The 188,261-nt window shown below is 66.1% G+C and carries 171 protein-coding genes and 1 other RNA gene; 76 read left to right on the plus strand and 96 right to left on the minus strand.

The window, feature by feature from the left end:
* Positions 1–134 precede the first annotated feature (134 nt).
* Positions 135–1,430: a chromate efflux transporter gene (gene chrA, locus ACK4SV_RS02205; protein ID WP_409916157.1), complete on the plus strand. Its 1,296-nt coding sequence runs from the start codon at positions 135–137 to the stop codon at positions 1,428–1,430.
* On the opposite strand, the gene ACK4SV_RS02210 is transcribed toward chrA, so the two are convergent.
* Positions 1,431–1,904 carry a PaaI family thioesterase gene (locus ACK4SV_RS02210; protein WP_409916158.1) on the minus strand — a complete coding sequence of 158 codons (474 nt, stop codon included), beginning with the start codon at positions 1,902–1,904 and terminating at the stop codon, positions 1,431–1,433.
* Between the two features lie 73 nt (positions 1,905–1,977).
* Between ACK4SV_RS02210 and ACK4SV_RS02215 the strand changes: the two genes are divergently transcribed.
* Positions 1,978–2,769, plus strand: a complete 792-nt coding sequence (locus ACK4SV_RS02215) for a hypothetical protein (RefSeq protein ID WP_409916159.1) — start codon at positions 1,978–1,980, stop codon at positions 2,767–2,769.
* A 299-nt stretch (positions 2,770–3,068) separates the two neighbouring features.
* Here ACK4SV_RS02215 and ACK4SV_RS02220 read toward each other — a convergent pair whose 3' ends face one another.
* On the minus strand, positions 3,069–4,421 hold the full coding sequence (locus ACK4SV_RS02220; protein WP_409916322.1) for an ABC1 kinase family protein: 1,353 nt from the start codon (positions 4,419–4,421) through the stop codon (positions 3,069–3,071).
* 278 nt (positions 4,422–4,699) lie between these two features.
* Here ACK4SV_RS02220 and ACK4SV_RS02225 point away from each other — a divergent pair, with 278 nt between their 5' ends.
* The 5 genes from ACK4SV_RS02225 (at position 4,700) to recF (ending at position 10,614) form a co-directional block, all read left to right on the plus strand.
* Entirely contained in the window at positions 4,700–5,482 is a 783-nt protein-coding gene (locus ACK4SV_RS02225) for an enoyl-CoA hydratase (RefSeq protein WP_409916160.1), read from the plus strand.
* A 117-nt stretch (positions 5,483–5,599) separates the two neighbouring features.
* Positions 5,600–5,863, plus strand: coding sequence for a 30S ribosomal protein S20 (gene rpsT, locus ACK4SV_RS02230; RefSeq protein ID WP_409916161.1), 264 nt, complete (start codon positions 5,600–5,602; stop codon positions 5,861–5,863).
* Positions 5,864–6,577: 714 nt separating this feature from the next.
* The gene (locus tag ACK4SV_RS02235; protein ID WP_409916162.1) at positions 6,578–8,038 is read left to right on the plus strand and encodes a chromosomal replication initiator protein DnaA; all 1,461 of its coding nucleotides are present in this window, start codon (positions 6,578–6,580) and stop codon (positions 8,036–8,038) included.
* 280 nt (positions 8,039–8,318) lie between these two features.
* Positions 8,319–9,440 carry a DNA polymerase III subunit beta gene (dnaN, locus tag ACK4SV_RS02240; RefSeq protein ID WP_409916163.1) on the plus strand — a complete coding sequence of 374 codons (1,122 nt, stop codon included), beginning with the start codon at positions 8,319–8,321 and terminating at the stop codon, positions 9,438–9,440.
* A gap of 58 nt (positions 9,441–9,498) precedes the next feature.
* Positions 9,499–10,614, plus strand: coding sequence for a DNA replication/repair protein RecF (gene recF, locus ACK4SV_RS02245; protein WP_409916164.1), 1,116 nt, complete (start codon positions 9,499–9,501; stop codon positions 10,612–10,614).
* Positions 10,615–10,777: 163 nt separating this feature from the next.
* Here recF and ACK4SV_RS02250 read toward each other — a convergent pair whose 3' ends face one another.
* Both ACK4SV_RS02250 and ACK4SV_RS02255 read right to left on the minus strand, forming a co-directional pair.
* A complete protein-coding gene (locus ACK4SV_RS02250; protein ID WP_409916165.1) occupies positions 10,778–11,248 on the minus strand; it encodes a MarR family winged helix-turn-helix transcriptional regulator in 471 nt (156 codons plus the stop codon).
* Positions 11,248–12,399, minus strand: a complete 1,152-nt coding sequence (locus tag ACK4SV_RS02255; protein ID WP_409916166.1) for an Acg family FMN-binding oxidoreductase — start codon at positions 12,397–12,399, stop codon at positions 11,248–11,250. The genes ACK4SV_RS02250 and ACK4SV_RS02255 overlap by 1 nt, the downstream gene beginning before the upstream one ends.
* Positions 12,400–12,556: 157 nt before the next feature.
* Here ACK4SV_RS02255 and ACK4SV_RS02260 point away from each other — a divergent pair, with 157 nt between their 5' ends.
* From ACK4SV_RS02260 to fghA, 4 genes are read left to right on the plus strand one after another with little or no spacing between them, the layout of a single operon-like run.
* The gene (locus ACK4SV_RS02260) at positions 12,557–13,663 is read left to right on the plus strand and encodes an S-(hydroxymethyl)glutathione dehydrogenase/class III alcohol dehydrogenase (RefSeq protein WP_409916167.1); all 1,107 of its coding nucleotides are present in this window, start codon (positions 12,557–12,559) and stop codon (positions 13,661–13,663) included.
* Positions 13,664–13,690: 27 nt separating this feature from the next.
* Positions 13,691–14,068 (plus strand): VOC family protein, encoded by a 378-nt coding sequence (locus ACK4SV_RS02265; RefSeq protein ID WP_409916168.1) that lies wholly within the window; start codon positions 13,691–13,693, stop codon positions 14,066–14,068.
* A 25-nt stretch (positions 14,069–14,093) separates the two neighbouring features.
* Positions 14,094–14,411 carry a hypothetical protein gene (locus ACK4SV_RS02270; protein WP_409916169.1) on the plus strand — a complete coding sequence of 106 codons (318 nt, stop codon included), beginning with the start codon at positions 14,094–14,096 and terminating at the stop codon, positions 14,409–14,411.
* Complete coding sequence (gene fghA, locus ACK4SV_RS02275; RefSeq protein ID WP_409916170.1) at positions 14,408–15,250, plus strand: S-formylglutathione hydrolase; 843 nt, start codon at positions 14,408–14,410, stop codon at positions 15,248–15,250. Before ACK4SV_RS02270 ends, fghA begins: the two co-directional genes overlap by 4 nt.
* 104 nt (positions 15,251–15,354) lie before the next feature.
* Here the strand turns inward: fghA and hemN are convergent, their stop codons facing one another.
* The gene (gene hemN, locus ACK4SV_RS02280; RefSeq protein ID WP_409916171.1) at positions 15,355–16,707 is read right to left on the minus strand and encodes an oxygen-independent coproporphyrinogen III oxidase; all 1,353 of its coding nucleotides are present in this window, start codon (positions 16,705–16,707) and stop codon (positions 15,355–15,357) included.
* A gap of 125 nt (positions 16,708–16,832) precedes the next feature.
* Here hemN and ACK4SV_RS02285 point away from each other — a divergent pair, with 125 nt between their 5' ends.
* Together ACK4SV_RS02285 and gyrB are read left to right on the plus strand one after the other, a co-directional pair.
* Entirely contained in the window at positions 16,833–18,986 is a 2,154-nt protein-coding gene (locus ACK4SV_RS02285; RefSeq protein WP_409916172.1) for a DEAD/DEAH box helicase, read from the plus strand.
* 172 nt (positions 18,987–19,158) lie between these two features.
* Positions 19,159–21,603 (plus strand): DNA topoisomerase (ATP-hydrolyzing) subunit B, encoded by a 2,445-nt coding sequence (gene gyrB, locus ACK4SV_RS02290; protein WP_409916173.1) that lies wholly within the window; start codon positions 19,159–19,161, stop codon positions 21,601–21,603.
* Positions 21,604–21,744: 141 nt separating this feature from the next.
* Here gyrB and ACK4SV_RS02295 read toward each other — a convergent pair whose 3' ends face one another.
* The 4 genes from ACK4SV_RS02295 to ACK4SV_RS02310 form a co-directional block, all read right to left on the minus strand.
* On the minus strand, positions 21,745–22,377 hold the full coding sequence (locus ACK4SV_RS02295) for a trimeric intracellular cation channel family protein (protein WP_409916174.1): 633 nt from the start codon (positions 22,375–22,377) through the stop codon (positions 21,745–21,747).
* A gap of 118 nt (positions 22,378–22,495) precedes the next feature.
* Positions 22,496–23,200 (minus strand): DUF6498-containing protein, encoded by a 705-nt coding sequence (locus ACK4SV_RS02300; RefSeq protein WP_409916175.1) that lies wholly within the window; start codon positions 23,198–23,200, stop codon positions 22,496–22,498.
* A 29-nt stretch (positions 23,201–23,229) separates the two neighbouring features.
* The gene (locus ACK4SV_RS02305; RefSeq protein WP_409916176.1) at positions 23,230–23,928 is read right to left on the minus strand and encodes a M23 family metallopeptidase; all 699 of its coding nucleotides are present in this window, start codon (positions 23,926–23,928) and stop codon (positions 23,230–23,232) included.
* Entirely contained in the window at positions 23,925–25,256 is a 1,332-nt protein-coding gene (locus ACK4SV_RS02310; protein ID WP_409916177.1) for a flavin-containing monooxygenase, read from the minus strand. Before ACK4SV_RS02310 ends, ACK4SV_RS02305 begins: the two co-directional genes overlap by 4 nt.
* 117 nt (positions 25,257–25,373) lie before the next feature.
* On the opposite strand from ACK4SV_RS02310, the gene ACK4SV_RS02315 reads away from it, so the two are divergent.
* Positions 25,374–25,862, plus strand: coding sequence for a PaaI family thioesterase (locus tag ACK4SV_RS02315; protein ID WP_409916178.1), 489 nt, complete (start codon positions 25,374–25,376; stop codon positions 25,860–25,862).
* Positions 25,859–26,287 (plus strand): PaaI family thioesterase, encoded by a 429-nt coding sequence (locus ACK4SV_RS02320; protein ID WP_409916179.1) that lies wholly within the window; start codon positions 25,859–25,861, stop codon positions 26,285–26,287. The genes ACK4SV_RS02315 and ACK4SV_RS02320 overlap by 4 nt, the downstream gene beginning before the upstream one ends.
* Before the next feature lie 47 nt (positions 26,288–26,334).
* On the opposite strand, the gene ACK4SV_RS02325 is transcribed toward ACK4SV_RS02320, so the two are convergent.
* From ACK4SV_RS02325 to ACK4SV_RS02335, 3 genes are all read right to left on the minus strand, one after another.
* On the minus strand, positions 26,335–26,664 hold the full coding sequence (locus tag ACK4SV_RS02325; RefSeq protein WP_409916180.1) for a DUF5615 family PIN-like protein: 330 nt from the start codon (positions 26,662–26,664) through the stop codon (positions 26,335–26,337).
* Positions 26,661–26,885, minus strand: coding sequence for a DUF433 domain-containing protein (locus ACK4SV_RS02330; RefSeq protein WP_409916181.1), 225 nt, complete (start codon positions 26,883–26,885; stop codon positions 26,661–26,663). Before ACK4SV_RS02330 ends, ACK4SV_RS02325 begins: the two co-directional genes overlap by 4 nt.
* A gap of 65 nt (positions 26,886–26,950) precedes the next feature.
* A complete protein-coding gene (locus ACK4SV_RS02335) occupies positions 26,951–27,871 on the minus strand; it encodes a formylglycine-generating enzyme family protein (RefSeq protein ID WP_409916182.1) in 921 nt (306 codons plus the stop codon).
* A 181-nt stretch (positions 27,872–28,052) separates the two neighbouring features.
* Between ACK4SV_RS02335 and ACK4SV_RS02340 the strand changes: the two genes are divergently transcribed.
* Positions 28,053–28,748, plus strand: coding sequence for a hypothetical protein (locus ACK4SV_RS02340; RefSeq protein WP_409916183.1), 696 nt, complete (start codon positions 28,053–28,055; stop codon positions 28,746–28,748).
* A 94-nt stretch (positions 28,749–28,842) separates the two neighbouring features.
* Positions 28,843–29,280 (plus strand): DUF6265 family protein, encoded by a 438-nt coding sequence (locus tag ACK4SV_RS02345; RefSeq protein ID WP_409916184.1) that lies wholly within the window; start codon positions 28,843–28,845, stop codon positions 29,278–29,280.
* 9 nt (positions 29,281–29,289) lie between these two features.
* Here ACK4SV_RS02345 and ACK4SV_RS02350 read toward each other — a convergent pair whose 3' ends face one another.
* Both ACK4SV_RS02350 and putA read right to left on the minus strand, forming a co-directional pair.
* Entirely contained in the window at positions 29,290–30,144 is an 855-nt protein-coding gene (locus tag ACK4SV_RS02350) for a DUF3298 and DUF4163 domain-containing protein (RefSeq protein ID WP_409916185.1), read from the minus strand.
* Positions 30,145–30,158: 14 nt separating this feature from the next.
* Complete coding sequence (gene putA, locus ACK4SV_RS02355; RefSeq protein ID WP_409916186.1) at positions 30,159–33,293, minus strand: bifunctional proline dehydrogenase/L-glutamate gamma-semialdehyde dehydrogenase PutA; 3,135 nt, start codon at positions 33,291–33,293, stop codon at positions 30,159–30,161.
* A 192-nt stretch (positions 33,294–33,485) separates the two neighbouring features.
* Between putA and ACK4SV_RS02360 the strand changes: the two genes are divergently transcribed.
* Positions 33,486–34,592, plus strand: coding sequence for a glycosyltransferase family 4 protein (locus ACK4SV_RS02360; RefSeq protein ID WP_409916187.1), 1,107 nt, complete (start codon positions 33,486–33,488; stop codon positions 34,590–34,592).
* Positions 34,593–34,596: 4 nt separating this feature from the next.
* Here the strand turns inward: ACK4SV_RS02360 and ACK4SV_RS02365 are convergent, their stop codons facing one another.
* On the minus strand, positions 34,597–35,697 hold the full coding sequence (locus tag ACK4SV_RS02365; protein WP_409916188.1) for a substrate-binding domain-containing protein: 1,101 nt from the start codon (positions 35,695–35,697) through the stop codon (positions 34,597–34,599).
* Positions 35,698–36,003: 306 nt separating this feature from the next.
* Between ACK4SV_RS02365 and ACK4SV_RS02370 the strand changes: the two genes are divergently transcribed.
* A complete protein-coding gene (locus tag ACK4SV_RS02370) occupies positions 36,004–37,200 on the plus strand; it encodes a type III PLP-dependent enzyme (RefSeq protein ID WP_409916189.1) in 1,197 nt (398 codons plus the stop codon).
* Here the strand turns inward: ACK4SV_RS02370 and murI are convergent.
* Positions 37,143–38,015: a glutamate racemase gene (gene murI, locus ACK4SV_RS02375; protein WP_409916190.1), complete on the minus strand. Its 873-nt coding sequence runs from the start codon at positions 38,013–38,015 to the stop codon at positions 37,143–37,145. The two genes, ACK4SV_RS02370 and murI, sit on opposite strands and share 58 nt — an antisense overlap.
* 112 nt (positions 38,016–38,127) lie before the next feature.
* Here murI and ACK4SV_RS02380 point away from each other — a divergent pair, with 112 nt between their 5' ends.
* Positions 38,128–38,451 carry a hypothetical protein gene (locus ACK4SV_RS02380; RefSeq protein ID WP_409916191.1) on the plus strand — a complete coding sequence of 108 codons (324 nt, stop codon included), beginning with the start codon at positions 38,128–38,130 and terminating at the stop codon, positions 38,449–38,451.
* Positions 38,452–38,458: 7 nt separating this feature from the next.
* Here ACK4SV_RS02380 and ACK4SV_RS02385 read toward each other — a convergent pair whose 3' ends face one another.
* Positions 38,459–38,887 (minus strand): nuclear transport factor 2 family protein, encoded by a 429-nt coding sequence (locus tag ACK4SV_RS02385; protein WP_409916192.1) that lies wholly within the window; start codon positions 38,885–38,887, stop codon positions 38,459–38,461.
* 150 nt (positions 38,888–39,037) lie between these two features.
* Here ACK4SV_RS02385 and ACK4SV_RS02390 point away from each other — a divergent pair, with 150 nt between their 5' ends.
* Both ACK4SV_RS02390 and ACK4SV_RS02395 read left to right on the plus strand, forming a co-directional pair.
* Positions 39,038–41,422 carry a transketolase gene (locus tag ACK4SV_RS02390; RefSeq protein WP_409916193.1) on the plus strand — a complete coding sequence of 795 codons (2,385 nt, stop codon included), beginning with the start codon at positions 39,038–39,040 and terminating at the stop codon, positions 41,420–41,422.
* Between the two features lie 130 nt (positions 41,423–41,552).
* A complete protein-coding gene (locus ACK4SV_RS02395) occupies positions 41,553–43,379 on the plus strand; it encodes a diguanylate cyclase domain-containing protein (protein WP_409916194.1) in 1,827 nt (608 codons plus the stop codon).
* A gap of 30 nt (positions 43,380–43,409) precedes the next feature.
* Here ACK4SV_RS02395 and aguB read toward each other — a convergent pair whose 3' ends face one another.
* The 3 genes from aguB to ACK4SV_RS02410 all read right to left on the minus strand — a co-directional run bounded on the left by aguB (position 43,410) and on the right by ACK4SV_RS02410 (position 48,635).
* Positions 43,410–44,252, minus strand: a complete 843-nt coding sequence (gene aguB / locus ACK4SV_RS02400; protein WP_409916195.1) for an N-carbamoylputrescine amidase — start codon at positions 44,250–44,252, stop codon at positions 43,410–43,412.
* 14 nt (positions 44,253–44,266) lie between these two features.
* A complete protein-coding gene (locus ACK4SV_RS02405) occupies positions 44,267–45,253 on the minus strand; it encodes an agmatine deiminase family protein (protein WP_409916196.1) in 987 nt (328 codons plus the stop codon).
* Positions 45,254–45,350: 97 nt separating this feature from the next.
* Complete coding sequence (locus ACK4SV_RS02410) at positions 45,351–48,635, minus strand: TonB-dependent receptor domain-containing protein (RefSeq protein ID WP_409916197.1); 3,285 nt, start codon at positions 48,633–48,635, stop codon at positions 45,351–45,353.
* Between the two features lie 265 nt (positions 48,636–48,900).
* On the opposite strand from ACK4SV_RS02410, the gene ACK4SV_RS02415 reads away from it, so the two are divergent.
* Positions 48,901–50,481, plus strand: a complete 1,581-nt coding sequence (locus ACK4SV_RS02415) for an ArnT family glycosyltransferase (protein WP_409916198.1) — start codon at positions 48,901–48,903, stop codon at positions 50,479–50,481.
* Between the two features lie 13 nt (positions 50,482–50,494).
* Here the strand turns inward: ACK4SV_RS02415 and msrA are convergent, their stop codons facing one another.
* From msrA to ACK4SV_RS02435, 4 genes are all read right to left on the minus strand, one after another.
* Positions 50,495–51,145, minus strand: a complete 651-nt coding sequence (msrA, locus tag ACK4SV_RS02420; protein ID WP_409916323.1) for a peptide-methionine (S)-S-oxide reductase MsrA — start codon at positions 51,143–51,145, stop codon at positions 50,495–50,497.
* A 180-nt stretch (positions 51,146–51,325) separates the two neighbouring features.
* Positions 51,326–53,395: a penicillin-binding protein 1C gene (gene pbpC / locus ACK4SV_RS02425; protein WP_409916199.1), complete on the minus strand. Its 2,070-nt coding sequence runs from the start codon at positions 53,393–53,395 to the stop codon at positions 51,326–51,328.
* A 25-nt stretch (positions 53,396–53,420) separates the two neighbouring features.
* Positions 53,421–58,424, minus strand: coding sequence for an alpha-2-macroglobulin family protein (locus ACK4SV_RS02430; protein ID WP_409916200.1), 5,004 nt, complete (start codon positions 58,422–58,424; stop codon positions 53,421–53,423).
* Between the two features lie 91 nt (positions 58,425–58,515).
* Positions 58,516–59,379 carry an SDR family NAD(P)-dependent oxidoreductase gene (locus ACK4SV_RS02435; RefSeq protein WP_409916201.1) on the minus strand — a complete coding sequence of 288 codons (864 nt, stop codon included), beginning with the start codon at positions 59,377–59,379 and terminating at the stop codon, positions 58,516–58,518.
* A gap of 62 nt (positions 59,380–59,441) precedes the next feature.
* Here ACK4SV_RS02435 and ACK4SV_RS02440 point away from each other — a divergent pair, with 62 nt between their 5' ends.
* Entirely contained in the window at positions 59,442–60,119 is a 678-nt protein-coding gene (locus ACK4SV_RS02440) for a tetratricopeptide repeat protein (RefSeq protein WP_409916202.1), read from the plus strand.
* Here the strand turns inward: ACK4SV_RS02440 and ACK4SV_RS02445 are convergent.
* Complete coding sequence (locus tag ACK4SV_RS02445; protein WP_409916203.1) at positions 60,107–61,474, minus strand: leucyl aminopeptidase family protein; 1,368 nt, start codon at positions 61,472–61,474, stop codon at positions 60,107–60,109. The genes ACK4SV_RS02440 and ACK4SV_RS02445 overlap by 13 nt on opposite strands.
* Positions 61,475–61,587: 113 nt before the next feature.
* Between ACK4SV_RS02445 and ACK4SV_RS02450 the strand changes: the two genes are divergently transcribed.
* Positions 61,588–62,451 carry a tetratricopeptide repeat protein gene (locus ACK4SV_RS02450; protein WP_409916204.1) on the plus strand — a complete coding sequence of 288 codons (864 nt, stop codon included), beginning with the start codon at positions 61,588–61,590 and terminating at the stop codon, positions 62,449–62,451.
* A gap of 85 nt (positions 62,452–62,536) precedes the next feature.
* Here ACK4SV_RS02450 and ACK4SV_RS02455 read toward each other — a convergent pair whose 3' ends face one another.
* The 10 genes from ACK4SV_RS02455 to ACK4SV_RS02500 all read right to left on the minus strand — a co-directional run bounded on the left by ACK4SV_RS02455 (position 62,537) and on the right by ACK4SV_RS02500 (position 72,140).
* The gene (locus ACK4SV_RS02455) at positions 62,537–63,556 is read right to left on the minus strand and encodes a type II secretion system F family protein (protein ID WP_409916205.1); all 1,020 of its coding nucleotides are present in this window, start codon (positions 63,554–63,556) and stop codon (positions 62,537–62,539) included.
* Between the two features lie 13 nt (positions 63,557–63,569).
* A complete protein-coding gene (locus ACK4SV_RS02460; RefSeq protein WP_409916206.1) occupies positions 63,570–64,604 on the minus strand; it encodes a type II secretion system F family protein in 1,035 nt (344 codons plus the stop codon).
* On the minus strand, positions 64,601–66,082 hold the full coding sequence (locus tag ACK4SV_RS02465; RefSeq protein WP_409916207.1) for a CpaF family protein: 1,482 nt from the start codon (positions 66,080–66,082) through the stop codon (positions 64,601–64,603). Before ACK4SV_RS02465 ends, ACK4SV_RS02460 begins: the two co-directional genes overlap by 4 nt.
* Before the next feature lie 27 nt (positions 66,083–66,109).
* The gene (locus tag ACK4SV_RS02470) at positions 66,110–67,513 is read right to left on the minus strand and encodes a CpaE family protein (protein WP_409916208.1); all 1,404 of its coding nucleotides are present in this window, start codon (positions 67,511–67,513) and stop codon (positions 66,110–66,112) included.
* A 35-nt stretch (positions 67,514–67,548) separates the two neighbouring features.
* Positions 67,549–68,259, minus strand: a complete 711-nt coding sequence (locus tag ACK4SV_RS02475; RefSeq protein WP_409916209.1) for a CpaD family pilus assembly protein — start codon at positions 68,257–68,259, stop codon at positions 67,549–67,551.
* Between the two features lie 10 nt (positions 68,260–68,269).
* A complete protein-coding gene (locus ACK4SV_RS02480) occupies positions 68,270–69,871 on the minus strand; it encodes a type II and III secretion system protein family protein (RefSeq protein WP_409916210.1) in 1,602 nt (533 codons plus the stop codon).
* A gap of 3 nt (positions 69,872–69,874) precedes the next feature.
* Positions 69,875–70,720 carry a Flp pilus assembly protein CpaB gene (gene cpaB, locus ACK4SV_RS02485; protein WP_409916211.1) on the minus strand — a complete coding sequence of 282 codons (846 nt, stop codon included), beginning with the start codon at positions 70,718–70,720 and terminating at the stop codon, positions 69,875–69,877.
* A 102-nt stretch (positions 70,721–70,822) separates the two neighbouring features.
* On the minus strand, positions 70,823–71,338 hold the full coding sequence (locus ACK4SV_RS02490) for a prepilin peptidase (RefSeq protein WP_409916212.1): 516 nt from the start codon (positions 71,336–71,338) through the stop codon (positions 70,823–70,825).
* A 153-nt stretch (positions 71,339–71,491) separates the two neighbouring features.
* Positions 71,492–71,662, minus strand: coding sequence for a Flp family type IVb pilin (locus ACK4SV_RS02495; RefSeq protein WP_409916213.1), 171 nt, complete (start codon positions 71,660–71,662; stop codon positions 71,492–71,494).
* Between the two features lie 307 nt (positions 71,663–71,969).
* Positions 71,970–72,140 carry a Flp family type IVb pilin gene (locus ACK4SV_RS02500; protein WP_409916213.1) on the minus strand — a complete coding sequence of 57 codons (171 nt, stop codon included), beginning with the start codon at positions 72,138–72,140 and terminating at the stop codon, positions 71,970–71,972.
* A gap of 267 nt (positions 72,141–72,407) precedes the next feature.
* On the opposite strand from ACK4SV_RS02500, the gene ACK4SV_RS02505 reads away from it, so the two are divergent.
* The 3 genes from ACK4SV_RS02505 (at position 72,408) to ACK4SV_RS02515 (ending at position 74,220) form a co-directional block, all read left to right on the plus strand.
* Positions 72,408–72,926, plus strand: a complete 519-nt coding sequence (locus tag ACK4SV_RS02505) for a pilus assembly protein N-terminal domain-containing protein (protein WP_409916214.1) — start codon at positions 72,408–72,410, stop codon at positions 72,924–72,926.
* A gap of 107 nt (positions 72,927–73,033) precedes the next feature.
* Positions 73,034–73,612, plus strand: a complete 579-nt coding sequence (locus ACK4SV_RS02510; protein ID WP_409916215.1) for a TadE/TadG family type IV pilus assembly protein — start codon at positions 73,034–73,036, stop codon at positions 73,610–73,612.
* Positions 73,609–74,220 carry a TadE/TadG family type IV pilus assembly protein gene (locus ACK4SV_RS02515; protein WP_409916216.1) on the plus strand — a complete coding sequence of 204 codons (612 nt, stop codon included), beginning with the start codon at positions 73,609–73,611 and terminating at the stop codon, positions 74,218–74,220. The genes ACK4SV_RS02510 and ACK4SV_RS02515 overlap by 4 nt, the downstream gene beginning before the upstream one ends.
* Before the next feature lie 9 nt (positions 74,221–74,229).
* On the opposite strand, the gene ACK4SV_RS02520 is transcribed toward ACK4SV_RS02515, so the two are convergent.
* The 12 genes from ACK4SV_RS02520 to ACK4SV_RS02575 all read right to left on the minus strand — a co-directional run bounded on the left by ACK4SV_RS02520 (position 74,230) and on the right by ACK4SV_RS02575 (position 88,510).
* Positions 74,230–75,717 carry an MFS transporter gene (locus ACK4SV_RS02520; protein WP_409916217.1) on the minus strand — a complete coding sequence of 496 codons (1,488 nt, stop codon included), beginning with the start codon at positions 75,715–75,717 and terminating at the stop codon, positions 74,230–74,232.
* A gap of 95 nt (positions 75,718–75,812) precedes the next feature.
* Positions 75,813–77,237, minus strand: coding sequence for a UDP-N-acetylmuramate--L-alanine ligase (murC, locus tag ACK4SV_RS02525; protein WP_409916218.1), 1,425 nt, complete (start codon positions 77,235–77,237; stop codon positions 75,813–75,815).
* A 52-nt stretch (positions 77,238–77,289) separates the two neighbouring features.
* A complete protein-coding gene (gene murG / locus ACK4SV_RS02530; RefSeq protein ID WP_409916219.1) occupies positions 77,290–78,390 on the minus strand; it encodes an undecaprenyldiphospho-muramoylpentapeptide beta-N-acetylglucosaminyltransferase in 1,101 nt (366 codons plus the stop codon).
* Entirely contained in the window at positions 78,383–79,534 is a 1,152-nt protein-coding gene (locus tag ACK4SV_RS02535; protein WP_409916220.1) for an FtsW/RodA/SpoVE family cell cycle protein, read from the minus strand. Before ACK4SV_RS02535 ends, murG begins: the two co-directional genes overlap by 8 nt.
* Positions 79,531–80,946 carry a UDP-N-acetylmuramoyl-L-alanine--D-glutamate ligase gene (gene murD, locus ACK4SV_RS02540; protein ID WP_409916221.1) on the minus strand — a complete coding sequence of 472 codons (1,416 nt, stop codon included), beginning with the start codon at positions 80,944–80,946 and terminating at the stop codon, positions 79,531–79,533. The genes ACK4SV_RS02535 and murD overlap by 4 nt, the downstream gene beginning before the upstream one ends.
* Before the next feature lie 10 nt (positions 80,947–80,956).
* Positions 80,957–82,150: a phospho-N-acetylmuramoyl-pentapeptide-transferase gene (mraY, locus tag ACK4SV_RS02545; RefSeq protein ID WP_409916222.1), complete on the minus strand. Its 1,194-nt coding sequence runs from the start codon at positions 82,148–82,150 to the stop codon at positions 80,957–80,959.
* Positions 82,150–83,586 (minus strand): UDP-N-acetylmuramoyl-tripeptide--D-alanyl-D-alanine ligase, encoded by a 1,437-nt coding sequence (gene murF / locus ACK4SV_RS02550; protein ID WP_409916223.1) that lies wholly within the window; start codon positions 83,584–83,586, stop codon positions 82,150–82,152. The genes mraY and murF overlap by 1 nt, the downstream gene beginning before the upstream one ends.
* On the minus strand, positions 83,583–85,019 hold the full coding sequence (locus tag ACK4SV_RS02555) for a UDP-N-acetylmuramoyl-L-alanyl-D-glutamate--2,6-diaminopimelate ligase (protein WP_409916224.1): 1,437 nt from the start codon (positions 85,017–85,019) through the stop codon (positions 83,583–83,585). Before ACK4SV_RS02555 ends, murF begins: the two co-directional genes overlap by 4 nt.
* Positions 85,016–86,644, minus strand: coding sequence for a peptidoglycan D,D-transpeptidase FtsI family protein (locus ACK4SV_RS02560; protein WP_409916225.1), 1,629 nt, complete (start codon positions 86,642–86,644; stop codon positions 85,016–85,018). The genes ACK4SV_RS02555 and ACK4SV_RS02560 overlap by 4 nt, the downstream gene beginning before the upstream one ends.
* Positions 86,641–86,988 (minus strand): FtsB family cell division protein, encoded by a 348-nt coding sequence (locus ACK4SV_RS02565; RefSeq protein ID WP_409916226.1) that lies wholly within the window; start codon positions 86,986–86,988, stop codon positions 86,641–86,643. The genes ACK4SV_RS02560 and ACK4SV_RS02565 overlap by 4 nt, the downstream gene beginning before the upstream one ends.
* Positions 86,985–88,013 carry a 16S rRNA (cytosine(1402)-N(4))-methyltransferase RsmH gene (rsmH, locus tag ACK4SV_RS02570; RefSeq protein WP_409916227.1) on the minus strand — a complete coding sequence of 343 codons (1,029 nt, stop codon included), beginning with the start codon at positions 88,011–88,013 and terminating at the stop codon, positions 86,985–86,987. Before rsmH ends, ACK4SV_RS02565 begins: the two co-directional genes overlap by 4 nt.
* Positions 88,013–88,510, minus strand: a complete 498-nt coding sequence (locus tag ACK4SV_RS02575) for a division/cell wall cluster transcriptional repressor MraZ (protein ID WP_409916228.1) — start codon at positions 88,508–88,510, stop codon at positions 88,013–88,015. The genes rsmH and ACK4SV_RS02575 overlap by 1 nt, the downstream gene beginning before the upstream one ends.
* 400 nt (positions 88,511–88,910) lie before the next feature.
* Here ACK4SV_RS02575 and ACK4SV_RS02580 point away from each other — a divergent pair, with 400 nt between their 5' ends.
* Entirely contained in the window at positions 88,911–89,828 is a 918-nt protein-coding gene (locus ACK4SV_RS02580) for a LysR substrate-binding domain-containing protein (protein ID WP_409916229.1), read from the plus strand.
* 77 nt (positions 89,829–89,905) lie between these two features.
* Complete coding sequence (locus tag ACK4SV_RS02585; RefSeq protein WP_409916230.1) at positions 89,906–91,093, plus strand: MFS transporter; 1,188 nt, start codon at positions 89,906–89,908, stop codon at positions 91,091–91,093.
* A 25-nt stretch (positions 91,094–91,118) separates the two neighbouring features.
* On the opposite strand, the gene ACK4SV_RS02590 is transcribed toward ACK4SV_RS02585, so the two are convergent.
* Positions 91,119–92,585: a sigma-54-dependent transcriptional regulator gene (locus ACK4SV_RS02590; protein WP_409916231.1), complete on the minus strand. Its 1,467-nt coding sequence runs from the start codon at positions 92,583–92,585 to the stop codon at positions 91,119–91,121.
* 397 nt (positions 92,586–92,982) lie between these two features.
* Here ACK4SV_RS02590 and ACK4SV_RS02595 point away from each other — a divergent pair, with 397 nt between their 5' ends.
* Positions 92,983–95,340, plus strand: coding sequence for a hypothetical protein (locus ACK4SV_RS02595; protein WP_409916232.1), 2,358 nt, complete (start codon positions 92,983–92,985; stop codon positions 95,338–95,340).
* A gap of 81 nt (positions 95,341–95,421) precedes the next feature.
* On the opposite strand, the gene ACK4SV_RS02600 is transcribed toward ACK4SV_RS02595, so the two are convergent.
* Entirely contained in the window at positions 95,422–95,772 is a 351-nt protein-coding gene (locus ACK4SV_RS02600) for a DUF2200 domain-containing protein (protein ID WP_409916233.1), read from the minus strand.
* A gap of 103 nt (positions 95,773–95,875) precedes the next feature.
* Between ACK4SV_RS02600 and uvrB the strand changes: the two genes are divergently transcribed.
* From uvrB to ACK4SV_RS02625, 5 genes are all read left to right on the plus strand, one after another.
* The gene (gene uvrB / locus ACK4SV_RS02605) at positions 95,876–98,056 is read left to right on the plus strand and encodes an excinuclease ABC subunit UvrB (RefSeq protein ID WP_409916234.1); all 2,181 of its coding nucleotides are present in this window, start codon (positions 95,876–95,878) and stop codon (positions 98,054–98,056) included.
* Between the two features lie 38 nt (positions 98,057–98,094).
* Entirely contained in the window at positions 98,095–99,459 is a 1,365-nt protein-coding gene (locus ACK4SV_RS02610) for a hypothetical protein (RefSeq protein ID WP_409916235.1), read from the plus strand.
* A 538-nt stretch (positions 99,460–99,997) separates the two neighbouring features.
* On the plus strand, positions 99,998–100,297 hold the full coding sequence (locus ACK4SV_RS02615) for a hypothetical protein (protein ID WP_409916236.1): 300 nt from the start codon (positions 99,998–100,000) through the stop codon (positions 100,295–100,297).
* A 699-nt stretch (positions 100,298–100,996) separates the two neighbouring features.
* Positions 100,997–101,378: RNase P RNA component class A (gene rnpB / locus ACK4SV_RS02620), an RNA gene on the plus strand.
* Positions 101,379–101,475: 97 nt separating this feature from the next.
* On the plus strand, positions 101,476–102,096 hold the full coding sequence (locus tag ACK4SV_RS02625; protein ID WP_409916237.1) for a hypothetical protein: 621 nt from the start codon (positions 101,476–101,478) through the stop codon (positions 102,094–102,096).
* A 22-nt stretch (positions 102,097–102,118) separates the two neighbouring features.
* Here the strand turns inward: ACK4SV_RS02625 and ACK4SV_RS02630 are convergent, their stop codons facing one another.
* The 7 genes from ACK4SV_RS02630 to hflK form a co-directional block, all read right to left on the minus strand.
* Entirely contained in the window at positions 102,119–103,153 is a 1,035-nt protein-coding gene (locus ACK4SV_RS02630) for a threonine aldolase family protein (RefSeq protein WP_409916238.1), read from the minus strand.
* A gap of 8 nt (positions 103,154–103,161) precedes the next feature.
* Positions 103,162–103,914, minus strand: coding sequence for an SDR family oxidoreductase (locus tag ACK4SV_RS02635; protein ID WP_409916324.1), 753 nt, complete (start codon positions 103,912–103,914; stop codon positions 103,162–103,164).
* Positions 103,914–104,903 (minus strand): sodium:calcium antiporter, encoded by a 990-nt coding sequence (locus ACK4SV_RS02640; RefSeq protein ID WP_409916239.1) that lies wholly within the window; start codon positions 104,901–104,903, stop codon positions 103,914–103,916. Before ACK4SV_RS02640 ends, ACK4SV_RS02635 begins: the two co-directional genes overlap by 1 nt.
* Before the next feature lie 239 nt (positions 104,904–105,142).
* Positions 105,143–106,594 (minus strand): Do family serine endopeptidase, encoded by a 1,452-nt coding sequence (locus ACK4SV_RS02645; RefSeq protein ID WP_409916240.1) that lies wholly within the window; start codon positions 106,592–106,594, stop codon positions 105,143–105,145.
* Between the two features lie 79 nt (positions 106,595–106,673).
* Positions 106,674–106,874, minus strand: coding sequence for a DUF2065 family protein (locus ACK4SV_RS02650; protein WP_409916241.1), 201 nt, complete (start codon positions 106,872–106,874; stop codon positions 106,674–106,676).
* 35 nt (positions 106,875–106,909) lie between these two features.
* The gene (gene hflC, locus ACK4SV_RS02655; protein WP_409916242.1) at positions 106,910–107,806 is read right to left on the minus strand and encodes a protease modulator HflC; all 897 of its coding nucleotides are present in this window, start codon (positions 107,804–107,806) and stop codon (positions 106,910–106,912) included.
* Positions 107,806–108,969, minus strand: coding sequence for an FtsH protease activity modulator HflK (gene hflK / locus ACK4SV_RS02660; protein ID WP_409916243.1), 1,164 nt, complete (start codon positions 108,967–108,969; stop codon positions 107,806–107,808). Before hflK ends, hflC begins: the two co-directional genes overlap by 1 nt.
* Positions 108,970–109,136: 167 nt before the next feature.
* On the opposite strand from hflK, the gene ACK4SV_RS02665 reads away from it, so the two are divergent.
* From ACK4SV_RS02665 to ACK4SV_RS02675, 3 genes are all read left to right on the plus strand, one after another.
* Positions 109,137–110,309, plus strand: coding sequence for an Mrp/NBP35 family ATP-binding protein (locus ACK4SV_RS02665; protein WP_409916244.1), 1,173 nt, complete (start codon positions 109,137–109,139; stop codon positions 110,307–110,309).
* A 323-nt stretch (positions 110,310–110,632) separates the two neighbouring features.
* On the plus strand, positions 110,633–111,325 hold the full coding sequence (locus tag ACK4SV_RS02670) for a hypothetical protein (protein ID WP_409916245.1): 693 nt from the start codon (positions 110,633–110,635) through the stop codon (positions 111,323–111,325).
* A gap of 82 nt (positions 111,326–111,407) precedes the next feature.
* Positions 111,408–111,857: a RidA family protein gene (locus tag ACK4SV_RS02675; RefSeq protein ID WP_409916246.1), complete on the plus strand. Its 450-nt coding sequence runs from the start codon at positions 111,408–111,410 to the stop codon at positions 111,855–111,857.
* 160 nt (positions 111,858–112,017) lie between these two features.
* Here ACK4SV_RS02675 and ACK4SV_RS02680 read toward each other — a convergent pair whose 3' ends face one another.
* Together ACK4SV_RS02680 and ACK4SV_RS02685 are read right to left on the minus strand one after the other, a co-directional pair.
* A complete protein-coding gene (locus ACK4SV_RS02680; protein WP_409916247.1) occupies positions 112,018–112,755 on the minus strand; it encodes a hypothetical protein in 738 nt (245 codons plus the stop codon).
* Positions 112,756–112,768: 13 nt separating this feature from the next.
* Positions 112,769–114,241: an amidohydrolase family protein gene (locus tag ACK4SV_RS02685; RefSeq protein WP_409916248.1), complete on the minus strand. Its 1,473-nt coding sequence runs from the start codon at positions 114,239–114,241 to the stop codon at positions 112,769–112,771.
* Between the two features lie 169 nt (positions 114,242–114,410).
* Between ACK4SV_RS02685 and ACK4SV_RS02690 the strand changes: the two genes are divergently transcribed.
* Complete coding sequence (locus tag ACK4SV_RS02690) at positions 114,411–115,631, plus strand: DUF2252 domain-containing protein (protein ID WP_409916249.1); 1,221 nt, start codon at positions 114,411–114,413, stop codon at positions 115,629–115,631.
* A 4-nt stretch (positions 115,632–115,635) separates the two neighbouring features.
* Here the strand turns inward: ACK4SV_RS02690 and ACK4SV_RS02695 are convergent, their stop codons facing one another.
* Positions 115,636–116,559: an SMP-30/gluconolactonase/LRE family protein gene (locus ACK4SV_RS02695; RefSeq protein WP_409916250.1), complete on the minus strand. Its 924-nt coding sequence runs from the start codon at positions 116,557–116,559 to the stop codon at positions 115,636–115,638.
* Between the two features lie 92 nt (positions 116,560–116,651).
* Entirely contained in the window at positions 116,652–117,182 is a 531-nt protein-coding gene (locus ACK4SV_RS02700) for a dihydrofolate reductase (RefSeq protein WP_409916251.1), read from the minus strand.
* 142 nt (positions 117,183–117,324) lie between these two features.
* Here ACK4SV_RS02700 and ACK4SV_RS02705 point away from each other — a divergent pair, with 142 nt between their 5' ends.
* Positions 117,325–117,987 carry a VUT family protein gene (locus ACK4SV_RS02705; RefSeq protein WP_409916252.1) on the plus strand — a complete coding sequence of 221 codons (663 nt, stop codon included), beginning with the start codon at positions 117,325–117,327 and terminating at the stop codon, positions 117,985–117,987.
* 219 nt (positions 117,988–118,206) lie between these two features.
* Complete coding sequence (locus tag ACK4SV_RS02710) at positions 118,207–118,590, plus strand: hypothetical protein (RefSeq protein WP_409916253.1); 384 nt, start codon at positions 118,207–118,209, stop codon at positions 118,588–118,590.
* A 277-nt stretch (positions 118,591–118,867) separates the two neighbouring features.
* Here the strand turns inward: ACK4SV_RS02710 and ACK4SV_RS02715 are convergent, their stop codons facing one another.
* Positions 118,868–119,548, minus strand: a complete 681-nt coding sequence (locus ACK4SV_RS02715) for an aquaporin (RefSeq protein WP_409916254.1) — start codon at positions 119,546–119,548, stop codon at positions 118,868–118,870.
* Between the two features lie 136 nt (positions 119,549–119,684).
* On the opposite strand from ACK4SV_RS02715, the gene ACK4SV_RS02720 reads away from it, so the two are divergent.
* Positions 119,685–120,218 (plus strand): hypothetical protein, encoded by a 534-nt coding sequence (locus ACK4SV_RS02720; RefSeq protein WP_409916255.1) that lies wholly within the window; start codon positions 119,685–119,687, stop codon positions 120,216–120,218.
* Between the two features lie 8 nt (positions 120,219–120,226).
* Here the strand turns inward: ACK4SV_RS02720 and ACK4SV_RS02725 are convergent, their stop codons facing one another.
* Positions 120,227–121,021, minus strand: a complete 795-nt coding sequence (locus tag ACK4SV_RS02725; protein ID WP_409916256.1) for a thymidylate synthase — start codon at positions 121,019–121,021, stop codon at positions 120,227–120,229.
* A gap of 134 nt (positions 121,022–121,155) precedes the next feature.
* On the opposite strand from ACK4SV_RS02725, the gene ACK4SV_RS02730 reads away from it, so the two are divergent.
* Positions 121,156–121,806, plus strand: a complete 651-nt coding sequence (locus tag ACK4SV_RS02730) for a CDP-alcohol phosphatidyltransferase family protein (protein ID WP_409916257.1) — start codon at positions 121,156–121,158, stop codon at positions 121,804–121,806.
* 351 nt (positions 121,807–122,157) lie between these two features.
* Here the strand turns inward: ACK4SV_RS02730 and ACK4SV_RS02735 are convergent, their stop codons facing one another.
* Together ACK4SV_RS02735 and serB are read right to left on the minus strand one after the other, a co-directional pair.
* On the minus strand, positions 122,158–122,631 hold the full coding sequence (locus ACK4SV_RS02735) for an NUDIX domain-containing protein (protein WP_409916258.1): 474 nt from the start codon (positions 122,629–122,631) through the stop codon (positions 122,158–122,160).
* 2 nt (positions 122,632–122,633) lie between these two features.
* Positions 122,634–123,578 carry a phosphoserine phosphatase SerB gene (gene serB, locus ACK4SV_RS02740; protein WP_409916259.1) on the minus strand — a complete coding sequence of 315 codons (945 nt, stop codon included), beginning with the start codon at positions 123,576–123,578 and terminating at the stop codon, positions 122,634–122,636.
* A gap of 88 nt (positions 123,579–123,666) precedes the next feature.
* Between serB and miaA the strand changes: the two genes are divergently transcribed.
* The 9 genes from miaA to ACK4SV_RS02785 all read left to right on the plus strand — a co-directional run bounded on the left by miaA (position 123,667) and on the right by ACK4SV_RS02785 (position 131,550).
* A complete protein-coding gene (miaA, locus tag ACK4SV_RS02745; protein WP_409916260.1) occupies positions 123,667–124,620 on the plus strand; it encodes a tRNA (adenosine(37)-N6)-dimethylallyltransferase MiaA in 954 nt (317 codons plus the stop codon).
* Positions 124,621–124,874: 254 nt separating this feature from the next.
* On the plus strand, positions 124,875–126,611 hold the full coding sequence (locus ACK4SV_RS02750; protein ID WP_409916325.1) for an acetolactate synthase 3 large subunit: 1,737 nt from the start codon (positions 124,875–124,877) through the stop codon (positions 126,609–126,611).
* A 20-nt stretch (positions 126,612–126,631) separates the two neighbouring features.
* Positions 126,632–127,330, plus strand: a complete 699-nt coding sequence (locus ACK4SV_RS02755) for a hypothetical protein (RefSeq protein WP_409916261.1) — start codon at positions 126,632–126,634, stop codon at positions 127,328–127,330.
* A complete protein-coding gene (ilvN, locus tag ACK4SV_RS02760; protein WP_409916262.1) occupies positions 127,327–127,893 on the plus strand; it encodes an acetolactate synthase small subunit in 567 nt (188 codons plus the stop codon). Before ACK4SV_RS02755 ends, ilvN begins: the two co-directional genes overlap by 4 nt.
* Complete coding sequence (locus ACK4SV_RS02765) at positions 127,890–128,510, plus strand: hypothetical protein (RefSeq protein WP_409916263.1); 621 nt, start codon at positions 127,890–127,892, stop codon at positions 128,508–128,510. The genes ilvN and ACK4SV_RS02765 overlap by 4 nt, the downstream gene beginning before the upstream one ends.
* 60 nt (positions 128,511–128,570) lie before the next feature.
* On the plus strand, positions 128,571–129,590 hold the full coding sequence (ilvC, locus tag ACK4SV_RS02770) for a ketol-acid reductoisomerase (RefSeq protein WP_409916264.1): 1,020 nt from the start codon (positions 128,571–128,573) through the stop codon (positions 129,588–129,590).
* 136 nt (positions 129,591–129,726) lie between these two features.
* Positions 129,727–129,945: a hypothetical protein gene (locus ACK4SV_RS02775; RefSeq protein WP_409916265.1), complete on the plus strand. Its 219-nt coding sequence runs from the start codon at positions 129,727–129,729 to the stop codon at positions 129,943–129,945.
* Between the two features lie 31 nt (positions 129,946–129,976).
* On the plus strand, positions 129,977–130,771 hold the full coding sequence (locus ACK4SV_RS02780; protein WP_409916266.1) for a DpnI domain-containing protein: 795 nt from the start codon (positions 129,977–129,979) through the stop codon (positions 130,769–130,771).
* 302 nt (positions 130,772–131,073) lie between these two features.
* Complete coding sequence (locus ACK4SV_RS02785) at positions 131,074–131,550, plus strand: polymer-forming cytoskeletal protein (protein ID WP_409916267.1); 477 nt, start codon at positions 131,074–131,076, stop codon at positions 131,548–131,550.
* A 9-nt stretch (positions 131,551–131,559) separates the two neighbouring features.
* Here ACK4SV_RS02785 and ACK4SV_RS02790 read toward each other — a convergent pair whose 3' ends face one another.
* The gene (locus ACK4SV_RS02790) at positions 131,560–132,153 is read right to left on the minus strand and encodes a tetratricopeptide repeat protein (RefSeq protein WP_409916268.1); all 594 of its coding nucleotides are present in this window, start codon (positions 132,151–132,153) and stop codon (positions 131,560–131,562) included.
* 165 nt (positions 132,154–132,318) lie between these two features.
* Between ACK4SV_RS02790 and ACK4SV_RS02795 the strand changes: the two genes are divergently transcribed.
* The 3 genes from ACK4SV_RS02795 (at position 132,319) to ACK4SV_RS02805 (ending at position 135,806) form a co-directional block, all read left to right on the plus strand.
* Positions 132,319–133,287, plus strand: a complete 969-nt coding sequence (locus tag ACK4SV_RS02795; protein ID WP_409916269.1) for an oxidoreductase — start codon at positions 132,319–132,321, stop codon at positions 133,285–133,287.
* A 58-nt stretch (positions 133,288–133,345) separates the two neighbouring features.
* Complete coding sequence (locus ACK4SV_RS02800) at positions 133,346–134,095, plus strand: TVP38/TMEM64 family protein (RefSeq protein ID WP_409916270.1); 750 nt, start codon at positions 133,346–133,348, stop codon at positions 134,093–134,095.
* Positions 134,096–134,246: 151 nt separating this feature from the next.
* Positions 134,247–135,806, plus strand: a complete 1,560-nt coding sequence (locus ACK4SV_RS02805) for a 2-isopropylmalate synthase (protein ID WP_409916271.1) — start codon at positions 134,247–134,249, stop codon at positions 135,804–135,806.
* Positions 135,807–135,820: 14 nt separating this feature from the next.
* Here the strand turns inward: ACK4SV_RS02805 and ACK4SV_RS02810 are convergent, their stop codons facing one another.
* The 13 genes from ACK4SV_RS02810 to ACK4SV_RS02870 form a co-directional block, all read right to left on the minus strand.
* Positions 135,821–136,114 carry an HPr family phosphocarrier protein gene (locus ACK4SV_RS02810; RefSeq protein ID WP_409916272.1) on the minus strand — a complete coding sequence of 98 codons (294 nt, stop codon included), beginning with the start codon at positions 136,112–136,114 and terminating at the stop codon, positions 135,821–135,823.
* A complete protein-coding gene (locus ACK4SV_RS02815; RefSeq protein ID WP_409916273.1) occupies positions 136,114–136,518 on the minus strand; it encodes a PTS sugar transporter subunit IIA in 405 nt (134 codons plus the stop codon). The genes ACK4SV_RS02810 and ACK4SV_RS02815 overlap by 1 nt, the downstream gene beginning before the upstream one ends.
* A gap of 97 nt (positions 136,519–136,615) precedes the next feature.
* Positions 136,616–137,434: a 4-hydroxy-tetrahydrodipicolinate reductase gene (gene dapB / locus ACK4SV_RS02820; protein ID WP_409916274.1), complete on the minus strand. Its 819-nt coding sequence runs from the start codon at positions 137,432–137,434 to the stop codon at positions 136,616–136,618.
* Positions 137,431–138,255 (minus strand): ion transporter, encoded by an 825-nt coding sequence (locus ACK4SV_RS02825; protein ID WP_409916275.1) that lies wholly within the window; start codon positions 138,253–138,255, stop codon positions 137,431–137,433. The genes dapB and ACK4SV_RS02825 overlap by 4 nt, the downstream gene beginning before the upstream one ends.
* 27 nt (positions 138,256–138,282) lie before the next feature.
* The gene (gene pheT / locus ACK4SV_RS02830; protein ID WP_409916276.1) at positions 138,283–140,676 is read right to left on the minus strand and encodes a phenylalanine--tRNA ligase subunit beta; all 2,394 of its coding nucleotides are present in this window, start codon (positions 140,674–140,676) and stop codon (positions 138,283–138,285) included.
* Positions 140,673–141,152, minus strand: a complete 480-nt coding sequence (locus ACK4SV_RS02835) for an ASCH domain-containing protein (protein ID WP_409916277.1) — start codon at positions 141,150–141,152, stop codon at positions 140,673–140,675. The genes pheT and ACK4SV_RS02835 overlap by 4 nt, the downstream gene beginning before the upstream one ends.
* Positions 141,149–142,225 (minus strand): phenylalanine--tRNA ligase subunit alpha, encoded by a 1,077-nt coding sequence (gene pheS, locus ACK4SV_RS02840; RefSeq protein WP_409916278.1) that lies wholly within the window; start codon positions 142,223–142,225, stop codon positions 141,149–141,151. The genes ACK4SV_RS02835 and pheS overlap by 4 nt, the downstream gene beginning before the upstream one ends.
* A gap of 132 nt (positions 142,226–142,357) precedes the next feature.
* On the minus strand, positions 142,358–142,519 hold the full coding sequence (locus tag ACK4SV_RS02845) for a hypothetical protein (protein WP_409916279.1): 162 nt from the start codon (positions 142,517–142,519) through the stop codon (positions 142,358–142,360).
* 21 nt (positions 142,520–142,540) lie between these two features.
* Positions 142,541–142,903, minus strand: coding sequence for a 50S ribosomal protein L20 (gene rplT / locus ACK4SV_RS02850; RefSeq protein ID WP_409916280.1), 363 nt, complete (start codon positions 142,901–142,903; stop codon positions 142,541–142,543).
* Positions 142,904–142,961: 58 nt separating this feature from the next.
* Positions 142,962–143,162 carry a 50S ribosomal protein L35 gene (gene rpmI, locus ACK4SV_RS02855; RefSeq protein WP_409916281.1) on the minus strand — a complete coding sequence of 67 codons (201 nt, stop codon included), beginning with the start codon at positions 143,160–143,162 and terminating at the stop codon, positions 142,962–142,964.
* 272 nt (positions 143,163–143,434) lie between these two features.
* Positions 143,435–143,977: a translation initiation factor IF-3 gene (gene infC / locus ACK4SV_RS02860; protein ID WP_409916326.1), complete on the minus strand. Its 543-nt coding sequence runs from the start codon at positions 143,975–143,977 to the stop codon at positions 143,435–143,437.
* A 229-nt stretch (positions 143,978–144,206) separates the two neighbouring features.
* Positions 144,207–145,244 carry a glycosyltransferase family 9 protein gene (locus ACK4SV_RS02865; RefSeq protein ID WP_409916282.1) on the minus strand — a complete coding sequence of 346 codons (1,038 nt, stop codon included), beginning with the start codon at positions 145,242–145,244 and terminating at the stop codon, positions 144,207–144,209.
* A gap of 8 nt (positions 145,245–145,252) precedes the next feature.
* Entirely contained in the window at positions 145,253–146,419 is a 1,167-nt protein-coding gene (locus ACK4SV_RS02870; protein ID WP_409916283.1) for a glycosyltransferase family 4 protein, read from the minus strand.
* A gap of 56 nt (positions 146,420–146,475) precedes the next feature.
* On the opposite strand from ACK4SV_RS02870, the gene ACK4SV_RS02875 reads away from it, so the two are divergent.
* Positions 146,476–147,240, plus strand: coding sequence for an alpha/beta hydrolase (locus tag ACK4SV_RS02875; RefSeq protein ID WP_409916284.1), 765 nt, complete (start codon positions 146,476–146,478; stop codon positions 147,238–147,240).
* 14 nt (positions 147,241–147,254) lie between these two features.
* On the opposite strand, the gene ACK4SV_RS02880 is transcribed toward ACK4SV_RS02875, so the two are convergent.
* The 10 genes from ACK4SV_RS02880 to rpmH all read right to left on the minus strand — a co-directional run bounded on the left by ACK4SV_RS02880 (position 147,255) and on the right by rpmH (position 155,531).
* On the minus strand, positions 147,255–148,301 hold the full coding sequence (locus ACK4SV_RS02880) for an HWE histidine kinase domain-containing protein (RefSeq protein WP_409916285.1): 1,047 nt from the start codon (positions 148,299–148,301) through the stop codon (positions 147,255–147,257).
* Positions 148,302–148,419: 118 nt separating this feature from the next.
* A complete protein-coding gene (gene dapD / locus ACK4SV_RS02885; protein WP_409916286.1) occupies positions 148,420–149,247 on the minus strand; it encodes a 2,3,4,5-tetrahydropyridine-2,6-dicarboxylate N-succinyltransferase in 828 nt (275 codons plus the stop codon).
* 22 nt (positions 149,248–149,269) lie between these two features.
* Positions 149,270–150,007, minus strand: coding sequence for a pyrimidine 5'-nucleotidase (locus ACK4SV_RS02890; protein ID WP_409916287.1), 738 nt, complete (start codon positions 150,005–150,007; stop codon positions 149,270–149,272).
* Positions 150,004–151,029, minus strand: coding sequence for a DUF1036 domain-containing protein (locus ACK4SV_RS02895; RefSeq protein ID WP_409916288.1), 1,026 nt, complete (start codon positions 151,027–151,029; stop codon positions 150,004–150,006). Before ACK4SV_RS02895 ends, ACK4SV_RS02890 begins: the two co-directional genes overlap by 4 nt.
* Positions 151,004–151,900 (minus strand): acetylglutamate kinase, encoded by an 897-nt coding sequence (gene argB, locus ACK4SV_RS02900; protein ID WP_409916289.1) that lies wholly within the window; start codon positions 151,898–151,900, stop codon positions 151,004–151,006. The genes ACK4SV_RS02895 and argB overlap by 26 nt, the downstream gene beginning before the upstream one ends.
* 47 nt (positions 151,901–151,947) lie before the next feature.
* Complete coding sequence (locus ACK4SV_RS02905) at positions 151,948–152,412, minus strand: GNAT family N-acetyltransferase (RefSeq protein ID WP_409916290.1); 465 nt, start codon at positions 152,410–152,412, stop codon at positions 151,948–151,950.
* Positions 152,413–152,454: 42 nt separating this feature from the next.
* Positions 152,455–153,105, minus strand: a complete 651-nt coding sequence (gene yihA, locus ACK4SV_RS02910) for a ribosome biogenesis GTP-binding protein YihA/YsxC (protein WP_409916291.1) — start codon at positions 153,103–153,105, stop codon at positions 152,455–152,457.
* 3 nt (positions 153,106–153,108) lie between these two features.
* Entirely contained in the window at positions 153,109–154,932 is a 1,824-nt protein-coding gene (gene yidC, locus ACK4SV_RS02915) for a membrane protein insertase YidC (RefSeq protein ID WP_409916292.1), read from the minus strand.
* A 57-nt stretch (positions 154,933–154,989) separates the two neighbouring features.
* Complete coding sequence (gene rnpA / locus ACK4SV_RS02920) at positions 154,990–155,355, minus strand: ribonuclease P protein component (protein WP_409916293.1); 366 nt, start codon at positions 155,353–155,355, stop codon at positions 154,990–154,992.
* A gap of 41 nt (positions 155,356–155,396) precedes the next feature.
* Positions 155,397–155,531, minus strand: a complete 135-nt coding sequence (rpmH, locus tag ACK4SV_RS02925; protein WP_409916294.1) for a 50S ribosomal protein L34 — start codon at positions 155,529–155,531, stop codon at positions 155,397–155,399.
* Between the two features lie 193 nt (positions 155,532–155,724).
* Here rpmH and ACK4SV_RS02930 point away from each other — a divergent pair, with 193 nt between their 5' ends.
* The 8 genes from ACK4SV_RS02930 to ACK4SV_RS02965 all read left to right on the plus strand — a co-directional run bounded on the left by ACK4SV_RS02930 (position 155,725) and on the right by ACK4SV_RS02965 (position 163,074).
* On the plus strand, positions 155,725–156,912 hold the full coding sequence (locus ACK4SV_RS02930) for a serine hydrolase domain-containing protein (RefSeq protein WP_409916295.1): 1,188 nt from the start codon (positions 155,725–155,727) through the stop codon (positions 156,910–156,912).
* A gap of 271 nt (positions 156,913–157,183) precedes the next feature.
* Positions 157,184–157,891, plus strand: coding sequence for a DUF547 domain-containing protein (locus tag ACK4SV_RS02935; RefSeq protein ID WP_409916296.1), 708 nt, complete (start codon positions 157,184–157,186; stop codon positions 157,889–157,891).
* A gap of 18 nt (positions 157,892–157,909) precedes the next feature.
* Positions 157,910–158,629 (plus strand): TVP38/TMEM64 family protein, encoded by a 720-nt coding sequence (locus ACK4SV_RS02940; RefSeq protein ID WP_409916297.1) that lies wholly within the window; start codon positions 157,910–157,912, stop codon positions 158,627–158,629.
* A complete protein-coding gene (locus ACK4SV_RS02945; protein ID WP_409916298.1) occupies positions 158,622–160,055 on the plus strand; it encodes a dihydrolipoyl dehydrogenase family protein in 1,434 nt (477 codons plus the stop codon). The genes ACK4SV_RS02940 and ACK4SV_RS02945 overlap by 8 nt, the downstream gene beginning before the upstream one ends.
* A 55-nt stretch (positions 160,056–160,110) precedes the next feature.
* The gene (locus ACK4SV_RS02950; RefSeq protein WP_409916299.1) at positions 160,111–160,464 is read left to right on the plus strand and encodes a thiol-disulfide oxidoreductase DCC family protein; all 354 of its coding nucleotides are present in this window, start codon (positions 160,111–160,113) and stop codon (positions 160,462–160,464) included.
* 120 nt (positions 160,465–160,584) lie between these two features.
* Positions 160,585–161,934, plus strand: coding sequence for a sensor histidine kinase (locus tag ACK4SV_RS02955; RefSeq protein WP_409916300.1), 1,350 nt, complete (start codon positions 160,585–160,587; stop codon positions 161,932–161,934).
* A complete protein-coding gene (locus ACK4SV_RS02960; RefSeq protein ID WP_409916301.1) occupies positions 161,931–162,578 on the plus strand; it encodes a pseudouridine synthase in 648 nt (215 codons plus the stop codon). The genes ACK4SV_RS02955 and ACK4SV_RS02960 overlap by 4 nt, the downstream gene beginning before the upstream one ends.
* Before the next feature lie 67 nt (positions 162,579–162,645).
* Positions 162,646–163,074, plus strand: a complete 429-nt coding sequence (locus tag ACK4SV_RS02965; RefSeq protein ID WP_409916302.1) for a hypothetical protein — start codon at positions 162,646–162,648, stop codon at positions 163,072–163,074.
* A 12-nt stretch (positions 163,075–163,086) separates the two neighbouring features.
* On the opposite strand, the gene dacB is transcribed toward ACK4SV_RS02965, so the two are convergent.
* Entirely contained in the window at positions 163,087–164,544 is a 1,458-nt protein-coding gene (dacB, locus tag ACK4SV_RS02970) for a D-alanyl-D-alanine carboxypeptidase/D-alanyl-D-alanine-endopeptidase (RefSeq protein WP_409916303.1), read from the minus strand.
* The gene (gene hrpB / locus ACK4SV_RS02975) at positions 164,544–166,982 is read right to left on the minus strand and encodes an ATP-dependent helicase HrpB (RefSeq protein WP_409916304.1); all 2,439 of its coding nucleotides are present in this window, start codon (positions 166,980–166,982) and stop codon (positions 164,544–164,546) included. The genes dacB and hrpB overlap by 1 nt, the downstream gene beginning before the upstream one ends.
* A 113-nt stretch (positions 166,983–167,095) precedes the next feature.
* Between hrpB and ACK4SV_RS02980 the strand changes: the two genes are divergently transcribed.
* The gene (locus tag ACK4SV_RS02980; RefSeq protein WP_409916305.1) at positions 167,096–168,409 is read left to right on the plus strand and encodes a dicarboxylate/amino acid:cation symporter; all 1,314 of its coding nucleotides are present in this window, start codon (positions 167,096–167,098) and stop codon (positions 168,407–168,409) included.
* A gap of 36 nt (positions 168,410–168,445) precedes the next feature.
* Here ACK4SV_RS02980 and ACK4SV_RS02985 read toward each other — a convergent pair whose 3' ends face one another.
* A complete protein-coding gene (locus ACK4SV_RS02985) occupies positions 168,446–170,890 on the minus strand; it encodes a PAS-domain containing protein (protein ID WP_409916306.1) in 2,445 nt (814 codons plus the stop codon).
* A 215-nt stretch (positions 170,891–171,105) separates the two neighbouring features.
* Between ACK4SV_RS02985 and ACK4SV_RS02990 the strand changes: the two genes are divergently transcribed.
* The 7 genes from ACK4SV_RS02990 to lpxC all read left to right on the plus strand — a co-directional run bounded on the left by ACK4SV_RS02990 (position 171,106) and on the right by lpxC (position 178,598).
* On the plus strand, positions 171,106–171,657 hold the full coding sequence (locus ACK4SV_RS02990) for a hypothetical protein (RefSeq protein ID WP_409916307.1): 552 nt from the start codon (positions 171,106–171,108) through the stop codon (positions 171,655–171,657).
* 62 nt (positions 171,658–171,719) lie between these two features.
* Positions 171,720–172,667 carry a UDP-N-acetylmuramate dehydrogenase gene (gene murB / locus ACK4SV_RS02995; RefSeq protein WP_409916308.1) on the plus strand — a complete coding sequence of 316 codons (948 nt, stop codon included), beginning with the start codon at positions 171,720–171,722 and terminating at the stop codon, positions 172,665–172,667.
* A gap of 167 nt (positions 172,668–172,834) precedes the next feature.
* Positions 172,835–173,755, plus strand: coding sequence for a D-alanine--D-alanine ligase (locus ACK4SV_RS03000; RefSeq protein ID WP_409916309.1), 921 nt, complete (start codon positions 172,835–172,837; stop codon positions 173,753–173,755).
* The gene (locus ACK4SV_RS03005) at positions 173,743–174,612 is read left to right on the plus strand and encodes a cell division protein FtsQ/DivIB (protein WP_409916310.1); all 870 of its coding nucleotides are present in this window, start codon (positions 173,743–173,745) and stop codon (positions 174,610–174,612) included. Before ACK4SV_RS03000 ends, ACK4SV_RS03005 begins: the two co-directional genes overlap by 13 nt.
* Positions 174,612–175,910, plus strand: a complete 1,299-nt coding sequence (gene ftsA / locus ACK4SV_RS03010) for a cell division protein FtsA (protein ID WP_409916311.1) — start codon at positions 174,612–174,614, stop codon at positions 175,908–175,910. Before ACK4SV_RS03005 ends, ftsA begins: the two co-directional genes overlap by 1 nt.
* Positions 175,911–176,006: 96 nt before the next feature.
* Entirely contained in the window at positions 176,007–177,455 is a 1,449-nt protein-coding gene (ftsZ, locus tag ACK4SV_RS03015; protein ID WP_409916312.1) for a cell division protein FtsZ, read from the plus strand.
* A gap of 237 nt (positions 177,456–177,692) precedes the next feature.
* A complete protein-coding gene (gene lpxC, locus ACK4SV_RS03020) occupies positions 177,693–178,598 on the plus strand; it encodes a UDP-3-O-acyl-N-acetylglucosamine deacetylase (RefSeq protein ID WP_409916313.1) in 906 nt (301 codons plus the stop codon).
* A 67-nt stretch (positions 178,599–178,665) separates the two neighbouring features.
* Here lpxC and ACK4SV_RS03025 read toward each other — a convergent pair whose 3' ends face one another.
* Positions 178,666–179,109: a helix-turn-helix domain-containing protein gene (locus tag ACK4SV_RS03025; protein WP_409916314.1), complete on the minus strand. Its 444-nt coding sequence runs from the start codon at positions 179,107–179,109 to the stop codon at positions 178,666–178,668.
* A 214-nt stretch (positions 179,110–179,323) separates the two neighbouring features.
* Here ACK4SV_RS03025 and ACK4SV_RS03030 point away from each other — a divergent pair, with 214 nt between their 5' ends.
* Positions 179,324–180,157 carry an outer membrane protein assembly factor BamD gene (locus tag ACK4SV_RS03030; RefSeq protein WP_409916315.1) on the plus strand — a complete coding sequence of 278 codons (834 nt, stop codon included), beginning with the start codon at positions 179,324–179,326 and terminating at the stop codon, positions 180,155–180,157.
* Between the two features lie 9 nt (positions 180,158–180,166).
* Here the strand turns inward: ACK4SV_RS03030 and ligA are convergent, their stop codons facing one another.
* Positions 180,167–182,278, minus strand: coding sequence for an NAD-dependent DNA ligase LigA (gene ligA / locus ACK4SV_RS03035; protein WP_409916316.1), 2,112 nt, complete (start codon positions 182,276–182,278; stop codon positions 180,167–180,169).
* The gene (locus ACK4SV_RS03040) at positions 182,275–183,951 is read right to left on the minus strand and encodes a DNA repair protein RecN (protein ID WP_409916317.1); all 1,677 of its coding nucleotides are present in this window, start codon (positions 183,949–183,951) and stop codon (positions 182,275–182,277) included. The genes ligA and ACK4SV_RS03040 overlap by 4 nt, the downstream gene beginning before the upstream one ends.
* Positions 183,952–184,091: 140 nt before the next feature.
* On the opposite strand from ACK4SV_RS03040, the gene ACK4SV_RS03045 reads away from it, so the two are divergent.
* Both ACK4SV_RS03045 and ACK4SV_RS03050 read left to right on the plus strand, forming a co-directional pair.
* Positions 184,092–184,835 (plus strand): DUF2459 domain-containing protein, encoded by a 744-nt coding sequence (locus ACK4SV_RS03045; RefSeq protein ID WP_409916318.1) that lies wholly within the window; start codon positions 184,092–184,094, stop codon positions 184,833–184,835.
* Complete coding sequence (locus ACK4SV_RS03050) at positions 184,813–185,934, plus strand: alpha-L-fucosidase (protein ID WP_409916319.1); 1,122 nt, start codon at positions 184,813–184,815, stop codon at positions 185,932–185,934. Before ACK4SV_RS03045 ends, ACK4SV_RS03050 begins: the two co-directional genes overlap by 23 nt.
* Here the strand turns inward: ACK4SV_RS03050 and ACK4SV_RS03055 are convergent.
* A complete protein-coding gene (locus ACK4SV_RS03055; RefSeq protein ID WP_409916320.1) occupies positions 185,931–186,521 on the minus strand; it encodes a hypothetical protein in 591 nt (196 codons plus the stop codon). The two genes, ACK4SV_RS03050 and ACK4SV_RS03055, sit on opposite strands and share 4 nt — an antisense overlap.
* A partial coding sequence (locus ACK4SV_RS03060; protein ID WP_409916321.1) for an aminopeptidase P family protein occupies positions 186,491–188,261 on the minus strand: 1,771 nt, incomplete at its 5' end. The genes ACK4SV_RS03060 and ACK4SV_RS03055, both read right to left, overlap by 31 nt.

Genomic DNA, 188,261 nt, shown 5'->3' on the forward strand with positions numbered 1-188,261 from the left:
CCCACTTTGTGGGAGAGGTGTTAGTGGAGCTCCCCCTTAACCCCTCTCCCTCTGGGAGAGGAGGGGCCCGCCGCCGAAGGCGGTGGGAGGTGAGGGCCTTGCAGAACCCGGCAACATCGGCTGAGGGTTCCGGCATGACAGCCCCCTCCCCGTCCCTTGCGAGCCTTGCGGCGGCGAGTTTCCGGATCGGATGTCTCGGCTTTGGCGGGCCGGCGGGGCAGATTGCGCTGATGCACCGCGTGTTCGTGGACGAGAAGCGCTGGCTGAGCGAGGCCGAATACCTGCACGCGCTCAACTACTGCATGTTGCTGCCGGGGCCGGAGGCGCAGCAGCTGGCGACCTATGCGGGCTGGCGGCTGAAGGGCGTGGCCGGCGGGGTGGTGGCCGGGCTGCTGTTCGTGGCGCCGGGGGCAGCGATCGTGTTTGCGCTGACCTGGCTTTATGCGGTCTGGGGAACGGCGCCGCTGGTGGCGGCCTTGTTCTACGGGGTCAAGGCGGCGGTGATCGGCTTTATCCTCGAAGCCTTGTTCAAGGTGGGCAAGCGGGCGCTGAAGCGGGGCAGCGACTGGGCACTGGCCGCGGCGGCGCTGCTGGGGCTGTTCCTGTTCCAGCTGCCCTTTCCGCTGGTGATCGGGATGGCGGCCGCGATTGGCCTGGCGCGCAGTTTCATGGCGCCGCAGGCCCTGCCAGCAGTTGAGGGCACCGAGGCGCTGCCGCAGCCGAGGGCGGCGAAGGCGCTGACTGCAGCGCTGGGATGGGGCGCGGTGTGGTTTGCGCCGCTGGTGATGGCGTTCACGGCGCTGGGGCCGGAGCATGTGCTGACGAAGGTCGGCCTGTTCTTCTCCAAGCTCGCCGTGCTGACCTTTGGCGGGGCCTATACCGTGCTCGCTTACCTTCAGCAGCAGGCGGTGGAGGCCGAGGGCTGGCTGAGCGCGCCGCAGATGATCGACGGGCTGGGTCTTGCCGAGACGACGCCCGGGCCGCTGGTGCTGGTGAACCAGTTCGTCGGCTTCATGGCCGGCTGGCAGGCCGAGGGCGGCGGGCTGGCGCTGGCGGCAGCCGCGGCGCTGATGGCGAGCTGGTGCACCTTTGCGCCGTCTTTCGTGTGGATCTTTGCGGGCGCGCCTTTCTCTGAAGGGCTGCGGCGGAGCCGGATGGCAGCCGGCGCGCTGACGGCAATCACGGCGGCGGTGTTCGGCATCATCGCGAAGGTGGCGCTGGTGTTCGGCTTTGCCGTGCTTTTCCGGGAAACTGCCGAGGTGGCCCTGCCCTGGGGGACGCAGCTCGGTGTGCCGCAGGCGGGGTCGCTCGACCTGCTGGCGCTGGCGATTGCGGTGGTGGCGGCGGTGGCGCTGATCCGCTTCAAGGCGAATATCGTGCTGGTGGTGATCGCCTGCGCGCTGGCGGGGCTGGTGAGCCTCGTTGTCTAATCAGGAAGGAGTGGCGCGCAGCTCTGACTTTGGCGGGCCGTCTACGCGGCGCTCGATGACCTTGAAGATGCCGGTGCCGCGCATCAGCAGCTTGTCGCCGGTCCAGATGCGGCCTTCGACGGTGAAGACATCCTCCTGCCGGCCGACGACCTTGCCCACGCCTTCGACGAAGCTGCCGAGCGGCGCGCCGGCGAGGAAGTCGCAGACGAGGCGGACCGTCACCCACCAGGTGTCGTCATCCTTTTCCACCGCTGCGCCCCAGGCCATGTCGGCGAAGGTCATCATCATGCCGCCATGGGCGTTCAGCATCCCGTTGGTGTGGTATTCCTCGACGCGGAAGGCGCGCATCAGCGTGCCATTCTCGCGCTTCTCGAACAGCGGGCCGATCTGGCGGCCAAAGCCCCGGTGCCAGGCCAGCTGGGTGTAGCCCTCGGGCAGCTCGGTCGTCTGGTAGCGATTGAAATCGTCGGTCATGCAGCCGGGCTTACTCCTGTGGGGCCGGAAGGAGCAAGGCCTGCCATCAATTTGCCGCAAGGGGCGGGAATGCATGGCGCCCATGAAACGCGTGGTGGGACCGTCTCTTCTTCTTTTGCTCGCCCTGATGGCGGCGCCGGTGGGCGCCGAGCCGAGGGCGCGCGACAGCGCGATGGCGGGTTCGGCGGTGATGGCGGCGCGCCAGCCGGAGGATTCCTGCGGCGGGCGGGGGATACTCGATGCAGCGGTGCCGAACGGCGTGTTCCTCGAGGCGTGCCGGTTCCATGATGCGTGCTACCGTTCCAGCGCGCTGGACCAGGGAAAGTGCGACGCCGATTTCCTGCGCGACATGCAGCAGGCCTGCGATGAGGAATTTCCGGGCGTGGAGCGCGTAGGGCTCAACACGGCGTGCCGGGTGAAGGCGTACACCTATTACCGCGCAGTCAATTCCCGCGTCGGCGCGATGCTGTATCCGGGCGCAACGACCGGTGGGCAGATGAGCGGGGTGACGCCCCGGCTGACGGGCGCCCGCAATGGCGCGCCGAACCTCGACGTGTGCGCCGAGGTGACCAACACCGCGAACCGCAAGATGCGCTACCTGCTCAGCCTGCATGATGCGCGCGGGGCCTGGGTGGCGAACGGGCCGGCGCTCGGCACGGTGTCGCTGCAGGCGGGCGAGACGCAGACGCTGTGCACCGGCACGGCGATGTCGCTGTTCCGCAAGGCGGACAATCTGGGACCGGCCTATTCGGTGATCCTGAAGGCCGATGACCCCTCGACGCTGAACCCGCTGGCCGACCTGATCTCGCTCGACCGGGTCGACTGCGAGACCGATACCGGGCGGTGCCGGAGGGTGGCGCCTTAGGGGTTGGTTGCATAGTACGCGGCGTTCGCACGCGATCCTCACCGCCGCTGCCCTCACCTCCCATTGCTGCGCAAGGGGCCTGCTCGGGGCGTTTGCAATGCAAACGCTGATCCCTCGCAGCCTCTCCCTGAGGGAGAGGGGTTAAGGGGGGCACAACTGGCCCCTCTCCCGCTTGCGGGAGAGGAGGGGCCCGCCGCCGAAGGCGGTGGGAGGTGAGGGCTCTCCGGACTCTCCTCAAAACACCGGCCCACATCATCAATCCAGATCCCTGAACTGATGCCACTGTGTGGCCCGAGGGTTCAGGCGAGGCCGGCCTTCGCCAGCGCTGCGGACTGCCGGGCGGCGACGGTTTCGACCGAGAAGCCTTCAAGGCTTTCCTCGAACAGGCGGTGGAAGTTGATCTCTGCCCCCAGCCGCAGATAGGCGGCGCCGAGGCCGATGGCGGCGCGGTCCATGAAGACGAACTCGCGCGGGATTTTCACCGGGCCTTTTTCCTTGAGCAGCTGGCGCACCCGGAAGGCTTCGCGGCGGCCATATTCGGAGGGCTTCACGCCGTCCGCGACCGACCGCACCCGGTCGTCGATGATCGGGCCATAGATGAAGCGCGCCCAGACATTCAGCACCTCCACCAGGTCGCGCGAGAGGTTCTGGAAGCCCCAGGCTTCATAGGCGGCATAGGCGGCGTCGAAATCATCATGCAGCATGGCGCGGTAGAGATCGACCACGCCCGCAACGAAGGCCGGCGGGAAGATGCGCACGCAGCCAAAGTCGAGGAGGTTGATCCCCTGCCCGCCGCCGGTAACCTGATAGTTTCCGAGATGCGGGTCGCCGTGGATGACGGCGTAGGAGTTCATCGGCGCCCACCAGGTCCAGAACAGCATCTCGGCGATGCGGTTGCGGGTCTCCTGCGGGGCGGATTCGAAGGCGAGGAGGCGTTCGCCCTCCAGCCAGGTCATCGTGATGAGGCGGGCGGTGGAGAGGTCTTCGACCGGTTCGGGACAGGTGATGAAGGGCCGGTCTGACAGCATGTCCCGGTAGAGGATCATGTGTTTCAGCTCCCGCTCGTAATCGAGCTCCTCGCGCAGGCGGTCGGTGATTTCCTCGACCATTTCGTCGGCATCAATCGAGCCGTCGAGGCGTTTGAACAGGCCCAGAAGGGTGCGCAGCTGGCCGATATCGGATTCCACCGCGCTCGACATTTCCGGGTATTGCAGCTTGGCGGCGACGCGGCGGCCATCATGCAGCACGGCGTCATGGACCTGGCCGAGAGAGGCGGCGTGGGCAGCCTCGCGGCCGAAGCTCGCAAACTTCGCCTCCCAGTCCGGGCCCAGCTCGGCGCGCATCCGCCGCTTGACGAAAGGCCAGCCCATCGCCGGTGCCTCGGCCTGCAGCTTGGCGAATTCGGCGGCGTATTCGGGCGGCAGGAGGTCGGGGACGGTCGAGACCATCTGGGCGACCTTCATCAGCGGGCCCTTCGACTTTCCGAGGGCGGCGGCCATGGCCTTTGCGATCTTCTCATCCCCCTTGTCGCCGCCGAAGATCGACTGGGCGGCAAAGGTGAGCCCCGCGCCGGACAGGTTGGCGCCGACCTTGGCGGTGCGGGCAATGCGGCCGGAGAGGCGGTTGCGCTCGGGATCGGAAGGATCTGACATGCGGCGGATATAGAGGCCGCAGGGCGTCTTGGACAGGCATTCAGCCGGCATGGCGCCCCGGACGTGACAAAACGGCAAGGCTGGCGTATAGCGCCGCGAGTTTGCCACATTTGCCGAGGCCCGCCCTGCATCCTGCCGACTGATCGCCGGAACAGACCCGGCCTTGGCGGCGCGCCCTCCCGGCGCCCGTTCCCGAGCCAGACACCTTACCCCGTTTTCCCGCGCCGCGGCTTCTGTCCCCCTGCCCGCGGCCGCCGACCTGAAAGAGCCTTCCGCCCATGGCCTATGAAACCCTGATCACGGAGACCGATGCCGAAGACGGCTTTGCGGTGATCCAGATGAACCGCCCGGACAGCCTCAATGCGCTGTCCGAGCAGATGATGACCGAGCTTTCTTCCGCCTTCGACCGGTTCGAGGCGGATGAGGACGTGCAGTGCATCGTGCTGACGGGCACCAAGCGCGCCTTTTCCGGCGGGGCGGATGTCAAGGAAATCCAGGCCAAGACCTATCCGCAGTCCTTTTATGAGGACTTCATCACCCGCAACTGGGAACGCGCGGCGCGGGCGAGGAAGCCCGTGATCGCGGCGGTGGGCGGCTATGCCGTCGGCGGCGGGTGCGAGCTGGCGATGATGTGCGACATTATCCTGGCGGCAGACACGGCGCGCTTCGGCCAGCCGGAGATCCGCCTCGGCGTGATGCCGGGCGCGGGCGCCACCCAGCGCCTGACCCGGGCCATCGGCAAGGCAAAGGCGATGGAGCTGTGCCTGACCGGCCGGCTGATGGACGCCGAGGAAGCCGAGCGCAGCGGGCTGGTGAGCCGGATCGTGCCGGCCGACGACCTGATGACCGAGGCGAAGGACCTTGCCCGCACGATTGCGGCCATGCCGCGCGCCGCCGCAATGATGACCAAGGAGGCGATCAATGCCGCCTTCGAGACCCCGCTCTCGCAGGGCATCCTGCTGGAACGGCGCCTGTTCCAGTCATTGTTCGCCACCGATGACCAGAAAGAAGGGATGGCGGCGTATCTGGAGAAGCGCACCGCCCATTTCCGCGACCGCTGAGACCGGGGCGGCAGAAGGCTGCTTTTCCGGCATCAGGACAGTTGACGCTGATGGGCCGTTTATGTATTCCCGCGCCTTCTGCTCGCGGGACCGCCCGCAGGGCATCAGGAGTTCGTTATGGCAAATACCCGCTCTGCCAAGAAAATGGTGCGCAAGATTGAGCGCCGCACCGAGGTCAACAAATCCCGCCGTTCGCGCGTGCGCACCTTTGTGCGCAAGGTCGAGGAAGCGATCGCATCCGGCGACAAGTCCGCCGCCCAGGAAGCGCTGAAAGTGGCGCAGCCGGAAATCATGCGCGCCGTGACCAAGGGCGTCGCCCACAAGAACACCGCCTCGCGCAAGGTTTCGCGCCTGTCGGCCCGCATCAAGGCGATGGGCTGAGCCCACTGCCGGCGCACGGTCCTGCACTCCCTGAGATTGCAAGAGACCCGCCAGACACCTTCCAGAGACATGGCTGAAGCCGGACACGATTTGATCGGGTCCGGCTTTTGTTTTGGCTACTGAAAGCTGGCGCTACGTCTACCTTACGGATGGCTGGAGGCACGGATCATCCGGGCCTGCCGAGGGCAAGCGCGGGGTGCCTGACATTTCCGGGGAGCGGAGGGAGGACCGCCTGTTTTGTTCCGTCAGAAGAACGCGGAAACTGCAGTAGAGTCAAGGCAGCTGACGACCAGCGGGCCATCATTCCACAGGTGTTGAAGGGACGCTCTGCCGCAGTGTTGCCAGTTCGACCACACCGGCACCGAAACGCACTATTCCACAGCCTGAAGGGGCGACCCCTTATTGACAGAACAGATGTGAACAAAAGTAAGGACTTGTTCACGGAAAAAAATATGCAGTTCCCCAATCAGATGAATCTCATTTGTTTTTTCCCGCAGACCCGTCCGCCTACCCCGCTGTCAACACGGGAAATGCGGCTGTCATGAAAAAGTAGCACTTGCCAGAAAAATCGCTGCCGAATACCTTCAACTCACTGGCCGAATTAGTCCCGGTACAGAGTTTTTTGTGTTGCAGGCGGGGGCCTGCCGGGACGTGTACACAAGTCGGCCGGAATTGAGCAGACATAAACAGAAACGGGGCTCGGTGATGGACCGAATGGGTAAGAACGTTTCGCCAAGGCAGCCGCAAGGCCCGGCCTCAGGCGATGGGACTGCACAAACTTCCGGGCAGAAGGTCTGGGCACTGGTTCAGGATGCCCTCAAGGACCGGCTGGGCGAGGCCGAATACAGCCGCTGGATCGCCGATCTGCGCCTCGCGGCCGAGCAGGATGGCACCATGCTGCTCGCCGCCCGCGACCTGGTGACGTTTGACCGCGTCAGCGACCAGCACCTGCGCCTGATCGAGAAATTGTGGAGCGCGCTGGACGCAGCCTCCCGTCCGCTGAAGCTGATCTGCTGGCGCCATGCCACGGCGGAGCTGCGCGAGCTGGCGGGCGACCCCTGGAGCCAGCAGGCCGGCGAGATGTCGGCAGCGGGCGACTCGAGCGAAGCCGGCAGCGAGGGCGGCAATGGCGCCGGCCCGGGCATGACCTTCGACACGCTGGTGACCGGCCCGTCCAACGAGATCGCCGCGACGATGGCCCGGCGTATCGCCGCCGGCCTGCCGACCGGCACGCCCACCGTGCTGATCTATGGCCCGCCGGGCACCGGCAAGACCCATCTGATGCACGCCCTTCGCCATGAATCCCGCCGGCGAGATTCCGGCCGCCATGTCGTCTACCTGACAGCCGAGGAATTCATGTCGGCCTATATCGACGGCGTGAAAGCCAAGGATACAGCGGAGCTGAAAAAGCGCCTGCGCGCAGCCGCGCTGCTGCTGGTCGATGACCTGCACCGGGTCGCCGGGCTGAAGGGCACCGAGGCCGAGCTGTTCCAGAACCTGCGGGAAGTGACCGGCCATGGCGGCCAGGTCGTGCTGGTCAGCGATTCTGCCCCGGGCGAGGCGTCCAGCTTCGGCGAGCGGATGCGCAACGAGATCAAGGGCGCCACCGCCATCGAGATCGGCCTGCCGGATGCCGGGATGCGGCGCGAGATCGTCGAGCGGCTGGCCGCCCACATCGCGGAAACCCATCCCGCCTTCGTGCTGACGCCGGAGATGGTGCAGCGGCTGAATTCCGGTATCCGCGGCCCCGGGCGCGAGCTGACCGGCGCGGTCTGGAGCCTCTACACCGAGGCCGGCTTCGGCGAGCAGGCTCCGACCCCGGACATGCTGGAGCGGATCATCCGCCGCCATGCGGGCGAGCAGAAGGAACCCTCGATCGAGCTGATCAAGCGCGCGACGCTGAAAGTGTTCCCGATTGCCAAGGCCGACCTGGAAGGGCCGAGCAAGTCGCGCAGCTTCGTCTATCCGCGCCAGATCGCGATGTACCTCTGCCGGACGATGACGCGGAAATCCTATCCGCAGATCGCCCGTGCGTTTGGCCGCCGGGATCACACCACAGTCTTGTATTCTTTCGAGAAATTGCGCGGAAATCTCGAAACCGATACAGACCTCGCAACCGATCTGGAGCGCGTGCAGGAAACCATCGCCGACCTCCTGGATGCCGGTCATTCCTGAACTTGGCCTGATCCGGGCCTGAACTTGACCTGAGCCGGGCGTGCCCGGCACGGGTCGCCCCAGCCCGTGCCCCTGCCCGGCCTGTTGATTTCCCTGCGCGTGGCAAACGAGCCGCTTGGCTTTTGCGGCGGTTTGGTTAAGGGTCTTCGGCCCGCTCCCGCCCGGAGGCGGGCCGATTCCTGCCACCGCCTGCGGCCGGCAGGGCCGGGACTTCACAGTTGCAGATGGATGATGCCCTTGCGGGGCCGGAGGCGGCCCCCCAGCCTGGACGGATGAGACGATGAAACTGACGATCGAACGCGGAGACCTTCTGGACGCTCTCAGCCATGTGCAGAACATCGTCGAGCGGCGCACGACCATTCCGATCCTGTCGAACGTGCTGATCGAGGCGGCCAAGGGCGAGCTGAAACTGACCGCGACCGATCTCGACATCGAGGCGGTGGACGCCGCGACCGCGCGCGTCGCAAAGGCCGGGGCGGTGACCGCGCCGGCGGGCACGCTGTTCGATGTGGTGCGCAAGCTGCCATCCGGCGCCGAGGTGCAGCTGGAGCTGAACCCCGAGACGCAGCGCCTGACGATCACCGCCGGGCGCTCGCAATTCGAGCTGCCGACGCTGCCAGCGGCGGATTTCCAGACGATGACGCCGGATGAGGGCGCGGTGGGCTTCCGCCTGCATGCGCGCGACCTCGCCCGCCTGATCGACAAGACGCGCTTTGCGATCTCCACCGAGGAGACGCGCTATTACCTCAACGGCGTCTACCTGCACGCCGCCAAGAGCGAGGCCGGCGACACGGTGCTGCGCACGGTGGCAACCGATGGCCACAGGCTGGCACTCGCCGAACTGAAAGCCCCCAAGGGCGCCGAGAAGCTCAGCGGCGTGATCATCCCGCGCAAGACGGTGGCCGAGGCGCGCCGCCTGATCGACGGGATCGACGAAGAAGTCGAGATCGAGATTTCCGACACGAAATTCATCCTGCGCGCGGGCCGCGCCACGCTCACCTCCAAGCTGATCGACGGATCGTTCCCGGACTATGCGCGCGTCATCCCGAAGGGCAACGACAAGAAGCTGACCGTGGACAACAAGGCCTTCGAGGCAGCGGTGGACCGCGTGTCGACCGTCTCGGCGGAGCGCTCGCGCTCGGTGAAACTGTCGATGGCCGATGGGCGCCTGACGCTGGCAGTGAACCATGCCGAAACCGGCGCCGGCAATGAGGAGATCGAGGCGGAATATTCGGCCGATCCGATGGAGATCGGCTTCAACGCCAAATACCTCCTGGACATCGCCGGCCAGATCGAGGCGCCGGAAGCCGAATTCATGTTCAACGACCCCGCCTCCCCCGCCCTCGTCCTCGACCCGGCAGACGATTCGGCACGCTATGTGGTGATGCCGCTCCGGGTGTAGGCAAGCCGGCCCGCAGCGATCCGGCGCCGCCGGTGCTGCACCGTGTGCGGAGCATCTGATGACCGCCCTCACCCGCCTCAGCCTGACGGATTTCCGCAATTATGCGGGGCTGACGCTGCGCCTCGATGGGCGGCATGTGTGCCTTTATGGCGCCAATGGCGCGGGCAAGACGAACCTCCTCGAAGCCGTCAGCCAGCTGGGCCCCGGGCGCGGGCTGCGCAGCGCGCAATTATCGGAAATGACGCGGCGCGATGCCGGGCGCGGCTGGGCGCTGGCGGCGGTCCTGGACGATGAGATGAAAGTGTCCGTCGCCCTGGAAGGCAACGGGACGGCGAAGCGCAGTGTACGGATCGACGGCGCGCCGGCTGCCCCCGGCGACCTGGCTGAGCGCGTGCGCCTCGTCTGGCTGACACCCGCGATGGACGGGGTGTTCCGCGGCGGCGCGGGCGACCGGCGGCGCTTCCTCGACCGGCTCGTTCTGGCGCATTTGCCCGCGCATGGCCGGGCCTCGGCGCGCTATGAAAAGGCGCTCTCCGAACGCAACGCGCTGATCGAGCGCGGGCATGTGGACCCGGCCTGGGCGGACGCCATCGAGGCGCGCCTCGCCGAGGCCGGCGCGGAGATGGCGGTCAACCGCGCCATCGTGCTCGAGGCGCTGCAGGGCGCAGTAGACGACCGGCCGGAAGGCCATTTCCCGAAAGCGGATCTGAGCCTTGAAGGCGAAGCGGAGATCGCCGCGCTGAAGGGCGAGGATTTCCGCACGATCTTTGACCTGCTGGTGGACGGCTATCGCGGCGGGCGGCGGCGCGACATTGCGGCCGGGCGCACGCTGAGCGGGCCGCACCGCTCAGACCTCAGCGTCATCCACCGGCCGACCGGGGCGCCCGCGGGCGAAGCCTCCACCGGCCAGCAGAAAGCGCTGCTGATCGGCCTGATGCTGGCCTCGGCCACGGCCTTGTCCGCCGGCGGATCAGGCCCGGCCCCGCTCATGCTGCTCGATGAGGCGGCGGCCCATCTTGATCCGGACCGGCGCGCCGCGCTGTTCGATGAACTCTCCGCCCTCGGAGGACAGGCCTGGCTGACCGGTACCGAAGCCTTCCTGTTCGAAGCCTTCGGCGCGCGGGCCCAGCGCGTACTGGTGACCGAAGGCGCAGCGGAAGTGGTGGGCGATTAGGGTGTGCGCTGATTGCGCCCACAATACCATCCGTCCTCAAACCATCCGTACTCATCTTGAGCGAAGTCGAAGGATGGGCCAAACAGGACTGCCCCACGGCCCGGCTCGTCCTTCGACTTCGCTCAGGATGAGCCTGCCGCAATGCCGGAGCAAACCTGCAGCTTCAGGCATGGCGGTTCGCATCCAGCCAGGTGCGGAGCGCCTCCAGCGGGGGGATCAGCGCGGCGGCCTCGCCCGGCGCCAGCGCTTCCGGCAGGCGGGCAAGCTCCGGCGCCAGCAGGGCGAGCGCCTCCTCGCGCGCCGCGCGGCCGGCGGGCGTCAGGAACACATGTTTCGAGCGCGCATCCGCCATGTCCGTTTCTGTACGGATGAAATCCTTGGCTTCGAGCTTCTGCAGCGTATTCGTCATCGTACCGCGCGTGACCTGAAAGGCGGCAGCAAGGCGCGCCGGCGTCCAGCCATCGCCGAGGCGCACGCAATGGTTCAGCAGGCTGAACTGCGCAACGGTCAGCCCATGCGGCAGCACGCGCTCCAGCCGCGCCATCGAGAGCTGTGCGATGATGCCGATTTCATTCAGCAGGCGGAAATAGATTGCGGCGTCTCCGGCGCGGTCTTGCGGGGGTTTCCGGGGCATCAGGCCTCGCCATCAAAGAGTGCAGACAGACCGCGCCGGGGCGCCGGCACGACAGGCGAGGCATAGCCCGCCCGCACCAGCATCTGCAAGCGCTGGCCGCCGCCGATCAGGGCGTGCACCTCCTCATAAAGCGCCTCCATCTCGGCATATTCCTGCAGCGCCTGGCTCCAGGGATGGATCGCAAGGCCAAGCGCCTCAGCCGTCAGGGCAAGGCGCATATAGGCGCGGCCGGCGGCAATCTCGCCCTCGCGGCTCGCCCCGTCATTGGCGATCCAGGCGAAAGCGCGGGCGGAAGCCGCAAGCGGGCGATACATGTCGAGCCCCTGCCGGAAGGCCTGAGACGACGGGTCGGCCAGCGTCTCCCGCGTCAGGATGCCTGCGGCGCTTAGCGCGCCGAGCATCGGGCCTTCCAATGACAGTCCGTCGCGGTGGCGCGCAACTTCGCCGGCGCCGATGCGCATGACATCGAGACTTTCCTTCCAGGTGGCGGGCGTCAGCACCTCCACCTCATGCGCGCGCCAGGTGAGATCGCGCAACGCGGCGGCGGTCTCCCCCTCCCCGATCGCGTGGGCGGTCATGCCATAGGATGCGCCCGCAGCGGCGAGGGCGGCGAGCGCGCCCGGCGGCACCTCGCGCGCGTCATAGGCATTCCGGTTCGTCCGCCGGCTGAGCACATGGGCGAAGAGCGGATCGGGCGTCGCGCCGCCTTCGCGCAGGCGCACACGCGCAACAGGGCGCGCATCCAGCCGGGCGGTCATCTCCGGCGCGCCTTCGGGGAAAAGGTCGATCTCCGCCGCATAGCCTTCCTGCGCGGCAGCGAGGGCGAACAGCTCCATGAAGCAGCCATGGCCGATCAGGGTCTGCCGGTCGAAGGGGTCTGTCTCCGGCAGGCGGCGATCCAGGTCGCAATACAGGGAGAGACTGTCATCGCCCTCGAGGCGCGCGGCCCAGGGCTGCATATTGTGCGGGTTGGGCGCGAGCAGCGCGAAGGACAGGAAACGGCGGCGCGCCTCCTGCGGCAGGCCCGCCTCCCGCCAGGCGGCGCGGGCCGCGTGGCTTGGCTGGTTCAGCGCGACGAAGCCGCCCGCGGCCGTGGCGGCGAGGACGGCCCCGCCCCCGATGAGCGAGAGAATTGCGCGGCGGGAGGGCATGGCGGGCTCCTTTGGTTTGACTTCAAACCTTTTAGTTTGAAATCGAACCGTCGTCAACAGGGCTGCCGGCTCGCTCGCCCGAAGGGACGCAAAGTCAGGGCTGGATTGCGCCGCGCCATGGGCCTATGGTCCCGCCAGAATTGTACGGAGTAACCCCATGAAAACCCGCGCCGCCGTTGCCTTTGAAGCCAAAAAGCCGCTCGAGATTGTCGAACTGGACCTTGAAGGACCAAAGGCCGGCGAAGTGCTGGTTGAGATCATGGCCACCGGCATCTGCCATACCGATGCCTACACGCTGGACGGGCTGGATTCAGAGGGGATCTTCCCGAGCGTGCTGGGCCATGAAGGCGCGGGCATCGTGCGCGAGGTGGGCGCGGGCGTCACCAGCGTGAAGCCGGGCGACCATGTCATCCCGCTCTACACGCCCGAATGCCGGCAATGCAAAAGCTGTCTCTCCGGCAAGACCAATCTGTGTACGGCCATTCGCGCGACGCAAGGCAAGGGCCTGATGCCGGATGGCACCTCGCGCTTCTCCTATAGGGGTCAGCCGGTGTTCCACTATATGGGCTGCTCCACCTTTTCGAACTTCACCGTTCTGCCGGAAATTGCGGTGGCAAAGATCCGCGAGGACGCGCCCTTCGATAAGGCCTGCTATGTCGGCTGCGGCGTCACCACAGGTGTTGGCGCGGTCGTCAACACGGCGAAGGTTCAGGTGGGCGAGAATGTCGTTGTCTTCGGTCTTGGCGGCATCGGGCTCAATGTCATCCAGGGCGCGAAGATGGCGGGGGCGGACATGATCGTCGGCGTCGACATCAATCCGTCCAAGGAGGAATGGGGCCGGCGCTTCGGCATGACGCATTTCGTCAATCCGAAGGACGTGGCCGATGTGGTGGCTCATATTGTCGAGCTGACGGGCGGCGGGGCGGATTATTCCTTTGACTGCACGGGCAATACCACCGTGATGCGGCAGGCGCTGGAATGCTGCCATCGCGGCTGGGGCACGAGCGTCATCATCGGCGTCGCCGAAGCCGGCAAGGAAATCAGCACACGGCCGTTCCAGCTCGTCACCGGCCGCAACTGGCGCGGCACGGCCTTCGGCGGCGCCAAGGGCCGCACGGACGTTCCCAAGATCGTCGACTGGTACATGAACGGCAAGATCGAAATCGACCCGATGATCACGCATGTGATGACACTGGACAAGATCAACGACGCGTTTGATTTGATGCATGAAGGCAAGTCGATCCGCAGCGTTGTGGTATACTGAGCAACGACAAAACAGGAGGAAACACCAATGTACAGTCACATGATGGTCGGCTCGAACGACATCGGAAAATCGAAGGCGTTTTACGACGCCCTGTTCGGCGCGACCGGCGGTAATCCCGGGATTACCGATCCCAAGGGCCGCCTCGTCTACATCCACAATGGCGGCATCTTTCTCGTCACCCCGCCGATTGATGGCCAACCGGCGACCTGCGGCAATGGCATGACGATCGGCTTTGCCATGAAGTCTCCGGAGGAGGCCGATGCCTGGCACAAGGCGGGCGTCGCCGCCGGTGGCACCGCGATTGAAGACCCGCCGGGCTGGCGCGAAAACCCCGGTTCGCGGCTCTACCTCGCCTATCTGCGCGACCCCGACGGCAACAAGCTCTGCGCGCTCTGCCGCGGCTAGTGACAAACCGGGCGCGTGCGGACCAATGAGCTTTCACGAACCGGACGCGCCCGACCATACACGGATCAAATCCGCCGCGATCCGCTGGATCGTGGACCGCGCCATCACGCGCGGCGTGGGGCTGGCCTCGCTGGCCGACTGGACCAAGGCGCTGGTGGCACATATGGACGCCCCGCTGGCCCCGGACTTCCGCGCCGAGATCGAGGCGGCCTGGCCAGGCCTCGCCTATTTTGCCGACCACGGAGCCCCGCATAACGCGCCCGATGAGGGCTATATCGAGGACAGGTTTGCGGTGTCCTTTCCCCGGCCCCGGCCGGCAATAAAAGGAGAATTAGCCAAATGACCACCCTTAACCCCGTCTCCTCCTGGAAATCCTTTGGCGGCACACTCTCCGTACACGACCATGAAAGCGCGCTCCTCGGCTGCACGATGCGGTTTGCCGTTTACACCCCGCCGCAGGCGAAGGACGGGCCGGTGCCGGTGCTGTGGTATCTGTCGGGGCTCACCTGCACATGGGCCAACATGATGGAAAAATCCGGCGTGCAACAATACGCCGCCGAGCATGGGCTGATGATCATTGCGCCGGACACGAGCCCGCGCGGAGACCATATGCCCGATGATCCGGCCTACGACCTTGGCCAGGGCGCCGGCTTCTACCTGACCGCCACAGAAGCCCCGTGGGCGGAGCATTACAGGATGGACCAGTATATCACCGATGAGCTGCCCGGCCTCATCGCCGCAAACTTCCCCGCCGACATGGCCCGGCAGGGCATCTTCGGCCATTCGATGGGCGGGCACGGCGCCATCACGCTGCACCTGAAACACAAGGACCGCTACCGCTCCTGCTCCGCCTTCTCGCCGATCACCTCCCCCGCCCGCGTGCCCTGGGGCCAGAAGGCGTTCACGGCCTATCTCGGCCCCCTCTCGGTGCACTGGGAGGCGTATGATTCCACCGAGCTTGTGAAGGAGCGCCAGTCGCCCGCTCTGATCCTGGTGGATACAGGCACGGCGGACAGTTTCCTCGAAAAGGAACTGAAGCCCGAAATCTTCATCGAGGCGTGCGAGCGCCATGGCCAGCGCCTCGATTACCGGATGCGCGAGGGCTATGGCCACGATTATTATTTCATCGCCACTTTCATGGGCGAGCATGTCGCCCATCATGCAAAGGCGTTGAAAGCCTGAAGCTGGAACATCGGGCTGATTCACTGAATCAGCCCGGTGCTCCTGGTCTTTTCGTTGTCGCGGCGTTTTTCCGAAAACCGGTTCCCACTTTTCGGAACGCCGCTTCAAACAGCCTTCGCGTGGCGCCCTTCAAGGCTCGCAGGCTGGCGCGCATCGAAGCAGCGGGCGACCGTGCGCAGGAAGAGGCGCGCCTCTTCCGGCACCGTGATACAGCCGGGCGACACCGCGCAGAGCCCGTCCCGCGCCAGCGGGGCGGCAGCATCCAGCGCGCCGTCCAGCGCCTCCGGCGCAGCGCCCATCTCGGCGCAGACCGCGCGAACGTCCACGCTCATCTCGCACATCAGCCGCTCGATCGCGCGGGCGCGCAACCGGTCGTCCGCCATCAGGGAAATGCCGCGCTCCGCCGGCAGGCGGCCAGCCTTGACCGCCTCGCCCCATGCCTTGCGATCCTTCAGGTTCTGCACATAGCCTTCCCGGAACTGCGAAATGGCGGTGGCGCCGAAGGCGATCAGCGTCTCGTGCGGATCGTCCGTATACCCCTGGAAATTCCGGCGCAGCCTCCCTTCGGCTGCGGCCCGGGCAAGCGGATCATCCTCCCGCGCGAAATGATCGAGGCCGATGGGCCGGTAACCGGCAGCGAGCAGCGCAGCCGACGCGGCTTCGGCCTGCGCAAACCGGGCCTCCAGCCCCGGCAGGGCCGCCTCATCAATCGCGCGCTGATGCTTCGCAAACCACGGCACATGCGCATAGCCGAACAGCGACACCCGCGCCGCGCCCATGGACGCAGCAAAGCGCGCCGCATCTGCCGCATCCTCCGTGGTCTGATAGGGCAGGCCATACATCAGGTCCATGTTGAGGGCAGAGATGCCGGCGCCGCGCAGGTCCCGCACCAGGGCCTCGATCATCTCCGGCGGCTGGATACGGTTGACCGCGGCCTGCACCTTCGGGGCCAGCGTCTGCACGCCGAGGCTCGCGCGCGTCACGCCGGCCGCCGCCATCGCGGCCACCTGCCCGTCCTGCATCGTGCGCGGATCAAGCTCAATCGCGATCTCCGCGCCGGGGCGGATGCCGAAGGCTTCGCGCAGTGCAGCGATGACGCGCTGAAGATCCTCCGCGATCAGGCTGTTGGGCGTGCCGCCGCCAAAGTGGAGGTGGCCAATACCGCCATGGTTACCGGTCGCGCGCGCCTTCAGGCGGATCTCCCCGATCAGCAGCTCCACATAGTCCGCGACGCGCGCATAGCCGTTGGGCACGCTGGTCGCGCAGCCGCAATACCAGCAGAGCTTTTCGCAGAAGGGAATGTGCACATAGGCCGAAATCGCCTCATCCGGCGGCACGCCGCGCAGCCAGTCGGCCGCCTCGCCCACGCCCACTACCGGGGAAAAATCAGCCGCCGTCGGATAGCTCGTATAGCGCGGCACGGGCTGCAGGGCGTAGGGGATCCAGGCGTCTTTCATACAACGTCCGCTACCATCCCTGCCGGCCCCGCACTGTACGGAGTTTCCCTTAGGCAGCGCTCCGCCATAGCCGGAAGCCCTGAAACGTGCCAAAGGGCGCGGTTTGACGCCCGAAAGACGACCCGATGACCCTGCCTGCCGACCTTCCTGCCGCCCTTCCCCCCGCTTTGGCCGCTGCCCTGGCCGAGCGCGGCTATGACACCCTGACCGAGGTTCAGGCCGCCGCGATCCAGCCCGAACTGGCGGGGCGCGACCTGCTCGTCTCCGCGCGCACGGGCTCGGGCAAGACGGTGGCCTTCGGTCTTGCGATTGCAGACGAACTCCTCGGCGGGGAAGACGGCTTCACGCGCGCGGCCCGCCCGCTCGGCCTTGTCATCGCCCCGACACGGGAACTCGCGATGCAGGTCTCGCGCGAGCTGACCTGGCTCTATGCCAAGGCCGGCGCGCAGATCGCCACCTGCGTGGGCGGCATGGACATGCGCGATGAACGCCGCGCGCTGGACCGGGGCGCGCATATCGTGGTGGGGACGCCAGGGCGGCTCTCCGACCATATCGACCGGGGCTCGCTGGACACTTCCGCCATCCGCGCCGTGGTTCTGGACGAGGCCGACGAGATGCTGGACCTCGGCTTCCGCGAGGAGCTGGAACACATCCTGGAAGACATTCCGGAAACACGCCGTACGCTGATGTTCTCCGCCACCGTACCGCGCGGCATCGCCGCGCTGGCCGAGCGCTACCAGCGCGACGCCCTGCGCATCACCACCGCCGGTGAAACAGCGGCGCATACCGACATTGCCTATGACGCCCTTCTGGTCGCCCCGGGCGACGAGGAAAACGCCATCGTCAACATCGTGCGCCATTCCGATACCGAAAGCGCCATCGTCTTCTGCTCCACGCGGGCGTCTGTGAACCATCTCGTGGCGCGGCTCGGCAATCGCGGCTTCACCGTGGTGGCGCTGTCGGGCGAGCTCAGCCAGAAGGAGCGGACGAACGCCCTGCAATCCCTGCGCTCAGGCCGGGCGCGCGTGTGCATCGCGACAGATGTGGCCGCGCGCGGGCTGGACCTGCCGAAGCTCGACCTTGTGATCCATGCAGACCTGCCGCGCGATGCGGCAACGCTGCTGCACCGCTCCGGCCGCACAGGCCGCGCCGGGCGAAAGGGCATCAGTACGCTGATTGTTGCGCCCAAGGCCCGCCGGCGGGTGGAGCGCCTGCTGATGGATGCGAAAGTCAACGCGCGCTGGGGCCGCCCGCCTTCAGCCGATGAAGTGACGGCGCGCGATGACGAACGCCTGCTCGCAGACCCGGAACTCGCCGGAGAACCCAATGAGCGGGAAGCCGCCCTCGTGGCGCGCCTGCTGGCAGAGCGCACACCGGAACAGCTGGCGACAGCCCTCATCCGAAAGGCGCGGGCCGGGCGCTCGGCGCCGGAGGATTTGCGCGAAGTGGAAGACCGCGCGCCCCGCCGCCCGCGTGAGGAGCGCGGCGACCGGCCGTGGGCGGATCGTCCGCCCCGGGAGCGTCCCCTGCGCGAGGCGCGTGAGCCACGAGAAGACAGAGAACCAAGACCGCCGCGTGAGCCGCGCGAGGGCGCACGGCCTGCGCGGGCCCCGCGCGAAGGCTTTCCGGACGCAGTGTGGATCGCGCTGAATGTCGGGCGCAAGAAGAATGCCGACCCCAAATGGCTCTTGCCGATGCTGTGCAAGGCCGGCGGGCTCAGCCGCGACGAGATCGGCCAGATCCGCGTCAATACCGGCAACACCCATGTGGAGCTGACGCGCGAAGGCGCCGAGCGCCTGTTCGAGACGACCGGCAATGGCCGCCTCGAAGGCAGCCTGCAGGCCTTCCCCATCGAGGGTATTCCGGAGGCGGAAGATGCCGGCGCCCCGCCCGCCCGGCGCGCGCCGCGCCCGGAGCGTCACGAGCGCCCCGAGCGCGCAGAACGTCCTGAACGCCGCCCGGACGGCAAATCCGACTGGAACCCTGCGGGCCCCCCGCCCCGCCCCGGAAAACCTGCGAGCAAACCCGCAGGCAAACCCGGTGGCAAGCGCTATGACACGAGCTTCGAGGCAGGCGGCGGCGAAACGCGCGAGCGGCCCGGCAAGGCCCCCTGGGCAGGCGCCAAAGGGGCGGGCAAGCCCGCCTCCAAAGGCCCCGGAAAAGGCCTCGCAAAGGGCGCCGGAAAGGCCTATGGAAAGCCCGGCTCCGGCGGGCAACCGGCCGGCGGCAAGGGCGCAAAACCGAAGACCTTCCAGGGCCTGAAGAAGCCGCGCGGCTAGGCCGCCGCACTGGGACGCTCCGGGGCCGAAGTCAGCACCCTAGAGCCCTGTTAAATAACGCCTTTCCGGGCCGCGCCCGGCACTGCTAAATGATAGCCGTTTCGGTTCCCTAACGGCCGGAAATCCCCTATATTTCAGGGGTATTCTGCGAATCATCGAGAAAGCGTTTTCCATGTCCGAAGAGATGACCCCCGAAGCCCCCGGCGAGGGCGGCGAAGGCGAGTATGGCGCGGGTTCGATCAAGGTCCTAAAGGGCCTTGACGCCGTGCGCAAACGCCCGGGCATGTATATCGGCGACACCGATGACGGCTCCGGCCTGCACCACATGATCTACGAAGTGGTCGACAACGCCATCGACGAGGCCCTCGCCGGCCATGCAGACCGCGTAACGGTTACTCTGTATCCGGACGGCTCGGCGGAGATCACCGACAATGGCCGCGGCATTCCGGTCGGCATGCACCCGAGCGAGGGCGTCTCTGCGGCCGAAGTGATCATGACGCAGCTGCATGCCGGCGGCAAATTCGACCAGAATTCCTACAAGGTCTCCGGCGGGCTTCATGGGGTCGGCGTGTCGGTCGTCAACGCCCTGTCCGACTGGCTCGAGCTGACGATCCACCGCGAGGGCAAGGAGCATTTCGTACGCTTCATCGATGGCGGCCGCGTAGAGGCGCCGCTGGAGACGCGCGGGCCTTCCCCGAAGCGCGAGAATGGAAAGCTCTATACCGGCACCGCCGTGCGCTTTCTGGCCAGCCCGAAGACGTTCACGAAAACCGATTATGACCGCAAGACGCTGGAACACCGCCTGCGCGAGCTCGCCTTCCTGAACAGCGGTGTACGGATCATCTTCCGCGATGAGCGCGATGCAGAGCCGTATGAGATAGTGCTGGAATATGAGGGCGGCGTGAAGGCCTTCGTCCAGCATATCGACCGGCAGAAGAATTCACTGATCGGTGAACCGATCTATGTCATCGGCGAGAAGGACGGCATCACGGTCGAGGCCGCCCTCGAATGGACCGACAGCTATCACGAATCCGTCCTCTGCTTCACCAACAACATCCCCCAGCGCGATGGCGGCACCCACCTTGCCGGTTTCCGCGGGGCGCTGACGCGGATCATCAACAAATATGCGAACGAGACCGGCATTGCGAAGAAATCCAAGGTCGAGATTTCCGGCGATGATGCGCGCGAGGGGCTGACCTGCGTCCTCTCCGTCAAGGTGCCGGACCCGAAATTCAGTTCACAGACGAAAGACAAGCTCGTCTCCTCCGAGGTGCGCCCGGTGGTCGAGAGCCTTGTGAACGAAAAGCTGGGCGAGTGGTTCGAGGAGAACCCCAAAAAAGCCCAGATCATCATGGAAAAGATCATCGAGGCTGCCGCCGCGCGCGAAGCGGCCCGCAAGGCCCGTGAACTCACGCGGCGCAAATCCGCGCTCGACATCACCTCCCTGCCCGGCAAGCTGGCCGATTGCCAGGAGAAGGACCCGGCAAAATCCGAACTCTTCATCGTCGAGGGTGACTCGGCCGGTGGCAGCGCGAAGCAAGGCCGCAGCCGCGACAATCAGGCGATCCTGCCCCTGCGCGGCAAGATCCTGAATGTGGAGCGCGCGCGCTTCGACAAGATGCTGTCCTCCGATCAGGTCGGTACACTGATCATGGCGCTCGGCGCCGGCATCGGGCGCGACGAATTCGACATCAACAAGCTGCGCTATCACAAGATCATCATCATGACGGACGCCGATGTCGACGGCGCCCATATCCGGACGCTGCTCCTGACCTTCTTCTATCGTCAGATGCCGGAGATTATCGAACGCGGCTATCTCTACATCGCCCAGCCGCCGCTCTACAAGGTGACGCGCGGGCGCTCCGAACGCTATGTCAAGGACGATAGCGAGCTGGAAGCCTACCTGATCGAGGAAGGCACGAGCGGCGAGACGCTGATCCTTGCCGACAGCACGCAGATTGCCGGCGCGGACCTGCGCGCCATGGTGCGCCAGGCGGCGAGCTTCCGGGCGAGCCTCAAACGCCTCGCCCTGCGCGCGCCCGCCGACCTGATCGAACATGCAGCCCTCTCCGGCGCGCTGAAGGCCGGCGCCGGCGAAGCCGAAGCCGCCCGCACGGCCGAGCGGCTGAACCGCCTCGCCGAGGAAGGCGAAGACAACTGGGCCGGCCGCTTCGTGGAAGGCGCCCTCGTCCTTCAACGGACGGTTCGCGGCGTGGACGAGACCGCCGTGCTGCCGCCCGCGCTGATTGCCAGCCAGGATGCGCTTCGCCTGTCCGAGCGCGCCGATGCCTTGCGCGAGACCTATGAGGCGCCCGCCATCCTGCGCCAGGAAAAAGGCGGCGAAGTGGCCGTACACGGACCATCGACCCTCCTGAATGCCGTCCTCGATTCCGGCCGCAAGGGCCTGAAGATCCAGCGCTACAAGGGCCTCGGAGAGATGAATGCGGGCCAGCTCTGGGAAACCACGCTGGACGCCAACGCCCGCACTCTGCTGCAAGTGAAGGTCGAACATGCCGGCGAGGCCGACGAACTCTTCACCCGCCTGATGGGCGACATCGTCGAACCCCGCCGCGAATTCATCGAGGAGTTCGCGCTGGAAGCTGAAGTGGATGTCTAGCCCGCGCTGAAGCCCCTCCTCTGCCGGGCGGAGAGGGGTCAGCGGCGCTCACCCTTAACCCCTCTCCCGCTTGCGGGAGAGGAGGGGCCCGCCGCCGAAGGCGGTGGGAGGTGAGGGCCGCCCCGCCCGCCATTAAACCGTTCACGGAATATCTTCCGGCCGCCGCCCCGGCTTCGCCTTGTAGGGCGGGAACGACCAGCCGAATTTAAGCGCCCCGGCCCGGATCAGGAACGCCGCCGCCACCCCCGGCAGCGCCGCCGCCATCAGCGGCAGGCCCATCAGGTGCAGCCCGGTATACACCCCCGCCCCCGCCAGCGCCGCCGTGATGTAGATCTCCGGCCGCAGCAGCACGGACGGCTCCCCCGCCAGCAGGTCGCGCAGGATGCCGCCGAAGCTCGCCGTGATCATCCCCATCACCACCGCGATGACCGGCGAGCCCGTTACCATCATCGCCTTCCACGCGCCGAACACGCAGTAGGCCGCCAGCCCCATTGCATCGAGCCAGAGCAGCAGCCGGTATCGCGACTCAAACAGGTGCGCGGTGAAATAGACGAGGATCGCCGTCACCGCGCAGATCAGCAGGTAGTCATGATTGACCACCCAGAACACCGGCACATCCAGGATCAGGTCGCGCACCGTCCCCCCGCCCACGCCCGTGAAGGCGGCGAAGAAGACAAAGCCGATAATGTCCATCTGCTTCCGCGACGCCGCAAGCGCCCCGGTCGCCGCAAACACGGCAATCCCCGCATAGTCCAGGAACAGGATCGGCGTCATGGCAAAGCTCCCTCAGCATGCCCGGAAGGCATGGGCGAGGCCGCGCAGGGCGTCAACTGCTCGCCGCCTGCCCTCCCGGCGTCCGCCGGGATGACATGGAACAGGAAACAGGCGCCCCTTACGCCCCCGCCCCCTCCAGCTTCAGCCGTCTCCCCACCGTCAGCACCATGCCGAACACCACGCGCAGCACGATCAGCAGGAGCACGCCCAGCAGCGGCTCGCCCAGCCCCATCGTCAGCCCCGCGCCGAGGATGATCGCGATGTGCAGCGTCACGATCCGCCCATAGGGCGCGCCCATCTCAGCGCTGATCTCCGTGCGCCGGAACTCGCCCCGCCCGATATAGTCGCGCAGGTACACCGCCAGGTTCACCGCCGCGATCGCCGCCAGGAACAGCCCCATATGCGCGCCGCTGCCTGCCGCCCAGCTGACCAGCTCCGACGGCCCCGGAAAGTCCGTATGCCCCGCAAATGTATAGAGGAACACGCCGTGCCCGAAGCAGAACATGCCATAATGCACGGTAAAGAAGGCTGACATGAACAGCGCGCCGCCCAGGCCGAACACCCCGTTCTGCGTGCCCGCCGCCAGCATCCTGAGAATCGTGAACACCCCGATGACGAGGTTTTCCAGCCAGTAGAGCGCCACCAGCGGCGCCGCGCCCCATCCGAAGCTGAGCACCGCCACCACCGGCAGCAGGTCCACCCCCAGATTGGCGAGCGCCAGCGGGTCCTGATACGTCCGTGCGAGGACGGCCGGAGAGAACACGCCCTTCAGCGCCGCGCCGAGGCCGCCCGCCTTCCCCGCCCTCTGATTTGGTGTCTCCATGCCGCGTGCCCCTTCGCCTCGCCGCTGCGTCAGCTTCCCGGCGAGGCTGCCCAGTCATAGGGCGGGAAGTTCAGCGGATTATGCGCCGTCAGGCCGAAACTGCCGCGCGGATTGTCGATATTCCCGGTCAGGATCTCGTAATGCAGATGCGGCGCGGTCGCGTTGCCGGTGGCGCCCATCTGGCCCAGCGGATGGCCAAAGCCGATGCTGACGCCCGGCGCAATGCCGGGGGCGAACCAGTCAAGATGGGCATAGCGGGTATAGACGCCCCGCCCGTGATCAATCACAACATTCAGTCCGTAGCCGGATGAGCTGCGCGCCTCCACGATCCGCCCCGGCCCGGCGGAATAAACGGTGCCCGGCGGCCGGCTCGCCACATCAATCCCGGAATGCATCGTACCGCCGCGCAGGCCGAAGCCGGAGGTCAGGCACACATCATTGGTGGGCACGGTCGCCAGAACGACGCCGAAGGCCACGATCACGGGATGAAACTCCCGCACCCAGCGCTCCGGATCCGCCGGCGGCGCATTCGATATGTGCGTACCCGGACAAAGCCGCAGGAACTGGTTGGGCTGGAACGGCCCCTGCGCCGGGTTGCGCGCATCCCCCGGCGGGCCATAATCCACCGGCGGCATCCGCAGGATGATCGGTGAGGGGCGCGAGGAGGCGCAGGCCGCCATGAACAGCGCAAGCAGCGCCGCCAGGATCAGCCGCCCGCCAGCCCTCACGCGCCGACCTTCGCCCGTTTCGCCCCGCGCTCGATCTCTTTCATCAGGTCCCTGCAATAGAGGTTGAAGTCCACCTGCATCCGGTGGCGCGGGCTGTCATAGAAATGGCCAAGATGAGCCTCCTCATCCTCGCGGGTCACGCGGATCATCTCGTCCTTCGACGGGAAGGCATAGCGCCCTTCGAGCGCTGCGGCCACCAGTTTCGACTGCTGCTCGGCAAAGTTCACCAGCGTCGGCAGCGGCTGGGCAAGGCCCAGGAAGAACAAGGTCTCCCGCCCCGGCTGCACCATCCGCTTGTAGAGCGGGAACACATTGTCCTTCGGCGTCAGCGCGTCCTGCCTGAAGAAGGGGAAGGTCGTGTTGTAGCCCGTCGCCCAGACGATCGCGTCAATCTGCTCGCGCGTGCCATCGGTGAAGACGACCCCGTCCCCGTCCAGCCGCTCGATGCCGGGTTTCGGCGTGATGTCGCCGCACCCCACCCGCGTCAGGAATTCTCCGGAGACGGAGGGGTGGCCTTCCAGCGGCTCATGGTCCGGCTTGGGCAGGCCATAATCTTCCATATTGCCGATGGTCTGCTTGATCTTCTTCTTGGCCAGCGACCGGCCAAGGCTCGCCGGCATCCAGGCCGGCAGCACAGCCTTGTCGGCGGGCCGCCCGTCCATGTATTTCGGCAGCACCCACACGCCCCGGCGCATGGAGATGAACAGCTTCTCGGCAATCGGCCGCTGGGACAGTTCCGAGGAAATATCCATCGCCGAATTGCCCGCGCCCACGATCATTACGCGCTTGCCCCGGAAGTCATACGGCTCGAACGGGTCGCGGTAATAGTGGGAATGGATCTGATAGCCGTTGAATTCGCCCGAATAGGTCGGCGTGCGCGCATCCCAATGATGCCCGTTCGCCACGCACACGGCGTCATAATCGCGGCTCTCCCCGGTCGACAGCGTCACCCGGTAGCGCCCGCCCGGTAGGTCGGCCACATCGGTCACCGCCGTGTTGAACGTGATCGTGCCCCGCAGCCCGAAATGGTCCACATAGTCATGGAAATACTGCAGGATCTGGGCATGATGGGGAAAATCCGGCCAATCTTCCGGCACAGGATAATCCTCGAACGCCAGGCGCCATTTGGACGTGTCGATATGCAGCGACTGGTAGCAGGAGGAGACCCCATTGGGATTGTTGTAATACCAGTTGCCGCCAATATTGTCTGATTTTTCAAAGCAGTCATAAGGCAGGCCGAGATCCTTCAGCCGTTTGGCCATCGTGAAGCCGGAACATCCCGCCCCGATGATGCACGTCTTCGGTTTCGCCGCAGCGCCCATTGCCATTTGCCTTGCCTCCGCACGGATGGGGGCTTTATCGCCTGTCCCGTTTCATTCCCGTCTGCCTGATGTTATCCGGCAGGAACGGAGCGTCAAATCCCGACGCCGGGTTAAGGCAGCAAGATGACGAGTGAGACAGAAGACCCCGACCGCATCGCCCGCGCGATGCGCGAGCATGTGGAGATGATGAACAGCGTCGTCCCCTGGGGCAATGAGGTCGGCTTCCGCGTCACGAATATCGAGCGCGGCCATGTCTGGGGCGTCCAGCCCTGGGCCGAGCACCTCGTCGGCGACCCTGAAACCGGCGTCATCCATGGCGGCGTCATCACCACCTTCCTCGACAATCTCTGCGGCATGGCCTGCACCTCGGCGATGACCAAGCTCCGCTTCGTCGCCACCATCGACCTGCGCATCGACTATATGCGCCCCGCCACCAAGGGCCTCGACATCATCGGCGAGGCCGAATGCTACCACCTCACCCGCTCGGTCTGCTTCACCCGCGCCTGGGCCTATCACGAGACGCGCGACCGGATGATCGCCACCGCTGCCGGCGCGTTCGCCATCAACAAGCCCCGCTTCGGCGGCGGCCCGAAAGAAAGCACGCCCGCATGACGCCGGAGCTGACCAATCCGCGGGCGGAGGAAATCAACCGCATCCTCGCCGCCATGCCCTTCGCCCGCACGCTTGGCATGCGCTGCGATGTGCGCGGGGATGAGATGACCGCCATCCTCCCCTTCCAGGACAAGCTGATCGGCAATGTCACCATCGCCGCCCTGCATGGCGGGGCGATCGCCTCCTTCCTCGAGCTGACGGCGATGCTGCAGGTCTTCCTCGTCTCCGACATGCCCCGCCCGCCCCGGCCGATGAACCTCACCATCGACTATCTCCGCCAGGGCCACGCCCAGGACCTCTACGCCCGCGCCTATGTCCTCAAGATGGGCCGCCGCATGGCCTCCGTCCGCGCCGAAGCCTGGCAACAAAACCGCGCCGACCCCATCTCCGCCATCAACGCCCACTTCATGGTGGCCTCGGACTGACCCCCCTTCCGTCACGCCCGATGCACGAGGGCGCATCCGGGTGCCCATCATGGTATCTCGAGAACCGCGTCCGCGCCGGAAAGAAAGCTCTGGATCAACTCGGCATTCAGACGAATCGCCCCGGCGATCTCCCCCGTCGAAACATTCCCCATCCGTAACCAGACAAGTTTCGGCGGCGCCCCCCGGGCCTCGACAAGGGCCAGCAGGTCATCATCCTTGGACAGGATGGCGAGGGCGTTTGCCCGGGCAAAGGCCCAGACGGCGGCATCATCGGCGCGCTCAAGGCCGCAGGCCGTGACATGCCGGCAGCCCGGAAAGTCCTCTTCCAGCATCCGCACGAGACGCCAGGAGAGGTTCTCGTCAATCAGGAAACTCAAGCCGCGCTGCCTGCCAGCCGCCGCTCCCGGTCGGCAGCATAGGCAAGGGCAGCCCGGATATCCGTCAGCTCAAGTTCGGGAAAATCCGCGACGATGTCTTCCGGACTCATGCCGCCCGCGAGATATTCAAGAATATCATACACCGTGATCCGCAATCCCCGGATACACGGTTTGCCGGCGCGTTTGCCAGCCTCGAAGGTGATGATGTCCTGCCAGGCCATGCCCGGACTATCTCCAGATCACCGGGGAAGGTCAATGCCGGCAGGCTCCAACAGCGCCCCGCCCCCTACAGCGTCCGCGCGACGCGGAAGCCGATATGGGTGTGGCGGAAGCTCCATGCGGTGCTGAAGCGGAAGGCCGAGCGCAGGAACCGCGGATTGGTGCGCCAGGAGCCGCCGCGCATCACCCGGTCGGTGCAGTCGCCCTCTGTCCAGGCCGAGCCGTCTACCGGGGCGCCCTCATAGCTGTCCGCCCAGCAATCCTCGACCCATTCCACGACATTGCCGTGCATGTCATAGAGGCCAAACGCGTTCGGCGCCTTCTGGCCCACCGGATGGGTCATGGACTCCGCATTCAGCGAATACCAGCCATACTCGCCGATCTGGCTCATATCCTCGCCAAAGCTCCACGGCCCCTCGCTGCCCGCCCGCGCGGCATATTCCCATTCGGCCTCGCTCAGCAGCCGGTAGGGCTGCCCCGTCCGTTTGCTCAGCCACCTTGCGTACTCCTGCGCATGTTCCCAGCTCACCTCGATCACTGGGCGGCGGCCCCGGCCAAAGCCGTGATCGCTCTGGAACTCCGCTTCGCAGGCCCCATCCGCAACGCAGAGGCTCCACTCGTCCCAGGTCACCTCATACTTGCCCACGGCCAGCAGGTAGCCGATCTCCACCTCCCGCTGCGGCCCCTCGCCCGCCTCCCGCCCCGGCTCGGTCTCCGGCGAGCCCATGATGAACCGCCCCGGCGGCAGCACCACCAGTTCAGGCCCCGCCCCGCGCCCCGTCAGGAACACGTCGCGGAACACCTCGCCCACGCGCAGCCTCGGATGCCCGATCGGCGCGGTGGCGGGCTCGGCCTCCGTCAGCAGCGGCTCGGGCTGAGGCACCTCCGGCACAGGCGCTCCGCCCGCCAGCGCTGAGGCCGCAGACAGCCCCGCCCCGATCAGCAGCGCCAGCCCTGCCCGCCGGTGTGAAATGAAGATCTTCGCCACGCGCTTCCTCTTTTCCCGTTGTTCCCGGCCAGACTAACCTGAGTACGCGGCCTCTGTCATCCGCCCGGGCGGTGGGGCTTATCCAACACCCGCGCAAAATAAATCCGTTTCCAATCAACCCTCTGAAAGAAAATCATGCAAACTTATCCTACCCCTTCCGGGCCGGGGTATACTAGCAGCCATGACGGATGCGCCCCTGCCCCTTCAATCTCCCGACGACGCCGCCGATGCGCTGCTCGGCTCGGCGCGGGTGTTTGTCGAGGGGCTGATCCGGATTATCCGTACACGTATGGATGGCGCAGCCCGGTTCACCGCCCGCCTGCGCCGGCACATCCTCGCCGATTTCCTGCTGCCCGCCGAAGCCGCCCTGCGCCGCGCGGTGATGATCATCGCCGCCACCCTGCCGGAGCCGGAAGCAAAGCCTCCAACAGCGCCCCCGCGCCCCGCCGCCACGGCCAGCCCGGCCAGCCAGCAACCGCCCAAGCCCGGCCCACACGCCCCCTCCCGCCCCACATTCCGCATGACGGACCCCGCCCCGCGCAAGACCGGCAGCCTCCCCTTCGCCGCCGCCGCCTTCCCCGCCCGTACAGACGCCCCGCCCCGCCACACGTCAGAAGCCCGCACCCTCGCCCGCTTCCTGCGTCGGCTGGAGGCGCTGGAGCGCGCTGCCGCCAATCCCGTGCCGCTGGCCGCGCGCTGGCGCCGCCTCCAGGCCCGCCGCGCGGCTGAAGTGCCGCCGCCAGCCGACCCCATCGATACCTTCCACATCCTGGAAGTGATGGCGCCTTTCCCCTCCGGCCTGTCCGGCCTGCTCTGGCAGCTGAACGAGGCCGCCATCCGCACGCTTCCGCCCCTGCCCGCCCCCAATACCTCCTGACAGCGGCGCATCAGCAAGGCGGGTTCCCGCCGCTGCGGTTCCTGCTATCTTGGCGGCTGAGACCACCCGACCCCGCCCAGGAGGCCCGCCCCCCATGAAACACGCCCTCGCCGCCCTGACCCTCGGCCTCGCCGCCTGCGCCAGCGCGCCGGCAGCGTCGGCGCAGGATTCGCTCGACTGGATGACCGGCTGCTGGCGCACCGAGGACCGCACCTACCGCGAAGTGTGGACGGGCAATGAGTTCGGCCACATGTTCGGCTATGCGCTCAACCTTGAAGGCCGCGCCGCCACCTTCTTCGAGCAGACGCGGATCGACCTTGGCCCCCCGGCGGTGTTCAACGCCTATCCGGGCGGCTTCGGCCCCTCGCAGTTCACCGAGACCAGCCGCGCGCGCAACACCATCACCTTCGAGAATGCGGCGCATGATTTCCCCCAGCGCGTCACCTATCAGCGCGATGGACGGCGCCTGAACGCCACCGTCTCGCGCCTCGATGGCACGCGGGCGGTGACGTATAATTTCCGGCGGTGCTAGGGCCTTGGGTCAGGGCCCTTCGGCGGGGATCACCGGTTCGCCGCCAAAGCGGGCCGCCCAGTCCGGCGTCAGCAGGCCCTCAAGGTCATCGGCGGTGAAGGTGATCTCGTAACTCCCCTCCGCATAGGGGCCGACATCATAGGGCGAGAACAAGACCGTCAGCCCGCCGAACAGGCCCTCCTCGGTGGAGGCCTGCAGCACGAAAGTCTCGGCCCAGTCGGTGCCGGCGGACATATCGCTGCCGAGGATCTCTTCCACCTGATCGGTCACATAGGCGCGGCTTTCCTCACTGTAGCCGCGTTCGATCTTCGCGTTCACCAGCTTCGCTTTCAGGCCCGCGCCGAATCTTTCCGGCTCGGCGATGATCGCGCTGATCGGCACAGGCTGGCTCGCCCCGGCCGCATAGACCGCCCCGCCGAGCGCATAGTTCGGATGCGCGCCGCCGGAGTTCACATAGGTGTCCATCTGCAGGCTCAGAAGGCCGAAGCCTTCTGCCGTCACGCGGTAGCGGATTTCCATTTCATAGGGCCGGAAGGTCCAGCCCTGCGGCTCTTCGGCCTCGGCTTCGGCCCATTCGGCCTGGTCGCGGGTGGCGGCGGCGTCCATCTCCTCCAGCGCCTCTCGCGCCTGCGCCATCAGGCGTTCGGCGAGGGCCGGATCAAACGCGGCGATGCGCGGATCGGCCACGGCAAGGCCGTTGAAGTGATCATTGCGGATTTCCGCCGCCGGGCTGCCGAGGCTCGCTGGCAGGGCGGCGGGCGCGGCGGCCTGCTCTGCGCCGTCTGCAGGGCCACCCGCCTCGCCCGGGGAACAAGCCGCCAGCATCAGGGCAGCCATGGAGAGGGTCATCAGGGAACGGATCATCGGGGTCTTCCTCTTCAGAGGCTCAGGAGTTCGGGGTCGCCGCCCTGGGCGGTGATGTTGACTGTTACCACCCGTTCTGTGGCAAATCGATGGAGGTAATGCGGCCCGCCTGCCTTCGGGCCGGTGCCGGACAGCCCCTCCCCGCCGAAAGGCTGCACGCCGACGACCGCGCCAATCATGGACCGGTTCACATAGGTGTTGCCCGCCGGCATGGCGGCTTTCACCGCCGCATGGAAACTCTCCAGCCGCGAATGCACGCCCAGCGTCAGGCCATATCCCTTGGCTTTCAGCGCCGCGCCGACGGCGGCAATGTCATCGGGATCATAGCGCAGGATATGCAGCACCGGGCCGAAGGTTTCCTCGCTGATCTGGTCCAGCGAGGATAGCTCCACCAGCGCCGGGCCGAAGCCATGGCCGGCCTCGCCCAGCGCCCCGGCATCCACCTGGTGCAGCAGCTTTGCCTCCGCCTTCATGCGGGCAAGGTGGGCCTCCAGCATCTTGCGGGCGTCGGCATCGATCACCGGGCCAATGTCGGTCTCGCCGAGGGCCGGGTCGCCCAGCGCCAGCTCGTTCATCGCCCCGATCAGCCCCTCGATCAGATGGTCGGCGGTCGCATGAGGGATGAAGGCGATCCGCAGGGCCGAGCAGCGCTGGCCAGCCGAGCCGAAGGCGGAGACGATCATGTCGTCGATCACCTGCTCGCGCAGCGCGGTTGTATCCACGAACAGGCCGTTGAGGCCGCCGGTCTCCGCGATCAGCGGAATGATGGGCCCGTCGCGCCCGGCCAGCGCCCGGTTGATCAGCCGCGCAGTCGATGTGCCCCCGGTGAAGCAGACGCCGGAAACGCGAAGGTCGCTGACCAGAGCGGCGCCGACTGTCTCGCCCCGGCCCGGCAACAGGTGCAGGGCATCGGCAGGCAGCCCCGCCCGGTGGAACAGGCGCACAGCCTCGAACGCGATCAAAGGCGCCTGCTCGGCGGGCTTGGCGGCGACGGTGTTACCAGCCGCCAGCGCGGCGGCAATCTGGCCCGTAAAAATTGCCAGCGGGAAATTCCACGGGCTGATACAGGCGAACACACCTCGTCCGTGCAAGGAGAGATGGTTGGTCTCCCCTGTCGGCCCCGGCAGGCGCAGGGGAGTTGTGAACTCGGCTTCGGCCTGCGCGGCATAATAGCGGCAGAAATCGACGGCCTCGCGCACTTCGGCGATGCCATCGGGCAGCGTCTTGCCCGCCTCGCGCGCCATGAGCGCGATGAGGCGCGCGGCATTCGCCTCCATCGCATCGGCCATGGCGTGCAGGTATTCGGCGCGCTTTGCCCCGCCCATCTGGTCCCATTCCGGCTGGAAGGCGGCAGCCGCCTCCAGCGTGCGGGAGATGGCGGCCTCATCGGCTTCCTTCACCGCGCCGAGCGCCCGTCCGGTCTCGGCGGGCATCCGGACGAGCTCTCCGCCGCCAGTGATCGCTTCGCCGGAAACGATCGGCCCCGCCGCGAAGGCCGGGCCATCATCGAGGGCTTCCAGCGCGGCAGCGAATTGTCCGCGTACGCCCGACTGGCTGAGATCATGGCCGAGGGAATTGCGCCGCCCGGCGCCATAAAGGCGCGGCGGGGTGGGGATGCGCGGATGCCGGCGCGGGCCGGCCTCGATCCTGGCAATCGGATCGGCCACCACCTGTTCGGGCGGCACATCTTCATCGAGGAAAGAGTGAACGAAACTCGTATTCGCGCCATTCTCCAGAAGGCGGCGGACGAGATAGGGCAAGAGATCCTCATGCGCGCCGACGGGCGCATAGACGCGCACGCGCCTGCCCGCCTCTGCGGCCTCATAGAGCGGCTCGCCCATGCCGTGCAGGCGCTGGAATTCATAAGCGCTCACCCCGGCAGCCTCGGCCATCAGGTCAACGGCGGCGAGCGTGTGGGCATTATGCGTCGCAAAGCAGGGATAGATCACGGGCGAAGCGGCCAGCATGTCGCGCGCGCAGGCGAGGTAGTGAACATCCGTCCCCTGCTTGGTGGTGAAGACCGGGAAGTTCGGGAAACCCTCGACCTGGGCGTGCTTGATTTCGCTGTCCCAATAGGCGCCCTTGACAAGGCGCACCATGAACCGCCGGCCAGTCGCTTGCGACAAATCCGTCAGATGGCGGATGACCGCGCGGGCGCGTTTCTGATAGGCCTGCACGGCCAAGCCCAGCCCGGTCCAGCCTTCCAGGGAGGGCTCGCGCGCAAGCCTCTCAAAAATCTTCAGGCTGATGACCAGCCGGTGAGCTTCCTCCGCATCGAGGCAAAGCCCGATATTCGCTTTCGCCGCCGCCTCGCACAGGGCGAGCACTTTCGGGTAAAGCTCCGCCATCACGCGGGCTTCCTTGATGGCGAGATAGCGCGGATGCAGCGCCGAGAGTTTCACCGAGATGCCGTTGACGTTCTCCGGCGCCTCGGCCTTGTCCTTGCCGGCGGCGACGGCGGCGATAGCGGCTTCATAGGCCTTGTAATAGCGCGCCGCATCTGCCGCCGTGCGCGCGCCTTCGCCCAGCATGTCAAAGCTGAAATGCGCCGCCTCGCCCGCCTTGACCATCCGGCGGCCACGCTTCAGCGCTTCCTCGACCGTCCGCCCAAGGACGAACTGTTCGCCCATGATGCGCATGGCCTGCATCATCGCGGCGCGGATCACCGGCTCGCCGCTCTGGCGGATGAGGCCGGAAACGAAACTGCCCGCCCCGCCGCGTGCGCTGTCGGGCGCGCCGATGACGCGGCCGGTCAGCATCAGCCCCCAGGTGGAGGCGTTGACGAGCCATGAGTCCGACTGGCCCTTATGGGCGCCCCAGTCGCCGGATCGGATCTTCTCGGCGATCAGGTCGTCGCGGGTCTCGGCATCAGGCACGCGCAGTAGCGCCTCGGCAAGGCACATGAGCGCGAGGCCTTCGGAATTGGTCAGGCCGAACTCCTCAAGGAAGCTCTCCATCATCCCCTTGCGGCGCCCGCGCGACCGGGCGATGCGGACAAGCTCGCGGCCCCTGCGCACCGCGCCTTCGCGCACCGGCGGGGGCACGACGCCCTCTTTCAGCAGCGCCTCCAGCAGGGCTTCCTCATCGGCGAATTTCAGGGCGTCCAGCGCGTCCCAGTCAAGGGGGCGGGGCGGGGCGGTATCGGGCATGAGATTGGCCTCTCTGGCGCGGCAAGGGCAATATCCTGCCGCTTATAGCGCAGTCTGCGCATGGGCATATCCCTCCTCGCGCGGATCGGCAGGAAACCGCCGAGCCGCAGTTGCCCCCCTTTACGCCCCCGCCCAAGCCCGCCACATTGGCGCCGCAATCGGCCCGCGGGGGGCTGTCACCAGGGAGCCGGCATGCGCATCATGCTCGTCACCGACGCATGGGACCCACAGGTCAATGGCGTCGTGCGCACTATGAAGCGCGTCGTCGCCGAAACCGAGGCCATGGGCCATGTCTGGGAGATCGTGCACCCCGGCGATGGCTTCATGACCATGCCGCTGCCGACCTATCCGGAGATCAAGCTGGCGCTGTTCGCCCGCCGCAAGATCCGCGAGCGGTTCGATGAATTCGAGCCCGATGCCGTGCATATCGCCACCGAAGGCACGCTCGGCATGGCGGGGCGGGCGGTGTGCCTGACCGAGAAACACCCCTTCTCGACCGCCTATCACACGCGCTTTCCCGAATATGTCTCGGCCCGCATCCCCATCCCCGTCAGCTGGGGCTATTCCTTCGTGCGCTGGTTCCACAAATATTCCGGCAAGGTAATGGTGGCGACGCCCTCGCTTCTGGACGAGCTGCGCCAGCAGCGGTTCATCAACCTCGTTGCCTGGAGCCGGGGAGTGGACACCGAGATGTTCAATCCGTCGCTGCGCATCGAGGAAGGCCAGCCGGGCGATCCGTTCGAGGGGCTGAAACGGCCGATCTTCCTGAATGTCGGCCGGGTGGCGGTGGAGAAGAATATCGAGGCCTTCGCCGAGCTGGACCTGCCGGGCACCAAGGTGATCGTCGGCGACGGGCCGCAGCTGGAAGAGCTGAAGAAGAAATACAAGGAAGCGGTGTTCCTCGGCGCGAAGTTCGGCGAGGATCTTGCCCGCCATTATGCCAGCGCGGATGTGTTCGTTTTCCCGAGCCTGACCGATACGTTCGGCCTGGTCGTGCTGGAGGCGATGGCCACGGGCACGCCGGTGGCCGCCTATGACGCAACCGGCCCGCGCGATGTGATCCCCGGCTCCGGCGCCGGCACGATCACGCCGCTGGACGGCGACCTGCGCCAGGGCGCGCTCGATTGCCTCGGCCTGTCGCGGGAAACCTGCCGCGCCTATGCCGAGACCTATAGCTGGCGGGCCTGCGCCGAGGCGTTCCTAGAAAACCTGCAGCCCTTGCCCGCACCGGAGCGCAAGCGCTTCTGGCAGAAAATCCGCATCCGCCGCCGGCGCACGCCCGCCGGGCCGGGCTTCTGAAGGATCAGTAGGCGCCGGCGAGGGTTTTCATGCGGGCGGCAAGCGCCTGCTGTTCCTGCATCCGCTCCACCGGCAACGGGATGAGGCCGCGTTCCAGCAGGTAGCCTTCATCGCCGATGGCGCCGTCATCGACCGAGAAGGCGACGAATTCGGCGAGCCCGTCGACCAGCGGCAGGTTCTGTTCCTTGACGTAGAAATAGATCAGCCGGGCGAGGCCGTAATCGCCTGAGGCGATATTGTCGAAGGTCGGCTCGACGCCGTCAAACCAGGTGCCTTTGATCCGGTCGGCATTCTGCTCGAGGAAGGAGAAGCCGAGCACGCCGAGGGCGTCCGGCGAGCGGATCAATGACTGGATGATGGCGGAGTCGTGCTCGCCGAAATCGATCCAGCGGCCATCGGTGCGCAGGGTGTGGGTCTTGTCGCGGAAGAGGTCGCGGTTTTCCGCGCGCAGGGCTTCCATCTGCGGGATGGCGCGGGCGCCGGGCTCCATCGCGAGCTCGACAAAGGCGTCGCGCGTGCCGGAGGTTGGCGGCTGGCCGAAGACGGTGATCTGAGTGTCGGGAAGGTCGGGCGAGATCTCGCTCCAGCGGCTATAAGGGTTCGGAATGAAACCGCCCTGCCCGTCCGGGATTTCGGCGGCAAGGGCGAGATAGAGCTGTTCCAGCGTCATCCGGTAATCGGGGCCGGAGGTGGAGACGGCCATGACGATGCCGTCAAAGCCCATCGCGACTTCGGCGATGCCGGTGACGCCGTTGCGGGCGCAGAGGTCGATCTCCGACGGGGTGATCGGGCGCGAGGCGTTTGCGATCGAGGCGTGGAGCGGGCCGGCCCCTTCGCAGAAGGCGCGGAAGCCGCCGCCGGTGCCGGTCGATTCCACGATGGGGGTGGAGAAGCGCGTGACCGCGCCGAATCGCTCTGCGACCGTGCGCGAGAAGGGCGCGACGGTGGAGGAGCCGACAATCTTGATCTTCTGCCCCTCGGCGATGGCCGGCACGGGCTTGACTGCGGGGTCCATCTCCAGCCTCGACAGGTCGGTCTCTCCACAGGCCGCGGCCGACAGGATCAGGGCAGCAGCGCCAAGCGCGCGGGCAATTCGGGTGAACATCGGGAAACCTCCGGCAAGCCCAGCCGCCGGGACCGGCGGCGCAGGAGCCCATGCGGGCGCGCCTCTGGTGTGCGGCTGTGGGGGCACCTTTTACAGGAGTTTGCAAGCCTTTCACGCGGATTTCTGTTACCTTTTTGTGACAGAGGTGTGTAGCAGGCAAAATTTCTGCTTGCGCGCCCGGGCATTGTGCACTAACTGGAGCCCTGAAAATTCGATGTGGCGGACATCTGGGCTAACCCGACAAAAAGGGGGGCCCCCTGTACTAACGCCCAAAGCTGGTTTGAAGCCCTTTGGAGGTTAGGTGTCATGCACACTTACGCGACCCCGTATCATATTGCCCGTCAGGTTCAGCCTGAGGTGCCCGTATTCTGCTTCCGTCCGGAGCGCGTGACGGCGGCTGCCCGCTGGTTCGTCGAGAACTTCCCGGCGCAGGCCTTCTATGCCGTGAAGGTGAACCCGGCTCCGCACGTGCTCGACGCGCTGTGGGAGGCGGGCATCCGCAGCTTTGACGCCGCGTCCGAGCGTGAGATCGAGCTGATCCACGGCCGGTTCCCGGACGCGCGGATTGCCTTCCTGCACCCTGTGAAACCGCGCCGCGCGATCCGCCGCGCCTATCACGAATTCGGCGTGCGCATCTTCGTCACCGACACGGTGGCAGAGCTGCACAAGATCCTCGAGGAGACGGGCCATGCCCGCGACCTGACGATCCTTGTACGGATTGCTGTCTCCTGCGAGGGCTCGGCCCTGCCGCTGTCAGGCAAGTTCGGCGCAGAGGCCGGCGAGGCTGCGGAAATCCTCCGCATCGCGCGTCGCTATGCCGACGAGCTCGGCGTGTCGTTCCATGTCGGCAGCCAGGCGATGAAGCCGTCGGCCTGGGCCTCCGCGATGGCGGACGCCAGCCGCATCATCATCGATGCCGGCGTGACCGTGGACATCGTGGATGTCGGCGGCGGCTTCCCGGCTATCTATGCCGACAAGACGCCCCCGGCGATGGAAGACTATGTCGCCATGGTGATGCGCTCGTTCGAGAACATGTTCGTTCTGGAGAACGCCGAGCTGTGGTGCGAGCCGGGCCGGGCACTGGTGGCCGAGGGCGAGAGCCTCCTGGTGCGCGTCGACCTGTCGAAGGGCGATGCGATCTACATCAATGACGGCTCGTATGGCTCGCTCTATGACGCGGTGCATGAGCGCTGGGAATTCCCGATGCGGGCGATTGCCGGCGATGGCCGCCGCCTTGGCCGCATGAAGGAATATACCGTCTACGGACCGACCTGCGATTCGACCGACATGCTGCCGGAGAAAGTCTGGCTGCCGGGCGGGCTGACTGAGGGCGACTATATCGAGTTCGGCAATATCGGCGCCTATGGCCGCTCGATGGCGACCCGGTTCAACGGCTTCGGCGAATCCGAAGTGGCCGTGGTGCAGGACGCGCCCTGGCCGTCGCTCTATTCCTCGGCTGAAGGCGCAGAGGTCATCTCCATCGGGTCGATGGCGACGAACTGAAGCTCCGGGAAACCGTAGCGCCTCAGCACACGGACAATCCCCTCTTCCGCGTCCGGCGGGCTGGTGAGGTATCCCATCCCTCCCTGCCCGCCGGACGTTTCCCGTTCAGGCAGGACACGGATGGTCTGGCGGGCGATGGCCGCGCCAGAATCGATGAAGCTGACAGGATGCGGCGCGGTGGCGATCAGCTGGCCGCGCACGAGCGGGAAATGCGTGCAGGCGAGGACGACCGTGTCGATGGCGTCGCCGCATTCCTGCGCATAGAGGGGCGCCTGGGCCGCGGCGAAGGCTTCGGCGGGCACATCCTCGCCGCGCGCATGGGCCTCGGCGAGGCGGACGAGATCGAGGCTGCCATGCAGGAGCACGCGTTTGCCCTGCGCGAAGTCCGCGATCAGCCCTGCGGTGTAGGCGCGGCTTATCGTGCCGGGCGTGGCGAGGAGGCCGATCGTGCCCGTCTCGGTCAGCCGCGCGGCGGGCTTGATGGCAGGCACGGTGCCGACGACCGGGATATCGAGCGCGGCGCGCACCTCTGCCAGCGCCAGCGTGCTCGCGGTGTTGCAGGCGATGACGAATACATCCGGCCGGGCCGCCGCCACCAGCGCGCGCGCCACTGCGGGCAGACGCGCGCGCAGCGCCGCGTCCGGCTTATCGCCATAGGGGAAGAAGCCGGTATCGGCCGCATAATGAACCGCAAGTCGCGGGGCGAGCGCGCGGATCTCGGCGGCCACGGTGAGCCCGCCGACGCCGGAATCGAAGACCAGAACGCGCCCGCGTGCGGGCGACGGATCAAAGGCAAGGGGCGCATCCGGGCTCATCAGCGCTGATTAAAACCATTGTCCGGCGGCAGAAACAGGGCGGCGGCACGGAACTGGCAAGGGATTTGTTGTGCGCTGCACAAAAGTGTCGTATCCGAGAAGGGAAAAGTTAATGGACAGGAAAGCCATGTTTGACCTGTGGATCTCGCCCTGGAAGGCGTCTCTCGCCCTGACAGCGGCCTCGCTCGACACGATGCTGACGATGCAGAAAAGCATGATGAGCTTCGCCTCGATCGACCTGTCGAACGGCTTTGACGGGGCCGACGAGAACTACCTGCGCGAGGCGTTCCAGCTGACCGCCGACGCCAATATCCGCCGCTGGGCCGATGCCGCCGGCATGATCCAGGCGATGCCGGACTGGTATCACCACATGGCCAACCGCCCCGGCGCCATGCTGACCGACCTGTTCGACCAGGCCCGCCGCCGCGAGGGCTGAGGCGGCATCAGATGTCGAGGGCGCGCAGGACGGCGCCCTGATCGAAGTAAGGCCGCTCGCACAGGATGCGGTCGCTGCCCGGGGCAAATTCGAAACTCGCCGCCATGCGGACCCGGAAGCTGCGCCCGGTCGCCTCGATCGTGCGCCCGCCGGCCGACAGGGGGCCAAGATGGGTGCCCGTCAGCCAGAACTCGACCAGTACGGTTTCCTCCGCATGGGCGATGGCGATGATCTCGTTGCCCTGATCGGGGAAGGGCGTGCGCGAGGCCGCGAAATATTTCCGCACCTGCGCTTCGCCGTCGAACACCGCGCCGGAGCCGTAGAGCTCGTAACGGGGATGGTCGAAGGTGGCGATGACGCCGTCCCAGTCATGGGTGACTTCCATAGCCATATGGTCGCGCACGGTCTGGATGCGGCGCTCTGCCAGGTCTGTCATCGTATCGTCCCTTCCCCCGTTTTTGTCTGGTGTGAGGTTAGACCCATCCCCGGCCTGCGCCAAGGCGCAGCGGGGGCATGGATGGACTTGGCGCGCATCCTGATCTAGGCGAACGGTCTTGCCCCAAAACCCGCCGGATGGCCGAAACCCATGCCCCTTTCCCTTGAGCAGTTGAAGACGATTGAGCAGCGCCTCTTATGGCTGGCGGCGTGGACGGTGCACACTGCCAATCACCTGCGCGAGAAGGCGGACGATGATGTCAAGGTGGGCGGGCACCAGGCGAGCTGCGCGTCCATCGTCTCGATCCTGACGGCGCTGTATTTCGATGTGCTGCGGCCTGAAGACCGCGTGGCGGTGAAGCCCCATGCCGCGCCCGTGTTCCATGCGATGCATTACCTGATGGGGAGCCAGACGCGCGAGAAGCTGGAAAACTTTCGCGGCTATGGCGGCGCGCAGTCCTATCCTTCGCGGACGAAGGATATTGATGATGTGGACTTCTCGACCGGATCGGTCGGGCTGGGCGTCGCGATCACGGCCTTTGCCGCGATGATGCAGGACTATCTGCTCGCTCGTCCGTGGACGGAGCTTGGGGCGGGCACGAGGCCGCCGGGGCGGATGATTGCGCTGGTGGGCGACGCAGAGCTTGATGAAGGCAACATCTATGAATGCCTGCAGGAGGGCTGGAAGCACGGCCTGCGCAATTGCTGGTGGATCATCGACTATAACCGGCAGAGCCTTGACGGGGTGGTGCATGAGGGGCTGTGGGCGCGGATCGAGGCGATCTTCCGTGCCTTTGGCTGGCGGGTGGAAGTGCTGCGCTTTGGCGCGCTGCAGCGGGCGGCGTTTGCCGAGCCCGGCGGCGAGCGGCTGAAGGGGTGGATCGAGGCGTGCCCCAATTCGCTCTATTCGGCGCTGACTTATCTGGGCGGGGCTGCCTGGCGCAGACGCCTGCTGGACGATATTGGCGACCAGGGCGATGTGACGGCGCTGATCGAGCGGCGCAGCGATGCAGAGCTCAGTGAACTGATGAACAATCTGGGCGGCCAGTGCCTTGAAACGCTGCGCGAGGCGTTCGGGCGGGCGCAGGATGATCAGCCTACGGTGTTCCTGGCCTATACGATCAAGGGCTGGGGCACGCCGCTGGCCGGGCACAAGGACAATCATGCCGGGCTGATGACCAAGGCGCAGATGGCGGAGTTCCAGCGCGCCATGGGCGTGGGCGAGGGCGAGGAATGGGAGCCTTTTGCGACCATTGAGGATGAAGCCGCTTTCCGCGCCGCGCTCAGCGAAGTGCCGTTCTTTGCGGCCGGCCCGCGCCGCTGGAGCGCGCCGCAGCTGCCCTCCCCCGGACCTGTATTCCTTGATGACGAGATGCTCTCGACGCAGGCGGGCTTCGGCAAGATCCTTGACGCGCTGGCGCGCGGCGACAGCGAGCTTGCCCGGCGGATCGTGACGACATCGCCGGATGTGACCGTCTCCACCAACCTTGGGGGATGGGTGAACCGGCGCGGGCTGTTTGCGCGGGAAGCCGTGGGCGATACCTTCCGTGAAGAGAAGATTCCGTCGGCGCAGAAATGGGCGTTCACGCCGGAAGGCCAGCATATCGAGCTCGGCATTGCGGAGATGAACCTGTTCCTGCTGCTGGGCGCGGCGGGCCTGTCGCATTCCCTGTTCGGTGAGCGGCTCATTCCCATCGGGACGGTGTATGACCCGTTCGTGGCGCGCGGCCTCGATGCGCTGAACTATGCCTGTTACCAGGATGCGCGCTTCATCATCGCGGGCACGCCGAGCGGGGTGACGCTGGCGCCCGAAGGCGGGGCGCACCAGTCCATCGGGGCGCAACTCATCGGCATGAGCCAGGATGGGCTGGTCTCCTTCGAGCCGGCTTTCCTCGATGAGCTCTCGATCATCATGGACTGGGCGTTTGATTACCTGCAGCGCGACGGCGAGGGCGATCCGGATGAGCGCACCTGGCTGCGCGACGAGACCGGAGGCTCCGTATACTTGCGTTTGTCGACCCGGCCGGTGGAACAGGTGCGCGCACGGCCCCGCGAGGACGCGGCCTTCCGGCAAGGCGTGATTGATGGCGGCTACTGGCTCAAACCGCCGGGGCCGAACGCCGAAGTTGTCATCGCCTATCAGGGCGTGATTGCGCCCGAAGCGATCCGCGCGGCCGCCCGCATCGGCGAGGGGCGCCGGGACATTGGCGTGCTGGCGGTGACCTCGGCGGACCGGCTGAACTCCGGCTGGACGGCGGCGCGGCGCGCGCGGGCGCGCGGGCAGGAAGGGGCCGTGAGCCAGATCGAGCGGCTGATGGAGGGCGTGCCGCGCCATGCGCAGCTGATCACCGTGACCGATGGCCACCCGGCGACGCTCGCCTGGATCGGCGGGGTGAAGGGGCATGGCGTGACGCCGCTGGGTGTCGAACATTTCGGCCAGACCGGGACCATCCGCGATCTCTACCGCCACTTCATGATTGACGCCGACGCCATCGTCGCGGCCGCCAGCCGGCTGAGCCCGGGGCGGCGGCTGTAACGGGAGATGCCTGCAATCTGCAGCAATTGCTACAGAGGAGCAGATCAGATCGGTGAAATCTGCAGGACCTCCGGAACCTGATCTTTACTTTAAGGTGTTAGTCACCGGCTCAGAAGGGTTTGGGCCGCTGATGACCATTTCCGGGTTTTCCTTGCGCGTGATCGCTGCGGCGATGATGCTCCTTGTGCTGACTTTATCGGCACAGGCGGAGGAGTCGGGCGCGGACGCGCGGGCCTTTGCGCCGGCGCCCGTGATGGACATTGCGCAGCTGGCCAAGGGCGGCAGCTGGCGCATCGCGGCTGACTATCTGCACCGCGCGGATCAGGACATGACACCGGACGCGCTGATAGAGGGCGCGGAGGGGGCCGGATTTGCTCCGATTACGGATCTTCCCCTGCAGGTGCGGAATACGAATGGCGAGGTCTGGATCCGCTTCCGGCTGGCAAACAGCAGCAATGAAAGCCGCTCTGCGAAATTCTACATCCTGTTCCCCTACCTTGAACAGGTGGACCTGTTTGCCATGCGCCCGGATGGCGACGTCCGCCACAGTTCGACCGGGGCCGCCATGGCCAGTACCGGCAAGGCTGTTTCGGCCCCCTACCCTGCCTTTCACCTGCAGGTTCCGGCGGGAGAGACCCTTACCTATTTCGTCCGGATCAGGAGCTCCACGATCATGATTCTGCCGCTGCAGCTGGCGTCAGAGTCTGCTTTCACCAACCTGCTGACCACGCATACGCTGATCTGGAGCCTGCTGATCGGCGCGGCGCTCGGCTTTGCGATCTATGCTGCGTCGATGTCACTGACGGCATCGAAGGGCGTGTTCCGCATCTATGTGGGCTTTGCGCTGGCGAGCGCGCTTTACATCGTGCTGTCCTCGGGAGTGCTTTCGGCCCTGATCGGCGACCGGATCGACTTCAACCTGGGACGGACGGTTTATTTTGCGCAGGCCATCGCGCTGGCCTTCGGCACGATCTTCATGATCAACTTTCTCAGCATGCAGACGGTGGCGCCCCGGCTCTACCGGGCCTTCTATGTGATCGCCTGCCTGGGCCTGCTGACGGGCGTGAGCTTTGTGTTCCCTTCCGAGGTGGCGCGCGTCCTGTTCTTTGCGGCGACCGGGGCCGGGCCGCTGGTGCTGGCCGGCGGGTTGGTCTGGATGGCAGCGCGGGATGTGCGGGGCGCCCGCAGCGCGGCGATTGCCTGGCTGCCCTGCCTGCTCGCGACAGTCTGGATCTACCTGCGCCTGCCGGACGTGACGCCCTATCTTGCGGTCAATCATTTCCTGCTGCCGGTGGCGCTGGCCTTTACGCTGGCTTACCTGTCGGCGCTGCTGGGCGGGCAGGTGCGCGAATCCGATATCTGGGCCAACAGCGACTCCCTGACCGGGCTCGGCAACCGGCGGCTTCTGACCTACATCACGGAGCTGGAAAACCGCCAGCCCGGCGAGCGCTATGGCGCAGCGGTGGCGATTGACCTTGACCGGTTCAAGCCGGTGAATGATGCGCATGGCCATGCGGCGGGCGATGCGGTTCTGGTCGCAGTCGCCGAGCGGCTGCGCACGCAGTTTGCCGGGCGGGGCGATCTTTTCCGGCTGGGCGGGGACGAGTTCCTCGTGCTCGGATATCAGTCCGTGACGCGGATGGAGATCCTTGAACGGACGGATGCGTTCCTGCAGGCGATGAGCCAGCCGGTGATGCATGAGGCCGAGCGGCTGACGGTTGGCGCAAGCGCGGGCGTCGCGTTCCATGACCATCGCCATGGCTTTGCAGAGATGCTGAAACAGGCCGACAGTGAGCTCTATCATGTCAAACAGTCCGGGCGCGGCGGGCTGCGCATTGCCGACCAGCGCAAGCGCAACCGGCGCGGTGTGGAGCCTGTGATCCTGGCGGACAATGACATCGCGGCCGGAGAAGCGCCGGACGCGCCCCAGCCGGCGCCCTTCCCGGCGCGGTGGTAGGCTGATAATCTTTCTACGGATAATCCGCTGTCAGAGCAGCATTTCGTAGAGGTCTGTGCGGCGGTCGCGGAAGAAGCCCCAGGCGGCGCGGGCGCGGTCGAGGTGGTCGAGGTCGAAGGCTGCGGTGATGACGCCTTGTTCGGTGCGGCCAAGCTCGGCGGCGATGGCGCCGGTTTCGTCCGCGATGAAGCTGGTGCCGTAGAAGACCTGGCCCTGCTCGTCACCCACACGGTTAGCGGCGACGACAGGGATGCAGTTGGCGACCGCATGGCCCTGCATGCCGCGGCGCCAGCGGGCGGCGGTGTCGAGGGACGCGTCCTGCGGCTCGGCGCCGATGGCGGTGGGATAGAGGAGCGCGTCGGCGCCCATCAGCGCCATGGCGCGCGCGCATTCGGGGAACCACTGGTCCCAGCAGATGCCGACGCCGATGCGGCCCTTCATCGTGTTCCAGACGCGGAAGCCGGTATCGCCGGGGCGGAAGTAATACTTCTCCTGATATCCGGGGCCATCGGGAATGTGGCTCTTGCGATAGACGCCGAGGGGCGTGCCATCGGCATCCAGCATGACGACCGAATTGAAATAGAGCGGGCCTTCCTTCTCATAGATCGAGACCGGGATGACGACGCCGAGCTCTGCGGCAAGCTCCGCAAGCTGATGAACGGCCGGATGGTCCTGCCACTCCATGGCGCGGGCGAAATGTTCCTCTTCCTGCGTCTTGCAGAAATAATGACCGCAGAACAGTTCCGGCGGCAGGATGACATCGGCGCCTTTTGCAGCCGCCTCGCGCACGAAGCCGGCGACGCGGGTGATGTTGTCCTGCACGTCATCGGACGGTGTGAACTGGATGGCGGCGAGCGTCAGTATACGGCTCATCGGGGCGGCTCCTCTCAGGCGGGGATTTCGCGGGTCATGCAATGGAAGCTGCCGCCGCCGGCCAGGATGGCGCGGGCCGGCAGGCCGATCACATCGCGGCCCGGGAACAGGGCTTTCATCTCCGACAGGGCGACAGCGGAAAAACGGTCCTCATAGACCGGAACGAAGACGGCGCGGTTGGTGAGGGTGAAATTCATATGGCTGGCAGGCACGGGCACACCGTCGCCGAAATGAATGAGGCCCGGCGAGGGAACGCTGGAGACCATGAGGCCGGCAGCGGTCAGCGTGCGTTCGATTTCCTGGAGGGTGTCCGCATTCGGATCATTCCGGTCAGCCGGATGCTGGCAGAGCACATGGCCGGGCGCGATGAAGCGGGCGATGTTGTCGACATGGCCGTCGGTGTGGTCGTTCATCAGGCCGTCGCCGAGCCAGACGATCTCCTCGACGCCGAAAGCGGCGCGCAGGGCGGCCTCGATTTCGGCCTCCGAGAGGGAGGGGTTGCGGTTGGGATTGAGGAGGCATTGGCGCGTTGTCAGCAGCACGCCTTCGCCATCGACATCGATGCCGCCGCCTTCCAGCACGATGGGGTGTGACCGGGCCGGCAGGTTTTCGCGCGCGGCGATGGCGGGAGCGGTCTGGGTATCGCCGTCCATCAGGTATTTGCCGCCCCAGCCATTGAAGCGGAAGACCTGCGCCTCGCGGGAGGCGCCTGTGCCGGTGATGATGGGGCCGGTATCGCGCAGCCAGATGTCGCCGGTCGGCAGCTCGACGATCTGCCCCTGCCCGCCGGTGGCGAGCCGGGCGGAGGCGGCGGCCTCGCGCGAGCCGCAGGCGACGCGAACAGGCACATAGGCGGCCGCCGCCCGGATGAAGGCGGCAATCTCGGTGCGCGCGGGTGTCAGGTCGCCGCCCCATTCCTCGGCGAGGCGGGGCCAACCGGCCCAGAGGGCGGCCTGGGGCGCCCATTCGGGCAAGAGGGTGCGGGTCGTCGTGTCAGTCATCTGGCGGGGCCTTGCCACAGCTTGGGTCAAACGAAAAGGGCGGCCCTCGGGGGGCCGCCCTTCCCTGTTCTCATATAGGGCGCGAGGGCCCGTCCAACTAGAACTCGTACCGGATGCCGATACGGGCTTTCCAGACGGAGGCGGCGTTGTTGCGGCTGCCAACGTTCTGGTTGCTGAAGGAGTTATAGCGGTACACACAGCTGTCCTGCGTGGTACAGGCCGTCCGGGCCGAGTCCAGCGTGAGCGCCGGGGCTGCAGCAATTCCGACGTTCTGGACATCGGAGCGCCGGACAAGGTCTGCGTTCACGATCGCCAGCTGGCCGTTGCCCGGAGAGTTATGGATCGTACCCCACTTGTCGTTGAGCAGGTTGCCGAAGTTCTCGACGTCGAAGACGAGCTTGAAGCGGTTATCGCCGACGAACTGGCGCGCACCCCAGATACCCGGGAGGTCCTGCTGGATGCGGAAATCCCAGCGCTGGTTCCAAGTCCCGGCGGCCGAGTTGACTTCGTGAATCTTGCCCTGCTCGATACCGTTGCGGCGGACATAATCACCGAAGGCAGCGAGGTTAAAGTTCGGGCCATAGACCACTTTCGGGTCGCCGAAGAGATCCGGGACGTAGAGCGGGTTGTTGGCGAAGGGATTTTCGTTGTTACCGGTCCGGCCGAACAGCGCGTTGGTGTTGTTGGAAACGTAGCTGTAGGTGAACGGACGGCCGGAGTCGAACTGACCGAAGAGGTCAACCCGGGTGGTCAGGTCGCTGATGAAGTCGCGCTCATAGCCGAGGCTGAGCTTGAAGGCATCTTCGACCTGATAGAGCGAGGTCCGCGGGCCGGGATTGTTCCGGTCAGCCGCCACCTGGCCACGGAAGGCCGACACGCCGCGGGAGGACGAGCCTTCGGTCAGCGCTTCGACATCCTGGTGCGAGTAGGCGAGGTAGAAGTCAAAGCCATTGTCGAAGGCCTTCTCGAGCGAGAAGGTGTAGACATAGCTTTCATCACCCGAAGCGTTCGTCAGGACCGTGCGGTTCGACAGGCCGAGAGCCTGAAGGTCTGCATAGATCGGCCGGCCGTCCGGCGCAACGCCGGGAGTCAGGCCGCCATTCGTCTGGGCGTATTCCTGCCAGAGGAACGAGTCCTTGGAGCGAGTGTGGAGAACCTGGAACGACGCGCGGTAATCGCGACCGAGATCAACCCCGCCGAAGTTGAGGTCGAAGGACTGGTCAACCCGCAGCGAGGCTTTCCAGTCGGACGGCAGCTTGAAGTTCGGGTCTATGGCGTCGATGGCCCTAACAGTGCCATTGGCAACGGCATCGAGCAGGGCTTGCGGCACCTGGCGCGGATCGACGTTCGCAAGGTTGTTGATCGCCGGCGGGATAACGACGAGAGGGGCAGCTGCGTTAAGCGTCCAGACGCCCGGATCGCCGCCCGAGAAGAGGCCGAAGCCGCCCGAAACGGTGGTGCGGCTGAGCGGTTCCCACCGGAAACCAAGGCGCGGCATGATCAGGTCAAGGCCGTCCGTGCTTTTCGTGTTGGGAATACCAACTTGCGCAAGGAAGGTCGGGTCGTTGGCTGCGCCGCTGTCGGTCGAAATGTACTCGTAGCGCAGACCAGCCGACAGCTCGAGTTCCGGCATCACCTGCCAGCGGGCCTGACCAAAGGCCGTGTAGCGGTCATAGGCGTACTGTGTGAGATACTCGGCAACATTGTTCGACCGGACGTTCCGGTAGTTCACGTTGGCGATGCGGTTGATCAGGTTCTGGCCGGCATTGTTGCCGGTGAACACGAACTGGCCTTGCGAGAACTGGGAGAAGCCGTTGGCGGCATCAAGGCTCTCGAATTCACCCCCGAAGGTGAAGATGAAGTCGTTCCACACATAGTCGCCTTGCGCGAACAGGGTCAGGCGCTCATCGGCATAGGTGTTGGTATGGCGGAACACATCGCAGCCACCAATGAAAGCACGAACGGTGTTACCGGAGGTGATTAGGCCTTCGAGCGGAGTGCCGGCCACCCGGGGAGTGTTCAGCTCCATCCTGATTTCGCCGACGCCTGTGCCGCCGCGGCAGTTCTGGAGACGCTCGTTCTCGGTGTAGGAGGCGCGCAGGCGCGTCGAGAAGTTCGGCGACCAGTCAGAGAAGAGCTGGGCGGTGTAGCTCGTCAGTTTCTGGGGTGTGTCATACCAGGCGGACTGGAAAGCGAGCGCGTTGGTGGAGTTGGCAACGCTGGTCTCTTCGGTGTCCTGGAACTGGAGTTGCAGGCGGTGGTTGTTGTTGATGTCCCAGTCAATTCGGGCGAAGATCCGCTCGGTCGTTTCCGGCACAGCGGCCTGCAGCGGACGGCCACCCATGTCGATGCCGTAGGTGTCGAGCACCAGCTGGTTCAGCGCTGTGTAGAGCTGCGGGTTGATGCCGAGGTTGCCGAGGTTGCCCGTGATATCAATCTGCTGGGCGGTCTCGAACTTGTCATAGGACAGCGAGAAGAACAGCCGGTCCTTGAGGATCGGGCCGCGCAGCGTGACGCCGTATTCCTTCTCTTCGAAGATGCCGGGGTTGAAGGAGCCTTCGCCGCCGAAGGTCTTGGTGCCGAGCCAGTCCTGGTCGCGGTAGTAGTAGAAGGCCGACCCGTCGATCTCGTTGGTGCCGCCGCGGGTCGTGACGTTGACCAGGCCGCCCGTGAAGCCAGAGGCCGTGACCGAATAGTCGGAGGCAACGAGCGAGACCGATTCGACGATGTCGATGTTGATCGGCGAACGGGCGGTCGGGAAGGTGTTGGAGCCGAGGCCGAGATTGTCCTGCTGGCGGGCGCCGTCGATGGTCACGGCGTTGAAGCGCGGGTTGACGCCGGCGACGGAGAGGTTGTTGGCGCCGCCGGAGATGGCGAGCGGGTCGCGGTTCAGCGTCGAGATCAGGTCGCGCGTCAGCGAGGGCTGGTTGGCAACGTCGCGGGCCGAGAAGTTGGAGCCGACACCGTTGTTGAGGTCGAGCTGGCTGATGGCCGAACCGGTGACGGTCACCACGCCCATGACGGCAGTGTCGTCAGCCGAGGCCAGGCGGATGCGCAGGGCCGGCGAGGTGCCGGGGGAGAGGCGGATGTCGCCGAGCGCTTCGCCTTCGAAGCCGGGCGCCGTGACGAAGATCGAGTACGGGCCGCCGGGACGCAGACCGGTCTGGAAGAAGTTGCCGTTGTTGCCGGTCGTCAGCGTGCTGGTCGAGCCGGTCGGCTGGTGGGTGATGGTGACCGTGGCGCCGGCGACAGCGGCGCCGTTCTGGTCAATAATGGTACCGCGAAGTTCAGAAGCGGTTTCCTGTGCGTACACAGCGGCGACAGGTGCCAGCGCCGCAAGAGCGGCGACAGACGCACTGCGGACGAAGAAATTCTTGATCATGTGGACTTCCCCAGGTTTGCAAACCAGTACCCTGCCCCCCTCGCGGGGCCGGGTTTGAGGCTGCCCTTAGCGGCGGTGAATGACAGATTAGTGACAAGCAATTGAAGGTTCGGAGTCTGTGTCCCGATGCGCTGCCGGTTTTCTCGTTGCGATGCAAAAATGACACGCCCGCGTATCAGGAGAGCTGCCCGCCGGGGATGCTCGCCCCCCTGTTCGCGGGCGGCCAGACCCCTTAAGACTGCCCGGGCGTTAAACCGGAGCTGCCATGCCGACTGCCTCCCCTTCCCGGCCGGACCATTGGGCGCGTGCCGCGCTGGCTGGCCTCATCCTGCTGTTTTTGCTGCGGATTCTGGCGATTCTTGCCTCCCCGCTCGAACTCTATGCGGATGAGGCGCAATACTGGCGATGGGCGCAGACGCTGGAATGGGGCTATTATTCGAAGCCGCCCCTGATCGCCTGGGTAATTCATATGACCACGGCGCTGTTCGGGGATGGACCCTGGGCCATCCGGATTGCCGCGCCGGTGCTGCACCTGGCGGCTGCGGTCCTGTTGTTCCTGACGGGGCGGGCGATTCTCGATTCGCGGGCCGGGTTTTTTGCCGCATTCCTGTATGCGCTGATGCCGGGGGTCGTCCTGTCCTCGGCGGTCCTGTCGACCGATGGGGTGCTGATGCCGGTCTGGTGCGCAGCCCTGTACCTTTACTGGCAGCTGCGCGCCGGCAAGGGCGGATGGGGACATGCGCTGGCGCTGGGCGCCGCGATCGGTACGGGCATGCTGGCGAAGTATGCGATGCTGTATTTCGTCATCGGTGTGGCGCTGACCGCGCTGATCGATCCGGCCTCGCGGCGGTTCGTGATCTCGGCGCGCGGGGCCGCTGCCGGGCTGGTCGCCGCGCTGATCCTGGCGCCGCACTTTGCCTGGAATGCGGCGAATGATTTCGAGACGGTGGGCCATACGGTCGACAATGCGAACCTCGGCGGGGACCTGTTCAATCCGGAAAATGCGCTGAGCTGGTTTGCCGATCAGCTGGGCCTGTTCGGGCCGGTGAGTTTCCTGGCGCTGCTGGCGGGGGCGTGGCTGTTCCGGGGGGCGAAGGATGAGGCGGCGCGGATCGACCGCTGGCTGATGTGCTTCATCCTGCCGGTGCTGGTGTTCATCCTGGCGCAGGCGGTCGTTTCGCGCGCCCATGCGAACTGGACGGCGACGGCGTATCCGGCGGCCGCGCTGCTGGTGGCGATCTGGTTCAGCCGCCAGATGCGCGGCGTGCTGTGGACGAGCCTTGGCCTGAACGGCGCGCTGGCAGGCGTGTTCATGGCGGGCACGGCGCTCCTCTCACCGGCGGTGACCGAGGCGCTGGGTGTCGACAATGCGATGAAACGGACGCGCGGCTGGGAAGCCTCTGCGGCCGCCGTATTCGCGGAGGCCGAACGGCTGGGCGCGACCGCCGTGCTGGTGGATGAGCGGGAGGCCTGGCACGGGCTGGACTATTATGGCCGGGACCGGGACGTGCCGCTGATTTCCTGGCGCCGCTATGGCGGGGCGAAGAGTTTTTCCGAGCGCGTGCCGCTGGAGGGGGCAATCGCCGAGCGGGTGCTGGTCGCCTCGGTCCATGCCGATTTCCGGCCCTACCTGCGCGGCGATTTCGAGACGTTCGAGCCTGTGGGTCAGGTGCGGATCGACCTTGGCCGGCGGGGCAATGGCTGCCCGATCACGCGTGTGTTCCAGCTCTACCTCGCGACCGGCCATGCACCGCCCGAGCGGACGCCGAAATGGGAAGCGCAGTTTTCAGGGCAGACCGAGTTTGCCGAGCCGCGCTGCCCTGCCCCGGAAGAGGATGCGGGCTGAGGCAGAACAGAACTCAGTGGCCGGGCTGGGCGTTGCCCCAGAGGGCGCGCAGGCGGTCATCCCGGCCGCAGGACTTGCGGTAGAAGTCGTAGCGGATGGGGTTCTTCAGGTAGTAGTCCTGATGATAGGCCTCGGCGGGCCAGAATTCGGCGGCCGCCAGAACCGGCGTAACCAACTCGGTGCGCAGCTCTGCCGCTGCGGCTGCGAGCACGGCTTCTGCCGCGCGGCGCTCGCTTTCTGAGGCGACGAAGAAGGCTGTACGGTAGCTTTCGCCCCGGTCGCAGAACTGGCCGCCGGCATCGATCGGGTCGATCGTGCGGATGAAATAGCGGGCGAGCTGTTCATAGGAGATGCGGGCGGGGTCGTAGGTCACTTTCACGGCCTCGTAATGGCCGGTGCCGCCGCGCGTGACCTGCTGGTAGGTCGGCCGCTGGGTGCGCCCACCCGTATAGCCCGAGACAGTATCAATGACGCCGTCGAGCTTGTCGAAATCGGCCTCGACACACCAGAAACAGCCGCCGGCGAAGACTGCCGTGGCGACGCGCACCGGCGCATCCTGCGCGCGCAGGTTCTCGGCCGTGGCGCTGGTCGAGAAGAACGCGATCAGACCGGCGAGGAGGCCGGCAGTGAGCGCGATCAGGAGGGCGGGGCGGCGGGTAAACATCTGGAACACGGGCACGCGGGACTTCGTTGACTGGGGCGAGGCGGGGCCTTGCGGTACTGGAGCGTGACGTAGGGGCTAGCACACCGTGCTTAAAGGCCAGGCAACAGCGCAAGGTGGATTTGTCACGGGGATGTGACACGTTTGCATCGCCTGCCGGGGCCAATGCCCAGATCGCAGGCTTCAGGCGGGATCGTCTGTCAGCACACGGACGCGGACACGGGTGGTGCGCCCCTCCCCGTCAACCGCGCTGACAAGGTAGAAGCCCGGCCGGTCGGGCCGCCAGACCGGCGCGCCGGCATCATCGAGGGCCGAGGGCTCGCCATCGATATACCAGCTGAGCGCCCCGGCGCCGCGCCCGGAGAGGACAAAGGGGCGCGGCGGGCGGCCATTTACCGAGCCGGCCCAGAGTTCCGCGCCGTTCGGGGGGAAGAGGATTTCCGGGGGCCGGTCGGCGGCGAAGGCCTCAAGGGGCCCGCGCGCGCGGGTGCGCGGATCGGCGCTGAGGCGGCGGGCGCTGTCGCCTTCATCGCGCAGGTGATGGGCGGCGCGGTCGGCAAGCTCGAACAGGATCGGCAGGGCGATCTCGCGGCCCGTGACGCCGGTGCGCGGGGCGCCGTCGGCCCGCCCGACCCAGACGATGATGACATGCTCGCCCGAGACCGCCGCAGCCCAGGCATCGCGGAAGCCATAGGACGTGCCGGTCTTGAAGGCGACCTGCGGGGCGCCTTGGGTCAGCTGGCCGGGCATGCGGCCTTCGGGGCTGGGCGAGCCCTGCAGGATACGGAGGATCTCTGCCGCGCTGTCCTCGCTCATCAGGCGGTTGCCGGGGCCGTGGCGGCTGGCGATTTCATCCTCCGCGCGCCAGACGAGCGGCTTGGCGATGCCGCCATCGCCTAGGGCGGCGTAGAGGATGGCCAGCTCGCGCGCGGTGAGCCCTGCCCCGCCGAGCGCGATGGCGAGGCCGGCGGCCTCGCCGCGCGCGCTGCCGGTGCGGGGGCGGGCGCCGGCCATGGTGAGCTGGGCGGTGAAGCGGTCTGCGCCGACCCGGTCGAGCATCAGCACGGCGGGAATGTTCAGCGAATGCTGGAGCGCATCGGAGACGCGGACGTCGCCCCGGAACATGCGGTCGAAGTTTTCCGGCTGGTAGCCGGCGAAGCGGCGCGGCAGATCGGAAATGCGCGTATCGGCGCCGGCGGCGCCATCATCGAAGGCGAGGGCGTAGATGAAGGGCTTGAGCGTGGAGCCGGGCGAGCGGGGGCGGTTGGTGAGGTCGATCCAGCCGCCGGGCCGATCGCGGGTGGCGGAGCCCGCGAGCGCGCGCACGGCGCGGGTGGGCGTGTGGACGACGAGGACCGAGACCTGCACATCCGGGCCTTCGCCGAGGGCGCGGGTGAGCGCGATGCGCTCGACCTCGGCCTGCAGCGAGGCGTCGATCGTGGAGCGCACGTCGCCCGGCGGGCTGTTTGCGCGGACGGCTTCGGCGCCGTGCCAGGCGCGGGCGGGAAAATCGAGGCGGCGGGCGGGCACCGATACGGAGGCGACCTCGGCGATGTCTGCCTCAGCGAAGACGCCGTAGCGGGCGAGCTTTTCGGCCACCCAGTTGCGGGCGCGGGCGGCGGCCTCCGGGCGCCGGTCCGGCCTTCGGGCTTCGGGCGATTGCGGCAGGGCAATGAGGAGCGCGATTTCATCCGTGGAGAGACGGTCTGCCTCGCGGCCGAAATAGCTCCATGTGGCGGCGCGCACGCCTTCAAGGTTGCCGCCATAGGGGGTGAGGGAGAGGTAGAGCTCCAGGATCTCGCGCTTGGAGAGACGGCGCTCGAGCTGGTTGGCGCGCCAGATCTCGATCAGCTTGGAGCCGGCATTGCGCGGGCGCGGCTCCAGCATCCGTGCGGTCTGCATCGTCAGGGTCGAGCCGCCGGACACAATGCGGCCGGAACGGGCGCTGTCAAAGGCGGCGCGGGCAAGGCCCGTCCAGTCGGTGCCGTGATGGCTCCAGAAGCGCTTGTCCTCAACGCGGATCAGCGCGTCGATGAAATCGGGGTCGACCGCGTCAAGATCGACATGGAAACGCCAGCGGCCATCCTCTGTCGGGAAGGCGCGCAGGGGCCGGCCGGCGCGGTCTGTGATGAGGACGGAAGTGCCGCCCGCGCGCTCCAGTGGCGGCGGGGCGAGGATGTCGAAGAGCAGCACCGCCGCGACGAGCGCCGCGAGGCCTGCAAGGAGCCGGAGGGGGATATGCTGACCGGCCAAGCGCCTTGTCCCTCCCCTCTTCGCCTCAGCGTCCGCCGGCGGCGCCCTGCGCGGCGAGGATGGTAACGCGGCCCGGCGCCGAGCGGGCGTAGACATCGGGGCGGTACATGTCCTCCGCGACGACGCCGGGGACGGCGAAGCTGCCCGGCGTGACGGCGCGCACGACATAGGCGAGCGTGACCGGCTGATCGGCGACATCAATGGCGGCGACGAAGCGGTCGTCCTGCGCCTCGGCGCTCTGGGCGCGGGCGATACGGCCGAGGAAGCCGAAGGCGCCGGTGCGCATCCGGTCTTCGCCGGTGCGCCAGTCATACTCCGTCAACTGACCATCGGCAGGGCGCAGCACAGTCTCGATCTCGAAACCGGCAGGGAGCAGGTCTGCGACGATGACCGGATTCACGCGGCGCTCTTCCGGCGTGATCGTCAGGGCAATGATGAGCCGGTCGCCCTGGCGCAGCTGGGAGATGTCTGCCGGGCGGCCTGCGAGCGAGAGGAAGCGCTTGTCGGCGGTGAGGCGCGAGGTGGCGGCCGGAGGCGGCTGGCTGGGCGCGCCGGTGACGAGCACGGTGCGGAACATCGGCGTCTCCCCGCCGAGGCGGAAGGTGGCGCCGCTGGCGATCTCTGCGGCGGTCAGCCGGTACTGGCGCTGGTTGTCGCGGCCCGAGCCGAGGCCTTCGGTGCGCACATCCAGGGCGGGCGCGCCGCCGGAGAGGGCGTTGACCGCGACGAGGAGGAAGGCTTTCTCCTGCGTCATCAGGTTATCCGCCTGCGGAACATCCCGGGCGAGGCGCTCGCCGAGGCGGGCAACGACTTCCGGGAAGTTTGCCTCGGCGGCGAGGCCGGTGATGGCGGCGAGGTCGCGCAGTGGCGTCTGGTAATAGTCGCCGGTATTGTTGTAGCCGAGCTTTTCCTCTGCCGAGCGGAAAGCCGAGGCGCCCCGGGCGCGGTCGCCCAGCAGGGCAAGGGCTGCCCCGATCTGGGCGCGGGCGAGCGGGCTTTCGATATTGCCGAGTTCCCGGTCGTGCAGGTAGCGCAGGCGCGAGATGTCGGCCTCACCGGCGCGGGCGAGGACATAGAGCGCATAGGCGGCGGAGCGGTACATCAGCTGCTGGGTCGAGTCGCTGGAATAGCGGCTTTCATAGACTTCAGCGTCATAGCCATAGACGCGCCAGCTATCTCCCGAGGCGATATTGCGCAGCGAGCCCCAGGCGCGGCTGAGCGCTTCATCGGGGACGGAATATCCGGCCTGTTTGGCGCGGAGCACGAAGTCTGCCGTATACGCACCGAGCCAGGGCGAGGCATAGCCGTCTCCCTCGCGCCAGAGGCCGAACGCACCGTCCGCCCCCTGACGGTTGAGCACTGTGCTGAGCGCGGCCTGCACACGGTCGCGCGGGGTCTGGGCGGTGTCCCCCGCGCCCATCGCGCCGATCTGCTCGGAATAGAGGAGCGGCAGGGCGCGGCTGGTGATCTGCTCGGTGCAGCCATAGGGGTAGCGGTCGAGCGAGGCATAGAGCGTGGCGGCATCAATCGGCAGCGGCGAGAAGCCGATGCTGACTTCCGCCGAGCCGGGGACATAACCCGCGATGAGGGACTGGTTCGCCGTGAAGGTTTCGCCGGGGCGCATCAGCTGGCGCGTTGCGCGGGTTTCCGGCAGCCAGGGCGAGCGCGTCTGGATGTCATAGCTGCGTTCGGTCGTATAGCGGTCCGGGCCGGTGACAGCGAGCCGGACGGTGGAGATGCCCTCGCCCGAGGCGGTGATGCGGACGGGAATGTCCGCCCGCTGACGGGGCTGGAGGGTGCGGGTCAGCTCGCTGTCGGCGGTCGAGACCTGGCCCGTGGCGCCGACGCGGGCGCTGAACTGGCCGGCGCCGAGCTCCACATTGTCGATGCTGGCGGTGATGGTCGCCTCGTCGCCGGGGGCGAGGAAGCGCGGCATAACGAGATCGGCGGGCGCACGCTCGCGCACGATCATCTTGCCGTCGGCAGCGCCAACCCCGGTGCGCGACCAGGCGACGGCCATCAGGCGCAGCTCGCCATTGAATTCGGGCAATTCGAACGGGACGCGGGCGCGGCCCGAGCGGCCGACTTCGACAAGGCCGGAATAGAGCACGACGGATTTGACCGGCACAACGGTGAGGCCTTCGCCGCCGAGCTGGTCGCCGCCGGTGCGCACTTCGGCAGGCATTCCGAGGTTGGGATCAAGCAGGCGGCCATAATCATCGTGCAGGTCCACGCCGAGCGCCTTGCGGCCGAAATAATGGGCGGCCGGGTCCGGCGAGCGGAATTTGGTGAGTTGCAGGATGCCTTCGTCGACGGCGGCAAGGGTCAGGAAGACCGGCTCGCGCGGGCCGCCATCTATCTTGACCTCGACCATCTGGCGCGTGCGCGGGCGGGCGACATCAGGCGCGTCGATGGAGAGCGCAAAGGTGCGCGCGGCCATATCGACGGGCACATGGGCGACGCCGACGGCGCGGCGGGGCTTGGCGCGCAGGACGGGATCGCGGCCGGAATAGACGGTGACCATGACATAGGCGCCCTCCCCCCATTCCTCCGTGACCGGAAGGGTGATGCGGGTGCCGGATGTGCTGACGGCAAGGTTCTGGACCGAGAGGACACGGTCGGTGGCGACGACGACCTGGGCCTGGCCATCATAGGGCGGCAGCACGGTGAGCTCTGCCTGCTGGCCGACGCGCGGAGTGCGCTCGGCGGCGACGATCCGGACACGGTCGGGGGCTTCGGTGCCGTCTGCGGTGGTAAAACCGCCCCAGCCGACATTGAAGCCCATGGAGACGGCGGCATCCGAGCCCTGAGCCTGATTCTCGACGATCAGCTCATGGCTACCCCAGTCGAGGCCGGGCACTGTGATCTGCGCGGTGCCGCCGGCGGGGGTCGAGACGACGCCTTCATTGACGCGCGTGACGGTCCGCGAGCGGCGCCAGTTCCAGCGGCCATCCCCGTCGCGGTACCAGTCATAATGGTAGTCGATGCGCAGCACTTTCCAGCCGAGGCGGCTCGCGACGGCGCTGCCGTCCGCATTGACGGCGAGGATGTCGAAAGTGGCGTCGCCGCCTTCCTGCACGGAGGCGTCAAAGCCGGGCTTCACGCCGAGATAGAGCGCTTCGGGGCGGTAGGGGATGCGGACGCTGTCAGCGACGGCGCGGCCGCCGGGCTCCAGCACGCTGATGACCGTGTTGAGGCGCAGCGGGATGCCGGAATTGGAACCGGCCGTGCCGGGCGCGAGGCGGACGGTGGCCTTGCCGGCGCCATCGGTGGTCGCATCCGGGAATTCGAGGATCTGCTGGGAAAAGCTCTGGTCATGGCGGCCATAGCGGAAGCCTTCGAAGGCGCGGAAGGGCGCAGGATCAGGCTCCATGCGCGCTTCGGTCTTGACCGTGAGGCCGGCGCCGGGGGCGCCGTAGAGGAAGCGGGCAGCGATCTCCACCGAACGGGTGCCGCCGGCGCGGATTGGGGTCGTCTCGTCCGTCGTCAGATCAACGGCGATGCGCTGGGGCACGAAATCCTCGACCGCGAAACGCATCTCGCCCGCCGGGGCGGTCAGGCCGTCGATCTCGAGGGCCACGCGCCACTGGCCGCGGGCGGCGCCGCGCGGGACGGCATAGGTGTTCATCACCGCGCCGGAGGCCGGATCGGTGAAGCGGGTCTTCGAGGCAACAAGGCCGTTCGGGCGGTAGACGACGAGATGGCCATTGCGGCCGGTGACCTGCCGGCCTGCCCGGTCGCGCAGCATGGCGGTGATCTCGACGTTCTCGCCGGGGCGATAAATTCCGCGGTCGGAGTAAATATAGGCATCGACCGGGCCGGGCGTGCGGCGCCCGCCGATGGCGTGTTCGGAAAGGTCCACCGGCGCGCGAAGGAGGTCGAGCGCGGCGAGTTCGCCCCGGGCATTGGTGGCGGTGACGAGGCGGGGCGCCATCGTCCCCTGCCCGCTCATCAGCGGCTTGTCGAAAGTGACGCGGCCAGCGGAATCCGGGCGCACTTCAGCCAGCACGGTGTTGTTAGCAGCGAGCAGCTGCACGGTCGCGTCGCTGACAGTGCGCCCGTCGCGCAGCGAGCGGAGGGTGACATCGAGGCCATGCTCGCCGGCATAGGCGGTGAGGGCGAGATCCGTCAGCAGGATCCAGCGGCCGGAGGAGGCCGGCGGGCCTTCGCCGGGGCTGAGCTTAGCTGCATCCTCGACACGGACGAAATAGGCGCCGGGTGTCATCCGGCCGGTGACGTCCTGCAACGGGAAGACGGTGACGACCGGCCCGTTGGGCACGTTTGCGACATCCATGGAGCCGGAGAAGATCACCTCGCCGACATCCTCGGGCGAGTCCGCGCCCCAGAGCCAGGACCAGCCGCCCTGACGCACTGTCTGGCCCTCGGTGATGTTCTTGAACACCAGCGCGCGGTCGTTGATGCGCGAGACGGTGACATTCACGCGGTCGACATTGACGGTCTCGACGGGGAGGCCATCGGCATTCTCGCGCGGGAGGATGACGCCGGTGCCCTTGAAGCCGACGAAAGGCGGGCGGTCTGCAAAGTCGATCGGCACGGTTTCGGTGCGGCGCAGCTGGCGGCCATCGGCAGAGGGCAGGCCGGTCAGCAGGGTCGCGGTGCGGCTGCTGCCGAAGGTGAGGCCGCCGACGCAGAGCTCGCTGCCCTGCACGCTGAGCGCGGGGCGGAAGGCGGGGCGGAATTCGACATATGGCGAATAGTCGGCCTGCGGATCGAGCGCGGCGGAGAAGACGAAACAGGCGAGCGGCTGTTCGCCCGAGGTGTCGATGCGGTAGCGGAAATAGGCGAAGTCCTGCGGTTCGGCTTCGCGGGCGCGGCGGCGGGCTTCCTCGCGGCGGCGGGCGGCGACCTGATCGGCGGGCGAGCGGGCGACGAAGACTTCGGCGTCCTCATCCTCGCCGGGCGAGCGCTGTGTCTGCGACCCGCCACAGGCGGCGAGGATCACAGCGAGAAGGAGAACGAGCAGAAGCGCGCTGACGCCCCCCCAGAGGCCGCGAAGCTGAACTGCCATGGGTTGTGTCCTCCGAAATGTCCGCCCGCCTCTTCTTACACCCGAACGGCGCGGCGCCAACAGGGCGCGAATGCGGCAACGGCAAGAAAAATCAGCGGGCTAGCGCGCCGGTTTCCTCCGTGAGGATGGCTTCGAGGCCTTCGCGGTAGGTGGGATAGCGCGGGCGCCAGCCGAGCGCGGCCTTGGCCCGGGCATTCGAGACGCGCTTGCACTCAGCATAGAAACTCGCCGCCATCGGGCTGAGGTCTGCCGCCTCGAAGGGAACCTCCGGGGGCGGCGCGAGGCCGAGGAGCGCGGCGGCATGGGCGGTGACATCCTGCGGCGGGGCGGGAAGGTCATCGCACAGGTGGAAGACGCCGGACGCCTCCGGCCGGGCGAGCAGCGCGGCAAGGCCGGAGGCGATGTCCGCGACATGCACGCGGGAGAAGACCTGGCCGGGCTTGATGATGCGTTGGGCGGTGCCCTCGCGCAGGCGTTCGAAGGGAGAGCGGCCCCCGCCATAGATGCCGGGCAAGCGCACGATGCGGGCGCGGCCCTGGCTCGCGTCCAGCCACTGGGTCTCGGCCTTCACTCTGGCTTCGGCGCGCGGAGAGGCGGGTGCCACGGGTGACCATTCGAAGGCCCAGCCGCCGCGAAGGTCGCCATAGACACCGGTGGTGGAGAGGTAGGTGATCGAGGCAGCGCTGCCTGCCAACTGGCCGGCGGCGCGCGCGGCGGGGCAGCCTTCCCGGTCTGGCGGCAGGGTGACGAGCCAGTGGGCGCCATCTGGAATGTCCGGCGTGCCCTGCCCGCCCCAGACAGAGGCGGCGATGCCGGAAGCCTTGAGTCTGGCGGCTTTTTCCGGCGTCCGCACGGTGCCGGCAACCTGCCAGCCGGCGGGGATCAGCTGCGCGGCAAGCTGCTCCGCGCTGTAGCCAAGCCCGAAAACAAACAGCAGAGATGGCTGATCTGTCATTTGCCTGCGGCCCTTCCTTCGTGCCTGTGGGCAAGACATAGAGGCAATGGAGTGTCCTGCCCATGGCGCTGATCGCGATGACCGCTGCGGCGGTGATGTTCCTGCAGAATACCGGGACTGTGGCCGGGGCGGAAATCGCCGCCAACGAGGCCCGGCGGCTGGAAACCTGCGTCGCCAAGATCGAGACCGCGCCGTCGGAAGCCTATGAGGACGGGCTGGCCTGGACCTTCGAGGGCAACCGGCCGGGCGCGCGCCAGTGCACGGCGCTGGCGCTGATCGCGCTGGGCAATGTCGAGGAAGGCGCGATCCGTCTGGAGCGGCTGGCGACGGCGGTCGATGGCGGCACGATGGAGCAGCGCGCGCTGTATTTTGCGCAGGCCGGCAATGCCTGGATGCAGATTGGCGCGGCGGAGGCGGCGGCGGTGGCGTTCACCGAAGCGCTGAAGCTGATGCCGGCGACCCCCGAACTATTGCTGGACCGGGCAAGCGCGCACATGCTGATCGACCGCTGGAGCGAGGCGAAGTCCGACCTCGACCGGCTGATTGCCGACGCGCCGGAGGATGGCCTCGCCCATCAGATGCGGGCTGAAGTGTTCCTGAACCTCGGCGATTATGACGCCGCGATGCGCGATGTTCAGGCCGCGATGGCGGCAGACCCGAAGAATATCGATACATTGCTGGTTCGCGGCCGGGTGCGCGAGGCGATCCGGCTCAAGACCGAGGCCGGTCAGCGCGAGTAACGCGCCTCCAGCATTGCCCAGACCGCGCGCAGGCCGCAGGCGGCGGCCCCATCCGGGCGGCCATACTTCGCTTTGCGCCAGGCCCAGACATCGAAATGCGCCCAGCTTTTCGCGGTGACGAACTGTTTGAGGAACAGCGCCGCCGTGATCGAGCCCGCCATTCCGCCGCCGCCGGAATTGACGAGATCGGCAATCGGGCTGCGCAGGTAATCGAGATAGGGCTGCCAGAGCGGCATCCGCCAGACAGGGTCGCCGGTCGCCGCGCTGGCGGCGAGGATGTCTGCGGCGAGCGCGTCATCATCGGTATAGAGCGGGGCAAGGTCCGGCCCCAGCGCGACGCGGGCAGCGCCGGTGAGGGTGGCAAAGTCGATCAGCAGGTCGGGGCTTTCCTCGCAGGCGCGGGTGAGCGCATCGGCAAGGACGAGACGGCCTTCGGCGTCGGTATTGTCGATCTCGACCGTCAGGCCCTTGCGGCTGGAGAGGATGTCGCCGGGGCGGAAGGCGTTGCCGGAAATCGCGTTCTCGGCGGCGGAGACATAGAGTTTCAGGTGCACCGGCAGGCGGGCCTCCATGACGAGGCTGGCAAGCGCGATGGCATGGGCAGCCCCGCCCATATCCTTTTTCATGATGCGCATACCCTCGCCCGGCTTGATGTTCAGGCCGCCGGAATCGAAGGTGATGCCCTTGCCGACGAAGGCGATCTTCGGCTGGCCGGGCTTGCCCCATTCAAGCTCGAGGAAGCGCGGTGCATCTGCCCCGGCCCGGCCGACGGCATGGATCATCGGATAGTCATGCTCGATGAGGGATTCGCCGATGATGGAGGCAACACGCGCATCATGGCGCTCGGCAAGGGCGCGCATCCGGGCTTCAAGCTCTGACGGGCCCATATCGGCGGCGGGCGTGTTGACGAGGTCGCGCAGCAGGGTGACGGCGTCGGCTTCGCGCGACAGGCGGGCGGCATCCTCGGTTTCGGGGATCACGAGCCGGGGCGGCGCCGTGCGCTCCTTGCGGTAGGTTTCGAACCGGTAGGCGCCGTCCGCCCAGCCCGCGGCGATGGACGCGAAAGACAGGCCGCCCGTTTCGGCGATCTGGTAATCGCCGGCCGGCAGCCGGGCGGCAAGCGCGGCGACCGCCAGCTTGTCCTGACCCTCGCCGAGACCAAAGAGCACTTCGGCGAGCGCGCCGCCCTGCCCCGGCACCAGCACGGCCTGGCCCGCGCCGCCGGTGAAGCCCTGCGCTGCGGCGATGGCGCGGGCCTCCGGGAACGGATCGGCGCTCAGCGCGGCAAACCCGGCGGAAGTGAACAGCCAGACGCGGGCAGCGGCCTCAGGGGCGGAAACGAAACTCTTGTGCATCGGGAAAACCGGGACCGTGTGGTTAATGGAACTGGCAGCGGCGTTAACCGAACCTTGACCCGGACGCGCGAGTGTCCGGGCAGAACGTGCCGATACACACACGGAGCCTGACGATGTCCAGTGCCAAAATGCCCTTTGCCGGCCTGCTGGTTGCCCTGACCGCTGCGTCGGCCTGCGCCAGCAGCCCGGCAGGACCGGAAGCAGAACTTGCCAAGGCGATGGAGGCGGCGATGCAGCCGGCCTCGGCGGAGGAGCGCGAAGCGGCGAACCGGGCCGACCCGCTGACGCGGGCGAGCTTCTGGGCGCAGGAACAGCGCAAGCAACCGCAGGACGCAGCCGTCGCGCTGGAATTTGCGACAGCTCTTCGCGCGATTGGCAGCGAGGCGCGGGCCCTGGAGGTGCTGGGCCAGGCGGCGGTGATCCATCCCCGCAATGCCGATATTCACATGATGCTGGGCCGGATCCGGATGGCTGCCGGCGAGGCTGGCCCGGCCCGGTTCGCGTTCGAGCGCGCCGCCGAGGCCGCGCCGGACCGGGCCGAGACCTGGGCCGCGCTGGGCACCGCCTATGACCAGGCCGGCGACCACCGCATGGCGCAGGCTGCCTACCAGCGCGCGCTGACGCTGGAGCCGTCGCGGGTGACGACGCTGACCAATTATGGACTGTCGCTGATGCTGTCAGGCGATCTTGCCGGGGCCGAGCGCCAGCTGCGCCTTGCCTCCGCGCAGCCGCAGGCGGATACGCGCGTGCAGCAGAACCTCGCGCTCGTGCTGGGCCTGCAGGGCCGGTTTGACGAGATGACCGCTGTGAGCGGCGAGGGCGCGCCCGCCTCGATTGCCGAGCAGAACGCCCGTCTTGTCCGGGCGCTTGTCTCGCCGGGCCGGGTCTATGAGGCGCTGGCAGCGCCCGGCGGGCCTGCGGGGCTGGACACAGAGGAAGATGCCGGCGGGCGGCAGCTGCGGCGCCTGCGGAACTAGAACGGTTCGCCTCCACTCTCCCTGGACAAACAAAAACGCAGCGCCCCGGTCCGGGCGCTGCGTTTTCGGTTTCAGGGGCTAGAGATCAGGCGAGGTCTGAGGATGGGGCGGCCTGCGTGATCGCGGGCGCCGCATCATTCTTTTCCTGCATCTGGTTATACTTGATGTAGGCGGGGCCAAGCACGACAAGGAACAGGACCGGCAGGAAGAACAGGATCATCGGCACGGTGAGCTGGGCCGGCAGGGCGGCGGCTTTCTTCTCGGCGTCGGACATCCGCATCTCGCGGTTCTCCTTCGCCATCATCCGCAGCGCATCGCCGAGCGGCGTGCCGTAACGCTCCGCCTGGCCGAGCGCCATACAGACGGCCTTCACACCTTCATGGCCCGTCCGCAGGGCAAGGTTTTCATAGGCCTGGCGGCGGTCCGGCAGGTAGGAGAGTTCTGCCACCGTCATGCCGAATTCCTCGGCGAGTTCCGGTGAGGCGGTGCCGATTTCCTGGCTGACCTTGTTGAACCCCATCTCGATCGACATGCCGGCCTCGACGCAGATCAGCAGCATGTCGAGGGAGTCCGGGAAGGCCCGCATGATCGACTTCTGCCGCTTCTGGGCGAGGTTGCTGATATAGATGTTCGGCGCATAGAAGCCGGCAGCGGCGCCGAAGATGACCGACCCGTATTTCAGGAAGGTGCCGAAGCCGTGATCATTGACGAAGAAGATGTAGAAGAAGACGAGCCCGGCGCCGGCAAAAGGCAGCGCCATACGGGCAAAGTAGAAGGCCGAGATCGGTCCCGGCCCGCGCAGGCCCGCCTGGTTCATCAACTTCACGACGTTGGGATCTTCCAGCGCCTTGGCGAGGTTCAGCTTGGAGGAGATCTCGCCGACAAGGCTTTCATCCCGGCGGCGGAGGCTCTTGCTTTCCAGCGCGGCGCGGTTCTGCTTGCGCAGCTTTTCCCGCTGGGTCGCCACCGCCTTCAGGCGGGTCTCCAGCTTGTTGCCCTGAAGATAGGGCAGGAAAATGGTCATCATCGTGCCGAAGACCGCCACGGCAACGAGCCAGGCCGCCGCCGTTTCCGGCTTGGTGAAGGAGAGGAGGAATTCATACATCGCCTGCCCGCCCCTACATGTCGAAATTGATCATGTTGCGCATCACCATGATGCCGGATGCCATCATGCCGGCCGCCATCACGAGGATTACGTGGCCCGTCTCTGTACGGAACAGTTCCATGATATAGTCGGGCGTGGTCAGGAACACCATGAAGCCCACCGCAAACGGCAGTGCGCCGATGATCATGGCCGAGGCCTTGGCTTCCGAGGAGAGGGCATTGACCTTCTCGCGCATCATCTTCCTGGAACGGATGACGCTGGACAGGTTGCCGAGGGCCTCCGAGAGGTTGCCGCCTGCCTTGGCCTGGATCATCAGCACGATGGCGAAGAAGTTGATTTCCTGCAGCGGCATCCGTTTATAAAGTGCGGCGAGCGAGCGGTCGAGACCAACGCCCATGGCGAGATTATCGGCGAAGGTGAGGAATTCCTTGCGCAGCGGCTCCGGGCTTTCCTTGGCGATGATCCGGATACACTCGTTCAGCGGCAGGCCGGATTTGACACCGCGCACGATGATGTCGAGCGCGTCGGCGAACTGATTGACCATCTTCTTGTGCCGGCCCTTGATCATCATGCCGACGGCCATGCGCGGCAGGCCGAGCGTGCCGGCAAAGAAGGCGGCGCCGACGAGTACGAACTGATTCTTGAAGGCAATGCCATTGATGACGAGCCCGTCTGCCCCAGAGAGATAGACGGCCCCCGCGCAGACCACACCGCAGATGACCGACATCATCCAGAAGACGGGTACGGAGATTTCAAGACCCGCCTGGACAAGTTGCGAGCCGATATCGCGCATCGGATTGTTGCGGCGGCGCTCCTTGTCCTGGCGGCGCAGGCCTTCGAGCATTTCCTGCGTTTTCGCGCGCCGGCGGGCATTCTCGTCAATGACTTTGTGGCCTGCGCGCGTTGCGCCGGTTTTTCCGCTGCCGATGGCCTTGGCGCGCTTGCGGGCTGCTTCGTCCTGCCCTCCGGTGAAGACGAGGCCGAGGCCCAGGATCGCCAGGAAAGCGAGGCCTGCGACGATATAGATCATCAGTGAGCCGCTCATCATGCACCGTTCAGTTCATCAAGGGCTGCGGCGAGTTCGCGCTCCATATTGTAATAGGCTGCGCGCTCCCAGAAGCGCGGGCGGCCGATACCCATGCCGCGATGGCGGCCGATGATCTTGCCATTTTCATCTTCGCCTTCCATCTCGTATTTCAGGATGTCCTGAAGCACGATCGTATCGCCTTCGAGGCCGAGGACTTCGGTGACGCACATGATACGGCGCGAGCCATCACGCAGGCGGGAGGCCTGGACGACCACATCAACGGAGCCGACAATCATTTCACGGATGGTTTTGGCGGGCAGCGAGAAGCCGCCCATGGTGATCATGGACTCGACCCGGCTGAGGGCTTCGCGCGGGCTGTTGGCGTGCAGCGTGCCCATCGAGCCGTCATGGCCCGTATTCATGGCCTGCAACAGGTCGAACGCTTCAGGGCCGCGCACCTCGCCGACGATGATCCGCTCCGGGCGCATACGCAGACAGTTCTTGACGAGATCGCGCATCGTGATCTCGCCCGAGCCTTCGATGTTCGGCGGTCGGGTTTCGAGGCGCACGACGTGCGGCTGCTGGAGCTGGAGTTCGGCGGAGTCTTCGCAGGTGATGACCCGCTCGCCGGGCTCGATGAAGCCGGTGAGACAGTTGAGGAGGGTCGTCTTGCCCGAGCCCGTACCGCCGGAGATGAGGACGTTACAGCGGCAATTGCCGATGATGCGCAGGATTTCGGCGCCCGCCTCGCTGATCGACCCGAAGCGGACAAGGTCCGACAGTTTCAGCTTGTCCTTCTTGAATTTCCGGATGGTGAGGGTTGGCCCGTCAATCGCCAGCGGCGGGGCGATGACGTTGACACGGGATCCGTCCAGCAGGCGGGCGTCGCAGATGGGCGAGCTCTCATCGACCCGGCGGCCGACCTGGCTGACGATCCGTTGGCAGATGTTCATGAGCTGGGCATTGTCGCGGAAACGGATGTTCGTCCGCTCGATCTTGCCATTGACCTCGATATAGGTCGTATCGGCGCCGTTGACCATGATGTCGGCGATGTCATCGCGTGCCAGCAATGGCTCCAGCGGGCCATAGCCGAGCACGTCGTTACAAATGTCGTCGAGCAGGTATTCCTGCTCCGAGATCGACATGACAACATTCTTGATGCTGATGATCTCGACCACGATGTCGCGGATTTCTTCCCGCGCGCTCTCGGTGTCCAGCTGGGCCAGCTGGGAGAGGTCGATCGTGTCGATCAGGGCGTTGAAGATCGTGGTCTTGGTCGCGTAATACTGCTCCGAATGCTGACTGACCTTGCGGACGGGTTCCGGCTTGAATTCCGGCGTCTTCAGCTTGATTTCACCAGCGGGCCGGGCCGCATCCGGCGCGCGGGCGGCCGCCGGGGCCGCCGGCTTCGGCGCAGCCGGCTTGGCCGCAGCCGCAGGGGCCGGAGCCGGGCCGGGCAAGGTCGCTGAAGGTGTGCCGGAACGTTTACCGAATGCCATGAATCCGTTGCCTGCCTGTGAGTTGCCTTACTTGCCGAGGAGCTTGCTGAGGATGGATTTCTGCGCCTTCTGCACCATCCGTCCGGACAATGCCGAGGCGAGCGTATCGATCGCCACAGCCGGCTTCGAGGCGGGGCTCGTCTCGGAAATCATCTGGCCATTATTGGCGGCAGTGCCGAACAGTTCCGGATCGAAGGGCAGCACAATTTCCGGTTCGACGCCGATGGCCGCGGCGAAATCCTTCACGGGGATTTCCGGCCGCTTCGGCACGCCGCACATGTTCAGCACAAGGCGCGGGGGATGGTCGTTGATCCGGTGGCCCTTGAGCTGGTCGATCAGGTTCTTGCCATTGCGCAGCGAGGCGAGGTCCGGCTGGCAGACCACGATCACCTCATCCGAGGCGATCAGCACCGAGCGCAGCCAGTGCGTCCAGACATGCGGCAGGTCCAGCACCATATAGGGCACATTGCGGCGGACGCCCTCGATGACGGTCATGTACGCCTCATCGGAGATGTCCATCATCTGGTTGATGTTGGCGGGCGCGGTGAAAAGCGAAAGCCGCTCGGTCGCGCGCGCCAGAAGCCGCTCGATCACGGCATCATCGGCGCGCTCCGGCGCGAGGAGTGCGTCCGCAATCGTCTGCGGCGTGTCCTGGTTGAAGTCGAGCGCGGTCGTGCCGAAGGAGAGGTCGAGATCGACGAGTGTGGTGTTGACCTTCACATTCTCTGACAGGGCCCAGGCAAGATTGTGGGCGATGGTCGAGGCCCCTACCCCGCCCTTTGCTCCGACCACGGAAATCTGGCGGCCGACAAAGGGCGCATCCGGATCGGTGAACAGGCCGGCAATGGACCGGATGATCTGAAGCGGCTGGAGCGGGGGAACGATGTATTCGGCAACCCCGCGCGCGACAAGCTGGCGATAGAGCATGATGTCGTTGACGGCGCCGATCATCATGACCTGGACATGCTCGTCGCAATGTTCTGCGAGGGCGTCGATCTCTGTCAGGACCTGTGTTGCCGCGGCGCTGGATTCAATCACCAGCAGGTTCGGCGTCGGGCTGGACCGCAGGTATGCAATCGCTGCCGGGATCCCGCCGGCGAAGCATTCCAGCGTGGCGCGGCCCATGCGCCGGTCCTGCGCGCAGAACTGCATCAGGTTGCGGGTCTCCTCGCGTTCGTAAAAGACCTTGATCGAGATGGCGGGCAGCATCGCATCGCCGCCGCTTGTATCGTGGTTGGCGAAGACCGGCAGGTTGTGGTTTGCCGGCTTGCCGACAAACTCGGCCACCGGCTGGACGGCCGGCATCTGCGAGGTTTCGCCGAATATGGCGGCGGCCGCCTTCTCGATCGGCGTCGAGGTGATCTCTTCGCCGAAGACATCCTCGAAGTCGGGATCGATATCGTCCTCGAACAGAGCTTTTTCCTTGGCCATCTGTCTACCTCATACGAGGCCGGTGTGCCCCGGCCCTAGTTTACTGCGTTCGAAACTGCGCCGGATTCCTGCGCGCTGCGCTCCGACGGGGTCGAGAGGCCCTGGCGGAACTTTGCAAGGATGTCCTGCCGGCGCAGCATGTCGCCCTGCTCCAGCGCGCGGGCGCCGAGCAGGTCTGCCGGCTCGACGATCATGGCGGCCAGATTGGTGCGCACCGAGCATCCGAGCGTCGGCAGGGTGTTGTTGGAGTCGATATTGCTGAGGTCCACCGAGGACAGCTGCGCGCAGTTCGGCGGCACGGCATCATAGAGCTGGAAGGCCAGGATCAACGGCTCGCTGCGCGCAGAGCCCTGCCCGTGGGCTGTGCCGGTCATCTCCGAATACTCGACGCCGCGTTCCCAGGCGATGGCGCGGGCCTCGGCAATCGCGCTCACCGCAAGCTGCGGATTGCTGGAGGATTGCGGCAGGGACAGAACAAGCGGGCCATGGCCGCGCCGGGCATAGAGATCGACGAAAGTCCGGATACGGGCGCGTTCAGCATCTGAAAGCTCGCTGGCTTCGGCTGCGAGGGCCACTTCCAGGAATTCGGTACGCTTGACGACGCCGATGGCGTTGCGGTCGAGCGGCGTGCCGGTGAGATAGCTCTGCGGCACGGCGGTGGGCGCGCTGCTGGCGCAGGCGCCGATCATCGCGAGGCCGGCGCTGAGCGCGAGCAGTCCGGGGAGTTTGCGGGTCTGGCTGGTCATGTCTGTGGCCCTACTCTTCCATGAAGCCCACAGGGGCGCGGTAATCATCCGGCCGGATGGCAGAGCCGCCCCGGCCATAGGTTTCGTTGAGCTTGCCGAAGAAAATCGTGCGGGCGTCCGATGCGTTCGCAAAGCCGTCTGCGGGCGTGCGCAGCTGGGACTTGGCCGCCGGGCCGACGAGGTAAGGCGTTGCGATGATGACGAGTTCTGTCTCGTCGCTCAGGAAGTCGCGCGACTGGAACAGCGACCCGAGGATAGGCAGCTTCTTCAGGCCGGGCAGCTGGTCGATTGTCTGGCGGTCCTTCACCGAGATGAGGCCGGCCATCATCATCGAGCCGCCGGAGGGAAGCTCGACCACCGACTCCGCGCGCCGGACCGTCAGTGCCGGGAGGGTAATCCCCTGCAGCACGATCGGCTGGCCATCCGGCCCGTTGATCGTGCGCGAGGCGCCCTGGAAGGCGCCCTGCGCCGTCAGCTCGGAAACTTCGGTCGAGACCTTGAGCGAGATGCGCCCCTCGGACAGCACCACTGGCGTGAAGCTGAGCCCGACGCCGTAGGGTTTGAACTCGATCTTGACCTCGCCGCTGTCGCTCTGGCCGACCGGCACGGGGAATTCGCCGCCGGCGAGGAATTTCGCGCTTTCACCCGACATCGCGACAATGTTCGGCTCTGCCAGTGTGCGGACGATGCCGATTCGTTCAAGCGCGTTGAGCGATGCGCCAACCGAGGACTGAGGCCGGCCGCCGACATAATTCGTGTACCCCGGTGACGCTGAGAGGCCGCCCAGCGACTGGCCCTGCACGTTGAACGCGGTCGACGTGCTGCCCGTGAACGAGCGCGAGAAGGGAGCATCCGGCTGCAGCGCCTGCACTGGCGTGCCGACGCCGAGCGTGTTGGTCTGCCCGGTCAACTCGTCCACGAACAGCGGCAGGCCGTTCTGGAACACCTGCTGCAGCGACTGGCTGGCAAGCTCGCCGAAGCCGATAGAGCCAGAGAGGTTGATGCCGAGCTGCTTGATCACGCTGCGCTGCATTTCGATGATCCGCACTTCCAGCATTACCTGGTCGGCAGCAGCGATATCGAGCATGTTGACGAGCTGCGGGGCCTGGTCGCCGGCCGGGAAGAAGGCCGTGACGAGGCGGGCCACCTGGTCTGCCTGGGCAAGGTTGTCGACCTGGCCGGTCATCACGACACTGCCGTTCAGGCTTTCAAGGCGCACACGGGCAGCCGGAACGTGCCGGGCGACGGTTTCTTCCAGCGCCGCAAGGTCTGTTTCGACATGGATGTTCAGATCAAGGAGCACCTGGCCTGCGCGGTCGAAGATCAGCGCGTTGGTCTGGCCGAAGGCGACGCCGCGGAAAATGATCCGCTGAGAGGTCTGGACCACGGCGTCGGCAATCTCCGGATTGGCGATCACGACATCTGCGGCCGGGCGGTCCAGCTCGACGATCATGGATTTGTTGACGCCGAGCGTGGCGCGCTGGGAGACGGCCTGGCGCCCCGGTTCGGTGATCCGGACGCTCATGCTGTTGGGAACGGTCTGGGTGTTGGCAGATCCCGCATGGGCAAGGGCAAGGCACGCGGCGCCGGCAAGAACAGTCAGGCTGCGCATGGGTCAGTTGCCTCCGACGCCGGCCGCAACCGGCTTGCTGTTTCGTATGATCGTGATGCCCCGGGCGCCGCCATCCCCGTTCATCAGGTCGAAGCGGGGCTCGCGCGCGGCGCGGACCGCATCTTCCGACAACGGACGGAGCGAGAGGGAGAGCTGGCCAACCCGCCGGGAAAGCGCAATCATCTCCACTTCGGCGGGCGTCACCTCGATCGTGGCCGTGTTTCCGATACGGGTCGGGCTGCCCTCTTCAGCGGCCTGGATGGCCTGGTCGATTGCGAGGACACGGACATTCTTGAGAATTGTCTGGGAAACGATGCGGTCTTCGATCAGGCCGGTCGCCGGCGAAGCCTTCTGCTCGAACGTCAGGACGAGGTCGACGCGGTCATTCGGCAGCACAAAGCCGCCGGTCGCCGTTTCAGGGGATATCTGGATGGCAACCGCGCGCATGTCCGGCTCGATCAGGACAGGCAGCAGGCCGGCCTCCCCGCGCTTGACGATCCGGGCGGCCAGTATCGGCTCGCCGGTGTAGATCGGCATACGGACAACAGATCCGGCCAGTTCATCGATCGCTTCCGGGCTCGCGGCCCGTGTGAAGTGGGATGGCAGGACGCTGCGCTCTGGCCAGTCCGTCCAGCGCAAATCGTCCGATGTCACTCGCTGGCCGATGGGCATGTCGCGCACTGCTGTCAGAACCTTGGTCTGGGAGACTTCGCGGTTCTGGATCATCGTCTGGGTCTGGGTGATCGTCTCTGTGACGACCTCTGTGCCGCCCATGCGGGACACGATCAGCGCGGCGCCGCCTGCCGCCACAAGGGCGAGGAGCAGGATTATGATTCTTACAGGTGACATCGGCCGCTACACTCCCTTGCAACGCCTACCCTGAGGCCGAATCCGGCCGGACGGGTTACGTCAAACTCAGGTAAAAAATTGCACGCCCCGCCTAAAGGAACGTTAACCGATAGAGCCTGCGGCTTCATAAAGCCCGGAGAGCAGGAGCGACTGCGACCCGGCAATGAACGCGCCCGCCGCGATGGCGACGCCATAGGGAATGCCGGACTCCTCCCGGAACGGCGCCTGGATGAAGCCGGGCAGCGCCTCGGCCGGCATGGCGCGGCGGACCGTCAGCACAAGGAGCGCCAGCACGCCGCCGGCGATGGCCATATAGAAAACGAAGGGCAAGGCAGCGGCCGGGCCCATCCAGAGGACGACGGCGGGAATCATCTTCGCGTCCCCTCCCCCGAACAGGCGGAAGGCGAAGAGGCCAAAGGCGATCAGGAAGGCCAGCGCGCCGGCCATCAGATGCCCGCCAATGATTTCCAGCGGCAGGCCGGAGACGGCGGCGGCAGGCACGAACAGGCCGGCAATCGTCAGGTTCAGCCAGTTCGGGATGATCAGCCGGTGGATGTCATGGCCCGCCGCCAGCAGGCAGAGGGCGAGGAAAGCGGCGGAAAGGATCATCAGGGCCATGTCATGCGTCTCCGGCTTTTTATTGTCCGGCGCCACGTTCGGCCAAAAGCCTGAAGGAAGCCTTTCTGCGGGGCGCTTGGCCCGGAAAGCGAAAAAGCCGCCGGGACGGATCCCGGCGGCTTGATTGGTCAGGCTGAGCCCGACAGCGAGCGATTACTCGCCGCCGCCAGCAACCAGCTTGTCGGAAACGGCGTCGAACGTAGCAGCCGTGTTGCCACCCAGGGTGGTGACAGCGCCGATGATGGCGACAGCGATGAGGGCGGCGATGAGGCCGTACTCAATAGCGGTGGCGCCCGACTCGTCTTTCAGGAAACGTGCAAACATTGGAGACTCCCATCATGCTTTGAACAAGTCCCGGCGTGAACTTTTCTTCCCGGGACAAGTGCAGTTCTACAGCATCAGCCCGAACATCTGGTTGAGCGGAAAAGAAAATCCATGAGGCGAAATCAAAGACTTGTTTACCGGATGGACCCGCGCCGGTAGCGGCTTGCGATGCCCTCCCGCGCGCGCGATTCCTTAGTATGCGCGCGCGCACCGGCAGAGGCTGTGCGGGCCCGGCCCGGAAAACGAAAAAGCCGCCGGGACGGATCCCGGCGGCTTGATTGGTCAGGCTGAGCCCGACAGCGAGCGATTACTCGCCGCCGCCAGCAACCAGCTTGTCGGAAACGGCGTCGAACGTAGCAGCCGTGTTGCCACCCAGGGTGGTGACAGCGCCGATGATGGCGACAGCGATGAGGGCGGCGATGAGGCCGTACTCAATAGCGGTGGCGCCCGACTCGTCTTTCAGGAAACGTGCAAACATTGGAAACTCCCATCATACTTTGAACAAGTCCCGGCGTGAACTTTTCTTCCCGGGACAAGTGCAGTTCTACAGCATCAGCCCGAACATCTGGTTGAGCGGAAAAGAAAATCCATGAAGCGAAATCAAAGACTTGTTTACCGGATGGACCCGCGCCGGTGGCGGCTTGCGATGCCCTCCCGCGCGCGCGATTCCTTAGTATGCGCGGGCACCGGCACAGGCTGCGCGGGCCCGGCAGTGGACCGGTTAGGAAAGAGGAAACCATATCGGGTGATCTTCTTGGAAATCCGCGCCGGAGCCCTGCTGATCATGACCCATATCGCAAAGCCTGTTCTCTCTTCCTTCCGGGCCTGCATCCGGGCCTCGGCCCTCGCCGCCTCCCTCGCGCTCGCAATGGCCAGCACTGCGGCCGCCAACCAGCTCTCGGTCGAGACATCGAAGACCGTGCCGGTCCGCCTTTCGGGCGCGGCCTCCAGCATCGTGGTCGGGAACAAGAATGTGGCGGATGTCGCCGTGCACAGCGAGAACCTGATCTTCGTGACGGGCAAGAGCTATGGCACGACCAACCTGATCGTGGTCGATCGGGGTGGCCGCGAGATCTATAATGCTGAAGTGATCGTGACAGCGAATTCCTCGAACCTCGTCGTCATCAACCGGGCAGGCCAGCATTTCAGCTATGACTGTACCCCCGTCTGCCGCGGCGCGGTGAACCTCGGCGATGATCCTGAGCATTTCGCCAACCTGGTGCAACAGCAGATCCAGATCCAGACCCTCAACGAAGGCAACTGATGCGGGCGCGATGCGGAGAATTCGCATGAAATTCTCCAGGCCCGCTCAACCCCCGGAAAACCGGAACATGCTAGGACGCCAGGTGTAATCCGGAGGGAGTCCAACCCATGCCTGCCAGCTTGCGCTACAGCCTTGCGGCGCGCCTGCATGAGCGCTGGCGCCAATATGCCGAAAACCGGCGCGGGGCGGCAGCGGTGGAATTCGCGATGATCGCGGTTCCCTTCTTCTTCATGATTTTTGGCCTGATCGAAGTCTGCATGATCTTCATCGCCTCGTCGGTACTCGATCATGCCGTGTACGAAGCGTCGCGTCCGATCCGCACCGGCGGGGTCCAGCGCGAATCCCTCGACAAGGACGAGTTCCGGGCAACGGTGTGCGAGCGCTTCTACAATCTGATGGACTGCAACAACCTGCTGCATGTGGACGTGCGCACGATCAACCGGTTCGGGCTGACCCCGAACGGAATCCCGACGGATGCGGCCGGCAACATCGATCCGGGCCTCCTGACCTACAATCCGGGCGGGCCGGCAGAGATCGTGGCCGTGCGGGTGTTCTATGAGTGGCCGCTGTTCACGCCGGTGATCTCGCGCCCGCTGGTCAACATGCCGGGCAACAAGCACCTCCTGCACTCAGCGGCGGTGTTCCGCAACGAACCTTTCACCAGCGGCGGCGGGCTCTCGGAATGATTCAATCAGCCATTTCCTTCCTGAAGCAGACGTACGGACGCACCATCGGCCGGGCACGGACGTACCGGCAGGACCAGCGGGGCATCTCGGCGGTGGAGTTCGCGTTCATCGCGCCAGTGCTGCTGCTGATTTACATGTCCTGCGTCGAAGTGAACCTGATGCTGCGGGCCGACCGCAGGGTGACCGCAACGGCCGCTGCGCTGGGCGACCTGACGGCGCGCCTGAACACCGCGACGAATGCCGATTTCCGCGAATTGTATGATGCGGCCACCGTCATGATGCAGCCCTACCGGACCAGCCAGACGCGGATGCGGCTCACCTCCATCGTCGATACCGGTGATGGCCAGAAGCGCGTTGCCTGGTCGGAAGGGCACAACATGCCTTCGCTTGCAGTTGGCACGGTTATGAATGTGCCCGATGGGATCGTCCAGCAGCCGGGCTCTGTCATCCTGGCGGAGATCGAGTTCGACTATACCAGCCAGCTGGGATTCCTGAGCAGCACGCCGATGACGCTGAAGGACCGGTTCTATCTGCGGCCCCGCCGTGTGCAGACCATCGACCGGGTGCAGGGCCCGCCGGGAAGCATCGCCTTCGGCCCGAGCAGCTGAGCCGCCGGATCAGAGCGCCTTCGCTGCCGGCGTCTCGCGCTTGATCGTGAGCAGCACAGCGAGCCCGAGGAAGAACAGGATCGCGATGGCCGACATGCCGATCCGCTGGTCGCCGGACGCGCGGGTGAACTGTTCCACCATCAGCGGCCCGAGCCAGACGGTGACCGTGCCGGCAATCGCATAGAGACCGAAGAATTCCCCGCGCATATGCGCCGGGGCGACATGCACCAGCATCGACCGGCTGGAGGAGATGTTGGCGGTGGCAAACACCGCGATCAGTGCCCCCTGCACGAGGTAAAGCAGGTCGGACGTGCCGGAGAAGAACGGGACATCCCAGACCTGCTGGTTGGGGATGAGGCCGAACAGGGCGGAGTCCTTCGTGATCGACAGGCCGAAGAACAGGATCAGCACGATGGCGATGAGCTCCAGGACAAGCGCGTTCTTCGGGCCCATCTTCTGGTCCAGCCAGCCGCCGAAGATGCCGCCGGCGACCGCCCAGGCCGAGGCCCAGATGGCATAAATCGTCAGCTCGATCAGGTTCCAGCCGAGGAACAGGCTGACATACACCGCCCCCATCATCAGCAGCGCCGCCATGCCGTCCGCATACAGCATCCGGGCGATCAGGAATTTGAATGCCTCCTTGTGATGCGCCGCCTGGCGCACCGTGCGGAACACGCCGATGGCGCCTTCGCGGATGGCGCGCACGGCGGAGGTGCCCTTCACGCCGGTATCGCGGCCATTGGCGAAGAACAGCCACATCGAGAGCAGCATCCAGACGCCGCAGATCGGGCCGGCGATGCGGAATTGTTCGTACTGGGACGTGTCGATCCCGAACAGGGCCTGCGGCGCCGGCCAGCCGATGGCATCCGGCAGCGCGAAGAAAACGACGAGGCCGATGAACATGACCGTCGCCACCGCATTGCCGAGCGCCAGGGCGAGACCTGAAATCGCGGGCAAGGCATCGAGCCGCGCCGCATCCGGCAACATCGAATTGTGCGAGACCTCGCTATAGGCATAGGCGACATAGGCTATGATCAGGAGCAGCATCAGCGTGCCGGTGGAGAAACCCTCCGGCCCCGGAATGGCCCACCAGAGCGAAATGCTGATCAGCGAGATCAGCGAGAGGCAGACGAGCAACAGGGGCTTGCGCCGGAGGCCCCGGTCAAAGGCGGCGCCGAGGAAAGGTGCGGTAAAGGCCGCCACAAGGCCCGCCCATTTCGACAGGCTCGCGACCATCGCCTGGCCTTCCGCGCCTGCGGCGGCGGCGGCAGCTTCCGGGCTCAGCCCTTCGAGCTGCCCGCTGGCGAGGATGTCGGCGCCGACAATGTCGCGCGCGAAGTAAGGCGCGAACACATAGATGACGATCAGGATGTAATAGGGATTGCGGGCCGCCTCGAACCAGGCCCAGGCGAAACCGGTCTTGCTGAAGACGCCCCCTTCCCCGCCGGAGGCCGCCGGCCGGTCACTGCCGGCCGCTGCAAGGACCGCGTCTGCCATGTCTTCCTCCCGGGGCGCATGTGGTCTGCGCTCAATCGCGCCGACAGTATCGGCGCGCCGGGAAAGGGGAAGCGGCTTTCAGCCGTGACGCAGCGTCAGCTTTTCAGCCGGGCGGCAAGCTCCCCGGCATGGCGCGTGATGTCGCCGGCGCCGAGGCAGACGACCATCGCGCCCGGCCCCGCCACATGCCGGACCGCATCGGGCAGCGCCGCCAGCGAGGGGATCACTGCCGCGCTGCGATGGCCATGCTGGCGGATCGAGCGGACGAGCGCGTCATGGGTGATGCCTTCAATCGGGGCCTCGCCCGCCTCATAGACCGGGGCGATCAGCACATGATCGGCCTGGTCGAAACAGGTTGAGAAGTCCTCGAACAGGTCCTTCAGGCGGGTATAGCGATGCGGCTGGCAGACGGCGATCAGCGGCTGGTCTTTCTGGATCGCGCGGGCGGCTTTCAGGACGGCGGCGATCTCCACCGGATGGTGGCCATAATCATCAATGATACGCACCGGCTCGGCGCCTGCCTCCGGCAGCCATTCGCCAACGGGGGTAAAGCGCCGCTTGACGCCGCCGAAGCGGGCGAGCGCCGCACGGACCTGCTCGTCGCTGGCGCCCAGCTCGAGGGCAACGGCAATCGCTGCCAGCGCGTTCTGGACATTGTGCTCCCCCGCCATCGGCAGCGTCAGGCCAGTGATGCGCCGGGGCGTCTCACCCGGGCTGCGGCGGATCTCGGCCTCGAAATGCGTGCCTTTCAGGTCGGTCACCAGGTTCAGCGCGCGGATATCGGCCTGCAGGTTGAAGCCATAGGTGATGCGGCGCCGGTCGGTCACACGCGCAGCAAGGGCCTGCACCTCAGGATGATCCGTACACAGAACGGCAAATCCATAGAAGGGCAGGTTCTCGACAAAGGTGTCGAAGGCCTCCCGCAGCCTCTCCATCGTGCCGTAATGGTCCATATGTTCGGGGTCGATATTGGTGACGATGGCGCAGGTCGGGTGGAGCTTGGTGAAAGTGCCGTCGCTCTCGTCGCTCTCCACCACCATCCAGTCGCTCTCGCCGGCTTTGTAGTTGGAGCCATATGCGTGGATGATGCCGCCATTGATGACGGTGGGGTCCACCCCTGCCCCATCCAGCAGGCAGGCGACGAGCGAGGTTGTCGTTGTCTTGCCATGCGTGCCGGCGACACAGACCGTGTATTTCAGGCGGGTGATCTCGGCCAGCATGTTGGCGCGGCGCACGACCGGAATGCCGGCGGCACGCGCGGCCTGCACTTCCGGGTTGTCCCGCCGGATGGCAGAGGAAATGATCACCGTGCCGGCGCCCGAGACATTCTCCGGCTCGTGGCCGATGAAGACCTTCACCCCGCGCGCGCGCAGCCGCTCGACATTGGCGCTCTCGGCAACGTCCGAGCCCTGCACCTCATAGCCCATGGTCAGCATCACATCTGCAATGCCGGACATGCCGATGCCGCCAATGCCGACAATATGCGCCGGACCAACAGGGAAAGGAGTAGGCGGGGACATAGGGGCTCCGGGTCGTCTGGCCGTGCGGTGTCTGTGCAGGCCGGTACAGCCCTTACAGCTCCGCGATGCGTTCTGCCATATCGGCCAGCACTTTGGCGGCATCGGGGCGGGCGGCGGACTTTGCGGCGGCGGCGCGCGTCTTGAGCTCTTCCGGGTCTGACAGGCGCGCGGCGGCCAGCTGACCGAGCAGCTGCGGGGTCACATTGGTCTCGAGGATCATGTCGGCGGCGCCCACGGCGGTCAGCGCTTCGGCATTGGCGGCCTGGTGGTCATCCATCGCGATGGCGAGCGGGATCAGGATCGACGGGCGGCCCATCACCGCCAGTTCGCTGACCGTGCCGGCGCCCGAGCGCGCGATGACGAGATGGGCGGCGGCAAGGCGCCGGGGCATGTCGCTGAAGAAGGGCGACAACTCGCAGCGCACGCCGGCCTTTGCGTAGAGTTCCGACACGCCCGACACCTGCTCCTCGCGCACCTGCTGGACAATTTTCAGGCGGACCCGCAGGGGCGCAGGAACGTGGTTGGCGAGGGCGAGGGGCACCATCTCCCCGATGATGCGGGAGCCCTGGCTGCCGCCGGTGATGAAGATATTCAGCTCGCCGTCCGTATCCGGATAGGGCGCGCTCGCTGCCTCGAGGATCGGGGCGCGGACGGGATTGCCGATCGGCATATGGGCGGCGCCGCGCGGCAGGAAGTCGAGCCGCTCGAACCCGCTGGCCACCAGCTTTGCATGGCGGGCGAACTGGCGGTTGACCCGGCCGAGCACGGCATTCTGTTCGTGAATGATGATGGGGACGCCCGAGCGGCGCGCCGCGGCGAGCGCCGGGAAGGCCGGATAACCGCCGAAGCCGGCCACCAGGGCGGGGCCGTACTGGCGCATCAGGCGGCGGGCGGAGGCGATGCCGGCATTGATCTTCAGGGCAGCGCCCGGAACCGTCCAGGGCTTGCGGAAGTTGGGGCTTGCCGCCTCCACCTCTGCCTTCCACTCTGCCGGAAAGTCGCCCGCATAGCGCAGGCCGCGCGAATCCGAGATCAGCCCCACCTGCCAGCCGCGCGCGCGCATCTCATCGGCAAAGGCACGGGCGGGGAACATGTGCCCGCCGGTGCCGCCCGCTGCAATGACGACAAGTTTCGGCTCTGCTGTGTCAGCCATACCGGCCCGGGCTCCTCGTACCTTCTCCCCGGACGAGAGCAAGCGCGAGGCCGAGCGTCAATCCCATGCCGACCATCGAAGAGCCACCGGAGGACACGAAAGGCAGGGTCATGCCGGTGGGCGGAAGGATGGCGAGGTTGACCCCGATATTGATGGCCGCCTGAAGGCTGAACAGGGTGAACAGGCCCGCTGCGGCTGTGCGGGCATAGCCATCCTCGATCCGCCCGGCAGCGCGGAAGCCGCGGATCGCCATGAGCGCATAGACACCGATCAGCGCGAGGATGGCGACGAGGCCGTATTCCTCAGCCATGACTGCGAGGATGAAATCGGTATGCGCGTCCGGCAGGCGGGCCTTGATCAGCCCCTCCCCCGGACCTGCACCGAGGAGGCCGCCCCGGCTGATCGCCTCGGCGGCCCGGTCGATCTGGAAGGTATCGGCAGAGGTCGGGTTGAGGATCATCGTGATCCGCGAGCGCACATAGGGCAGGAGGCTGTAAAGCAGGAAGGCCAGCGCCGCGCCGCCGCCCGCGAAAATCACCACCCAGCGTTTCGGCAGGCCGCTGATGAAGAAAACAGTGAGGAACGCTGCCGTCACCAGCACCGACTGGCCGACATCCGGCTGCAGCAGCAGCAGTGTCAGCGTCGCCGCATAAGCGCCAAAGGCCATCAGTGTCCACGGACCCTTCGGGTAATGTTCCCGCTGCGCCAACAGCCAGCCGCACAGCAGGATCAGCGCCGGTTTCACCATCTCGCTCGGCTGCAGGGAGACGCCGGCAAAGCGCAGCCAGCGCTGCGCGCCTTTCGCCTCATGGCCGATGCCGAGCAGGGCGATCATCAACGCGATGCTGCCGAGGAAGACAAGCGCCGCAAAACGCCGGGCCCATTTACGGTCGAGCAGGCTGACGGCCATCAGCACCGTGAAGCCCGCCGCCGAAAAGGCAGTCTGGCGGTAGATGTAGAAATAGGGGTCAGACTGGCCCGTCCGCGCAGCCGCCGAGGGACCTGCCGCGAGCGACATGAGCAGGCCGACGCTGATCAGGATCACGACACCGGCCACAAGGCCCCAGTCCAGCGTGCGGCGCCATTCGGTGAACCAGGAAGCATCCGACCGCGGCAGCAGCGGGGCGTTGGCCGTGTAGCTCATGCGGTCGCCCGCACGCCGGCAGAGGCCATCGCCTGCACGAGGCTGCGGAACACGTCGCCGCGATGTTCGAAATCACGGAACTGGTCAAAGCTGGCGCAGGCCGGCGAGAAGAGCACCACCGCATCCGGCTGGCCGGCCGCCTTGGCGTCCCGCGCCGCTGCCTCTACTGCGCGCTCCAGCGTGCCGCAGCGCTGGACCGGCACCTTGCCGCTGAGCGTGGCGGCGAAGACGTCTTCCGACTGGCCGATGAGATAGGCCTTGGTGATGTTGGGATAGAGCGGCGCGAGCGGCGCGATGCCGTCCGATTTCGCAACCCCGCCGGCGATCCAGTAGATATTGCTGAACGCGCGCAGCGCCTGTTCCGCCGCCTGGGCATTGGTGGCCTTGGAATCATTGACGAAGCGGACCCCGCCGATCTCCCCGGCGGTCTCCATCCGGTGCGGAAGGCCTGGGAAGGTCTGGATGCCCGCCATGATCGTCGCCGGATCAAGGTTCAGCGCCCGGCAGGCCGCATAGGCAGCCGCCGCGTTCTGGAAGTTATGCCGGCCGATCAGGGCCGGGCAGTCGGTGATCTTGCCGAGGCGCTCGGCCTTGCCGGACTGGTTGTCATAGAGGTGGCCATCGACGCTGCTGATGCCCCGGCCAAGCGTGTAGGTGGAGGAAATCTGCACGACCTTCTGCGGCCCCCGCGCCGACAGGCCGATGGCGACCGACTGGCTATAGAGATCGTCGAAGCCGACGACGGCGGTGTCCTTCGAGGTCTGGTTCTGGAAGATCCGCATCTTGGCGGCCTGATAGCCGTCCATTCCGCCATGCCGGTCGAGATGGTCGGGCGACAGGTTCAGGAAGACCGCAACATCACAGTGCAGGCTCTTCACCAGGTCAAGCTGGTAGGAGGACAGCTCCAGCACATAGACGGAATTGGAATGCAGTGCGGCGAGGTCGAGCACGCCGGTGCCGATATTGCCGCCGATGCGCGCGTCGCGCCCGGCCTGTTTCAGGATGTGGCCGATCAGAGCCGTGGTGGTGGACTTGCCGTTGGTGCCGGTGATGCCGACCACTTTCGGGCGCGCCCGCTCGGGCAGCGCCTGCACCGCGCGGGCGAAGAGTTCCATGTCGCCGATCACCGGCACGCCGGTCATCTCCGCAAGGCGGACAAGGCGGTGGGGCTGCGGGAATTTGTACGAGATGCCCGGCGACAGGACGAGCGCGGCAAAGGTCTGCCAGTCGCGCTTGTTGATGTCGGACAGGGCGACGCCGGCCGCTTCGGCCTTGGCGCGCGTTTCCTCATTATCATCCCACGCATGAACGCGCGCGCCGCCGGCCTTCAGGGCCCTGGCCGCGCTGAGACCGGACCGGCCAAGGCCGAAGACCGCGACGTCTCTTCCTGCGTATTCGGTAATGGGGATCATGGCGCGCGCATCACCTCAGCTTCAGGGTAGCGAGGCCCGCGAGGGCGAAGAGGACGGACAGGATCCAGAAGCGCACGACAACGCGCGTTTCCGGCCAGTTCTTTTTCTGGAAGTGATGGTGCAGCGGCGCCATCAGGAAGATGCGCTTGCCCTCGCCCGTCAGCCGCTTGGTGATCTTGAACCAGCCGATTTGCGTGAGCACCGAAACCGCCTCGATGACGAACAGGCCGCCGACGACCACCAGCGCAAATTCGTGCTTGGTTGCGACCGCCACGACGCCGAGCATCCCGCCGAGGCCGAGCGAGCCGGTATCGCCCATGAACACTTTCGCCGGATAGGCGTTGTACCAGAGGAAGCCCATGCCCGCGCCGATCATGGCGCCGAGCAGCACGCTGAGCTCGCCTGCGCCGGGCGCGAACTGGATGCCGAGATAATTGGCGAAGACGAAGTTACCCGTGAGGTAGGCGATCATCGCATAGGCGGCGGCTGCAAACGTCATCGGCACGATGGCGAGGCCGTCCAGCCCGTCGGTGAAGTTTACCGCGTTCGCCGCGCCGACGATGACGATCATCCCGAACAGGATGAAGAACCCGCCGAGCGGGAAGAAGTAATTGTTGATGAAGGGCACAGCGACCCCGCCGGCAAAGTCCGGATCTGCCGGGGGCACGGTCGTCTGCGGCGCATAGGCAGCGATCCACTGTGCCAGCGGATTGAGCGGGCCCCATTCGGCATGTCCGGCGGGCGTGTGCGCGCCGTGCAGCCCCATGATGATGGCGCAGGCAAGGGCGGCGATGGCGAAGCCGGCAATCAGCCGGACGCTGGCGGAGACCCCATCGGTCGACTGTTTCGTGACCTTGGCATAGTCATCGAGGAAACCGAGGAAGGCGTAGGAGAAGGTCACAAACAGCGTGACCCAGATATAGGGGTTCTGCAAATTGCCCCAGAGCGCAACGCCCACGATCAGGCCGGCCCAGATCAGCAGGCCGCCCATCGTCGGCGTGCCCTTCTTCGAGAGCTGGGCTTCCAGCGACAGGTCGCGGATCGGCTGGCCCTTGCCCTGCCGTGCGCGCAGCGTGTTGATCAGCCAGTCACCGATCAGCACCGTCACGAGAAAAGCGGTGACGACCGCCGCGCCGGTGCGGAAGGTGATGTAGTTGAGAAGATTGAACACGCCGCTGTCTGCGGCGAGCAGTTCATACAGCATCAGCCTACCCTTGCAGGCCCTTCTGGCCCGCCTTCCATCTTGCCCGTTCCAGCCGCAGCGCTCCATTGGCGCAGGCGGTCTACTATCCGTCCCATCCCGGACGCATTCGACCCTTTGATCAAGAGAACATCACCGGGCCTCAGTGCTTTTTGCAGCTGATTCCACAACTCGTCCGCAGTCGGAGCAGCAACCTGCTGCAGCGAGGGCGGCAGCGCCTCGGCAAGGTGTTGCATATCGGCACCAGCGAGGAACACACCGTCAACACCGGCCTCCACCAGCGGGCCTGCCAGCGCGCGGTGTTCCGCCGCAGACGTCTCGCCGATCTCGCGCATGTCACCGAGCGCAGCGAGGCGGCGGGCGCCGGGGCGCTGGGCGAGGCCTTTGAGCGCCGCGCGCATACTCGCCGGGTTGGCATTGTAGGCGTCGTCGATCAGCGTGATCTCACCGATCTCCGGCAGGGAGAGAACTTCCGCCGTGCCGCGCCCCGGCGGCGGGGCATAGCCCGACAGCGCCTCCGCGCAATCCTTCAACGAGAGGTCTGCCTGGCTGGCGGCGAGCAGGGCAGCGGCCACATTCTGCGCCCAGTGTGCGCCGACTGCATCGAGCGTGACCGTGACGCGCTGGCCGACGATCTCGCAGGTGATCCGGCTGGTGCGCCCGTCGGTTTCATAGGCGGCGATCCGCGCGGTCGCCTCCTCCGAGGCCCCGAAGGTCTCGACGCTTCCGGTGGGGCAGAACTCGCGCGCACGCGCCGAGAGATAATCGAGGAACGCATCATCCGCAGGCAGAATGATCGTGCCGCCGGCTTCGAGCCCGGCGAAGATGTTTGATTTCTCTTCCGCAATTCCCTCGACCGAGCCGAGGCCTTCCAGGTGGGCCGCCGCGATACAGGTGACGATGCCGGTGTGCGGGCGCACCATCTCGCTGCGGGGGGCGATCTCGCCCGGCGTATTCATGCCGATCTCGAACACCGCGCGGACGGTGTCCTGCGGCATCCGGGCGAGGGTCAGCGGCACGCCCCAGTGATTATTGAAACTCTTGGCGCTCCAGTGGGCAGGCCCGTGCGCGCGGTAGATGCGCGCGAGCATTTCCTTCACCGATGTCTTGCCCGCCGAGCCCGTGATCGCGGTGCGATGCGCGCCGCAGCGCACACGCGCGGCGATGCCAAGCTGGGTGAGGGCATCGAGCACATCGCCGGCCTGCACAAACGCGCCGCCCGCGACAGGCCGCGAGACAAGCGCGCCCGCCGCGCCGGCCTTGAAGGCAGCCTCGGCAAAATCATGCCCGTCGCGCTGGTCCTTCAGCGCCACAAAAAGATCGCCTGGCTGCAGCGTGCGGGTGTCGATGGACACCCCGCCCGTGACGGCGAAGGGCGCGCTGGCCCGCCCGCCGGTGACGAGTTCGATGTCGTCAGAGGTCCACAGCGGCCCGCTCATGCTCCGGCCTCCGTCAGCGCGGCAAGCGCCACATCCTGGTCGGAGAAGGGCAGCACATCGGTACCGATGATCTGGCCGGTCTCATGCCCCTTGCCGGCGATGACCAGCGTGTCGCCTTTCTTCAGCTCCCGGATCACTGTGCGGATCGCTTCGCCCCGGTCACCAATCTCGCGCGCGTCCGGAACAGCAGCGAGGATCGCGGCGCGGATCTTTGCGGGGTCTTCCGTGCGCGGATTGTCGTCGGTGATGATCACCTCATCGGCATGGCGGCGCGCGACATCGCCCATCAGGGGACGTTTCTTCGCGTCGCGGTCCCCGCCGCAGCCGAAGATCACTTTCAGCTGGCCCGCCGTATGCGGCCGGACGGCGCGCAGCAGCACATCCAGCCCGTCCGGCGTATGCGCATAATCGACGAACACGGCCGCGCCAGACGGTGTCTTGCCGACAAATTCGAGACGGCCTTTCACTGGCTTGAGGTTCGCCAGCCCGTCGGCCACCTGCGGGAACTCCATGCCGAGCGAGAGACAGAAAGCCGCCGCCGCCAGCGCATTCAGCGCCTGGAACTCACCGATCAGCGGAAGCTCGACAGGCTTCTGCTCGACATCCCGCCAGTAGAGGAACAGCGTCTGGCCGGTGGCCTTGGGCATCAGCTCGTCGATCCAGAGATCCTCGCCGCGCCAGCCGAAGGAGACAATCTGCAGCCCGGAATCACGCGCCGCTGCCTCGAACGTGTCGCGGTGGTCGCTGTCGGCATTCACGATGGCCGGGATGCCGCGCGGGGCGAGCGCCCGGAACAGGCGCAGCTTGGACTCAAGATAGGCGTCCATGCTGCCATGATAGTCGAGATGGTCCTGCGTGAAATTGAGGAAGCCGACGGCAGCAAGATCCACCCCGTCGAGGCGGTGCTGCTCGAGGCCGTGGCTGGAGGCTTCCATCGCGCAATGCGTCACGCCCTGCGCGGCGAGCGCGGCGAGCGTTTCGTGCACGGTGACGGGGTCCGGCGTCGTGTGGCCGATATCGATCTTGCCGGCCGGGCCGATGGCGCCGAGCGTGCCCATCGAGGCCGCCTTGATACCGGCCCTTGCCCAGATCTGCCGCGCAAAATCGACGGTGGAGGATTTGCCATTTGTGCCGGTGACGGCAACCACCTTCTCCGGCTGCGCGCCGTGGAATTTCTTTGCCGCCAGCGCCAGCGCGCGGCGGGGTTCATCCGCGATCACATGCGGCACGCCGGCATCCGGCACGCTGGTGTCCGACAGGATCGCGGCCGCGCCTTTTGCCAGCGCCTGCGGCACGAAGGCCGCGCCATCATGCACGCTGCCCTTCAGGGCGGCGAACAGCCAGCCGGGCCTGACCTGCCGGCTGTCGGCAGTCATCCCGAGGATCTCGGTCTCACCCTTCTCGGCGAGGGGGAAGAGGTCCTTCAGTTTCAAAGTTCACTCCTTGGATCAGGCGGGCTGCGAAGCGCGGAGGAGGCCGGCCGCAAATCCTCGAAATGCGGATCGACACCGAGAAGCGGCGCGACACGTTCGATGACCCGTCCGGCGACCGGCGCAGCATTCATGCCCGCAGTCATGCTCCCATCCTCGATGGGCTTGGGCTCATCCAGCGTCACAATCAGGGCAAATCGGGGGCTGTCAGCCGGAAAAACCGCAGCAAAACTGGTGACATTGCGCGATCGGTCATAGCCGCCGGGGATGGGTTTCTCGGCGGTGCCGGTCTTGCCGGCGACGCGGTAGCCCGGCACATCGCCGCGCCGGCCCGTGCCATTGATGACCGATTCACGCATCATCACTGTCATGATCCGCGCCGTCTCGGCAGAGATGAGCCGCACAGGCTCGCCTACGCTCGCCTCGCCCGCGAGGATCTTGGGCGTCACCATCCGCCCCTCATTCCCGAGCGCGGCAAAGGCCGTCAGGAAGGCCAGCGGGGTCACCGACAGGCCATGGCCATAGGACACGGTCGCCGCCGTCACCTCATCGAGGCGCGCCGGCACCAGCGGCGCCGCACTGCCCGGCAACCCGATCGGCGCCCGGCGGGTCAGGCCCGCACGTTCCAGGAACTGCATCTGGCGCTGCGGCCCCAGCGCAAGATTGACGTGCACCGTGCCGATATTGGAGCTTTCCGCAAGAATGCGGGTGAGATCGGCGTGCTGGCCGATCCAGTGCGTATCGCGCACCCGGAAGCCGCGCACTTCCAGGGGCCGGCCAATGTCGAACCGGTCATTCGGGCGGACAACGCCGGCCTCGAGCGCGGCAGCCACGGTCAGCGGCTTGAACACCGAGCCAAGCTCATACACCGCCCCGATGGCACGGTTTGTCCGGCCGGGATCATTCGCGGGCGTCTCGCTCGCGCGGTTGGGATCAAAAGGCGGCCAGCTGGCCATGCCCCTTATCTCGCCGGTGGCCGTTTCCATGAGAATCGCGGCGCCGCCGATGATGTCATAATCCATTGCGGCGGTGGCAAGCTCTGCCTCCAGCGCGGCCTGCGCGCCGATATCGAGCGTCAGGCGCAGCGGCGCTCTGCCTGCGCGCAGGGAGGTGTCATAGGCCAGCTCCACGCCGCCAAGGCCTTCGCCATCGACATTGGTGTAGCCGAGCACCTGCCCGGCCAGCACCCCGCGCGGATAGGCCCGGCGGGACTCTTCGCGGAAGTCGAGCGCTTCGAGGCCAAGGGCCATCACCTGTTCCCGCTGGCGGGGTGTGAGACCGCGCTTCACCCAGACGAATTCGCGCCGCGATTCAGACAGCCGCCGCGCCAGCACCGCTTCGTCGAGATCAGGAAACACGGACACAAGCCGGCGGGCTGCCTCCTCCCCGTCCCAGACGAGCCTCGGATTGGCCCAGAGTGACCAGGAGACAACCGAGGTGGCGAGCAGTTCGCCATTGCGGTCCACAATGTCGGCCCGCTTGTCGAGGGCGGCCGTCATCAGCGGCGCAGCGCCTCTCCCCGGTGCATCCGACAGCGCCAGATAGCCGCTGCGCCCCGCCAGCAGCACAAACAGCAGGCCGAGCGTGAGCCCGACAAGCCGTGTCCGGTGGCGGGAGGCTTCGCTCATTCGGCGCGCTCCGCTTCCTCGGGCGCGGGCACCGCCGCCGGATAGGGCCGCGCCGCGAGCGGCGGGCCGATCATCTCGTCGAGATCGCCCTCCTGCACCATCTGGCCGGGGCGGGGCGGGGCCATGCCCAGCTCCTTGCGGGCATATTCCTCGATCCAGTCGCGCCGGCTCATATGGGCGAGTTCGGTCTCTAGCAGCGCGCGCTCGCGCACGGCCTGCTCGATCTGCGATTCGACATCAAGGAGTTCAGCGGCGGTGTCTTTCGCGCCATATTTCGCGCGATAAAGGCTGAAGATCAGCAGGCCCACGACCAGCAGACCAAAAAAGAATACCCGGCGGCTCATTTCGACCTCTCCAGTTCAGAGAGCGGCGGCAGGTTCATGCCGTCGCTTGCAGGTTCTGTGGCCGCGTCCGCATCGGTGCGGATCGCCGCCCGCAACTTGGCAGAGCGTGCGCGCGGATTGGTTTCCACTTCCTTGTCAGAGGGCAGCACCGCCTTGTTTTCCTGCAGCCGGAAGGCCGGCGGCGGTGCCTTGGACAGGAGCGGCATGTGCCGTGATCCGGACGGGACCGCGCCCGCCCGCTCGCGCATCCATTGCTTGACCAGCCGGTCTTCGAGCGAGTGGAAGGTGACCACCACCAGCCGCCCGCCAGGCTTCAGGATCCGCTCCGCCGCAGACAGCCCCCGGGCAAGCTCGCCCAGTTCGTCATTCACATACATGCGGATCGCCTGGAAGGTCAGTGTCGCGGGGTGGACGCGCGCGCCCCGGCGCCCGCCAAGGGCTGTCTCGATCAGGCCGGCAAGGTCCAGCGTCGTCTCGAACGGCGCTTCTGCCCGGCGCTCCACGATGGCGCGGGCGATCCGGCGGGACTGCTTCTCCTCCCCAAGGCGGAAGATGACATCGGCGAGGTCGCGCTCGGCCATCCGGTTGACGACATCCGCTGCCGACGGCCCGCCGCCGCCCATCCGCATGTCGAGGGGGCCATCCTTCTGGAAGGAAAAACCCCGGCCTGCCTGGTCGATCTGGTAGCTGGAAACGCCGATATCGAGCACAACCCCGTCCACCAGCGGCCAGCCGGCCTGTTCGGCGAGGCTGTCCATCTCGCCGAAACAGCCGAGGCGGGGCAGGAGGCGCGGCTGGTTCTCCGCCATCCGCTCGGCCCGCACGATGGCGTCCAGATCGCGGTCGATGCCGAGCACCTGGCAGTCTGCCGCCTCGAGGATGGCGCGGGTGTAGCTGCCGCCACCAAACGTGCCGTCGATGATCCGATCGCCTTGCGCCGGCGCGAGCGCTCTCAGCACTTCGGCGAGCATCACCGGCAGGTGTCCGGGCTGGGCCGGCGCGCGGGCGGCGGGGCGGGTGGTCATTACACGCCCTCCCCGGACCGGCCGGACGCCGCACGGCGCTGGCGCACACGGTTATAGGCCTGCGCAAAGGCATCCAGCGTTTCAGGCACGTTGACGACGCTGCGCATACGCGCCTGGTGGCGGCGGTATTGTTCCGGGTTCCAGATACGGAAACTGTCGAGCTGGCCGGAAAACCGGATCTTGTCCTTCAGCTCCGCCGCCTCGCAGAGATCCTCCGGCAGCTTCACGCGGCCGGTATCGTCGATCTTCAGGTCTGCTGCGGCGGCGATGATGCAGGTGACGATGGCCTCGCGGATCGGCGATTGCAGCGGCAGTTCGGCAAGGGTCTCGCGGTAGAGCTCCATCAGCTCCTCGCCGCCGCCTTCCAGCGCGCCCGACCCGTCCGGCGCCGGCCACAGGAAGACGCGCGCGCTCCCGCCCAATGCGGCGCGGAAGGGCGCGGGGATAGACACCCGGCCCTTTGCATCAATAGCGCCCTCATAGGTGGAAACAAACACCTCTGACCCGATCCTGAATGTGAACTAACCCCGCCATGGGAAACCCATGAGTAAATATGGATTAACATGGGACAGGATGGGCCTCAATGGGCTGCTAACCCTCTGCAGGATTTCCACATTGGATCAGGAGGCGAACAGATCAGGACCATTAAAGCAACGGCGCTCAATCGGCATTTGGGATGCCCTGGGCAGGCGCGGAAAAAGCCCGGCGACTCCAAGGTCTAGCCGCCCTGTGTGATGCAATCGACGCAGGCCGGAGCCTCTTGCGCACAGCGCTGCAGATTCGGCCAGATTGCAGGAAGTTAAGCAGCAGCTGGCCGGATTTGCCTCAATTGCCGCGCGGGCAATCCAGTGATATAAACACGCTCGATAGATAACCCTCGTGACATAGAGTGACCCGATGATCCTGCCGACCCTGCGCCAGCTGCAATTCCTCGTCGCGCTCGGTGAGACGGGTTCATTCTCCCGCGCGGCAGAGGCCTGCCATGTGACACAGCCGACGCTCTCTGCGGGCATCAAGGAGCTGGAGGACCTGTTCGGAGTGAGCCTTGCCGAGCGCGAATCGCGCGGCGCCACGCTGACCCATGCTGGCGAGATCGCAGTCGCGCGCGCCTCTGCCCTGCTGGCCGATGCCCATGCGCTGGTCCAGTCGGTCACCAGTGCCGGCGCGCTGTTCTCCGGCTCCTTCCAGCTCGGCGCGATCCCCACGATTGCGCCCTTTGTGCTACCCCAGATCGTCGGCCTGCTGACCCGCCAGTATCCCGACCTCAAACTCTACCTCACCGAAGACCGCACCCAGCGCCTGATCGACCAGCTGCGCGCGCGCACGCTGGACGCCGCCTTCATCGCCCTGCCCTGGGAAGCGCCGGGCATCGAGGTGATGACGCTGTTCGATGACGAGTTCCTGCTCGCCGCCCCCGCCGGCCATCCGCTGAGCCGCAAGAACGGCCTCTCGCCGGACGACCTTGAGGACCAGGACCTCCTGCTGCTGGAAGATGGCCACTGCCTGCGCGAACACTCCCTCTCCGCCTGCCGTCTGAAGCCCGGACCGGGCCGCGAACAGGTGGCCGCCACTTCCCTCGGCACGCTCGTCAACATGGTCGCCGGCGGCCTCGGCGTCTCGCTGATCCCCCGCCTTGCGGCGGACCATGGCCTGCCCATCGGATCGGACGTCGCCATTCGCCCCTTCGTGACACCCGTGATCGGCCGGCAGATCGGCATTGCGTGGAAAGCCGGCAGCCCCCGCGAGGCCGAAGCCCGGCGCATCGGCGAGATCGTCAGCGCCGAGTTTGCCAGCCGCCGCGCCGCCGCAGAATAGGCCCTTACCTGCGCGCCGCGAACTGAAGTAAGAGGCATCGCTTGCGAGCGGGCGGCAGTCGCCCCGGGGACGGACCCATGCGGATCAATGATGCCTGGCGCGCGGCGATTTCGGCCAGCATCATCCATCTCGTGATGGGCGCGAACCTGCCCTACCTGCCGGTCTGGATGGAGCGGGTGGGCGGCATGTCCGGCGCCGAGATCGCCGGGGCGAGCACGCTGGCCATCCTCATCCGCATCATCGCCGGGCCGCTGGCCGCCGGCATCGCGCAACAGCGCGGCCTGCGCGGTACGCTTGCCGCCACGATGCTGGTCGCGTTTGCAGGCTATGCCCTGCTCTATCCCGAAGCGCCTCGCGCGGTCGACTTTGCGCTCTGCGTGCTGATCTACACCGCGATGAATGTCGCCGGGCCGCTGTTCGAGGCGATCCTCGTCTATGGCACCAAGGGCGGCCGGCCGGACTATGGCGAGGCGCGCGCGATGGTGTCGCTTGCCTTCGTGGTGGCAAACCTCGCCGGCGGCGCCGTGCTCGCCGCCTTCGGGCCGGACTGGATCCTCCACTATCTTCTCGCCGCCGCTGCCGCCTCCGTCTTCGCGCCGCTGTTCACGCGCCGGGGCGCGCGCACGGCGGTTGCCCGCAGCAGCCTGGTTTCGACCTTCCGGGACGGGATCGCGCTCTTCCGGCCACGGGGCGTCTTCGCCTTCATCCTCGCCGCCGCGCTGATCCAGGCGAGCCATGGCGCCTATTATGCTTTCGGCTCCAACATCTGGATCGCGCAGGGCATCGCCCCCGGCCATATCGGCGCGCTCTGGGCCACTGGCGTGTTTGCCGAGATCGTGCTGCTGATCCTCTCCACACGGCTGCTCGGGCGCCTCTCGCCCTATCTCGTGCTGATCCTCGGCGGCTTCGGCGCCATCATCCGCTGGTCGGGCACCGGCCTCATCCTGCCGGTCGAGACGATCTATGTCCTGCAACTGCTGCACGCGGCGAGCTTTGCGCTAACGCACCTTGCGACCATGCGCTTCCTGCAGATGACCCTGCCGGAACAGACCCTGCCGCTTGCCTACGCCGTCAACAGCGCGCTGGTCTTCGGGCCCGCGCTTGCGCTTGCGGGTTTCCTCGCCGGCCTCGCCTATGACGGCCTCGCCCCCGGCGGCATTGCCGCCCAGACGAAGCTCTACTGGATCATGAGCGCGCTGTCGGCGGCGGGGTTCCTTCTGGCGCTCGCTGCGTCAAGGAAGCCGGTCGCCGCCCGCGTGGAGTGAACGGGCGGAGTGAGCCGGGACGGCGTCAGCCCGCCTCGCGCTCGCCCTTCACGTCGAGATCATACTCGCGCACCTTGCGATAGAGCGTCGAACGGCCGATGCCGAGCCGGCGCGACACCTCGCTCATATGCCCGTCATAGAAATCGATCGCATACTGAAGAAGATCGCGCTCGATATCCTGCAGGCTGCGGATCTCTCCATCGCCGTCCTTGATCGCCACCGGGCCGCTGCCGGCCACATCATTGGCCGGGGCCGGCACGCTGCGGTCACTCGCGGCAGGCGCCGGAGCGGATGGCAGGCTGGCCAGCAGCCCGGCCTGGCCGGAAATCTGCGGGAAGTCCTGCGGCTGCAGCAGGTCGCCATCACACAGCACGACCGCGCGGAAGACCGAGTTCTCGAGCTGGCGGACATTGCCCGGCCAGTCATAGGCCGTCAGCATCCGGAGCGTTTCAGGCGAGGCACCGGCAATCTTGGCGCCCTCGCTGGCATTGAAGCGCGCAATGAAATGATCGACCAGCGCCGGGATATCCTCGCGCCGCTCGCGCAGCGACGGCATGTCGATGGGGAACACGTTGAGACGGTAGAACAGGTCCTCGCGGAAAGTGCCGGCTTTCACCTGACCTGCCAGATCGCGGTTCGTGGCCGAGATGATGCGCACATCCACCTTGGTCGGGCGGCGCGAGCCGACGGCATCGACTTCGCCTTCCTGCAGGGCACGGAGCAGTTTCACCTGCGCATCCAGGGGAAGCTCGCCCACTTCATCCAGGAACAGCGTGCCGCCATCGGCCTCGACAAACTTGCCGGGAGATTTCGACACCGCGCCCGTGAAGGCGCCTTTCTCATGGCCGAACAGGATCGACTCGACGAGGTTTTCCGGAATCGCGCCGCAGTTGACCGTCACGAACGGCTTGCCCGCCCGCGCGCTCGCGCCCTGGATACAGCGCGCCACAACCTCTTTACCCACACCGCTTTCGCCAAGGATCAACACCGGGATATCCGAGGCCGCCCCGCGCTCTGCCATGCGCACCACCATCCGCATCGCCGGCGCCGAGGCAATCATGTCGGCGAAGCGCATCCCGCCTTCGGCCTTGCGGGACAGGCGTTTCACCTCGCCCGTCAGGCTCTGCATCTTCAGGGCATTCCGGACACTGACGACCACGCGCTCGGGGTTCGCAGGCTTCACGATGAAGTCCACCGCCCCGCGGCGCATTGCCTGCACGATCGTGTCGATGCCGCTGGTGGCCGTCAGCATGATGACCGGCAATTCCGGCCTGCGCGCGGCAAGGCGTTCCAGCGTCTCCATCCCCGACAGGCCCGGCATCGTCAGGTCAAGGAGCACCACATCGACGCCCTCGCGCGCCTCGGTGGCGAGCGCGATGCCCGTCTCCCCGTCCGGTGCAACGCGGCAGGCAAATCCCGCCTTTTCCACCGCCGCCTGCAGGAGGCGGCGCTGCGTCGGATCATCATCGACCACCAGGATCGTCTTGGTCATGGGAACACCCTTCATCGAACCGTTGCCGGCCGCACGCCCCCACACAGGCGCCCGTACCGTTTCGCTACGCCCCGTTCTGACACAGACGCATGGAATTACGGTTTTCAGGGTCGTTTGAATTTGATGGAAATTGGGGCGGGGCGCGGACGCCTCGCTCTACCCCGGCGTTTCAGGAACACACGCCTTGCGTGAAGGTTAATCTTCGGTAAAAGATATTCCGGAGCCGAGACAAACGATCTCGGGAAGGGGGCACGGGGTGGTTACCGCCGAGGACATTTCGCAGCCGTTGGGGAACGGCGGAGCATCAGCCGGGGAAACCGGGTTTCCTCTGTATGCTGCAGTTTCAATCGGGATAGCTGGCACCACGTTTGGGCTGGGCCATACTGCTGACTATCTGATGTTCGGCCAGGTCAAGGATGCATGGATCGCGATAAGCCTCATCATTACCGGACTAGGATTGGCGCATGCCGCCCGGAGCGCACAGGTATGGCATCGCCTTGCCGGAGCGAGCCGGGGACATCGCTTCTCCGATGAACAAAGCAAGAAAATTCTGCGCGGGGGACTTCGAGAGCCGTTCAGTTATTTCTTCCTGGTTTTGTTTGCCGTCGCGGGGCTTGGACTTTTCGGAGGCGCGCCCGGTATTCCGCTGCTCGCCGAGATCAACTTCACAGTACACAACGGCTCCCCTGAGTATTCGGCAGTCCAACTGGGTATAGCCGGTTCGGCGCTTCTGGTCGCCTTCGTCCCTTTGGCGACTCTCGTCTTCCTGGAGGCGAGGCGCTGCGCCCCGGCACCGCTCCTGCGCGACGATTCGATTTCGATGGGTGGTTTCTACATTCCGCTCGTTGCTATTGTATTGATTTCTGTATTGGCCGTCTGGGCTGCCCGGGCGTCGATGGCAGCGTCAGGAGAAGACGGCGCAACTGGCATTACTGAGAACCTGGCGTTCTTCATCACGCTGATCGTGATCGCCGTATTTGTCGTGTTCATTCTGATGCCACATGTGCAGCGACTGGCAGACAACTGGCACGACCGGGCCGCAGCCCAACGTCCAACCGGGACAGTCGCCCCCAACGGCCCAGCGATCACATGGAAAACCCTGCCCGAGTTCGCCAGCCGTGTGGATTCGTTCTTGGTCCGGTTTGTTGCCCCGCTCAGCGGAGTTACACAGCCCGGCCGAGGTATCCCGCACCTATTTGTAATCTGCATGCTGGTCCCGATGACGGCTCTGGGCTTCTTGCTGCCGCCACCGCTCGGCCTCCTGCCGATCGGTCTCGGCATACTGATAGTCCTTGCACTCGGCAGGCGGTGGGCTTGGGTCGAGGAGGATCGCGACACGGCTTCGCGACTGTTGCAAACGAGGTCACCGGAAATCCATGTCGGCTTCGGCAATGACCTCAAGGACGAGGCATTGCTCGGTTATGCCAGCCTTTTCCTGCTCGTGCCGCTGGCGCTCTACCAGATCAATGAGATCATCCCGGCCTTCGCCATGCGTGAAACCGGTGACGCCACCAACGCATTCTATGCCTGGGTCAGCTTCTTTGGCGCGGAACTCGCCAAGGCCGTTCCTTTTGTCGACTGGTGGGAAATCTATGATGTCAGGATCGATGTTCCAGTTGAACGGGTTTGCAGCTCCACCGAAGCTGCCTGCCCGCCCGAGGCGCTCGAACGCGGGCTCGCCGATGCCGGCAAGCACCTCACCTTTGCCGCCCGCGCCATCGTTGACCTCGTCATCATGGCCGCGCTGTTCCAGGCTATCGGCATCTGGCAGCGCAGCCGTGCGCAGGAAGCGCTGTACGATGCCGGCCAGCTCGATGCGTTCGACCCGTTCCTCGAAGAGGCCTTCTTCCGGCGCGGCATGCGGCGGACCGGACATGGCTGGGTGCCGACAGCAAAGTTCGAAAAACGGGTCGAAACGCATATTGCAAAGCGCACCGGACATGGCCTGCCACTGGCCCCGTACAATGAGCGAAGGCTGACAGAGCTGCTCGAGCATCCCGACGAGGAAATCCTCGAGGGCGTGGATTGGATGACCGAGAAATATCCGATTCTCGTGGGCAAGCCCTCGCGCAAGCTGGCGCTGCTCAGGCGCCAGTGGGACAAGGCGCCCGCCGAGCATCTGGCAAATCCTGACAATGCAGATCATCCGGCCAAGGCTACGGAATGGCGCAGAACCGAGAAGCCCCGGCTCGAGGCCGTGATCGCCGAACTCCTTGGAGAGGACCGAGAGGCCCGGCCAAAGGCGCTGACGGATGACGATGTCCGCAACCTGCTCGGCCTGCTTGCCGTTTGCGGACACTATCCGGAATTCCTCTATGCCCGCCTGGAGATCGTCGCCCTGCTATCACAAGCTGCCGGAGAACGGGCACCGAGCGCCATCTGGGCCCTCGTCGCCCATGTTTGTCCGAACAAGCCTGCCTATATGCGCTGGCTAGACCGGATCGTGCGCGAAACCGGCGGGGCTGTCCATTACGGGACCAATGTAAAGTCGCCAGTCTACCTTGGGTGGGAGGAACACCGGAAGCCGGTCTACGACGCAATTGAAGAGCTGGCTTTCTCATACTCAGATCCCAACGATACGCTGCGTGACGTCGCCGAATTTCTCGGAGTTCGCAGTACCGACGAGGCCAAGCAGAAGGCACGGCCAGCCGCGAAGAAAGCATTCGACGCGTTGTCAGGCATGGTTGGAGCAGGTCTGGCAGTCCAGGCGGCGAAGGCTTCCGACTCTGAGGGAGAGGAAAGTGACGAGGACTAAGGGGAAGACGAAGACGCTGATAGCGAGACTGCTGTCGAAGAGGACTGAATTGAAGGCCGCACTGGACGCCAGATAGCCCCCTCACCCCCTCAGTATCTTTCCCATCGCCTTGCCCTTCGCCAGCTCGTCGATCAGCTTGTCGAGATAGCGGATCTCGCGCATCAGCGGGTCTTCCACCTCTTCCACGCGCACGCCGCAGACGACGCCCTTGATCAGCGCCCGCGCCGGGTTCATCGCCGGGGCCTCAGCATAGAACGCCCGGAAATCCGCGCCCCGCGCGATCTGCGCCTCCAGCTCTGCCTGGCTGTAGCCCGTCTGCCAGCGGATGATCTCGTCCACCTCCGCTTTCGTGCGCCCCTTCCTCTCCGCCTTGGCCACATAGGCGGGGTAGACCCTGTCAAACCCCATCGAGAAAATCCTGTGTTCCGCCATGCCTGCCGCCTCCTCAGCCGCACGCAGCCACTTCACCATACCTGCCCGCACAAAACAAGAACACTCTGGACAGTTTCCCGTCCCCGGCCCATATCTGCGGCCCATGCCCCGCTCCCGCCCCCCCGCTCGCGGCGTCGCTGACGCGTCTGCCGCTTTCGCCCTCGACGGCGCCGCGCTGGATGCGGCCGGCGCGCTGTCCTCCGACCAGTGGACACCCCACCGGCCGGACCGTAACTGGGTGAAGCTCGAGGGCGGCCGCCGCTTCCGCGTCGCCTCCGATTACGAGCCCGCCGGCGACCAGCGCACCGCCATCCCCGAACTCGTCGACGCCATCACCGCCGGCGAGCGCGACCAGGTCCTCCTCGGCGCCACCGGCACGGGCAAGACCTTCACCATGGCCAAGGTCATCGAGGCGACCCAGCGCCCCGCGCTCATCCTCGCGCCCAACAAGACCCTCGCCGCCCAGCTCTATGGCGAGTTCAAATCCTTCTTCCCGGACAACGCCGTCGAATACTTCGTCTCCTATTACGACTATTACCAGCCCGAGGCCTATGTTCCGCGCTCGGACCTTTACATCGAGAAGGAAAGCTCCATCAACGAGGCCATCGACCGGATGCGCCATTCGGCCACCCGCGCGATCCTCGAGCGCGATGATGTGATCATCGTCGCCTCCGTTTCCTGCCTCTATGGCATCGGCTCGGTCGAGAGCTATACCAGCATGACCTTCGCCCTGAAGGTGGGCGACCGGATCGACCCGAAACATGTCGCCGCGCGCCTCGTGGCCAATCAGTATACGCGCAATGATGTCGCCTTCGGCCGCGGCGCCTTCCGCGTGAAGGGCGATGTCATCGACATCTTCCCCGCCCATTATGAAGACCGCGCGTGGAAGCTCTCCTTCTTCGGCGACGAGCTGGAAGGCATCACCGAATTCGATCCCCTCACGGGACGGACGATCCAGAAACTGCCGCAGATCAAGATCTATGCGAACAGCCACTACGTCACGCCGCGCCCCACGCTCAACCAGGCCATCGAGAAGATCAAGGAGGAGCTGAAGGCCACCATCGCGCATTTCGAGAAGAACGGAAAACTCCTCGAAGCCCAGCGTATCGAGCAGCGCTGCCAGTATGACCTCGAAATGCTCGCCGCCACCGGCTCGTGCAACGGCATCGAGAACTATTCCCGCTATCTCACAGGCCGCAAGCCCGGCGAGCCGCCGCCCACCATGTTCGAATACCTGCCGGAGAACGCGCTGGTGTTCACGGACGAGTCCCACCAGACGATCCCCCAGATCGGCGCGATGTTCAAAGGCGACTACAGCCGCAAATCCACCCTCGCCGAATATGGCTTCCGCCTGCCCTCCTGCATCGACAACCGCCCCCTCAAATTCGAGGAATGGGACGCGATGCGCCCCCAGACCATCCATGTCTCCGCCACGCCCGGCAAATGGGAAATGGAGCGCACGGGCGGGGTCTTCGTCGAGCAGGTCATCCGCCCCACCGGCCTCATCGACCCGCCGGTCGAGGTGCGCCCCGTCTCCAATGACGGCGCCAACCAGGTCGATGATGTCATGGCCGAGGCCAGGGCCGCCGCCGCGCGCGGCCACCGCACATTGATCACGACCCTGACGAAAAAGATGGCGGAAAACCTGACGGACTTCCTGCATGAGAATGGCGTGCGCGTGCGCTACATGCATTCCGATGTCGACACGATCGAGCGGATCGAGATCATCCGCGATCTGCGCCTCGGCCAGTTCGATGTGCTCGTCGGCATCAACCTCCTGCGCGAGGGGCTCGACATTCCCGAATGCGGCCTCGTCGCCATCCTGGACGCCGACAAGGAAGGCTTCCTGCGCTCGGAAACCAGCCTCGTGCAGACCATCGGCCGCGCCGCGCGCAATGCCGAGGCGAAGGTTATTCTCTATGCGGACAAGGTGACGGGCTCGATGCAGCGCGCGATGGACGAGACCAGCCGCCGGCGCGAGAAGCAGATGGCGTATAACGCCGAGCACGGCATCACGCCCACCACCATCCGCCGCGCGGTGGCCGACATCCTCGGCGAACTCGGCGACAAGCCGTCCGCCAGCCGCGCCCGCCGCCAGCGCGAACGGGGCGTCGCCGAATCAAAAGCCTTGCCACTCCGGGGTGAATCCGGCCACAACCTCAAAGCCGTCCTCGCCGACCTCGAAAAACAAATGCGAGAAGCCGCCGCCAACCTGGAATTCGAGGAGGCAGCGCGCCTGAGGGATGAGGTGAAACGGCTGAGGGAAGAGGATTTGGGGATTTAGATCGATATTCGAATTGCTAAACACCTGAGGATGTCAACATGAAGACATATCGTGCAGAATTTCCAGTTAGAAACACGATTAGTGCCAGCGAGTTTTTGAAGTGTGCCGTTCATTGGGTAGAGGGTATCACTTCTTCCAAACTCAATTTCTCTCACGTTGACGAGGAAGATGAAAACTCTGTGTACGCACTTTCTGAGGATATGAACGAAGAATTCAAATGTATTCGCGTTCCTGATAAAAAGTTTCCAAAATTTGGGTTCTCATACCGAGTTCGAAAACCGGAAGGGCTCGTCTATGAAACTGAGGTTTGTTACTCCTCTGATAGCGCCGTTGGAATCGTCGCGCTTCGAGCCTCATGCGTAACCTTGGACCCCAAGGTATTTGCTCACACCCCACTTAAGCCAGCTGTAATTAAACTAGCCCTTGAGCGCGGATGGATCGATGAAGACAACGAACTCCATGCGCAGTTGCGCCATCGGGAAGTAACTCTAACTGATCAACTTGATCGTCTTTTGGATATTGGGGATTCTTCCGGCCTCCCATGGATTGCTCTGCTGGCTGATGAAAGAGGTCGGTATCCATGCAGCCCGTCAAAGGTAGCAAACGACTTCTGTGGCCTTGCCCAAACTTATGTGATTCGAAACAATCTGCTTATTGAGCGATTTTTAGACGCATTTGATGAGTCAAGTTCAAGCCACCTTTGTGTACTTAGTATTCCCAACACTAATTCTTTCGAATTCATTCGAGGAGATCAGGACGCAACAATAGACGCACTAAAGCGTCTCCTGGTCGGATTCAACGCCAATGCTGATACTCGTCGAGGGCTAGAGTGGTCTGACCTACTTGAGCTTCAGTTGAAGTTTGTTCGGCAGCAGAGCGTACTGTCCTCGACGGATATGCCCTCGGGCAAACTTACAAATGAACTTAGCCTTAGGCAGCAGATTGTGGAGGAAAAGCAGCATAAGATCGACGAACTTCAACAGAGGCTGGATCAACAAAATAGCGATTTGAAGTCGAGCATTAAAGTAAATTCCCCGCTAGAGCTTTTTGAGGGTGAGTTCCTCGAAAGAATAGGTAAGCATCTTGAGCGCTCTTTGTCTGATCCATATCTAAGCGAACGGACAAAACTCGCAATATCAGCTGCGCTCCAAAGTTTGCCCGCGAAGTCAGTAATGAAGGAGTTTGTTCGCAAACTTAAAGGATGCAAGGATCCAGATTCTTTGGTCTGGTTTCTTGAACAAATCGGCTACTCTCACTCGCAAGATGGAAAACATCACAAACTGATTCCTGCTAAAGATCAGCGCGGAATTGATCAGGTTACCCTAGCAAAGACACCGAGTGACCGTCGAGCGCACGACAACGCGATCAGCCAAGTTCGCAAAGCTCTCGACCTGGACATCTAGCTACGCATATTTCGCAGCCCAGCGCCCTATTGACTGCATGGCGGCTGGCTGACCGTAATGCGCCAACCTCGCGCCGACCCGATTGTGGCTTGCGGCCTTCGGCCTCGATGCACCCTACAGGTGGAACCCGGCGCGAGGGGATATGGTGTTTGGCGGGGCGGGTGTTCCGTCTGCTGAGGATTACCCCCTGGCGGCGGGCCAGAGTCTGCGGGCGAGTCTGCGGGTGCGGCTGCGGGCGCGGCGCGCCTGCCCCCTCGCCCCCGGCTCCGGGGGAGAGGCGCGCGGGGATGAAACCGGAGGCGCCGCCTGGCAGGGCTCATCCTGAGCGAAGTCGAAGGACGAGCCCGGGCGCGGGGCGCTGGGCTGTTGTTTGGCCATCCTTCGACTTCGCTCAGGATGAGCGTTGCTTTGTTTGGCGGCCCCTCACCCCTGCCCCTCTCCCCATAAATGGGGAGAGGGGTTCCGAGCGTCGCACCTCAAACCCAACTTTAACCCCTCCCCGCTATCCCTAGCGTCTCGGCAGGCAGGGAGGCGCCAGATGTGGGTTCATCGCAGGGAGCATTTCCGCAATGCGAGCGAGCGGCCGGAGCGCTCGCGCGTGGCGGCGACGATCTATTACCGCACCGATGGCCGCGAGGCGCCCCCGCCCCAGGGCTGGGCCGAGACCTGCCCCGTCTGCGGCGCGCATATCCGCGTCTCCCGCCCCGCCCATGGCGGCACGTTTGTCTCCGAAGTCCTCCCCTCCGGCCGCCACATCCCCCACCCCTGTTTCGACCGGATGAAAGGCAAACGCCCGAGCGAGGAAACGATGGACCTGTTCGAATGGCAGCCCAGCTGAGCGCATTCCACAGCCGTCACGAAACTGTGAATTATTTCGCTTCCGTGACGAATTTCGCTCGACAAGGCCTCGACTCAGGCGAGCTTTGATGAGATCGTTTCGTTAAGCCAACGAAACGAGCGGGAGCAAACCCGAAGACGCACGAAGGCCAAGTCCATCGCCCCCGGACGAAACCGGGTCAACAGCAGAGCCGTGAGAGCGGCCGCGCGAAGGGCCAGGGTGGAGATGAAGGGATAAAGCAGGCGGTGGCCGCAGGACGGGAGCTAGACCCGGAATGTGGAGCCCTAGGCCGTGAACGGGGCACGATCCGAAACACGGCGGCCAAGGCAGAGCGGCACCCCTCGGGGCGCAGAGCGGCGGCGGCCTGAGAGCCTGAACATGTCAGCCCCCCGGTTGGTATGCGGACGGCTCGCGGACAGGACGGATGTGCGCGCCTTCAGGGGCGCAGCGCGAAGGAAAGTCCGGATGGGCAGGCAGGAGCGCCGTTGACGCGGCGAACCAGAGCGGCCCGGTGTGATCTGGAACGACCGTCATCGAGTGCTAGCACAGTGTCTCGGTAGATCGATTCGATACACATGGGAAGACGCGGCGTCTCTTCGGAGGGTCCGCGTCTTCTTGCGTATGTGGAATGTGCGCGGCGCGCCCCCTCCCGCCCGCGCCATTTGCATCCGCCCCCCACCTCCCCTATATGCAGCCCGACCAGATGGCCGGGCAGCCGCTGGCCGGCGGGTAACTGCCGGTTGGAGGAAAGTCCGGGCTCCAGGAGAACAGGGCGACGGCTAACGGCCGCCCGGCGTGAGCCGAGGGAAAGTGCCACAGAAAGCAAACCGCCCGCCCGCGCCGCAAGGCAAGGGCGGGTAAGGGTGAAAGGGTGGGGTAAGAGCCCACCGCAGCGCTGGCAACAGGGCTGGCAAGGCAAACCCCGCCCGGAGCAAGACCAAGTAGGGGGCGCATATGGGCTGTTCGTCCGCCCGCGCCCCGGGTGTGTCGCGTGAGGCGCCTGGCAACAGGCGTCCCAGAGGAATGGCTGCCAGACCCCGAAAGGGGCGAACAGAACCCGGCTTACAGGCCATCTGGTCCTTATTTTCCGCCGCGCGGGCGAATTGCACGTCCCGCGGGTTTGTCCAATCGCCCGTAAGGGTCTAGGAAAGGCCCGGACAATTGCGGGAGGGGGGACCATGCCAAGGCCAGCGGGCGTCCGGAACCATGATTTCGAGGAGAAGCGCAAAGCCCTCCTCGACGCGCTGACGGATTTTGCCCTCTCGGCAGATCTCCGCCGCCCGTCCCTGCGCCAGTTCGCCCTGGCGGTGCACCAGTCCGAGCCGACGCTGCGCCATTATTTCACCGACCGGCAGGGCCTCGTCCTCGACATCCTCGAAAATATAGGCCACCGCGCCGGCCCGCTCTGGGCCATGGTCGCCACGCCCTCGGCGACGCCGGCGACGGCGTTCGAGGAATATTTCCGCATTTCGGAGGCCGGGATGCGCCTCGGCGGGTTCATCCGCGCCCACGCCTTCGGCCTCATCGAGGGGCTCGCGGATGAGGCGGCCGGCCGGGCCTACCTCGAAAAGGTGCTGGAGCCCGCCCTGCGCGCGGTCAGCGACAAGCTGCGCGGCACGCCCGGCGCCCCGCAGGAAGAAGCCGCCCTGCGCGCTGCTGCGCTCGCCAGCCTGTCGCCGCTCCTGGTGATGAGCCTGCATCAGGAGCTGCTGGACGGCGCCCGCGCCGCGCCCATCGACAGCAGCGCCGTCATCGCCCAGCTGCAGCAGTGGCTCAGCCGCGCCCTGACGCCGGACTGAGCCGCCCGGCTTACTTCCGCGCCTACTTCCGCATCGAGCGGGTCATCGACTCCGAAAGCGCCGCAATCTCGGCATCCGCCGTCGCCCAGGAGCAGACGAAGCGGTTGGATCCCGTCGGCCATTCATAGAACGCCGCCCCGTCCTCGCGCAGCTTTTCCAGCGTGTGCTCATCAATGTGCACAAACACTTCATTGCCCTCCACCGGCCAGGCCAGCCGGTGCCCGTCGGCGATGAAGGCGGCGGCCAGCTTCTGCGCCTTCTCGTTTGCGTGCGCCGCCAGCGCCAGCCACAGGCCGCCATCCAGCAGCGCCTGCGCCTGCGCCGCCAGGTAGCGCATCTTCGGCGGCATATGCCCGGCGCGTTTCGCCCGCGCGCGCAGCTCCCGGCCCTTCTCCTTTGCCTTGCCGAAAAAGAGGATGATTTCGCACCCCACAGCGCCGGTCTTGGTCAGGCCGAGGGTCAGCACATCCACGCCCGCTTTCCAGCTCATCTCCGCCGGGCTCGCGCCTGTGAAGACGAGCGCATTGGCGAGCCGCGCGCCATCAAGATGCACCGCAAGGCCGAAATGCTTCGCGCGCTCCGCTCGCATCGCGATCTCATCCGGCTGGTACGCCATGCCGCATTCGGTCAGGTTCGTGAGGGACAGCACCGCCGGCGGCGTCTCATGCACGAAGCGCGGATCGAACGCCTCCAGATAATCCGCCAGCTGACCATAATCGACCTTGGCGCCCTTCCCCGGCAGCAGGTGCAATCGTCCGCCCCCGGTAAAAAACTCCACCGCTCCGCGCTCATCCACCTGGATGTGCGCCTGCGCGTGGCAGATCACAGAATGCGTCGGCGGGCAGAAGCAGGACAGGGCCAGCGCATTGGACGCCGTGCCCGACGCGGTGATCCAGAAGTCCAGCTCATCTGTCTCGAAGGTGCGCACCAGCAGGCTGCGCAACTGTTTCATCACCCGGTCATCACCATAGCTCGGCGCCGGACCATGATTGACGCGCGCCAGCGCCTCAAGCACAGCCGGGTGCGCCGGGGCAGCGGTATCGGAGCTGAAATTCATCGGATGCCTCAGAGCTTCGTATCAGGGGTCTGCCATAGCAGGTGCTGGCCGCCATCGGAGGCGATCATCTGCCCGGTCACGCTGCTGGCGGAAACGAGGTAGCGCAGGGCCCGGACGATTTCCTCCGGGCTGGAGCCTTCCCCGGTCAGCGTCGCGGCCTGTTCGGCGGCAAATTCCTCCGGCGTCTGATGAACGCTCTGCAGCGTCGGCCCCGGCCCGATGGCATTGACGCGGATGTGCGGCGCGAGCGCCTGCGCCAGCGTGCGCGTCGCCTGCCAAAGCGCCAATTTGGACAGCGTATAGGTGAAGAATTGCGGGTTCGGCCGCAGCACGCGCTGGTCGATCAGGTTGACGACAAGGCCCTTCTCGCCTGCTGGCAACCCGGCGGCCAACTGCTGAGCAAGGTGCACCGGTGCGCGCAGGTTGGGCTCCATATGATGGTCCCAGCCGTCCCGCGTGTGGCCTGCCGCGCTGTCGTCTGCAAAGGTCGAGGCTGAATTGACGAGCAGGGTCACGGGCGTGCCCAGCGCCTCTGCTGCGCGCGGCACGAGTCCCGCCCGCGCGCCCTCATCGGCGAGGTTGCATTGCAGGATCACCGCCCGTCCGCCTGCGGATCTTATCGCCGAGGCCGTCTCCTCTGCGCCCGCCGACGAGCCGTTATAATGAACCGCGACCGCCCAGCCATCCGCGCCCAGCGCCTCGGCCATCGCGCGCCCGAGGCGCGCGCCGGCACCGGTCACAAGCGCCCCCTGCGGCCGCATCACACGACAAGGTCAAAGAGGGCCGCGAGGCTGTAGCCGCGCACCAGGCCATAAATGTAAGCTGCATAGATCAGCAGGAAGAGCACCCCGGTCAGCCGCCCGATCCGCGCCTTCGTGAAGACGAGGCCGGCCAGCACGACCGCCGCAATGCCCATCACCCAATGATCGTAATTGTGGAACAGCCCGGCCACCTGCACCGGCCCGAACAGCGCCACCAGCCCGCCCGCGCCCAGGATATTGAAGATATTCGAACCGACGATATTGCCGATCAGCACATCGCCCCGCTTGCGGAAGGCGGCGGCGAGCGAGGCGCCGATTTCCGGCAGCGAGGTGCCCACCGCCAGCAGCGTCAGCCCGATCCATTCCTCCGGTACCTGATAGAACCGCGCAATACCCTCACCGCCCATGATGATCAGGTTCGAGGACCAGACCAGCGCCGCTGCGCCCACCGGCACATAGATCAGCGCCCTCCAGAGCGGCGCGCCGCCGGTGGCTGCATCCGCGTCGACCCCGGTCGGCTTGCCCTTTGCCTCGGCCCGGCGCGCCAGGATGATCGAGAGGCCGGTATAGCCGGCGAGGATCGCCAGGAAGCAGATGCCGATCATCGCCACCAGCGGCATGATCGCGGTCATCCCGATCCAGGCCGCCGTGGCGACCAGCATCGCCAGCACCGCCCAGCGCTGGCCCGGCCCGCCCGCCATCACCGGAAAGATCAGCGCCGGCAGCGCCGCGACCAGGAACACATTCGCGATGTTGGAGCCGACGATATTGCCGAAGGCGAGGCCTTCATTGCCCGTCATCACGGCGTTGACGGCGACCATCATTTCAGGCGCGGACGTGCCGAACCCGACGATGAAGATACCGGCCAACAGCGGTGACACACCCAGCGCGCGGCCAATGCCCAGCGCCCCGCGCACCAGCAGGTCGCCCGCCAGCGCCATGAGCAGCAGGCCGCCAAACAGGAATACGAGCAGCAGCGAGTCCGGCACTGGCCTGCTCCGCCGAGCCTAGTCGAGGCGCTTGAATTCGATCAGGTTCAGGATGCCGAACACGATGACGATAGCGGCAATGGCAATCAGGGAAGGATGGATCATGATCTCGGTCTCAGCCCTATTCAATGGTCAGTTTGGGGTGTCCATAGCGTGCGCCGCACGCCTTGGCGAGCCAAATCGGCAGGTTTCCTGTCCAATCGGTAAGCAAAAACAGGCCGGAAACCGCAATTTTCGCCCTAGCGGCGAACTTCGATCGACACGAACTGGTCGAACCAGCCCCCCGTCTCACCGCGCCGCTTGACCCGGATCAGGATGGGCTGGGCCGGGGTCTGCATCGCTGTGCGCACCCGCGTCAGCACATCCTGCACGTTCGAGACGGACTGGAAATTGACCTCGATGATCACATCCCCGCGCCGCAGCTTGTTATAGGCCCGCCCGCGCGCGCTGACGGCCGTGACAGCAACGCCTGTCATGTCGGACGGCGCCCCGAACCGGCGGCGCACATCATCGTCCAGCGCCACAAGGTCTGCGCCCAGATCATTGGAGACACCCGTGGTCTCTTCTGGGGCCGCAGGGGCGGCTGGCGTGTCATCGGGCAGCTCGTCCAGCGTCACCTGCACATCGCGCTGGCGCCCGTCGCGAACCAGCGTCACCGTCACCGGCCGGCCAATCGGCTTTTCAGACAGCATCCGCGTCATTTCCCGCGTGCTGGTCACAGCCCGGCCATCCATGCGCAGGATCAGGTCGCCGACCTGCAGGCGCGCGGTCGCCGCCGGGCTGCCATCGCTCACGCGGGTGACGATCACCCCACTCGTGCCCTGCGCGCGGTAGGCGCGGATCAGCGCTTCGTCCGCATCCTGCACATTCACGCCGAGGCGCGGGCGCCGCACCCGGCCTTCATCAATCAGCGCGCGCGAAATCCGCTTGACCGTGTTCGACGGCACCGAGAAGCCAAGCCCGATCGAGCCGCCAGACTGCGAGATGATCGCGGTATTCACCCCGATCACCTGGCCGGTCAGGTTGAACAGCGGCCCGCCGGAATTGCCCTGGTTGATAGCGGCATCGGTCTGGATGAAATTGTCCGACCGCCCGGTGCGCAGATCGCGCCCCGTGGCCGAGATGATGCCCGCCGAAACCGACCCGCCGAAGCCGAGCGGATTGCCGATCGCAATCACCCAGTCGCCAACCTCCGCCCGGTCGCTGTCACCCAGCTCCACAAAGGGCAGCGGCGTCGGCGACGTCACTTTCAGCACGGCGATATCGGTATCCCGGTCACGCCCGACAATCGTCGCGCGCAAGGTGCGGCCATCGGAAAAGGTCACCTCGATCGTGTCGGCCTTCTCGATCACATGGTTGTTAGTGATGATATAGCCATCGGCGCTGATGACGAAGCCCGAACCAAGCGAGCCCTGCCGCTGGAAGCCGTCATTGTTGCGCCCGAAATATTCATTGAAGCGCTCCGCCGGCGAGCCTTCGGGAAAGGAGGGCATCCGCGCCGCCACGACCTGCTGGGTGGAGATATTCACCACCGCCGGCATCAGCCGTTTCGACAGCTCACTGAAGCTCTGCGGCATCCCGCGGGTGTCCGCCGGGGTCGTCTGGCGGGTCAGGTTGCTGCCCTGCTGGGCATGGACGGGCAAGGCCAGAGCCGCCATCAACGCCGCCATCGCAAGGACTGCCGTCTTCATGATCCCGAATTCTCCAAGACTGCGACCGCACCGGGCCTGCCATTTGACTATGGCGCTTCGGGCCGGGCTTGCAACCGCTTCACGCCGTGCGCACTGCAAGCCAGACAAGCCCGGCGCCGATCACGGCGGCCATGGCCCCGGCCAGGGACAACTCCCGCGCGGGCAGGCCGGAAATCATCTCGGTGATCCGGCGGACAAAATCCGGCGCAAGGGCGCAGACCCCGCCCTCAATCAGCAGCCAGAGCCCGAGGCCGGCGAGGATCAGCGTCCCGATCTCCATACCGGCCTCCGGCCTGTTTCCTTTCTCCGGCTAACCTAGCGCGTGCCGCCGGCCTGCCGGGCGCTGTCGAAGAACTGGTCACACACGCCGAGCGAACTCGGTCCGATGACCAGCTGGGTGCCGCGCTGGATCGCCTTCTCGCAGGCCAGCAGGGCGCGCTGGAAACGGAAGAATTCCGCATCCCGGCCATAGGCTGCCGCATAGATTTCCGTCGCGCGGGCATCGCCCTCACCGCGAATGATCTCTGCCTGCTCCCGTGCCTGCGCTTCAATGACAGTCTTCTCCCGTTCGGCCTGGGCGCGGATCAGGCGGGCCCGCTCCTCCCCTTCCGAGCGGATACGCTGGGCTTCCTGCAGACGGGCCGTCCGCATACGGTTGTAAACACCCTCGGCCACTTCGCGCGGCAAGTCCGCCTGGCGGATACGGACATCGATGATGTCGATGCCGTCATTCTGCAGGCCCTGGTTCACATTGTTCCGGATACGGTCCATCAGCTGGGCGCGCTGCCCGGAGATGATTTCCGGCACGGCCACATCGCCAAGCGCCTCACGGATCGCGGAGGTCGTGATCCGGTTCAGCTGGGCCTCTGCGGCCGTCTCAACGCGGAAACGCTGGTAGTAGCGCAGCGGATCACTGATCCGCCAGCGGACGAACGCATCCACGCGCAGCCGGCGCTGGTCTGAGGCAATCACCTCAATACCCTGGATATCCAGGCCGAGGTTGCGTTTGTCGAGAATTTCGACCTGCTGATAGATCGGGATCTTCATGTGCAGGCCGGCTTCATCCGCACCCGTCGCATTGATGATCCGCACCGGGCGGCCGACTTCCAGCAGGATCGCCTGCTCGGCCTGACGCACGATGAAGAACACGTTTGAAACGATCACAAGTCCGATAATGGACAGGATCAGGATTATCCATCCGAAGGCACGCATCAGGGGGTTCCTCCGCTGCTTTGCTGGGGCCGGGTCCGCTCAAGCGGCAGGTAAGGCACGGCGCCCGAATTCTGGTCGAGGATCATCTTGTCGGAGCGCTCGAGCACGCGTTCCAGCGTCTCGAGATACATCCGCTCGCGGGTCACGCGCGGCGCCTTGCGATACTCCTCAAGGATCTGCTCGAAGCGGGAGGCTTCACCCGTTGCATCGGCGACGATCTGGTCGCGGTAGGCTTCGGCTTCCTGCAGGAGGCGCTGGGCAGTACCGCGCGCCTGCGGCACGATCTCGTTGGCAAACTGGGTTGCCTGGTTCGTGCGCGTCTCGGCGTCCTGCTCGGCGACGTTCACATCGTTGAACGCCTCGATCACCTGCGCCGGCGGGTCAGACTTGTCGATCTGTACCGAGAGCACTTCAATGCCGGCCCGGTATTCGTTGAGCAGGGTCTGCACCTGCTGCGCCACGGCGCGCTGCACCGCGTCCCGCTCGGTGGTGATCAGGTTCTGCAGCCGCGTCTTGCCGACCACTTCGCGCATCACGGACTCAGCGACCATCGCCACCGTTTCCGATGGCCGGCGTACATTCAGGAGGTAATCCTGCGGGTTCTCGGTATCGATCTTCCAGAACACGGAGAACTGAATATCGACGATGTTCTCGTCCTGGGTGAGCATCAGGCTCTGGTCGAGCGTTGCGCCGATGGAGGTTTCCATCCGGCGCTCGACGTTCAGGAGCTCATGCCGCTCGACCGGGGCCGGCAGGTGGAAATGAAGGCCCGGTCCATAATTGGCCTGCCATTTGCCGAAGCGGAAAATCGCCGCCTGCTGCGTCGGGTCAACCACGACCACGCTGGTCGACAGCCAGGCGAGCACCGCCACACCGGCGATCACCGCGATACCCAGCGGGCCTGCCCCGCGGCCCATGCCGCCGGATCCGCCGCGTCCATTGCCCCGGCCACCACCGCCGCCGCCGCCGCGCCGCTGACGGAAACGTTCCTGCATCTTGCGCATCTGTTCTTCGAGGTCAGCCGGAGGCTTGCCGCCACCGCCGCCGCCATTGCCGCCGCCGGAAGGCCGGTTCCAGGGCGATCCGCCCTCCTCACCGCCGCCTTTTCCGCCGCCGCCCCCGCCCCACGGGCCGGAACCTTTCGTCTTGTCATCCCAGGGCATGACGCCTCCTGAATCTCTTATCTTGTCCGCCTATATAGAGCCTCGGGCGCGCCATGCACCCGAAATCGGAACAGGAGCGCTGCAAAAATGACGCATTCCCGCCCGCCCCGCTTGCCCCAGCCAGCGCGTCTGCCATACCGCCGCAGCATATCAGCAGGGGCGTGAGCATGTTCGGCTCGAAGCAGAAATCAAAGGACAGGTTGCAGGAAGCCATCCGCGCCGCCCTCGGCGCGCCGGACTGGCTGGAATCCGTGACGGTCAACGATGAAGGCCGCGCCATCCTCATCATCCGGGCCGATCCGGCCGATGCCGCTGCCGGTGAAGCCCGCCGGATCGAGGCCGAAAACGCCGCTCAGCGCGTCGCCGGCATTGCCGCCGTCACCACGGTCCTGACTGCCGAGAAATCGTCAGGGCCTGCCGCCCCGCACGCCCCCTCGCCCCTGCCCGCCGGCGCCCGCCGCGTCACCAAAGGCGCCCGCCTCTCCGACGAAGCCCTCTCCCAGGGCGCGCCCCCGGCCTCGGCCGGCCTCAAGCCCATCCCCGGTATCGCCCGCATCCTCGTGGTCGCCAGCGCCAAGGGCGGCGTCGGCAAGTCCACCGTCGCGGTCAACCTCGCCGCCGCCATGGCGCGCGCCGGCATGAAGGTCGGCCTGCTCGACGCCGACATCTACGGCCCTTCGATCCCCACCATGCTCGGCACCGTGAACGCGGAACCTGCCACCTCCGCGCGCAAGAAGCTCATCCCCGTCGAGGCGCACGGGATGAAAACCCTTTCCATCGGCTATCTGTCAGACCCCGACGCTCCGATGATCTGGCGCGGGCCTATCGTCATGTCCGCCATCACCCAGCTCCTGAATGATGCCGAATGGGGCACCCCGGAAGACCCGCTCGACCTCCTGATCATCGACACCCCCCCCGGCACCGGCGACGCTCAGCTCGCCATCGCCCAGAAAGTCCCCGTCACCGCCGCCCTGATCGTCACCACGCCGCAGGAAGTCGCCCTCGCCGATGTGCGCCGCGGCGCGGCGATGTTCGCCAAGACGCATGTGCCCGTCATCGGCATCGCCGAGACGATGAGCTGGTTCGAAGACCCCGCCGGCAACCGGCATTACCTCATGGGCGAAGGCGGCGGCCGCCGCATGGCCGAAGCGCTCGGCCTGCCCCTGCTGGCGCAGATCCCGATGCTGACCGCCATCCGAGAAGCCGGCGACAACGGCACCCCCGCCGCCCTCGGCAAAGGTCCGGCCACGGATGTTTTCCTGAACCTCGCCCGCTCGGTCGCCCTCGCCCTCGACGACCTCATCACCAAACCCCCACCCGAAATCGTGTTCGAGGACTGAGGCCCCTTGTATCCAAACAAGATTCACCATAAAAAAATTATAAAAATTCAAAGCCTTGCATTCAACCCCTCCGGGTCCCACCTCTAAACGGCAGAGCATCCTTCTGCTTTCCGGAGTGCCTGCCCATGACCCGCCCCATCAGCGAATTGCCCCGCACCGAAAAACGCAAATATGCGGCGCCTTCCGCACCCCGCCTGATCCGGTCAGCCCAGAACCCCGAACCTCCGCACGTCCCGTCTGCCTCGCCGCGCGCCCGCTGAGCCTCCGGGGTTCGCCAGATTGATCCCAGCCGCCCTGATTTGACCGGGCTGAAACGAGACACAATGAAACTCCCCATCGCCGCCCCGCGCCCTGTCCTGAGGCGCTGGCTCGCGGCAGCCGCAGGCGCCTGCCTGATGGCCGGCGCGGCTTCAGCCCAGTCCGCCGGCGAAGACACCAGCCGCCCGGATAACTCCAGCGCCCGGACATTCGGCAGCGGCTGGAATTGCGACTCCGGATTCCGCCAGGCAGGCGAATCCTGCGCCGCAATTGGCCTGCCGGAGAATGCACATCTCACCAGCGGCTCCTTCGGCCGCGGCTGGGATTGCAACCATGGTTATGAGCGCCGCGCAGAGGCCTGCGTTGAGATCGCAATCCCGGCAAACGCCTATCTCGACAGCACGGGACAACGCTGGCAGTGCGAGCGGGGCTACACCCGCGCGAGTGACCGGTGTGACAAGGTCCAGGTGCCTGCAAACGGCTATCTGACCAATTCCAGCTTTGGCTCCGGCTGGGCCTGCGAGCGGGGCTATCGCCCGGCCGCCGCACAATGTGTTGCCATCCGCGTTCCGCAGAATGGCTACCTGACCGACAGCCAGGCCGGCTCCGGCTGGGCCTGCGAACGCGGATACCGGGCGCAGGGCAATGCCTGCATCAAGGTGGCCGTTCCTGAATTCGCGCACCTGAATTCGGCCGGCGACGGATGGCAATGCAATCGCCCTTACCGCCAGTCCGGCGCCCGCTGCATCGCGCCCTGACAGGCGCCCCCGGCAACGCACTCTTGCTTGGGCATCAGCCTCGCGGCATGAAACCATCAGGCGTTTCAGAGAGGTTCCCGCGATGATCCGTTTGCTTGCCGTCCCCTTCCTAGCCGCAGCCAGCCTCGGCGCCTGCGTCTCGGTCAACGAGACCGTCCTGCCGCCTGCCCCGGCCGCGCCGGCCACCAAACAAGTCCTCGTGCCCGGCAATCATCTCTACAGCGCAGCGGTCCGCCATGGCGACACGATATACCTGGCCGGTGTCATCGGGCGCAGCGAAACCGGCGATGTGCGCGAAGCCACCCATGCCGCGATGACAGCCGTCAAGACCAACACCGAAGCCGCCGGCGCCGCCATGGCCGACCTCCTCAAATGCACCGTCTACATGACCGACATTGATCAGTATACGGCCATGAACGAAGTCTACGCCACCTATTTCGAGCGCGATCCGCCCGCCCGCACCGCCATCGCCGTCACCGCCCTGCCCTTCGGCGCCCTGGTGGAAATCACCTGCGTGGCGGCGGCGCGCTGAAGCCTCGATCAAAAAGCCCGCCCCACCCCCAACGCTCATCCTGAGCGAAGTCGAAGGATGGCCAAGCAGCGCTGTGCCAGCCCCGGCCCATCCTTCGACTTCGCTCAGGATGAGCCTGCGAAAGCGCTCAGAATGAGCCGCCCGGCGGCCCTGCCCCGCCCTAATCAAACCGCCATGTAAAGCCCAGCAGCGGCCCGCTGAAGCGAATGTCGATCCGTGCGCCGCGTTTCTCGTAATCGAGATGCACATAGCGGTAGCCGCCCGAAACATAGGCCTGTTCATTGATCGCATAGTTCACGGTCACCGCCGCCTGCGCACTGAAATCCGCGCCAACGCCGAAGCCGCCGATATCGCCATAGGCAATCGTCGAAAAACCGTTCGTATGCTGCCGGTTAAAGCGAACCGCGATCACCGGATCAATCAGGGACACAGACCGCGACGCCGACAGCGGCAGGCCCTGAACATCCGCCGTCGCATCAATATCCCACACCCGCACACCGGCCAGGAAGTCAATCGTCTGGTCGCTCTGCGCCTGTATCCGCCGCCCGGCCACAACGGTTGCAAACAGCGAGTCGACCGAGCCTTTCACCGGCGGCAGCCCCTGCCCCGGAGACTCCGTGCGCGAAGAAGACGACCAGCTGATGTCCCCGACGATCACAAGATCGCCCCGCCGCGCAAGGCCCGTCAGGAAGAACGCGCCCTCCAGGTCATCGAGCACTTCGAACACGGATTCCTTCACTTCGAAGACAGGCCCGCCTGCAACCGGGCGCACTTCGCCGGAAAATCCCGCGCCCCAGATATAAGGCGTCACCTGCCCGCTCCAGCCCTCCGTCGCCTGAGCATGGGCCGGCGCCGCCATCCCGGCGGCCATGGCCGCTATAGCAAGAAAAGTCCGCATACCGATGGCCTCCTCAGCCAAGCTGGTCCTTGATCGCCGCCCCGCCCTTCATGATCATGGGAAGGTTCGCCTCCGGATCATCCAGGAAATCGAGGCTTGCCGAAGGATCGCCATTCACCACCAGCAGATCCGCCGCCGCGCCAGGCCGGATCACGCCCAGCGGCGCCAGATAAGGCGCGCGCTCACCCGACAGCGCCAGCAGTTGCCCGGCCGCGCCGGTGGCCGTATGCAGCGCCTGCAGCGGCGTCATGAAACGCGCAAACTTCGCCAGTTGCCGTCCCTGGCTGCCGGTGCCCGCCGGATTGAACAGGATGTCCGTTCCGAACGCCATCGGCACCCGGTGCTTTCGCGCCAGCTCAAATGCCCGCACCGTGCCTTCAGCCACTTCTTCCTGCTTGGCCTGCTGGACAGGGTCATCCTTGGGGTTGGCGTCCTCATCGGCCAGGAAGGGCTGGATCGACCACCAGACCCCTTCCCCCGCCATCACACGGACCGTCTCTTCATCCGCCAGCTGACCATGTTCGATGGATTTAACACCCGCTTTCACGGCCCGCCGGATGCCCCCCGGCGTGTAGACATGCGCGCACACATAAGTGCCCCAGTCCTCGGCTGCCTCGACCGCCGCCCGCATCTCGCGTTCCGTATACTGAGTGGTATCGAGCGGGTCATACAGTGAGGATACGCCCCCGCCCGCCATGATCTTGATCTGGCTCGCCCCCTTCATCAGCTGCTCGCGCACCGCGCGCAGCACCGCGTCCGCCCCGTCGGCAATCAGCGCAACGCCCTGCTGCTCGATCTGGTTGGCCGGCGTCCCCGGCATACGGGGCAGTTCGCTTAAGAGGCGGAAATCTCCGTGTCCGGAAGTTTGCGACACCATCGCGCCGGACGGGAAAATCCGCGGCCCCGGCAGGGCGCCCCGGTCAATCGCCATCTTCAGCCCGAAGGCCGGCCCGCCCACATCGCGCACGGTCGTGAAGCCGCGCCGCAGCGTTGCGCCCGCCTCGCGCCCCGCCATCAGGTGCACAAAGCCGATATCCTGCGTCAGCGCCGCGATCATGCTGACCGCCACCAGCGTTGAATGCCAGTGGCAATCAATCAGCCCCGGGATCACCGTCCGCCCGCCACAATCGCGCACAACCGCGCCTTCAAACGCTTCGCCCGGCGCAATCAGCGCGGTGATCCGCCCGCCCTGCACCACGATGTCCCGCCCGCGCTGGATCGACAGGGTGACCCCGTCAAAATAGCTCAGATTTGTCAGTCGCACCGCCTGCCCCGGCCCCGCCGCCCAGGCCGGCTTCTCGGCGAGGCCAAAGCCCGCAAACATGCCGACCACCGCCGCCATCCCGCCCAGCATCTGCCGCCGGTCAAGATCCGCCGAAATCCTGCGGAAGGCCTCCAGCGTGTACGGCGCGCCGCAATGGCAGGGGTCGACCCCCTCGGCATGTGCGTGTCCGCAACAGTGCGCATGGGCCTCGTGGGTATGCATAGCGTCCTCCTCGTGCAAACTTTGTTGTATAGGAGATACGGTATACCAGCGCGGGCAACGCAGGAAGCAAAAAGCGAAACACCGCCCGCAGAGGTTGATCCGGGACCCGGACTTTATCGCGCCCGCAAGTTCAGACAGAATGGAGTGCCGCCAGACAGGAAGGCCCGCCATGAGCAAGCTCGTCCGCAAGATCCAGAAGTTCAATGCCGGCCGCCTGCCGGAACGCCTTGCGATGAAATACGCGAACATGCGCTCCGGCCCGTTCGTCTTCCTGCGGGCGACCTGCCATCTCTACTATAACCGCCTGCCCGATGCCCCGGTGCTCGAAAAGGCCCCGCCCGCCTGGACCTGCGGCGACCTCCACCTCGAGAATTATGGCAGCTACAAGGGCGACAACCGCCAGGTCTATTTCGACATCAATGATTTCGACGAAGGCATTCTTGCCCCGGCCAGCTGGGATGCGGTGCGGATGGTCAGTAGCCTGATCGTCGGGCGCGAAGCCTTGAAAGCCGGCGAAAAGGAAGCCCTCGCCCTCGGAGACATGTTCATCCGGCGGTGGGCAGACGGCCTCGCCGATGGCCATGCCCGCTGGGTCGAGCGAGAGATCGCCGACGGCCCGGTGCGCGAGCTTCTCACCTCGCTGAAATCCCGGCAGCGGATCGACCTGCTCAGCAGCCGGACGGTCATGCACAAAACCCGCCGTGTCCTGAAGGTCGATGACCGCAAGCTCCTCCCCGCCAGCAAAGCGCAGCGCGAGCGCGTTACCGCCGCCATCAACGCCTTCGCCGCGCGCGAGCCTGATCCGAAATTCTACCGTGTGCTCGACATCGCTCGCCGCGTCGCCGGCAATGGCAGCCTCGGCCTCGACCGCTATCTCGTCCTCATCCAGGGCAGGGGCGCACCGGACAGGCATTACCTGCTCGACCTCAAACAATCCCCGCCTTCGGCGCTCGCCGGGGCAAGCCCGCTGAAACAGCCCAGATGGAAGAATGAAGCCGCCCGCGCCATCGCCGTGCAGCGGCGCATGCAGGCCGTCCCCCTCGCCTTCCTACACGATGTGGAGATGGACGGGGCGTCCTACATCCTGCGCGAGATGCAGCCGATTGCCGACCGCGTCTCCCTCGCCGAAGCGGCGAAACAGGACGGCGCCATCGAAAGCCTCGTCGCCACGATGGCGGATTGTCTCGCCTCCGCCCAGCTGCGCAGCAGCGGCCGGCAGGGCTCTGCCAATGCTGACGCGCTGATGGATTTCGGCGCACGGCAGAAATGGCGCGGCGAACTTCTCGATGCCGCCCTCGCCGCCGCCCGCCAGGTGGAAGACGACTGGGCCGCCTACAGCCAGGCCTACGATGACGGCGCCTTCGCGCCTGAGGCGCCCGGCGAGGCCTGAAACCCTATGCGTTATAGTTGAGCTTCAGCCCCGCCTCAGGCCACCGGCACCTGATCAGCTGGCCAGTGCCGGACGCGGTGATGTAGGCGTCGTGCATATCCGCCCCGCCAAAGGCAATATTGGTGACGAACGGGTCCGGAATCTCGATGAAGCTGTAATCGCCCGCCGGCGTGATCGTCGTGATGCCGCCATAGCCGCCATTCCTGAGAATTGTTGCCACACAGACATTTCCGGACGCCGCAACGCCCAGGCTGTCGAAATAGCAAAGCTCCGTCTGCCCCGTAATCACCCGGCCCCGCAGGAAAGGCGGCCGGTGCGGCGCATACTCCCCCGGCCCGGTCAGCGCAAAGGCCCAGAGCCGCGCCGTCATCGTGTCAGCGAAATACAGCGTCTTGCCATCCGGCGACAGGCCGCAGCCATTCGGCGAGATATGATGATAGTCCACTTCCCTGATCAAGCTGCCATCGGGCTTTGCGTAGTAGACGCCGCCATGATCGCGCGTGCGCGAGAAACCCTTGCCCAGGTCAGTGAAATAAAACCCGCCCTCTGCATCAAAGACAATATCATTGGGCCCGCGCAGGCCGTTGCCATCGACGCTGTCATACAGCCGCTCGACCTTGCCGGTCGAAAGGTCGATCCGCTCGATCCGCCCGCCCGAATAGTCCGGCGGGCAGTTTCCGGGAATCGTCAGCCCACCGACGTCATGGTATTCGAAGCCGCCATTGTTGCAGCAATAAAGCGCCCCGTCCGGCCCGATCGCCAGCCCGTTCGGCCCGCCGCCGGGTGTCGCGATCACTTCGCGCTTCCCGTCGCCCCAGAGGCGCGAGATGCAGCCAAGCTGGATCTCCACGATGATGACCGAGCCATCCGCCATCACCACCGGCCCCTCGGGAAAGCCAAGGCCCGAGCCGATCACATCGAATTGCATGTCATACCCTCCCGGCAGGTTTTGCCGGAGGCTAGGCCCGATGCGGAAAAGCGTCCATCATTGACCCGGCGTGAGGCCGCGCCCGCGCAGCTTCAGACAGAGACCGGCGCCCGGTCCAGCCGGCGGATGGTGAAGGCATGTTCATTGCCATCGCCTGCCGGGAAAGACTGCACGTCCCCCTCGGCCCAGTGGCGACGGTCAATATCCGGAAAGCGCGCATCGCCCGCCACCGTCGCGTCCACCTCGGTCAGGTAGATCCGGTCGGCCACCGGCAGCGCAGAGGCATAGATCTCCGCCCCGCCGATCACGAACGCTTCATCCCGCCCCTCGCGCGCGGCCATCGCCCGCGCCGCGTTCACCGCAGCGGCAAAGCTCGCATACACCCGCGCGCCCGGCGCGTCATAATCCCAGTCGCGTGTCAGCACGATATTGTCGCGCGACGGCAGCGGGCGAACGGGAAGGCTTTCCCAGGTCTTGCGGCCCATGATCACCGGGGCGCCGGTCGTGGTGCGCTTGAAGAAGGCCATATCGTCCTTCAGGCGCCAGGGCAGCTTGCCTTCGGCGCCGATCACGCGGTTGCGCGCCTGCGCAACGATCAGGCAGAGTTTTACATGGGTGGACATGACTTTTGCCGCTGTCTCTCTATTTCTTGCCGTCTGAGCGCTATCCCCGTGTTGCAGGCTTCCTCGCGCCGGGGGGGTGCGTTAAGCAAGCCCGGATGGCAGCCACAACTGCATAAAGGCATCGCGGAGAGACACCGGTATCATGTTCGACCTCGTCGCGGTGCTGACCAACGGTCATCCCAACCTGTTGCTGCCAGCGCTGTTCGCGCTCGCTCTGACCATCGGTGCCATCTGGTACCTGCAGGGCCGGGGCTGGGCGCTGATATATGTCGCCCTGATACCTTTCCTGAACTGGTCCTTCGGAGTGATTCCCCAGTTCCAGATCATCGACCCCAGCGACGCCTACCAGCAGGGCATCGCCCTCCACCCGATGACGATGGTCACTGGCATGGTCTTTGTCGTGCGCGATTTCGTCCAGCGCGAGATGGGCCACAAGGTGCTGATCCTGATGGCCCTCGCAGTCGCCTGGTCCTTCTTCTACGCCTGGCCCGTCATCGCGCTCGCCAGCGGCATCGCCTTCGCCATTTCCGAATTCGTCGACTGGCTGGTCTACACGTTCACGAAATACCGGCTCTCGACCCGTATCCTGATCTCCAGTGCCCTCGCCTCGCCCGTCGACACCACGGTCTTCCTCTATGGCGCAGACCTCGCCCAGCAGATGCAGCTCGGCCTCGAGCCCGGCAACATGCTCCACCCGGCGAACTGGATCGTCTTCGTCATCGGCAAGATGGTCGGCGCCGTCCTCGTCTCCTGGGTCATCCGCCGCCGCGAAGACCAGGGCCTCATCTCCCCCTACGAAGCCTGACGCGCCCCCTCCTCACAAACGCACACCCAAAGTGTTCGTCACACCCGATGGCCAAAGGCCATCAGGGTGCCCATCTCCAGACCTCTCCGGACTCTGCGGAACAACCCGCCCTCTATCCCACACCTCAGCCGCTCAAAACCCCCGCAAATTCAACCCCATAAAAGAAAATCCCCCAAACTTATCCGATCCGGTCCGGCGCCAGCGTACACTCCGCCCGTCATGTACTCGCTGACCCGCCCCTTCCACTGGCTGTCGCCGCTCCAGCGCCTTCTCTGGCCGCTGATCTTCGCGCAGCTCGCCGCGCTGAAGGCCTGGGTCCGCAGCGAGTACGGGCGGGGCTTCGTCTACCGCTTCGGCATCACGCCCTTCGGCCGCGTCATCTATCTCGGCCTCATCACCGATCAGCGCCGCGCCCGCGGCGCCACCGCGCTCAATCTCCTCATGCCCATCGCGCGGCCCCCGCAAGACACGCTCCTGCGCCGCCTCGCTGCCGCCGCCGGCTTCAAGCCCGGCGCGCTGGCCGCCGGACATGCTCCGTCCACAGACGAATCAGTCGCCTGTCCTGCGCCGACGCTGGCCAGAGCCCACCCGGATACTTCCTGACACACGCCCTCACCCCAAACCCAACCCCTCCCCGCACTGGCCCCGCCAGCCCTGCGGCCGCCGGTGCTGGAGGAAGCGCGCCATCCATTGAGCTTCGGTAGGCTCTCACCCACCGCACACCCTCACAGTTCGTCACCCCCGATGCGCGCCAGCGCATCAGGGGGCCCATCTCCGGACATCGGCGCCGCAGCGATTGCGGCAGACTCAGGAGATAGGCTCCCAGACCGGCTGGCGCCGGCCGGGAGTGACGACGACTGAAACGTTGGCAGACCGGCCCCTATTCCGCTTCCAGCAATTTCTGCCGGAACAGGACGCCCGCCAGCGCGGCGCCGATCAGCGGCGCGATGAGGAACAGCCAGAGCTGCGAGATCGCCTGCCCGCCGACGATCACCGCCGGGCCGAAGCTGCGCGCGGGGTTCACCGATACGCCGGTCACCTGGATGCCGACAATGTGGATCACCACCAGCGTCAGGCCGATTGCGAGGCCCGCCACCATGCCCGGCGCCGCCTTCTGGGTCGCGCCGAGGATCACGACGAGGAACAGGAAGGTTGCCACCACTTCAAAGACCAGCGCCGCGATCAGCGCATATTCCCCGAGATAGCCCGGCCCCCAGCCATTCTGGCCAAGCCCGTTGCCGGCGAGGGAATAATCCGCCCGGCCCGATGCGATGAGGTAAAGCACCCCCGCCCCGGCCAGCGCGCCGGCAAACTGCGCGGCCCAGTATTGCAGCATGGTATTCAGCCCCATCCGGCCCGACACGAACGCGCCGAAGCTGACCGCCGGATTGACGTGGCAGCCGGAAATGGGACCGATGCCATAGGCCATCGCCACGATGGCCAGGCCGAAGGCGAAGGAAATGCCGAGCTGGCCGACTTCGCCGCCAGCGAGAACAGCCGAGCCGCATCCGAACAGGACGAGGGTAAAGGTGCCGATGAATTCGGCGATTGCGGGTTTCATGTTTGCCTCCAATGCAGGAGGATCGCCGGTCTTTTTCGCCGTTTGTCCCCCATCCCAGATTGCAGGGCTTCTGACCCGGCGGCAAGCAGAGATTCGGGGCTTGCCAGCGCCCAGGCGAGCCGCGACAAAACCAGCCATGCGCCTGCGCCTGATCTGCCTTCTCGCCGCTGCCTCGCTCTTCGCTGCCGCCTGCTCCTCGAAGCCCGAGGCCGCGCCCGCAGCAGGGACGCGCCCCGCGCCGCCTGTCTCTCCGGCGCCTCAGCCCGCGCCCGATCTGCCGCAGGAGATCATCGCGCTGCCCTTCCGGCTGGATATCAGCCTCGCGCCGGACCTCGCCGATGCCCTCGTCGCGGCGGGCCAGACCTTGCGGGTATCGATGATGGTCCATGCCCAGCCGCGCCCCGGCCAGCCGGCCCCGGGCGGGCGGATCGTGCTCGGCGAAGACACACGCGAACTCGCCGTGCGCAACCAGTCGCTGACCCTGACCGGCCGGTTCGACCGCGAACAGGCAAGGCGCGAAACGGTCGGCCTCCAGCAGGTGCGGATCGAAGTCTACAGCCTCGCCGCCGGACCGCAGCCCGTGCAGATGGATTGCCCGGTCTTCGATGCGCCGCTGCCGATCACGGTGGAGACCGGCGCGCAGGTCGATTGCACGCTTGGGCCAGGCTGAAGCAGGCTTCAGACAGCCACCGGCGCCTTGATGTGCGGGTGCGGATTATATCCGTCGACGCGGAAATCCTCATACTCCCAGCCGAACAAGTCCGTCTTGTCCGGGTTCATGAGCATCACCGGCAAGTCGCGCGGCTCCCGCGTCAGCTGCAGGCGCGCCTGGTCGAGATGGTTCAGGTACAGATGCGCATCGCCCAGCGTGTGTACGAATTCGCCGGGCTCAAGGCCCGTGGCGCGCGCCATCATCATCGTCAGCAGCGCATAGGAGGCGATGTTGAACGGCACGCCAAGGAACACGTCCGCCGAGCGCTGGTAGAGCTGGCAGTTGAGCTTGCCGGCCATCACATTGAACTGGAACAGGCAGTGGCAGGGCGGCAGCGCCATCTCGTTCACATCCGCCGGGTTCCAGGCCGACACGATCAGGCGGCGGGAATTGGGATTGGTGCGGATCTCGTCGAGCACCCACTGGATCTGGTCGATCACCCGCCCATCGGGCGCCGCCCAGCTACGCCATTGCTTGCCATAGACGGGGCCAAGGTCGCCTTTCTCGTCGGCCCATTCATCCCAGATCGAAACGCCGTTTTCCTTCAGCCAGGCGATGTTCGTGTCGCCCTTCAGGAACCAGAGCAGCTCGATGATGATCGAGCGCAGGTGCAGCCGCTTGGTCGTCACCATCGGGAAGCCTTCGGCCAGGTCGAACCGCATCTGGCGGCCGAACACGCCCAGCGTGCCGGTTCCGGTGCGGTCGCCGCGCTGGACGCCGTTGGCGAGGATGTCTTCAAGAAGGCCGTGATATTGCTGCATCAGGATCACCGCTATCGAATCGGGGATGACCCGGCCAGCATAAGTTAACGCAGGCCCTCCGCGCCAGTGAATTGCGCCGAAGGAAATGCGCCCCGCAGATTGCAGCCCCTGCCCCCGGCTGGCAGAGGAAGCCCATGCTCGCCTGGCTTCCCAATGCGCTGACCGTATCCCGCTGCGTCTTTGCGGCGCTTGTCCTGTTCGGCGCGCTGAGAGCCGCCGGCATCGACGGTGTGCTGGAGGCGGGCACGGAAACCGGGCTCGAGCGCCAGCGGCTGCTGACCTTCCAGCAGCTCTGGCACCAGTTCACGCTGCTCGCCTTTCTCTCCGGCGTGATCACCGATTTCCTCGATGGCTGGGCCGCGCGGCAATTCGGGGCCGAGAGCCGGTTCGGTGTCTGGCTCGATCCGATTGCCGACAAGCTGCTGGTGGCCGCGGCGCTGGTCGCGCTCGCGCTCGCGCTGAAAAGCTGGCTCATCTATGTGCCCGCCGCGCTGATCATCGCGCGCGATGTGTTCATGACCTGGCTGCGCACGCGGCCGGAAGCAAAAGGCGTCGTTGCCCCGTCAAACCTTGCCAAGGTGAAGACCGCGATCGAGATGCTGGCCATCGCAGGGTTGATGCTGCCGCTCGCCCTCTGGCCCGCGCCCGAGGCCCCGGCCGGCGGAGAGGCAAGCCTGGTCGGCCAGATCGGCGCAGGCGCGCTCGTCCTGATGCTCTGGGCGGCAGCCGGGCTCTCGCTCTACACAGCGGCACAGTATGTGCGCGTGATCCGGCGCCGGACATGAAAACGCCGGCCTGTGGGAAGCAGGCCGGCGTGTGACTTTGATCTGCGGGTGCCCGCGGGGTCGCGTCAGGCCGCGTGGTATCAGGGTCATCTTTCATGGCAGTAGGGGGAGCTGCCATGCGCCCAGATTGCGCCACACCCCTTAACAGCAGGTTAACGCCCGCTTTTCAGGCAGGCTGCAAACAATCCTCAGGCGAACTTTTTCTCGCCTGCGTGCCGCCACAATCACTCCCGAACACTGGCAGCCATGAGATACCGGCGCCGTCCCAGACCGAACATTGCCGCCATACTTCTGGCGATGCTCGCCTTCCTCTGCCTGCCAGCGGTCTTCGCCTTCGCCCATGCGAATGGCCTATGATCTTCTGATGCCCCAATAGGGCGAGAGCGGATCGCCGCGATAGAGCTCGCCGAAGCGCAGGAGGCTTCCCGCTGTCGTGCCTTCGATGGGGCTCTGCGGATCGACCCAGGCGGTTTCGGCAATCTCGCCCTGCTGGGTGGCTTCGACCTGCTGCCAGCTGCCCCAGGGGACGCGGTAGAAGGCGATATGGTCGTTCCGGAAACTGTGATGGTTGGAATAGAGGCTGATGAGGAGCGGCTCTGCGATCAGCTGCACGCCGGCTTCCTCCAGCAGCTCCCGCCGCAGCGCTTCAGCCGCCGTCTGCCCCTGCTCGACCCCGCCGCCGGGCATGTGCCAGCCCTTGATATAGGTATGGCGCACCATGAAGACGTGGCCGGCTTCATTCTCCACCGCCGCGCGCACACCCAAAGTAACAGGCCGGGTCAGCCGGAACCAGGTGTGGAAGAGGCGGGTGCGCAGGCTCGGCATCGTCAGTCCCGCACGAAATCGCGCGAGGTGTAGCGCTGGAAGAACAATGCGGCGGTGAGATCCGTATGCCGGATCGAGGCATTGGCTTCGGCGGCAACCACAGGCTTGGCATGATAGGCGACGCCGATGCCCGCCGCGCGGATCATGCCCAGATCATTGGCGCCGTCCCCGAGCGCGATCGTGTTCACGAGCGGGCTTCCGGCAGCGCCCGCTGCTTCCTCCAGCGCGCGGCGTTTGGCCTCGCGGCCAAGGATCGGCCGGGCGACTTCGCCGGTGAGCACGGCGCCATCATCGCCCAGCGTGTTGCCGAGATCGTGTTCGAACCCGGCAAGCGCGGCGATGCGGGAGGTAAAGAAGGTGAAACCGCCGGAGACGAGCAGCGTCCTGTGTCCCATCGCGCGGACGGTGCGGATCAGCGTGCGCGCGCCGGGATTGAGGGTGAGGCGTTCCTCGAAAGTGCGCTGCAGGGCCGGCAGGGGCAGGCCTTTCAGCATGGCGACCCGCGAGGTCAGCGCGGCCTCGAAATCGAGTTCACCGCGCATGGCGCGTTCGGTGATCTCCGCGATCTGCGGCTTCAGGCCGATAGCATCGGCGATCTCGTCGATACATTCCTGGCCAATGATGGTGGAATCCATGTCCGAGATCAGCACCCGGGCGGGCTGCATCGCAGCCACCGGGCCGAGGAAGGCGTCGATCTCGTCTTCAAGGTCGAGCAGCTGGCGCAGCTGGGGCGCAGCTTCCGGCGGCAGGGTAATCTCGGCAGCGACGGCGCCCAGCGTTTCGCCCTCAGCTGAGAGGATCTGAACCTCGCCCATCTCGCCGCCAAGGGCGGCAAGGCGCGCGCGGAGCGCATCTGCAAGGCTGGCGACAGGACGCGCGGCAACGCCCACGAGTCCGAAGGGCTGGCGGCCAGTTGCCTCTGCTTCAGATCGGGCCGGGTTTTCCACGCATCTTCTCCAGGTTGGGCGCCGGGACAGCGCCGAGATGGGGCAAGGTGGCTTTCCTCGCGCGCCGCAAGTCCTTAGTTGTAAAGACATGCATCCGGCAATCCTCATCCACGGCCCGACGGCCAGCGGCAAATCGGCTCTCGCCATCGAACTCGCCCGCAGGCTCGGCGGGGAGGTAGTCAATGCCGACTCCATGCAGGTCTACCGCGACCTGCAGGTGATCTCGGCCCGCACCACGGAGGAGGAGATGGCCGGCGTGCCGCACCATCTGTTCGGCTATGTCGATGCGGGCGCGCGCTATTCGACCGGCGAGTGGCTGGAAGCGGCGCGCGGGGTGCTCCGGCGCTTGCAGAAGCAGAACAAGCCGGTGGTGATCGTCGGCGGCACGGGGCTTTACCTGCTGGCGCTGACGCAGGGCCTCTCCGATATTCCGCCGGTGCCGGATGATATCCGCGCCGAAGTGCGCGCGATCAGCGAGAGCGAGGGTGCCGAGGGCCTGCGCCGCCGGCTGATGCCGCATGATCCCGACCTTGCCGAACGCCTCGGCACCGGCGACCGCCAGCGCCTCGCCCGGGCCTATGAGGTGTGGCTGGCAACCGGGCGGCCGCTGAGCGACTTCCAGACCGAGCGCCAGCCTCCGGTTCTGGGCGAAGGCGAATGGATCGGCTTTGCGCTGACCCCGCCGCGCGCGGCGCTCTACAAGAAGATCGACCGGCGCTTCGAGGGAATGCTGATGCAGGGCGCGATGGCCGAGGCGCGGGCGCTGGTGGCGCGCGGGCTCGACCCCGAGCTGCCCTCGATGAAGGCGCACGGGATGCCCTGGCTCGCCGCCTTCGTGCGGGGCGAGATCAGCGCCGAGGAAGCCGCCGAGAATGCCAAGCGCGATACCCGCCGCTATGCCAAGCGGCAATTCACCTGGATCGGGCGGCAGTTTCCGTTCTGGCCGCGCATTCCCTCGCCCGAGCTGCCGGACCGGCTTCGGGTGATTTTTGCCCTCTACCGCGAGATTGACAGAGCCACTGCGGAAGATTATGCCTCCTGATACGCGGTTGAGGAAACGCTGAATGCGCGCGAATCTGGTAGTAATCCTTATGTGCCCGTAATTGCCTCTTGCCAGGCAATTACGGGTGCGCGCAGAAAAGGGCTTCCTCCGGGGGCCCTTTTTTCTTTGGCAAGACCGTTCAGACCCGACCCTCTCTCCCCTCCCCCCCTCTCCCGACCGGAACCGCCCCCATGAGCACCAAGACCGAGGCCAAGCCCGCCAGCCCGAAAGCCGAACCCGCCGCTGCCCCGCGCATGATGACCGGCGCGCAGATCGTCGTCGAAGCGCTGAGGGAACAGGGCGTGTCGGTGATGTTCGGCTATCCGGGCGGGGCGGTGCTGCCGATCTATGATGCGCTCTACGGGCAGGATGCGATCCGCCACATTCTCGTGCGCCATGAACAGGGCGCGGGCCATGCCGCCGAGGGCTATGCCCGCTCCACCGGCAAGCCGGGCGTGGCACTGGTCACCTCCGGGCCGGGGGCGACCAATATGGTCACCCCGATCACCGATGCGATGATGGACTCAATCCCCATGGTCGTCATCACCGGGCAGGTGCCGACGCACCTGATCGGCACCGACGCCTTCCAGGAGTGCGACACGACCGGCATCACGCGCGCCTGCGCCAAGCACAATTACCTCGTGACCGATGTGAACGATCTCGCCCGCACGATCCATGAGGCGTTCTATATCGCCACCCAGGGCCGGCCCGGCCCGGTGGTGATCGACATTCCGAAGGACATCCAGTTCGCGACCGGGCCTTACATCGGCAAGGCCGGCATCTTCAAACCGACCTATGTGCCGCGCACGAAGCCGGCGCCGGAGGCGATTGCGGCGGCAGCCGACCTGATCAGCCGCGCCTGGCGGCCTGTGCTCTATACCGGCGGCGGGGTGATCAATTCCGGGCCGCGCGCCTCTGCCCTGCTGCGCGAGCTGCAGGCGGCGACAGGCATTCCGGTGACCTCGACGCTGATGGGCCTCGGCGCCTTCCCGGCCTCGCATCCCGATTGGCTGGGCATGGTGGGGATGCATGGCAGCTTCGAAGCCAATAATGCGATGCATGACTGCGACCTGATGATCTGTGTCGGCGCGCGCTTTGATGACCGGGTGACGGGGCGGATTGATGCCTTCTCGCCGAAATCGAAGAAGATCCACATTGATATCGACGCCTCCTCGATCAACAAGATCGTGCGGGTGGATGTGCCGGTGCTAGCCGATTGCGCAGAGGCGCTGGCCGCGCTCATCGCCGAGCTGAAACGGCTGAAGCGCAAGCTGCCGGACCTCTCGCCCTGGAAAGAGCAGATCGAGACCTGGCGGGCGCGGCGCTGCTTTGCCTATGCGGGCTCTGAGACGGTGATCAAACCGCAATATGCGGTCGAGCGTCTCTATGAGCTCACCAAGGACCGCGAGACCTACATCACGACCGAAGTGGGCCAGCACCAGATGTGGGCGGCGCAGTTCTTCCATTTCGAGGAGCCGAACCGCTGGATGACGTCGGGCGGACTCGGCACGATGGGCTATGGGCTTCCTGCTGCCGTGGGCGTGCAGGCGGCGCACCCCGAGGCGCTTGTCATCGACATTGCGGGTGAAGCCTCGATCCAGATGATGATGCAGGAGCTGTCGACGGCTGTTCAGCACAGGCTGCCGGTGAAGGTGTTCATCCTCAACAATGAGTGGATGGGCATGGTGCGCCAGTGGCAGGAGCTCCTGCATGGCGAGCGCTATTCACATTCCTATTCGGAAAGCCTGCCGGATTTCGTCAAGCTGGCGGACGCAATGGGCGCGCATGGCATCCGGTGTGACGATCCCGCCGAGCTGGACGCGAAGATCCGCGAGATGATTGATCATCCGGGTCCGGTGCTGTTCGACTGCCGGGTGGAGCGGGCGGAGAACTGCCTGCCGATGATCCCGTCGGGCTCCGCACACAACCAGATGATCCTGGGCGAAATAACCGGTAACGAGATCGGCGAGGCCGGACGCAAGCTCGTCTGAGCGGGCCGACGGGGACGGATATGGACATGCAGGCGGCGCTGGATCTTCTGAGGACATATCCCGAGGTCGTGATCGCGATTCTCTCGGCGATCGTCGCGCTGATCAGCGCCTTCGTCGCGCGCGGCGAGACGGCGAAGCAGCGCCGGCTGCAGACCGAGCGGCTGCGGCAGGGCATTGATGTGGCAAGCCTCGACTGGGGCGCCGGGGCGATTGATGCGCTGGCGCGCGCCGCGGCCTTTGCCCGGACGAAGCACATGCACACCAATGACATGGCGTTCGAGGCGGCGCGGGCGGGCCTGCTGATCAACCTATCCACACTGGTCGACCGGGGACGGATGTTCTTTCCCAACATTGCGGCGGACCAATCGGCCGCCGACAAGGAAAGCGCCTATCAGGGCACTCGCCCGCCGATCCTCGATGCGCTGATGTTTCCCTATCATGAGCTGACCTGCCTTGCCCGCGAGGGCGGCCCCACGGGCGAGGAAAGCGGCGCATTCATTGACGAGTGCCGGCGGCTGCTGGTGTCGGAGCTTCAGGCGCATCTCGATCCGCGCCGGCTGGACCAGATTGTCGGGCGCTATGACCAGCGCGCGCTGCATATGCGCAAGGAGGCGCTGGGGCGCGCCAAGGCGCTGCGCGGCCAGTTGCAGGCCCGGCGCCCGGATGTGGCGCTCGACCGGCCGGCCCTATCCCAGACTTCACCGGAGCAGACCGTATGAGCGATGGCAGCCCTTCTGGCCCGCAGGGGCCGAAATCCGCCTATTTCCTGGCGCATGACGATGCAGCGACGGAGCGGCGCACGCTGGCCGTGATCGTCGACAATGAGCCCGGCGTGCTGGCGCGGGTCGTCAGCCTGTTTTCCGCGCGCGGCTACAATATCGACTCGCTGACAGTCGCCGAAATCGACGAAAGCCAGCACCGCTCGCGCATCACCATCGTCACGCAGGGCACGCCGCACATCCTGGAACAGATCGAGGCACAGCTGCTGAGACTTGTGCCCGTGGCGGAAGTGATAGACATTACGAAGTCGAAACGAGGCATCGAACGCGAACTGGCGCTCGTGAAGGTGGCAGGGACAGGCGAAAAGCGCGTGGAAGCGCTGCGGATCGCTGAAATCTTCCGCGCACGTGTGATAGATACGACGAATGAGAGCTTCATTTTCGAACTGACGGGAGCCTCCGACAAGCTGACCCAGTTCATTGACCTGATGCGCCCGCTGGGCCTGGTCGAAGTCAGCCGCACCGGGGTCCTCTCGATCAAGAGAGGGAAGGAAAAAGGGTGACACGCGGGTTCCTTCTCGCAAGCCTGGTCCTGATCGGCGCGCCGCTGGCGCTGGCCGAGCCGGAGAGCTGCGCGGTGCCGCCCTCCGGCAGCTACGAGGGCGCGCGGCTGAGCTGCGACCTCGACCGCGCTGCCAGGATCATGCAGCGGACTGAAATCCTGCAGGGGCCCCTGCGCCCGGCCAAGCTGAGCATCGTGGATACGATGGCGCCGAGCGGGTCGGCCTATGTCTACACTGTCTATGGGCAGAATGGCTGGAGCTTCCTGGAAGCGCGCTCCGTGCCGGTGAGCGAGGCCGCGCGGCGCGCGCCGTCATGCCGGCTGGACACGATGCTGCCGGCAGATGTTTCGCAATCGCTGGACAGCCTGACCCGCCAGATCGAATCCGATACGCCCGCCGCCTATGGCGCGCGTGAGGAAGTGACGCATAATCCGGATGGCTCGCGCACCCTGCGTCTGGTGCTCGACAGCCATGACATCGTGACCCGGATCGGCCCGGCCGGCAGCGGGCAGTATTTCTCGCGTCATGCCGGAAGCGATGATCCGGTCAGCCGCCTCAACCAACTCGTTATCGGTGTCGCCAATGTCAGCAGCGCATGGAGCTGCGACGGAAGCTGACCGACGGACCCTGAACCTACCCCTTTCCCGACAACCCCTCCACCGGAGCTCATGGAAGCAATGAAAATCTATTATGAAGGCGATGCAGACCTCTCGCTGATCCAGTCGAAGAAAGTGGCCGTCGTCGGCTATGGCAGCCAGGGCCATGCCCATGCGTTGAACCTCAAGGATTCCGGCGTGAAGCAGATCAAGGTGGCGCTGCAGGAAGGCTCGGCCTCGCGCAGGAAGGCCGAGGCGGCGGGGCTGGAAGTGATCACGCCTGCCGAAGCGGCCAAATGGGCTGATGTGCTGATGATCCTGGTGCCCGACGAGAAGCAGGCCGTGCTGTTTGCCAACGAGATCGAGCCGCACCTGCGCGCCGGACAGCACCTGATGTTCGGCCATGGCTTCAACATCCATTACAACCTGATCCGTCCGAAGGCGGACATTGACGTGTCGCTCTCGGCGCCCAAGGGCCCCGGCCATACGCTGCGCGCGCAATACCAGATGGGCTTTGGCCTGCCGGGCCTGATCGCCATCCACCAGGACGCGACCGGCACGGCGCAGGCGGTGGCCCTCTCCTATTCCAAGGCTATCGGCAACACCCGCGCGGGCGTGATCGAGACCTCGTTCCGCGAGGAGACCGAAACGGACCTGTTCGGTGAGCAGGCCGTGCTCTGCGGCGGCATCGTGGAGCTGATCAAGGCGGGCTATGAGACGCTGGTGGAAGCGGGCTATGCGCCGGAGATGGCGTATTTCGAATGCCTGCACGAGACCAAGCTGATCGTCGACCTGATCTATGAAGGCGGCATCGCCAACATGAACTACTCAATCTCCAACACCGCCGAGTACGGAGAATATGTCACCGGCCCGCGCGTCGTGAACAGCGCGACAAAGGCGGAGATGAAGAAGGTGCTGGAGGACATCCAGAACGGCACGTTCGCGCGCAACTGGGTGCTGGAAAACCAGGCCGGCGCGCCGGGCTTCCACGCCATGCGCCAGCGCATGGCCAGCCACCCGATCGAGGAAGTCGGCGAAAAACTCCGCGGCATGATGCACTGGGCCCAGAACGACCGCCTGGTGGACAAGAGCCGGAATTAGGGCTGGCGCGGCACCCCGCTTTCCCAAGATAAGCGGGGTGCCGTGCTTTGCCTAATCGGCGCTCTTCAAGCCGGTAAATTTCTTCTTTTGATTGCCGGATTGCATATGTTAGCTTTGAACTTTGGAGGGGCGTTCCATGCCAAAGTTCAAGGTCGTCCGAGCGGTTGATGCATTCGCTCTCTATGAGGCTGAGATAGAAGCAGGCACAGAAATTGAAGCTGCTGCCATTGCTCGCGCAAATGATGACAAGATTCCCTGGGCGGACATCGGAATAACAACGTTCGACGCCAGGGGGTTTGTCACCCTTGCCGAAGATGGCTCGCCGATCGGAAAAAGTCGGGTGGGCGATTTCTGAAACTTAACGACTTTGGCGTCCACAGGTTCGCATGACCGAGCGCCGTCGTCTTGAGTTGCGTGAAGAAGCCGCTGTCTTTCAAAGCGGTTCCCAAAACGCGCGTGCTTTGACTGAAGACTGGGTTGAGCGACAAATGTTCTGCCCAAATTGTGTATCAGAGCGACTGAGTCGCTTTCCCAACAATCGTCCTGTTGCAGACTTCTTCTGTCCAAACTGTGACGAAGAATTTGAGATCAAAGGTCAAAAGACCAAGTTCGGATCGCGCGTCGTCGATGGTGCATATTCAACAATGATTGAGAGGCTCAATTCCTTATCAAACCCTAACCTTGTTCTGCTGCAGTACAGTCTGGAGAAACCAGCGATCCACAACGTCATGCTGGTACCAAAACAGTTCTTTGTTCCAGAAATAATTGAACAACGGCCACCTTTGTCTCCCACCGCAAGGCGCGCTGGATGGATAGGCTGCAACATTCGTCTCGATAGAGTGCCGTCTCTCGGAAAAATTTTCTATGTTGAAGGGGGGATCATTCTTGATCCGCAAGTTGTTCGTTCCTCTTGGAATGAGACCTTATCTTTGAGAAGCACGGTGTCGTCCTCCCGAGGTTGGCTTCTTCAGGTTTTCAGAGTGGTGGAACGCATCAAAGACGATACTTTTGAACTTGCTGCTGTATACGCAGCAGAAGCAGAGCTTCGTGAACTGTTTCCGGGCAACAACAATGTTCGCCCCAAGATCAGACAACAACTTCAAGTTCTGAGAGATTTGGGTTTCATTCAATTTCTTGGCCAAGGACGCTATCGACGAGTTCGGGGACCAGTTGCTGGGTAACCAGCAATAGCCGTCGGATAGCCCCTTCAGATCGCTGCGCGCCGTAGGGCGGGTTGAGGCGAAGCCGATACCCGCAGCTTCGGGGAGAGGGCGGATGGCGGGTATCGCTCCGCTCAACCCGCCTACAGCTTGCTGGCGGAGGCCTCCCACTGGCCCGTGATGTGCATGGGGCGGGGGGATGATGAAACTCATCAAGTTCGAGGGCGCAGGGCCGGTGGATTCTGTGCTAGCGTGAGATTATGCTGTGCCGGCGGGCAGAAGGCCCGGTTGGCAGGAGCGTGGCTGAAGCCCGGGGACCGTGCATGGGTGCACCGCAGACAGAAACCGCCGCCGCGAGCCGGATCGCGAAGGATTGCCAGCTGGAAGGCGACCTTCAGTTCACCGGGGCGGTTTTCCTTTCGGGCGAAATCCGGGGCAGCATTACCTGTGATGGCACCCTCACGGTTGAAGCCGGCGCGCGGATCGACGGGCGGGTGCGCACCGGGATGCTGATCGTGCGCGGCAAGCTGAAGGGCGATATCGCGGCGAGCCGGGGAATCGAAGTGCACACCGGCGGGGAGATTGACGGCGTGATCTATGCCCCGTCGATCTCGGTTGCCCGGGGCACGCGGATCGACGGGGATGTGATGATCGCGCCGGAGCGGTCTGAAGCGCATATGCGCCGGGCCGAGGCGATGGCCGACCTGGAAGCGCGGCGACAAAAGCTGCCGGCGGCAGCGGCCTCTACCGCGACAGCCCCGGCGTCAGCTGCGGGCGATGCGCCGCCGTCTGGCGGCTGAAATACCGGATCAGAAGGTGCGCAGGTCGCGCAGCCGCTCGAACGGGCGGTCACGCGGATTATAGGTGCCGAGTGAGCGCATCTGCTCGCAGGCCCATTCGAATCCGCGATCACACGCATCGGTCAGCGCCGCCGTGCCGCCGGCAGTGTCCTTCGCGCCGCCCGCGCCGGTATAGGCCATGTTGCCCCAGGCCGCGCAGCCGCTGACTTCGCCGAGATCGCAGGATTTCCGGTAAAGGCGGCGGGCCTCGGCCGGATTGGCGGTGACGCCCCGTCCATGGACCGTGAGATAGGCAAGGCCCGAACAGCCGCGCCCGTCGCGCGCGTCGCAGGATCTGCGGTAGTTGGCGGCGGCGGCGGCGAGATCCTGCTCCCCGCCCTGCCCCCGGCGCTGGAATTCTGCGAGGGTGTAGCAGGCCGCCCAGTCACGCGCGGCGCATTTGGTCTGGGCCTCGTCACGCTGGGCTTTCTGGCGCTCGAAATCGGCTTCGGCGCGCTGCAGCGCAATCTCTGCCTGGGTGCGCTGGACATTGCCCTGCGCAAACGATGGCAGCGCCAGCAGCGCGCCGATCAGGATAGCGGCGAATGTGACCGACATTTTCATCTGCGGGTCTCCTCTCGATTGGATTGAATGTCAGCTTAGGGGCAGATTTAGGCGAGGCTGGGGCAGGCTTCCACAGATCGCAGTAGCAGAGATTGCAGTGGCGGCAGCGGTGCGCGCGCAGTAGCATCGGCCCTTATAACCACAAGATGACAGGGGAGACAGGTTATGGCCGCAGCAGACCAGGTGCCGGTAGGGTCCGGATTTCATGCCAAGAGCACAGCGGCGGAGGTGGTGGCCGGGATTGATCTCAGCGGCAAGGCGGCGATCGTGACCGGGGGCTATTCCGGCATCGGGCTGGAGACGGTGCGCGCGCTGGCCTCTGCCGGGGCGGAAGTGACCGTGCCGGCGCGGCGGGTGGATGTGGCGCAGGGCGCGCTGGCGGGCATTGCGGGCGTAAGCGTCGCGGCGATGGACCTGTCGGATGCGGGAAGCGTGCGCAAGTTTGCGGCGGACTATGTGGCGGCGCGGCCGAAGCTGCACCTCCTGATCAACAATGCCGGCATCATGGCCTGCCCGCTGGCGCGGGTGGGGCCGGGCTGGGAGAGCCAGTTCGGAACCAACCATCTGGGGCATATGGCGCTGTATGAGGGCGTGCTGCCATCGCTGCGCGCGGCGGGCGGGGCGCGGGTGGTGGCGCTGTCTTCGACCGGGCACATTATCTCCGGCGTGCAGTGGGACGATCCGAACTATGAGACGCGCCCCTATGAGAAATGGGAGGCCTACGGACAATCCAAATCCTCCAATGCGCTGTTTGCGCTGGGGGTGGATTTGCGCGAGCGGGGCAATGGAATCCGGGGCTTTTCGGTGCATCCCGGCGGGATATTCACCAACCTTCAGCGCCATCTGAAGGACGAGGAAATGGTGGTGCTCGGCTGGAAGAATGCGGACGGGACGGTGCCGGACGCCGTGAAGGCGTTGTTCAAGACGCCGGAACAAGGCGCCTCCACGACTGTTTGGGCGGCGACTTCGCCGAAGCTCGCCGGCAAGGGCGGGGTGTATTGCGAGAATTGCGACATTGCGCGAGCCGCGACCGCAGACAGCAAGCGCTGGGAACATGCGCGCGCCTGGATCAGCGATGATGCGGGGGCGACGCGGCTGTGGGCGCTGAGCGAGGGCCTGCTGCAATCTGCCTGAGGCGGCCTGCGGCGCCAAGATTGACGAGCGCGCCCTTCCGGCGCACCAGACGAGGCCAATGAGCCAGACCGAAACCCCTTCGATGCAGAAGCCCGCGCCGCGCCGGACGATCCTGTTCGGGCTGGGCCTCCTGGCCATCGTGCTCGCCCTGTTTGCGGCGGGCCGGGCGGGTTACCTGCCGGACGCCGCCGAGGCGACGGGCTGGCTGGAAGCTGTGAGCGCGAGCCCCTGGGGCCTGGTGGCGGTGATCGCGGTGTTCTGCGTGTCGGCCTTTATCGGCGTGCCGCAATTTGCGCTGATCGCAGCGGCGGTTGCCGTGTTTGGGCCATGGTATGGGGGGGCCTATGCCTGGGTTGCGAACATGATTTCGGGCGCGGTGACCTTCTGGATCGGGCGGATCGCGGGCGAGGAAGCCTTCCGGCGCTATGCGGGCAAGCGGGTGCAGCAGCTCTCGCGCGTTGTGGGCCGGAATGCGCTGGCGGCGAGCGCCATCGTGCGCAATGTGCCGGCCGGGCCGTTCCTGATCGTCAACATGGCGTTCGGGGTGAGCGAGGCGAAATTCCGCGATTACTGGATCGGGATGGGCCTTGGAATCATCCCGAAGATCGCGCTGGTGGCATTTGCCGGCAAGAGCATCTTCGCGGCGCTGCAGGGCAATCTGCTGCTGGCGCTGGCGGCGGCAGCGGGGGCTGTGGCGGTTTATGTGGCCGCTTTTCTCTATTTCCGGCGGCGGGCCGCAAAAGCGGGGCAAATTTTACCGGCAGAGCCAGCCGCCCCGGTTGACAGCCCCGCGCAACCCGGCGAATAAACTGCCCATGCGCAAGAACCTGCCCCTCAGCCTGCTGCTGCTTACCGGCCCCTGGCCGGGGACGGACGCCCGGTTCTGACCGGCGCCCGCGCGGCCAGGGGACAAGAGAGACACCGCGTTCCTTCCCTTTTCCTTCGCTGAGCCACGCCCCATGACCCCCGAGACACCTTCCGCGACCGCCGCCGCCAAGCCGCGCGTTTTCATCTTTGACACCACCCTGCGCGATGGCGAGCAATCGCCCGGCGCCTCCATGACGCATAACGAGAAGCTCGAACTGGCGGGCCTGATGGAGGAGATGGGCGTCGACATCATCGAGGCCGGGTTCCCGGCAGCCTCTGACGGAGATTTCGCGGCGGTGAGCGAGATTGCCGCGCGCTCCAAGTCCGCCATCATCTGCGGGCTCGCGCGCTCCACCCCGGCGGATATTGCCCGCTGCGGCGAGGCGGTGAAGAAGGCCGCGCGCCCGCGCATCCATACCTTCATTTCGACAAGCCCCGTGCACATGAAGCACAAGCTGAAGATGGGGCCGAATGCGGTGCTGGAAGCGGTTGGCCGCTCCGTCACGCAGGCGCGCGGGCTGACCGATGATGTCGAATGGAGCGCGGAGGACGCGACGCGGACCGAGTTCGATTTCCTGTGCAAGTGTATCGACATTGCCATTGCGTCGGGCGCGCGCACGATCAATGTGCCGGATACGGTCGGCTATTCGCACCCGCATGAGTATGGCGACCTGATCCGCAGGCTGATCGAAAACATTCCGAACTCGGACAAGGTGATCTGGTCGGCCCATTGCCATAACGACCTTGGCCTGGCGGTGGCGAATTCACTCGCGGCTGTGGCGAACGGCGCGCGGCAGGTGGAATGCGCGATCAACGGCCTTGGCGAGCGGGCGGGCAATGCCGCGCTGGAAGAGATCGTCATGGCCATGAAAGTGCGCGGCGATACCCTGCCCTATGAGACGGGTGTGGATACGACTTATCTCGCCCGCGCCTCCGGCATGGTGAGCCGGATCACGGGTTTCCCGGTGCAGTACAACAAGGCCATCGTCGGCAAGAATGCCTTCGCCCATGAGAGCGGCATCCACCAGGACGGGATGCTGAAGAATTCCGAGACCTATGAGATCATGAAGCCCGAGGATGTCGGGGTGTCCAAGACCTCGCTGGTGATGGGCAAGCTTTCGGGGCGCAATGCGTTCCGCGACAAGCTGGAATCGATGGGCTACACGCTGGAGCCCGACGCGCTGAATGATGCGTTCAAGCGGTTCAAGGACCTTGCCGACCGCAAGAAGCATGTGTTCGATGATGACATCATCGCGCTGGTGGACGAGCAGCTGGCCGGGATAGGCGAGCGGATCGGGTTCAAGCGGCTGCGCGTTGTGGCGGGTACGGAAGGTCCGCAGACGGCGGAAATCGACCTGATCATCGACGGCGTGGAACAGTTCTCGCTGGCGCGCGGAAATGGGCCGGTGGACGCGGTGTTCAACGCGATCCGCCAGCTGGTGCCGCATCAGGCCGTGCTGGAGCTCTACCAGGTACACGCGGTAACCGGCGGCACGGATGCGCAGGCGACCGTGTCGGTGCGTCTCAATGGCGACGGCATCATGGCGACGGGGCGCTCGTCCGATCCCGATACGCTGGTGGCGAGCGCAAAGGCCTACCTGCACGCGCTGAACAAGTTTGAAGTGCGCAAGGCGAAGCGGAAAGCGGCCTGAGGGCCGCTTCTATCTCAGCCCACATTGTCCTCGCCGAAGCCATCGCTGACCAGGGCGGCGATGGCATCGACCGCTTCCTGCGCCTGCGGGCCGGAGGCCTTGATCTCGATCTCGCAGCCTGTGTGGGCGACCAGCATCAGGAGGTCCATGATCGAGCGGGCATCGGCCGCCTCGCCCTCATGGCGGATGATGATGCGGGCATCGAACGTGCCGGCGAGCTTGGCGACCTTGGCCGAGGCGCGGGCGTGGAGCCCTTTGCGATTGACAATGGTTACGCCCGCGGAGGCTTCCGGAGAGGTCAGGCTCATTACGGCAGCTTGGCGAGGAGTTCGGACGCGATGGTCACATATTTGCGCCCGCCTTCGGCGGCGGCATGGGCGGCTTCCTCAAGGCTGAGAACTTCGCGCACTTCGGCGAGCTTGATCATCATGGGCAGGTTGGCGCCGGAGACAATTTCCATCGGCACGCTGCCCCGGACGGAGAGGGCGAGGTTGGAGGGCGTGCCGCCGAACATGTCCGTCAGCACGACCACGCCGCGCCCGGCATCGCAAGCCTTGACCGCGGCGAGGATCTGTTCGCGTTTCAGGTCGAGGTCGTCCTCGGCATCAATCGACACCGCGCGCACGCGCCAGAGACGGCCAAATACATGCTCAGCAGCTGAAATCAGCTCCTGACCAAGCCTTCCATGGCTGACGACGACGATACCGATCATGGCAGTGGCGAGTGACGTGCAAGTGTTAAACCACTATCACGTTGGCACGATGCTGCGGCGCGTCAAGGCGCATTCGGCGGCCCGCATTGCAGTTTCGTCAGCCGGTGTGGCTGAGACCCAACACATCATTCATGCTGTAAAGGCCCGGCTTCTGCCGCACGGCCCACAGGGCGGCGTGGATTGCGCCGTCTGCGAAGACGGAGCGGTCCAGCGCGGTGTGTGACAGCCGGATCAGCTCCTTTTCGGAGCCGAAGGCCACTTCATGCTCGCCGATGACCCCGCCGGCGCGGCGCACGGCGAAGCCGATCCGGCCCGGCTCGCGGCGCGCATCGGGGCCATCATAAGGGGCTGCGCGGAGGGATGCGAGGGGTGCGCCCCGGCCGGCAGCGGCGGCCTCGCCCAGCATCAGCGCGGTGCCGGAGGGGGCGTCGGCCTTCATCCGGTGATGGGTTTCGAGGATTTCGATGTCCCAGCCTTCACCGAGGCGCCCGGCGGCCATGCGGGTGAGCGCCTCCAGAAGGTTCACACCGATGGAGAAGTTGCCCGAGCGGACGATGGCGAAATCGCCAGCGGCGGCGGCAATCGCCCGCTCTTCCCCTGCCGAGAAGCCCGTCGTGCCGATGATGACGGCGCGGACAGGTGTTTCTTTCAGGGCATCGAGGGCGGCAAGGGTGGCGGGCGGCCGGGTGAAGTCGATCCAGGCGGCCGCGCTGGCGGCGGCGGCGGCCACGCGCTCGACCGGGGCGCAGCCGATGGGGCGCCGGCCGGCGAGGAGGCCGATATCGTCGGCAAAGCCAATTGCGGACGGCATCTCTGTGGCGCCCGCGATCGTCAGCCCACGGTCAATCGCGGCGGCGGCGAGCTGGCGGCCCATGCGGCCGGCAACACCGGCGATGGCGAGAGTTGGCTCAGTCATGATGCATCATTCCTTCCGGCGGCGGCAGCCGCCCTGGACGCTTCGAGTTCCTGCTTGATCTTTGCGAGTTCGCGTTCGCGCAGCTCATCTGAAAACGCGCTGGCGAAGACACCGGCGGGCAGCGCGACCACACCGACACCGACAAGCGCGATGATGCCAGCGCAGAAGCGCCCCAAGGGCGTGACCGGATAGACGTCGCCATAGCCGACCGTGGTGAGCGTGGCGACGGCCCACCAGATCGCGCGCGGGATGGAGGCGAAGGCTTCCTGCTCATTCCCGGCGAGACCCTCGACGAAATAGAGGAGGACGGCGGAGACATAAATGATCGTGATGGCGAGAGCCAGCGAGGTGAGAAGAAGCGAGCTTGCCCGCCGCATCGCTGCGCCGAGGGCATCGAAGGCGGGGATGAAGCGTGCGATCTTGATGATGCGCGCAAGGCGCAGGACGCGCAGCACGAGCAGCGAGACGTTCGCGCCGGTGATCATCACGATAAGTTCCGGGAGGAAGGCCAGAAGATCCGCGATCGAATAGAACTGCGTCATGTAACGCCAGCGCCCGGCAAGGCCCGCATATTGCGGATCGGCGCCGGCGCTCCAGACACGGGCAATATACTCCAGCGCGAAGATCGTGATCACCGCGATGTTGGAGATGTCGAAGACCAGCTGCCAGCTTGGCTGGGTGTAGAGGGCCGGCTCGGTTTCGAGCGCGAGGAAGAGGAAGCTGACCAGCACAAGGCCGAGGATGAACAGGTTTACCCGGGACAGGCCCGACTGGCGCGCCTCCGGCGCCAGCGCATCGTACATCCTCTGTTTCAGGCCCATGCCTGCGCGTCCTCCCCTGCTTGCCGGTTATCCCCTTAGCACGCCGCCTGTGCCCTTGGCGACCGAGGCGACGGCCTTGTCCATGATGGCCTGGATCTGGTCGTCCTTCATCGCTTCCTTCGGCTGGAGCGTCAGTTCGATGGCGATGGATTTCCTGCCCTCCGGCATGCCGGGGCCCTGATAGACATCGAAGACCGTGACTGAGCTGATCAGCTGCTTGTCCGCTGCGCCGGCATGGCGGACGACCTCGCCGGCGGGGGTTGCCGCATCGACGATGAAAGCGAGGTCGCGCCGGATGGGCGTGAGCTCCGAGCGCTCCAGCACGGGCCGTGTCTTGGTGGCGCGGGCCTTCATGACGGGCAGCGCGTTGAGATTGATCTCGAACGCATAGGCCGGGCCATCGACATCCAGCGCCTTCAGCACGCCGGGATGGACCGCGCCGAAATGGGCAACCGTCATCTTCGGGCCAAGTTTGACGCTGGCGGCCTGGCCGGGATGCCAGTGGGGCTGGGACGGGGCGGCGATCTGGAAGCGGTCTTCCGGCTGGCCGAGGGCGGCGAGCACGGCGAAAAGGTCAGCCTTGATGGTGTAGGCATCAAACGGCGCGGCGCGGCCCTGCCAGTGGCGCTCCGGCGCGGGCAGGACGAGGGCGGCAATGACCGTACGCTGATCTTTCGGGCCGTCGCCGAGATAGATCGGGCCGGCCTCGAACAGGCGCAGGGTGCGCTCGCCGCGATTGCGGGCGCGCTGGGCGGCCTGGGCAAGATTTCCGACCACGGAGGGCCGCATATAGTTGAGCTCGCTGGCCACCGGGTTGGCAACCATGAGCGCGAGATCGAGCTTGCCGAAGAGGGCGGCATGGTCACGCGACATGAAGCTCCAGGTGACGGCTTCGAGATAGCCGCGCGCAGCCATGGCGCGGCGGCTGGTGGCAACACGTGCCTGGCGGGGCGTGGTGATCTCGCGCCGGCCGCCCTCGGGCAGCGGCAGGGAGGTGGCGGGCAGCTGGTCGAACCCGATGAGACGGGCGATTTCCTCAACGATGTCTGCCGACTGTTCCATGTCGAACCGGTGCGAAGGCGGCATCAGATACCAGGCCTCGCCGGCATCCTCGATGTCGAATTCGAGGTCTTTCAGGATGCGTTTCATCTCAGCCGGCTTGACGGTGAGGCCGGTGAGGCGGGCGACATCGCTGGGATAGAAAGTGACGCGCTTCGTCCGGGGAGGGATGGCCCCCGCAACATTCACTTTCGAGACAGAACCGCCGCCATACTCAAGAATGAGGCCGATGGCGAGGTAGAGGCCATCGAGGCAGCTCTGCGGGTCGACGCCGCGTTCGAACCGGTAGCGGGCATCGGAATGGATGCCGGTGGCGCGGCCCGTGCGCGCGGTGCGCAGGGGATCGAACCAGGCCGATTCGATGAAGACGTCGGTGGTTTCGGCCGTCACGGCGGTGGACTCCCCGCCCATGACGCCGCCGAGACCGATGGCGCCGCTGTCATCGGCGATGACGCACATATCTTCCGTAAGCTGATAGGTCTTGCCATCGAGCGCGGCGAGACTTTCGCCCGCGCGGCCGAGACGGGCGGTGACCGCGCCGGAGAGTTTCATTGCGTCATAGACGTGCAGCGGGCGGGCACGGTCCAGCGAGATATAGTTCGTGACATCGACCAGCAGCGAGCGCGGCTGGAGCCCGGCGGCCTTCAGGCGGACCTGCATCCAGTCCGGGGACGGACCATTGGTGACACCGGTGATGACGGCCCCGGCGAACAGCGGGCAGGCCTCTGGCGCCTCGAGCTTTATCTCGACCGGGCAATCGAAACTGCCGGAAATTTTCTTCGGATCGCTGCGCAGGAAACGGCCTGCGCCGGCGGCGGCGAGATCGCGCGCGATGCCCTGCACGCCAAGCCAGTCGGGCCGGTTGGGGGTGACTTCAAAGTCGATAACGGGATCGGTCTGGCCGAGGGCCTCAGCCGCCGGTGTCCCGACTTTCAGGCTATCATCGAGATCGAGAATACCGTCATGATCGTCGCCGGTTTCGAGTTCCCGCGAGGAGCACATCATGCCATGGCTTTCGACGCCGCGAATGGCGCGGGGCTTCTTGTCGAGCGCGAAATCGAGCCCGGGAATGAAGGTGCCGAGCGGGGCATAGATGGCGGTCATGCCGGTGCGGGCATTGGGCGCGCCGCAGACGATCTGCTTGACGCCGTCAATCGTCTCGACCGTGCAGACGCGAAGTTTGTCCGCATCCGGATGAGGCTTGGCCTCGATCACCCTGCAGACCGTGAACGGAGCGAGCTTCTCGCGCGGATCGATGACCTCCTCGACCTCGAGGCCGGCTTTCAGCATCAGGTCGAGAATCTCAGGCAGCGAGGCCTTGGTGACCAGATGGTCGTTCAGCCAGGAGAGTGTGAATTTCATGCATTCGCTCCAAGAGCCGTGTAACCTGCAGCGTGCGCTTCGGCGCGCTCGGCTTTGACTGCGTTGTCTGCCTTCGTGGCAAAGTCTGTATCCAGAACAGCAACCAGTTTGAACGTCTCGAAGATGACGTCCATGTCCGGCGCATAGGTGCCTTCGCGCTGGAAATAATCCTGATGTACGTCGCGCCAGTAGGCATAGCTGAGGTCACCCTCACCTTCGAGCGCCGCCTGCACAGGCGTCACCGAGCTCAGCGCAATTACATCGAGCGACATCGTCTCGATAACAGCAACCGGCCTGCCATCACCGGCGAGAACGACCTGGCGTTCTCCCAGCGCCGCCTCAAAGCCATGCATAGCTGCCGAACAGGTCGCGGTTTTCGCCCCCGCCACGACCAGCGCTGCGAGCCGGTCGGCCATTTCAGGGGTGTCACCGAAGCGGAACTGTGTTAGCGCGCCAGGCTCTATCGATGCATTCACGACAAACCTCCGCTGACGGACGGTGTGAGCCAGGGCGAGAAGCCGTAATGCCGGGTCCATTGCGGATCGGCCTCGAAATAGGGGCGCAGGTCGGGCATCCCGTATTTCAGCATGGCGAGACGGTCCACGCCCATACCGAAGGCAAAGCCCTGATGGACGGCCGGATCAATGCCGCAATTGCGCAGCACATTGGGGTGCACCATGCCGCAGCCGAGAATTTCCATCCAGCGGTCGCCAGCGCCGATCTCGATAGCGTCGCCCTTGCGGGAATATTTCACATCCATCTCGGCCGAAGGCTCCGTGAACGGAAAGAAATGCGGCCGGAAGCGGGATTCCACATTGTCCACCTCGAAGAAGGCTTTCACGAAGTCGATCAGGCAGCCCTTGAGATGGCCCATATGGATGCCCTTCTCGATGACGAGGCCTTCGACCTGGTGGAACATCGGGGTATGGGTCGCGTCCCAGTCATTGCGGTAGACGCGGCCGGGCACGAGAATGCGGATCGGCGGCTTTTCCTCCATCATCGTGCGCACCTGCACCGGGCTCGTATGGGTACGGAGCACTTTGGGCGTATCGCCTTCCAGCGCGTGCATGAAGAAGGTGTCATGCGTCTCGCGCGCGGGGTGGCCGATGGGGAAGTTCAGCGCGGTGAAATTGTGCCAGTCATCCTCGATGTCGGGCCCGTCGGCGACGGTGAAGCCCATATCGCCGAAGATGGCGGCGATTTCCTCGAACACCTGCATGACAGGGTGGAGGCGCCCTTCCCCCGGGCTGGGCGCGGCCGGCAGGGTGAGGTCGACGCGCTCAGTGATGAGGCGGGCTTCGAGCTCTGCGGCCTCGAGCACTTCCTTGCGGGCGCGCACAGCGTCTTCGACGCGGGTTTTCAGGGCGTTGAGTTTCGGGCCTTCGGTCTTGCGGGCCTCCGGATCCATCTTGCCGAGGGCGCCCATCAGGCCGGAGACGCGGCCCTTCTTGCCAAGCTCGGCGACGCGAACGGCATCAAGGGCGGCAAGGTCAGCAGCGGCCGCAATGGCGGCGAGGGCTTCCTGTTCGATCTTCTGGACTTCGGACACCGGGAAATTCCCTTTCAGGTCAGGTCTTCGCGCGCTTTCTAGTCGGGCTTGTGCGGGCGAGGCAATCAGCAAAACGCCCGCGGGCGGAACCCACGGGCGTCTCTTGGAACGAGGCGGGGCCGGGGCGCCGGATCAGGCGCGCGCAGCCTTCTTGCGGGCGAGGCGCGCGCGCTTGGTGTTGCCAAAGATGCGGACCTTCGCGCGCTTGGCGAGATTGCCGGTCCATTTGGCGTTCCGGCGCTTCACGCGCGGCTTCTTGCCGGCATCGAGCACGCTGCTGGGGGATTTCGACATGGGGGATCTCTCCGGTTCGGATTAAGCGAGCGCGGCCTTGGCCTGGGCGACGAGGGCGCCGAAGGCTTCGGGCTCTTTGACGGCGAGGTCGGCCATGACCTTGCGGTCCACCTCGATGCCGGCCTTGGTCAGGCCGTTGATGAAGGTGGAATAGTTCAGATTGTCGTCATGGATGCGGACAGCGGCGTTGATGCGCTGGATCCAGAGCGAGCGGAAGGAGCGTTTCTTCACCTTGCGGCCGACATAGGCATACTCGCCGGCTTTCCAGACGGCGGCATGGGCGTTGGTGAAGGTATTCTTGCGGCGGCCACGGAAGCCCTTGGCCTGCTTGATGATCTTCTTGTGGCGGGCGTGGGCGGGAACTTTGGCGCGTGAACGGGGCATGGGGGCCTCCTGTCAGAAAGGGTTCAAAATCAACGGTTGGGGGAGCGTAGCCCGGCCTTCAGAGGCCGTAGGGCAGGTAACGCTTGACGCGGGCTTCATCGGCCTTGGCAGCGACTTTCGTGCCGCGGTTCTGGCGGATGTATTTCGCATTGTGGCTGATCAGGCGGTGGCGCTTGCCGGCGACACCATGCTTCAGCTTGCCCGTAGCGGTGATCTTGAAGCGCTTTGCAGCGGCCTTCTTGGTCTTCATCTTCGGCATGTTTTTCTCCTCAAACTGTAGAGCTCACACCAGATCTGGCGGCCCGGGAATAGCGGACAGGGGGCAATGCCGTCGCCCCGGAGTCCGGCAAGAGGCGGCTTATGACGGATCAGGCGGGGGGAATCAAGGGGGCGGAGTGCGCGGGATTTCAACTCCGTCAGACGAGCCGCGCGTCATCGCCGATCAGGCGTCACTGCGCGCCAGCGCCTGATGTTCCGGGACATCGTGCGCTCCTCCATACTTCATGCATGGAGGAGGCACGGGAGCAACGCTCAGCGCGGGGCCAGCACCATAGTCATCTGGCGGCCTTCGAGCTTGGGTTCGAGTTCGACCTTGGCGGTTTCCTCGAAATCCTTCTTCATCTTCTCGAGCAGTTCGAGGCCCAGATGCTGGTGGGCCATCTCGCGGCCCCGGAAGCGCAGGGTGACCTTCACCTTGTCGCCTTCCTCGAAGAAGCGGGCGATGGCGCGGGCCTTCACCTCATAATCATGCGTGTCGATGTTCGGGCGGATCTTGATTTCTTTGAGTTCGGAAGAGCGCTGCTTTTTCTTGGCGGCGGCTTTCTTCTTGCGCTCCTCGAAGCGGAGCTTGCCATAATCGAGGATCTTGACGACCGGGGTTTCCTGCCCGGCGGAGACTTCGACGAGATCGAGCCCGGCTTCCCTGGCCGCGTCCAGCGCCGCGCCGAGGGGCATCACACCCTGTTTCTCGCCATTCTCGTCAATCAGCAGCACCTTTGCGGCGCGGATCTCTTCGTTGATGCGTGGGCCAGCCTGTTTCTTGGGCGGCGCATCGGCTTCGGGTCTGCGAGCTATGGCGGGTCTCCTTCAGTGGTTCAAAAGTTGCGGGAATATGCCCGCATTCGCTGCACACGGCAAGCGCGGGGCGGTAATCGGGACCGGCTGCGGGGTCAAGCGGGAAAGCGGGGCGCTAGTGGCTGGCTGGGCGGTTGGGGCTTCCCCCTCCGCCCCTTCGGGGTCTTGCTCGGGAAATCGCAGTGCGATTTCAGATCCTCGCAAGCCCCCGCTTCGCAGGGGGGGGAGATCAGCGCGGCAGCACGCCGAGGGCGCGGACGGATTGCCAGACATCGTCGACGGAGAGTTCCGGCAGGGTCGGCGCGGAGTTGACGATGACGGTCTGGGGCCCGCGCGGGGCGGAGTGGTCGGGATTGCTCTCGGTGAGGGCAAAGAGGGCGATGCCGGGGGCGCCGGCGAGGGTCGCCAAGTGCATCGGGCCGGTGTCATTGCCGACGACGAAGAGCGCGGTTTCGGCGAGGGTGACGATCTGGAAAAGGTCGGTGCGGGTGACGAGGCTTTTCGCGCGCGGCTCCAGCCGGACGATGTCCTGCGCGATCTGGCCCTCGGGCTTGCCGCCGATGATGGCGGGCATGATGCCCTGGTCGGCGATACGCCTTGCGAGTTCGGCATAATGTTCCACAGGCCAGCGCTTGGCCTCGCGGTGGGCCGAAGCGCCGGGGATCAGCAGCATGTAGGGCGTCGTCAGGCCGAAATAGGCGGGGTTCAGGCGCGGCGTGTTGCCAAGGCGGGGGCGCACCCAGCCAAGGTCAGGCACCGGGGCGGAGCGCCCGAGCCAGCGGCCCTGCGGGGCGACGCCGGCGACTTCCAGCTGTTCGGCCAGCCGGTCGATCGAGTGCATCGTGGCGCGGGCGGGATTGTCATGGAAGAAGGCGCATTTGGGATGGTCGCCCGACCAGAGCGGCGCGCGCCCGCCGCGCGAAAGGATGGTGAAATAGTTCTTCGTGCGCCCGCTGGTCTGGAAATCGTAGATGATGTCGTACTTCGCCTTGCGGATGCGCCCGATCAGGGCCGCTGTCGCCTTCATGCCTTCCGGCCGGCCATCGGTTTCCACGGCGTCGACATAGGGGCAGAGCTTGGCGAATTCCTCATAGGGCGGGGTGGTCAGCAGCGTGATGCGGGCGGAGGGGTGAAACTCGCGCACCGCGCGCATGGCGCCGAGCGCGAGGACAAAATCGCCCAGCGCGCTGAGCTTGATGACCAGCACCTGTTTTGCCTTGAGGCCCGGATTGACCGGGCTGGCGAGCCTGGCGCGCCCTGCTGACAAGTCTGAAATTACCCCTGTTCCAACAAGCGCTTATAGACGCTGAGCGTGGCTTCCTGAAGCCCCCTCTTGGAGAAATGCCGTTCGACATGCGCCCGCCCTGCCCGGCCGAGGGCGCCGCGCACTTCCGGGCCGAGGGCAATCATCGCCCGGATGGCCCCGGCAAGGGCCCTTGCATCACCCGGCGCGACGCGGGAACCGGTCTCGCCCTCGATGACGGTTTCGCGCGCGCCGCCATGCTCGGAGACGATCACCGGGCGCTGCATGGCAGCCGCCTCTGCCGCGACCCGGCCGAAGGCTTCGGGCCGGGTGGAGGGGGCGAGGATGATCTCTGCCGCGCGGCAGGCGGCGGGCATGTCGGAGATGTGCGGGGCGATCAGGATGGTGCGTTCAAGGCCGGACGCGTCGATGCGGGCCTGCAGGCTTTCGGCATATTTCGTGCGGCCCTGCGCATCGCCGGCGAGGACGAGGACCAGGCAGGCAAGCTCGTCCTGCGCCAGCAGGGAGAGCGCCTCGATGGCGAGGCCCTGCCCTTTCCATTCGGTCAGCCGGGCGGGCAGCAGCAGCGTCAGCCGCTTGTCGCCGGCAAGGCCCCAGCCTGCGCGGACCGCCTCGATCCGGGCGGGGCTGACGGCGGCGGGGTCGAAGGCGGCAAGGTCCACCCCGCGCGGGATGGTGACGATGCGGGCGGGGTCCACCTCATGCACCTGGCGGATATGGGCGGCGATCCATTGCGAATTGGCGATCACGAGATCGCCTTTGGCCATGACGGAGTTGTAGGCCTTCTTCAGGCCCGACGTGCCGGAATAGGCGCCGTGATAGGTGGTGACAAAAGGCACGCCTTCGGCGCGGGCGGCGGCCAGCGCGCTCCAGGCCGGGGCGCGGGATCGGGCATGGACGAGATCGACCTTTTCCTCGCGGATGATCGCGCGCAGCCTGCCTTCATTGAGCTTCAGGGTGACGGGATTGCGGCTCTTTGCATCCATGCGGAAGAGCTCGCCGCCGAGGCGGTCGAACTCGTCCTCCAGCCGGCCGCCCCGGCTGGCGAGCAGCGCCCGGCCGCCGGCAGCGACGATGGCTTCGGTGACTTCCAGGACGGTGCGCTCCACCCCGCCCGCAGACAATTCCGGGGCCACCTGCAGGATCGCCCTGCCCTTCAGATCCGGTAACTCGCCCAATACGCGGCCCGCCCTACTCGCTTGACAGGCGAGACAGATGACGGAAGGCACACGCCATGACAATGGATCATTACACCTCACCTCAAGGCAGGCGGCTGGCCTTCCGCCGTGCGGCGCCCGCGCCCGGCCCCGGCACTGGCAAGGCAACATTCGTCTGGCTGTGCGGGTTCAAGTCCGACATGAGCGGGTCGAAGGCCGAGGCTGTGTTCAACTGGGCCGAGGCGTCGGGGCATGGCGCGCTGCTGTTCGATTATTCCGGGCACGGCGCGTCCGGCGGGCGGTTCGAGGACGGAACGATTTCGGCCTGGCGGGAAGACGCGATTGCCGCCATCGACGGGCTGAGCGAGGGCAAGCTGGTGCTGGTCGGCTCCAGCATGGGCGGGTGGATGGCGCTGCTGGCGGCGCTGGCGCGGCCGGAGCGCGTGCGCGCGCTGGTGCTGATTGCGCCGGCGCCGGACTTTACCGAGAAGCTGATGTGGCCGGAATTCACGCCGGAGCAGCAGGCGGAAATCCTGCAGGAAGGCTTCACCCTGCGCCCGTCCGCCTACGGAGAGCCTTATCCGATCACGCGGGCGCTGATAGAGGATGGGCGGCAATGGTCGATCCTGGACGGGGAGATCGCGTTCGGCGGGCCGGTGCGCATTCTGCAGGGGATGCAGGATGCGGATGTGCCCTGGGGCCATGCACTGGCGCTGGCCTCCTCGCTGACATCGGATGATCTCGTCCTGACGCTGATCAAGGACGGCGATCACCGTCTGTCGCGGGACGAGGATATCGCGCGGCTTCTGGCCGTGTGCGGAGAAGTTGCCGGGCGGGTGTGAACCGGCTGCGCGCGTTAGTCCTGCGGGATCGCCGGGTTGAGCATGATGGCGGGCATGGATATCCGCACGATCGCGCCGTGCGGGCACAGCTCGGTGGAAGTGCTGCCGCCGATGGTCGAGATCAGCCGGTTCATCAGGGTGGAGCCGAAACCGCCATCCGGCCGCGCGGCAGGGTCTGGCGGGGGTCCGAGGGCTTCGCGCCATTCAAGGTGGAGCGCGGCGTCGTTCTCAGCATCCGCATCAGACAGGTGCCAGTTGACAGAGACCTTGCCGGCCGGGACGCTGAGCGCGCCATACTTGACCGCATTCGTCCCGAGTTCGTGGAAGATCAGGCTCATGACAACCATCGTCTGGCCGCCAATGGGGATGCGCGGCCCGATGTGCGTCAGGCGCGGCGTGCCGACGATCGAGAAGGGCTCAAGCGCATGTTCGATCACCCGATGAAGGGCGGCTTCCTCGCCGTCGCGGAGGCCGCGCAGGAGGAGGTTCGACCGGCCGAGCGCGCTGACCCGTTCGCGCAGGCGCGCGGCGAGTTCATCCGCCGTGCTGGCGCCTTTGAGCGAGAGCGAAATGATGGCGTTCATCGTGGCGAAGATGTTCTTCATCCGGTGGTCGAGTTCCTGCGCCATCGTCTCCTGCTGCTCGGCAAGGCGGCGGGCTTCGCTGACCGCGGCAGCCTCGGACCGGTAGGCCCGCATCATCAGCCAGATGAGGGCGAGCTCGGTCGAGACCACGAAGGCATAGAGCCCGAGGGCAACAAGGGTGCTTCCGGAGAAGTCGAACCCGGCCGGAAGGATGAACAGGTACCAGGAGGCAATGCCGGACAGGACCGCAACGAGGATGCCCTGCCGGACCCCGAATACAAAGCCGCTGATGAGGACCGCCGGGAAAAAGGTGAGAAAGGGGAAGCCCGGCGGCAGGAAGGGCTCAAGCCACATCCGCAGAATGACCGCCACGATGAAGAGCGCAAGGCTCGCGATATACGTGGCCACCATCAGCGGGGCCGGGAGCGACCCTTCAATACTGATAAACGACGGTAGGCGCTGCAGGAACGACCGCATGCAACTTCTTTTTCCTTTACCCGTCTCCCCTTCGGTAGAATAAGGCGCGGAGAAACGCAACCACCCCACCCAGAAGACGCCTGCCAGTTGAAGGGGCGGGCCAGGAAGGACTGCTGCCTCAGTCGCGCAGCAGTTCGTTGACGGCGGTCTTGGCGCGGGTGCCGGCGTCTACGGTCTTGACGATGACCGCGCAGGCCAGCGAGGGCCCGCCCTTGGGATCGGGCAGCGTGCCGGGCACGACGACCGAATAGGGCGGCACGCGGCCATAGATGATCTCGCCGGTCTGGCGGTTCACGATCTTGGTGGACTGGGTGATGAACACGCCCATCGCCAGCACCGAGCCTTCACCGACGATGACGCCTTCGACGACTTCCGAGCGGGCGCCGATGAAGCAGTTGTCCTCGATGATCGTCGGGTTCGCCTGCAGGGGCTCGAGCACGCCGCCGATGCCGGTGCCGGCGGAGATGTGGCAGTTCGCGCCAACCTGCGCGCAGGAGCCGACCGAGGCCCAGGTGTCGATCATCGTGCCTTCGCCAACATAGGCGCCGATATTCACATAGGACGGCATCAGCACGGCATTCTTCGCGATGAAGGCGCCGCGGCGCACAGCCGAGGGCGGCACGGCGCGGAAGCCGGCTTCGCGGTACTCCGCCTCGCCCCAGCCTTCGAACTTGGAGGGCACCTTGTCCCACCAGTTGCCGCCGCCGGGCACGCCGCCGATCAGGCCGTTGGCGTTGAGGCGGAAGGAGAGGAGCACGGCCTTCTTCAGCCATTGGTGCACGGTCCAGCTGCCATCGGCGGCTTTTTCGGCAACGCGCGCCTCGCCGGAATCGAGCAGGCTGATGGCAGCGTCCACCGCATCGCGCACTTCGCCGGTGGTCGCGGTCGACAGCGTGTCGCGCGCCTCCCAGGCAGAATCGATCACACGGGCAAGGGCGTCAGGCATTTGGGGCGTCTTTCTTGTCGTCTTATCCGGTCGTGCGGGCTGCGGCGGTTGCCTTAAGGAAGCCCGCGAGGTCGCCGGTCACATAGTCGATGTGGCCGCCCCCGTCATCCCCGAAAGCGTCCCCTGCCCCGGCGGGCCGCGCCTCGATGGGCTCATGGCTCCAGTCCTTCTCCGAATGGACGAGGACGGTGGTGAAGCCGAGGGATTTGGCGGGCTTGAGGTTTCTCACAAGGTCCTCGAAGAAGACTGCGCCTTCGGGGCGCACCTGATGAAGGCCGCAGAAGGCTTCATAGGATTGCAGGTGGGGCTTGGGTGTATAGCGGGCATCCTCGATGCCGAAACTGTCATGGAAGAGGTGGGCGAGACCCATCTTCTCGGTGACGCGCTCGGCATGGCGGCGCGAGCCATTGGTATAGACGAACTTCCGGCCCGGAAGGGCGGCGATGGCGGTGCGCAGGTCCGGCAGGTCCGGCAGGGGCGAGAGGTCGATCTCATGCACGAAGCTGAGGAAATCGGCCGGATCCATGCCGTGCACCTGCATCAGGCCGGACAGGGTGGTGCCATAGCGGGCATAGTAATCCTTCTGCACGCGCCGGGCCGCGTCCCGGTCGAGGCCGAGGGTTTCGGACACAAAATGCGTCATCCGCTGGTCGATCTCGGCGAAGAGGTCGCAGCTCGCCGGGTAGAGCGTATTGTCGAGATCGAACACCCAGTCCTCGACATGGGCGAGGCCAGCAGGTCCGGGCGGCCTGTCTGTCATGGCGAGGCCTGGCTGAAGTCGCGGGCGAAGAATTCGTAGATCAGCTTGCGGTCAGCCGGAGGCGGGGTGCGCGCGAACAGGGCGGTGCGGTAGCCGGAACCCTCGCAATTGTCGCGGCCGGTGATGGCGAATCGGGCCCGGCCCACGCAGAAGGCTTCAGCGGCCTGCGCAAGGGTGCGAACCTGCCCGGCATCTTCCATCTCGGCATAGACATAGTGTTCCGAGCCGCGCAGGGGCCTGTCGATCACGCGGGAGCAGCCGCCCGCCTCGATGCGCCACCAGCCCCGGCTTTCCCAGCCATCCGGCCCGCGCCGGGCGATGGCGCCCCAGATGCGGTTTCGGGTTCGGTTGCAGAGGGTGAAGCCGACCGCGCGGCTGCGCTCCTCGGCGGCCTGTTCGAGAAAGTCGATCAGGTCTTCGTCCGTCGTCGTGGCCGGCAGGTTGCGGGCCCGGAGGAAGTCATTGATGGCGCTGCGCGTGCGAAAGCCGACATTGCCGTCAATAGGCCCGGAGAAGATGCCGGCTTCGTCCAGCAGGCGCTGGAGGCCGGCATTGCGCGCTTCTGCGGCGCCATATTGTTCGATTTCGCTGAAATTGTTGGTCCAGCGTTCGGCAGTTATGTTCACGGGGCGGAAGCCCTGCGCCTCGAGACCCATGGCGTTACAGTCCGGCGGGCTTTCGAGGGCGAAGGTGCCGGTGGGATCGACGCAGAGGTCGTGCCGGCCGCCCCATTCGCGCACACCGCCCATGTGCGCGCCGGAGGTGCGGCCGTAGAGGTAATGCTGGCCGGGCGTCAGCGCGCCTTCCAGCGCCGTGCGGCAGGCGCCGGGCTGCAGCTTGGTCCAGCCCTGCACCGTGATGCCTGTGTCTTCATGCCGGCCGACAGCGGCTTCGATGATGTAGCTCGTGCGATTGCAGAGCTGCCAGCCCTCCTGCGCCTCGGCCCGCGAAGGCAGCAGCAGGAGGACAGCCGTCGCCAGGACCAGCGCGGCGAACCTAAGAAACCAGCGTTCCAGCGCCATGTTCGGTGAAGAGCTCCATCAACAGGGCATGCGGCGCACGCCCATCGAGTATGACTGCCGCCCCAACGCCATGTTTTACGCAATCCGCCGCCGTTTCAAGCTTCGGTATCATACCGCCCACAGCCGTGCCGTCGGCGATGAGGCCGGGGACGTCCACAATCTTGATCTCGCGTATCAGCTGTTTCTGCTTGTCGAGCACGCCGGCGACGTCCGTCATCAGGATCAGGCGGCTGGCGCCGAGCGCCTTGGCGATGGCGCCGGCAGCGGTGTCTGCATTTACGTTGTAGCGCGCGCCATCTGCGCCGACGCCGACCGGGGCAACAACCGGGATCAGCGCGGCGTCCGCCTTCAGCAGCGCGTCGATGACGCTGGTATCGACGCCGCTCGGCTCACCGACGAAGCCGAGATCAATGATCTGCTCGATATGGCTGTCAGGGTCTTTCGTGGTGCGGGTGGCTTTTTCGGCCTTCAGCAGGTTGCCATCGGCGCCGGAGAGACCGACCGCGCGCCCGCCCGCCTGGTTGATGGCGCGGACAATGGATTTGTTGATCGGGCCGGAGAGCACCATCTCGACGACTTCCATCGTCGCCTCATCGGTAACACGCAGGCCGTCCTTGAATTCGGAGACGATGCCGAGCTTGTCCAGCAGCCGGCCGATCTGGGGCCCGCCGCCATGCACGATGACCGGGTTGAGGCCGAGCGCCTTCAGCAGCACGACATCGCGGGCAAAGCCAGCCGAGAGCGCCGCATCGCCCATGGCATGGCCGCCATACTTTACGACAATTGTCTGGCCGGCATAGCGCTGGATGAAGGGGAGCGCTTCGGACAGGGTCCGCGCGGTCAGCTGGGCGTTGTCGAGGCTTATCGTCATGCGGCGGGCACATAGCGCGTTTCGGCGCCCCGCCGCAATGGCGCCCATCAGGCAAGGGCGAGGCGCATGAACAGGCTGTTGGGGTCCTCGGCATAATCACCAAAGGGGCCGCAATACGCGAAACCATATGCCTCATAGAGGCGGCGGGCGGGGAGGAAGGCGTCCATCGAACCGGTCTCCAGCCAGAGACCGGTGTATTTCCGCGCCCGGGCTTCGGCGAGAATGTGTTCGAGCATGGACCGGCCGAGGCCGCGCCCGCGCAAGGCGGAGCGGGTGTGCATCGACTTGATCTCCCCCTGCCCGCCGCCGAGATCCTTCAGCGCGCCGCACCCGATCAGCGCCCCGTCTTCCCACATCGACCACACGCTGACGGAAGGCTGGCGCAGGCCCTCAATGGGCAGGAAGTGGCAGCTCTCCGGCGGGGAGGCGGCGAGCATGGTCTGCGCATGGATGGCAATCAGCTCTGCCATTTCGGGGCCGGAGAGATCATCCGGGCGGATGTCGATGGGCATGGGAGTTCGGCGCGCCTTGGCGGGGATGGGGGACGGCCAGCCTTAACCCTGCGCGGCGAGGGTAGCAATCTCGGCGCGGAGCTCGGGGATGCCCCAGCCCTTTTCTGCCGAAGTCTGCAGCACAACGGGGTGGGCGGCGCCGCGTTTCTTGAGCAGGCCCGCGATCTTCTCGGCGGCCTTTTCGACGTCGGCCTTGGGCACCTTGTCGACCTTGGTGAGGACGATCTGGTAGGTGACAGCGGCGCCGTCCATCAGGTCCATGATCTCATGGTCTGTGTCCATGAACCCGCCGCGCCGTGCATCGACAAGCAGGAAGACGCGCCGCAGGCTCGGCCGGCCGCGGAGATAGGATTTGATCAGCTTGGTCCAGGCCGCAGTCTGGGTCTTGGAGACCTTGGCATAGCCAAAGCCCGGCAGGTCAACGAGGTAGAGCTGGCCTTCGCCGATGTCGAAATAGTTGAGCTCGCGTGTGCGCCCCGGCTCGGCGGAGGAGCGGGCGAGCTTGGCGCGGCCGGTGAGGGCGTTGATCAGGCTCGACTTGCCGACATTCGAGCGCCCCGCAAAGCAGACTTCGGTACGGTCTGATGGCGGCAGGCCGCTGAGGCTGGCGACGCCGAGCACGAACTCCGCCTTGCCCGCGAACAGGAGCCGGCCGGCCTCGAGGGCATCGGGATCTGGCGGCGCCGGGGTCATGGCTTACTCCGCCGGGGCCTTCTTGAAGCCGAGCCGTTTGGAGATGAACTTGCCGATCTCTGTCTCGACCCCGTTCATCCGCATGATGATGTATTGCTGGATCAGCGTCAGCACGTTCGACCAGACCCAGTAGAGGACGAGGCCGGCGGCGAACCCGCCGAAGACGAACATGAAGACGATGGGCAGGGCCATCAGGATGCGCGCCTGCATCTTGTCCGGCGGCGGCGGCGAGAGCGACTGCAGCGCGGCCATCGTGACGCCGTAGAGGATCGGCAGGATGCCGATGCCGATGATGATGCCGATGACCGGGATCGCCTTGACGTCTGCCCCGCTCCAGAACGGGATGAGGCCGAACAGGTTGCCGATGGCGGTCGGGTCGGGCGCAGAGAGATCGCGCATGTACCAGAAGGCCTCGTGGCGCATCTCCAGCGAGATGTAGAGCACCTTGTAGAGCGCGTAGAAGATCGGGATGGTGAACAGGATGGGCAGGCAGCCGCCGATCGGGTTGGCGCCGGTCTCCTTGTAGAGCTTCATCATCTCCTGCTGCTTGCGCTGGGGATCGGCGGCGAACCGCTCGTTGATCTCCTTCATCGGCTCCTGAAGCTTTTTCAGCTTCGCCATCGACTTGAAGCTGGCATTGTAGAGCGGCACGAGCGGCAGCTTGACGAGGACGGTGAAGGCGAGGATCGCCCAGCCGAAGGCGCCGAGATAATTGTTCAGCCAGTTGATCACATAGAAGAACGGCTTGGTCAGGAAGTAGGCCCAGCCCCAGTCGATGGCATCGACCATGCGCGGGATGCCGGCCTGCTCATAGCCGCGCATGACCTGGAATTCCTTGGCGCCGGCGAAGAGCTGGTTCTCGACCGTGACGCTGGCGCCGGGCGCGATCTCGACGGGCGTGGCTTCGGTTCGGATTTCCAGCGGGCCGCCGCGCGCCAGGCTGGTGCGGTTGACCGAGGCGGTGAAGGTGCGGCCCTGCTCCGGCACGAGCGCGCCCATCCAGTACATGTCGGTGAGGCCCCACCAGCCGCCACTGTCTGAGACAAAATTGCCCTCGCGCGATTCGCCGCTGACCTTCTTGCCTTCAAACAAGGGTTTGTATTTTTGCAGGCGCAGCTGGTCGCCGACGACACCCATCAGGCCGGTATGCACCGGTCCGACCGAGGCGGCGGAGCCGGGATCGGTCAGCTCCAGGAAACGCTGCCAGCCACCATGGCGCTCGAATGAGCCGATGGCGCGAAGAGCGCGCGGGCTGTCTGAGGTGTTGGTGACGGTGTCGCGGAAGGTAAAGAGGTAACTGTCGTCAACCGAGATTTCGCGTTCGATCAGGACGTCGTTGGTCTCGAGGCGAAGCGTGACAGGGTTGCCCGCCGTAAGGGTTTCGCCGGAAACGAGTTGCCAGGCGGAATTGCGCCCGGCGACCAGCGTGTTGCCATCGGCCCAATAATAGCTGGCGAAATAGCCGCCTTCGGTGGATTCCGGCCGCAGGAGGCGGATTTCCTGCAGGCGCTCGACCGTCTGGTAATGGTGCTTCAGGCTGAGATCGTCGATGCGAGCGCCGGCGAGCCGGATCGAGCCATCGACCGAGCCGGCATCGAAGCGGACCCGTTCACCCTCTGCGAGCGCTTCCTCCAGCGGCCTCGGACCTGCCGGGATGGCCGGGGCGGCAGTATCCGCCGTCTGGCCCTGCTGGGCAGCGGCGATGGCGGCCTGCTCGGCCTGATAGCGCTGCTGGGCAGGCTCCATCACGAACATCTGATAGAGGAACACGAACGCGATCATGGCCACCATGGCCAGGAGGAAATTGCGCTGGTCGTCTTTTTCCATGAGGCGGTCCGCAATGCTTGAGGGCGTGCCCAAGGGGGCAGGCAAAATCGGTGGGGGTCAAGTGCGCGCGAGGCTTATCAGCGCGCTTTCCATATCGTCAAGCAAGCGCGCCCAGCCATGGGTCAGCGTGCCTTCCCGGGCGATGAACACATAATCCCAGCCCGGGCGGCCAAAGCGGGCGAGCAATTGCCGCGCTGCTTCACGCAGCCGGCGCTTCGCGCGGTTGCGCTCAACGGCGCCGCCGATCTTCTTTGTGGCGGTGAAACCCTCGCCGATATGGCTGCCGGGGTCCTCCCCCACGCGCGCCCGCGCCTGAACGACGAGCGTGCGGCGGCGCTCTGCGAGGCCATCACGCACGAACAGGAATTCGCGGCGGCGGCGGAGCCGGCGCACTTCCGGGAGGAGTAAGGGGTCAGGCAGCATCACCGGAGCCGAAGCGTCCGGCAGCGGACGCGGGGCGCGCGTCAGGCCGTGAGGCGCTTACGGCCCTTGGCACGGCGGCGTGCCAGCACCTTGCGGCCATTCTTGGTGCCCATCCGCTCGCGGAAGCCATGCGTGCGCTTGCGGCGGAGATTGCTCGGCTGGAATGTGCGTTTCATCGGACGGCCCTGGCGGCTTGAATTCTGGAAACCGCGGCCAATACAGGCCGGGGGCGGGAAGGTCAAGCGCCCGGTTTGGCGATTCGCAGCGCTCCGGTGAGGAAGATTGCAGCCGGGCCGCGCCGGGCGGCTTTACACCGGGCGGCACGCGCCGCCTATTCAGCGCGTGTAGAGTGAACTGCCGGAGGCCCCGATGAAGAGACTGTGCGCAGCGCTTGCGGGCTTCCTGGTCGTGCTGATCGGGCCTGCCTCAGCGCAAACAGGCCGGATCGATTACGAGCGCCTCGACCAGCGCCTGAAACAGCTGGCCGCGGAGGACGAGATTGTCGGCCTTGCGGTGGCCGTGATCGAGAGCGGCGAGATCGTCTTCGCGAGGGGATATGGCGTGACAGCCGCCGGCGAGGGCGCGGTGACACGCGATACGGTGTTCCGCTGGGCCTCGCTGTCAAAGGGCGTGGCGACGAGCCTTGTGACGCGGATGGCGGTGGAGGAAGGCCGCTTCGCGCTGACGAGCCCGGTTGCGAGCTTTGGCACCACGCTGCGCCTGCCGGGCCGGGCGGAACAGTCGGTAACGCTGGAAGACCTGATGGCCCACCGGGTGGGGGTGGTGTCGAATGCCTATGACAATCTGCTGGAAGATGGTCGGGACCCGGCGGCAATCCGGCGGATGCTGGGCTCGCTCAGCACCGTCTGCCCGGTGCGCCAGTGCCACTCCTATCAGAATGTCGCCTTTGATGCCCTGACCGAGATTGTCGAGGGAGCAACGGGCGGGACGTATGACGCGGCGGTGCGCGCGGCCCTGTTCCAGCCGCTTCGGATGGCGACCGCCAGCACCGGGCGTGCCGGGCTGGAGACGGCGCGCTCCTGGGCGAAGCCCCACGCGACGCGGCGGGGCGAGACGGTGCCGGAGGTGCGCACCGTGAAGGAACCTTATTACCGCGTGCCGGCAGCCGGGGGCGTCAATGGTTCGGTGATGGACCTGGCGCGGTTTGCGCGCGCCCAGATGGGCCTTGCCCCGGACGTACTGCCGCCGGGCACGCTGGAGGCGCTGCACCTGCCGCGCGTGGCGACACCCCGCGAGCAGACCCGGCTCAACACCCAGTTCGAGGGCCGGATGCGGGACGCGCGCTATGGCCTCGGCTGGCGCACCTATACCTATGATGGCAGCGGGCAGCGCGTGGTGGGCCATCGCGGATCGGTGGAAGGCTACCGGGCGCTGATGCTGTTCGATCCCGAGCTGAAGACCGGGGTGGTAGCGCTCTGGAATTCCAGTTCGCGCCGTCCGGTAGCGATCGAGCTGGAGGTGATGGACATGGCCTATGGCCTGCCGCCAAGGGACTGGATCGGGCTGGATGAGGGCTGGGCCGGCGCCGGGCGATAAGGTGGACGCCTCCGTCTCCGGGCTGAAGACGGGTGCCGATCACAGGGACTTGATCCTGTCCCAACACTTTGCGGGTCGCTTTCCGGCAATGCGGCAATTAAGTCGGGTGCGTCAGCTTGCCGCGAAAGGCACATCGCCCATGCCCTCCCGCACAATAACCACGCGGGTCGCCGCGATCTGTTTCGGCCTCGGCTGGCTCTTATTCGCTCCGCCAATCATCGCTCAGGGCGCAAGCCCTGACATGCGCCCATACGAACTGAGGGAATCTGCCATGGCCAAGGCCAAGCACGCCGAATGGACCCGCCTGCTGGCGGCCTACGTGCGCAGTGCCGAGGATGGGGTGACGCGTGTGGACTATGCCGCGCTGGCCGCCAACTCCGCCGACCGGGCAGCGCTGGACGCCTACATCGCCCGCTTCGCAGAGGCCGACCTTTCGGCAAAAACTGACGCGAATTTCGCCAGCTGGGCCAACCTCTATAATGCGGTCACCGTGCGCCACATTCTTGAGCGCTATCCGGTCAGGTCCATCCGCGATGGCTACCTGAACGGCCCGTGGAAGCAGGTGAGAGTGCGCGCAGGCGGGCGGGAAGTCTCGCTGGACGCGATCGAGCATGACATCCTGCGTGTCCGGTGGGGAACGCCGGAAGTGCATTACGCGCTCAACTGCGCCTCCTACAGTTGCCCGAACCTGCCGCCTTACGCCTGGGAGCCAGCGACGCTCGAAGCCGATCTTGCCCGGGCGGCGCGCGATTATGTCAACCATCCGCGCGGCGTGACCGTCACGGCGCGCGGGCTCACGGTTTCGTCGATCTACAGCTGGTTCGAGAAGGACTTTGGCGGCTCCAAGGCGGCCGTCATCGAACACCTGCTGCTGCATGCAGAGCCCGGCCTTGCCGCCAGCATCCGGGCTAATCCCAGAATAAACCGGCATACATATGACTGGGCTCTCAACGATACGCAGGCTACATCGCGGCGCTAACACAGGATTCTTGACCCCATGGCCGAACGCAAACTTCCTGTGTGGCAGCGCCTATGGCCGCTATACCTCATCCTCGGCGGGCTTGGCCTCGCGCTGGCCTTTGGCTGGCAGGATTATCTGACGCTGGAGTCGCTCTCGGCGAATGCGGCGGCGCTGGACGGGCTGGTGCGCGAGAACCTGCTGCTGGTGTTGGGGGCCTATGTGCTGGTCTATGCGGCGGCGACAGCCTTCATGGTGCCGGGCAGCGCGCTGACCATCGGGGGCGGGTTCCTGTTCGGGCTGGCGCTCGGCACGCCAGCCACGGTGATCGGCGCAACGCTGGGCGCCTCGATCCTTTTCTTTGCGGCAAAGACTTCCCTCGGCGCGGTTCTGCGCGATGTGGCAGGGCCGTTCCTGTCGCGGATGCAGGCGGGGTTTGCGGAGAACCCGATGTCCTACATGTTCGCGCTGCGACTTATCCCGCTGTTCCCGTTTGCGGTGGTGAACATTGCGCCGGCGCTGATTGGAGCGCGCTACCGTGATTATGTGATCACGACATTCCTGGGCATCATCCCCGGCACGCTGGCCTATACCTGGATCGGGGCGGCGGTGAAGAATACGCTGCTGGCAGGCGGCACGCCGGATATCGGGTCGCTGGCATCGAACTTCGTGCCGGCCTTCATTGCGCTGGGCGTGGTGGCGCTGATCCCGGTGGCGTGGAAGCGCTTTAGCAAACGAAAGGCCGGGGCGAATGGCTGAACGGAAAAAACTGAGCGCTGACCTGGCCGTGATAGGGGCAGGTTCCGCCGGGCTGTCCGCAGCGGCGGGCGCGGCGATGCTGGGGCTTAAGGTCGTGCTGTTCGAGCGCCATGAGATGGGCGGGGACTGCCTGAACTTCGGATGCGTGCCGTCCAAGGCGCTGCTCTCGGCGGCGAAGGCAGCCCATGCGCCGGCAGAGGCCGCGAAGCTCGGCGTGACGCTCGGGCCGGCAGCGGTCGACTGGGCGGGCGTCAAGGCGCATATCGCGCGCACCATCGAGACGATTGCGCCCATCGACAGCCAGGAACGCTTCGAAGGGCTGGGCGTGACCGTGATCCGCGAGAGCGCACGCTTTGCCGATCCGCGCACGGTTGTGTCGGAGACAGCAGAGGTGCGCGCGCGTCGCATCATTATCGCCACAGGCAGCCGGGCGTTCATTCCGCCGCTGCCGGGGCTGGAGGGCATACCCTATTTCACCAATGAGACGATCTTCAGCGCCGCAGTATTTCCGGAGCGGCTCGTGATCCTCGGCGGCGGGCCTATCGGGCTGGAGATGGCGCAGGCGTTCACGCGGCTCGGCTCGAAGGTGACGGTGGCAGAGATGGGCCGGGCGCTGGCGCGCTCGGACGCAGGCCATGCGAAGCTGGCGCTGGAGGAACTGCGAGCCGAGGGCTGCGTGATCCTTGAGGGGCACAAGGCGAACCGGGTTTCCGGCGAGGCGAGCGGACTGACGCTTCACGCTGTGGGGCCAGATGGCGAAGTAGAGATTCCAGGCAGTCACCTGCTGGTCGCGGCCGGGCGGCAGGCCGTGCTGGACGGGCTCGACCTGGACGCGGGCGGTGTGGCGCATGATGCCAAGGGTGTAAGCGTAGGCGACACGCTGCGCTCGCGGTCCAATCGGCGCGTCTGGGCCCTGGGCGATGTGGCAGGGCGCGAGCAGTTCACGCATGTGGCGGGCTGGCACGCCTCTGTCTTCGTGCGCCGGGCGTTTTTCAAGCAGGGGAGCCGCGCAGATAGCCTGCCGGTGCCGGAGGTGACTTATACAAGCCCCGAGATCGCCCAGATCGGGCTGACGGAAGCGGTTGCGCGGGAGCGGTTCGGCGAGGCGGTGAAAACTTCCGCCTTCCCCTTCAATGACAATGACCGCGCGATTGCGGAGGGAAAGACGCTCGGCGAAGCCAAGCTCGTGCTGCACAAGGGCAAGCTGGTGGGCGTCTCCATCATCGGCGAGGGGGCGGGCGAGATCATCCAGCTGGCGGGCCTTGCGATGTCCAACGGGCTGAAGCTGACAGCGCTGACGAATTTCATCTCGCCCTATCCGACGCGGACGGAGGCTCTGAAACGGGCGGCCTCTGCCTATTTCACGCCGACCGTATTTGGCCCGGCGGCGCGGCGGCTGGTGGGGATATTGCAGCGTATTCCCTGACATCTGCGGCATCGCGCGCAGGTGCAGCGGCGCGCAGCGCGCCTATCTCTCAGGCATGGAAAAGGTCCTGGTCTGGTATGATGGCGCGTGCCCGCTGTGTGCGGCGGAGATCGGATTCATGCGCCGGCTCGACCGCAAAGGGCGCATCCGCTTCGTGGATGTGGCTTCCGAGGATGCCAGCTGCTCCATCGACCGGGCGGAGCTGCTCGCGCGGTTTCATGCGCAGGAGGCGGGCGGGCCGGTTGTGTCCGGCGCGGCGGCCTTCGGGGCGATGTGGCGGGCTGTGCCGGTGCTGGCCCCCTTTGGCCATCTGATGCGGGTGCCGCTGCTGCGCGGACTGGCGGAAGCGCTCTACCGGGGGTGGCTGCGCGTGCGCCCGCGCCTGCAGCGGCTCGCGCGCGGAAGCTGAGCGTGGCGCTGGTTCCCAACCTGCCGGATTTCGCCTAAGCCTCCGCCTGTGAGCGAGCCTGCGCCAGCCCCCGACGTTACAATTTTGCCGGGCGCGCGGCGTCTGGCGGACACCCTCGCCGTGCGCCTGTTTGCTCTGACGGCGGCGGCGATCATCCTGGTGGAAATTCTCATCTTCGTGCCAACCGCCAGCAATCTCAGGACGCAGTGGCTGAGCGAACGGGCGCAGGCCGGCCGGATCGCAGCGCTGGCGCTGGAGGCAGCGCCGATGCGGGCGGTGTCGGAGGAATTGTCGGACAGCCTGCTGCGGACTGCCGAAGTGCTGGCGGTGGCCGAGATCGAGGACGAGATGCGCTTCCAGCTGCTGGCGCCAAAGTCTGAAATCGACGGGCCGATGCGGGTCGTGGACCTGCGCCGGTCCGGCGGGGTGATGGGCGCACTGAGCGGGCTCAGCGAATACTTTGCGCCCCCGGACGAGATCCTCATCATCCTTGCGGAGGGCTCCGCCGCGGACCGGGAGATCGAGGTGGTCGTGCCGCAGGCGCCGCTGAAAGCTGCGATGGTGGCACTGGTCGTGCGGATGGCGGGCGTCGCTTCGCTGATCGCGCTGGCGGCGGCGGTAGTCATCTTCCTGTTCCTCGACGCCCTGATCGTGCGGCCCATCCGCCGGGTGACGGTGAGCGTGGAACAGTTCAGCCGCGACCCTGGCAGCTGGACGCGGCGCCTGCCCCCGACGCGGCGGCGCGACGAGATCGGCCGCGCGCAGAATGCACTGGCGGGGATGGAGGAGGCGGTGGCGGACGCCTTCCGCCAGCGCGCGCACCTGGCCGAGCTTGGCAGCGCGGTGGCGAAGATCAATCACGATTTGCGCAATTCGCTCGCCTCGGCGCAGCTCGTGTCCGATGGCCTCGCCCATTCCGAGGACCCGCGCGTGAAGCGTGCCGCGCCGCGCCTGAAGCGGGCGCTGGAGCGCGCGATTGAACTCGCCACCGCGACGCTGGACTATGGCAAGGCGAGCCCGCGCGCGCCTGTGCTGCAGAAGGTGAACCTGCGCGAAGCGCTTCAGGGCGCGGCCGAAGAGGCGCTGGTGGCCAACGGCGTGGGCCTCAGCCTGAGTGTTCCGGAAATGCTCAGCCTGCAGACGGACGCCGAACACCTGCACCGGATTGCCACGAACCTTATCCGCAACTCAGCCGAGGCGATGCAGCAGGCGGCGGTGGCCGATCCGGTTGTCTCCATACGCTGCGCTGAGGGAGCATTGTGGTTCCGCGACAATGGGCCGGGCCTGGCCGATGCGGCGCGGGCGAACCTCTTCCGGCCGTTTGCAGGCTCCTCCCGCGCTGGGGGCACGGGGCTTGGTCTCGTGATCGCGCATGAGCTGGCCGAAGCGCTCGGCGGCGCGCTGACGCTGGCAGAAAGCGGGCCGGAGGGCACGGTGTTCCGCCTCGCCCTGCCGGGATTGCCGGAATGAGCAGCTATGCGCCGGTGAGCGCGCCGGTCTGTTATGTTCATGCCGATGATCACCTCATCGTCATCGACAAGCCTTCGGGGCTTTTGTCCGTCCCCGGACGGGGGGAAGCGAAGGCAGACTGCGCCATCACCCGCGTGCAGGCAGATTATGCCGACGCGCTGACGGTGCACCGGCTGGACATGGATACGAGCGGGCTGCTGCTACTGGCGCGCGGCAAGGAGATGCAGCGCGTACTCTCCGGCCTGTTCGAGCGGGGCAAGGTGGAGAAGGCCTATATCGCGGATGTCTGGGGCGTGCCGGAGCCGGCGCAGGGCGAGATCGACCTGCCGCTGATCACCGACTGGCCCGCCCGCCCGCGCCAGAAGGTGGACGCCGAACACGGCAAGCCAAGCCGGACGCATTATGAAACGCTGGCGGCATCAGGCGACGCGGCGCGCCTGTGGCTGACGCCGCTGACCGGGCGGTCGCACCAGCTGCGCGTGCACCTCGCAAGCATCGGGCATCCGATCCTGGGCGATCCGCTGTATGCGCATGATGACGCGCTGGCGAGGCGCCCGCGCCTGGCGCTGCATGCAGGCCGGCTGGCCTTTATGCATCCGGCACTGGGCGAGAGGGTGGTTTTCGAAGCGGAATGCCCGTTCTGAATGAGGGGGCCTTGACGGGCAGGCCCGCGCCAATTATTGTTTATCAATAAGCCTCCAGGAGCCCGCCATGCACGCCGAACTGGTCCGTGTTGCCCTGCATGAAGTGGATATCAAGGTCGTCAGTGGCGAGCGGATGCATGTGCTGCAATGGCGGCGCAATCTGCTCTGGGATGAAGTTCTGGTCGATGGCAAGCGCCAGGCTTCCAGCCACGGACTGCTGGGCCGGGAGAAAGTCTACGGCCTCGTCTTCGGGCGGGGGCTTGATGGTAGCGGCGGCGAACAGGTGATGCTGATCCTCGATCCGGCGCAGTCTATGGACCTCTCCCATGCCGGGGAGCGCATCCGCGGCGTGCGCCTTGAAGGGCGCGACGGAACGCTGGTGTCCTATGGCACGCTCGACGCAAACGCCCTGAAGAAGCCTGCGACCTTTGCCGACTGGATGAAGAAATCCATGGGCATGGAATGGGGCGAGGACGACCGCCGCCAGCCCAATTGATCCGCTGGCGGATCAGTTTTCAGACGCGATCCGCACGAGTTCTGCGTCCATCGCCGCGATGATCGAGGGCGCATCATTCGGCCTGTCATTGGCAAAGACCGAGAAGACGAGCGCCTGGCCGCTGGCGGAGATCATATAGCCGGAGAGCGCATTCACACCGTGGAGCGAGCCGGTCTTCGCAAAGATGCGGCCTTCGAGGATGGTGCCTCTGAAGCGGCGGGTGAGGGTACCGTCCGCGCCGCCGGCGGGCAGCGTGGCGCGCCAGGCATCGCCCCAGTCCTGCGCCGCAGCCCAGCGCAGGAAGCGCGCCATGCCGGCGGGTGTGACGCGGTTATAGGTCGACAGGCCAGAGCCATCGAAGAGTTCAGCCTCGACCGGGCTGAGCCCCGCAGAGATGATCAGTGCACGCAGGATTTCCGGGCCGCCCTCGGGCGAGAGTTCGCCGCTGGCGAGCGCGATGCGGCGCAGGAGCAGCTCGGCATGAAGGTTCTGGCTGTCGCGCTGGACGCGGCGGATGCTGTGGATCAGCGGCGGAGCGTCCAGCCGGGCAAGTTCGGTGGCGGATATGTCTGCCAGCGGAGCTTCCCGGTGGGTGAGCGCCTCGCCCTCCACCGTCACGCCGCGTGCCCGCAGGAGACGGATCAGCCGTGTCGCGGCGGCGCGCGGCGGGTCCGCAACGGCAAGCGCGTAGACGCGCGGGGCAGCATCCTGCGGCACAAGGCCTGTGAGGCGGAGCGTGTCGCGCCCCGGGGTGCGTTCGAAGCGCAGCGTCTGGTCTGCGCCGGACGCGCCGGTGACCGCTTCGTTCTGGAGGGTCAGGAAGCCTTCATCGCCGGGGAGCCACTCCGCCTGCACCGGATCTTCCGGCGCCTCGCCGGGGCGCAGGCGCAGGCCGAGCGTATTCTCGTTCACCGGGAGGGAGGAGACCGGGGCGGTATAGTACCAGACGAAATTGTTCCAGCTCCACCCCTGCCCCCAGAGGCTGGCCGGCAGGAAGCTGTCATCGGCGATGACGTCGCTGATTGTGGTGATCCCCGCCGCTGCCACCGCATCGGCGAGCTGGTGCAGGCAGTTCTCGAGGCAATCCGGCCCGTCTGTCAGGCTGGCATCCCCTGCGCCCTTGAGGAGCAGGGACGGCGCGCCGCCTCCCTCCGCAGGCGGAACAAGCCAGAGCGATGTGCCACTGGCGGGATCAGGCACTTCCGGGTCGCCGAGATAGTGGAAGGCAGCCGCCGTGGTGAACAGCTTGGTGTTGGAGGCGGGGATGAACCGCTCATCAGCGCGCAGCGCGACGAGGGTTTCGCCGGTCAGCGTCGTGACGACAGCGCCCCAGCGCACGCCTTCGCCGGGCATCGCCTCGAACGGGCCAGGGAGGTCCTCCGCCTGCGGAACAGTGGCGCAGGCCGCGATCAGGAAGCCCAGCGCAGCAAGCAGGAGATAAGCCAGCCCGTTTCGCTTCAACGCAATCATCACAGGCGCCTCCGGGTGCGGCCTTCATGGGCGCGGGCATTTGCCGGATCGTCCGGCCAGTCATGCTTGGGATAGCGCCCGCGCATGTCCTTGGCCATGTCCCGGTAGCCGCCGGTCCAGAAACGGGCGAGGTCCTGCGTAGTGGCAGCCGGCTTCATGCCGGGGGAGAGGAGTTCCACCGTCACAGCCACGCGGCCCGCGGCGATCCTCGGATGCTCGGTGAGTCCGTAGAAAGCCTGCGCGCGGGCCGAGACAAGCGGGGCGCGCGGATCGAGCCAGTCGACGCGCGCAGATTGTCCAGAAGGGAGATCGAGGCTGAGCGGGGCTTCGCGGCGCAGCGCCTCCTGCACCGGCCAGTCGAGCGACTGGACCAGCGCGCCGCGCACTTCATCCGGGCCGGGCACCGAGGCGCCCTTGCGCTTCAGCAGCGGGGCGAGCCAGTCACCTGCCGAGGCGGCGAGGCTTTCCGGGGTCATGTCCGTCGCGGCGATCAGCCCGGCTTCGGAGAGGATGCGCAGGCGCGAGAGGGTTTCCTCGATCACCTCCGCGCAGCCGAGCGCGGCGAAGCCTTCGCGCTGGACGGCCTCGAGCATGGCAGCGGCGGCCACGCTGGCAGAGGGTTTCGGCAGCGGCGCCTCCGACAGCAGGATTGCGCCGAGCGCCTTCACGCGGCGGGCAGCGAACTTGCCGGTGCGGGGATCGAAGGTCGCGCGCTCTTCTGTGACCGGTGCCTGAGAGGCGAGCGCCTCTGCCTCCGTCAATGGAAGTCCGAGGAGGATGCGCGGTTCGCGCGCCGCACCGCCGAGCGCCGCGATGGCGAGCCATCCGGACTTCGCGAGCGGGTCAGTCGCCGGCAGGCTGGCGGCGCGGCCCGATGCCATCAGGTAGCTGCCTTCGCTGCCCGGGCGGCGGCGGGCGACCTGGTCCGGCCAGGCGCGGGCAAGCAATGTCGCCAGCGCACCGCCGGAAGCTGCGCCCCCGCCCCAGCCCTTCGCCTGCGCGCGCAGCGCCCTTGCCCGCTCGCTGCCTTCGGCGCGGAAACGTTCCAGCCGGAGGGCGAGATCAGAGCTCTCCCCGCCGATGCCGGGCTCGCTCATCATCGCGGCAATCTCTGCGGCGAGGGCTTTTTCTGCCGGGCCGGGCGCCGAGACGATCAGCGCGGCAAGGCGCGGCGGCAGCGGCAGGCGGGACATCTCGCGCCCCCGCGCGGTGAGGTTTGCGCCTGTGTCCAGCGCGCCGAGGGCGGTGAGCTGGGCGCGGGCGGCTTTCAGCTTTCCGTCCGGGGGCGGATCAAGCCAGGTGAGCGTGCCAGCATCCTTCGCGCCCCATTCGGCAAGGGTCAGCGCGAGGCCGGAGAGATCGGAGACGAGGATTTCGGGCGTCGGGGCCGCCATCAGGCCGCGCGTGGCCGCTTCGTCCCAGAGGCGGTAGCAGGTACCGGGCGCGGTGCGCCCTGCCCGGCCGCGGCGCTGGTCAGCCGAAGCGCGCGAGGCGCGCACGGTGGTCAGCCGGCTGCCGAGGCCCCCAATGTCTTCCTCCGCCACGCGGGCGAGGCCGGAATCGATGACGATGCGGACACCTTCGATGGTCAGCGCGCTTTCGGCAATGTCGGTGGCGAGCACAATCTTGCGCTTGCCGGCCGGGGCGGGCGATACGGCGGCGTCCTGCGCGGCGGGCGAGAGCGCACCATAAAGCGGCGCGATGATCACATCCGGGCCGAGGCCGGTGAGCGCTTCGGCGGTGCGGTTGATCTCCCGCGCGCCGGGCAGGAAGGCGAGGATGGAGCCTTGCTCCTCCCGCAGCGCCTGGCGGATGACCTTCGGTATCCGGTCCTCGATCCGTTCGTCCGACCGGCCGAGATAGCGCGTCTCGACGGGGTACATCCGGCCCTCGCTCTCGATGACCGGGGCGTCATAGGCGCGGGCGACGGCAGCTGTATCCAGCGTTGCCGACATGATCAGGAGGCGAAGATCCTCGCGCAGCACCGACTGGACATCGAGGGCGAGCGCGAGGCCGAGATCGGAATTGAGGCGCCGCTCATGGAATTCGTCGAACAGGACCGCGCCGGTGCCCGAAAGCTCCTGATCGCTGAGGATGCGCCGGGTGAAGAGGCCATCGGTGATCACTTCGATACGGGTGGATTTGGACACCTTTCGGTCAACCCGCGTGCTGAGGCCGATGGTCTGGCCGAGCGGCTCGCCCAGCGTGGCGGCCATCCGCATCGCCGCCATGCGCGCGGCAACCCGGCGCGGCTCCAGCATCAGGATACGGCCTTCGATCACGCCGGGACTGCCGGTAAGGCCCGCAAGCGCCAGCGGCACGCGCGTCGTCTTGCCCGCGCCCGGCGGCGCCGCCAGCACAAGGCGCGGCGAAGCGGCCAGCGTCCGGAGGATATCCGGCATCACATCGTCGATGGGGAGGGTCTGGGGCGGACTCATGCCCTGAATTAGGACCGGCCGCCCCCCGGGCGCAAGCCGGTGCGGCGGCAAGGTTGCCTTGGCGGGCGCCCGCCCCTACGGTTCCGGGCTGGAATGGCTGCGGGGAGCATCGGATGAAAGCCTGGTTCGCGATCGATCTGTGGAAGCGGGTGCTGCTGGGCCTCGTCATTGGCGGGCTGATCGGGCTGGGCCTGCGCTACGGTTTCGGACCGGAACGCGGCGGCGAGATCGCGACCGCCTGGTTCAAACCGTTTGGCGATGCCTTCATCAACCTGATCCGGATGCTGGTCGTGCCGCTGATCTTTACCACGCTTGTATCCGGCGTGCTTGCGATGGGCGACCCGAAACGCCTTGGCAGCCTCGGCGGCCGGGCGCTGCTGCTCTACATGTGCACAACAGTCGTCGCGATCTGCTTCGGCCTGCTTATGGGCACGATTGTCCAGCCGGGCGCAGGCTTTGACCTCGCCATCGTGGCCGAGAGCGACCTTGCCGAAGCGCGGGACCGGCTGGCGGCCAATCCGGCGCCGGGCAGCGTGGGCGAGCAGATCGTGCGCACCCTGCTCTCCATCATCCCTGTGAACCCGATCGAGGCGATGGCGCGCGGCGATGTGCTGGCGGTGATCTTCTTCGCGATCATGATCGGCGTGGCGATCCTCGTTGCCAAGGAAGCCGGCGAGCCGGTCGCCCGGGTGATGAACAGCGCGGCAGACGTGATGATGCGCCTGACCGTGATCATCATGGAAGTGGCGCCCTTCGGCGTGCTGGCGCTGATGGCCTGGGTGCTGGGCACGCGCGGGCTCGTGATCCTGGAAGTGCTCGGGAAGATGACGCTGGCGCATTATGCCGCCTGCACGCTGCACATGCTGATCACCTATGGCTTCATCGTGAAGGGCATCCTGCGCCTGCCACTGATCCCCTTTATCCGGGGTGTTGCCGATCCACAGGCGGTTGCCTTCTCCACCTCCTCATCGAATGCGACGCTGCCGGTGACGATCAGTGCGGCAACGAAGAATCTCGGCATCCGCAAGCCGGTCGCCTCTTCCGTCCTGCCGCTCGGCGCGACGATCAATATGGACGGCACGGCGCTCTATCAGGGCCTGATCGCGCTGTTCGCGGCGCAGGCGCTGGGCATCCAGATGACGCTGGACATGTATATCACGATCATCCTGATGGCCTCGCTCGTCTCCATCGGCACGGCGGGCATCCCGTCGGTGAGCCTGTTCCTGGCGGCCACGACGCTGAGCGTGGTCGGCGTCAGCCCGGAGAATATCGTCGTGATCATCGCGGTGCTGTTCCCGTTCGACCGGATCCTCGACATGATGCGGACCGTGACCAATGTCACGGGCGACATGGCCGTCGCCACAGCGGTCGCGAAATGGGAAGGCGAGCTGGACGAGGATGTCTTCCGGGCGCCCCACAAGGTTTAGGGCGAGGCGCCGTCTCTTCAGCGGTAAATACCCGGATCAGTGCGCGGTGGGCTGCTCGCTATGGGCCGGCGGCGGCTGGAGGCTGGGCATCACGGGCGCCTGCGCGGGCAGCCAGCAGGTCACTTCAAGCCCGCCGCCATCGACGGATTTCATGCCGACATTGCCGCCATGCAGGTGGATGAAGTGATTGACGAGGGCGAGGCCAAGGCCTGCGCCGCGCTGGTCGCCGGAGACGAAGCTGTCAAAGCTGGTGGCGCGCTTCTCGGTGTCGAGGCCCGTGCCGTTATCCCGTACACTGAGGGTCACCATATCGCCGAGCCGGCGGGCGGAGACGACGATCTCGCCGCCCGGCTGGGTGAACCGCAGGGAATTTGAAATCAGGTTGAACAGCACCTGTTTCAGGCGCCGCTCATCCGCGCGGATCAGGCCGAGCGAGCCTGAAATGTCCGACCGGACATGGACTTCGGTGTCCTCGGCCTTCGAGACGACCATCTCGATACCTTCATGGATCAGGTCTTCGAGGCTGAGTTCGCCCAGTTCGAGGTCCATCCGGCCCGCTTCGATCAGCGCAAGGTCGAGGATGTTCTCGATCAGCTTGCCGAGATGGTCGGAGGCCGAAAGGATTGCGCGGACATGGTCTGTCTGGCGCTCGGTGAGCGCCCCGTTGCGCTGGGTTTCAAGGAGTTCGGCATAGCCGAAGATCGTCGTCAGCGGCGAGCGCAGCTGATAGCTGACATTGCGCACGAATTCGGTCTTCAGCCGGTCTGCGGCCTCAAACGCCTCGGCGCGCTCGCGCAGGGCGGACTCAACGCGCCGCGTTGCCGTCACATCGGCAAAGGCGATCAGCGTGTTCCCGTCCGGCAGGGGCTGGGTCAGGTAGGTCAGCAGCGAGCCATCCTGCCGGCGCATTTCGCCGGTGGTGGACTGGCGGGCCGAGGTGTCGGTGATGTGCAGCTTGATCGCGTCCCAGATGTCCGCCTCATGGAAATGCCGCAGGCAGGCGCTGACGACATCATCATAATCGGGCTTTTCCTTCAGCCGCTCCGCCGAAATGTCCCAGACGCGCTCAAACGCGCGGTTGTGCAGTTTCAGCCGGCCATCGGAGCCGAACACGACGACCGCTTCGTGCAGATTGTCCAGCGTTGCCGACTGGGTCTTGATCAGCGCATTGAACCGGGTCTGCAGCGCAAGATGGTCGGTGATGTCCTTGAACAGCACAAGGAGCCCGCCCATCGGATGGCGCTGGCGGGTCACCGACAGGGTGCGCCCGTCCGGCAGGGACCATTTGTCTTCCTTCACCCCGTCAATGTCGAGGTAATAGGAAATCTCGTCCGCCCGCCATTGGGGATAGTTCGGCCGCGCCGGAAGCTTTTTCTGCTCGCGCAGGCGGTCCAGCAGCTGGCCATGGTTCGGCCGGTCGAGCAGGAAGCCCTCATCAAGGTCCCACATGTCGCGGAAGGCCTTGTTGTAGAAGCTCAGCTTGCGCTCGGAGCTGAAAATGGCAACGGCATCGGCCACATGGTTCAGCGTTTCGTCATGCGCGCGGACATGGCGGTTGAGCTCTTCGCGGGAGTTTTCCTGCTCCGTCACATCGAACGCCATGCAGCCGGCCCCGCCCGAGAGCGGGAAAGTCAGCACCCGGAAGGCCCGGCGTTCATTGCTGACGAAGATATGGCGCACCTCATCATGCTCGGCGCCGCTGGTGATCGTCTTGCGCGCCTGTTCGGCGGCGGCCTGGTCGAGCGCGATCTGGCGTTCCAGCACCCGGTCGAGATTGCCGCCATCGACGGCGGCGATATAGGCCGGGTTCGCCCATTGCAACCGGCCCATGCCGGAGACGCGCCAGGCCGGGAACGGCGCCTTGCCGAGCATGTCGAGGAAGGCCGTCGGGTCCCGCGCGATAACCTGACGCGCCTCCTCCAGCTTGCCGCGGGCCGAGCTTTCCTCGAGCCCCTTGATGGTCGTGTCGGTGATCCAGACCACGGCGCGCACGCCGGCGGTGCGCCCATCCGCCTCAAGGAAGCGCCCGGACGGGCCAATGATCGTCAGCGAGAAAGGCTGGCCAAGTTCGCGCAGCTCGCGCAGGCGGATCCGCAGGGTCGTGTCCTGTCCGGCGCTGTCGCGGGCTTCAAGATCGGCGAGGCCCTCCACGATCCGGACCGCCGGGTCAGGCGAAATCGCATCATCGGTAAATGAGAGCAGACCGGCCAGCGCCACCGGCGAGCCATAAAGTTCCGGCGGGGTGATGTCGTCGCCTTCGGCCTCCATCGGCTCGCCCTGCCAGACGAGGATCACGCCGGGATGTGCGCCGAGCACCGATTTCAGCCCGGCATTTTCCGTCTCCCGGTCGCCGGCAACCTCCCGGTAGCGCCGGGCCGTGCCGCGCGCGCCATCCGAAACGCGCAGTGCCCACAGCAGGGCGCCGAGGGCGAGCAGCGCTGTGCCGAGGGCAACCAGGATAGGCACTTGATCGGCTGTCATTCCGCTCCGGAACCTCTTTCGCAATGGACGGCGCAGGCCATCATACCGCGACTCGGCGGCGCTCACACTGGTTAATGATGTGTGCGCAGACCGTTAAGGCAGGGTTAATTTGCAGGCGAGCAGGGTGAACAGGCAGGCGGAAAGCCTGTGTATCAGGGTGTTGCAATCGCGCAACACTGATACCATTCTCCAGCCGTCCAAAGGGATGCTTCCGAATGCGCCGATATCTCGCCTGTCTTGCTGCCGCAGCCGCCCTTGCCGGAGTTGCGCTGGCGGCGGAATCCCCCGCAGCCGAGGTCGGGGGCGGCGACGACATCGTGCGCCTGCCCGGAGAAGGCGGCCCCCGGCCGGAGCGGGCCTCGGCCCAGCCCAAGGGCATGCGCTTTGTGCCGGCCGGCGGGCTGTTTGCCAGCTTTGATGCCGACGCCGATGGGTTCGTCACGCGCGAGGAACTGGCCACCGGCATTCGCGCCGCCTTCGCCGAGGCCGACACCAATGAGGATGGCACGCTGACGGCGCTGGAACAGCAGGCCTGGGCAGCGGGCCTGCCCGTGCGCGATGATACCCTGGCCAATCCGGTCCGGTTTGACCCGAACCTTGACCGGATCATCACCTTTGAGGAATTCGAAAGCGTCCTCCTGCAGATCGCCCGGAGCTATCAGGACGAGGCGGGCGTGATCGACATTCGCAACCTGCTGGTGCCCGAGCGGGAAGAGCGCCGCAATGGCCCGCCCGGACCGCGCAGCGGCTATGGCGGGCAGCGCTAGCCCCGCCCCTTAAGACCCCGCCCCGCTTGACAGATGCGCCGGGCGGGACAAACCCCTCTGCCATGAGCCTTCCCCCCCTGCCCCAGCCTCGCGGCAAGCTGATCGCGAATGCGAGCCTTGCGCCCTACACCTGGTTTCGTGTCGGCGGGCCGGCCGATGCCCTGTTCCTGCCCGCCGATGAGGAAGACCTTGCGGCCTTCCTGAAGGCGCTGGACCCGGCTGTGCCGGTGACGGTGCTGGGCGTCGGCTCGAACCTCATTGTGCGCGATGGCGGCATTGAGGGCGTCGTCATCCGCCTGATGGGCAAGTATTGGGGCGAGATAGAAGCGCTGGACGGCATTACCCTGTCGGCCCGGGCCGGGGCGCTGGACATCGCGGTTGCAAAGGCGGCGGCGGAGAATGGCATACGGGGCCTCGAATTCCTGTCGGGCATTCCGGGCTCGCTCGGCGGGGCGACGCGCACCAATGCCGGCTGCTATGGCAGCGAGCTGCGCGACCGGCTGGTGGCCCTGCACGGTTTCCGGCGCGATGGCACGGCGGTCTCCTATCGCGGCCCGGGCCGGCCGGGCGCCCTGCCCGAGGCGCATTTTTCCTATCGCCACACGGACCTGCCGGACGACCTGATCGTCACGCGGCTGGTGCTCGAAGGCACCGGCACGGACGATCCGGAGACGATCGCCGCCGGCATGGCCGCCCTGCAGGCGCGGCGCGCCGAGACCCAGCCGATCCGCGAGAAAACCTCCGGCTCGACCTTCGCCAACCCCGACCCGCCCGGCACGCCGGACCAGCGCTCCGCCTGGAAGCTGATCGACACCGCCGGCTGCCGGGGATTGAGGGTGGGCGGCGCGCAGGTCTCTCCGCTCCACTGCAATTTCCTGATCAATACCGGCGACGCCACCGCCGCCGACCTCGAAGCCCTCGGCGAACTGGTTCGCGCAAGGGTGCTGGACACCTCCGGCGTGGAGCTGCGCTGGGAAGTGCGCAGGATCGGGCGGCTGAAGGCGGGTTAGTCGCCGGGGCGCATTAAGTCTTGGTCATATGACCCGGATCCGCCCCAAAACCGCCCCATGCCCGGCTGACTGGCGCCCGAGGGGGTGTCTTAAGAAGGTGTTCACCGCTTCGGCTGATCTCTCGGAAGGCAGCAGCAGAAGCTCGCAGCGCAGACAGGAGATGTCGCATGAAACCGTCCATGAAACGGGTGGCAGTGATTTATGGCGGCTGGTCATCGGAGCGGCCGGTGTCGCTGTCGTCCGGGCGGCAGATGGCGGCAGCCGCCCGCAAGGCCGGCTATGACGTTGTCGAGATTGATGCGACGCGGGACCTCGCCACCCAGCTGGCAGAGGCAAGGCCGGACGCCGTGCTGAACGGCCTGCACGGGCCCTGGGGCGAGGATGGCTGTGTGCAGGGCCTGCTGGAGGTGATGGGGCTTCCCTATTCCCATTCCGGCGTGCTCGCCTCGGCGCTGGCCATGGACAAGCTCAAATCAAAGGCCGTCTACCGCCAGGCCGGGCTCGACGTGGCCGAGGACAGGCAGGTGACCCGCGCCGAGGCCGCCGCCGCCCATGCGCTGACGCCGCCCTATGTGATCAAGCCGGTGAATGAAGGCTCGTCCTTCGGCGTGCTGATCGTGCGCGAGGGCACCAATGGCCCGCCCCAGCAGCTGACCGGGCCGGACTGGCGCTATGGCGATTATCTGATGGCCGAGGAATTCATCCCCGGCCGCGAGCTGACCGTGGCCGTGCTGGGCGACCGGGCGCTGGCGGTGACAGAGATCACGACCTTAAGGGACTATTACGATTTCGATGCAAAATATGCGGATGGAGGATCGCAGCATGTGATCCCGGCAAACCTGCCCGCGCATGTGACGAAAGCGGCGATGGACGCTGCCCTCACCGCGCACCGGGCGCTCGGCTGCCGGGGCGCCACGCGCTCGGACTTCCGCTACGATGACAGGAAAGACCGGCTCGTGATCCTCGAGACCAATACCCAGCCCGGCATGACGCCGACCTCGCTCGTCCCCGAGCAGGCGGCCTTTGTGGGTATGGCGTTCGAGGAGCTTGTGGCCTGGATGATCGAGGACGCTTCATGCCAAAGATAGAGCGAAACGAGACCGTTCCGGCCCGGCGCGTGCCCGCCACCATCGTGGATGAGGCCACTGGCGAGGAAGTGCGCGTCTCGTCCATCTTTTTCGGCGTTGCCATGCTGATCGCGATTCTCGTGGCAACGGCAGCCTGGATGGGCGGTTCTCTCTCCCAGATCGGCACCCGGTTTGGCGGCTTCATCGACGACACCGCCCGCATGGCCGGACTGCATGTGCGCGACATCCGCACGCCGGGCCTCGAAGCCTATCCGGCGCTGTCGGAGGAAGTGCGCGCCGCCGCGATGATCGAGCCCGGCGAGAACATGTTCCGCGCCGACCCCTACATCATCCGCCACCGGGTCGAGGCGACGCAGAAGGTGCTGAACGTGCGCGTGCACCGGCTGTGGCCCGGCCAGGTGCTGATCCTTGCCGAGCCGTCGCAGCCGGTTGCGCTGTGGCATGACGGGCGGGACTGGAAAGTCGTGGACGGGCTTGGCCGTCTGCTGCCGGATGTGGCGGCCGAAGATCATGGCGGGCTCCTGCGCCTTGCGGGCCGCGACGCGGCGATTGCCGCCCCTGCCCTCGTCGAGGCGCTGGCCAATACGCCTGACCTGGAATCGCGTGTGGCGGTTGCAACGCGGGTAGGCGAGCGCCGCTGGGACCTGCGGTTCGTCAACGGGGTGACCGTGCGCCTTCCCGAGGATGCGGACATGCCGCAGGCGCTGCAACGCCTCGCCCGCCTGCAGGTGCGCACCGCGCTGACCCAGCGCCCGGTCGAGATGATCGACCTGCGCAGCGCCGGCCGGATTTACCTCAAGCCCTCCGAAGAGGCGGCCCTGTCGCGCGGACCCATCCGCGCCAGCGAGAAGACCTGATGGCGAATCTTGGCGCCAAGCGGATTGCCCGGCTCCAGAACCAGCGCGCAGGCATTGTCGCCTCGCTCGATATCGGCTGCTCGAAGACGACCTGCCTGATTGCCCGGCCGGACATCGCCTCGCCCCGGCGGATGCATGTTCTTGGCTCCGGCCGCCAGCAGACGCGCGGCTTCACCGGCGGCACCATCACCGACATGGAAGGGCTGGAGCGGACCATCCGGCTGGCCGTCGAGGACGCCGAGCGCGAAGCCGGCGAGCCGATCAGCGAGGTGATCCTGGGCATCAGCGGCCCGCATGTCGCCGCCCATCTGACCGAAGCCGCCATCGAGCCCGGCGGGCGCGCGATCTCGCAGCGGGACCTGAAACGGCTGCACGCCCTGGCCGTGTCGAAGGTCCCGAACAAGACTGCAGACCTCCTGGCCGCCTGGCCGGTGGTCTACACGATCGACAAGGCGGCGGGCCGCGTGCGCCGCCCGGTCGGGATGATTGCCAGCGGGCTGCATGTGCGCATGGCGGCGGTCACGGCGCCGCGCGCAGTGGTGCGCAATCTCGTCGAATGTGTGGGGCGGGCGCATCTGGGCGTGCGCCAGCTGGTCCCGTCGGCCATCGCAGCAGGCGCCGGCACGCTGATCGATGACGAGATCGAGAACGGAACGATCTGCATCGACATGGGCGCAGGCGTCACGGCCGTCTCGGTCTTCCTGAACGGGGCGCCCGCCTGGCTGGGGCTCGTGCCGGCCGGCGGCGCGCATGTGACGGCGGACCTGGCGCAGGGCCTCGGCACGACCTTCGCGGCCGCCGAACGCCTGAAAGGCCTTTATGGCACCGCCGATCTGGAAGGCACAGGCCTGTCCGAGCGCATCGAGGCGGCGCGGCTTGGCGATGACGGGCGCCTGCACGCCTCGCGGATTGAGCGGCGGGAACTCGCCCGCATCATCGCGCCGCGGATCGAGGAAACCTTCGAGCTGGTCCGGCGGCTGCTGGACAAGAGCGATGTACGCAAGGTGCTGCCGCACCGGGTTGTCCTGACCGGCGGCGCCAGCCAGCTGCCGGGCGTGCGCGAGATTGCCGGACGCCATCTGCGAGCCCCGGTGCGCATGGGACGCCCGGTCATGGCTGAATTTTTAGGAGAAACCCTCGCCACCCCGGCTTTCTCCACGCCGTCAGGGCTGTTAATCTATTCCGAGCTTGGCTTTTCTGATGCAGCCACAGCAGGCAGCGGCGGTCCTGAGGAGTCCGGCGCACCCGGTTCTGGCTGGATGAACGAAGCCTTTCGCTGGCTGAAAGAGAATTTCTGACGGAAGTGACGCCTACTTAAGCGTTTTTTAGCGGCAGACGCCCATTCTGCCGTCTCAACGGCCCGTCAGACGGCAATCCGGGAATAAAGACGCGTGATGACTCAGGAACTTAGCCCCAAGATCATCGTTTTCGGCGTCGGCGGCGCCGGCGGCAATGCGGTCAACAACATGATCGAGGCCGAACTGCAGGGCGTCTCCTTTGTGGTCGCGAATACCGATGCGCAGGCCCTCACCCGGTCCAAATCGGCCACCAGGCTGCAGCTCGGGCTGCAGACGACCGGCGGCCTTGGCGCAGGCGCCCGCCCCGAGATTGGCGCGCGGGCCGCCGAGGAATCCATCGAGGACATTCGCAGCCTTCTCGAAGGCAGCCACATGATCTTCATTGCCGCCGGCATGGGCGGCGGCACCGGAACCGGCGCGGCGCCCGTGATCGCGCGAGTTGCCCAGGAAATGGGCATCCTGACGATCGCGGTGGTCACCAAGCCTTTCGGCTTTGAAGGCGCCCGCCGGATGCAGCTGGCCGAGGAGGGGCTCGCCCGCATCCGCGCACATGTCGATACGATGATCGTGGTGCCCAACCAGAACCTGTTCCGCATCGCCAATGACCGCACGACCTTTGCCGACGCCTTTCGCCTGGCCGATGATGTGCTCTATTCCGGCGTGCGCGGCATTACCGACCTGATCGTGATGCCGGGCTTGATCAATCTGGATTTCGCCGATGTCAGCGCCATCATGCGCGGCATGGGCACGGCGCTGATGGGCATGGGCGAAGCCACCGGCGAGGGGCGCGCGCTGGAAGCCGCCCGCACGGCCATCGACAATCCGCTGCTGGACGATGTCACGATCCGCGGCGCGCGCGGCGTGCTGATCAATGTGACCGGCGGCTATGACATGACCCTGTTCGAGCTGGACGAGGCCGCCAACGAAATCCGGCGCGAGGCCTCCCCGGATGCGAACATCATCATCGGCTCTGCCTTTGACACGACGCTGGAAGGCCGCATCCGTGTATCGGTCGTCGCGGCGGGCCTGGATGAGGCGGACAAGCGGCTGCCGGCAGCCAAGCCTGTGCCTGTGAGCGTGCGCCAGCCGGTTGCGGCGCCAGTCGCAGAGGCGGAGGAGACGCCCCCTGCCCCGCCCAGGGCGCATGAGATCGATGAGCCCTCGGTCCTCCTGCTGGACGAGCCGGCACAACCTGCCCAGACCCCGCATTTCAGTGATGAGGAGCGCCCGGTTGTGATTACCCGGCCTGTCCCGTCAGCGCCCCCGCCGGTCGCCGATGACGCCGACGAGGAAGACAGCGTGTTCACCGGGCTGACGGTTCCCCCGGACGAGGACCGCCCGGTGCGGGACGCGCCACATGCCGGTTTTCCCAAACTCTTCGGCTGGCGCCGCAGCGGCCCGCCGCCGGAAGCCACCCCGAACCGGCCGGTGCCGTCCCTGCCCGAGCCCATCGTCACCTCGCCGGACGATCATCCGGATGCCTCGCCATTCGATGATGCGGAGCTCGAAATCCCGGCATTCCTGCGCCGGTCCGCCAATAACTGAGCCGGCAGGCCGGACGCTGCCGCACGGTTGCACTTTCATGCCCGGTGTTGCGGAATTGCGACAGGCATTGTTTCAGGATTTTTCCTTAAAATACAGACGCTTATGGTGTTTCGGGCGCGCTTCTGTAACATCGCGCAATATCGCGTGTTTTGAGTTGGGACAGCAGGGTTGCCAAGTTGAGCCTGCGCCCGGGTGTGGTTTACGGGCCAGTGCAGAGAGTAGCGGCCCGACATGTCCATGATGCAGCAAACCCTTGCCCGCCCTGTCAGCTGCGCCGGTGTCGGCGTGCACAGCGGCGTCAGGGCAAGGCTCCACCTGCAGGCCGCACCCGTGGACAGCGGTATTGTTTTCCAGCGCACGGATGTAGCCCCCGGGACAGGCCGTATCCGCGCCCATGCCGCCTGCGTCAGCGACACCCGCCTCGGCACCACGCTGACGAACGACCATGGGGTGTCCGTCGCTGTGGTCGAGCACCTGCTCGCTGCCATTGCGGGTCTCGGCATTGATAACCTGCTGGTCGGCATCGACGGGCCGGAAGTGCCGATCATGGATGGCTCTTCGGCGGTCTTCTACGACATGATGATGCGCGCGGGCCTGAAGACCCAGGGCGCCCCGGGCCGGCGCATCCGCGTGCTGGAAGCCGTGGAAGTGTCCGATGGCAGCAAGCGCGCCGCGCTGCTCCCGTCCGATGATGACAGCCTGACCCTCCGCGCCCGGATCGAATACACCGACCAGACCATCGGCGTGCAGCAGATGGCGCTGCGCCTCGTGCCAGGCCAGTTCGCGCGCGACCTGGCCTTCGCCCGCACCTTCGGCTTTGCCCGCGATGTCGACATGCTGCGCAGCATGGGCCTCGCGCGCGGCGGCTCGCTCGACAATGCGATCGTGATTGACGATGCGGGCATCATGAATCCCGGCGGCCTGCGGGTCGAGGATGAGTTCATCCGCCACAAGCTGCTGGACGCGGTCGGCGACCTGGCGCTCGCCGGCGCGCCGATTGCCGGAGCCTATGAGGCCGTGCAGCCGGGCCACAGCATCAACAACCAGCTGGTGCGGACCCTGCTCGACACGCCGAGCGCCTGGTGCTGGGAATCAGCTGCGCCCACCCTGTCTGAAGCTGTTCAGGTCAAGGCAGCGGTCTGATCCCCGCTATTGCGTGAGAGCGGCCGCCAGACCGCATCAGCGGGCTTGGGCTCTTGCGGATTGGCCTTCAGAACCGGGTATCCGGCTGAGGCCGGGCCACGCCCTCCGCCTCGACAACGCCCGATTCTGCCACCTCCTCCGTCTCCTCGACAGATCCGGCCAGCGCCCGCACAAGCGCCATAAGATGGGTGCGCACGCGCTCATCCTCGATCCGGGAGAAGTTGCGGACAAGCTCGATCACCGCGCGCGAGGAGCTGCCGGCGGAGTCGGTGCGTTCCACACTGCCGAAGAACCAGCCGGGCTGCACTTCCAGCGCTTCTGCTATCTGGGCAAGCCGGCCCGCGCTGATCCGGTTGGCGCCGGTCTCGTATTTCTGGATCTGCTGGTAGGAAATCCCGAGAACTTCCGCCAGCTGGTCCTGGGTCAGGCCGAGCAGGATCCGCCGGCGGCGCACGCGCTCTCCGACCTGGCGATCAATCATGCTGGCATCCGTCTGTCTTGCCTGGGTCATGATAAGTTATCCGTATTGTAATCCGAAGGCCGGGCTATACCGGCCGTGCCGGAAGGGGGAATAAATCCCTGCAAAATATGAACATAGGCCAGTCGCGGAGGGGGGCAAGGCTGGCGGGTCCCAAATGCCCTCGTCTGACAATCAAGCCTTGGAAAGCCCTGCAGATACGCGCTAATCAGGTTCACACCCTGTGAGTTCCGCCCGAGGCCTGCCCATGACCAAGATTCTCTCCCTTTCTGTTGCGGTTCTGGCCTGCGCGCTGATGGCGACATCCTGCGCCTCCAACCGCCGCAACCCGGAGCTCGCCTATGTCGAACGCCCGGTCGAACAGCTCTACAACCTCGCCAGCGAGCGGCTCGACCGCCGCGACTATCGCCGGGCGATCCAGCTGTTCGAAGAAGTCGAGCGCCAGCACCCCTATTCCGAATGGGCCCGCCGGGCGATGATCATGTCGGCCTATGCCTCCTATCGCTCCGGCGACTTCACCACCTCCGTTTCCGGCGCAGAGCGCTACCTCGCCCTGCATCCGGGCGGCTCTGAAGCCGAATATGCCTATTACCTGATCGCGCTGAACTATTTCGACCAGATCATTGATGTGGGCCGCGACCAGGCAACGACCGAGCGCGCCCGCGACGCCCTGCTGGACGTGACCCGCCGCTTTCCCTCAAGCGAGTATGCGCGCGACGCGCGGGTCAAGCTCGACATGGTCAACGACCAGCTGGCCGGCAAGGAAATGACCGTCGGGCGCTGGTACCTGCGCTCGAACCAGACGCTCGCCGCCGTCAACCGCTTCCGCAATGTGCTGGTCCATTACCAGACCACGTCGCATACGCCGGAAGCGCTCCACCGGCTGGTCGAGGCCTATCTGACGATCGGGATGCGCGAACAGGCGCTGGTGGCGGGCGCAACGCTTGGCCACAATTATCCCGACAGCGACTGGTACCGGATGAGCTATCAGCTGCTCACCAATCAGGGGCTCGACCCTGACCTGGTGGGCGAGCCGGCGCGCCGCTCCTTCCTGCAGCGGATCCTGCCGGGCGGCAACTGAGCCCCGGGCTCAACGCGCCGCTGCGCTGATCAGCTCCAGCCATTCTGCCTCCGTCATGACGCGGACGCCGAGGTCTTCGGCCTTGGCGAGCTTTGACCCCGCGCCCGGGCCGGCCACGAGGATATCGGTCTTGGCGGAGACCGAGCCCGCGACCTTTGCGCCGAGCGCGCCGGCCTGCGCCTTGGCCTCATCCCGCGTCATCCGCTCGAGCGTGCCGGTGAAAACCACCGTCTTGCCTGTGACCGGGCTTTCGGTCGCGGCGGGGCGCTCATCCTCCACCGTGACCTCCGAGAGCAGGGCTTCCAGCATGTCGCGGTTATGCGGCTCGGCCTCGAAGGCCATCAGCGCGCGCGCGGCCGCCTGGCCGATGCCGTCGATGCCGGTCAGCTCACCATAGGCTTCTGAGTCCGGACCGCCTTCGGCGGCGGCGCGGACCGTGTCATGGAAACTCCGCCAGCTGAGGAAGCCTTGCGCGAACTGGCGCGAGGTCGTCTGGCCGACATGGCGGATGCCGAGCCCGAACAGGAAGCGCGCAAACGGCACGGTGCGGCGCGCCTCGATGGCGGCGAGCAGCTTGGCGGCGGACTGCGCGCCGAACCCGTCCCATTCCTCCAGCGGCGGCAGGCCGGCGGCGGCGATATTCTTCTGCAGGCGGAAGATATCCTGCGGCGCCTTCACGACGCCCTTGTCGAAAAACAGCTGCACCTGTTTCTCGCCCAGCCCGTCAATATCGAGTGCGCGGCGCGAGACGAAATGTTTCAGCCGCTCGACCGCCTGCGCCGGGCAGATCAGGCCGCCGGTGCAGCGCCGGCGGACATCCTCGCGGCCTGCCTCATCGACTTCGCGCACCGCCGCCGAGCCGCAGACGGGGCACGCCTCCGGCATCGCCCAGGCGGGCCCTTGCCCCGCCTCCACGACGCGCAGGATCTGCGGGATCACATCACCCGCGCGCTGGATTTCCACCTTGTCGCCCGGCTTCACGCCGAGGCGCGCGATCTCGTCTTCATTGTGAAGCGTCGCGTTGGACACCATCACCCCGCCGACATTCACCGGCTCCAGCCGCGCCACCGGCGTCAGCGAGCCTGTGCGCCCAACCTGGATGTCGATATGCGTCAGCGTCGTGATTGCACGTTCGGCCGGGAATTTGTGCGCAATCGCCCAGCGCGGGGCGCGGCTGACAAAGCCGAGGCGCTGCTGCCAGTCGAGCCGGTCGACCTTGTAGACGACGCCGTCGATATCATAATCGAGGCTGGCGCGCTCCGCTTCGATTTTCCGGTAATAGTCGAGAAGCGCTTCGACCGTTTCTGCACGGATCATCCTGGGATTGGTCTCGAACCCCCAGGCGTCCAGCGCCTCGACGGCTTCGAACTGGGTCGCGGCGAAGGGCTCGCTGGCAGCCGCCCAGGCATAGGCGAAGAAGCGCAGCGGACGGGATTTCGTCACCTCGACATCAAGCTGGCGGAGGCTTCCGGCGGCCGCATTGCGCGGATTGGCGAAGGTCTTGCGCCCCGCCTCGCCTTCCCGGGCATTCAGCGCGGCGAAATCGGCCTTGGTCATGTAGACTTCGCCGCGGATCTCGATGCGCGCGGGCCAGTCCTTGCCTTTCAGCTTCGCAGGAACATCGCCCAGCGTGCGGGCATTGACTGTCACGTCTTCGCCGGTCTGCCCGTCGCCCCGTGTGGCCGCGCGCGTGAGCCGCCCTGCCTCATAGGTGAGGCTGAGGGAGAGGCCGTCGATCTTCGGCTCGGCTGTGATGGCCAGCGTCTCCTCCGGCGGCAGGGCCAGGAAGCGCCGGATGCGCTGGGCGAAATCGGACACATCTTCATCCGTGAACGCATTATCGAGCGACAGCATCGGCGCGCCATGGACGGCCTTGGCAAAGCCGCTCGCCGCCTCGGCCCCGACCCTGTCAGCGGGCGAATCGGCCCGCTGCAGCCCGGGAAAGCGCGCCTCGATGGCGGCATTGCGCTGGCGCAGGGCGTCATATTCCGCGTCGGTGATCTCCGGCGCGTCGTTCTGGTAATAGGCGGCGTCCGCCTCTGCGATGGCCTCAGCCAGCCGGGCGAGCTCTGCCGCCGCTTCCGCCTCGCTCAGCGCCTCGACAGGTTTCACGCCGCTCATGCATCCTCCATCAACCTCCCTGCGGCTGCGCGGGCCTCGTCTGTAATCTCGGCGCCGGACAGCATGCGGGCGATCTCCTCCCGCCGGGAGGATGCATCTAGCAAGGTGAGCCGGGTCTCACCAGACTTCTCGACAAGCCAGTGGTTTGCCGCCGCAGCAGCGACCTGCGGGCTGTGCGTGATCGCCAGCACCTGCCGGGTGCGGGCGAGATGTTCGAACCGCTCCCCGATGGCCGCCGCCACCGCGCCGCCGACACCCTGATCGGCCTCGTCAAAGATCAGCGTCCCGGCACTGCCGGCTTCCGCAAGGGCGCATTTCAGCGCCAGCGACACCCGCGCGAGTTCGCCGCCGGATGCAATCCGCCGCAGCGGCCCGAAGCCTGCGCCGGGATTGGTCTCGACCTCGAACTCCACCAGCTCTGCCCCTGCGGCCCCGGAATCGCCCTCCCCCAGCGGCGAAAATGCAATCCGGACCGTCGCCTGCCCGAGCCTCAGCGGCACGAACTCTGCCGCAATGGCCGCCTCGAGCCGGACAGCGGCGGCCCTCCTTGAGGCCGACAGCCGCTCCGCCGCCGCCTGCCAGGCGTTCAATGCCTCAGCCTCAGCCGCCTCTGCCTGCGCAAGGCCTGCATCCCCCGCCGTCACGGACGCCAGCCGGGCCTGCAGCTGCGCCAGCTGATCCGGCAGGGCGGCCGGATCGCCGCCATATTTCCGCGCGGCCATCCGCAGCGCATGAAGGCGGGCCTCCACCCGGTCGAGATCGCCCGCCGCATCCTGCAGCGCCGCAAGCCGGTGGATGGCGAGCTCCGCCTCGTGCAGCTCGATCAGCGTGCGTTCAAAGGCCTCCGCCGCTGCCCTGGCGGCCTCCGCCAGAGGCCCTTCCCCGGTCTCGAAACCCGGCAGGCGGCTGATACGGCCGGTCGCCCGCGCCGCCTTGACGATCGCGGCTTCCGCGCTGCCGCCGCCAGTTGCCCCGGACGCCTCGGCAAGCGCCTCGCGAATGCGCTCGGCCTGCATCAGGCGCAGCCGCTCGGCGCCCAGCTGCTCGGTCTCGCCCGCGACAGGCGCCAGCCGCTCGAGTTCTGCGACAGCCCCTTCCAGCCAGTCGCGCACATCCTTTGCCGCCGCGATCTCGCTTGCCAGATTCTGCCGCGCCGCCCGCGCCGCAACAAGCGTGTCCCAGGCCGCGCCGCACGCCTCCAGCAGGTCCGTATGGCCCGCAAACTGGTCAAGGATCTGCCGGTGGGCCGAGGGCCGCATCAGGCTCGATGCTGCGTGCTGCCCATGGATTTCGACGAGCAGTTCCCCGATTCCGGACAGCAGCGCCGCGCTCACCGGCTGGTCATTGATGAAACTGCGCGCCGGCCCCTGAAGGCGCAGGATGCGCTTCAGCGTCACCGGCTCATGCGCGCCGCCGCGAATGCCATGGGCCGCAAGCGCCGCATGGACCGGATGGTCCGGCCCGGCCTCGAACTCCGCCGCAACGCTGGACTGCTCCGCCCCGGCCCGGATCAGCGACCGGTCCGCCGGCGCGCCCAGCGCCACCGCAATGGCATCCAGAAGGATGGATTTGCCCGCCCCGGTCTCACCGGTCAGCGCAGTGAAGCCCCTGCCCGGCGCCACATCGAGCCGGGAGATAAGCACGAAATCACGGATAGAGAGAGACATCAGCATGAAGGGGCAGATACCACAAGAACAAAAGCGGAACAACTGCGAACTTGCACGTCTCTGCTTGCGAAGCTGTGCGGCTTGGCCCCATCTTTGCGCCTGCGGCCTGTCAGTGGCTATCGGGAGGCGGGGTGAAGATCCGGCGTGTGGATATCCTTGCAGTCCTGAAAGGCGGCGGGCTCATGGTCCTCGCGCTGGGGATATGCGCCTATTGGTATCTCGCGGCGGCGGCGCTCTCGGCGCTGTTGCCATCCGGCGGCCGGGTGCAGGCGCAGGCCGAGGGCGAGCCGCCTGCCTTTCTGTGCGAGGCGCCGTTCCACACTGACATCGCGCTGCCGCTGAATGACCCGCTGGTGGACTGGCACGACCTGCTCGGCGGGGCGCTGCCGCGCTGGATGCCGGCGGACACCTACCTTCTTGTCGGCTGGGGGGACTCTGTCTTTTTCACCCGCGTGCTGCACCCGGAAGACATGACCGCCAGCCGGGCGCTGGGCGCGCTGGCCGGGCTGAACCCGGTTGCCATGCGGATCGTGCCCGTCGATGGCCGCTCGGTTGAGGAGCTTTGCCACCGCCTCGAAGTGGACCGCGAGGGCCGCGCCGCGCTGATCACGCGGATCCGCGAAACATTCCGCGAGGATGCAGACGGGCTGGTGAAGACCCTGCCCACGCCCGTGCCCGGCGAAATCCTCATCAAGGCCAAGGGCCGTTACAGCATGTTCAACACCTGCAACCAGTGGACGGCCGCTGCCCTCGGACATGCCGGCCTGCCGCGCGCAGCCTTTGCGCCGTTCAGTTTCAGCGTGACCAAACCCTTAAACAGAGCCGCCGCCCTGAACGGCCGCCACACCCTGACGGAGGACCCACCCCATGCCCCAGCGCCCGTGCCCTGACTGGTTTTCAAAACCCCAGCTCGGCATCTTCATTCACTGGGGCATCTTCACCATCCCCGCCTGGGCGCCGCGCGGGCGCGCGATCCACACGCTGGTGGGCGATGATTTCGACCGCAGCGCCGTGCTGACGCCCTATTCGGAATGGTATGAGAATGCCCTGCGCGTGGAGGCAAGCCCGACGCAGCTGCGCCATGCCGAGGTTTACGGAAACAAGCCGTATACGGATTTCCGCGCCGAATTCGATGCCGCCGCAGAGGCGTTCGATGCAGACGCTTGGGCGGACTTCTTCGCAGAGTGCGGGGCGACCTATGTTGTCTTCGTCACCAAGCATCATGACGGCTATTGCCTATGGCCGACCGGCATCGCCAATCCCCATCGGCCGGGGTGGAATTCATCGCGGGATTATGTGGGCGAACTGGGCGAGGCTGTCCGCGCGCGGGGCATGCGCTATGGCCTCTATTATTCCGGCGGGCTCGACTGGACCTTCCGCGACACACCCATCGCGAACATCGGCGACATGTTCGTCTGCGTGCCCACCGAGGAGGACTACCGCCAGTATGCCCTGGCGCAGGCGAAGGAACTGATCGACCGCTACAAGCCGTCCGTATTCTGGAACGACATCTGCTGGCCGAATAGCGAGGATGTGCCGCGCCTGCTCGATTATTACTACGCCGCCATGCCCGACGGGGTGACCAATGACCGGTGGTTCGCCAATGAGGGCTTCTTTAATTCGCTGCGCGATGCAGAAGCTCGCGCGGGCTTCAACGCCATGCTCAAAGCCCGCTCAGCCGGCGGCGAACAGGAGGAAACCCCGGCGCCCTATGCTGATTTCCGCTGTGTGGAGTTCGGCCTCGGCGTCATCCCGAAGGACATGAAATGGGAAGCCTGCCGCGGCCTCGGCCTCGGCTTTGGTTACAACCAGGCAGAACTGCCGGATGATTATCTGACGGCGGAGGATCTCGCCGCGTTCTATGACGACGTCACCGCAAAGGGCGGCAACCTTCTCATCAATATCGGCCCGAAAGCCGATGGCAGCATTCCGGAAATCCAGCAGGGCCCGTTGCGGGCCTTGGGCGCGCGGTTGCGAGGTGATTCCTAGGGTGAGTCGGACTGCGGGATCAGTTCAGCGTCCCACTCCGTCAGTGAACTGACGGCTCCGGAAGCGGTGGCGGCAAGATGCAGGCGCAACAGGTGGTTGAGGTCCCGCGCGGCGACCACACCGCCATAAGCATACCACATGGCCGCCCCGAGCAGCGAGAAGGCCATTGCAAACGGGATCAGGATTGCGAGGACCGGCGCATCGGCGATGATCGCAACGAGTGAACCCTGTGCAAGCTGGTTTGCCAGCAGGAACAGGCCGAGCGGGATCGAGATGTTGGCAATCAGGGTCATCCGCAGCGCGGCCAGCGCCTGTTCCAGGTTGATCTCGCTACGGACGAGCAGGTGCGTAAGGTCCCTGCCGCTGAGATCCGACACTATCGCGGCGAGTCTGCGGGCTGGCCTCGAGCCGGTGAGGCGCGCCATCCGGTCCGGCCCTGCCCGGGAGGATACGCCGGAGACACCCAACCAACCCGGATTGAACGTCATGAACGCGCCGTTCGAGAACGCCTTTGCAATCGCAGGCCAAAGAGCATCAGCCACCGACTCCGAAGGCTTCAGACCCGCGCTGTCGCCGCTTTCAGCCATGTCTTCACCTCGCCATCGAGCTTGCGGCTGAGCAGTTTCCAGACGCGCCTGTGATACTCATTGACGTAGGCGCGCTCTTCTTTCGACAGCATCTTCACTTCAATCAGGCCACGCGCCAGCGGCGCAAAGGTCAGGCATTCAAAGCCGAGCATCGGGATTTCGCCGCCCGGAATATCCTCCGCAGGCGTCACATATTGCAGATTCTCGATGCGGATCCCGTAGGCGCCTTCGCGGTAATATCCAGGCTCGTTCGACACGATCATCCCCGGCATCAGCGGCACGCCGTTCCACGGCTTGGCGATCCGGTGCGGGCCTTCATGCACGCCGAGATAGACCCCGACCCCGTGGCCGGTTCCATGCTGGTAATCGAGCCCCGCCTGCCAGAGCGCATGGCGCGCCAGCACATCGAGATGCGTGCCCGTCGTGCCCGGCGGGAAGCGCACGGTTGCCAGCGCAATATGGCCCTTCAGCACGCGGGTATAATTGCGGCGCATATCCTCCGTTGGCGGACCGATCGGCACTGTGCGCGTCACATCCGTCGTGCCGTCAAGATACTGGCCGCCGGAATCTACGAGGAACAGACTGCCCCGGTCCAGCTTGCGGTTTGACGCGGTCGAGACCCGGTAATGCGGCAGCGCGCCATTCGGCCCGGCCCCTGAAATCGTCGGGAAGGAGAGATCATTCATCGCGCCGAGGTCTTCGCGGAAAGCCTCCAGCTTCATCACCGCTTCAATCTCGGTGACGAGGCCCGATTGCGCCTCGGTGTCGAGCCAGTGGAGGAAACGAGTGAGCGCCACCCCGTCACGCAGGTGCGCGGCAGTTGTGCCCTTGATCTCTGCGGCGTTCTTGCGCGCGCGCGGGATGGCCACCGGATCGCGCTGGCGCAGGATCTTTGCGCCCGCTGCCTGCAGCTCGTCAAAGAACCAGGCCGAGGCGACATCCGGGTCAAGGCTCACGGTCTTGCCCGCGAGGCCCTTCAGCCCGTCTTCCAGCTTGCTCAGGGGGCGGAGGGTCACCTTGTTGCCAAGATGGCGGCGCAGCGCGGCGTCCGTCTTCTGCTCGTCAAGGAACAACTCCGCCGTGCCGTCCGCGAACAGGATCGCCCGGCCCAGCGGCAGCGGCGTGCAGCTGACATCGCCCCCGCGAATATTGAACGCCCAGGCGAGCGAGGCCGGCGAGGTCAGCACCGCTGCCTCCGCGCCGTCTTTCGCCAGCTGCGCACCGACGCTTTCGAGCTTTTCCGTATGCGGAACACCGGCATGTTTCACGGCGTGCGGCACGACCTTCGCCATCGGCTGCGGCGGCCGGTCTGCCCAGGCGCGGTCGATGGGGTTCTCGCTGACCGCGACCAGTTCCGCGCCAGACTTTGCGGCAGCCGCCGAGAGCGCTGCGACATCATTCGGGCTCATCAGGCGCGGATCATAGCCGACGCGCTTTCCCTTCAGGGCCTGCTGCGCCAGCCAGCCGAAGGCGCCGGGATCGGGAATGCCGACGACCTCGAACAGGGCCGGATCCGTCTGGTCGGCGGCCTGCAGGGTGTAGCGCCCGTCGGCGAACAGCACGGCCTTGTCCGCGAGCACGAAGGCCGATCCGAACGAGCCGGTAAACCCGCTCATCCAGGCAAGGCGCTCATTCGCGTCCGGCAGGTACTCGTTCTGGTACTCGTCGTCATGCGGCACATAGAAGCCATCAAGGCCCTGGGCAGCGAGTTCACGGCGAAGGAGCGGCAGGTGGGCCCGG

Origin of the sequence: Hyphomonas sp. (genome assembly GCF_046313735.1) — a bacterium.
Classification (GTDB): domain Bacteria; phylum Pseudomonadota; class Alphaproteobacteria; order Caulobacterales; family Hyphomonadaceae; genus Hyphomonas.

Bases quoted from the DNA above. Each gene is read 5' to 3' on its own strand.
- ACK4SV_RS02805 (WP_409916271.1), top strand. From the start codon at position 134,247: ATGACCCCCGAGACACCTTCCGCGACCGCCGCCGCCAAGCCGCGCGTT.
- ACK4SV_RS02415 (WP_409916198.1), top strand. From the start codon at position 48,901: ATGCCGACTGCCTCCCCTTCCCGGCCGGACCATTGGGCGCGTGCCGCG.
- ACK4SV_RS02495 (WP_409916213.1), bottom strand. From the start codon at position 71,662: ATGTTTGCACGTTTCCTGAAAGACGAGTCGGGCGCCACCGCTATTGAG.
- ACK4SV_RS02690 (WP_409916249.1), top strand. From the start codon at position 114,411: ATGAGCAAGCTCGTCCGCAAGATCCAGAAGTTCAATGCCGGCCGCCTG.
- ACK4SV_RS02520 (WP_409916217.1), bottom strand. From the start codon at position 75,717: ATGGCAGACGCGGTCCTTGCAGCGGCCGGCAGTGACCGGCCGGCGGCC.
- ACK4SV_RS02385 (WP_409916192.1), bottom strand. From the start codon at position 38,887: ATGACAGACCTGGCAGAGCGCCGCATCCAGACCGTGCGCGACCATATG.
- ACK4SV_RS02625 (WP_409916237.1), top strand. From the start codon at position 101,476: ATGCCAAGGCCAGCGGGCGTCCGGAACCATGATTTCGAGGAGAAGCGC.
- ACK4SV_RS02965 (WP_409916302.1), top strand. From the start codon at position 162,646: ATGCACGCCGAACTGGTCCGTGTTGCCCTGCATGAAGTGGATATCAAG.
- putA (WP_409916186.1), bottom strand. From the start codon at position 33,293: ATGCCCGATACCGCCCCGCCCCGCCCCCTTGACTGGGACGCGCTGGAC.
- ACK4SV_RS02315 (WP_409916178.1), top strand. From the start codon at position 25,374: ATGACGAGTGAGACAGAAGACCCCGACCGCATCGCCCGCGCGATGCGC.
- ACK4SV_RS03055 (WP_409916320.1), bottom strand. From the start codon at position 186,521: ATGGCTGAAAGCGGCGACAGCGCGGGTCTGAAGCCTTCGGAGTCGGTG.
- ACK4SV_RS02650 (WP_409916241.1), bottom strand. From the start codon at position 106,874: ATGGAGATCGGGACGCTGATCCTCGCCGGCCTCGGGCTCTGGCTGCTG.
- ACK4SV_RS02480 (WP_409916210.1), bottom strand. From the start codon at position 69,871: ATGCGCAGCCTGACTGTTCTTGCCGGCGCCGCGTGCCTTGCCCTTGCC.
- ACK4SV_RS02515 (WP_409916216.1), top strand. From the start codon at position 73,609: ATGATTCAATCAGCCATTTCCTTCCTGAAGCAGACGTACGGACGCACC.
- ACK4SV_RS02210 (WP_409916158.1), bottom strand. From the start codon at position 1,904: ATGACCGACGATTTCAATCGCTACCAGACGACCGAGCTGCCCGAGGGC.
- ACK4SV_RS02795 (WP_409916269.1), top strand. From the start codon at position 132,319: ATGGCCGCAGCAGACCAGGTGCCGGTAGGGTCCGGATTTCATGCCAAG.
- ACK4SV_RS02695 (WP_409916250.1), bottom strand. From the start codon at position 116,559: ATGCAATTCGATGTGATCGGCTCGGGCCTTGGCTTTCCCGAGGGGCCG.
- ACK4SV_RS02445 (WP_409916203.1), bottom strand. From the start codon at position 61,474: ATGCACAAGAGTTTCGTTTCCGCCCCTGAGGCCGCTGCCCGCGTCTGG.
- ACK4SV_RS02580 (WP_409916229.1), top strand. From the start codon at position 88,911: ATGATCCTGCCGACCCTGCGCCAGCTGCAATTCCTCGTCGCGCTCGGT.
- ACK4SV_RS02380 (WP_409916191.1), top strand. From the start codon at position 38,128: ATGGACAGGAAAGCCATGTTTGACCTGTGGATCTCGCCCTGGAAGGCG.
- murB (WP_409916308.1), top strand. From the start codon at position 171,720: ATGAGCCTTCCCCCCCTGCCCCAGCCTCGCGGCAAGCTGATCGCGAAT.
- ftsA (WP_409916311.1), top strand. From the start codon at position 174,612: ATGGCGAATCTTGGCGCCAAGCGGATTGCCCGGCTCCAGAACCAGCGC.
- ACK4SV_RS02475 (WP_409916209.1), bottom strand. From the start codon at position 68,259: ATGACCAGCCAGACCCGCAAACTCCCCGGACTGCTCGCGCTCAGCGCC.
- chrA (WP_409916157.1), top strand. From the start codon at position 135: ATGACAGCCCCCTCCCCGTCCCTTGCGAGCCTTGCGGCGGCGAGTTTC.
- ACK4SV_RS02980 (WP_409916305.1), top strand. From the start codon at position 167,096: ATGAAAGCCTGGTTCGCGATCGATCTGTGGAAGCGGGTGCTGCTGGGC.
- ACK4SV_RS02535 (WP_409916220.1), bottom strand. From the start codon at position 79,534: ATGAGCTACACGGCCAACGCCCCGCTGCTGCCGCGGTCGGATGCTTCC.
- mraY (WP_409916222.1), bottom strand. From the start codon at position 82,150: ATGCTGTATGAACTGCTCGCCGCAGACAGCGGCGTGTTCAATCTTCTC.
- rnpA (WP_409916293.1), bottom strand. From the start codon at position 155,355: ATGCTGCCTGACCCCTTACTCCTCCCGGAAGTGCGCCGGCTCCGCCGC.
- ACK4SV_RS02250 (WP_409916165.1), bottom strand. From the start codon at position 11,248: ATGCCCCGGAAACCCCCGCAAGACCGCGCCGGAGACGCCGCAATCTAT.
- gyrB (WP_409916173.1), top strand. From the start codon at position 19,159: ATGTCCGAAGAGATGACCCCCGAAGCCCCCGGCGAGGGCGGCGAAGGC.
- yidC (WP_409916292.1), bottom strand. From the start codon at position 154,932: ATGGAAAAAGACGACCAGCGCAATTTCCTCCTGGCCATGGTGGCCATG.
- ACK4SV_RS02430 (WP_409916200.1), bottom strand. From the start codon at position 58,424: ATGGCAGTTCAGCTTCGCGGCCTCTGGGGGGGCGTCAGCGCGCTTCTG.
- ACK4SV_RS02365 (WP_409916188.1), bottom strand. From the start codon at position 35,697: ATGTTCACCCGAATTGCCCGCGCGCTTGGCGCTGCTGCCCTGATCCTG.
- ftsZ (WP_409916312.1), top strand. From the start codon at position 176,007: ATGACTCAGGAACTTAGCCCCAAGATCATCGTTTTCGGCGTCGGCGGC.
- ACK4SV_RS02825 (WP_409916275.1), bottom strand. From the start codon at position 138,255: ATGGGCCTGAAACAGAGGATGTACGATGCGCTGGCGCCGGAGGCGCGC.
- dapB (WP_409916274.1), bottom strand. From the start codon at position 137,434: ATGACTGAGCCAACTCTCGCCATCGCCGGTGTTGCCGGCCGCATGGGC.
- ACK4SV_RS02235 (WP_409916162.1), top strand. From the start codon at position 6,578: ATGGGTAAGAACGTTTCGCCAAGGCAGCCGCAAGGCCCGGCCTCAGGC.
- ACK4SV_RS02265 (WP_409916168.1), top strand. From the start codon at position 13,691: ATGTACAGTCACATGATGGTCGGCTCGAACGACATCGGAAAATCGAAG.
- murG (WP_409916219.1), bottom strand. From the start codon at position 78,390: ATGGCTGACACAGCAGAGCCGAAACTTGTCGTCATTGCAGCGGGCGGC.
- murC (WP_409916218.1), bottom strand. From the start codon at position 77,237: ATGTCCCCGCCTACTCCTTTCCCTGTTGGTCCGGCGCATATTGTCGGC.
- argB (WP_409916289.1), bottom strand. From the start codon at position 151,900: ATGACGATAAGCCTCGACAACGCCCAGCTGACCGCGCGGACCCTGTCC.
- rpmH (WP_409916294.1), bottom strand. From the start codon at position 155,531: ATGAAACGCACATTCCAGCCGAGCAATCTCCGCCGCAAGCGCACGCAT.
- dacB (WP_409916303.1), bottom strand. From the start codon at position 164,544: ATGATTGCGTTGAAGCGAAACGGGCTGGCTTATCTCCTGCTTGCTGCG.
- ACK4SV_RS03030 (WP_409916315.1), top strand. From the start codon at position 179,324: ATGACCAAGATTCTCTCCCTTTCTGTTGCGGTTCTGGCCTGCGCGCTG.
- ACK4SV_RS02940 (WP_409916297.1), top strand. From the start codon at position 157,910: ATGGCCGAACGCAAACTTCCTGTGTGGCAGCGCCTATGGCCGCTATAC.
- ACK4SV_RS02790 (WP_409916268.1), bottom strand. From the start codon at position 132,153: ATGAAAATGTCGGTCACATTCGCCGCTATCCTGATCGGCGCGCTGCTG.
- ACK4SV_RS02345 (WP_409916184.1), top strand. From the start codon at position 28,843: ATGAAACACGCCCTCGCCGCCCTGACCCTCGGCCTCGCCGCCTGCGCC.
- ACK4SV_RS02405 (WP_409916196.1), bottom strand. From the start codon at position 45,253: ATGACTGACACGACGACCCGCACCCTCTTGCCCGAATGGGCGCCCCAG.
- ACK4SV_RS02665 (WP_409916244.1), top strand. From the start codon at position 109,137: ATGTTCGGCTCGAAGCAGAAATCAAAGGACAGGTTGCAGGAAGCCATC.
- ACK4SV_RS03000 (WP_409916309.1), top strand. From the start codon at position 172,835: ATGAAACCGTCCATGAAACGGGTGGCAGTGATTTATGGCGGCTGGTCA.
- murD (WP_409916221.1), bottom strand. From the start codon at position 80,946: ATGATCCCCATTACCGAATACGCAGGAAGAGACGTCGCGGTCTTCGGC.
- ACK4SV_RS02780 (WP_409916266.1), top strand. From the start codon at position 129,977: ATGACCGAGCGCCGTCGTCTTGAGTTGCGTGAAGAAGCCGCTGTCTTT.
- ACK4SV_RS02300 (WP_409916175.1), bottom strand. From the start codon at position 23,200: ATGGAGACACCAAATCAGAGGGCGGGGAAGGCGGGCGGCCTCGGCGCG.
- rplT (WP_409916280.1), bottom strand. From the start codon at position 142,903: ATGCCCCGTTCACGCGCCAAAGTTCCCGCCCACGCCCGCCACAAGAAG.
- rsmH (WP_409916227.1), bottom strand. From the start codon at position 88,013: ATGACCACCCGCCCCGCCGCCCGCGCGCCGGCCCAGCCCGGACACCTG.
- ACK4SV_RS02890 (WP_409916287.1), bottom strand. From the start codon at position 150,007: ATGACAGACAGGCCGCCCGGACCTGCTGGCCTCGCCCATGTCGAGGAC.
- ACK4SV_RS02720 (WP_409916255.1), top strand. From the start codon at position 119,685: ATGCGCCTGCGCCTGATCTGCCTTCTCGCCGCTGCCTCGCTCTTCGCT.
- ACK4SV_RS02815 (WP_409916273.1), bottom strand. From the start codon at position 136,518: ATGATCGGTATCGTCGTCGTCAGCCATGGAAGGCTTGGTCAGGAGCTG.
- ACK4SV_RS03025 (WP_409916314.1), bottom strand. From the start codon at position 179,109: ATGACCCAGGCAAGACAGACGGATGCCAGCATGATTGATCGCCAGGTC.
- ACK4SV_RS02735 (WP_409916258.1), bottom strand. From the start codon at position 122,631: ATGCCGAGCCTGCGCACCCGCCTCTTCCACACCTGGTTCCGGCTGACC.
- ACK4SV_RS02785 (WP_409916267.1), top strand. From the start codon at position 131,074: ATGGGTGCACCGCAGACAGAAACCGCCGCCGCGAGCCGGATCGCGAAG.
- ACK4SV_RS02390 (WP_409916193.1), top strand. From the start codon at position 39,038: ATGCCCCTTTCCCTTGAGCAGTTGAAGACGATTGAGCAGCGCCTCTTA.
- ACK4SV_RS02560 (WP_409916225.1), bottom strand. From the start codon at position 86,644: ATGAGCGAAGCCTCCCGCCACCGGACACGGCTTGTCGGGCTCACGCTC.
- ACK4SV_RS02225 (WP_409916160.1), top strand. From the start codon at position 4,700: ATGGCCTATGAAACCCTGATCACGGAGACCGATGCCGAAGACGGCTTT.
- ACK4SV_RS02600 (WP_409916233.1), bottom strand. From the start codon at position 95,772: ATGGCGGAACACAGGATTTTCTCGATGGGGTTTGACAGGGTCTACCCC.
- yihA (WP_409916291.1), bottom strand. From the start codon at position 153,105: ATGACCCCGGCGCCGCCAGATCCCGATGCCCTCGAGGCCGGCCGGCTC.
- ACK4SV_RS02330 (WP_409916181.1), bottom strand. From the start codon at position 26,885: ATGGCCTGGCAGGACATCATCACCTTCGAGGCTGGCAAACGCGCCGGC.
- ACK4SV_RS02705 (WP_409916252.1), top strand. From the start codon at position 117,325: ATGTTCGACCTCGTCGCGGTGCTGACCAACGGTCATCCCAACCTGTTG.
- ACK4SV_RS02635 (WP_409916324.1), bottom strand. From the start codon at position 103,914: ATGCGGCCGCAGGGGGCGCTTGTGACCGGTGCCGGCGCGCGCCTCGGG.
- ACK4SV_RS02285 (WP_409916172.1), top strand. From the start codon at position 16,833: ATGACCCTGCCTGCCGACCTTCCTGCCGCCCTTCCCCCCGCTTTGGCC.
- ACK4SV_RS02810 (WP_409916272.1), bottom strand. From the start codon at position 136,114: ATGAGCCTGACCTCTCCGGAAGCCTCCGCGGGCGTAACCATTGTCAAT.
- ACK4SV_RS02700 (WP_409916251.1), bottom strand. From the start codon at position 117,182: ATGTCCACCCATGTAAAACTCTGCCTGATCGTTGCGCAGGCGCGCAAC.
- ACK4SV_RS02880 (WP_409916285.1), bottom strand. From the start codon at position 148,301: ATGCGGTCGTTCCTGCAGCGCCTACCGTCGTTTATCAGTATTGAAGGG.
- ACK4SV_RS02395 (WP_409916194.1), top strand. From the start codon at position 41,553: ATGACCATTTCCGGGTTTTCCTTGCGCGTGATCGCTGCGGCGATGATG.
- ACK4SV_RS02730 (WP_409916257.1), top strand. From the start codon at position 121,156: ATGCTCGCCTGGCTTCCCAATGCGCTGACCGTATCCCGCTGCGTCTTT.
- ACK4SV_RS02370 (WP_409916189.1), top strand. From the start codon at position 36,004: ATGCACACTTACGCGACCCCGTATCATATTGCCCGTCAGGTTCAGCCT.
- fghA (WP_409916170.1), top strand. From the start codon at position 14,408: ATGACCACCCTTAACCCCGTCTCCTCCTGGAAATCCTTTGGCGGCACA.
- ACK4SV_RS02470 (WP_409916208.1), bottom strand. From the start codon at position 67,513: ATGGCCAAGGAAAAAGCTCTGTTCGAGGACGATATCGATCCCGACTTC.
- ACK4SV_RS02310 (WP_409916177.1), bottom strand. From the start codon at position 25,256: ATGGCAATGGGCGCTGCGGCGAAACCGAAGACGTGCATCATCGGGGCG.
- ACK4SV_RS02845 (WP_409916279.1), bottom strand. From the start codon at position 142,519: ATGTCGAAATCCCCCAGCAGCGTGCTCGATGCCGGCAAGAAGCCGCGC.
- ACK4SV_RS02320 (WP_409916179.1), top strand. From the start codon at position 25,859: ATGACGCCGGAGCTGACCAATCCGCGGGCGGAGGAAATCAACCGCATC.
- ACK4SV_RS02645 (WP_409916240.1), bottom strand. From the start codon at position 106,594: ATGAAGACGGCAGTCCTTGCGATGGCGGCGTTGATGGCGGCTCTGGCC.
- ACK4SV_RS02685 (WP_409916248.1), bottom strand. From the start codon at position 114,241: ATGCATACCCACGAGGCCCATGCGCACTGTTGCGGACACGCACATGCC.
- ACK4SV_RS03050 (WP_409916319.1), top strand. From the start codon at position 184,813: ATGCCCCAGCGCCCGTGCCCTGACTGGTTTTCAAAACCCCAGCTCGGC.
- ACK4SV_RS02895 (WP_409916288.1), bottom strand. From the start codon at position 151,029: ATGGCGCTGGAACGCTGGTTTCTTAGGTTCGCCGCGCTGGTCCTGGCG.
- ACK4SV_RS02440 (WP_409916202.1), top strand. From the start codon at position 59,442: ATGGCGCTGATCGCGATGACCGCTGCGGCGGTGATGTTCCTGCAGAAT.
- ACK4SV_RS02875 (WP_409916284.1), top strand. From the start codon at position 146,476: ATGACAATGGATCATTACACCTCACCTCAAGGCAGGCGGCTGGCCTTC.
- ACK4SV_RS02460 (WP_409916206.1), bottom strand. From the start codon at position 64,604: ATGATGAGCGGCTCACTGATGATCTATATCGTCGCAGGCCTCGCTTTC.
- ACK4SV_RS02295 (WP_409916174.1), bottom strand. From the start codon at position 22,377: ATGACGCCGATCCTGTTCCTGGACTATGCGGGGATTGCCGTGTTTGCG.
- ACK4SV_RS02510 (WP_409916215.1), top strand. From the start codon at position 73,034: ATGCCTGCCAGCTTGCGCTACAGCCTTGCGGCGCGCCTGCATGAGCGC.
- ACK4SV_RS02725 (WP_409916256.1), bottom strand. From the start codon at position 121,021: ATGCAGCAATATCACGGCCTTCTTGAAGACATCCTCGCCAACGGCGTC.
- ACK4SV_RS02455 (WP_409916205.1), bottom strand. From the start codon at position 63,556: ATGTATGAATTCCTCCTCTCCTTCACCAAGCCGGAAACGGCGGCGGCC.
- murF (WP_409916223.1), bottom strand. From the start codon at position 83,586: ATGAGCGGGCCGCTGTGGACCTCTGACGACATCGAACTCGTCACCGGC.
- ACK4SV_RS02750 (WP_409916325.1), top strand. From the start codon at position 124,875: ATGATGACCGGCGCGCAGATCGTCGTCGAAGCGCTGAGGGAACAGGGC.
- hflC (WP_409916242.1), bottom strand. From the start codon at position 107,806: ATGCGTGCCTTCGGATGGATAATCCTGATCCTGTCCATTATCGGACTT.
- ACK4SV_RS02755 (WP_409916261.1), top strand. From the start codon at position 126,632: ATGGACATGCAGGCGGCGCTGGATCTTCTGAGGACATATCCCGAGGTC.
- ACK4SV_RS02710 (WP_409916253.1), top strand. From the start codon at position 118,207: ATGTACTCGCTGACCCGCCCCTTCCACTGGCTGTCGCCGCTCCAGCGC.
- murI (WP_409916190.1), bottom strand. From the start codon at position 38,015: ATGAGCCCGGATGCGCCCCTTGCCTTTGATCCGTCGCCCGCACGCGGG.
- hemN (WP_409916171.1), bottom strand. From the start codon at position 16,707: ATGAAAGACGCCTGGATCCCCTACGCCCTGCAGCCCGTGCCGCGCTAT.
- dapD (WP_409916286.1), bottom strand. From the start codon at position 149,247: ATGCCTGACGCCCTTGCCCGTGTGATCGATTCTGCCTGGGAGGCGCGC.
- uvrB (WP_409916234.1), top strand. From the start codon at position 95,876: ATGCCCCGCTCCCGCCCCCCCGCTCGCGGCGTCGCTGACGCGTCTGCC.
- ACK4SV_RS02800 (WP_409916270.1), top strand. From the start codon at position 133,346: ATGAGCCAGACCGAAACCCCTTCGATGCAGAAGCCCGCGCCGCGCCGG.
- ACK4SV_RS02350 (WP_409916185.1), bottom strand. From the start codon at position 30,144: ATGATCCGTTCCCTGATGACCCTCTCCATGGCTGCCCTGATGCTGGCG.
- cpaB (WP_409916211.1), bottom strand. From the start codon at position 70,720: ATGTCACCTGTAAGAATCATAATCCTGCTCCTCGCCCTTGTGGCGGCA.
- ACK4SV_RS02260 (WP_409916167.1), top strand. From the start codon at position 12,557: ATGAAAACCCGCGCCGCCGTTGCCTTTGAAGCCAAAAAGCCGCTCGAG.
- ilvN (WP_409916262.1), top strand. From the start codon at position 127,327: ATGAGCGATGGCAGCCCTTCTGGCCCGCAGGGGCCGAAATCCGCCTAT.
- ACK4SV_RS02220 (WP_409916322.1), bottom strand. From the start codon at position 4,421: ATGTCAGATCCTTCCGATCCCGAGCGCAACCGCCTCTCCGGCCGCATT.
- miaA (WP_409916260.1), top strand. From the start codon at position 123,667: ATGCATCCGGCAATCCTCATCCACGGCCCGACGGCCAGCGGCAAATCG.
- ACK4SV_RS02935 (WP_409916296.1), top strand. From the start codon at position 157,184: ATGGCCAAGGCCAAGCACGCCGAATGGACCCGCCTGCTGGCGGCCTAC.
- ACK4SV_RS02490 (WP_409916212.1), bottom strand. From the start codon at position 71,338: ATGGCCCTGATGATCCTTTCCGCCGCTTTCCTCGCCCTCTGCCTGCTG.
- ACK4SV_RS02340 (WP_409916183.1), top strand. From the start codon at position 28,053: ATGACGGATGCGCCCCTGCCCCTTCAATCTCCCGACGACGCCGCCGAT.
- hrpB (WP_409916304.1), bottom strand. From the start codon at position 166,982: ATGAGTCCGCCCCAGACCCTCCCCATCGACGATGTGATGCCGGATATC.
- lpxC (WP_409916313.1), top strand. From the start codon at position 177,693: ATGATGCAGCAAACCCTTGCCCGCCCTGTCAGCTGCGCCGGTGTCGGC.
- pheT (WP_409916276.1), bottom strand. From the start codon at position 140,676: ATGAAATTCACACTCTCCTGGCTGAACGACCATCTGGTCACCAAGGCC.
- ACK4SV_RS02960 (WP_409916301.1), top strand. From the start codon at position 161,931: ATGAGCAGCTATGCGCCGGTGAGCGCGCCGGTCTGTTATGTTCATGCC.
- ACK4SV_RS02360 (WP_409916187.1), top strand. From the start codon at position 33,486: ATGCGCATCATGCTCGTCACCGACGCATGGGACCCACAGGTCAATGGC.
- ACK4SV_RS02990 (WP_409916307.1), top strand. From the start codon at position 171,106: ATGCGCCGATATCTCGCCTGTCTTGCTGCCGCAGCCGCCCTTGCCGGA.
- ACK4SV_RS02435 (WP_409916201.1), bottom strand. From the start codon at position 59,379: ATGACAGATCAGCCATCTCTGCTGTTTGTTTTCGGGCTTGGCTACAGC.
- ACK4SV_RS02595 (WP_409916232.1), top strand. From the start codon at position 92,983: ATGTTCGGCCAGGTCAAGGATGCATGGATCGCGATAAGCCTCATCATT.
- ligA (WP_409916316.1), bottom strand. From the start codon at position 182,278: ATGAGCGGCGTGAAACCTGTCGAGGCGCTGAGCGAGGCGGAAGCGGCG.
- ACK4SV_RS02680 (WP_409916247.1), bottom strand. From the start codon at position 112,755: ATGCGGACTTTTCTTGCTATAGCGGCCATGGCCGCCGGGATGGCGGCG.
- recF (WP_409916164.1), top strand. From the start codon at position 9,499: ATGACCGCCCTCACCCGCCTCAGCCTGACGGATTTCCGCAATTATGCG.
- aguB (WP_409916195.1), bottom strand. From the start codon at position 44,252: ATGAGCCGTATACTGACGCTCGCCGCCATCCAGTTCACACCGTCCGAT.
- ACK4SV_RS02715 (WP_409916254.1), bottom strand. From the start codon at position 119,548: ATGAAACCCGCAATCGCCGAATTCATCGGCACCTTTACCCTCGTCCTG.
- ACK4SV_RS02590 (WP_409916231.1), bottom strand. From the start codon at position 92,585: ATGACCAAGACGATCCTGGTGGTCGATGATGATCCGACGCAGCGCCGC.
- ACK4SV_RS02675 (WP_409916246.1), top strand. From the start codon at position 111,408: ATGATCCGTTTGCTTGCCGTCCCCTTCCTAGCCGCAGCCAGCCTCGGC.
- ACK4SV_RS02930 (WP_409916295.1), top strand. From the start codon at position 155,725: ATGAAGAGACTGTGCGCAGCGCTTGCGGGCTTCCTGGTCGTGCTGATC.
- ACK4SV_RS02610 (WP_409916235.1), top strand. From the start codon at position 98,095: ATGAAGACATATCGTGCAGAATTTCCAGTTAGAAACACGATTAGTGCC.
- ACK4SV_RS02450 (WP_409916204.1), top strand. From the start codon at position 61,588: ATGTCCAGTGCCAAAATGCCCTTTGCCGGCCTGCTGGTTGCCCTGACC.
- ACK4SV_RS03005 (WP_409916310.1), top strand. From the start codon at position 173,743: ATGCCAAAGATAGAGCGAAACGAGACCGTTCCGGCCCGGCGCGTGCCC.
- ACK4SV_RS02985 (WP_409916306.1), bottom strand. From the start codon at position 170,890: ATGACAGCCGATCAAGTGCCTATCCTGGTTGCCCTCGGCACAGCGCTG.
- ACK4SV_RS02565 (WP_409916226.1), bottom strand. From the start codon at position 86,988: ATGAGCCGCCGGGTATTCTTTTTTGGTCTGCTGGTCGTGGGCCTGCTG.
- ACK4SV_RS03040 (WP_409916317.1), bottom strand. From the start codon at position 183,951: ATGCTGATGTCTCTCTCTATCCGTGATTTCGTGCTTATCTCCCGGCTC.
- ACK4SV_RS02465 (WP_409916207.1), bottom strand. From the start codon at position 66,082: ATGGCATTCGGTAAACGTTCCGGCACACCTTCAGCGACCTTGCCCGGC.
- ACK4SV_RS02255 (WP_409916166.1), bottom strand. From the start codon at position 12,399: ATGCCCTCCCGCCGCGCAATTCTCTCGCTCATCGGGGGCGGGGCCGTC.
- ACK4SV_RS02585 (WP_409916230.1), top strand. From the start codon at position 89,906: ATGCGGATCAATGATGCCTGGCGCGCGGCGATTTCGGCCAGCATCATC.
- rpmI (WP_409916281.1), bottom strand. From the start codon at position 143,162: ATGCCGAAGATGAAGACCAAGAAGGCCGCTGCAAAGCGCTTCAAGATC.
- ACK4SV_RS02950 (WP_409916299.1), top strand. From the start codon at position 160,111: ATGGAAAAGGTCCTGGTCTGGTATGATGGCGCGTGCCCGCTGTGTGCG.
- ACK4SV_RS02500 (WP_409916213.1), bottom strand. From the start codon at position 72,140: ATGTTTGCACGTTTCCTGAAAGACGAGTCGGGCGCCACCGCTATTGAG.
- msrA (WP_409916323.1), bottom strand. From the start codon at position 51,145: ATGTTTACCCGCCGCCCCGCCCTCCTGATCGCGCTCACTGCCGGCCTC.
- dnaN (WP_409916163.1), top strand. From the start codon at position 8,319: ATGAAACTGACGATCGAACGCGGAGACCTTCTGGACGCTCTCAGCCAT.
- ACK4SV_RS02410 (WP_409916197.1), bottom strand. From the start codon at position 48,635: ATGATCAAGAATTTCTTCGTCCGCAGTGCGTCTGTCGCCGCTCTTGCG.
- rpsT (WP_409916161.1), top strand. From the start codon at position 5,600: ATGGCAAATACCCGCTCTGCCAAGAAAATGGTGCGCAAGATTGAGCGC.
- ACK4SV_RS02670 (WP_409916245.1), top strand. From the start codon at position 110,633: ATGAAACTCCCCATCGCCGCCCCGCGCCCTGTCCTGAGGCGCTGGCTC.
- ACK4SV_RS02945 (WP_409916298.1), top strand. From the start codon at position 158,622: ATGGCTGAACGGAAAAAACTGAGCGCTGACCTGGCCGTGATAGGGGCA.
- ACK4SV_RS02905 (WP_409916290.1), bottom strand. From the start codon at position 152,412: ATGCCCATCGACATCCGCCCGGATGATCTCTCCGGCCCCGAAATGGCA.
- ACK4SV_RS02270 (WP_409916169.1), top strand. From the start codon at position 14,094: ATGAGCTTTCACGAACCGGACGCGCCCGACCATACACGGATCAAATCC.
- ACK4SV_RS02615 (WP_409916236.1), top strand. From the start codon at position 99,998: ATGTGGGTTCATCGCAGGGAGCATTTCCGCAATGCGAGCGAGCGGCCG.
- hflK (WP_409916243.1), bottom strand. From the start codon at position 108,969: ATGCCCTGGGATGACAAGACGAAAGGTTCCGGCCCGTGGGGCGGGGGC.
- ACK4SV_RS02630 (WP_409916238.1), bottom strand. From the start codon at position 103,153: ATGAATTTCAGCTCCGATACCGCTGCCCCGGCGCACCCGGCTGTGCTT.
- ilvC (WP_409916264.1), top strand. From the start codon at position 128,571: ATGAAAATCTATTATGAAGGCGATGCAGACCTCTCGCTGATCCAGTCG.
- ACK4SV_RS02775 (WP_409916265.1), top strand. From the start codon at position 129,727: ATGCCAAAGTTCAAGGTCGTCCGAGCGGTTGATGCATTCGCTCTCTAT.
- ACK4SV_RS02215 (WP_409916159.1), top strand. From the start codon at position 1,978: ATGGCGCCCATGAAACGCGTGGTGGGACCGTCTCTTCTTCTTTTGCTC.